We start from the raw sequence: 230686 nt of genomic DNA on the forward strand, positions 1-230686 counted from the left end.
TGGCCTATTCCATCTCCATTCCGCTCGGCATCCGCAAGGCGGTCAAGGACGGCCAGCCCTTCGACGTCTGGACCTCGACGGTGGTCGTCATCGGCTACGCCATTCCGGCCTATCTGTTCGCCGTGCTGCTGATCGTGCTTTTCGCCGGCGGTTCCTACTGGCAGATCTTCCCGCTTCGCGGCCTGGTGTCGGAGGACTACGACGAACTCTCGACCATGGGGCAGATCGCCGACTATTTCTGGCACATCTGCCTGCCGGTCGCCGCGCTGACCATCGGGGCCTTCGCCAACCTGACCATGCTGACGAAGAACTCCTTCCTCGATCAGATCAACATGCAGTACGTCCAGACCGCCCGCGCCAAGGGCCTGACCGAGCGTCGCGTGCTCTATGGCCATGTCTTCCGCAACGCCATGCTGATCATCATCGCGGGCTTTCCCTCCGCCTTCATCGCCATGCTGTTCACCGGCACTTTCCTGATCGAGGTGCTGTTCTCGCTGGACGGTCTCGGCCGGCTGGGCTTCGAGAGCGTCGTCAACCGCGACTATCCGGTGGTCTTCGGCACGCTCTATGCCTTCACCCTGCTGGGGCTGGTGATGACCATCCTCCGCGACATCACCTACGCCTTCGTCGACCCGCGCATCGATTTCGAGCGCCGCGATGTCTGATACCGCCGACACCCTGCCCGAGACCTATTCGGGGGCCGCGGTGCACCGCGTGCTGGGCCTGCGGGTCACCCCGATCAACCGTCGCCGGTGGGAGAATTTCCGCCGCAATCGGCGCGGCTACTGGTCGACGATCCTGTTCCTGGTGGTGTTCGTCCTCAGCCTGTTCGCGGAGGTCATCGCCAACGACCGGCCCCTTGTCGTCTCCTACGAAGGCGAGCTGAAGTTCCCGATCCTGTTCGTCTATACCGACGAGGAATTCGGCGGCTTCCTGCCGACCGAGGCGAACTACAAGGAACCGTTCTTCCGGGAAGCGCTGGAGGCCGGCGGCGGCTGGGCGCTCTGGCCCCTGATCGAATACGACTACCGCACGCCGAAGGCCGAGGGCCCGTTCCCGCAGGCGCCGTCGGCCGAGAACTGGCTGGGCACCGACGACCAGGGCCGCGACGTGATGGCCAGGGTGATCTACGGCTACCGTCTGTCGGTGCTGTTCGGGATCATGCTGACGATCCTTTCCACCATCATCGGGGTCGCCGCCGGCGCGGTGCAGGGCTATTACGGCGGCTGGCTGGACCTCGTCGCCCAGCGCTTCATCGAGATCTGGGAAGGCATGCCCTTCTTCTTCATCATCCTGATCTTCTCGGCGCTGTTCGTGCCCGGCTTCTGGACCCTGCTCGCGATCCTGCTGGTGTTCTCGTGGACGGCGCTGGTGGCGGTGGTGCGCGCGGAGTTCCTGCGCGCGCGGAACTTCGACTATGTCCGCGCGGCGCGGGCGCTTGGCGTCTCCAACGCGGTGATCATGTTCAAGCACCTGCTGCCCAACGCCATGGTCGCCACCATCACCTTCATGCCCTTCCTCCTGACCGGCGCCATCACCTCACTGACCGCCCTGGATCTGCTGGGCCTCGGTCTGCCGCCCGGCTCGCCGTCGCTGGGCGAACTGCTGGCCCAGGGCAAGGCCAACCTGCAGGCGCCCTGGCTCGGCATCACCGGCTTCCTGGTGATCTCCTTCATGCTGACGCTGGTGATGTTCATGGCCGAGGCCGTACGCGACGCCTTCGATCCGAGGAAGACCTTCACATGAGCCGGCTGCTGCAGGTCGACGATCTCTCGGTCACGTTCGGCGCCGGGCCGAAGGCGATCGAGGCGGTGCGCCACGTTTCCTTCTCCATCGACAAGGGCGAGACCCTGGCGCTGGTCGGCGAATCCGGTTCCGGCAAGTCGGTGACGGCGCTGTCTGTGATGCAGCTTCTGCCCTATCCCCAGGCCAGTCATCCGAACGGTTCCATCCGCCTGCAAGGGGAGGAACTGCTGAATGCGCCGGAGGCGCTGATGCGGACGATCCGCGGCCGGCGGGTCTCCATGATCTTCCAGGAACCGCTTTCGGCGCTGAACCCGCTGCACACCGTCGAGAAACAGATTGCCGAGGTGCTCACCATCCATCGCGGCGTCGCCCGGAAGCAGGCGCGCGGACGGGTGATCGAACTGCTCGATCTGGTCGGCATCCGCGATCCGGAAGGCCGCCTGGCCGACTATCCGCACCAGCTTTCGGGCGGACAGCGCCAGCGCGTCATGATCGCCATGGCGCTGGCCAACGAGCCGGACCTGCTGATCGCCGACGAGCCGACCACGGCGCTGGACGTCACCATCCAGGCGCAGATCCTGGAGCTGCTGATCGACCTGCAGAAGAATCTCGGCATGGCGATCCTGTTCATCACCCACGATCTGGGCATCGTGCGCCGCATCGCCGACAAGGTCTGCGTCATGACCGACGGGGAGATCGTCGAGCACGGACCCACCGCCCGGGTCTTCGACCACCCGGAACACGACTACACGAAGATGCTGCTGTCCGCAGAGCCGAAGGGCAAGCCGGTGCGCTCCGGCCCGACGCCCGAGACGGTGGTTGCCGCCGAGGCCCTGAAGGTCTGGTTCCCGATCCGGCGCGGCATTTTCCGGCGCACCGTCGGCCACGTGAAGGCGGTCGACGGCATCGACGTCTCGGTGCCCGCCGGCCGCACCGTCGGCGTCGTCGGCGAATCGGGCTCGGGCAAGACGACGCTCGGCCTGGCCCTGCTCCGCCTGATCCGCTCGGAGGGACCCATTGCCTTCGAGGACGAGCGCATCGACGGCTACGGCTTCTCCCAGATGCGGCCGCTCAGACGGCGGATGCAGATCGTCTTCCAGGATCCCTTCGGTTCGCTCAGTCCGCGCCTGTCCGTCGGACAGATCATCGAGGAAGGGCTGCTGATCCACGACATGGCCGGCCCGAAGGCGGAGCGGCGCGGCGCCGTCGCCGCGGCGCTGGAGGAGGTGGGGCTGGAAGGCCACATGCAGGACCGCTATCCGCACGAGTTCTCCGGCGGCCAACGTCAGCGCATCGCCATCGCCCGCGCCATCGCGCTGAAACCGAAGTTCATCGTCCTGGACGAACCGACCTCGGCGCTGGACATGTCTGTGCAGGCGCAGATTGTCGATCTGCTGCGCGATTTGCAGAACCGCCACGGCCTGGCCTACATGTTCATCTCGCACGACCTGAAGGTGGTCCGGGCCATGTCGGATCACGTGATGGTCATGAAAGACGGCAAGGTCGTGGAGGAAGGCGGCGTGGACCGGATATTCGACGATCCGCAGACCGACTACACGAAACAGCTCATCACCGCCGCGTTCGAGAACAGGTCGATGAAATGACGGTGCTGCTGTTCGCCTCCCACGCCGACCGGGACGACTGGTGGCGGGAAACCCTGCTGGCGGAGATGCCGGACCTGGACTTCCGCACCTGGCCAGAGACGGGGGATGTCGCCGAGGTCGAATACGCGCTGGTCTGGAAGCCGGAGACCGGCCTGCTGGCCGGGCTGCCCAACCTGCGCGCCATCTTCTCCCTTGGGGCGGGCGTGGATCACATCTTCGCCGATACGCAACTGCCCGAGGGCGTGCCGATCTGCCGGGTGGTGAACCCCAACATGGCGCTGCGCATGCGCGAATGGGTGGTCATGCACGTGCTGATGCACCATCGCCGTCACCGCGAATACGACCGGCTGCAGAAGGCGCATGAATGGCGCGAACTGCCACAGCCGCACGCCGGCGAGCGCAGGGTGGGCGTCATGGGCCTGGGCGAACTGGGCGGCGACGCCGCGAAACACCTGGGTCTGCTGGGCTTCGATGTCGCCGGGTGGTCCAGGACGCCGAAGGCCATCGATGGCGTCACCGGCTTCCACGGCGGCGTCGGGCTGAAGGATTTCCTGGCGCGGACCGAGATCCTGGTCTGCCTGCTGCCGTTGACCCCGGCGACCGAAGGCATCGTCGATGCGGCGCTGCTGTCCGGCCTGCCCCGGGGCGCGACCTTCATCAACGCCGGCCGCGGCGGCCACGTGGTCGAGGAAGACCTGCTGGCGGCTCTCGATTCGGGGCAGATCGGCGAGGCCACGCTGGACGTCTTCCGCACCGAGCCCCTGCCGGCCGGCAGCCCTTTCTGGGATCATCCCCGGGTCACGGTGACGCCGCATATCGCCGCCTTCTCCGATCCCCGCGCCCTGGTCGATCAGGTGATCGGGAACATCCGCCGCGACCGGGCCGGCGAACCGCTCCTCAACACCGTGGACCCCAAGCGGGGTTATTGAAGCAGGCAGACCGGCGCGCGAGGGATGGCATGGCTGCTCGTGCGCCTTCTGAATGGTGGAGACGGCGGGCTGCCCGACCCGGCGAATCCCCGGCCCGTCCGCGAACGGATCGGCGTCGATACTTCTGCGGGCCCACGCATCCACCTCATGCGCAATGACCGGTGTTCTCGCGGCCCGCGATCAATAGACTGGCGGCGACCACGGACAGGGGAGGCATTTCATGGCTTTGAGACTGGAAGGGCGCGCGGCGATCGTGACCGGGGCGGCGAGCGGCATCGGACAGGCGACGGCGGATCTCTTCGCCCGCGAGGGCGCGATGGTGCTGGCCGTCGACCGGCCGGGCACGGACCTCGCCGCGAAGCACGGGCATTCCTACGTCACGGCGATGGAGCAGGATATCACCGAGCCGGAGGCGGCGGAGAAGATCGTGGACGCCGCCGTCGGCAAGTTCGGCCGGCTCGATATCCTCTACAACAATGCGGGCGTCAGCCGGAACGCGCTGGGCGAGCACATGACCGACGGCGAGTGGGACATCACGATCTCGGTCAACCTCACCTCGGCCTTCAAGCTCGCCCGCGCGGCGATTCCGCACCTGAAGGACAGCCCCGCCGGCCGCATCATCTCGACGGCCTCGGTAATGGCGCGCATGACCGACTACGGACTCACCGCCTACTGCGCCTCCAAGGCCGGGGTCGCGGGCATGACGCGGACCCTGGCGCTGGAACTCGGCAAGTTCGGCATCACCGTGAACTGCATCGAGCCGGGCGCAATCCAGACCGGCATGACGGCTCAGAGTTTCGCCAACGAGGACATCGCGGCCATCTGGGCGAAGAAGGCGGCGCTCCGGCGGCTGGGCGATCCTCTCGACATCGCCCGCGCGGCGCTGTTCCTGGCGTCCGACGACGCCGGCTTCGTCTCCGGCCACAGCCTGACCGTCGACGGCGGCCTGACGCTCAGGACGTGAGGCGGAGCGGCGGACATCCGGCCGCGGCGGAATGAGCGTGGCCGACGGTCAGACGGCGCCGGCGCAGGTCATGACCCGCTTCGAGCGCGGGTGCCTGATCTTCACGCTGACCATGTCGACCATGCTCTACGCGATGACGGTGACCATCGCCAATGTCGCCCTGCCCAAGATGCAGGGGGCGTTCGGCGCGACCACCGACCAGATCGCGTGGGTCGTGACCTTCAACCTGGTGGCCACCGCCGTGGTCACGCCGATGACCGGCTGGCTGATCGCCAGGCTGGGCCAGCGCCGCGTGATGCTGATCTCGGCGCTGGGTTTCACCGGCGCCACGCTGGCCTGCGGCATGGCCAACTCGCTGCCCGAGATCGTCTTCTACCGCGTGCTGCAGGGCATGTTCGGCGCGCCCATGGTGCCGGGCAGCCAGTCCATCGTGCTGCAGGCCTTCCCGCGGGAGAAACACGCCTCGACGATGGCGGTCTTCGGCGTCGGCGTCGTTCTCGGCCCCATCATCGCGCCGACGCTCGGCGGCTACCTGTCGGAGACCTATGGCTGGCGCTGGGTCTTCTTCATGGTCGTACCCTGTGCCCTCGTCGCCATCGTCGGCATCCTGATGTTCGTGCGGGACCTCGACATTCCGGGCAAGGCGCGCCTCGACTGGACGGGTTTTCTCGCGCTCAGCGTGGCGGTGGCCGCGACCCAGCTGATGCTGGACAGGGGCGAGCGGGCCGACTGGTTCGAAAGCCCGGAGATCATCATCGAGGCCTGCATCGCTGCCCTCGCCTTCTGGATCTTCGTCAGCCACAGCCTGACGTCTTCGAAGAAGACCTTCCTTGACTTCCAGATGCTGAAGGACCGCAATTTCGCCTTCGGGATGTTCTTCATCCTGATCTTCGGCATGCTCAACTTCACGCCGATGGTGCTGTTCCCGCCCATGCTGCAGCAGCTGCGCGACTTTCCGGAGGGCGCCATCGGCTGGCTGCTGGCGACCCGCGGCCTCGGCACGCTGGTCGGATTCATCATCATGATCTGGGCCTCGCGGCTCGATCCGCGCTTCTGGATGACCGTCGGCTTCGGACTTCAGGGCATCGCCGGGCTCTACATCGCCAGCTTCGACATCAACCTGACCAGCTGGGACGTCGCCTGGACCAGCGCCATGCAGGGCCTGGGCGTCGGGCTCTGCTGGGTGCCGGTCACCCAGGTCGCGTTCGCCACGCTGGGCCCCGAGAAGGCCGGCGAGGGCAGCTCGGTGTTTCATCTGATCCGCAATTTCGGCTCCAGCTTCTTCATCTCGGTCAGTGTTGCCGTGGTCATACGGACGTCGAAGTACAACTATTCGAACATGGCCGAGGAGATCTCGCCGATGAACGACGTGCTGCGCTATCCATCCGTGATCGGCGGCTGGAACCTCGACAGCGAAAGCGGCCTCGCCGCGATGGCCGGTGAGATCACGCGGCAGTCGCTGATGGTCGGCTACATCAATGCCTTCTACCTGTTCGCCATCATCTCGCTGGCGACGATACCGTTCTTCTGGATGGTCAAGTGGCAGGGGCACGCGAAATGACCGAGCGCCAGAAAGGACTGCTGATCATGGTCGCCGGCGTCATGGCGCTCAGCCCCGACGCGCTGTTCATCAAGATGTCCGGACTGCCGGCCCTGCCCATGATCTTCTGGCGGGGCCTGTTCGTCGGCCTGATGCTGACCGTCGGCATGGCGCTCTGGTGGCGCGGCGCATTCCCCGCCCGGGTCCGGGCCATCGGCTGGCCTGGCATCCTGATCGCGGTGCTCTACGGCATCACCAACAACTGTTTCGTCGCCGCCAACACGCATACCGCGGCGGCGAACGTGCTGGTGATCATCGCCACCACGCCGCTGATCTCATCGATCGCCGGCTGGATCTTCCTGCGCGAGCGCGTCGCGCCGCGGACCTGGATCGCTTCCGTTTTCGCCCTGTCCGGCGTCGCCATGGTGGCGGGCGAGCAGATTTCGCTGAACGCCGGTCTGGGCGAACTCTTCGCGCTGATCTGCGTCATCGGCATTTCGCTGACCTTCGTGGTGATCCGCAGTTCGCGCGACGTCAACATGATGCCGGCCACGACGCTGGGGCTCTACATCACGGCCACGCCCGCAGCCTTCTTCGTGCAGATGCCGGCGACGGAGGTGGCCTGGTTCGCGGTGCTGGCTGGCGGCCTCGTGTTCATTCCGCTGGCCTATATCGGCATGACCATCGGGCCGCGCTATCTGCCGCCGGGCGAGGTCGGACTGATCCTGCTGCTGGAGACCGTCTTCGGCTCGCTCTGGGTCTGGCTGATCCTGGACGAGGCGCCCACACAGCTCGGATTCATCGGCGGTCTCGTCATCCTCGCGACGCTGCTCGGCCATACGCTGGTCGGGCTGAAACGCGAGCGCCGCGCCGCGGCCTGAGGCCGGCCGCTCAAGCGATCGTGCGCTCGCAGCGGCGCGGCCCCGAACCAATATGGTCCCGCAGGCAACCATGGAAGGGAATGCGCGGATCATGAGGATCAGCCGCAGACGGATGCTTCTCGGCGCGCTGGGCGCCGCCGTCCTGCCCGTTCCGGCCATCGGACAGACCGCGCCCGGGGAGACGCGCCGCGTCCCCTCGACCGGCGAGACGGTGCCGGCGGTGGGCCTGGGCACCTGGATCACCTTCAACGTCGGCCGCGATTCGCGCCTGCTGGAACAGTGCGCCGCCGTCATGGGCGCCTTCTTCGGCGAGGGCGGCGGCATGATCGATTCCTCGCCGATGTACGGCTCCTCACAGGATACCGTCGGTCATGGTCTGGAGAAGCTCGGCTTTCCCGAAACGCTCCTCTCCGCCGAGAAGGTCTGGACCTCATCGCCGGACGAGGGGCCGGAACAGATCGCCGAATCCCGCGCCGAGTGGCGGATCGACGGCTTCGATGTCATGCAGGTGCACAACCTGCTGGCCTGGCAGGGGCACCTGGAGCGCCTGTTCGCCATGAAGGCGGCGGGGCGCATCCGCTACGTGGGGATCACCACCTCCCACGGCCGGCGCCACGACCTGCTGGAGCGAATCATGCGGGAGCGTCCGATCGATTTCGTGCAGCTCAGCTACAATGTCGCCGACACGGAGCCGGAGGACCGCATCCTGCCGCTGGCGCGCGAGAAGGGGATCGGCGTCATCGTCAACCGGCCCTTCCGGCGCGGCGCGCTGATCCGCCGGCTGGAGGGCGAGCCGCTGCCGGCCGTTGCCCGGGATCTCGGTGCGGACGCCTGGCCGGAAGTCATCGTGAAGTACATCCTCTCCCATCCGGCGGTGACCGTGACGATCCCGGCGACCACCCGCGTCGACCATGTCCGCCAGAACAAGCGAGCGGCCCGGGGCGTCCTGCCCGACGAGCGCCAGCGGCGCGCGATCGTGCAGCATTTCCGGGATCTCTGATGGCGGACTGGTCCACCTACAGCCTGCGCGATTTCCTGATGTTCTCGGCCGAGGTCTACTGGCGGCTGTTCGAACTGGCGAACCGGGCGCTCTGGCCTCTGCCCGCGGTCACGCTGGCGCTCGGCCTCGCCGCGATCGTTCTGCTGCTGTGGTCGGGGCCCCGGCGGCGCGCGCTTGTCCTGGCGGCGGCCGCCGCCGCCTGGCTCTGGGTGGGGTGGCGGTTCGTCTGGCTGAGCTATGCCCCGATCAAATGGGCCATGGAATATGTCGCGCCGCTCTTCGCGCTGCAGGGCCTGTTGCTCGCCGCCGCAGCGCTCAGGCCCTGGCGCAGGGAATGCCGGGGCGGGGGCGCCGTGCTCGGCCACGGGCTGCTGGTCTACGCCGTGGCGCTGCATCCCCTGACGGCCGTCATCGCCGGGCGGCCGATCGCGGGCGCGGAGATTGTCGGCATTGCGCCCGATCCGACGGCCATGGCGACCCTCGGCGTCGTCGTCCTCGTCGCCCCGCTGCGCTGGGCGGTGCTGCTCGTACCGTTGCCCCTGCTGTGGTGCGCCGGCAGCGCGCTCACGCTCTACACGATGGGCAATGCCTGGCAGGCGGCGATCCCGGCGGCGGCCGCGATTCTGGGACTCCTGGCGCTGGCTCTCAGGCGGTAGGGCCTTCGAGCCGGCAGCCCGTATGATCTAACGCTTGAAAGCACCCGGATGCCCAGATTTCCGCGTTGTCGGGATGTCATACACCATATCTAGCTTTTTCCTGTTGACGGTGAGTCTGCGCTTCTCCCAATATGTAGTGGTCGAATTGACCCTCGGCACACCAGAGCTGGGGGCGGCGGCAGGGCAAATCAGGGAAATTCCGGGCCGAAGCGGGCACCAGAAGGGGGAGCATCATGCGTATCGAGCGTCGATTCACGACCGAGGGCGCGTCGCCTTACGACGCCATCGAATTCCGGACGACGACCAGCGAAATCCGCAATCCGGATGGCTCGATCGTCTTCAGGCTCGATGAGCTCCAGGTGCCGCGGCAGTTCTCCCAGGTGGCCGCCGACATCCTGGCCCAGAAATACTTCCGCAGGGCCGGTGTGCCCGCGAAGACCGTGCCGGTTGCCGAGGACGACGTGCCGCTGTGGCTGCAGCGCCGCGCCCCCGACGAGGACGGCATGGCGAAACTGTCGAAGAACCGCCGTTTCGGCGGGGAGACCGACGCGCGCCAGGTCTTCGACCGTCTCGCCGGCGCCTGGACCTATTGGGGCTGGAAGGGCGGCTATTTCGACGCCGAGGCCGACGCCCAGGCCTATTACGACGAGATGCGCTACATGCTGGCCCGGCAGATGGCGGCTCCCAATTCGCCCCAGTGGTTCAACACCGGCCTGCACTGGGCCTATGGCATCGACGGCCCCGCCCAGGGCCATTACTACGTCGACTTCCAGACCGGCGAGCTCACCCAGTCCCGCAGCGCCTACGAACACCCGCAGCCCCACGCCTGCTTCATCCAGTCGATCTCCGACGATCTGGTGAACGAGGGCGGCATCATGGACCTCTGGGTCCGTGAAGCGCGCCTGTTCAAGTACGGCTCCGGCACCGGCACCAATTTCTCGTCCGTCCGCGCCGCCAACGAGCCCCTGTCGGGCGGCGGCAAGTCCTCGGGCCTGATGAGCTTCCTCAAGATCGGCGACCGCGCCGCCGGCGCCATCAAGTCCGGCGGCACCACCCGCCGCGCCGCCAAGATGGTCACCGTCGACCTCGATCATCCCGACATCGAGGAATACGTGATGTGGAAGGCGGTCGAGGAGCAGAAGGTGGCCGCGCTGGTCTCCGGCTCGACGCTCGCCAACAAGCACCTCAACCTGATCATCGCCGCGTGCTGGAACGACGCATTCGGGCCCGACGACAAGCGCCGCCTCGATCCCAAGGAGAATGCGGCGCTGAAATCCGAGATCATCGCCGCCCGCAAGGCCGTGATCCCGGAGAACTACATTCAGCGCGTCATCCAGTTCGCCGGTCAGGGTTACCGCGAGATCGACTTCCCGGTCTACAACAAGGACTGGGACTCGGAGGCCTATCTGACGGTCTCCGGCCAGAATTCCAACAATTCCGTGCGCGTCCCCAACGCCTTCCTCAACGCGGTCCAGCAGAAGGGCGACTGGAAGCTGAAATACCGCACGGTGGACGAGGTCGCGCGCACGCTGCCGGCCGAGGAGCTGTGGGAGAAGGTCTGCTACGCGGCCTGGGCCTCGGCCGATCCGGGCGTCCAGTACGACACCACGATCAACGAGTGGCACACCTGCCCCAATGACGGGCGGATCAACGCCTCCAATCCGTGCTCGGAGTACATGTTCCTCGACGACACGGCCTGCAATCTGGCGTCGCTCAACCTGATGCAGTTCCGCGACGCCGAGGGCCGGTTCGATATCGCCGCCTTCGAGCACGCCGTCCGTCTCTGGACCGTGACCCTGGAAATCTCGGTGCTGATGGCGCAGTTCCCGTCGAAGGAAATCGCGGAGCTGAGCTACAAGTACCGGACCCTGGGCCTGGGCTACGCCAATATCGGCGGGCTGCTGATGTCGATGGGTCTGGCCTACGATTCCGACGAGGGCCGGGCGATCTGCGCCGCGATCACCGCGCTGATGACCGGCGAATCCTACGCCACCTCCGCCGAGATGTCGGGCGAACTGGGCGCGTTCCCGGGCTTCGCCAACAATGCGGATGCGATGATGCGGGTGATCCGCAATCACCGCCGCGCCGCCCATGGCGAAACCGACGGCTACGAGGATCTGGCCATCGCGCCGGTGCCGCTGGAAGCGGCGGACTGCCCCGAACAGGATCTGGTCGAGGCGGCGCGCCGGGCCTGGGACCGGGCGCTGGATCTGGGCAAGATCAACGGCTTCCGCAATGCCCAGGCGACCGTGATCGCGCCGACCGGCACCATCGGTCTGGTGATGGACTGCGACACCACCGGCATCGAGCCCGACTTCGCCACGGTGAAGTTCAAGAAGCTCGCCGGCGGCGGCTATTTCAAAATCATCAACCGCACCGTGCCGGCGGCGCTAGCGAAGCTGGGCTACAGCCAGTCCGAGTGCGAGGACATCATCAACTACGCCGTCGGCCACGGCACCCTGGACGGATCGCCGGGCGTGAACTTCGAAAGCCTGATGCAGAAGGGCTTCAACGAGGCGGTGCTCGAGCGCATCGAGGAGGGGCTGCAGAGCGCCTTCGACATCCGCTTCGCGTTCAACAAGTACACCATCGGCGAGGATTTCTGCCTGCGCGTGCTGGGCTTCGAGCCCGAACAGCTCGACGACTTCAGCTTCGACGTGCTCTCGGCGCTGGGCTTCTCCAAGGCCGACATCGAGGCCGCCAACACCTATGTCTGCGGGGCGATGACGATGGAGGGCGCGCCGCATCTGAAGGATGAGCATCTGCCCGTCTTCGACTGCGCCAATCCCTGTGGCCGCATCGGCAAGCGCTACCTTTCGGCGGAGAGCCACATCCGGATGATGGCGGCGGCCCAGCCGTTCATCTCCGGGGCCATCTCCAAGACCATCAACATGCCGAACTCGGCGACGGTGGAGAACTGCAAGCAAGCCTACATGCTGTCCTGGCGGCTGGGCCTGAAGGCGAACGCCCTCTACCGCGACGGCTCCAAGCTCTCCCAGCCGCTCAGCGCGATCGCGCTCGAGGAGGACGGCGAGAGCCTGGAAGAAACCCTGGCGGACGCGCCGCTGGCGGAGAAGGCCCACGTGGTGGCCGAGCGCATCGTCGAGAAGGTGCTGGTGCACGAACGCCGGCGTCTGCCCGGCCGGCGCAAGGGCTACACCCAGAAGGCGCTGGTCGGCGGCCACAAGGTCTACCTGCGCACCGGCGAGTACGACGACGGCGAACTGGGCGAGATCTTCATCGACATGCACAAGGAAGGCGCCGCCTTCCGCAGCCTGATGAACAACTTCGCCATCGCCATCTCCATCGGCCTGCAGTACGGCGTGCCGCTGGAGGAGTTCGTCGAGGCCTTCACCTTCACGCGCTTCGAGCCCAACGGCATCGTCCAGGGCAATGACGCGATCAAGAACGCCACCTCGATCCTGGACTACGTCTTCCGGGAGCTGGCGGTGAGCTACATGGGCCGCAACGACCTTGCCCATGTGGAGCCGAGCGATCTGCGCGCCGATGCGCTGGGCCAGGGCGCCCACGAGGGCGAACTGCCCGCGACCGCGGCTCAGGAGGTTCGGGCCACCGACGAGGCGCTGGAAGCAGTGATGAAGGTCGCCTCGACCGGCTATGTCCGTTCCAACCTCTACGTGCTCAACCCCGACAAGCGGAAACAGACGACCCAGGCGGTCGAGCAGACCGCCGAGGCGATGCGGGCCGCCGGCGGCGCCGCTGGCGGTGCGGCCGCGGTGGCGACGTCGACCTATACCGAAGTCTCCATCGGTTCCGGCGAATCGCCGGCAGTGGTGCGCGGTGGCGGCGACGGGCGGGCGCAGCAGGCCGCGGTTGCGCGCATGAAGGGCTATGAGGGCGACAGCTGCGACGAATGCGGCAACTTCACCCTGGTGCGCAACGGCACCTGCCTGAAATGCGATACCTGCGGCGGGACCACGGGCTGTTCCTGACCTTCGGGGACGGATGAACGGAATGCGGCGCCATCCTCACCGGTGACGCCGTTTCCTTTTGTGAGGGCCGGCGATGAACATCACCTTCCGCAGCGCTACCGAGGACGACCTCGCCGCCATAGCCGCGCTGCTGGCCGATGACGGGCTGGGCAGGACGCGCGAAACTCCGTCCGACCTTGAGCCCTATCGCGCGGCGCTGAGGGCCATGCAGGCGCAGACCGGCAACGAATACATCCTCGCCGTCGATGAGGGCGGCGCGGTCATGGGCTGCCTGCAGTACACGCTGATCCCGGGGCTCTCACGGGGCGGCATGCTGCGCGCCCAGATCGAGGGCGTGCGCGTGGCGGGCGCTGCGCGCGGGCGGGGACTGGGCGAGCAGATGCTCCGGCACGCGATCGAGCGGGCGCGTGCGGACGGCGCGGCGCTGGTGCAACTCACCTCGGATTTGAGGCGCACCGACGCCATCCGCTTCTACGAGCGGCTGGGTTTCATCCATTCCCATGCCGGCATGAAGCTCGATCTCTGACGGATCAGGGGATTGATCTAGAAGAAAGCCCAAGCGATGGCCAACGCGATCACCGCGCCGGCGACGCCGCCCAAAAGCATGGCGCGGACATGGCCCGACGTCTCGCCCTGACGAGCCTCTTCGACATTCAGTTTTTCGGAGGTCATGGTCCACTCCTTTCTTCTTCGTCCCCGACAGATGGGAGTGCAGACGCGGTCCTCCAACCCTGGCGACCGGTAACTCACAGAAAGTAATGGTGTTTTTGAATGCCAGACCGCCTCAGAGGGCGGAACGCAGCACTCGGTCGACGATCCGTTCAAGATGGCGCAGCGAGTTGCAGACCTCCACCTGGTGGCAGTTGGGCGCGTAGCGCAGCATCTCCGAATCGCCGGTGCCCCACTGGTTGCGGCCTTCCGGATTGAGCCAGATCAGCCGCTTCGAGCGGTCGTAGATCGTGCGCACCACCTCCGTCTTCGGATCGGAGTAGTTGGAGCGGGCATCGCCCAGGATGATCACCGTGGAGCGGTAGTCGACGTCGTCCAGCCCGATGTCGCGAAAGTCCATCAGCGACCGGCCATAGTCCGTCGGCATGTAGGCGAAATCCTCCAGCACGCTCGCCACCGCCTCCTCGATCGGCCGCGTCTCGAACAGCTTCGTGACCTCGCGCAGTTCGCCGGCGAAGGCGTAGGCGCGGACCTTGGGCAACACCTCCTGCAGCGAATAGAGGAACATCAGCAGGAAGCGCGCGACATTGGCGACCGAGCCGGAGACGTCGCAGAGCACATGCACGTCCGGACGGTCGATCTTGGTCCGCCGCCATTGCGGTTCCACGATCATGCCGTCATAGCCGTGGTTCTTACGCAGCGTGCGGCGGACGTCGAGCTGGCCGCGGTGCGACTTCTTCTTGCGCCGCGAATGCAGCACGACCAGTTTCCTGGCCATCTTGCGCACCAGGTTCTGCATGACCAGGTAGTCGCGCCGCTCCACGTTGGTCAGGCGCATCTGCTCCAGCAGTTCCTCGCGCACGCGGCGGCTCTTGTTGGCGGCCTGCAGGGCGAGTTGCTGTTCGACGTAGTCACGGATGCGTTCCATCATCCGTCCGCGCAGCGCGTTCAGCCGCTGGCCCAGCGCCTCGGCCCGGCCGTCGCCGGCCAGGCCTGCGTCGCGCAGTTCGGAAAGATCGTCGTCCAGTTCCTGCAGCCCCATGCCCTCGGCGATGCGGCGGGTGAACTGGCCGATCTGGGTGAACAACACGATATCGCGCACGCCCGAGACCTCGGCCGACTGGGCCATGCGGGTCTCCAGGCCGGGACGGTCGTTCTCCAGCAGCATGCGGGACAGTTCGGAGAGCTCGCCCGGCGCCGCGCTGGCCGGCGTCTCTGCCGGCTGACCGCCCGCGCCGCCACCGCCGCCTTCACCCTCGCCGCCTTCGCCGCCGCCCTCGCCCGGCAGGCCGGACCCCGCGGAGTCCTCTGACGGCTCGTTGTCGTCGTCGTTCGCCGGCTGGCGCTCGGTCTCGTCGGTGTCGAAGCTGTCGACCGCGAAGAACCGCTCGAAGCAGTGGTCGAAGCGCTCCTTCTCGAACTCGGACTTGGCCAGGGTGACAGCCAGCGTGTCCTTCAGCAGGTCGCGGTCGCCCCAGCCGACGATGTCGATGGCGCGGTGCGCCTCCAGCGTCTCGGCGGGCGAGATCGGCACATCGGCCTCGCGCAGCGCCTTCAGGAAATCGGCCAGCATCGGCGTGATCACGGAAGTCTCCCCTGGTCGGTCCGCATCGGACGACGCCGACTTTTTATCGGAACGGCGGGCGGGGCGAAAGCGGCGCCGGGCGGGAGCCGCCATGCGCCCCTCAGATGCCGAACGCCACCTTGCGGTCGTTCTTCCGTTTCAGATTGCGGTAGCGCGCGATGGCCCAGAGCGGGAAATAGGCGCTGTAGCCGTAATAGCGGAGATAGAACACCCGCGGGAAACCGACGCCGGTATAGAGATCCTCGTCCCATTTGGCGCCGTCGCGCGGCCCCTGCATCAGATAGCCGATGCCGCGGGCGACCGCCGGGTGATCCACTTCGCCGGCCGCCATCAGGCCGAGCACGGCCCAGGCGGTCTGGGACGGCGTGCTGCCGCGCGCGAAGCCGCGGCCGCCCGCCTCGTAACTCTCGCAGCCCTCGCCCCAGCCGCCGTCGTCGCGCTGCATGGACAGCAGGTAGTCGACGCCGCGGCGGACGAAATGGCGGCTCATGTCGTAGCCGCAGGCGTTGAACGCCGAAAGCGCCGACCAGGTGCCGTAGATGTAGTTGACGCCCCAGCGGCCGTACCAGCTGCCGTCCTTCTCCTGTTCCCGGCGCAGGAATTTCAGCCCGCGGGCGACGGGCGGGCTGCCGATGTCATGACCGATCTGCGCCAGCATGGAGACGCAGCGCGCGGTGACGTCGACGGTCGGCGGGTCGAGCAGCGCGCCGTGGTCGGCGAAGGGAATGGCGTTGAGGTACTGGCGGTCGTTCTCGGCGTCGAAGGCGCCCCAGCCGCCATTGGACGACTGCATGCCGATGACCCATTCCGCCGCGCGGCCGATGGCTCCCCGGTACCGCTCGGCGTCCATGCGGTGCAGCGCCATGACGACGACGGCCGTGTCGTCGACGTCCGGGTAGTGGTCGTTCCAGTATTCGAAGGCCCAGCCGCCGGGCTTCAGGTCCGGGCGTTTCCAGACCCAGTCGCCAACGACGTCGGTGATCTCCCGCTCCAGCAGCCAGTCGGCGGCCTGCAGCATCGGTCCGCTGTCCGGGGCCTCGCCGGCTTCCAGCAGCGCATGCATGCCCAGACACGTGTCCCAGATGGGCGACAGGCAGGGCTGGCAATAGGCCTCGAAACCGCGGTCGAGAATCAGCTTGTCCACCGCCGCGCGGGCGATCTTCCGGTCCGGGTCGTCCTTCGGGATGCCCAGCGCCTCGAACGCCATCACCGTGTTGGCCATGGCGGGGAAGATGCCGCCCAGCCCGTCCTCGCCGTTCAGCCGCGGCTTGATGAAGGCGAGCGCCTCCTGCAGCGCCTTTTCGCGCTTGTTCCTCGGGAACAGCGGCTCCGCGCGCCGGACCAGCTTGTCCAGGCTGAGGAAGAAGCTGCCGACGGGCGATCCGGTCGGGTTGACGTTGTAGTCGCGGACGTCCTCGGGCGGCGTGCGGAACAACTCGCGGATGTCGACGCCGCGCGGGTTCGCCGCCAGCTTGCGCTTCGCCATCATGATCAGCAGCGGCGCGATCACCGTACGCGACCAGTAGCTCACCTTCGACAGGTGGAACGGGAACCACTCGGGCAACAGCATGATCTCGATCGGCATGGCCGGCACGGCCCGCCACGGCACCTGGTCGAACAAGGCCAGCGCGATCCGCGTGAAGACGTTGGCGCGCTCCGCCCCGCCGGCCGCCAGGATCGCCTTGCGCGCCCGGCGCATGTGCGGCGCATCCGGATCGTCGCCGATCAGCTTCAGGGCGTAATAGGCCTTCACCGTGCAGGAGAGATCCATCGCGCCGTCCTGGTAGAGCGGCCAGCCGTCGTGCTCGTCGGACTGGATACGGCGCAGATAGACGCCGATCTTCGCTTCCAGCGGATCGTCGATCTCGTCGAGATAATGATTGAGCATGACGTACTCGGCCGGGATCGTCGCGTCCGCTTCGAACTCGAAGATCCAGTGACCGTCGTCACGCTGCAGCTTCAGGTATTCCGACCGCGTATCCGCGATCAGATCCTCCAGCGCATCCAGGTCGACGCGCGGCCCGTTCTCCGCCTGTTTCAGAGCCGTGTCCGCCATGGGATGCTGCGTAGCAGCAAAGCCGGATTCAGGCAAGATTGCCGGGCGCATGATCGGCCGTCAGAACGTCCGCCGCGGCGCGGCCGGACTGGATCGCCCCTTCGATCGTCGCCGGCAGGCCGGTGGCGGTCCAGTCGCCGGCGAGAACGAGGTTGTCGTACCGGGTCCGGGGGCCCGGTCTGAGGCGTTCGTTGGCGGGCGTCTCGGCGAAGGTCGCCCGCTTCTCCTTCACCACCCGGCAGGGCGGCTCGGCCGCGCCGGAACAGCCCAGCGCCACCGCGACTTCCGGCCAGATCCGCCGTGCGATTTCCTCGGCCGGAGTGTCGGCGAAGGCGTCGGCGGCGCTGACCGTCACCGAGGCGATGTCGCCCTTGATGAACAGCCACTGCGCCAGGCTGCCGGTCAGACCGGTGATCGGCGGAATTCCGGGGTCCGGCGGCGCATCGAGGCGGAAATGCAGGTTCAGGATCATCCGCGCGCCCGCCGGGACCGCCTGGCCGGGCAGCAGGTCCGAAGCGGCCCAGGACGGCACGGCGAGCACGACCGCATCCTTCGCGCCGATCTCCAGCCGTTCGTCGCCGGCGCTCAGGCCGACGACCCGGTTCCCGTCCGCCTCCATCCCGCGCACCCGGGTGCGGTAGCGGATCTCGACGCCCCGCCGCGTCAGTTCGGCGAGCGCCGGCTCCACCAGCGCCTCGGCCAGGTTGTTGCGGACGAAGACCGGCCGGGCGTGTTTTTCGCCCCTCGCGAAGGTACGGCGGTAGACTTCGGCCAGCAGCGCCGCCGCGCCTTCGTCGGGCGCGATGTTCAGCGCCGCGACCGTGAGCGGCTCCCAGAAGCGCCGCCAGAGCACGGTGTCGGTCTTCAGGCAATCGGCGACCGTCGCCTCCGGGCCGGCGGCGAGCAGATTCCGGCCGTCGAGCCAGTCGCCCAGGCGCGCGCCCTTCACGCTGCGCGAGCGTTTCAGGATCCACCACGGCAGGCGGCCGGCATTGGGCCTGAGCGTCCAGCGTTCGCCGGTGGCGACGTCGACGAAGGGGTAGCGGGCGGGCCTGGTCACCTCGACGCGGTCCCGCGCGCCGATCTCGTCGAGATAGGCAAAGACGTGGCGGTTCGCCGACATCATCAGGTGGTTACCGTTGTCGATCACCCGGTCGAGGAAGGGATCGTGATAGCTGCGGCAGCGCCCGCCGGCGCGGCTCGCGGTCTCGTGGATCGTGACCTGCCGTCCCGCCGCCGAGAGCGACAGCGCCGCCGCCAGACCGGCCAGGCCGGCGCCGACGACGTGGGCGCGGGCGGCGGTCATCCCAGCCAGGCGCGCAGCGCCCGGCCCGCCTTGGCGAATTTCGACAGGCGGACCGGCGCGGCCGGATTGTCGAAGCCGCGCGCCTCGAGCCGTTCCAGATAGCCGCGATAGACCGATCCCATGATCAGCGCCGGTTTCAGCTTGCGCCTGTCATGGCGGGTCAGCAGTTCGTCGGCGTCGCGGAAGCGCTGCCTAGCTTCCCCGGCGATCGCTTCGCAGACGGGTTTCAGGCGCGGGTCGCGGACGATTTCCGACGGTTCTTCGGCGGTGATGCCCTGTTCGCGGATCATTTCGATGGGCAGGTAGAGCCGGCCCTCGGCGGCGTCCTCGCCGATGTCGCGGAGAATGTTGGTGAGCTGCAGCGCATCGCCCATGGCCAGCGCGAACTGTGTCGCGTCGGGCTCACCGAAGATGCGCACCGACAGCAGGCCGACGGCGCCCGCGACGCGCCGGCAATAGAGATGCAGGCCGTCATGGTCCAGCCAGGTGCGGCGGCGGAAGTCCATGTCGACGTCCATCACCATGCCCTCGATCAGTTCCACGAACTCGCCGTGCGGCAGGTCGTAGGCGTCGATCGCCGGCAGCAGCGCCTGCGCCGTGGGTCGGGTGGGGCGGCCGTGATAGAGGGCGTCGATCTCGCGGCGCCATTCGTCCAGGGCGTCGCGCTTGGCCTGTTCCTCGCCCGGCTCGTCGGCGATGTCGTCGATCTCCCGGCAGAAGGCGTAGACGGCGTACATCGCGCGGCGCTCGGCTTCCGGGAGCACCCGCATCCCCAGCCCGAAGGAGGTGCCGGACGCCTTGACGATCCGCTCGGCGTGCGCCTGCGCCGCGCGCAATTCCTCCTCGTTCATCTGCGCCCGCCCAGGTGGAAGCGCGCCAGCGCGCCCAGCGCGATCAGCGCCATTCGCGGCTTGCCGAAGGCGACGCGTTCGGCCAGCGGGTCGCGGCGGCGCAGCTCCCCTGTCAGGCGGTCGGCGAGCGCGACGATCACCGCCGATTCCGCGCCCAGCCTGCGGGACTTCAACTGCCCCGGCATCAACCGCGCGCGGTCCATGAGTTCCTCGCAGCCGTCGAGGCACCGGTCCAGCACCTGCCGCAGCGCCGGGCTTGTGGCCGGCGCATCCAGCGCCGTGACGTCCGTCCCGGCCTCGGCCAGCCAGTCCTGCGGCAGGTAGACCCGATTCATCTCACGGTAGTCGTCCTGGCAGTCCTGCAGATGGTTGATCACCTGCAGCGCGTCGCAGAGCGGATCGGAGACGGCGTAATCCGCCGGGTCCTCGCCGTGCAGGTCGAGCAGATAGCGCCCGACCGGAGAGGCCGACAGCCGGCAATAGGCCATCAGGTCGTCCCAGCTTTCGTAGCGCGTCTTGACCGCGTCCTGCCTGAAGGCGCGCAGCAGATCGCGGGCATGGACATCCGTCACGCCCGAGGCGGCCAGGCTGTCGCGCAGCCGGTCAGCCCTGGCGAGGTCCGGATCGCCGGAACCCTGCACCAGCGCCCGGTCGAAGGCGTCCAGGCGCGCGATCTTCTGGTCCGGGGAAAGCGCCGGGTTGTCGGCGATGTCGTCTGCGGCGCGGGCGAAGGCGTAGAAGCAGGCGACATGCGGGCGGAGCGGCTTCGGCAGCAGGAAGGAACCGACGGGGAAGTTCTCGTCCCCCGCGCCCTTGCCCGACGGCGTCTCTACCGCAGCCATGCTCACGTCTTCTTCCTCGCCTGATAGCGGCCCTTCCAGCCGCCGCCCCTGCCGCGCCACTGCCTGACGGCGCTGTCGATGGTCATTAGCGTGTACATGAAGCCTGCAAGCGGGAGAAGGGGGGCGAACCAGACCGGCTGGCGGTAGAGCCGGAGCATGGGCACGAAGGCCAATGCCATCAGGCCCCAGGCGGCGAGGCCGGTGCCGGCGCCCGCGACCGCCAGCGCCACGGGTCCGGCGAGATACAGAAAAGCCATGCCGATCACCGTGCCGGCCAGCAGGAGCGGTGAATGCCGGAGCTGCGTGAACGCTGAACGCGCCACCATCTGCCAGACGCCCTTCAGACCCTCATAGGGCCGGGCGCTTTCGACGGTTTCGGTCAGGCCGAGCCAGATTCGCCCCGACCCGGCGTGATGCACCGCGCGCGCCAGGGCGCAGTCGTCGATCAGCCGGTCACGAATGCTCTCCATCAGCCCCGCCTTCTCGACAATTGTCCGCCGCGCCAGCATGCAGCCGCCGGCGGCGGCGGCCGTCCCGTCCGACGGATCGTTGACCCGGGCGAAGGGGTAGAGCTTGGCGAAGAAGAACACGAAGGCCGGAACCAGCAGCCGCTCCCAGAATGTCGCGACCTTCAGCTTCACCATCAGGGAAACGAGATCGCGGTCGTCGTCCAGGGCGAAGGCGACGAGACGGCGGAGCGCATCGGGCGGGTGATGGATATCGGCGTCGGTGAACAGGATCCAGTCGGGCTGTTCGGGCAGGCTGCGCAGATGCCTGAGGCCCTGTTCCATCGCCCAGACCTTGCCCACCCAGCCCGCCGGCCGTTCCCCGGCCCGCAGGACCGTGGTGCGTGTGTCGGCGGCGGCGCGGGCAGCCTCGCCGGTGCCGTCCTCCGAGCGGTCGTCGACGACGACGATCCACAAGGCGCCCGGATAGTCCTGCGCCGCCAGCCGCCGCACCGTCTCGCCGATCACTTCGGCCTCATTGCGCGCCGGCACGACGACCGCGACCGAGGGCCAGGCACCCGGCGTCTCGATATCGTCGGGCAACCGTTCGGCGGCGCGCCAGAACCGTCCGTGAAACGCCAGCAGGTAAAGCCAGGCGAGCGCGGAAAGGCCGGCAATGAAGGCGAGAGCGTCCATGCGCGGCTTGATAGCAGGGGCGCGCGGGACGGGCTATCGCGCCCTGCGCAAATCGCCGAAACTGCCGCCCGGCAGAAGAACAACAGGGGAGGGAGCCGCATGGCCGCCACGCCATTGCATCGCCGCGACGCGCTGGGAATTGCCGAGGACATCCGCGAGGGCCGGACGAGCGCCGTGGAGGCGCTGGAGCATTTCAGGGACCGCGTCGAGCGGCTCAACCCGGCGATCAACGCCGTCATCGCCGACGACTTCGGCGGCGCGCGGGACGCGGCGGAAGGGCTCGACCGGCTGCAACGCCGCGGCTATTCCCTGGGCCCCTTCCACGGCGTGCCGATGACGGTGAAAGAAAGCTACGACCTCACCGGTTTCCGGACGACCTGGGGCGACCCGGCCTATGCGGAGAACGTGGCCGAAACGGACTCGGTGGTCGTGGAGCGCATCAAACGCGCCGGCGCCAATGTCTTCGGCAAGACCAACGTGCCGCTCAATCTCACCGACTGGCAGTCCTACAACGCAGTCTACGGCAGTTGCGGCAATCCCTGGGACCCGTCGCGGACGCCCGGCGGATCCTCGGGCGGCTCGGCGGCGGCGCTCGCGGCGGGCCTGACCGGGCTGGAGTTCGGTTCCGACATCGGCGCGTCGGTGCGTAATCCGGCGCATTTCTGCGGCGTCTTCGGCCACAAGCCGACCTACGGCATCGTGCCCAAGCGCGGGCACTGGAAGGCGCCGTCCATGGCGCCCTCCGATATCGCGGTCTGCGGCCCGCTGGCGCGCTCGGCCCGGGACCTGGAGGCGGCGCTGCTCGCCGTCGCCGGCGACGACCCCGTCTACGGCGCGGGCTGGAAGCTCGAATTGCCGAAGCCGGAGAAGGACGATCTGGGAGACTTCCGCGTCTGCCTGATGACGACCTCGCCGGTCTCGGACGTGGAGCAGGAGTACCAGGACGCGCTGCGCGATCTGGCCGGGCGGCTGGAGGCCGCGGGCGCCACGGTCGAGGAGCGCGACCCGATCGACGTCGACTGGTTCGAATATCACCTCGACTATTTCCGGCTGTTCCGCCCTGTCACCCACAGCCGCCTGCCGGCCGACGCCTATCGCGAATTCCAGGAACTTGTCGCCAACCTTAAGGACGATGACGACAGCTACTTCGCCATGAACGCCCGGGCGGGCACGATCACCTATTACGACTGGGCTGCGGCCGACCGGCGCCGCTACGGTTACCGCGACAAGTGGGCGGCGTTCTTCCGCGATTTCGACCTGCTGCTCTGCCCGCAGGCGGCTTCCGCCGCGTTCCCGCGGAACGAGGACCAGCCCAGGGAGGTGCGGGAGCTCGAGATCAACGGCCGCAAGGTGGGCTACAATGATCAGCTCTTCTGGGCCGGCATATCGGGCGCGGTCTACCTGCCGGGCACGGTCGCGCCCATCGGCCTCGGCGCGAAGAGCGGTCTGCCGCTGGGCGTGCAGATCGTCGGTCCGTACATGGGCGACCTGACGACCATCCGCTTCGCCCACCTGCTGGAACAGGCGTTCGGCGGCGTCCACGTTCCGAAGGGCTACGAGTAGGGCAAGAGGCGGCGCCCTTGGACTTGATCCAAGGGCCCAGCAAATCGAAGGACTGGGTCCTGGGGTCAAGCCCCAGGACGTCCCCAATGCTACTTGCCCGTGAACTTCGCCTTGCGCTTCTCGACGAAGGCGGCGACGCCTTCACGGTAGTCCTCGCGCGATGCGCAGGAGGCGAACATCTCGCCCTCCATCTGCAGCTGGCTTTCGAATTCGTTCTGCTGGCTGCGGTACATCAGCTTCTTGGCCTGGCCGTAGACGAAGGTCGGCCCGTTGGCGAGGCGGGTGGCCAGCCGGTCCGTCTCGTCGTCCAGCTCCGCGTCGGGCACGACGAAGTTGACCAGCCCGTGATCGGCCATCTGCTGCGCCGTGAAGCGGTCGCCCAGCAGCGTCATCTCCATGGTCTTCTTGATGCCCAGCGCACGGGGCAGGTGGAAGCTGGCGGAGCCGTCCGGCGTGGTGCCGATATGGACATAGGCGAGGGTGAAGAAGCTGCTTTCCGCGGCGATGATAAGGTCGCAGGCCGCGGCGACCGAGACGCCAGCACCCGCGGCCGCGCCGCGCACCTTGGCGACGATCGGCTTCGGCATCCGCCGCATGGCGAACATGATCGGATGCAGGTTGTGGATGCGGTTGACGAAGTAGTTCTCGATCTCCGGACCGGAAGCGGTCTTGAGATATTCGTGCATGTTCTTGACGTCGCCGCCGGCCATGAAGTGGTCGCCCGCGCCCTCCAGCACGACACAGCGCACGCTGTCGTCCTGCTCCAGTTCGTGGAACGTCTCCGACATCATCGCCCGCATGTCCATCGACAACGCGTTGCGCGCGTCGGGCCGGTTCATCACCACCCGCGCGATGCCGTTCTCGATGGTGGTTTCCAGATCCGCCATGATTGCCTCCCCTGCGTTTTCGGAACCTTGTTCCTGATCTAGCGCACCGCGGAGGCGGTGGAAACGCAAACTAGCGCCGGATGGGCCTGCCATCGCGGCGTGGACGGTCGCGCGCCCGCTCGCGGGCAAGGACGTAGAGGCCCGCGCCCAGGATCAGCGCGATGCCCGCCAGCGCCCTCAGGTCCGGAATCTCGCCGAAGATCAGGAAGCCCCACAGGCCGGCGAGCGGCAGGGCGACATACTCGAACGGCGCCACGGTGGCGGCGCTGGCCGAGCGGTAGGCCTGGGAGAGCGCGTAGGCGATGACGCCCGAGGCGATGCCCAATGCCGCGAACAGCAGCCAGTCGTCCGCCGTGGGCCAGGTCCAGGCGCGGAACAGGAACACCAGGCTGCGGTTGTCGACGCCCTCGGCGAAGCGGCCGTCCCCGGCGACCGCGAAGAATGCCAGGCTGACCGCCATGAACACCCCCTGCAGGTAGACCGCCATGGCGGACGCCTTGGAGATGCCGCCCAAGCGCCGGGTCATGATCTGGAACAGCGCGTAGCAGAGCGCCGCCAGGACCGGCAGGAGGGACACCAGCAGGCCCGGCCCCTCGCCGGCGGCGGACGGGCGCAGCATGACCAGTACGCCGGCGAAGCCGACGACGCAGGCGATCAGGCGGCGCGGGCCCACAGGCTCGCCCAGCAGCGGGATCGACAACAGGGTGATGAACAGAGGCGCGACGAAGAATATCGCCGTCGCCTCGGCCAGCGGCATTACCGCCAGCGCCATGAAGAAGCAGAGATTGGCGACCACGATCAGCAGGCCGCGGAGGATGTGCAGGGCGGGCCGCCGGGTCTTCAGGATCGCCCAGCCGCCCTCGAACTGGACCAGGGCGAGGCTGATGGCGATGCCGATGCCGGAGCGGATGAAGACGATCTGGTGCAGCGGATAGCCGTCGGAGAGGTACTTCACCAGCATGTCGTTGGCGGAAATCGCCATCATGCCGAGCAGGATGAAGAAGATGCCGACCAGCGGCCGGTTGCTCTCGTCCGTCGTTGCCGTTGCGCTCATCGTCTTCGGGCTCCTCGCGGACACCCTTCGCCCGTCCGCGCGCGGCGATCAAGGGCGGCATGGCGGAAATGCTCCGGCATCCCCAGGTGTCATGCCCGCCTTGCGCGGGCATCGGGCGCAGGATGGACCCTCAAGCCAGACATCGCCCCGATCCCCGCGCGCCGCTGCGCGGCGGCGGGGATGACATGGAAAAGGTCGGGGGTATGGCCGCCCTACTGCCGGCCGAGCAAACGCAGGCGCAGCGCGTTCAGCTTGATGAAGCCCTCGGCGTCGCGCTGGTCGTAGGCGCCGGCGTCGTCCTCGAAAGTGACGATGGCCTCGTCATAGAGGCTGTTGGGCGAGCGCCGTCCGGTGATCATGACATTGCCCTTGTAGAGCTTCAGCCGCACCTCACCGTTGACGCGCAGTGACGCGTGGTCGATCGCCGCCTGCAGCATCTCGCGTTCCGGCGCGAACCAGAAGCCGTTGTAGAGCAGTTCCGCATAGCGCGGCATCAGCTCGTCCTTCTGGTGCATCGCGCCGCGCTCCAGCGTGATGGACTCCATCGCCCGGCGGGCGTGGAACAGCACCGTGCCGCCCGGCGTCTCGTAGACGCCGCGGGACTTCATGCCGATGAAGCGGTTCTCGACGATATCGAGGATGCCGATGCCGTTCTCCCCGCCCAGGCGGTTGAGCTCGGTCAGCAAGGCCGCCGGCGAGAGCTTCTTGCCGTCGATGGCGACCGGATCGCCCTTCTCGAACTGGATGGTGATCTCGGTCGGTTTGTCGGGCGCGTCCTCGGGCTTGACGATCCGGGTCAGGATCAGATCAAGGTCGGCCTCCTGCCACGGATCCTCCAGGATGTTCCCCTCGGACGAGATGTGCAGCAGGTTCGCGTCCTGACTGAACGGGGCCTCGCCGCGCTTGTCGCGGGGGATCGGGATCTGGTGCTGCTCGGCGAACTCGATCAGCTTCGTGCGGCTGGTCAGGTCCCATTCGCGCCAGGGGCTGATCACGTGGATGTCGGGCTTCAGCGCGTAGTAGCCGAGCTCGAAGCGCACCTGGTCGTTGCCCTTGCCGGTGGCGCCGTGGGCGACGGCGTCGGCGCCGACCTCCTTGGCGATCTCGATCTGGCGCTTGGCGATCAGCGGCCGGGCGATGGATGTGCCCAGCAGGTAGGTGCCCTCATAGATGGCGTTGGCGCGGAACATCGGGAAGACGTAGTCGCGCACGAACTCTTCCCTCAGATCGTCGATGTAGATCTGTTTCACGCCCAGCAGCTCGGCCTTGGCGCGGGCCGGCTCCAGTTCCTCCCCCTGGCCCAGGTCGGCGGTGAAGGTGACGACCTCGCATTCATAGGTCGTCTGGAGCCATTTCAGGATGACCGAGGTGTCGAGGCCACCGGAGAAGGCCAGCACGACCTTGTTGATCTTGTCTTTCGCCATTTGTGGCCCCCGCAATCATGTTGTCATCCCCGCCGCCCAGCGGCGCGGAACGCCGGCAAGCCGGACCTGAGGTTCGAGGCCGTTCGCTATCGCCCCGCCTTCGAGCCGTCAAGCGGCGCGCGTCGGCGCAGGAGGCGGGCGAAGCCGATTGCCGGTCTTGTCTGCCCCTCCTATCGTCGCGGAATGAGATCGCAGGACAATGGCGAAGGGGTGTCCCGGCTCGAGGTCCGCGGGCTGGGTTCGGCCGTCATCCGCGATGTCTCGCTCCGCCTCGGGGCCGGTGAGGGGCTGGCCGTCGTCGGGCCTTCGGGCAGCGGCAAGACCAGCCTGTTCCGCGCCATCGCCGACCTCGACCCGAACGAGGGTGAGGTGCTGCTTTCCGGCGAGGCGCGCAGCCGCATGCCGGCCCCGGAGTGGCGCCGGCGCGTCGCCTATGTGCCGGCCGAGCCGGCCTGGTGGCTGGAGACCGCAGGGGAGCACCTGCCCGAAGGTGGCGCGGCGATGGCGGAGCGGCTCGGGCTTGCGCCGGCGCTACTGGGAAAGCCGGTTGCGTCGCTTTCCACCGGCGAGCGCCAGCGTCTCGCCCTGGCCGCGGCCTTCGCCCGCGCGCCGCAGGTTCTGCTGCTCGACGAACCGACCTCGGCGCTGGACGAAGGCAATCGCGGCGATGTGGAGGACGCGGTCCTGGAGATGCTGGCGGACGGCGCGGCGCTGCTGATCGCCAGCCACGATCCCGCGCAGGTGGCAAGGCTGGGGCTGGCTGTCCTGCACATGCGGGACGGCCGCGTGGAGGAGGAGGAATGAGAAACTCGTTGTCATGCCCGCCTGGTGCGGGCATCCGGGAAGCGTCAATGGTGAGCTCTGCGTCTGGCTGTGATGCCCAAACCGGACCCCCGCACAGGGCGGGGGTGACGCAGTGGTTCCGGACCCCCATTGCTGGCCCGGGATGTCGGAAAGTCGAGTCGCCATGACCATCGATCCGGAGAACTGGGAGGTCTTGCTCGCCGCGGTGTTCCTGGTGATCAACGCGGGACTGTCGCTGGCGCTGAATCTCGGCTTCGTGCGGCAGATGACGGTCGCGGCGCTGCGCATGGTGGTGCAGATGGCGCTGATCGGTCTGGTGCTGAAGGTGATCCTGACCACGAAGTCGCCGGGCCTGACGGCGCTGGTCGCGACGGTGATGCTGGCGGTCGCAGGCTACGAGGTCATGGCGCGGCAGGAGCGGCGGCTGAAGGGAATCTGGGGCTATGGTCTGGGTGCCGCGACCATGCTGCTTGGCGCGTCCTTGGTGATGCTGTTCGCGCTCAATGTCACCATCCGCCCCGATCCCTGGTACGACCCGCGCTACGCCATTCCGCTGTTCGGCATGATGCTGGGCAATGCCATGACAGGCATTGCCATCGGCCTGAATGCGCTCGCCAACGACCTGGCCAGCCGCCGCGCGGCTGTGGAGGCCCACCTGCTGACCGGCGCCACGCGCTGGCAGGCGCTGGCGCCCTCCATGCGGCGTGCGGCGCGGGCGGGGCTGATCCCGATCATCAACGCCATGGCGGCAACGGGCGTGGTCTCGCTGCCAGGTATGATGACGGGCCAGATCCTCGCCGGCGCAGACCCGGAGCAGGCCGTGCGCTACCAGATCCTGGTCATGTTCCTGATCGCCGGCGCGACCGGCATCGGTCTTGTCGTGGCCCTGTGGGGTGCAGCCTGGCGGCTTTCCGACCGCCGCCACCGCATCCGTCTGGACCGGCTGACCGGGTGAGTCCTTGCCCGGTCTTGCCGGAATTGCCCGATCCCCCCACCTCAGAAGCCAGCAGGACATGATGGAGCGACCGAATGACGAACAAGAAGAATGTCGTCCTGATCGCATTGCACCCGGACGCCGTCGACTACGGTCGCTGGCCGGGTTTGGACGCCGATCAGCTGCGCCGGCAGCTGGAGGAGCAGAAGCACGCTCTCGAGGAGGAGGGCGTCGACGCCGCCCTCTGTCTCGTCGACAGCGCCCGCACGGCGTCCGAGGCCGTGACCGAGGCGCTGGACCGGCGGCCCTATGATTGCGTGGTGATCGATGCGGGTCTGCGCGCGGACGACGAGCGGTTCCCGCTGTTCGAGAAGGTCGTCAATCTGGTGCACGAGCACGCGCCCACGGCGAACATCTGCTTCAACACGGGTCCCGAAGACACGGTGAACGCGGCGCAGCGCTGGCTCTGAGGCCGCTTTCCCGCGTTGGCGGGCGCGCGGATTCGCTCTAAGAATCGCCGGTCCGGCGTCGCCAGCATCTGATTCGCCGATCCGCAGCAACGGGGCCCCGCCATCGCCGACCAAGGCCGCCATAACCGACGCCTCAGGGCGGGCGCGCTCTTCGGCCTGGTCAACCGGGCCGCGCTGGGCTTTCTCAACATCGCCGTGGCCATGGTGCTCACCCGGCTGCTGAGTCCGGCGGACTTCGGCTTCTACACGGTGTTCGCGCAGATCGTCGCCGTCGGCGCCATGATCCAGAGCTTCGGCATGCAGACCGGCGTCACCAAGCTGGCCGGCATCGCCGGCGGGGCGGGCGCGTGGGACCGGGCGGGGGCGATCCTGAAGGCGACGGCGCTGATTTTCGCGGCCGTCGGCGTCGCGCTGACTGCGGTGCTGCTCGGTCTCTGGCCGGCGATGGAGACGTCGCTGTTCAAGCGCGAACTGGGCTGGCTGATGGCCGGCCTCATCGCCGTGGTGATCCTGACCCGTGCGGCCGAGGAGATCGGCTCCGCCTTCCTGCGCGGTGTCGGACGGGTGCGCTCGGGCGCGCTGCTGCTGTCGGCGCCGCGCGAGGGGCTGGTGTTTCTCGCGGCCCTCGCCCTGCTGGCCGGTGGCCAGGCCGCCGGCGTCTGGGCGGTTGTCGAGATCTACGCCGCGGCGTCGGCCCTGATCGCGCTGCTGACCATGGGGTTGTGTCTGCGTTTCGTGGCGCGTCACAGCGGCGGCCCGCCGGCGGACGAGGCGTTCGGCGCGCGGCATCTCGCCGTGCTGTCGGCGCCCATGCTGCTGCATTCCTCCGGCGCGCTGGTGCTGAAGGCGACCGACGTCTGGATCCTCAGCCTCTACCGCGACGCCACGGAAGTCGCGCTCTATGGCGCGGCGATCCGGGTCACCAACCTGGTGATCTTCGGCCTGTCGGTGATCAACATGGCCCTGCCGCAGCTTCTCGCCGCGCTGCATGCGGAGGGGCGTATCCGCGACTTCGAGCGCATGGCGCGGATCGCGGCCACCTGGTCGACGGTCGTCTCGGTGCCGGTCTTCGTGCTGATCGTGCTGTTCGCCGAGCCCATTCTCGATCTGCTGTTCGGCGCTCCCTACGGCGATGCGGCGACGGTTCTCATCATCCTCGCGGCCGGTCATGTGGTCAGCGCCGTGGTCGGCAGTCCCGGCATGATGCTGCAGATGGCCGGGCATCAGAACCTGATGTCGGCGCTGACGCTGGGCGCGCTGGCCGTGAACGTGATCGCCAATATCCTGGTCGTGAAGCAACACGGCGCGACCGGCGTCGCCGTGGTCACTGCGCTGACCATCACCGCGCGCATGGCCCTGCATACCTATTTCGCCTGGCGGCTGACCGGCGCGCTATCGCTGCCCGACCCGAAGACGCTGACCTTCGGCGCGTTGCGGTCTATCCTGCGCCGGCGATGACCGTCCCCCTCGAACAGCGCCAGATCGTCTTCCTGATGTACGAGAACAGGTCGGGCTCGACCTTTCTCGCCAGCCGCCTCGACCAGCACGGGGAAGTCGCGGTCACCATCGAGACGGAGGCTTTCGCGGATCTGCTGGAAACCGGTTCGGCGATCCGCTCGGCGGCGGACGTCGACCGGGTGGTGGAGACGCTCTTCGGCGACGAGAAGTTCGGCCAGTGGGGCGTCGGGCGCGAGGAGCTGCGCGCGCGGCTGGCGGGACTCGCCATGCCGGCGCCCTTCGAGGCGATCGTCCGCGCCGTGCTGGACCTGCATTTCGCCGGCGCGGCGGCGCCCTACTACCTGGTGAAGGGGACGCGTCTGACCCACCACATCTCCCGTCTCAGACGGGAGATACCGTCGGCCAGGTATCTCCACATCATCCGCGATCCCCGCGGCGTCTTCGGCAGCCAGAAACAGTCTGTCGGCTCCTACACCGCGCGGTCGATGAACGAGGACCCGCTGGACGCCGCGCGGCGCTGGGCGGCCAATGCGCGGCGCGTGGACCGGGTGGCGGGCCCGGACCTGATGGAGGTCCGCTACGAAGACCTGATCACCGCCTATGACGCCACCATGGCGGCGGTTCGGCGCTTTGTCAGCCGTGAGGACCTGCCGCCGTTGGGCAACGCCGCCGGCCCGGAAGGCGACGCCTATCTGGCGCGCATTCCGGAGGACCAGCGTCATCTGCACGGGAACCTCGCCGAGAAGCCGAAGGCCGACCGCATCGAGGCCTGGCGGCAGGAACTCACCGACGTGGAGATCGCGCTGACCCAGCAGGGCGCCGGCGAGATGCTTGCGAAGAAGGGATATGAACCCGACATGACCGCTGGACGCCGTGCCGGCCGCGTGAATCTTCTGGCGCAGCGATTCCGCCTTGCCGGACGCACGGCCTGGCGGCGGATCGCCAACGCCTGGCGCTATGCGGCGACGGGCAGGTTGCTCTGGCGCATACGGGTGGTCCTGTATCGCTGGCGCGCGGGCTGGTGACCGGCGGGCGGGGCGCGGGTCAAACATGCTTTGACATCCCTGCCGGACAGTGGCTATTGACCGCCGTCCGAGAATCCATGGTTGACACCGAACAATTGCGGAGCTGCCGTCATGGCGAAACCCGAATGGGGCACCAAGCATAGCTGCAGCAATTGCGGCACGAAGTTCTACGACTTCAACAAGACGCCACTGGTCTGCCCGAGCTGCGGCACGGAGAATCAGCCCGTCGTCGTGTTCAAGCAGCGCCGTCCGACGCAGGAGGAGAAGGTCAAGAAGCCGGCTCCGAAGAAGGTCGAGAAGGAAGTCGACGACGACGACGATGACGACGGCACGCTTCTGGAAGATGACGACGAGGACGAGGCCCTCATCGAGGACGACGACGACGATGATGACGAGGACGACACCGCGTCCTCCGACGTCGACGCCGAGGACAACAACGAGCCGATGGATCTCGACGAGGAGAAGGAGGTCATCCTCGATCCGCTTGATTCCGATTCGGATTCCGACGACGACGAAGAAGACGATACCGCCGTCACCGACGACGAGGACGACGAGAAGCGGTAGGGTCCAATCCGGGCTTGCAATCCCTTCGGGGCTTGCATAAAACCCGCTTCCTCGAAGGCACGGGCCGCGGCTTGTGCCCCCGGTGGGGCCATAGCTCAGTTGGGAGAGCGCTTGAATGGCATTCAAGAGGTCGGCGGTTCGATTCCGCCTGGCTCCACCATTTCCCCCTCCGTTCGCATCTGAGGCGCGCGACCTTCGGGCCGCTTGCGTCCCCTTCCGACGAACCCATCTGACCTTCCAGCCGCGCCGCCCGGGCGCGCGCGATGGCGACAGCCGGAAGGGACAATGGAACGCATCGGCACGATCAGGGCGGGCATGGCGCTGCTGGCGGGGCTGACGGCGTCCGTCCTGGCGCAGGGTGCGGGCAACGGGAACGGCGCGCCGCCCCCGTTGCCGCCGTCCAGACCGGCGGAAACGCCACCCCCGCCGCCACCCGATGCCGCAGACAGGACGGAAGCCGCCGAAGCGCCGCGCGGGAACGCTGCAGATGACGCCGAGGCCACCGAAGCGGAAATCGCGCCTGCGCCGGGACCCGAGCCGCCGCCGATCCCCGCGCCGGAACGCCTCGCCGAACCGGACGTGGCGTTCGCGGCCTGTCGGGCGGCGCTGGATGTCTATGGCGCGGCCTACGAGATCGCCGACCGGATCGAAAGCGAGGACGCGAGCTGCGGCGTCGCCCGGCCGCTCAGGGTGACGGAGATCGTTCCCGGCGTCGTGCTGCGTCCTCCCGCCCGCATGCGTTGCGCGACGGCGCGCGCCCTGGCGGAGTGGGTGTCGGGCTTCGTCGTCCCGGCCGCCACGCATCTGCCGGACCGGGGTCGGCTGACCGGTCTGGATCACGGCTCGGTCTATGTCTGCCGCCGGCGGAACAATTCGGCCAGCGGGCGGCTTTCCGAACATGCGTTCGGCAACGCGGTCGACGTCATGGGGTTCCGCTTCGCCGGCGGCGACAGTCTGGCGGTCGAGCCGCGCGAGGGGGAGGGCGACGCGGAAGAGGCGTTCCAGCAGGCCGTTCGCGCCGCTGCCTGCCTGAGCTTCACGACCGTGATCGGGCCCGGCACCGATGCGGCGCACGCCGACCACCTGCACCTGGACGTGAAGGTGCGCAGGCGCGGCTACCGCCTCTGCCAGTAGGCCGCGCGGCGGCATTTGCCCGGGCTGTGCCGGCTTCGCGGCGGGCGCGGAGTCACAGGACGTCGATCAGGTCCAGGAAGTCGAGTTCGGTCTCGGCGACCCGCCGCCCGATGACCGCCTTCTCGACCGAGGCCTCGCGGCCGGAGGTGAACCGCTGGCCGATGGTCATGCACATGACGCCCCAGCGCAGCGTGCCGAGCACTTCCCAGTAGCGCACGATTTCCGGATCTATCGGGGCGCCGCCGGCGGCCTCGTAGGCCTCGAAGAACGTCTCGCGTGGTCCGACGCCGGCGAAGGGACGGTCGTCGCGCCCGAATCGCCAGGCGCGGACGGACGGCCAGGACAGGTCGACATGCCGGTCGCCCAGGTGGCCGACTTCCCAGTCGAGAATCCCAGCCAGGCCCTGCGTATCGACGATGATGTTGCCCATCCGGAAGTCGCCATGGGCGAAGACCGGCGCTTCGTCGGGCGGGCGATGCTTCTCCAGCCAGCGCAGACCGTATTCGAAGCCCGGTTGCGGCTGGCCGTATCCGTCCAGAATCGCCCGGAAGGCGGCCAGGTGATCATCCAGCCGGAAGGTGCGCAGCCGGGGCAGTTCCCGGGTCGGCACCGCGTGCAGGCGCGCCAGCGCCGCGCCCATTTCCGCGGGCAGGCGCGCCCGCGCCTTGGCCAGCGCCGGATCGCGCAGGATCTTCTGGGGCAGGGTCTCGCCCTCCAGCGCCTCCATGACGAAGGCTGCGCCGAGGCTGTCGGCGTCATCGGCGCAGAAGATCATCGCCGGCGCGTGGGCGCCTGCCGCGTGGGCAGCGGCGACGATCGCAGCCTCCGTCGGCCGGTCGGCGCCGAAACGGTTGTCGGGGTCGTCCTCGTCGTGGGCCGCGCCAGGGGGATCGCGTTTGAGAATCAGGGACCGCCGCCCGCCGTCGGGCGCGAGAACCTCGAAGATATAGGATTCACGGGACGCGCCGGCCGACAGGCGCTCCAGACGCTCGACCGAGTGGCCGCCGCCGAACCGTCTGTCGAAGGCCCTGGCGAGGCGGGGGCCGAGGTCGTTTTCCTGTTCCATGGGGTCAGAATAACAAAAGGCCCCGCCGTTCAGACAGGGCCTCCTGCGCGTGAGCCTCGAAGAGGGGTCAGGCGGCGCTGGACTCCAGAGCGGCCATCTCGTCCTTCAGCATGAGCTTCTGCTTCTTCAGTCGGGAAATCAGGGCCTCGTCCGGCAACGGACGCGCCTCTTCGCGTCGCAGGGCCTCGTCCAGGTCCGCGTGCTTCTTCTTCAACTGCTGGAATTCATGCTTCGCTGTCACGTGCTTCCCCTTTGTTCAGGTTGAGTGACGCGGCAGCCGCGAACACGGCTGTCATCCAAATGCAATGTTGAGATTCGGAAGCGCGGGGTTCAAGCGCCGATTGCAAAAAAGTGATGCCGGCCGGACAACTTCCTGCCGCGCGAAACCGTCTCAGCGGCCAAGCACGCCCTCGTCGCCCGCCGTGAGCCGGAAGGCCATGCCCTGACACATCGAGGCGATGCGCTGGCGGTTTTCCTCGGGGAAGGCCGCGGCCAGCACCTCGACCAGTTCCTCGAAGCCTGCGTCCTCCGGCTCCACTTCCATAACGGTCAGGTAGCGCAGCAGGTTGGCGATCGAATCCTCGATCTGCTGGTAGCGGTCGAAGGTTCCCGTGCCGGGGCGCGCCATCGACCTGTGCAGGATCAGAATCTCGACATGTTCGGAATGGAGCTCGCATTCGACGACCACGCGCCTCAGGTCGTCGGAAAGCGGCCGGGGCGCCTCGCCGATGCCGCCCTTCAGCTGCCGGCGCAGTTCGCGCAGCGTTTCGACGACATGCACGCGCCACTCGGCGACGGCGTCCAGCGCACCTTCCAGTTCGTCCTTCCGGAAGGCGCCGCGGCCGCTCGATGCGACCCAGCAGCAATACAGAACGACGTTGACGTCCAGCCCGACGCGCTCCTGCAGGGTCAGACAGGCGTCCTTGGCGCGCCCGCGCGCATAGACGCGGGTCGTGTAGTCCCACAATTCATTCGGCGGAAAGACGCCTGCGGAGAACACCGCCATAGAATTCGCTCCCGCTGCACGCCCTTCCAGGCTCAAAACCGTGATTGCGCGCCGGACCCGTGATAGAATTTCCCGGCCACGGCCGTTCGGCGCCGGCGGACTATGCCAGAAGCGCCGCCACGCGCAAAGCGGCTGTGATCGAGCCGTTCGATCGGCATCATTGACCAGCGGGAGCGAATGCCATGACGGAAGTCGTCGGCGCGGATCGGCAAAGGATCGAAGGGCGGCTGGCCGAACTCAGGGTCGCGCACAACGATCTGGATGCGGCTATCGACGCGCTCAGCCAGCGCGGCGCCTATGACGATCTGCAGATGCAGCGCATGAAACGGCGCAAGCTTCAGGTCCGCGACGAGATCCGCAAGCTGGAAGTGCTGCTGGAGCCCGACATCATCGCCTGACGTTTCGTCAGGCCGCGTCGGCCTTCATCTGCCGCTTCTTCTCGTACATGCGCCGGTCAGCCTCGGCCAGCGCTTCGGAGGCGTCTTCTTCGGCGCGGAAGGGGAAGACCCCGTAGGCGACATCCAGCGGGACCGTTGCGTTGTCTGTCACCACCGGCCGGGCGCGGATGCTCTCGGCCAGTTCCTCCGCCTTCGCGTTCGCCACCTCGTCATTGGCCTGGGCCAGGATGACGCCGAACTCGTCGCCGCCCAGCCGGCCCACGACGTCCGATTCGCGGGTATTCTCCAGCAGCGCCTGCGCCACGTTCAGCAGCGCGCGGTCGCCGGCGGCGTGGCCGTAGCGGTCGTTGATGTCCTTCAGTCCGTTGACGTCGAAAAAGACGAGGCTGGACGGTACGCCGTAGCGGTCCGTGTAGGACATCATCCGGCTCATGTCGCGGACGAAGGCGCGGCGGTTCGCAACCGGAGCCAGCGGGTCCTGGTCGGCCAGCTTCTCCAGTTCGCCGACGCGGCGCTGGGACGCATGCAGCTCCTGGCGCAGGGTCTCGACTTCCGCCATGAGGTTGAGGAAGGCCTGGCGCACCTTCGGCGTCAGTTCCGCATCCGGCACGCCGAACAGCTCGGTGGTGTCGCGGATCTCGCCGATTCCACTGGAATCGACGGACGTCGACGCCGAGGACCGCGAGGCCGGGTGCTTCCTTTCGGTCGGGCGGACGTTCTGGACTGACGGATATCCGCCGATCTTCATTGGTTGCTCCCGGTCGGGCCTCGGTGCTTGTCCGAGGTAGTCTGGTGCAGGAATGTTAACAAACGCTTTCCCGGCCTCTCCGGCTTTCCTCGCTTGCCTCGGGGGGTGCGCCGCCTATACTCCGCCGCTTTCTTTTCCCGTCGAACGCACTGGGGGCGAGAGACGACATGAGCGCCAACCCGGCCGACGTGAAAGTCGGCGTCATCATGGGCAGCCAGTCGGACTGGGATACCATGGCGCATGCCGTGGAGATCCTCGAGGCGCTGGCGGTGCCCCACGAGGTCCGCATCGTCTCGGCGCACCGCACGCCCGACAGGATGGCCGACTATGCGCGGACGGCCCGCGAGCGGGGGCTGCAGGCGATCATCGCCGGCGCCGGCGGCGCCGCGCATCTGCCCGGCATGGTCGCCGCGCAGACCAGCGTTCCGGTGCTCGGCGTGCCCGTCGAAAGCAAGGCGCTCAGCGGCATGGACAGCTTGCTTTCGATCGTCCAGATGCCGGGCGGCGTGCCCGTCGGCACACTGGCCATCGGCAAGGCCGGGGCGAAGAACGCCGCGCTGCTCGCCGCCGCCATCGTCGGGCTGCAGGACGCCGGACTGACCGCCCGGCTGGACGACTGGCGCCGCCGGCAGAGCGAGGCCGTCGCGGAAGAACCCGAACGCGGATGACGGCCCTGCCTCCAGGCTCGGCCATCGGCGTGCTGGGCGGCGGACAGCTCGGCCGCATGATGGCGCTCGCCGCCGCGCGGCTGGGTTACCGCGTGCATGTCTTCACGCCGGAAGCCGACAGCCCCGCCGCCCAGGTGTCGGCGGCGGCGACTGTGGCCCGGTGGGACGATCTGGGCGCGCTGGACGCCTTCGCGGAACAGGTCGACGCCGTGACCCTGGAGTTCGAGAACGTGCCGGTATCGGCCGTCGAGAGGCTGGCGGAAAAGGTCCCTGTCCGCCCCGGGGCGAAGGTGCTGGCGGTCGCCCAGGACCGGCTTCGGGAGAAGACCGTGGCGCGGGAACTCGGCGTGCCGGTGGCGCCCTTCGAGCCGGTGACCAGCGATACCGACCTTGCGGACGCGATCGCGGCCATCGGCGCGCCGGCGGTGCTGAAGACCCGGCGCGAGGGCTATGACGGCAAGGGCCAGCGGATGATCCGCAAGGCGGCGGATGCGGCGGCCGCGTTCGACGAACTGGGCCGGCCTGCAGCGATCCTGGAATCCTTCGTCGAGTTCACATCGGAGATCTCGGTGATCGCGGCGCGCGGCGTCGACGGCGAGGTGCGCTGCTATCCGGCGGTCGAGAACCGCCACCGCAATCATATTCTCTCGCTGACCATCGCGCCGTCACCCGGACCCTCCGCCGCCTCGAAGCTGGCCGAGGAGGCGACGCGCGCGCTGATCGAGGCGCTGGACGTGGTCGGCCTGCTGGCGGTCGAATTCTTTGTGACCCCCGAGGAAGGCGTGCTGTTCAACGAGATGGCGCCCCGGCCGCACAATTCCGGTCACTGGACCATCGAGGCATGCCGCGTCAGCCAGTTCGAGCAGCAGGTGCGCGCCACTGCTGGCCTGCCGCTGGGCGCGCCCGGGTTCCATCACCGCGCGGTAATGCGCAACCTGATCGGCGACGATGCGAAGGACTGGGCCCGGCTCGCCGCCGGCGACGTCAGCCTGCACCTCTACGGCAAGGCGGAGGTCCGGCCCGGCCGCAAGATGGGGCATGTCACGAAGCTCTATGCCCCGGACCGTCCGGCCTGGCCGCCGAAGGACACCGAACTCCCCTGATCGCTACGCCCCGGCGGCGATCTGCCGGGCGATGACCAGGCGCTGTACGTCCGAGGTGCCCTCGTAGATCTGGCAGACCCGGACGTCGCGGTAGATGCGTTCGACTTCGTAGTCGGCGACGTAACCATAGCCGCCGTGGATCTGGATGGCGTCGGAACAGACCTGCTCGGCCATCTCCGAGGCGAACAGCTTGCACATCGAAGCCTCCTGCAGACAGGGCGCGCCGCGCTGCTTCAGGTCAGCGGCGTGGAACATCATCTGGCTGGCGACCTCGATCCGCGTCTTCATGTCGGCCAGGCGGAAGCCCACGGCCTGGTGCTCGACGATCGCCTTGCCGAAGGCGGTGCGCTCGCGGGCGTAGGCGGCCGCCCGCTCGTAGGCCGCGCGCGCCATGCCGATGGCCTGGGCGGCGATGCCGATGCGGCCGGTCTCCAGGTTGGCGAGCGCGATGGCGTAGCCGCGGCCCTCCTCGCCGACCAGGTTCTCCGCCGGGATCTCGCAGTCCTCGAAGGCGATCTGGCAGGTATCGGAGCAGCGCTGGCCCAGCTTTTCCTCCTTCGAGGCGACGCGGTAGCCGGGCGTGTCCGTGGGCACCAGAAAGGCGGAGATGCCCTTCGCGCCCTTGTCCGGATCGGTCATGGCGAAGACCAGGGCCACGCCGCCGATCGAGCCGGAGGTGATGAACTGCTTGGTGCCGTTGATCACCCAACTGTCGCCCCTGCGCACGGCCCGGGTCTTCAGGTTGGAGGCCTCGGAGCCGGCCTGCGGCTCGGTCAGGCAGAAGGCGCCGATGATCTCGCCGGCGGCCATGGGTTTCAGCCAGCGCGCCTTCTGCGCATCGGTGCCATAGCGCAGCAGCGCCGCGCAGCAGGGCGAGTTGTTGACGCTCATGATGGTGGAGACCGCGCCGTCGGCGGCCGCGACCTCCATCAGTGCCAGCACGTAGGCGGTCATGTCCGCACCGGCCCCGCCCAGCTCCTCGGGCACGGTCATGCCCATGAGTCCCAGTTCGCCCATCTGGCGCAGCAGCGCCATCGGCGGTTCGCCGGAACGGTCGCGCTCCATGGCGCCCGGGGCCAGTTCGCCCAGACAGAAGGCGCGCGCCGCGTCGCGAATCAGTGTCTGATCTTCGGTCAGTTGCATGGCGTCGCTCCATGGGGGCTGGCGATGGGACGGGCGGTGTTTATATCACTGCTCACGTGATCGTGGGATGATCCGTCAGGCCCAATTCAGGCCATATTCCCCATCATCCATTGCAGCGGCTTTTAGAGATTGAGGAGAGCATCATGCCCACCTATACTGACACTATATCTGGTGTGCGCGAGGCGGTGATGACACTATCACGGCGACAGGTGATGATCGGCGGGGCGGCCCTGGGGCTGGCGCTTCCATTTGCGCCGGCGCTGGCCGAGGACAAGCCCTGGGCCACCGGCGACATGACGATGGGCGCCGAGGACGCGCCGATCGAGGTGATCGAATACGCCTCGATGACCTGTCCGCACTGCGCCAGTTTCCATCACGCCACCTGGCCGAAGCTGAAGGAAAACTGGATCGATACGGGTAAGGTCCGCTTCATCTTCCGGGAATTCCCCTTCGACAGGCCCGGTCTCGCCGCGGCCATGCTGGCGCGCTGCGGCGGCGAGCAGCGGTTCTTCGCCTTCATCGACGTCCTGTTCAAGCAGCAGGAGAAGTGGACGCGCGCGCAGGATCCGATGGCGGAGCTGCGCCGGATCGCCAGCCTGGGCGGCGTCTCGCCGGAGGAGTTCGACCGCTGCCTGGCCAGCGAGGAACTGCAGGACATGATTCTGCAGTCGCGCCTGACCGGCCACGAGAAGTTCGGTGTCCAAGGTACACCGACGCTGATCATCAACGGCGAGAAGCACGAGGGCGGCAACGACTACGAGAGCGTGGCCGCGGCGCTTCGGGGCCTCTCGTCCTAGGGTCTGAACGGAGGTCGGCGGAAGGCGTTGCAGTTCACCAAGCTCAGACTGGTCGGATTCAAGTCTTTCGTCGAATCGACGGAGCTCTCCATCGCGCCGGGCATGACCGGCGTGGTGGGGCCCAATGGTTGCGGCAAGTCCAACCTGGTCGAGGCCCTGCGCTGGGTGATGGGCGAGACCTCGCCCAAGAACATGCGCGGCGGCGAGATGGACGACGTCATCTTCGCCGGCTCGGCGACGCGGCCGGCGCGCAACCAGGCGGAAGTGCAGGTCACGCTGGACAATGCAGGCCGCGACGGCCCGCCCGACTACGCCGAGCATCCTGAACTCGCCATCACGCGGAAGATCACCCGGGAGCACGGCTCGGACTATCGCATCAACGGCGGGCCGGTGCGCGCCAAGGACGTCCAGCTCCTGTTCGCCGACATGGCGACCGGTGCGCGCTCGACCGCGATCGTCAGCCAGGGCCGGGTCGGGGCGCTGATCGGCGCCAAGCCGCAGGAACGCCGCCTGCTGCTGGAGGAGGCCGCCGGCATCACCGGGCTGCATTCGCGGCGGCATGAAGCGGAACTCCGTCTCCGGGGGGCCGAGACCAATCTCGAGCGGCTGGATGACGTCACCAGCCAGCTCGAGCAGCAACTCGGCAATCTGAAGAAGCAGGCCCGGCAGGCCTCGCGTTACCGCAACCTCTCGGCGCAGATCCGCCAGGTCGAGGCGATGATCCACCATCTGCGCTTCACGGCCGCCCTGGAAGAGATGAACGCGGCCCGCAGCGCGCTGGAAGAAGCGCAGCGGGCGGTCAACGAGGCGACGCGAGGCGCAGCCGCGGCCAGCGCCGTGCAGGCCGAACAGGCGGCGCGGATCGAGCCCTTGCGTCAGCGGGAGGCGGAGACGGCGGCCGCTTTGCAGCGGCTGCTGGCCGGGCGCGAAAAGCTCGATGACGAGGAAGCGCGGCTCAACGAGACGGTGGCCAATCTCAGGGACCGTCTCGCCCAGTCCGACGGCGATATCTCCCGCGAGGAAGGCCGCCGCCAGGATGCGCTCGACCGGCTGAAGGAACTGGACCGGGAAGCGGAAGATCTGAAGGACGCCTCGGAGGGCGAGGACCAGGCCGCCGATGCGGCGGCAGCGAAGGCCCGCGGGGCGGCAGACGCGGTGGAGGCCGCGGAGGCGGAACTCGCCGGCGCGACGGAACGGCTGGCCGAACTCAAGGCGCGGCGCGGGGCGCTGGCGCGGCAACTGGACGAGCAGGGTCGCCGCAAGGCCGACCTCGACCGGCGTATCGCCAACGCCGAACGCGAACTGGCGCAGGCCGCGACCGGCGGCTTCGACGAGCGGTTCCGGGCGCTGGAAGAGGTTCAGGGCGAGCAGCGGGAGATCGCCGAGAGCGCCGGCGCCGAGACCGAGAAGGCCGAAGCGGCGCGCGCCGAGGTGGAGAAGCGCCTCGATGCCGCGGCCGAGGCCGAGCGCGCGGCCAGGGGCCGGCTGTCGGCGCTGGAGACGGAGATGGCGACGCTGGAGCGGCTGCTGGCGAAGGAGAAGCCGGCGAGCCATGCGCGCATCATCGACATGGTGAAGGTCGCCGCCGGCTTCGAGAATGCCTTCGCCGCGGCGCTGGGCGATGGCGTGGACGGCGGACTGGAGCGTGAGGCTGTCTCGCGCTGGGACGAGATGGAACCGCTGGACGCGGGCCCGCTGCCCGGCGGTGTCCCGGCGCTGGCGGAGAAGGTCGAGGGACCGGCGGCGCTGGCGCGGCGGCTGGCCGCAACGGGCGTTGTGCAGGATATTGAAGCCGGCGAAGCACTGGCTGCGGAACTGAAACCCGGTCAGCGGCTGGTGAGCCGCGCGGGCGACCTCTGGCGCTGGGATGGCTACCGCCGCCGCGCCGGCAAACAGGCCGCCGGCGCCCTCCGGCTGGAGCAGCAGAACCGGCTGGCGGCCCTGAAGACTGACCGCCAGCCCGCCGCCGAAGCGGTGACCGGGGCCGAGGCCGCGATGAACGCCGCCCGCAACGCCGTCGCCCGCGCCATCGAGGCCGAGCGGTCTGCCCGGGCCCGCCGCAAGGAGGCCGAGAACCGCTTCACGGAGGCGGGGCGGGAACTGGACGTGCTGCGCCGGCAGGCGGAGGCCGAGCGCCAGAAGCGCGACCGGCTGGGCTCCATGCTCGAAGCGTTGAAGACCGAACTCGGACAGGCCGAGGAGGCTCGCGCGGCGCTGGAGAAGGAGATGGCCGGCCTGCCGGCTGTCGATACGGCCGAGCGCGAAGCGAACGAGCGCCGCGAGCGCGTTCGGCAGGCCCGCGAAGCGCTCGATCAGGCGCGCCAGACGCAGGACCGAATCGAGCGCGAACGCCGCTTCCGCCGCCGTCGGCTTGAGGAGATCGCTCGCGACCGGGAGGGCTGGCAGAAGCGCGCCGACGAGGCGGCCCGGGGTATGGCGCAACTCGCCGAGCGCCGCGATGCCTCCGCACAGGCGATCGAGGATCTGAAGCACCGTCCCGAGGAGATCGCTGCCCGGCGCGTGGAACTGGGGGGCAGGATCACCGAGGCCGAACAGGGGCGGGCCGGCGCCGTCGAGCGCCTCGCTGCCGCCCAGACCGAACTGGCCGAGGCCGACCGGGCGCTGAAACAGGTCCAGGCGACCGTGCAGGCGGCGCGCGAGGATCTGGTGCGCCGCGAAGCCGCCGCCGAACATGCCCGCGAGGCGATCGAGCGTCTGACCCGGGAAGTCCGCGAGGCGATGGAGTGCCCGCCGCAGAAGGTGCTCGAGGTCGCGGGGTTGGAGCCCGACGCCGAACTGCCGCCGCTGGACGATTGCGAGCGGAAGATCGAGCGGCTGCGCCGGGAGCGCGAGAACATGGGTCCGGTGAACCTGCGGGCCGAGATCGAATCCCAGGAGGTGCAGGAGAAGCTGGACACCCTGGCCGCCGAGCGGGCCGACCTGGAAGGCGCGATCCAGCGCCTGCGTCAGGGCATCGGCAGCCTGAATCGCGAAGCGCGGGCGCGGCTGCTGGAGGCCTTCGAGACCGTCAACGGCCATTTCGAGAAGCTGTTCCGCCGGGTCTTCGGCGGCGGCGAGGCGCGGCTGGCGCTGACCGAGGCCGACGATCCGCTCGAGGCCGGGCTGGAGATCATGGCGAGCCCGCCGGGCAAGCGCATGCAGATCCTGACGCTGCTCTCGGGCGGCGAGCAGGCGCTGACGGCGACGGCGCTGCTGTTCGCGGTGTTCCTGACCAATCCGGCGCCGATCTGCGTTCTCGACGAGATCGACGCGCCGCTGGACGATTCCAATGTGGAGCGCCTGGCCGACCTGCTGGATGAACTCGCCGGCCATGGCGGCACGCGCTTTCTGGTGATCACCCACAACCCGATCACCATGGCGCGGATGGACCGCCTGTTCGGCGTCACCATGGCCGAGCGCGGCGTGAGCCAGCTGGTTTCCGTCGACCTCGCCCAGGCGGCCGCGCTCAGGGAGTCCGCGTGACGCTGCTGGAGCACGAGGGCAAGGCGCCCCGGATCGATCCCTCGGCGCGGATCGCGCCGAATGCCGTCATCTGCGGCGACGTCACCGTGGGCGCCAATACCTCCGTCGGCTTCGGTGCGGTGCTGACCGCCGAATCGGGCTCGATCGCCATCGGCGCCAACTGCGTGATCATGGACACCGCGGTGCTGCGCGGGGTGCGCGGCGCAGCCCTCGATATCGGCGACAACGTCCTCGTCGGTCCGCGCGCCTACCTGACCGGCTGCCGGGTCGGCCACAACGTCTTCATCGCCACGGGAGCCTCGGTCTTCAACGGCGCGGTGATCGGCGCGGGCGCGGAGGTCCGCATCAACGGCGTGGTCCACATCCGCACGGTGCTGGCCGAGGGCGCGACCGTGCCCATCGGCTGGGTGGCTGTCGGCGATCCGGCCCGGATCCTGCCGCCGGTGGAGCATGACGCCATCTGGGCGGTGCAGAAGGATCTGGATTTCCCGAAGGTGGTGTTCGGCGTCGACCGGCCGCCGCCGGGCGGATCGATGATGCCCGACGTCATGCCGAAATACGCCGCCCGCCTCGCCGGCCATCGCGACGACGTCGAGGTAGGTTGAGCGCGCTTATCCGGCCGTCTTGCGGCGCCAGCGGAAGTCGCAATGCGGCGCGCCCTGCATCCGGGTCTGGGTGCGGGTGAATTCCCAGCCCGGCCGGATGCGTTCCTCCGCCGCGAAGTCGACGCCGCAGGTCATCAGCGCGCCGATCTCCGGCTCCCCGATCGCGCGGAACCAGTCGGCGAAGGCGCAGCCGGTGATATTGTGGCCATAGGCGTCGGGCGTGTTCTCGACGACTTCCTCCTCGACCGGAAAGGCCGGCGCATTGCCGCTTTCGCCCCTGTCGTCGGCGGGGTGGCTGTCCTCGACGAAGCCCAGCTTCTCGCGCCAGGCGACATAGTTCTGGGCGATGGCTTCGCCGACGATGCGGTGCGCCTCTTCCTTGCCGAGTTCCTGTTCCAGCCGCTTCACGACCGGAATGAGCATCTTGGCCTGGATCTTGGTGGCTTCGAGTATCGACGGTTTCATGGCATGGCTCCCCAATCGCTTTCCCCTAAGGAACGATGATAGCCAATTGCGGAAGCGGGGCCAAACGCCGTCAGCGGGGCGGGCGGCCCTGCATCTCGATCTTCCGCACTGCGCCCAGATCGTCGACCCAGGGCAGAGCCGAACGGCACCATATCTGCGTCTGCGGCGGCAGTTCGGCGCGCTGGCGCGCCGTGCCGATGCGCAGCGAGACCGGACCCGTACCGTCGACATTGCCGCCGTGGATCGAGGTGCCGCATTCGGGACAGAAGGACAGGGCCCGCCTGTTCCCGCTCTCGGCGATCTTGACGTAGACCTTCATCTCGCCGGAGAGAATGCGGAGGTTCTCCCGCGGCACCATCACCGCGACGCGGAAGGCCGTGCCGGAGTTGATCTGGCAGTCGGTGCAGTGGCAGACGCCGACCTTTTCCGAGTCGATCTCCGCCTCGTAGGCGATGTGGCCGCAAAGGCAGCCGCCGTCGATCTTCATGGCTTCCGTTCCCTCAATCCATTCTCAGCCCGCCGTCGACGTTCAGCGTCTGCCCGGTGACGTAGCTGGCGTCCGGTCCGACCAGGAACGACACGGCCGAGGCCTGCTCGGCGACATCCCCCTGGCGGCCGAGCGGGATCTGGCGGCGCACGCCCTTCTTGATCCGCTCGAACTCGGTGCCGGCACGGCCGGCGGTGCGGCGGAAGGTGCCGTCCATCATGTCGGTGTCCGTCGAGCCCGGACAGATGCAGTTCACCCTGATGCCGTGGGGCGCCAGCTCGACCGCCATCTGCTGGGTCAGGCCGATCACGGCGAACTTGGTGGCGCTGTAGGCGCCGTAGTTGGGCATCCCGACCCGGCCGGCGGTCGACGACAGGTTGACGATGGCGCCGCCGTTGCCGGCCTCGACCATCGCCTGCGCCGCGGCCTTGGAGACCCGGTAGACGCCGTTCAGATTGACGTCGACGGTCCGCAGCCATTCGGTGTCGTCGATTTCCAGAATCGGCGTGTCGCCTGCGCCGCTGGGGACGCCGGCATTGTTGATCACGGCGTCGAGCCGTCCGAACCCGGAAAGCGTCGCGGCGGTCATGGCGTCCACCTGCGCCTGGTCGGTGACGTCGCAGTCGACAGCCAGCGCGCTTCGGCCCATCGCCCGGATTTCCTCCGCCAGGCTTTCGACGCCCTGCCAGCCCATGGCCCGCTCGTGTTCGGGAAATCCTTCGGGATCGGCCTTCCGGGCCGAGACCACGACGTCGAAGCCGTCCCGCGCCAGCCGGAGCGCGATGGCCCGCCCGATGCCGCGATAGCGCGCCGCGCCGGTGACGATGGCGACCTTGTTTTCGGCAGTGTTCATGCGCGTGCCTCCCTTCTCCGACTATAGGCGACCAGGAACGGCCCTGCGACGGCGCAGGCAAGCCCGACGAGGAACAGCGGCGTGATGGTCTCGCCCAGCAGCACGGCGCCCGCAGCGGTGGCGGCGATGGGGCTCAGCGGTACGTAGATGGCCGCGCGGGTGGGCGAAAGCCGTCTCAGGCCGTAGTTGAACAGGCCCATGGAGCCCGCGCCGCCGAAGACGGCGAGCCAGGCGAACCACAGCCAGTCGTCGCCCGTGTAGGTCGCGAGCACGTCCGCGGTTCCCTCGGCCAGCGACCAGGGCAGCAGGAACAGGCAGCCGCCGGTCATGGTCAGGATCGAGATCGCGAACAGGGAATGGTTCTGGTAGAGCCGCGCGGAGAAGGCGTTGTAGGTCGCCCCGCAGCAGACGGCGAGGAAGAACAGCGCCTCACCCAGGAAGCTGTGGCCGCCGACGGCTGGCCGGAACGCGGCCTCGCCGACCGCAAGCGCCACCCCGGCGAAGGAGAGGACGGCGGCGGCCGTCATCACCCAGGACAGCCGGTCGCGCCCGCCGGCGGCGGCGATCAGCATGGTCAGGATCGGGATCAGCGCGAAGATCACCGCGCCGCGCGCCGCCGGGATCTGCTGCAGGGCCGTGTTCACGAACAGGTGGAACAGGCCGAACTGCAGCATGCCGAGGACGAGCGCCAGGGCCAGCGCCTTCGGCCCGATCCGCCATTTCGAAAGCACGAGCGCGAAGGGCAGCAGCGTCAGGGCGCCGACGACATAGCGGGCGAGGCCCAGCGTCGCCGGCCCCTCGTGGTCCGCCATGATCGCACGCGCGGCCACGAAGGACGTGCCGAGGAAGACCACGGCGAAGAACAGCGCGATATGGGGGAGGACCCGGTGCAGGACGTCGGGTGGATCGGCGGCGGCAGTCATGGGCGGGAAGTCTCGCCGCTCGCCCGCGGCCTGTCACCCTGCTTCCACCGCCGGGCTGTTCTGCGTTAGCGTTGTCGCATTCGGTCAGGGGAGGGTGCGATGGAAGAGGATGCCTGGGGCAACGCGGTCACCGCGGCGAACGCCGAGGCGGCGCGGGCGCTGGACGAGACGGCGCTGGCCTATATGGGATTCCGCCTCGACACCGGCGCGCATCTGAAGGCGGCGCTGACGGCCGATCCGGAGATGCCGCTGGCGCTGATCTACCGCGGCTATTTCTTCCTGCTGTTCTGTCATCCGGCGCTGGCGCGCAAGGCGGCCGAGACGCGCGACCGGTTGCTGCCGATGGCCGAAGTCGGCGCGCTAAACGCCCGCGAGAAGCTTCATTTCCGCGCCCTCGATCTCTGGGTCGACGGCGACATGCAGGGCGCCAACGACGCCTGGGAAGCGGTCATGCTCGACTGGCCCTTCGATCCCATGGCGATCCGGCTGGCCCATTACACCAGTTTCTACATGCGCGGCGGCGCGGCCATGCGCCGGCAGTCGGCGCGCGTCATCCGCGACTGGGCCGGGCGGGATCTGCCCGGCGCGGGCTTCATCCACGGGGTCCACGCCTTCGCCTGCGAAGAGTCGGGCGACTATGCGAACGCCGAGCGGCACGGCCGCATCGCCGTGGAGATGAATCCGGCCGATATCTGGGCGACCCACGCCGTCGCCCACGCCATGGAGATGCAGGGCCGCCACCGCGAGGGCATCGGCTGGGTCCGCGCCAACGAGGCCGACTGGAACCGGACCAACAATTTCCGATTCCACGTCTGGTGGCACCGCTGCCTCTACCATCTGGAGCTGGGCGAGCACGACGAGGTGCTGGCGCTCTACGACCGGGCTGTGAGGGCCGAGAGCACCGACGAATATCTCGACATCACCAACGGCGTCGCCATGCTCTGGCGGCTGGAGCAGGAGGGCGTGAACGTCGGCGACCGCTGGGACGAACTCGCCGACCGCTCCGCGGAGCGCGTCCACGACCACATCCTGTGTTTTGCCGACATGCACTACGTCATGGCGCTGGCCGCAGCCGGGCGCGAGCCCGAGGCGAAGGACATGATCGCGTCCATGCGCGACGCTTCGGACGGCGACTTCTCCAGTCAGGGCGAGGTCTACCGCCGGATCGGCCTGCCGCTGGCCGAGGCGGTCGTGGCCGCTCGTGCCGGTCGCCACCAGCAGGTGCTGGACACGCTGCTGCCGGTCCGCGAGGAGATCGCGCTGGTGGGCGGCAGCCACGCCCAGCGCGACGTCTTCGAACGCACGCTGCTGGAAAGCGCGCTGGCGGCCGGCAAGGGCGCGCTGGCGCGGGCGCTGGCGGCCGAGCGGGTCGACGCCAAGGCGACCAGCGCCTATGGCTGGCGGCGCTACGCCGACGCGCTGGACCTCTGCGGCGACGCCGAGGGCGCGTGGGCCGCGCGGGCGGAAATGGCGCGCCTGGCTGCCTAGATCTTTCCAATGTTTGTTTGAACCGCCACTCACTCAGCGTGTCACCCCCGCCTCTGTGCGGGGGACCGGAGCGGCTTTGCCGCAAGTCGATGATCTTGGCCGGATGCCCGCACAAGGCGGGCATGACACCTTTCGGGGGGCGGGCATGACGCCGATGCTTGACTGGCGATTCAATCTTACCGAGGGTTGTTCTAGCGCACCTCGACCGAGACCCGGCGTGCGTCGTAGACGCGGCCGTCGCGGAGCATCTGGACCCGGCCGCTGTAGACGCCGGGTTTCAGACCGCCGTCGGGCGCGCGGCGGCCGGAAAAGGCGAAGTACTGCGCCTGGTTCTTGGGGTGCGCGGGGCGGGTGTCATCGTGGAAGACGCCGCCATCCGGACTTTCGATCTGCAGGCGCATGACGTCGCCTTCGCGGATACCGAAGACGTGAAACCAGACCACCAGCGCCGGGCTGCCCGGCTCGATCCGCGCCACCGTGGCGCGGCCTTCCTTGACGTCGATGTACTGCGGCGCATTGCCATAGAGGCCGGCATTCAGAATGCCGCCCGGCCGGTAGTCGAGCTGGGCGGTGAGTTCCCGATCCCAGAGTCCGTTGTAGTCGCCGCCGCACTGGATTTCCGGCTCGATGCCGCGGAAGGGATCGACGTCGGCGCCGTCCTTGCGCACCGCCAGATGGATGTGGGGGAACTGCGCGGCGCCGGACATGCCGACGAGGCCGAGCGTCTGGCCCTTCTCGACGCGCTGTCCGGTGCGGACCCTGAGCGAGCCTTGGCGCATGTGGCAGTACTGGGTCTGCCAGCCGCCCGTGTGGTCGATGACGACGCCGTTGCCGCATTCGCGGCCCTTGACGGCCTCGCGGCCGCCGATCGTGGCGATGTCGACATCGGCCATGCCGTCGCGTGTGCCGCGGACGACGCCGCCCAGCGCCGCGATGACTTCGACGCCGTCGCGCATCGCCTGACGGTCGGGCAGCCGGAAGTCGGTCCCGGAATGGTCGTCATAGGTGAGTGGACCGCAGGCGTAGTCGCTGGCTCCCGGCCCGGGGTCGATGTCCATGAACTGCTGGATGAAGCAGGTGCGGTTGAGTTCGCAGCGCAGAGGCAGCCCGAGCGTCGGTTCATCCGCGCCCGCCGCCAATGCGGGCGCCGCCACCAGGCCGAGGAGAAGAAGAAGCCGACCGATCATGCACACCTCACGCGATCTGGCGGATCGCGCGGGATCCGCGGCTGCTTCAGGCCGCCTGGGAGGCCGATCCGCTGGCCAGGACCGCGTAGACCGCGTCTGCCGACTTCGCCCCGCGAAGCTTCTCGCACTTGTCCTTGTCGCGCAACAGACGCGATATCTTCGACAGCGCCTTCAGGTGGTCGGCGCCGGCCTGCTCCGGCGCCAGCAGCAGGAACAAGAGGTCGACAGGCTTGCCGTCGACGGCGTCGAAATCGACCGGCTCCTTCAGGCGGGCGAACAGGCCGGTGATGTGGTCGACCTCCCCGATCCGGCCGTGGGGAATGGCGACGCCGTCGCCGACGCCGGTCGTTCCCAGGCGTTCGCGCTCCAGCAGCACATCGAAGATGCGCCGCTCGTGCAGGCTGGTCTGGCCGGCCGCCAGCCGGGCGAGCTCCTGAAGCACGTGCTTCTTGCTGCCTGCCCTGAGGTCGATGACCACGGCGTCTGAAACCAGAATATCGGAGATATCCACTACGCTCACCTTGTGTTGTCGAGGCGAAGGCCGGAAACGGGCCCGTCAGCCGTCGCTGGGGTCGATCCAGCCGATATTGCCGTCCGGGCGGCGGTACACGACGTTCAGCCGGTCATTGCCGAGATTGCGGAACATCATCACGGGGCTGTCGGCCAGGTCCATGCGCATGACGGCGTCGCTGACGGTGCAGGAGGGAATGTAGGCGCGGGTCTCGGCGATGACAGCGGGATGTTCGCCGCGGTCGACCTCGGGCTCCTCGTCTTCCGTCTGCGCGGCGATGACGTAGTCCTGTGCGGCCCTTGCCGGCTGGCCGAGCTGATGCTGGCGGGCATGGTGGTCGCGCAGGCGGCGCTTGTAGCGCCGAAGCTGCTTCTCGATCCTGTTGGCGGCGTCATCGAAGGCGCTGTGGGCGTCGGCGGCGCTACCGCGGCTCTTCAGATAGATGTCCTGGCCCACGTGCACCTGGCAGTCGACGCGGATTTCGGTCGAGTCCTTGGCGAAGGTGGCGCTGCCCTCGATGGCGTCGCCGAAATACTTCCCCACGGCGGCTTCCAGCCGCTCGGTCACGCGCTGGCGGAGCGCGTCGCCAAGGTCGATGTGCTTGCCCTGAATGGTGATGTGCATGGTACCCCTTCTTGGCCGGTACAGGTCTGTCGAACTCGATGGTCGGAGCCGGCGCTCGAAGCGGCGCGGACCTTAGGTAGGGCCGCATGACAAGTCAAGCTGGGTATCAGCGCGCCATGTCGAGCTGCATCCGCTTCATCCGGCGCCGCTGGACCGACGACGGAATCCGCAGGGCTTCGCGGTATTTTGCCACCGTGCGCCGGGCGATGTCGACGCCGTCGGCGCGCAGAATCTCGACAATACGGTCGTCCGAAAGCACGGCGTCCGGCGTCTCTACCTCGATCAGGTCCTTGATGCGGTGACGCACGGCTTCGGCGGAATGGGATTCGCCGCCGTCGGTCGCCGGGATCGAGGCTGTGAAGAAGTATTTCATCTCGAAGATGCCGCGCGGCGTGCCGATGTACTTGTTCGAGGTCACGCGGCTGACCGTGCTCTCGTGCATGCCGATCGCGTCGGCGATGGTGCGCAGGTTGAGCGGCCGGAGGTGCTGGACGCCGTGGGCGAAGAATCCGTCCTGCTGGCGCACCAGTTCGGTCGCCACCTTCATGATCGTGTTGGCGCGTTGCTCCAGGGACTTCACCAGCCAGTTGGCGTTGTTGAAGCAGTCGGTCAGATAGGTCTTGTCCTGCGCCTTCCTGGTGACGGCGCTGATCTCGGCGTAGTAGCGGTTGTTGACCAGCACCCTGGGCAGGGTCTCGGGGTTGAGTTCGATCTGCCAGCCGCCGTCGGGCTTCTGGCGCAGCAGGACATCCGGGATCGCCGTCTGCGCCTCTTCGGTCTCGAACTGCCGCCCGGGGCGCGGGTCGAGGCGTTTCAGCTCCCGGATCATGTCCGTCAGGTCTTCCTCGTCGACCCCGCATTCGCGCAGCAGCGCCGGGTAGTCCTGCCTGGCCAGCAGGTCGAGACGGCCGACCAGCGCCTTCATCGCCGGATCGTAGCGGTCGAGTTCCCGCAACTGCAGCGCCAGACACTCCGCCAGGTCGCGGGCGGCGACGCCGGTGGGGTCGAAGGCCTGCACCAGCGCCAGCGCGTCTTCGACCGCCTCGGGCGAACAGCCGAGCCGTTCGGCCATTTCCTCGATGTTCTCGCGGAAATAGCCGTCCTCGTCGACGGAATCGATGATGGCCGCCGCGATCAGCCGCCCCTCGACCGAAGCGGGCGCCAGGTTGAGCTGCGCCGTGAGGTGGTCGCGGAGCGATTCGGAGTTGCTGAGCGTGTTCTCCAGGCTCAGATCCATGTCGTCGAACTTGTGCGAGCCGCCGCCGCCGATCTGGCCGAGGCTTCCGCCGCCGCTGTCGCCGATATCGCCGCCGCCGGAGGGCGTTTCGCTCAACCGGTCGGAGGGGCTGTCATTGCCGTGGACGTCGTCATAGCCGGCGTCGAGGGCTGACTCCGCCTCCGCGCCGCCGCCCTTTTCCGCGTCGATCAACATCTCGCTCAGAGGCTCGTCGCCGAAGCCGTCGCCGCCGGCGTCCGCCGAATCGGACTCGGGGCGGTTGTCCGGCTCCGGCGTATCGGGGCCGGTGTCGTCGAGCAGCGGATTGCGCTCCAGCTCCTGTTCGACGAAGGCGCTCAGCTCGATGTTGTTGAGCTGCAGCAGCTTGATGGCCTGCTGCAACTGCGGCGTCATCACCAGATTCTGGCTCTGCCGGAGCTCGAGTCGCGTGGAGAGGGCCATCGCGCGGGATCCTAGAGGCGGAACCGTTCGCCGAGATAGACCCGGCGCACGTCGTCATGATTGACGATGTCGTCGGGCGTTCCCTCCATCAGGACCCGGCCGTCATGCAGGATGTAGGCGCGGTCGATCAGATCGAGGGTCTCGCGGACATTGTGGTCGGTGATCAGCACGCCGAGGCCGCGATCCTTGAGGTGGAAGACGAGGTCGCGGATTTCGCCCACCGCGATGGGGTCGATTCCGGCCAGGGGCTCGTCGAGCAGCATGAAGGACGGCTGCGAGGCCAGGGCGCGGGCGATCTCCACGCGTCGCCGCTCGCCGCCCGACAGCGCCACCGACGGCGTCCGCCGCAGATGGGTCAGGGTGAACTCCGCCAGCAGGTCCTCGAGCATCTGCTCGCGCTGGTCGCGTTCCCGTTCCACCACCTCGAGCACGGCGCGGATGTTCTCCTCCACGGTCATGCCGCGGAAGATCGACGCCTCCTGGGGCAGGTAGCCGATCCCCAGCCGCGCCCGGCGGTACATGGGCAGGGTGGTGATGTCGTGGCCATCCAGGCTGATCTGGCCGTAGTCGGCCGAGATCAGGCCGGTGATGATGTAGAAGCAGGTGGTCTTGCCGGCGCCGTTGGGCCCCAGCAATCCGACCGCTTCACCGCGCTGTACACCGATGGAGACATCACGCAGCACCGGGCGCTTCTTGTAGCGCTTGCCCAGATTGCGGGCGCTGAGTCCCGGGTTCTGGTGCACCAGACGCGGCCGTTCCTGATCGATGTCGTTGCGGCTTGCCATGACGTGGAGCTAATTCCCTTCCGGCCGGAAGATACCCTTGACCCGGCCGCCGCGCTCGGCGTCGAGGGTGGATACGCCCGTGTTCAGGTCCATGACCAGGGTCTGGCCGGTCAGGACGTTGTCTTCGCGGAAAAGCTGCACGCCGCCTTCCAGCCGGATGCGGCCGGCGTCCACGTCGTAGACGCCGCGGCGGCCGGTCGCGCGCTCGCGCGCTGTCAGCACCACGACGCTGCCCACGGCCTCGAGCTTCGAGATGGCGCCGCCGACGTCCGCACCGCCCGAGTCTCCCTCGCGGTAGTTGACGCGCAGCTCGTCCGTCCTGAGTGTCATGCCGCCCTGCACGGCGTCCACATTGCCGGTAAAGATGGCGATCTGCTGATCACGCCGGACCTCCAGGTTGTCCGCCTCGATCTCGATCGGGGCGTCGGGATCGCGCTGCAGCGCCTGCTGGGCGGCCAGGGGCGACGACAGCAGCGTCAGCGCCAGAAGCAATGAGAGAGGACGCCAACTCAATTCTTCTCTCCACTGGGCTCTACGACCAATTGAACGTTACCGCGCAATAACAGAACGTTACCTTCCTCGCGGATCTCGAAGCTGTCGGCCCGGAAGTGGCCATAGGGACCGTGGCCGGCGACCCGATCGTCGCCCCGGACCTCACCGCGGCCCATGTCAATGGTCGCCTTCGGGCTGTGGATTTCGTTGCCCTGGTCGGTATAGAGCGAAACGTCGCCCGTGAGCTCGAGGCGGTCGGCCGCCCGGTCGAAGACGCCCGAACGGGCCGACATGTGCATCCAGACGCCGCCGTCCGTGGTGGTGTCGCCTTCCAGGGCGGAGAGATGGACCATCGTCGGCACCTCCGGATCCTGCACCACCTTGTCTGCGGTGACGTTGACCGACCGTTCCCCGCCACTGACGAAGCGGGCGTTGGTCATGGTGGAACTCTGGGAGCTGACGTCGACATCGGCGAAGTCGATGGGCAGGCCGTTGCGGCGTTCGGTGAACTGGGGCCAGATGATGATCGTCGCCACCAGGGCCAGGGACACGCCGATCAGGAGGTATTTCAGCAGCGCGACCCGGCGGCTGCGGCGTGCCGACGGCGCCCCCACCTGATCCTGGCGCGGCTGCGCGGTCCAGTGCCGCTTCGGTCTTTGCCGATCCAGGACGGAATCGGTCACTGTACGCCCGTCCGCAGGCAGTCGTGTATGTGGACCAGGCCGGCCGGCCGGCGGCCGTCGACGATGAACAGGCTGGTGATCTTGCGGCGGTTCATGTGGCCCACCGCCTCGGCGGCCATGGCCCCGAGCGGCAGGGTGAGGGGATTGCGCGTCATCACGTCATCCACCCGGCAGGCCAGCAGATCGCGCTTCTCCTCCATGCCGCGGCGCAGGTCGCCATCGGTGATCAGCCCGCTCAGGACGCCCTCGCCGTCGACGATGCCGACGCAGCCCAGGCTCTTCCGTGTCATGACGATCAGGGCGTCGGACATGCCTGTGCCTTCCTCCACCAGCGGCATGCGCTCGCCGGTATGCATCAGGTCGTCGACCTTCAGCAGCTTGCGGCCAAGCTTGCCGCCGGGATGGAAGCGGCGGAAGTCGTCGGCGGTGAAACGCCGCTGATCCAGCAGCGCCACCGCCAGCGCATCGCCCAGCGCCAGCATCATGGTGGTCGACGTGGTCGGCGCCAGCCGGTTGGGGCAGGCCTCCTCGACGGGCGGCGCCACCAGGGCCACGTCCGCCGCGTCGCCCAGCGAGCTCTTCTCCCGGCCGACCATGGCGATGACGCTGATGTCGTTGAGTGCGGCGAAATCCAGCATGTCGGCCAGCTCGCTGGTCTCGCCGGAATTGCTGAGGCAGATCATGATGTCGGCGGCCGTGACCATGCCCAGATCGCCGTGACTGGCCTCGCCGGGATGGACGAAGTAGGCCGGCGTCCCGGTCGACGCCATGGTCGCGGCGATCTTGCGTGCGACATGGCCGCTCTTGCCCATGCCGGTGACGATCACCCGGCCCTGGGTCTCGAGGATGAGGCCGACGGCCTTCCGGAACGGCTGGCCCAGCGAATCGGCCAGGGCCGAAAGCGCCGACGCCTCGGTCTCGATGACCCGGCGGCCGACGTCGACGATATCCTCGGATGCTGCCGGAATTCCGGGCCTTGTCTGATCGGCCATGCGATCAGCTACTCCATGTCCCCGCGTCCGTTGACGAACGCTAGTCAAGATTCATGCCAATAATGGCGACTATTGCTGGCCATGGCAATGGATTGCCGATGAAGCTGTCTGCTTCATGAATGGGCAAATATGTCGGTCTCCGGCCAGCCCGCAAGGTCCAGCGCCGCGCGCACGGGCAGGAAGTCGAAGCAGGCCTGGGCGATATCGGCCCGCCCTTCCCGCGCCAGCATCGGCCTCAGCGCCGCCACCAGCCGATGGAGATGCAGCACGTCGGAGGCCGCGTACTCCATCTGCGCCTCGGTCAGTTCTTCCGCGCCCCAGTCGGAGGACTGCTGCTGCTTGGAGATGTCGACGCCCAGCAACTCGCGGCAGAGGTCCTTCAGGCCGTGGCGGTCGGTGTAGGTGCGGCACAGCCGGCTGGCGATCTTCGTGCAGAAGACCGGCGCCGTCTCGGCGCCGAGGCCGTGGCGCAGCGCGGCGATGTCGAAACGGCCGAAATGGAAGATCTTCAGCACCGAGCGGTCGGACAGCAGCGCCTTGAGGTGAATGGCTTCCGGCCCGCCCGGCCGGATCTGGACCAGATGCGCGTCGCCGTCGCCCGCGGAGAGCTGCACCAGACAGAGCCTGTCGCGCATGGGGTTCAGGCCCATGGTCTCGGTGTCGATGGCGACGCTGTCGCCGAAGCTGATGTCGGAGGGCAGGTCGTCGCGGTGCAGGTGGATGGCCAAGGCTCGGGCTCCTGACGGCTCGGTGATCGGCGGCGGCATCGCCATAGCATGGCGGCGGCCGCCGGGCCAAGCGCCGCAGAGGGCGGCGGCCCGATTGCCAAGGCGCGCGCGTGGCTGTAGACCGGGCCGGAGAAACAAGGGCCTGACGGCGGGAGTGGGCAATGCGTGGCAAGCGGGTCGCGGTATTCGGCGGATCGGGTTTCGTGGGACGGCATCTGGTCAGGCGGCTGGCTCAGGCCGGCGCCCAGGTCACGGTGGCCGTGCGCGATCCGGAGGCGGCCCTGTTCCTGAAGCCGATGGGCGACGTCGGCCAGATCACCCCGCTCTACGCCAACATCCGCAAGCCGAAGACGGTGCAGCGCGCGGTCGAGACCGCCGACATGGTGGTCAATCTCGTCGGCGTCCTGCATCAGGGCGAGCAGTCCTTCGCCGCCGCGCACGCCATGGGCCCGAAGCACATCGCCGAGGCCGCGGCGGCCGCCGGGGTCGAAACCTTCGTGCAGATGTCGGCGCTGGGCGTCTCCGCCGACAGCCCCTCGCTCTATGGCCGCACCAAGGCCGCCGGCGAGGCCGCGGTGCTGGAAGCCGTGCCGACGGCGAATATCGTGCGACCGTCAGTCATCTTCGGTCCTGAGGACACCTTCCTGAACCGCTTCGCCGCGATGGCGCGTCTCTCGCCCGTGCTGCCGCTCATCGGCGGCGGCACGACGCGCTTCCAGCCGGTGTTCGTGGGCGATGTCGCGGACGCCTTCATGGCCCTGCTGCAGGGCCGTGGCGAGCCGGGCGCGGCCTATGACCTCGGCGGACCCAGGATCTACACCTTCAAGGAAATCCTCGAGTTCATCATGCAGGCGACGGGACGGCGGCGCCTGCTGGTTCCCATTCCCTTCGGCGTGGCCCGCATCCAGGGCGCGCTGCTGCAGTTGCTGCCCTCGCCGCCGCTGACGCTGGATCAGGTGAAGTCGCTGGAAGGCGACAATGTCGTGGAGGGCGGTAATCCCGGCTTCGGTGAACTCGGCATCGAAAATCTCAGCCTGATGGAGGCGGTAGCCCCGGCCTATCTGCAGCGTTACGCCCGCGGCGGCCGCATCCGCTCCCTCGATGTCGGCTGATCCGTCCGGCGCGTGAAATTCCACCCTCGCCGGGATGCGGCGGCAGGCAAGGGTGTTGCCCAAACGCGTCAACATTATTGACGTATATTGCTCCGGCGGTATATGGAAGAGAAACAACAGGGTGCTTGCCAATCGGCGCGGGCATCGCCATAGTCCGCCGTCCGCAGGCGTGCAAGACGCGCCTGCGCAGGGGGGCGGGATAGGTCGGATGAGTCGGTGGCCAGGACGCCGCCGCCTCGTGTCGAAGCACCCCTGTCATATCAAGCGCATAAGTTGCGACCGCCGTCGGGCCGACGACGGCCGTGCTCGAACAGGCACGCCAGGCCCGTCGAGCAAGGCAGTCGAAGGAAGATGACGGAGTTTGCATGACGCGACAGACTGAGACGCCCCGCGCCTTTGGCCTGCCGCCCCGCCAGGGCCTCTACGATCCGAGCCGGGAGAAGGACTCCTGCGGCATCGGCTTCGTGGTCGATATCAAGGGCCGCAAGTCGCACGACATCGTCAGCCAGGGCCTGCAGATCCTGGTCAACCTGACCCATCGCGGCGCCGTGGGCGCCGACCCGCTGGAAGGCGACGGCGCAGGAATCATCATCCAGATTCCGCACGCCTTCTTCGGCGAGGTCTGCGACTTCGAGCTGCCCGAGCCGGGCCAGTACGGCGTCCTCAACGTCTTCCTGCCGAAGGACCGCGACGTCCGCATCCTGTGCGAGAACATCATCGACCGCTACGTGGTCGGCGAAGGCCAGCACATCCTGGGCTGGCGCGACGTCCCGGTGAACCGCGAGGGCGTCGGCGAGAGCGTGCTGCGCGTCGAGCCGACCATCCGGCAGCTGTTCGTCGGCCGCGATCCCGCGCTGGCGGATCAGGACGCCTTCGAGCGCAAGCTGTTCGTGATCCGCAAGCAGATCGCGAACGAGGTCCGCAAGGTCGAGCACCCGTCGGCGGCGCAGTTCTACGTCACGTCATCCTCCAGCCGCACCGTCTGCTACAAGGGCATGCTGCTGGCCGGCCAGGTCGAGAGCTATTACGAGGATCTGCAGGACGCGCGCGTGATCTCCTCGCTGGCGCTGGTGCACCAGCGCTTCTCCACCAACACCTTCCCAGCCTGGGCGCTGGCGCATCCGTTCCGCCTGATCTGCCACAACGGCGAGATCAATACCGTGCGCGGCAACGTCAACTGGATGGCCGCGCGCGGTCAGGCGCTGGAATCGGAACTGCTGGGCAAGGATCTGAGGAAGGTCTGGCCGCTGATCGCCGAGGGGCAGTCGGACTCCGCCTGCTTCGACAACGCGCTGGAACTGCTGGTCGCCGGGGGCTACTCGCTCTGCCACGCCATGATGATGCTGATTCCGGAGGCGTGGGACGACAACCCGCTGATGGACGATGAGCGGCGCGCCTTCTACGAGCATCACGCCGCGCTGATGGAGCCGTGGGACGGCCCCGCGGCGGTGGCCTTCACCGACGGCCGCCAGATCGGCGCGACGCTGGACCGCAACGGCCTCCGGCCCGCGCGCTACATCGTCACCACCGACGACCGCGTGATCCTGGCCTCGGAGGCGGGCGTGCTGCCGGTGCCCGAGGACGAGATCGTCCACAAGTGGCGGCTGCAGCCGGGCAAGATGCTGCTCATCGACACCGAGGAAGGCCGCATCATCTCCGACGACGAGATCAAGGCCGAGCTGTCACGGAAGCACCCCTATCAGCGCTGGGTCGAGGAGAGCCAGCTCAAGATCGACGACCTGCCGCCGGCCAGCGCGCCGATGCGGCCCAACCACTCCACCCTGCTCGATCTGCAGCAGGTCTTCGGCTACACCCAGGAAGACCTCAAGTTCCTGATGCAGCCCATGGCGGAGACCGGAGCGGAGGCGATCGGCTCCATGGGCAACGACGTGCCCATCGCGGCCCTCTCGTCCAAGGGCCGGCCGCTCTACAACTATTTCAAGCAGCTCTTCGCGCAGGTCACCAACCCGCCGATCGACCCGATCCGCGAGGAACTGGTCATGTCGCTGCTCTCCTTCATCGGGCCGCGGCCGAACCTGCTCGGCCTGGGCGAAGGCGCCCACAAGCGCCTGGAGATGTCGCAGCCGATCCTCACCAACGAGGATCTGGAGAAGATCCGTCATATCGAGGATGTGCCGACCAACGCCTTCCATGCCCAGACCCTCGACGCGGTCTACCCGGCCGAGGACGGTGCGGACGGCATGCGCAAGCGCATCGCCGAACTCCAGCTCGAGGCGGAGGAGTGCGTCCGCCGGGGCGAGAACATCATCATCCTCTCCGACCGGCACGTGGACATGGACTCGATCCCGATCCCGGCGGTGCTGGCGACGTCGGCGGTACACCACCATCTGGTGCGCACCGGCCTGAGGACCTCGGTCGGCCTGGTGGTCGAGACCGGCGAGGCTCGGGAGGTGCACCATTTCTGTGTGCTCGCCGGCTACGGCGCCGAGGCGATCAACCCCTGGCTGGCCTTCCAGACGCTTTCCGACATGCATCCCGGCATCGCGCCGGAGGACGAGCGGCGCCTGCACAAGAACTACATCAAGGCCATCGGCAAGGGCATCCTGAAGGTGATGTCCAAGATGGGCATCTCGACCTATCAGTCCTATTGCGGCGCGCAGATCTTCGACGCGGTGGGCCTGTCGTCGGCCTTCGTCGCGGAGTACTTCCCCGGCACGCACACCCAGATCGAGGGCATCGGCCTGGACGTCATCGCCACGGAGACGGTCGATCGTCACCGGCTGGCCTATTCGGACGCCCCGATCTATCGCACGGCGCTGGACGTGGGCGGCGACTACGCCTTCCGCGTGCGGGGCGAATCCCACATCTGGACGCCTGAGACCATCGGCCTGCTGCAGCACGCCGTGCGCGGCGGCAGCCAGGACCAGTACCGGGCCTACGCCGCCTCGGTGAACGATCAGAACAAGCAGTATCTGACGCCGCGCGGCCTGTTCGAACTGCGTTATCAGGACGAGCCCGTGCCGCTGGACGAGGTCGAACCGGCCGCGGAGATCGTCAAGCGGTTCTCGACCGGCGCCATGTCCTTCGGCTCGATCAGCCGGGAGGCGCACGCCACGCTGGCCGTCGCCATGAACCGCATCGGCGGCAAGTCGAATACCGGCGAGGGCGGCGAGGAGCCGGAACGCTTCGTGCCGAAGCCGAACGGCGATTCCGAGCGTTCCGCCATCAAGCAGGTGGCGTCGGGCCGTTTCGGCGTCACCGCGGAGTATCTCGTCAACTCCGACATGATGCAGATCAAGATGGCCCAGGGCGCGAAGCCCGGGGAAGGCGGTCAGCTTCCCGGCCACAAGGTCGACCGGGTGATCGCGCGGGTGCGCCATTCGACGCCCGGCGTCGGGCTGATCTCGCCGCCGCCGCACCACGACATCTACTCGATCGAGGATCTGGCGCAGCTCATCTACGATCTGAAGAACGTCAATCCGGACGGCGACGTCTCGGTCAAGCTGGTCTCCGAAGTCGGCGTGGGCGTGGTCGCCGCGGGCGTTTCCAAGGCCAAGGCCGATCACGTGACGATCGCCGGCTACGAGGGCGGCACGGGCGCCAGTCCGCTGACCTCGATCAAGCACGCCGGCAGTCCCTGGGAAATCGGCCTGGCCGAAACCCAGCAGGCGCTTGTGCTGAACCGGCTGCGCAGCCGCATCGCCGTGCAGGTTGACGGCGGCCTGCGCACGGGCCGCGACGTCATCGTGGGCGCGTTGCTGGGCGCGGACGAATTCGGCTTCGCCACCGCGCCGCTGATCGCTGCGGGCTGCATCATGATGCGCAAGTGCCATCTGAACACCTGCCCGGTCGGCATCGCCACCCAGGACCCGGAACTGCGCAAGAAGTTCACCGGCGCGCCCGAGCACGTGATCAACTACTTCTTCTATGTTGCCGAGGAAGTCCGCGAGATCATGGCCCGGCTCGGTATCCGGAAGTTCGACGATCTGATCGGGCGCACCGACCTGCTGGACAAGAAGAAGGCGATCGATCACTGGAAGGCCCGCGGGCTGGATTTCGAGCGCCTGTTCTACCGGCCCAAGGTCGCCAAGGACGTCGCCATCTACAACTCCGAACGCCAGGCTCACGATATCTACGAAATCCTGGACCGGAAGCTGATCGAACTGGCCCGGCCGGCCATCGCCGACGGGCAGCCGGTGCAGGCGGAGATGCCGATCAAGAACACCGACCGCACCACCGGCGCGATGCTGTCGGGCGAGGTCGCCAAGCGCTATGGCCATGCCGGGATGCCGGAGGACACCATTTCCTTCCGCTTCACCGGCACCGCCGGGCAGAGCTTCGGCGCCTTCCTGGCCCGCGGCGTCAGCTTCGAGCTGATCGGTGACGGCAACGACTATGTCGGCAAGGGTCTGTCGGGCGGCCGCATCTCGATCTATCCGAATCCGAAAAGCCGGATCGAGCCGGAGACCAGCATCGTCGTCGGCAATACCGTTCTCTACGGTGCGATCGCGGGCGAGTGCTATTTCCGGGGCGTCGCCGGCGAGCGGTTCGGCGTGCGCAATTCCGGCGCCACAGCGGTGGTCGAAGGCGTGGGCGATCACGGCTGCGAGTACATGACCGGCGGCGTCGTCATGGTGATCGGGCCGACGGGGCGCAACTTCGCCGCGGGCATGTCGGGCGGCATCGCCTATGTCCTTGACGAAGCCGGCGATTTCTCCCGGCGCTGCAATCCGGAGATGGTCGACCTGTCGATGATCGATCCCGAGGACGTCGCGCCCGGGGACGATATCGGCGATCACCTGCAGCATGACGTCAGCCGCATCCGCGAACTGCTGGAGCGGCATGCGCATTACACCAACAGCCGGCGCGCCAGGGCGCTGCTCGACGATTTCGAGGACACCCTGACCAAGTTCGTGAAGATCACCCCGCGTGACTACGCGCGGGCGCTGACCGAACTGCGCGCCGCGGCCGAGGGCGCCGACGAGACCGTCCCGGCCCTGGCGGGAGACGACTGATGGGCAAGATTACCGGCTTCAAGGAGTACCAGCGCAAGGACCGGGTCTACCGTCCCGTCGAGGAGCGCATCCGCCATTTCAAGGAGTTCGTCGTCCCCCTGCCGGAAGACGAGCTGAAGATCCAGGGCGCGCGCTGCATGGATTGCGGCATTCCGTACTGTCACACCGGCTGTCCGATCAACAACATCATTCCCGACTGGAATGATCTGGTCTATCGCGGCGACTGGCGCGAGGCGACCGAGGTTCTGCACTCGACCAACAATTTCCCGGAGTTCACGGGGCGCATCTGCCCGGCGCCGTGCGAAGCGGCCTGCACGCTGAACATCGACGACAACCCCGTGACCATCAAGTCGATCGAGTGCGCCATCGCCGACCGCGCCTGGTCCGAGGGCTGGGTGGAACCGCAGATCCCGGCGCACCGCACCGGCAAGTCCGTCGCGGTGATCGGCTCCGGCCCGGCCGGACTGTCGGCCGCGCAGCAGCTCGCGCGCGTCGGCCACAAGGTCGACGTCTACGAAAAGAACGCCCGCATGGGCGGCCTGCTCCGCTATGGCATTCCCGACTTCAAGATGGAGAAGCACCTCATCGACCGGCGCATCTCCCAGATGCAGGCGGAAGGCGTGACCTTCTTCGGCGGCATGAACATCGGCGTCTCCAAGCCGGTCGAGGAGCTGATGGCGAAGTACGACGCTGTCGTCCTCGCCGGCGGCGCCGAGCATCCGCGCGACCTGCCGGTGCCGGGCCGCGAACTGGACGGCGTCCACTTCGCCATGGACTTCCTGCCGCAGCAGAATCGCCGCGTCGGCAAGGAGCGGCTGGACGTGGACAAGGAGATCCTGGCCACCGACAGGCACGTCATCGTCATTGGCGGCGGCGACACCGGCTCCGACTGCATCGGCACCAGCTTCCGTCAGGGCGCGAAGTCGGTGACCCAGCTCGAGATCATGCCGGCGCCGCCGGAGAAGGAAGACAAGGGTCTGACCTGGCCCAACTGGCCGCTGAAGATGCGCACCTCTTCCAGCCAGGCCGAAGGCGCCACGCGCGACTTCTCGGTCATGACCACCCAGATCAAGGGCGAGAACGGGCATGTCACGGCGATCGAATGCGCCCGCTGCGAGGGGCCGGACAAGGGGTTCGCCAGGATCGAGGGCACCGAATTCGAACTGAAGGCGGACCTCATTCTGCTGGCGATGGGCTTTGTCCACCCGGTGCTCGAGGGCATGATCGAGAACCTCGGCGTTGCGCTGGACGAGCGCAAGAACGTCCAGGCGGACACCGAGAGCTACAGCGCCTCGGTCGACAAGGTCTTCGCCTGTGGCGACATGCGCCGCGGCCAGTCGCTGGTGGTTTGGGCTATCCGCGAGGGCCGGCAGTGCGCCCGCGCCGTCGACGAGTATCTGATGGGCAGTTCCCTGCTGCCGCGCTGACCCGTCTCAGCCGCTGGCCACCTGGCTGGCGCCGTTCATCACGAACCAGCCGGCCAGGCCGAGGGCGCCGAGCCCGAGCGCGTTGGCGAGAATCACCATGACGCCGTCGCGCGCGGCCAGCCCGAGGCTGAAGACGATGATCGCGGCCGACGGCAGTGCGACGCCGAAAGGCACCAGCGCCAGCGGATACATCGTCGCCGCCATGGCGATGCAGAATATGGCGCCCAGGCGGCCGAGTATGCCGTCGGTCAGGATCGTCAGACGGTGGTGCAGGAAGCGGTCGATGAAGCGCGCCACGGGCCGCGACGTATTCACGAATGTCTGCAGTTTGCTCTTGGGAAAGCGAACGCGCTGCGCCCGGTCGGGCAGCCAGGGATGGTCCGCGCCGACCAGCATCTGCAGGGCCACCAGGACGATGATGGTGGCCGTCGCGATCGACATGCCCGGGATCGCGCCCGTGGGCCCCAGCGCCAGCAGGCCGGGCACCAGCAGCAGCGGGGCGAAGGCGCGCTTGTCGAAGGCGTCGAGCATCTCGCCCACGGAAACCTGTCTGCCGTCCGCATGATCGAGCAGTCGGTCCAGCACCTCGGTCAGGGATTCCGGTTCGCCGCCGCCCGCCGCACGGCGGCGGCCCCTGCCGGGAGAGGCCGCCTCCATCGTCATGGGATTCCACCCAGCCAGAAGGCGACGCCGACACTCACACCGCCGAGCAGATAGGCGGCGGTGACGAATGCGCCGTCCCGCGCCACCAGTCCGAGACTGTAGACGGCCACCGCCGCGGAAGGCGCGGTGACGCCGATCGGCATCAGCGCCAGGGGAAACATCAGCAGTCCCATCAGCACGCACAGCAGTCCGCCTGCGCGGCCGTTGACCCCGCGGGTCATGTATTCCATCCGCTGTGCCAGAAAGCGGTCGACGAACCGCGTCACCGGCAGCGACTTCTCAACGATCTTTCTCAGTTTCTGCGCCGGCAGCGTCAGGCGCAGCAGGTGTCCGGGCAGCCAGGGGTGATTGCGCCCGAACAGGATCTGGGCGCCGACCAGGATGTAGATTGCGCCGCCTGTCACCGAGATGCCCGGAATCGCCCCGAGCGGCGTGATGATGATGACCGCCGGGATCAGCAGGAGCGGCGCGAAGCCGCGATGGCTGAACGCTTCGAGCAGGCTTCCGACCGAGACCTTCTCATGGTGATCGGCCTGCTCCGTCAGGCTCTGGAAGACCGTGGTCAGGCCTTCGGCGTCGCCATTTCCGGAAGGGCGCCGCCGTGCCCGATCCTCCGACTGATACGTGTTGGAACTCACGACTTGCTGCCCCGTCCCTTGCGGATCTTGTTCTTGTACGGGCCTTGGACCGGCTGTTGAGGGAGATCGTGTCGGGGAGGGGCGGGATCAAGTACCGGGGGTCAGCCCTCGTCGTCCCAGCGCCGCGTCGCATTGTCGTCGCTGCCGCGGGCCTCGACCCAGCGGGCGCCTTCGGGCGTCTCCTCGCTTTTCCAGAACGGGGCCTTCGTCTTCAGCCAGTCGATCAGGAACTCGCAGGCCCGGAAGGCCTCGCCGCGATGGGACGAGGCGGCGATCACCAGCACGATCCGCTCGCCTGGCTCCATCCGTCCGTGGCGGTGGACGATCCGCGTGGCGTCGATGTCGAAGCGGTCATGGGCCTCGCGTTCGATCTTCTCCAGCGCCTTCTCCGTCATCCCCGGATAGTGCTCCAGAGTGAGCGCTCCGACGCCGGTCCCCTCCGAGAAGTCGCGGACAAGCCCGACGAAGCTGACGACGCCGCCGATGTCGCGCCGGCCTTCCAGCAGCGCCTTGAGCTCGCGCCCCGGGTCGAAGTCCCCGCGCTGCACGCTGACGCTCAACGCCGGCCCCCGGTCATGGGCGGAAAGAAGGCGACCTCGTCGCCCTGGGCGACGGGATCGCCGGGGCCGGCCGTCTCCTGGTTGACCGCGGCGCGGATCTGGCCCGCGTCGGCGAAGGCGCGGGCGAAGCCGTCGCCCCGGCCTCTGAGGTGCTCGACCAGGTCCGCGACCGTGGCGACGCCGTCGGGCAGGTCGTAGTCCTCCTCGTGGATGCCGGTGCGTTCGCGGACCCAGGCGAAATAGAGCAGCTTCAAGACAGCGCCTCCCTGAAGGAAATGAATCCCAGCCTGTCGCCGGGCCGGACGGCCGTCGTCGCCTCGGGTATTTCGATCAGGCCGTCGCTGGCGGTCAGGGAATGGATGATGCCCGATCCTTGGCGCGGATGACGGTCGGCGATCATTTCGTCGTTCTCGCCCTGGCGGAGCGTGCCGCGCAGCCATTCCAGGCGGTCGGCCTTGGAGCGCATCTCGAAGCCCGCCGTCACCGGCCAGCGCCGCAGCGGCGTGGTTTCGGCGCCTTCCAGACGGTCGAGCAGGGGCCGCACGAACATCAGGAAGCAGACCATCACCGCGACCGGATTGCCCGGCAGTCCGACGAAAGCCGTGCCGCGGACATGGCCGAAGGCCAGCGGCCGGCCGGGCTTGATGGCCAGCCGCCAGAGATGCACGGCACCCAGCGCGCCGACAGCGTCGCGCACATGATCCTCGTCGCCCGTGGATGCCCCGCCGGAAGTGATCACCAGATCGGCGCCCTCGGCCGCCCGCTCCAGCGCCTCGCGCACGGCCGAGGGACTGTCGGCGACGATGCCGTGATGATGGGCTTCGATGCCGATGCGCCGCAGCAGCGCCATCAGCATCGGCGCGTTGGCGTCGTGGACGTCGCCGTGGTCGAGCGGCGAGCCGGCGGGCCGGATCTCGTCGCCGGTCGAGAGCAGGGCCACGCGCGGCCGCGCCCGCACCGGCAGATGCGCGATCCCGCCGGCGGCGGCCAGGGCCAGCTCGGCCGGTCCCAGGCGGACGCCACCCTTCAGCAGCGCCTGGCCAGCCGCGACATCCTCGCCGGCCCGGCGGCGGTTGGCGCCGGATTTCAGGCCGGCGGGCACGACGACGCGGCCCTCGGCGAGCGTCACGTCTTCCTGCATGACGACGGTATCCGCGCCGCGCGGCATCGCCGCGCCGGTGAAGATGCGCGCGGCCTCGCCCGGTTCCAGCAGCCGGGCCTCTGGATGGCCGGCCGCCGCCCGGCCTCTGAGCGTCAGTGCGGTCTCGGCTTCAGGGTCGAGATCCGTGCCGCGAAAGGCGTAGCCGTCCACGGCGGCATTGTCCTGCGGCGGCGAGGCGGAGAGGGCGGTGATGTCCTCCGCCAGGACATGGCCGGCGGCGTCGGCCAGCGGGCGCGTGTCCGGTCCGGTCACCGCCGGAGTCCGGACCCGGATCAGTTCCAGAGCTTCCGCCGCCCGCATCAGCGGCCCGCCGAAGGCGAAGCAGTCGTCGGTGATCTGGCTCATGCCGCCCGTCCCGGCCGGCGCGCGAAGCGCGCGGCGAACTCGGCGATGGCCTCGGCGTCGTTGAGGTCCAGAAGGGGCAGTTCGCCCGCTTCGATCGGCGTGTCCGAAGCGACGGCGACGATGGCGGGGTCGTCGGGATGGAGCGGCGGCTTGCCGGTGGCGGCGCGATGGACCTCGATCTTGCTGTGCCCCTCGCGCTTGAAGCCTTCGACCAGAACCAGATCAACCGGGGTCATCCGCGCCAGGAGTTCGTCCAGCGTCGGCTCCGCCGCGCCGCGCAGTTCGTGCATCAGGGCGAAACGCTGGGACGAGGCCACCATGACCTCGCTGGCGCCCGCGTCCCGGTGGCGCCATGAATCCTTGCCCGGCGTGTCGACGTCGAAGCGGTGATGGGCATGCTTGATGGTGGAGACCGTCAGGCCGCGCCGCCGCAGCAGCGGGATCAGGGCCACCATCAGCGTGGTCTTGCCCGAACCGCTCCATCCCGCCAGCCCCAGCACCTTCATGGCGTGTCTTCCTTCTCCCGGAAGTGCGGACGCGCCACGGTCACATAGGCCCAGCCGGTCTGAACCGCCAGCGCGGCGGAAACCCAGAACAGCACCAGGCCCGGCGCCCCGGCCTCGGGCGCCGGCAGCAACAGGACGGTGAGCGCGGCCATCTGCGTTGCGGTCTTCCACTTGGCCAGGTTGGAGACCGGCATCTCCGCGCCGCGGAAGGCGAGGAACTCGCGGAGGCCGGAGACGAACATCTCGCGGCACAATATGGCGATGGCCGGGATGACGTGGACGCCGTCCAGCCGGCCGTCCGCGGCGAGCATCAGGATCACGGCGACGACCAGCAGCTTGTCGGCGATCGGGTCCATGAACTGGCCCAGCTTGGAGCCGGCCCGCCAGCGGCGCGCGAGCACGCCGTCGAACCAGTCGGTGACCGAGGCGAAGACGAACAGCGCGAGCGGAAGCCATGCCCGCCAGGGATCCGGCAGGTAGAAGGCGGCGACCAGCGGCGGGATCGCCGCGATCCGCGCCGCCGTCAGCAGGTTGGGAACGTGGCGGCGCAAGCCGCCATTTGCCGCTGTTTCAGCCATGCCCGATAGGTAGAGCAAGTTCGGCCGCTGCGAAACCGCTTCCGCGTCAATCGCGCGCGGCGGCCTTCTCCGATGCCTTGTCGCCGGACGCGGATTCCTTGTTCTGCTGCTCCAGCGCCTCGCCCCATTCGTCGAGCAGTTTGCGCCTTTCCGCCTCGGCGCGGCGCAGCAGGCGCTGCCCGGCGATATCGACCCAGGTACGGGCGATGAACGGCGCGATCACCAGCAACGACAGGCCGAGCCCGGCCGCGGCGAAGTTGATCACCAGGAATTCGCCGTGGAACAGCAGCGCCAGGGCGGCATCGAAGTCGTTGCCGCTGTGCCAGAGGTGATAGAGCGCCGGCAGCAGGCCGGCGATATTGAACCCGGCGACGGTGGAGATTGCGCCCGGCGCCTGAAGGCCGCGGAAACAGCCCATGATGAATGTCGGCGAGAGATAGACGGCTACGACGGTGAAGCTGGCCGGCGCGATCGGCATCAGCAGACCGGCCATGGCGAAGACCATGACCATGGTGGAACGCCCGCCGGCGGCGCGGGCGGGTCGCGCGCCGGTCTTGTCCCCGGACTCGGCGGCCGCGGCGCTCACAGCAGTTCAATCATGGTGAAGTAGAACCCTGTCAGGAAGGCGAGCGACATGCTGAGCAGACGCGCATAGCGGTAGCCGCGGCGCTTGGCGAGGATGGCCTGGGCCGGGCCGTTGGCGGAGACGATGGCGATCAGGTTGTCCAGCCGCTGCAGCCGGTCCTTCGCGCGCTCGAACTCGGCGCGGTCCTGTTCGAGCGTGCGGTTGAGGTCCAGTTCCTCCAGCATTGCGGCCATATCGCCGCGCTTGGCCAGGCTTTCGACCTTCTTCTCCACCACCATGCGGCGCAGCCTGCTGCGGATTTCCGAGGCGGCGGGCGCCAGGACCGCGACGAACGCCCGCGTCATGCCGGGCATCGGATGGCGGTAGTGGCTGCGCTGGACCGAGGCGTAGAACTCGACCAGCGAGACCAGTTCGGCTGTCTTGGTCGTGTGTCTGGCGTCGAGCGCACGCACCTCCTTCTCGATGTTCTTGTCCTGAGCAGCCATGAAGGCGGCCTCGTGGCGGCCGATCTCCAGTCCCGTCTGGGGGTTCTTCTCGGCGCGGCGGTTGAGCGCCAGCATCATCTCCGCCGGCGAACGCACTATGGCGTCCAGAACGCTTTCGCCGATGCAGGGCGTTCTGGGCAGCATTTCGTAAAGCACGCGTTCCAGGCCGTAGCCGCGCTTCTGCTCCTCCCGCATGATCGACTTGATCGTGCTGGTGACGAAGCCGGGCAGGGCCGCCCGCACCGCGCGGGAGCCCATGCCGCTCCACTCCTCCAGCAGCGGCGAGGACAGCAGCTGGTTCAGGGTCCGTATCCGGTCCTTGTTGCCAGTGCGGAAGGCGGTCCAGATCGCGCCCGGAATGCCCGACGGCGTGACCACCACATCACGGAAGCGCAGCGGGCCGTTGGGGTCGAGCGCGATGCACACGCGGGCGAGGATCTCGTGACGGTCGGCGCCGGGCCCTTCCCTGGTCGCTTCGCCCGAAAGGGCCGCCGTCTGGATCAGGTCGGCGGCGGTGTTGTCGTCCAGGACGTTGCGCGTCCATTTCAGCAGCCGCCCGGCCTCGATGCAGGACATGGCGTCATCGGGATAGGTATGGAGCGCCCAGGCCAGCAGTTCGGGGCTGTAGTAGTCACGGTCGCGGAACAGGAAGGGTCGGATGGCGCGCCGGCCGCCGATGGTCGGGCGCGGTGCGTCCCAGCTGCCGGCGGCCCAGCTCTTCAGTTCGTCGCTGGACCACCGCATGATTGCCTCGTCGGTCAGCGTGCCGGCGAACAGCGATTGCAGCGCCGCCGCGAACTTGCGGCGCTGGAGCAGGCATTCATAGGAGCCGCGCGTCACCTTGGTGGTCAGGATCTCCTGTGCGCTCATGCCCTTGCAGGGCATCTCCCCCGTCACCAGGTGCAGCGCCGCGACACCCAGCGCGTAGCAATCGTCGGCGGCGACGCCTTCGCCGCGCGCGCCCTCGGTCGCCAGCGAGGAGGAGATCGGCTCGTAGACCATGGGCTGCTGCTCGCCCGGAAGGTTCACCAGGCACTGGTCCAGGATGACCTCGCCCCCGCGGTCGACCAGGATGGTGTCGTGGCGGATCGCGCGATGCAGCACCGCACGGGCCTTCATGTCGACCATGGCGCCGATCACCGCCGGCAGGACGGTCTGGATCAGATCCTTTTCCGGCACGCCGCCCCGGGGATAGCGCGACAGGATGGGGACGGCGTTGCGCCGGTCGAAGACGATAGCGAAGAAGTGACGCCCGTCGTTCAGCATCACCGTGCCGGACGCCTGGGGCAGCCGCATGTTGCGCGGCTCCTTGGACATCAGCGTGTCGGCCGCGGACTGACGGACATGGACCCCGGGCTTGCAGAGCAGGGCGTAGTACTCGTCGGCGCCGCTGAGCTGGTCGGTGACCGCCACCGCGTCGGCGCCGGGCGGGGACAGATGCGGCAACGCGCTGCCCACGTCGAGGCGGAAACGCTCGCCCAGGATCAGGCCCCGTCCGTCGTCGATATAGGGTGCGTTCTGTGTGTGCTTCTTTCCCGACACGGCGCCGTCACTTGTCCAGGAATACCGCCTGTATTCGACAATATTGTCCTGAAGGAAGCGTTAAGCCCGCGATTGTTGACCGGCGGTCATTTGGGTAACAGACTGCCATTCGAACAAGAATGCGAATGCATGCCAGGGCCGGGAGGAAACGGATGGCGACCCAACACCTATACGCGATGCCGGTCGAGCAGACGGGCTGGGAGTTCGACGGCGCGACCGAGATCAGTTTCACTTGGGAGTACGACGACGAACGCGCCGCCCTGCTGGCGCTCTACGACAAGGGCAAGAAGCAGCAATGGGACGCCGCGGAGCGCATCGACTGGACCCAGGAGGTCGACTGGGCCAATCCGATGGCGCTGCCCGACGAGCAGATCCCGATCTACGGCACCGACGCCTGGAACAAGATGAACGAGAACGAGCGCGCCGAGCTGCGCCGCCATCTCCAGGGCGCGACCCTCAGCCAGTTCCTGCACGGCGAGCAGGGCGCGCTGATCGCCACGTCCAAGATCGTCGCTACGGTGCCGGACGCCGATTCCAAGTTCTACGCCGCCACCCAGGTGATGGACGAGGCCCGCCACGTGGAGGCGTTCTCGCGCCTGCTGCACGAAAAGGTGCAACTCGCCTATCCCATCACGCCCGGCCTGAAATCCCTGCTGGAGCAGGGCCTGAGCGACCGCCGCTGGGACATGACCTATCTGACCATGCAGATCCTGATCGAGGGTCTGGCGCTCGCCGCCTTCCAGCGCCAGCGCGACCATTCCGGCAACGATCTCGTCCAGGCCGTCAACGCCTATGTCATGCAGGACGAGGCGCGTCATGTCGCCTTCGGCCGGCTGGCGCTGCGCGATTTCTATCCGGAACTGACCGAAGCCGAGCGCGACGAGCGCGAGGAGTTCGTGGTCGAGGCCTGCTACCACATGCGCGACCGTTTCAATCAGATCGAGGTCTGGGAGAACCTGGGCTTCTCCCGGGAACAGATCGCCGACGCCGTCGGCACCAGCGAGGTGATGGCGCAGTTTCGCCAGCGGCTGTTTACCCGCATCGTGCCGACGGTGAAGGATATCGGCCTCTGGGGCGAGCGCGTGCGCAAGGCCTATCAGGACATGGGCGTGATCCAGTTCTCCGAGATCGACGCCGAGGCGCTGCTCGACGCCGACAACAAGGTGGCCGAGGACTTCGACGCGAAGCAGTTCGTCAGGGACGGCGTCAGCGGCCAGGTCGCGGCGGCGGAGTAGCGCGGGCCGGCTGCTGCCCTGCCGGGACGGCCCGGCGCCCGACGCGATCGGGCGCCGTGTGGCTGCCGTCACAACTGCGGCGGGGCTCCGCCGAGCGTTGAGAGTTCGTTAACCCTGCCCAAGCTACCGTAGGTAATAGATTGCCACGGTCGAATGCGAAGGCTTCACCCGACATGAACCAGATGAGCGCGCAGGGCGTCCTGCGCTTCAGCGAGCGGCGCGCCGCACCCCGCTTCCCCGTCCGGATGCCGGTGAAAGTCCGGGACCGGGAAGGCCGTGTCACGGAAGCGATGGCGATCAACATCTCGACGGGCGGCATGCTGATCGCGCCGGCGCAGGAGCACGTGGCGCCCGGCGGCGAACTGGCGCTCGACATCGGTGATGTCGCCCACGGCGTCATGGCCCGGGTTGCCGGTCACCGCAAGCAGGGCACGGGCCTGCAGTTCGTCGACGCCCATGAGGGCGAACGCCTGGCGCTGACGCTTTCCGAACTGGCCCAGCGCTCCGCCTGAGCGAAGCCGTTTGCCGCCCCGGGCGGCAGAGGCTAAAACCAGCCCATGAACAGGTTGCTGCAGCCGCCGGGATGGCCCCGGCCGAAGGGTTACGCCAATGGCGTGGCCGCGCGCGGGACGATGGTCTTCGTCGCCGGCCAGATCGGCTGGACGCCCGACGGCGTCTTCGAGACCGACGACTTCGCCGGCCAGGCCCGTCAGGCCTTCGAGAACACTCTGGCCGTGCTCAGCGAAGGCGGCGCGTCGCCCGAGCACATGGCGCGGCAGACCTGGTACGTCACCGACAAGCGCGAGTATCTCGACAATGCCCGGGAGGTCGGCCGGGCTTTCCGTGACGTCTTCGGCCGCAATTTCCCCGCCATGGCGGTGGTGGAAGTCACGGCGCTGGTCGAGGACCGCGCGAAGATCGAGATCGAGACAACGGCGGTCGTCCCCGACTGAGGACGGCCCGGACGGGAGTGAATGACATGAACGCGGACACCACGCCGACCCGGAAGCCCGATGCGAGCTTCAACTGGGAGGATCCCTTCGACCTGGACGGCCAGCTCACCGAAGACGAGGTGATGGTCCGCGACATGGCGCGGAAATACGCCCGCGAAAAGCTGCTGCCCCGGGTCATAGAGGCCTTCCGCGAGGAGAAGACCGACCGCGCCATCTTCAACGAGATGGGCGAACTGGGCCTGCTCGGCTCCACCATCGACGGCTATGGCTGCGCCGGCACCAACTACACCACCTACGGCCTGATCGCGCGTGAGATTGAGGCGGTCGATTCCGGCTACCGCTCCATGATGAGCGTGCAGTCCTCGCTGGTGATGCATCCGATCCACGCCTTCGGCACGGAGGCCCAGCGCGAGAAGTACCTGCCGAAGCTGGCCACCGGCGAGTGGGTCGGCTGTTTCGGCCTGACCGAGCCCGATCACGGCTCCGATCCCGGCGGCATGAAGACCCGGGCGAAGTCCGTGGACGGTGGTTACCGCGTCAGCGGCTCGAAGATGTGGATCTCCAACGCGCCGATCGCCGACGTCTTCGTGGTCTGGGCCAAGACCGACGACGACAAGATCCGCGGCTTCGTGCTCGAAAAGGGCATGGAGGGCCTCACGGCGCCGAAGATCCAGGGCAAGCTGTCGCTGCGCGCCTCGATTACCGGCGAGATCGCCATGGACAACGTCTTCGTGCCCGAGGAGAACCTGCTGCCCCATGTGCAGGGCCTGCGCGGGCCGTTCAGCTGCCTCAACAACGCCCGCTACGGCATCGCCTGGGGCGCGCTCGGCGCCGCCGAGTTCTGCTGGCACCAGGCGCGTGAATACGTGCTCGACCGCAAGCAGTTCGACCGCCCGCTGGCGGCCAACCAGCTGGTCCAGAAGAAGCTGGCGGACATGCAGACGGAGATTTCCATCGGCCTGCAGGCTTGTCTCGCCGCCGGCCGGATGAAGGACGAAGGCCGCTGCCCGCCGGAGACGATCTCCATCATCAAGCGCAATTCCTGCGGCAAGGCGCTCGATATCGCGCGCATGGCGCGCGACATGCACGGCGGCAACGGCATCCACGAGGAGTATCACGTGCTGCGCCACGCCATCAATCTGGAGACCGTGAACACCTATGAGGGCACGCACGACGTGCACGCGCTGATCCTGGGCCGCGCCCAGACCGGCATCCAGGCGTTCTTCTAGCAAGGGGGAACAGGCGGGCTGGGGATGGCTGGGCCGGCCAGCCCGCCGTCGCAGGCAAATCCGGAATGTCACAGCCGCGCTGCGCGGGTCAGCTCGCGCCCTTCGATTACAGCGCCGAGTCCTGAGCGAACCGCAGGTTCGGCTCGGGACCCATGCCTGAGTGCATCCGCCGAACGCCAATTCCACGGAAAAGCCCCGGCGTGGGTCCCGGGCCCCGGCTCCGCCGGTCCCAGGACGCGAGGTGCACTGGCCCAGCCGATCCATCCCGCGCAGCGCGGTTTCCGGGCCATGCGTCGCACGCTGTTCCGGACCCCCGCCTTTCCCGTCTATGCTCCCCCGCAATGCGCCGCAGCGCGCGTCGAACAGGGGAGGGCGATTGAATGAGAACCGGCAACTTCAAGGGCTACGAGACCTGGATCACCGAGCCGGGCGTGCTCTGGATCCGCTTCAACCGGCCGGAACAGAAGAACGGCACCACCTCGGTGATGAAGCGGGAGCTGATCGAGACCCTGACCGAGGCGCAGATGGACAATGCCGTCCGCGTCGTCGTCTTCACCGGCTCCGGCGACAGCTTTTCAGCAGGCGACAATCTGAAGGGCTATGCCGCTCTCGACCGGGAGACGGACGACGGCCAGGTGCGGCTGATCCCCGGCGGTCATGACACCGGCATCGGCACCTATTCGGCGCTGCGCACGATCTCCCAGCAGCTCAACACGGTCATCCGGGAGATGGACAAGATCACCATCGCCGCGATCAACGGCGTCGCCATCCAGACGGGCTTCTCGCTGGCGCTCTGCTGCGACTTCCGCATCGCCGCAGAGGAGGCGCGGCTGGGCTCCGGCACGCTGCGCTTCGCGCTGCTGCCCGACGAGGGCGGGCCCTATTTGCTGGTCCAGCACATGGGCCTGGCGAAGACCATGGATTTCCTGATGAGGAAGAAGATCGTGTCCGCCGCCGAGGCTCTGGAACTGGGTCTGATCAACGAGGTCGTGCCCGGCGACAGGCTGCTGGCCGCCGCCGAGGAACTGGCCGTCGAGATGGCGGAGGGCCCGCAGGTCGCCATGCGCCTGCTGAAGCGCTCGGTCTACAACGCCGCCGAAATGAGCTGGCTGCAGACGCTGGACGATATCGCCGGCAAGACGGCGGTCACCGATCACCATCCGGACGCGGCGGAGGGCAAGGCCGCGTTCATGGAACGGCGCAAGGCGCGCTTCAACGCCTGGCTGGACGAGGCCGGCTGACGCGCATGGGCATACTCGACGGGCTGAAGGTCATCGACGCGGCGAGCTTCATCGCCGGGCCGTCTGCCGCGACGCTGCTGGGCGATTTCGGGGCCGACGTCATCAAGGTGGAGCCGCCGGGCGGTGACGGCTACCGCCGTCTGCTGGGGCTGCCGGGCTTCCCGACGGCGGACGTCGACTATCACTGGCAGCTCGACAACCGCAACAAGCTGGGGCTGGCGCTCGATCTGCGCGACGAGACCGACCGGCAGGTCTTCCTCGACCTCGCCGCCCAGGCCGACGTTCTGGTGGTCAACCATCCCCTGCCGGTGCGGCGGAAGCTCGGCATCGCCTGGGGCGACCTGCGCGGGCTCAATCCGGGCCTGATCTACGCCTCGCTGACCGGTTTCGGGGAGACGGGGCCGGAGGCCGACAGCCCGGGCTTCGATCTCTCCACCTACTGGGCGCGTTCGGGGCTGATGGACCAGGTCCGCCCGGACATGGACGGACCGCCCGCGCCCTCGGTCGCGGGGCAGGGGGATCATCCGACCGGCGTCGCCCTGTTCGGCGCGATCATGCTGGCGCTGTACGAGAGACGAGAGACCGGCCGGGGCCGCGAGGTGCAGTCCTCGCTGATCGCCAACGGCCTGTGGTCGAACGCCTGCCTGGCGCAGGCAGCACTGGCGGGCGGCGACATTCCGCGGCGCCGGCCGCGCCATGCCCCCTTCTCGGCGCTGGTGAACACCTACCGCGCCCGCGACGGCAAGTGGTTCATCGTCAGCGCGCTGGAGCCGGAGCGGGACTGGCAGCGCCTGCTCCGTGTGATCGAGCATCCGGGACTTGCGGACGATCCGCGATTTTCCGCCATCGAGGGGCGGCGCGAGAACGCGGCGGCGCTGACGACGCTGCTGGACGACATCTTCCTGGAGCGCGACTGGCCCGACTGGCGCGTCCGCTTCGAGGCTGAGCGCCTGTCCGTCGGGCCGGTCTACTCGCCGCAGGACGCGGTGGCCGACGCACAGGCCCGGCCCTCGGCGGCGGTGCGCCGAACGGCTGACGGGGCGTTGATGGCGGAGGTCATCGACAGCCCGCTCTGGCTGGAGGGAGAAGCGAAACGTTCCGTCGGAAGGGCGCCGGCGACCGACGAGCATGGGAAACTGATCCGCTCGGCGCTGAAGGACGGCCGTTCGCCCTGGCGGCCCTGACCGGGGCGCCCCCGATGCCGGGGCCCACGTCACAATCCCCGCTTCTTGATGCGACCCTGCGGGTTGTTTTCTGTGGCGTGCGCCCCGGCTTGTTCCGGAGGCGGTCCCGGCCGCATGACGCTTCGCGCGGTCGGGTGCGCCCCCGGAATGGCGTATTCCCTGGTTCAATGCTTTGCGGTCGAGAACCTCCCCGGCCGGGCCTGAATGAAGGCGAACTCGTCGCTGCTGAGCTGCAAGGTGAACTCCATCGCCCGCCCATCGAGCATGGCGAACACGCAGCGGACGCGGTTCTGATCCCGTTCGATATTTGTCTGCACGAGGTCGCCGAGGGCGGAGCCGCCCCGGCCGTCCGGCAGTTCGAAGCGCCGCGCCCGAAGGCGTGACACCGATGAATCGGGCATGGTGAGTTCGACGGCTCTGAACAGAAGCGCCAACGCATGCTCTTCCGTATGGGTGAGCGGTGCGTTCTCGTTGAATTTGGCATGCGAGCCGCGCTCCGGCGTACGGCCGGGCGCAATGGCCAGGGGATCTTTCCTTCGACGCGACACGAACTCTGCGTCCTTTGTTCTTGTTCTTACGCTACTACTGCAAAGCACTATCGGCGCCGATGTTTCAGCGACCCTGCGTTGCCGAATGGCATGATACTACCCGTGATGGGGATCTGTCGACCGGTCCGGCCCGAGAAATTCTTCACTGGCCGGCGGTCAGTTGCGGCCCGCCATCCGTTGCAGCCTGTCGATCCGGTCCGGAACCGGCGGATGGGTGCGCATCCAGGACCGGCCCCTGACGCCGGCGAACTCCTCGATGGTGTCCTTCAGATGTATGCCGTTCGCGAACTGGATACGCGCCAGCGCCTGGCTGAGCGCGCCCGGATCGCCGGTCAGCCGGACCGAGCGGGCGTCGGCGGCGTACTCGCGGCGGCGAGAAAGCGCGGTCTGAAGCAGGGATGTCGCCGCCGGCGCCAAGGCCAGGAACCAGTACACCCAGTCGGGCGCCATCTGTTCGCCTGTGACCATGTAGGTGACCGCGCCCGTCAGCAGGCCGAGCACGGCGGCGGCGAAGGTCACCCGGCTCATGGCCTCGCCGAAGCGGATCAGACGCACGTCCCCGGCGGCGACATGGGCGACCTCGTGAGCGATCACCGCGATCAGATGCCGCTCCGACAACAGCTCCAGAAGACTGCGCGAAATCAGGATCACGCAGTGGCGTCTGTCGCCGATGGAAAACGCATTGGGGGCGCCGTCGATGACCCTGATCTCCGGCGATTGCGCGAGTCCCGCTGCCCCGGATATCTCGGCCAGGCGCGTCCGGAACCGCTCCGACATGCGCCGTTGCAGCGGCCGGGCGTGGGCGATGCGCAGTTCCATGGTCTCGGGCAGATGCGGCAGCGCCACGATGGCCAGCGCCACAGCCATGGCGACGGCGACGCCGCCCCAGACGCCGAAGGTGGCGCTGGCGGCGATCACCCAGACGCCGCCCATTCCCGCCAGGGGCAGGCGGGACAGGGACCATTCCCAGACCGCTCTCATGCATTCAATCTAGGGGGCGGGACGCCATTCGACCACTGTGCCGCCTTCGACGGGTGCGCGGACCACCAATGCGCCATCCGGGCCGGTGGCGGCGCTCAATGCCCCGGTCAGCGCCGCCGGCAGCGTCTCGCTGTCCAGCACCGCAGGCGGGCCGCCTGCGAAGCGGAGGGCCTGCAGAGACCGCCGGCCGTTCTTCGGCAGGATCAGGTCGGCCACGCCATCGCCGTCGACATCGGCGACGAAGCTGAGGCCCTGTTCGCGGGAGCCGATGGCGTGATTGGAATAGCCCGGCAGGCTGGCGACCGTCTCGAAGCCCTTCACGCCGGGCCGGAGCAGCTTCAGCGTGCCGCCGATATGGGGTGTCACCACGATCGCGATCTCCAGCCGGCCGTCCCCGTCGAAGTCGGCGATGCCGGCTGGATTGAGCCAGCGGTTGGCCTGCCCGATCCACGCGTCGCGGAGGACGAGCTGGATCCGGCCCTCCCGGATACCGTAGATGGCGAGCGCTGCTCCATGCTCCAGGTGACTCTCGACGACCACCATCTCGTCGACGCCGTCGCCATTGAAGTCGGCCAGGCGGACATGCCGGTCCTCGAAGACCGTCTCGTCGGAAAGGCGGATCCCCAATATGCGGCCGCCGGCCAGTTCGGCCATCAGCGCGCCGGCTTCGATCGCGTCGCCCAGCACGCCGTGAGGGTAGCGTTCCGTGGGTTCGGCCAGCCAGGCGCGCCGGACGGGGCCTTCGCCCGTGGCGACGACCGCATCCGGCAGCGCGCCCGGCGGCCGGTCCCCGGCCGACGCTGTGGTTGTGGAAATACAGAGCAGGGCGGCGGCCAGCAGCGCCGACCCGCTCCGTCTCATGCGTAGCGGTTCCGGATCAGGTGGAAAAGCGCCCTCAGCCCCATGGCCTCGCCGCCGCGCGGGCGGCCGGGGCGGTTGCGGCTGTTCCAGGCCATGATGTCGAAATGCAGCCAGCGGTCCGGATCGGCCACGAACTCCTTCAGGAACAGCGCCGCCGTGGTCGCGCCGGCGAAACGGCCCGAGCCGGCGTTGTTGATGTCGGCGAAGGGGGTGTCCAGCATGTGGCGGTAGTCATCGTGCAGCGGCAGCCGCCAGACCGGTTCGGCCACGGCGCGGCTGGCGGCCGTGACCGCATCGGCGAGGGCGTCGTCACGGGCGAAGAAGGCGGCGATCTCCGTGCCCACGGCAACCCGGGCCGCGCCGGTCAGCGTCGCCATGTCGATCAGCAGGTCGGGGCTTTCCTCGCAGGCCAGCGCCAGGGCGTCGGCCATCACCAGGCGGCCCTCGGCGTCGGTGTTGCCGATCTCCACCGTCAGGCCCTTCCGGCTCTGCAGGATATCGCCGGGACGGTAGGCGTTGCCGGCGACCGCATTCTCGACCGCCGAGATCAGCACCCGCAGGCGCACGGGCAGCTTGGCCGACAGGATGACGTGCGACAGGCCCAGAACGGTGGCCGCGCCGCCCATGTCCTTGCGCATCAGTTCCATGCCGCTGGCCGGTTTCAGGTCCAGCCCGCCGGTGTCGAAACAGACGCCCTTGCCGACCAGCGTGAGCCTTGGATGGCTCTCGTCGCCGAAGGTCAGATCGATCAGCCGGGGGGCGTCATCGGCCGCGCGTCCCACTGCGTGGATCATGGGGAAGTTCTGCGCCAGCAGATCGTCGCCGGCGACGACCGCCGTGGCCCCGCCGAAGCGGTCGGTCAGGTTCCGCGCCGCCGATTCCAGTTCGCTCGGTCCCATGTGCTCGGCCGGCGTGTTGATCAGATCGCGCGCCAGGCAGACGCCCTCCGCCATGGCGAGCACCGCCTCGCGGTTGGCGCCCTCCGGCCAGATCAGCCGGGCGCGGCCCTCGTCCTTCGGCTTCCTGTAGCGGTCGAACTCGTAAGTGCCCAACGCCCAACCGAGACAGAGACCGTCGGGTTCGGCGTTCGGAAGCGTGGAGAGGTCCAGCGTCCAGTCGCCGCCGCCGAGCCGCTTGCCCAGATCGCCGATCGCCCACATGCCGGGTTCGTCGGCGGTGACCGCCAGCGCCCCGGCCTGAGCGCCGTCCGGGCCCGGCAGGCGCTCCAGCACGCCCGCCTTCAGCCGGTCTTCCCGGCCCGACAGCCAGTTCCGCACCGGATTGGGTTGGCGTGCCATCCAGTCCCTGACCGCCGAGGCCGGGACCAGGTGCAATGGCCGCGCTTCCGCGGCCTGCTCGACGAAACCGAAATCACTCACCGATCAGACCCATTTCCACGTAGTAGCGCCGGGCGCCTGGATGGAGGGGGATGGTAAGGCCCTCGAGCGCGGTTTCCAGTCTGATCTGTTCACCCTTGAGATGCCCCGTGTCCAGCAGGCCGCGGTTTTCCTCGTTCCAGAGTGCGGCAGTGATGTTGTAGATCAGGTCGTCGGAAATATCGGCGTGGGTGATCCATTGCGCGCCGACCGAGAGCGTCGGCGTGACCGGATTGCCGCCATAGGCGCCGGCGGGAATGGAACTCGCCGTGTAGTAGCGGTTGGTGAAGAGAAGCTGTCCGGCGGCGGCGCCGTCGATCGCCACGAGTTCGAACCGGCCCGTGTCGAGGAGTTCCGAAACCGCCGCCGAGGGATAGCCGACCACGAAGAAGGCGGCGTCGATGCGTTCCTCCAGCAGGCTGGTGATGGACAGTTCCGGGCCGGCGCTCACCGCCTCGATATCGTCGTGTTCGACGCCGAAGGCCGCGAGGATCAGCAGCGCATTGATGCGGGTGCCGGAACCGTCGCGGTCGATCGCCACCTTGCGGCCCTTGAGATCGGAAATGGATTCGATGCCGAGGTCCTTCCGCGCCACCAGATGCACATGCTCGGGATAGAGATTGGCGATGGCCCTGAGATCGGGGAAGACGCCTTGGCCTGTGAAGATTTCCGCACCCTCGAAGGCCCAGGCGACCACATCGGCCTGCGCCAGGCCCGAATCCAGTTTCCGGGTGGCGATCCCCTCCAGGTTCTCGAACGAACCGAGCGTGGTGATCGCCGTCGCGATGAGATTGTCGACGCCACAGGCGCCGCCCTGGCCGCAGGGCGAGCTTCCCCCCGGACGCGAAATCGCTGAGGCGATCAGGGAACCGATCGGAAAGTAGGTGCCGGCCGAGGAACCGGTGCCGATGGTGAAGAAGCGGGGGTAATCGTGCTCGCCGGCCAGGCCGGCGGAACCGGGCAGGAGGACAGCCAGTCCGCAGAGGACCGCGATGAGCGCGTCTCTGGCCTTCGTCATGCCCATGGCGCCGTTATACCCTTCTTCCACGCTGCAGCAAGGTAATCCGACCGCATTAAACGCCGTGGAGGGCAAATTTTCCGTGAACGGATAGCCCGGATCCGGCGCCTCAGCGCTGGCGCGTTTCCCAGTCCGGGTGCAGCCACGGCTCCCGGTCGTCGGGCGACAGGAGATCGCGGCCCAGGATGTGATCGGCCATCTTCTCCCCCACCATGATCGACGGCCCGTTGAGATTGCCGTTGGTGATCCGCGGGAAGACGGAGCTGTCGGCGACGCGCAGGCCGTCCGCGCCGATGACACGGCCCTCCGGGTCGACCACCGCTTCCGCGTCGTCGGGGTCGCCCATGCGGCAGGTGCCGCAGGGGTGGTAGGCGCTCTCCACCGCGTCCCGGATGAAGTCGTCGAGGGCTTCGTCGGAGGTGACCTCGTCGCCCGGCGCGATCTCCGGACCGGCAAAGCGTTCGAAGGCGGGCTGGGCGAAGATCTCGCGGCTGAGGCGGATACAGGTGCGGAAGTCGGCCCAGTCCTTCTCGTTCGACATGTAGTTGAACAGGATCGACGGCGCCGCCGCCGGGTCGGACGCAGCGAGCCGCACGCGGCCACGCGATAGCGAGCGCATGGGGCCGACATGGACCTGGAAACCGTGAGCCTTCGCCGGCGCCTTCCCGTCATAGCGGATGGCCACGGGAAGGAAATGATACTGGATGTCGGGGTACTCGATCCCGGCGCGGGAGCGGATGAAGGCCGCCGCCTCGAAATGGTTGGTGGCGCCGAGACCGGTCTTCGTGAACAGCCAGCGTGCGCCGATCCAGGCCTTGGCGGCGAGGTTCAGGCTGGAATAGAGGGAGACCGGTTCCTTGCAGATCTTCTGGATGTAGATCTCCAGATGGTCCTGCAGGTTGCCGCCCACGCCCGGCCGGTCCGCCAGCACTTCGATGCCATGCTCCTGCAGGTGCGCCGCCGGGCCGATGCCGGAGAGCATCAGCAGCTTCGGCGAGTTGATCGAGGAGGCGGCGAGGATCACCTCGCGGCGCGCGCGTACGGTCCGCGGCCGTCCCCCCTCACGGATCCGGACGCCGACCGCCCTGCGTCCCTCGAACGCAATGCGCTCGGCAAGGCAGCGGATCAGACGCAGGTTCGGCCGTTTCAGCGCCGGCTTCAGATAGGCGTTCGCCGCCGACCAGCGCCGGCCGCGCCAGACGGTCATCTCCATCGGCCCGAAGCCTTCCTGCTTGCGGCCGTTGTAGTCGTCGGTGGTCTCGTAGCCCGCTTGCGCGCCTGCCTCGATGAAGGCGCGGTAGAGCGGGTTGGCCATCGGCCCGCGGCTGACATGCAGCGGCCCGTCCTCGCCGCGCCAGCCTGCCTCGCCGCCATGGCTCGATTCCATGCGGCGGAAATAGGGGGCGACGTCGCGCCAGGCCCAGCCGCGTGCGCCGGCCTGCGCCCAGCCTTCGTAGTCCCGGGCGTGGCCGCGGACATAGACCATGCCGTTGATCGAGGACGAGCCGCCGATCACCTTGCCGCGTGGACAGGCCAGCCGCCGTCCGCCCAGATGGGGCTCCGGCTCGGTCTGATAGCCCCAGTCGTAGCGGGCCATGTTCATGGGGTAGGAAAGGGCCGCCGGCATCTGGATGAAAGGACCGGCGTCCGTGCCGCCGTGTTCCAGCACGATGACCGAATGCTTGCCCGACTCGCTCAGGCGCGCGGCCAGCGCCGACCCGGCGCTGCCGGAGCCGACGATGACATAATCCGCTTCCGCCAGGACCGCCGCATCGTCCGTCATGCGGCGTGCTTAGCGGCCGGCGCCTTGCTTGCCAAGCAGTGCCGTGGTTTCAGGCCGCGGCCTCGGCCTGGTAGCCGATGATCGCGGCGGTTTCGTCAGCCGAATAGAACAGGTCCGCAATGTCCTTGTTCTTTTCGTAGATCGCCGTGCGCTCGACCTCGTCGTACTTCACGGCCGAACGGAAATAGCGGTCCCATTCCAGGGACTTGCCGACATACTGGCTGAACACCTTGGAGCTGTGCTCGCCCTCGATCTCGGTGGGCGTGAAGCCAAGATGGTCGCCCATGGACTGCAGGGTGACCTCGCGATGGTTGAGGATGTCCTCGAACTTCACGAACAGCGTCCGGCCGACGATTTCGGGATCATTGAAAGGGAAATGGACGAACGGCTTGCGGTACTGGTTGACCGCATCCGAGACCTGGCGGTAGCGGTCGCAGAGCGAGGCCACGCCGGTGACCGGATGGCGGACCATGAAGATGAACTTCACATCCGGGTACATGCGCTGGATGACCTTCAGGTGCAGCGCATTGTCGGGGGTCTGCTCGCCATAGATACTGCCGCTGGCGCCGGTGGATTCCACGAATTCCGAGAACATTGCCGCGACCGTGTTCGCCCAGCTCGGATTGGCCGGGTCGAAACGGGCCATGTAGCGGTCGAAACGGAAGCCCTTCAGATAGGCCTGATGGGCGAAGACATCCTTGGTCACGTCGGACAGGGACGAGTTCATCAGGTTCTCGTAGAAGGTGATGTTGTAGTAGCAGGTGTGCAGGAACGGCGTCACCGGCTGGTGCTTGACGAATTCCAGCAGCGAGTCGCAGTTGGCCGGATCGACGCCCTCGAATTCGCCGCCCTGGCGGATTACCCGGCAGACCAGGCCGTAGAGGTGCTCCAGCCGCGTCATGACGGTGGTGCCCTGGAGGCCGCAGACCTCGGGCTGCTTGTCCAGCAGTGCGCCGGTCACCGTGGTGCCGCTGCGCTCCGAGCCGGCGATGAAGAAGTCGATGCGATCGGTCATGACGGGGCCTTCCGAAGTTTCGTGGTTGCGCACCATGCTGACGCGTCTTCGTAAAATCGTGGTTAACGATGAAGGCCGGGCCTGGCCGCGGCTTTCGTGACCGCCGTCGCCTTCGCCTCAGGGTGGTGCAACTTCCGCTTTGCCAAGCGCCCTGCGATCGCCGAACATGCCCGCCGGGCGCGGGGGACAGAGGGGGTTCAGCGATGACCGAGTTCCGCAAGATCAACAAGATCCTGGTCGCCAACCGATCCGAGATCGCCATCCGCGTGATGCGCGCGGCCAATGAACTGGGCATCGCCACCGTCGCGGTGTTCGCCGACGAGGACAAGCTGGCGCTGCACCGCTTCAAGGCCGACGAGAGCTACCTGATCGGCCAGGGGCTGGGACCGGTCAAGGCCTATCTCTCGATCGAGGAGATGATCCGCGTGGCGAAGCTTTCGGGCGCTGACGCGGTGCATCCGGGCTATGGCCTGCTCTCGGAGAACCCGGACTTCGCTCAGGCCTGCGCGGACGCCGGCGTGACCTTCATCGGCCCGCCCCCGGCCATCATGCGCGCGCTCGGCAACAAGGTCGCCGCCCGCGAGGCCGCGATCGCGGCCGGCACGCCCGTGGTGCCGGCGACCGGCCCGCTGCCCGAGGATCTGGACGAGGTGGCCCGGATGGCCGGCGAGGTGGGCTATCCGCTGATGCTGAAGGCGTCATGGGGCGGCGGCGGCCGCGGCATGCGCGTCATTGAGAGCGCCGCCGAACTCAAGGACGAGGTCGCCGCGGGCCGGCGCGAGGCGGGCAACGCCTTCGGCAATGACGAGGTCTATCTGGAGAAGCTGGTCCGCCGCGCCCGTCATGTCGAGGTGCAGTTGCTGGGCGACCATCACGGCAACGTCGTGCACCTGTGGGAGCGCGATTGCTCCGTCCAGCGCCGCAACCAGAAGGTCGTGGAACGCGCGCCGGCGCCCTATCTCAGCGACGCCCAGCGCACGGAGCTGTGCGAGAGCGCGCTGCGGCTGGCCCGCTCGGCCGCCTATGTCAATGCTGGCACGGCCGAGTTCCTGATGGACTACGACACCGGCGAGTTCTTCTTCATCGAGGTCAATCCCCGCATTCAGGTCGAGCACACGGTGACCGAGGAAGTCACCGGCATCGACATCGTCAAGGCGCAGATCCGCATCGCCGAGGGTGGCCGTGTCGGCAAGGTCGAGGAGACCGGCGTGCCCCCGCAGGAAAAGATATTCCTCAACGGCCACGCCCTGCAGTGCCGCATCACCACCGAGGATCCGGAAGCCAACTTCATCCCCGATTATGGCCGGATCCTGGCCTATCGCGGGGCGACCGGTTTCGGCATCCGCCTGGACGGCGGCACCGCCTATTCCGGCGCGGTGATCACCCGCTACTACGATTCCCTGCTGGAGAAGGTCACCGCCTGGGCGCCGACGCCGCAGGAAGCGATCCGCCGGATGGACCGGGCTCTGCGCGAGTTCCGCATCCGCGGCGTGGCCACCAACCTGATCTTCGTCGAGAACCTGATCAACCACCCGAAGTTCGTCGCCAACGAGTACACGACGAAGTTCATCGACGAGACGCCGGAGCTGTTCGATTTCCCCGTGCGCCAGGACCGGGCGACGAAACTGCTGAACTTCATCGGCGACGTCATGGTCAACGGCAATCCGGAGGTCCAGGGCCGCGTGAAGCCCAGCATGGGCCACGGGCCCGTGGTGCCGGCGCCGCGCAATGACGCGCCGCCGAAGGGCACCCGCGACCTGCTGGATGAACTGGGGGCGGAGAAGTTCGCCGACTGGATGCTGGATCAGAAGCGGCTGCTGATGACCGACACCACCATGCGCGACGCCCACCAGTCCCTGCTGGCGACGCGCATGCGCAGCTTCGACATGGTGCAGGTGGCCGAGGCCTATTCGCGCAATCTCGCCGGCCTGTTCTCCATCGAGTGCTGGGGCGGAGCGACCTTCGACGTTTCCATGCGCTTCCTCAAGGAATGCCCCTGGGAACGGCTGTCGGACCTGCGCGAGCGGATCCCGAACATCCTGTTCCAGATGCTGCTGCGCGGCGCCAATGGTGTCGGCTACACGGTCTACCCGGACAATGTCGTGAAGGGCTTCGTGCATCAGGCCGCCGAAAGCGGGGTCGACGTCTTCCGCGTCTTCGACAGCCTGAACTGGGTGGAGAACATGCGCGTGGCCATCGACGCGGTGCGCGAGTCGGGCAAGCTGTGCGAGGCGGTGGTCTGCTACACGGGCGATATCTTCGATCCCGAACGGCCGCGCTACGACCTGAAATACTATGTCGACATGGCGCGCGAACTGAAGGCCGCGGGCACCAACATCCTCGGCATCAAGGACATGGCGGGACTGCTGAAACCGGCCCAGGCGCGGGTGCTGGTCAAGGCGCTGAAGGAGGAGACGGGCCTGCCCGTCCATTTCCACACCCACGACACCTCCGGCATTTCCGCCTCCAGCGTGATCGCGGCGGCCGAGGCCGGCGTCGACGCGGCGGACGCGGCGATGGACAGCTTTTCCGGCCTGACCAGCCAGCCCAATCTCGGCTCCATCGTCGAGGCGATGCGCTTCGGCGAGCGGGAGACCGGGCTGGAGCCGGCGGTCATCCGGCAGTTCTCCGACTACTGGGAGGCCGTGCGCCGCCGCTACGGCGCCTTCGAGAGCGACCTGCGCTTCGGCGCGTCCGAGGTCTATCTCCACGAGATGCCCGGCGGGCAGTTCACCAATCTGCGCGAACAGGCGCGCAGCCTGGGCCTGGCCGAGCGCTGGCACGACGTGGCCCGGACCTATGCCGACGTGAACCAGATGTTCGGCGATATCGTGAAGGTGACGCCGTCCTCCAAGGTCGTCGGCGACATGGCGCTGGCCATGGTCTCGGCCGGCCTGACCCGCGCCGACATCGAGGACCCGGACAAGCCCTTCAGCTTCCCCGATTCGGTGGTGTCCTTCTTCCACGGCGATCTGGGCCAGCCGCCGAACGGCTTCCCCTCGGCGTTGCAGAAGAAGGTGCTGGGCGAGACGAAACCGCTGACCGAGCGGCCGGGCGCCAGCGTGCCGCCCGCCGATTTCGGCGCGCTGCGCAAGGAGGCCGAGGCGGCCGCGGAGCGGGAGATCACCGACGAGGAGTTCCAGTCCTATCTGATGTATCCGAAGGTCTTCACGGACTTCGCGAAGTTCCAGGCCGATTTCGGGCCCGTCGACCGCCTGCCGACGCCGGTCTTCTTCTACGGGCTGGAGCCGGGCGACGAGGTCCTGGTGGAGATCGAGAAGGGCAAGGCGCTGGTGATCCGCTGTCAGGCCGTGGGCGAGCCGGACGAGGAGGGCGTGGTGCGCGTCTTCTTCGAGCTGAACGGCCAGCCGCGCCGGGTCAAGGTGCGCGACCGCAGCGCCGCCGCCTCGGTGGAGCAGCGGCCGAAGGCCGAGCCGGGCAACGCGAAGCACGTCGCCGCGCCCATGCCTGGCATGGTGGCGACGGTGGCGGTGGAGAAGGGCCAGAAAGTGCAGACGGGCGACCTGCTGCTGACCATCGAGGCGATGAAGATGGAGACCGCGATCCGCGCCGAACGCGACGGCGAGGTGGCCAGCATCCACGCCGGCGCCGGTACCCAGGTCGATGCCAAGGACCTGCTGGTGGAGTTCGCCTGAGCCGGCCAGCCGACGCCGCGTGGTATCCGGACGCCGCGCCGCGGGAAATCTGTGGAAAAGCATGAACCGGCGGTTGCGGTGAACGGATGTTCAGGAAACACTGTCGCGGTACCTCCCCACTGATTCCAGCGAGACCCCGACATGCTGATATCCCTCGCCAGGACGCTGGGCGTCCTGATGCGCAATCCCTTTGTGGCCGGCGTGCTGCGCCTCGGCGCCGTCTCGGCGCTGCTCCTCTCCGCCGCCTGCGCGACGGTCGTCGAGGGCACGACCCAGAACGTCACCGTGGCGACCGACCCCGCCGGCGCCGCCTGCGAGCTCAAGAACGACGGTAAGCTGGTCGGGGCGGTCAACCCGACGCCGGGCTCCCTGTTGCTGGATCGCAGCAATGACGATCTCGACGTCGAATGCCTCAAGGACGGCTATCTGCCGGGCAATCTGGTGATGAGTTCCAAGTTCACGGGCACCACCTTCGGCAACATCATTCTGGGCGGGGGCATCGGCATCCTGGTGGATGCGGCCAGCGGGGCGAATAACCGCTATCCGGAATCCGTCTCGCTGGTGCTGACGCCGGAGGTGTTCCGCTCCCAGGCCGAAGTCGACGCCCATTTCGCCAAGTTGTCGCAGCGCGTCGAGCAGGAGGCGGATCAGGCGCTGAAGAAGCTGGAGGAGGACTGCTTCCAGCAGATGGCCGATAGCGAGCACTGCAAGGAAGGACCGGAACGAATCGAGGAACGTCGGCGCCACGAACTGGCTCGTCTCGCTGCCGAGAAGGCGCGAGTGACGATCGACCCCGCCGCGGCGCGGGCCCCTGACCAGCAGGCGCGGGCGCCTGCGCCGGCCCCTGTTGCCGCCAAACCGGTTGCCGCGAACCGCGCTCAGGTTTCGGCCCCGCGGCCGTCGAACCCGGCCGAGGCCGGTTCGGATTGTCAGGCCGCAGCGTCTCGTCTCGGCCTGGATCCTTCCCGGTCGGGTTGTCTGAAAGTCAAGATTTCGGGGCGTTTCGACTTCGGTCGCGAATGCCTGTCGACCTACAACAATCCTCCCGCGAAGCGCCTTCATTTCCGGATCGGAGATCAGCTGCTGACCGATCCGGAGCCCACGCAGGCACGATCCCTTGTCGGGCTGGACGATGTCGTCTGCTACCGGGTTATCGCCGGTGAAGGGGTCGTGAAGGGCGATCCGCGGAACCGATACGTCATCGTCACGCGGGGCGACAGGTCCTACGAATGGTGCGAGAACGCTGCGGGCTGTTAGGCCGGCGGCGCCTCTTCGTAGCGCTTCGCCGCCTCGAAGGCCGCGATCATGGTGGCCACAAGCGGCATGGCGATCAGGGCGCCGATCAGGCCCACCAGGCTGCCCAGGACCAGCAGCGCCGCCAGCACCAGCGCCGGCGGCAGGGCGATGATGCGGCGGTGGACCATGGGCGTCAGCAGCAGGCCCTCCACGTTCTGCAGCACCACGATCAGGATCAGCGCCAGCAGGGTCTGCTCGATGCTCTGGGTCAGCGCCATGAGCAGCACCGGGATGGCGGCGATCACCGGGCCCAGATTCGGGATGAAGGTCATCAGCGCCGTGAACAGGCCGAACAGCAGCGCGAAGGGCACGCCGATGACCCACAGGCCCAGCGTCATGATGCTGCCCAGAACCAGCATCGAAAGCCCCTGACCGACGAACCACCAGGCCACGACCACGGCGACCCGGTCCATCATGTGGTTGACCATGCCGCGGCGACGGGCGGGGGTCACGAACAGCACGCCCTGGCGGTAGAGCTTCGGCTCGAAGGCGATGTAGGCGGCCATGGCGATCATGATGATCACGCTGAACAGCGTGCCGACGACGCTGGAGAAGATGCCGGTCAGCCGGCCGATCATCTGGGTGCTCTCGGTGATGATGGCCGACAGGTCGGGCAAGGCGTCGGGCTCGCCCATCGCCTCCCGCACCAGGTCCAGGATCGTCACGCCGATCTCGCTGCGCCGGATCGCGGCCTCGCTGGCGCGCCAGAGTTCGGGCACGCGGCGGGCCAGTTCGCCCGCCTGCTCGACGACATGCGGGCCGATGACGAAGATCATCGCCATGCCCGCCGCCAGCAGCACGATCAGGATGATCAGCAGGGCCGGCGCGCGCGGTAGGCGCAGCCGCCGCGACAGCACGTCCGCCGCCGCCGACAGGAAGATGCCGAAGATGATCCCGGCGAAGATCAGGCACAGCACCGGCAGCGCGTAGATCAGCAGTCCCGCCACGGCGAGGCTGACGCCGACGACGAGCAGCATCCTGTAATCGTTGCCGGTCCGGCCGCGGTCGTCGATCATGCGTCATGCTCCCGTCGTCGCGGACGGTTACACCCGAGCGGGCAGGAGGCGTCAAGGCGCGCCTGCGGCGGCCGGGCCGGCCGCCTCACGCGAGCGTGAACGGGACGGCCCGGCGAATTCGGTCATCATGGCTTATCGAGACTTGGAACAAGTCCAACAGAGGAGGCGCAGATGCTTGGCAGAGTAATCCGGTTCGCGGCGGCGCTGGCCGTGGGCGCGACCATGGCGACGGCGGCGGCGGCCGAGGGCATCGGCGTGCACTGGTATGGCCAGTCGGCGTTCAAGATCACCACGCCCGGCGGCAAGGTGATCCTGATCGATCCCTTCATCTCCAGGAACCCGGTAACGCCGGAGGACCAGAAGGATCTGACGAAGCTGGGGCAGGTGGACCTGATCCTGGTGACCCACGGTCATGGCGACCATGTCGGCGACACCTTCGAGATCGCCAAGATGACGGGCGCCAAGGTGGCCATGAACGCCGACATGGGGTCGACCTACAACTCGCTGAAGGTCATGGACCCGAAGAACCTGATCCGGTTCAACAAGTCCGGGCGCATCGCGCCGATCGGCAAGGACATCGTGATCACCATGACCCGGGCCGAGCACAGCTCCACGGTGGGCTTCGACGGCAAGGTCTTCCCCGGCGGCGAGCCGGCCGGCTACATCATCCGCCTGGAGAACGGCTACAAGATCTACCATGCCGGCGACACGGGCGTGTTCGGCGACATGCGCTTCATCAGTTCCTACTACAAGCCCGATCTGGCGCTGCTGCCGATCGGCGGTCACTTCACCATGGGCCCCGCCCACGCGGCCTATGCGTTGCGGAATCTCATGAAGGAAATCCCGCGGGTCATGCCCATGCACTACGGCACCTTCCCGCCGCTGAAAGGCACGCCGGAGCAACTCATCAAGGGCCTGGGCGACCACAAGGTCGAGGTCATCGTCATGCAGCCGGGCGAAAGCCGGGAGTTCTGATCATCGGGGATTGGCCGCAGCGCAAGGCTGCGGCCAACCAGGTCACACCACCGCGGCCGAGATCTGCTGCGGCACGGGGACGGTCTCCCGGAAGGAGGGGCGTTCCGACAGCCGCTCCAGGCGGCGGACCAGTTCGGGATGGCGGCTCTGCCAGTCGATGTCGGGGCAGCGGACTCTCAGATAGTCCAGCACGGTACCGACCGCGAGGTCGGCGAGGCCGAAGCGGCCGCCGACCAGGAATTCGTCCGCCGGGTTGGCGCGGCGGTCGATCTCGGTCAGGCCGCCCATGATCTTGCGCATCTGGCGGTCCATCCATGGCGCGCTCCGATTGTCCTCGGCGCGGAAGGTCTCGAAGAACCAGAGCACGAAGGCGTCGCAGACGCCGTCCGCCAGCACCTCGTAGCGGCGCGCCGCCAGCCGTTCCTCGGCATCGCGGGGGAACATGGGCGGCTCGGGATGGCGCACCTCCAGCCATTCCAGGATGTAGTCGGATTCGTAGACCGTCTCGCCATCGTCCAGGATCAGGACCGGCAGCTTCTCCAGTGGATTGTAGGCGGGTGTCGAGGTGCCCTCGTTCCAGGGCACCTCGGTCACCAGCTCGAACGCCAGCCCCTTTTCCGCCAGGGCGATGCGTACCTTGCGGGCATAGGGGCTGGGCGTCGCGCTGAGCAACTTCATCAGCGGCCCTTGTAGGCGGGCTTGCGCTTCTCGGTGAAGGCCGTCAGCCCTTCGATCACGTCCTCCGACTGGCCATAGGCTTCCCAGACCTGCATCTCGGTCTGCAGCGCGCGGTCCAGCGGCATGTCGAGCGCCTGGTCGACCAGGTGCTTCATCAGCCGCATGGCCAGCGGACTCTTTGAGGTCAGCTTGGCCACCAGTTCCTCGACGCGCGGGATGAGCTGGTCGTCGGGCACGATCTCGTTGATCAGGCCCCAGTCGGCCACCTTCTGCACCGGCAGCAGTTCGCCGGTGAAGAGCAGATACTTCGCCCGGGTCTCGCTGATCTTGCGCGGCAGGCGGATGGCGCTGCCGCCGCCCGGCAACATGCCGAAATTGATGTGGCCGTCGCCGATCTTCACCGACTCCGCGGCGATCACCAGGTCGCAGGCCAGGGTGAGTTCGAGGCCGCCCGCCGCCGTGATGCCGTTGACCGCGGCGATGGTCGGCTTCTCGCACTCGCCGACGCGGGCGAAGGCCTCGTAGGCCTGCTTCATGAAGGTGCGCACCTTCACCGGGTCGCCCGAGCCCATGAACTGCAGGACGTATTTCAGGTCGGCGCCGGCGGAGAAGGCGCGGCCCGAGCCGGTAAAGACTACGGCTTTCACCTCCGGGTCCTTCTCGGCCTTCTCGATGACTTCCGAATAGCCGTCGAGGATGTTCTGGTTCATCGCGTTGAGCGCGTCCGGACGGTTGAGCGTCACCCAGGCTGCGCCATTGCGGACTTCGTAGAGCATGTCTTGCGTCATCATCCCCTCCCCGGGATCGATCGATGCGGGGGCCGCCGGCCGGCGGCCCGTCGCCGGCGATGATGCCCGCTTCCGCGGCCGGGGGCCAGTCAGGCGATCGGCGGGTCGGCCTCCGCCAGCATCTCCGCGGCGAGGTAGAGCGAACCGGTCACCAGCGTGCGCGGCGCGCCACGCTCCCGCCGCGCAATCTCGACCGCTTCGGCCAGGGAGCCGGCGACGCGCGCCTGCAGGCCGAGCCGGCCGGCGGCAAAGGCGATCTCCTCCGGCGGATGGGGACGGCCGGCGGTGTAGACCGGCTGCCGGCCCGCGGCGACGCCGATGACCAGCGGCCGCAGGGTTTCGAAGGCCGCGAGGAAGGGTGCGACGGGGCGGCTGTCGAGCATGCCGACGATCAGACAGAGCGGTTTCGGCGGCAGGGCTTGCAGCGCCCCCGCCATCGCGGCGGCGGCATGGGCGTTGTGGCCGCCATCGACCCAGATCTCGCGCCCCTCGATGTCCAGGCGCTGCATCCTCGCCGGCCACCGGGCGTCGGCGAGCCCGGCGGCGGCCTCGGGCAACAGGCCGGGGCGGAAACTCTCCAGCGCTGCGACGGCCAACGCCGCATTGCGCCATTGATGCCCCCCGGCGAGGCCGGGCGCGGGAAGGGCGATTTCGCTCAGGCCGCTATAGAGACCGGACTCCGGATCGACCGTGAAGTCGCGGCCGGCGAGACGCAGGGGAACCTGGAGCGCGCGGGCCCGATGTTCGACGACCGCCACGGCGTCCGGATGCTCGGGGCCTGCGACGCAGGCCGCGCCGGGTTTGAGAATTCCGGCCTTCTCGGCGGCGATCTCGGCGATGGTGTCGCCCAGATAGGCCATGTGGTCCAGCGCGATGGGCGTGATCACGGTCAGCGCGGGCTGGCGGACGACGTTGGTGGCGTCCAGCCGGCCGCCCATCGCCGTCTCCAGCAGCAGCACGTCGGCGGTATCCTCGGCGAAGGCGAGGAAGGCGGCTGCCGTCAGCGCCTCGAAGCTGCTCAGCACGCCGCCGTCATTGGCGTCCTCGACGCGCAACAGGTGCCGGGCGAACTCGGCGTCGCGGATTTCGCCGCCGGACAGCGCGACTTCCTCGGTGACCCTGTGCAGATGGGGCGAGGTGAAGCACTGCACGTCGAGACCGGCGTGGCGCAGCATCGCCCTCAGGAAGGCGACGACCGACCCCTTGCCGTTGGTGCCGGCGACGTGGATGACCGGCGGCAGCCGGTCGAGCGGATCGCCCAGCCGCTCCAGCAGGGCCGGAAGGCGCTCCAGGTCCAGTTCCATCTTGCGGACCGACTGGCTGTCGATCCGGGCCAGAATGGCATCGCTCAGCGGCGCGTTCACTTCCGCTCGGACTTGCCCCCGGTCTCGGCCTCGACCCTTGCGGGCGGGGTCTCGTCGACGGCCTCGTTGGGCATGGGGATGGCGACCTCGGCGTCGGGCTTCGGCAGGGGCTTTGGCGGCTCGACGGTCTTGACCCGCAGCAGCGAGATGACGCGGGCGACGGTCTCGGCGAGCTGATGGCGGTGGGTGACCATGTCCACCATGCCGTGATCCAGAAGGTATTCGGCGCGCTGGAAGCCGTCGGGCAGTTGCTCGCGGATGGTCTGCTCGATCACCCGCGGGCCGGCGAAACCGATCAGGGCGCCGGGCTCGGCGATGGTCACGTCGCCGATCATGGCGAAGCTGGCGGTGGTGCCGCCGGTCGTGGGGTCGGTCAGCACGCAGACATACGGCAGACCGGCGTCCCTCAGCCGTTGCAGCGCCACCGTGGTGCGCGGCATCTGCATCAGCGACAGGATGCCCTCCTGCATGCGCATGCCGCCCGAGGCGGCGCAGACCACCAGCGCCGCATCCTTCTCGACGGCCTTCTCGGCCGCCGCGATGATCGCTTCGCCCTCGCCGGCCGAAACGGAGCCGCCCATGAAAAAGAAGTTCTGCGCCGCGATGACAGCCGCCAGTCCGCCGATACGGCCGAAGCCGACCTCGACGGCGAAGTCCGAGCCGGAGGCCGAGCGAGCTTCCTTGAGCTGGTCGGTATAGCGCCGCGCATCCCTGAATTTCAGGGGATCGAGCGGTGGTTCGGGCGTCCGCACGCGGGTGAACTTGCCGTCATCGAACAGCAGGCGCAGCCGCGCGCCGGCCTTGAGCCGCATGTGATGGTCGCAATGGGGGCAGACGCGGTGGCTCTGCTCCAGGTCGCGGTGAAAGACCATCTGGCCGCAGGAACGGCATTTCTCCCAGAGATTGTCGGGGCTGTCCTTCTTTCGGCCCAGCCCGATCTTGGGCAGTACGGTGTTGGTCAGCCAGCTCATGGATCTTCCTATTCTGCCGGTACGGTCTCTCGGCGGGCCGAGCGCACGCCGGCGCTCAGGTCGCGCACCAGTTGCAGCACGCCTGCGACGGCCCTGTCACGGTCGCCGCCCGCTTCCTTCACGCGGTTCACGATCGCCGAGCCGACGACGGCGGCGTCCGCGACCTCCGCGACAGCCGCGGCCTGCTCAGGCGTCTTGATGCCGAAGCCGACGGCGATGGGCAGGTCGCTGTGGCGCTTCAGGCGGCGGACGGCCTTCGCCGCGGCCTCCGTGTCCAGGCTCGCCGCGCCGGTGATGCCGGCGACGGAAACGTAGTAGATGAACCCGGACGTGTTCTCGAGAACGGTCGGCAGGCGGCGGTCGTCGGTGGTCGGCGTCGCAAGGCGGATCAGCGAGATATCCTTCGCGCCCGCCGCGGCCAGCAGATCCATGTCCTCCTCGGGCGGCAGGTCGACGACGATCAGGCCGTCCACGCCGGCCGTGGCCGCATCGGCGGCGAAGCGGTCGACGCCATAGGAGAAGATCGGGTTGAAATAGCCCATCAGGACGATCGGGGTCGCCGGGTCGCCGCGCCGGAACTCGGTCACCATCTCCAGGGTGCGGATGAGGGTCTGCCCGCCGGCCAGGGCCCTCAGGCCCGCCTCCTGAACCGAGGGGCCGTCGGCCATGGGGTCGGTGAACGGCATGCCCAGTTCGATCAGGTCGGCGCCGGCCTCGGGCAGGCCGCGCAGGATCCGCATCGCCGTCTCGCGGTCGGGGTCGCCCGACATGACGTAGGGCATCAGGGCGGCGCGCCCCTCCGCCTTCAGCGCGGCGAAGCGCGCCTCGATGCGCCGGCTCATATCTCCACCCCCAGGGCCTGGGCGACCGTGAAGACATCCTTGTCGCCCCGGCCGCACATGTTCATCAGAATGATGTGGTCCTCCGGCAGGTCCGGCGCAATCCTGGCGACGTGGGCCAGGGCGTGGGCCGGCTCCAGCGCCGGAATGATGCCCTCCTTGCGGGCGCAGAGCTGGAACATCTTCAGCGCCTCGTCGTCGGTGGCGGAGACGTACTTCACCCTGCCGACATCCTTCAGCCAGGCGTGTTCCGGACCAATGCCCGGATAATCCAGCCCGGCGGAGATCGAGTGCGCCTCCGTGATCTGACCGTCGTCGTCCTGCAGCAGATAGGTCTTGTTGCCATGCAGCACGCCCGGCCGCCCGCCGGTCAGCGAAGCAGCGTGCTCGCCGGTCTCGAGGCCCCGCCCGGCGGCCTCGACGCCGTAGATCTCGACTTCCGGATCGTCCAGGAAGGGGTGGAACAGGCCGATCGCGTTGGAGCCGCCGCCGATGCAGGCCACCAGCGTGTCGGGCAGGCGGCCCTCCCGCTCCATCATCTGCTCCTTCGCTTCGTTGCCGATCACCGACTGGAAGTCGCGCACCAGCTCAGGGTAGGGGTGCGGACCCGCTGCGGTGCCGATGATGTAGAAGGTGTTCTCGACATTGGTGACCCAGTCGCGCAGAGCCTCGTTCATCGCGTCCTTCAGCGTCGAGGAGCCGGACTTCACGGGGATCACCTCGGCGCCCAGCAGCTTCATGCGGAACACGTTCGGCTGCTGCCGTTCGACGTCGACGGCGCCCATGTAGACGGTGCAGGGCAGGCCGAAGCGCGCCGCGACGGTCGCCGCCGCGACGCCGTGCTGGCCCGCGCCGGTCTCGGCGATGATGCGCGGCTTGTTCATGCGCCGGGCCAGCAGGATCTGGCCCATGCAGTTGTTGATCTTGTGGCTGCCAGTGTGGTTGAGCTCGTCGCGCTTGAAGTAGATCTTCGCGCCGCCGAAGTGCTCCGTCAGGCGCTCCGCGAAATAGAGCGGGCTCGGCCGGCCGGCATAGTGCTTCAGGTACTCGTCGAGTTCGACCTGAAAGGCCGGATCGGCCTTCGCGTCGTTCCAGGCCTTCTCCACCTCCAGCAGCAGCGGCATCAGGGTCTCGGCGGCGTAGCGTCCGCCGTACGCCCCGAAATGGCCGCGCTGGTCGGGGCCGTTCCGGAAGGAGTTGGGGTTGTTCTGCACGTTCATGCTCGGTCCTCTTTCAGAGGGATTTGACGGCGTCGAGGAACTTCGCGATCCGCGCGGGATCCTTCGTCCCGGGGGCGCTCTCGACGCCGGAGGAGACATCGACCCAGGCCGCGCCGCTGATGCGGACCGCCTCGGCCACGTTCTCCGCGTCCAGTCCGCCCGAAAGCATCCACGGGCGGTTCCACTTGCGTCCGGCCAACAGGCGCCAGTCGAACGCGACGCCGTTGCCGCCCGGCAGGCCATGACCCTGGCCCTTCTGCGGCTTGGCGTCGAACAACAGCCAGTCGGCGGCGCCGTCATAGGCGTCGACGGCGCCGAAATCCTCCGGTCCACGGATCCTGATGGCCTTCATCACCGGCAGGCCGGTGCGGGAGCCGATGGCGGCCGCGCGCTCGGGCGATTCCGAGCCATGGAGCTGGATCATGTTCAGCGCCGCATCCGTCAGCACCGCGTCGAGCCAGCCATCGTCCGGGTCGACGAACAGGCCGACCCGGGTCGCCCGGCCGGCCTGGCGGCCGAGGCCACCGGCGGTTTCCGGTGAGATGCTCCGCGGCGACGGCGGATAGAAGACGAAGCCGATGGCGTCGGCGCCGCCGCGCACCGCCGCATCGACCACCTCGGGGGTGTTCAGCCCGCAGATCTTGGCCTGCAGCTTCATGCTGTGCCTGCCTCCGCCGCCACCCGCCGCGCGGCGGCGCGGCGGTCTTCGGCGGCGGTGATCGAACGGCCGACCACGATATAGGTCGCGCCGGCGGCCATGGCGTCGCGCGGCGTCATGATCCGCTTCTGGTCGCCGCGCGCGTCGCCGGCCATGCGGATGCCCGGCACGACAAGCATCGGGTCCGGTCCGAGCGCTTCGCGCAGGGGAGCGATTTCCTTCGGACTGCAGACCAGGCCGTCCGCCCCCGCCTCGATGGCCAGCCGGCCCAGACGGACGACCTGATCGGTCGCGCCGCCGGCGACGCCCATCGCTTCCAGGTCCGCATCATCGAGGCTGGTCAGGACAGTTACTGCGACGATGGCCGGACGCGCTGCGCCGAAGGCTTCGGCGGCCTCCCGCGCGGCGCGGATCATCGCCGCCCCGCCCTGGGCGTGGACGGTCAGCAGGTCGGGCCGGCAGGCGCTTGCGGCAGAGGTCACCGCCCCGGCGACCGTGTTCGGGATGTCGTGCAGCTTCAGGTCCAGGAACAGCCGCCGCCCGGCGGGCGCGGTCTCGCGCACGCGCTGCGGGCCGTGTGCCGCGAAGAACTCCAGCCCGAGCTTGAAGCCGCCGACCTCGTCCTGAAGTTCGGCGACGATGCCGCGCGCCTGCCCGACGTCGTCGGTGTCGACGGCCAGCAGGACCGGATTCTCGGATGGGCTTCCATCAGACATGCGCGCGGTATAGCAGTTGGGATCGCCGCGTTGTAGATGCCTTGATGCGTCGCATTCGTTGCCAGAGAGGTTGGCGATCCACCCATGTCCATCGTGCAGGCCCATATATCCATCGACGATGTCGCGGAGGCAGGATTCCGGGAGCACCTGCGGCGCTGGTTCGATCAGCGCGACGCCGCCGGGGGACTGCCGGACCGCAGCCTGATCGATCCGTTCATGGTGCCCGCGCTGGCCGAGTCGGTCATCCTGTTCGAGGTCGGCGAGGATCTGTCGCCGACCTATCGGCTGACGGGCGAGGCCATGCGCCGCGCGGTCGGCCGGCCCACCGTCGGTCTCACGCCCTATGACCTGATGGGACGCACGCCCTATGCCGAGCTGATCGTCGAGCAATTGCGGGACTGCGCGCGGGCCGTGGAGCCGATCTACTCCAGTCACGATTTCGTGGTTGCCCAGGACGAGATCGCGCGTGAATCGCGCCGGATTGCGATGCCCTATGGCCAGGACGGAAAAGTGAACCGGCTGCTGTGCTTCCAGGTCGTCTCCGAGAAGCTGGAACTGAAGGAAGGCGCCGCCTACCGCATCGACGACTGGTCGCTCAACCAGCTTGCCTTCGTCGATCCGGTCTGATCGCCGCCTCCGGCCTTCAATCAGGCGCCCGCCGGCCCTACATCCATCCGATCGGCGGACCACGCCCCGCGCCGTCCGCCACCACGCGGCAGGAGGATTTCATGCGAGCGAGCCTGTTTACCGTGGCCCTGGCGCTGATCGCGCTGCCGGCCTTCGCGGCGGATGTTCATGACACCTCGGCCGGCAAGGTCAGCGTCGAACGGGTCGTCGGCGATCTCAGCCGGCCCTGGGCCGTGGACTTCCTTCCCGGGGACGGCATGCTGATCACCGAACGGGACACCGGGGTGCTCTGGCGCGTCGCCCGCAATGGGAACGGCCGCAACGAAGTCGCGGGGGTGCCGGAGGTTTCGCCCGAAGGGCAGGGCGGTCTGCTCGATCTCGTGGTTGCGCGTGATTTTGCGGACAGCCGGGAGATATTCCTTTCCTACGCCGAACCGCGTCCCGAAGGCCAGGCGACGGCGCTGGCGGTGGCGCGGCTGTCGGAAGATGGCGAACGGCTGGAGAATGTCCGGGTGATCTTCCGTCTCGACCGCGCCAGCGGGCGGGGGCAGCATTTCGGCGGCCGCATCGTCGAGGCCCCGGACGGCGAGCTGTTCCTCACGATCGGCGATCGCGGCCGCAGCGACGCGGCGCAGGATCTCCAGGCCCACAACGGCAAGGTCATCCGGATCGGGCGCGACGGCTCCATACCGGCTGACAATCCCTTCGCCGACGGCGGCGGCCTGCCCGAAATCTGGTCCCTGGGCCACCGCAATCCGCAGGGCGCGGCCCTGGACGCCGAGGGCCGCCTCTGGACCAACGAACACGGCGCCAGGGGCGGCGACGAGATCAACCGGCCACAGAAGGGCCTCAACTACGGCTGGCCCCGCATCTCTTATGGCACCCACTATTCGGGCGCCAAGATCGGCGTCGGCACCCACGCGCAGGGCCTGGAACAGCCCGTCTACTACTGGGATCCGTCGATCGCGCCGTCGGGCATGACCATTTATTCCGGCCGGCTGTGGCCCGAATGGGAGGGCGACATCTTCGTCGGCTCCCTGAAGTTCGATTTCATCAGCCGCCTGGAGCGCGACGGCGACGAGATCACGGGAGAGGAGCGGCTGTTCGAGGGCGACTACGAACGCATCCGCGACATCGCCGAGGGGCCCGACGGCGCGCTCTGGTTCCTAACGGAAGGCGAGGGCGCTCTTTACCGTATGTCACCCGCCGAGTAGGGGCGCTCAGCCGGCGTCGAACACCGGACGCCAGTCGCCCGCGACATTGCCGGCCAGAACGCGCTGGACCGACCCGTCGTCGCCGGCGAGCGGCAGTAGCAGCCGGTCCCAGGTCCGCACCGATACGTGGGCCGCAGGATTGTGGCGCGTGTAGACCGCCTCCCGGCGGATCATCGCCGCGCGGTACATGCACAGGAAAAAGACCGAGACATAGTTGCTCGAGCCGATCTCGGACGTCTTCTTGCCGGTCATGTCGAATCCGGAATGCTGGGCGATCCTGCTGCCATAGACGCGGTAGCGGAAATCCGCGCCGCCATCCAGCACGTCGAGCAGCATGATGTAGCCGAGCGCCGGCTTCATCGCCAGCGGATCGACCGCGCGCGCCTGCGGCAGGCCGCCGGTCTTCGGCAGGTCCCGCCAGTAGTCGTTGAGAAACCTGAGTGGCGCGGCCGGCAGTTCGTTGGTCGCCGGCGACCATGTGATCAACGGCGGCTCCAGTCCTTCGTCTGCGAACAGCCGGTTCAGGCCAAGCTGGTCGCCTCCGGCGACCGCTGTCGCGAGAGCATCCTCGAACATCGCGGGCTTCCACGGCGAACACGGTTCCGCGCCGATGATAGCAAGCCCGCCTGCATCCGGCCCAATGAAATCCACGGCGAGGGCTTCTGGGCGCCAGGTGGACTTGCCGGCCAGCGACAAACACAGCCGCGACCCTGGGCGCGGCGTCCGGAAATGTCTCGACCGCGATCACATCGGCACGGAGCCCCGGCCGGAGTTCGCCTCGGTCGACCAGGCCCGCCGCCTCGGCGGCGCTGCATCGCCGGCACGTCCTACGCACTAGCAAAGCTAGGCCGGCGGGCGAGAACTCCTCGCTGGAAAAGCCGGACCCGCCGGACAATCTTGTCCGTCAGCGAACAAACGCCCCGGAGGAACGAGCAACATGCCGGATACCGCGCTGAAGCAGGACGCCGCCAGCCGCGACATCGTCGAGGCGGACATCGTCTACACCCCGATCGACGGCAGGCGCCACAAGGTCTTCATCCCGCCCATGGGCGGCGGCGTATCGAAGCGGACCCATCCGGACCAGCCGGTGCGCGTCGCCATCCGCAACGGCCGGCATGCGGCCGGCGGCTTCGATCTGGATCGGGACGGCTTCGCGCTGCGCGAGGCGCCGAGCGCGGTGCGGAACTTCTATGACGAGGCCGAGGTGGAGGACGTCTACTACCGGGAACTCGAGGCATTGCTGAAGCGGGAGACGGGCGCCCGCCGGGTGCTGATCTTCGATCACACCATCCGCATCGACGACGGTGCGCGCAGCCGGGAGCTGGGCAAGCGCGAGCCCGTGCGCCGCGCCCATGTGGACTACACGGAGAAATCCGGACCCGAGCGCGTGCGTCAGCTTGCCGGCGCCGAGGCGGACGATCTGCTGTCGCGCCGCTTTGCCGAAGTGAACGTCTGGCGTCCGATCACGGGCCCGGTCAACCGCGCGCCGCTGGCCGTGGCCGAAGCCGGCAGCCTCGCGCCCGATGATCTTATCCCGACTGACCTCGTCTATGACGACCGGGTGGGCGAGATCTACGAGACCGCGCACAATCCCACCCATCGCTGGGTCTGGTTCCCGGACATGAGCGTCGACGAGGTGCTGTTCCTGAAGAGCTACGACTCGGCCACCGACGGGCGCTCGCGGTTCACGCCGCACACCGCTTTCGACGATCCGGCAACGCCAGCCGGCGCCCCGGCGCGGGAAAGCATCGAGGTCCGGGCCTTCCTGTTCTTCGCCGACTGACACGCCAGAGCTCCGGCCCACAGGGCCGTCGTTAACCGGGCGTTATGAAAGTCGTGGTCTGCTGCCGGTTCGACCCCGTGCGGGAGACCACTTCATGACCGACCAAGTTCCGGCGCTCTGGCGACATGTGCTCAACGCGACGATCGGCGTGACCGCGCTGTTCGCGGCCGGTCTGGTTCTGCTGCCCTCGACGATGCAGCTTCTGTTCCTGCCCATGTTCTACGGGGTCATGGTCCCGCCGCCCGAACTCGGTCCCGAGGCGATGCGCTATGCCCACTTCGCCTTCGCGATGACCGGCTGCATCATGCTGGCCTGGCTGATGGCGCTGGCCATGGTCGTCAACGGCCCGTTCCGGCGCGGCGAGCCCTGGGCCTTTGTCCTGGTCGCCGGCACCATCGCGCTCTGGTACGTCATCGACAACATCTGCTCGTGGTTCATGGGCTACGAGGCCAATGTCGCCTTCAATACGGCAGCGGTATTTCCCGCGGCCCTGGCGTTGGCCCGCACCTGGCGCTGCTTCTTCCCGCGCCGCGCCGCCGCACCGGCAGCCGCCGCCCTCCGCGAGAGCGCCTGACCCCCTCGCCATCTCCCCCGCCGACCCGCCGCGCCGTTCCCGCCGGCGTGTTGCGCCGCCTTTGCGTGTTGCGACGTTCTGGCGCACACTGTATGGAGTGCGCAATTCACTCGAGCGCCCGCCGTCCAGGGCGCAGGCGGCGGCGACATGATTGGGAGGACCGTTTTGGCCGAGCATCCGTGGCTCAAATCATACCCGGCGGGCGTTCAGTGGGACGCGCCGATCGAGACCTTTCCGGTCTACCGGATCCTCGACGACGCGGTTAAGGCCTGGCCCGACAGCAACGCCCTCGACTTCATGGGCAGGAAGACGACCTATGCCGAGCTGTCCGACATGGTCGACCGCGCCGCGAAGGGGTTCCAGGCGCTGGGTGTCGGTCCCGGCGTGCATGTCGGACTGTTCCTGCCGAATACCCCGCACTACGTGGTGAGCTTCTACGGCATCCTGAAGGCCGGCGGCACGGTGGTGAACTATTCGCCGCTCGATGCCGCGAAGGAGCTGGAGCACAAGATCGAGGACAGCCAGACCGACATCATGGTCACCCTCGATCTGGTCGCGCTCTACCCGCAGATGGCCAGGATGCTGGGCAATACCCGCCTGAAGAAGATCATCACCGGCAGCCTGACCGACGTGCTGCCCTGGCCGAAGAACTGGCTGTTTCCGCTCGCCAAGGGCAAGGAGATCGCCAAGGTGCCGTCCGACGAGCGGCATCTGACGTTCAGGAAGCTGATCGCCAATGACGGCCGCTTCGCCCCTCATCAGGTGGCGAACCTGGACGAGACAGTGGCGGTGCTGCAGTACACCGGCGGCACCACCGGCCTGCCCAAGGGGGCAATGCTGACCCACGCCAACCTGACCGCGGCCACCAGCATGTACGTGACCAACAATTCGGCGGGCGAGCGCGCGCTGGAGGAGGGCCGGGAGCGCATCCTGGCCGTGCTGCCGCTGTTCCACATCTACGCCCTGCAGATCAACATGCTGCTGGCCATGCGCTTCGGCGCGGAGATCATCCTGCATCCGCGCTTCGAGCTGGAGGCGGTAATGAAGGATCTGGAGGCCAAGAACCCGACCATGTTCGCGGGCGTGCCGACCATGTTCAACGCCATCGTGAACTATCCCGGCATCGAGAAGATGGACCTCTCCTCGCTGAAATTCTGCGCATCCGGCGGCGCGCCGCTGCCCGTCGAGGTGGCGCAGAAGTTCGAGAAGCTCACCGGCTGCAAGCTGGCCGAGGGCTGGGGCATGACCGAGACCAGCCCCGCCGGCGTCTCCACGCCGATGGAGGGCAAGGCCAAGCCCGGCTCCTGCGGCATTCCCATGCCCGGCATCGAGCTCAAGTTCGTCGACGTTGACGACCCGGCGAAGACCCTGCCCATGGGCGAGCGCGGCGAGATCTGCATCAAGGGCGCCAATGTCATGAAGGGCTACTGGAACAAGCCCGAGGAGAACGCCAAGGCCTTCACCGAGGACGGTTTCTTCCGCACCGGCGACGTGGGCTACATGGACGAGGACGGCTATCTGTTCATCGTCGACCGCACCAAGGACATGATCCTCTGCGGCGGCTTCAACGTCTATCCGCGCAACATCGAGGAAGCCATCTACCAGCACCCCTCGGTCGACGAGGTGTCGGTGATCGGCATTCATGACGACTATCGCGGCCAGTCGCCCAAGGCCTTCATCAAGCTGAAGGAAGGCGCCTCCGGTTTCACGCTGGAGGAGCTCAAGGACTTCCTGAAGGACAAGCTCGGCAAGCACGAGATGATCTCCGACATGGATATCCGCGCCGAACTGCCCAAGACCCTCGTCGGCAAGCTCTCCAAGAAGGAGCTTTACGAGGAGGAGGAGAAGAAGCGCCAGGCCGCCGCGGCCTGACGGTTTCCCGCCGCCCTGCCATGCTGCCGTCCTCGGTTGAGGGTCGCGGCCATTCGCCTAGAATGGCGTGGTGACCATCACCGAGGGGAGGCGGAGAATGGCGGAACGACAGGACATCTCATTCCGGGCCAACGGCGTCGATCTGGCCGCCTGGTTCTATCCGGCGGCGGCCGGCGCGCCGGTCGTCGTCATGAGCCACGGGCTCTCGGCGATCCGGCGCATGAACCTGGACGACGTGGCGCGGGTGTTCCAGCAGGCCGGTCTGGCCGTGCTCTGCTACGACCATCGTTGCTTCGGGGACTCGGGCGGCGAGCCGGCCTGCGAGGCCGATCCCTGGGCGCAGGTCCGCGACATGCGCGACGCTATCAGTTTCGCCCGGACGCTGGACGGCATCGATCCCGAGCGCCTGGGCATCTGGGGCACCAGCTATTCGGGCGGGCACGTGCTGACCGTCGGCGCCCTTGACCGGCGGGTGAAGTGCGTCGTCTCCCAGGTCCCCTTCACCCACGGCGCGCGCACCTTCGAGGCCTGGGTGCCGGAGAAGGCGCGGGCCCGCACGCTGGAGCGGATGACGAAGGACCGCGAGGCACGCTACGCCGGGAGCGCCCCTGAAACCGTTCCCGCCGCCATGGAGGGCTCGGAAACCGAGGAATGGGCGAAGGCCTCGGACAAGGAGGGCAGGTATCCCAACAAGCTGACCTTGCGCAGCCTGGAGATGATCCGGGAATACGAGCCGCACCAGTTCGCCGCCCGTGTCGCACCGACGCCGCTGATGATGATCGTCGCCGACCGCGACACCCAGACGCCGGTCGAGGGGCAGATCGAGACCTACGAACTGGCCGGCGAGCCGAAGAAGCTCGTCCGGCTCGACTGCCGCCATTACGATCCCTATCTCAGTCATATCGATCAGGCCGCCGGCGCCGCCCGCGACTGGTTCGTCGAGCATCTCCGGCCTTGAGCCGACGGCGCGCGGGGGATCGATAGGCTGTCAAACGGACCCCCTCCCGACCCGCTGGCGCGGGCAACCCTACCCCTTCGGGAAGGGGGAGGGACGGGGGTGGGGGATGCATCCACCGATGGCGTCGCAGCCCCTTTCATTGGTGACATAGTCCGCCGCTGGCGGTGCGCGGGCATCGGGCCGCGGCAGTACGCCGGAGTCCGGCTTCACCCGATCCCCGAGCGAGCGCCCCTGCTGGCCGTCGGGGATGACGTTACTGTCGGTGACGCTCGGACGAACGCCTCATGATCCGGTTCCGTCACTTCGCTGATGGGTTCAGGGCGACGACTGGACCTCGTAGTCGGATCCCGGATAGCTTTCCTCCCGGCTTCCCGCCTTGCCGCTGCCGCGGTCCTTGCTGCCGGCGCGGCCATCGAGGAAGTCCCGTATGCGGCCCCAGAGACCACCGGCCTCGTCGTCCGCGCGCGCCGGCGGGTCGACCGTGTCCCGCAGCGTCGCCAGTACGCCCGGCGCATCGGGCAGGGGCCGGGCCGGCATGCCCCGGTGTGCGGCCAGCATGACGTCGCGCCAGATCCTGGCCGGCAGGCCGCTGCCGGTGACGCTCTGCATGGGCGCATTGTTGTCGTTGCCGACCCAGACGGCGGCGGTCATGTCGGCGGTGACGCCGACGAACCAGGCGTCGCGGTTGTCCTGGGTCGTGCCCGTCTTGCCTCCTGCCGGCCGGTCGATCCTGGCGCCCTGGCCGCTGCCATAGGTCATCACCGCCTGCAGCATCGCCGCCATCCGGGCTGCCTCCCGTTCCGCCAGCACGCGGCCCGGGCCGCCGCCCCGGCGGCGCATCAGCACCTTGCCGTCCTCATCCTCGATACGCAGCACGATGTGCGCCAGCACGCCCTGGCCGCCATTGCCGATCGGCGCATAGGCGGCGGCGAGTTCCAGCACGTTGACCTCAGCCGTGCCCAAGACGACCGAAGGATGGTCCGGGATGTCGGAGTTGATGCCGAGCCGATGGGCCATCTCGATGCCCTTGTCGCGTCCGATGGACTCCGACAGTCGCACCGAGGCGGTATTCGCCGAACGCGCCAGCGCCTCGGTCAGAGTCACGCGGCCGAGATACTTGTCGCCGTAGTTCTGCGGCCGCCAGTCGCCGACGGCGACGGGTGAATCCTCGATGACGTCGTTCGGCGACCAGCCGTTCTCCAGCGCCGCCAGATAGACGAAGGGCTTGAAGGCCGAGCCGGGCTGCCGCCGCGCCCGGACAGCGCGGTTGTACTGGCTGCGGCCATAGTCCTTGCCGCCCACCATGGCGCGGACGGCGCCGTCCTGGTCGAGCACGACCACCGCGCCCTGGCCGGCGTTGCGTTTCTGCCCCTCGCCGCCGAGGTGCCGCGCCAGCGCGTCCGCCGCCGCCGACTGGATGCGCCGGTCGATGGTGGTCCAGACCTTGATGTCGCCCGACCAGTCGCCGGCCAGAAGGGCGACCTGTTCGCGCGCCCAGTCGGTCGCGTATTGCAGGTTGTCCTGGCGCGGCCGGGCCACCGGGACGGGCGGGGACTGGAGCACGGCCTTCGCCTCTTCCGCAGACAGCCGTCCGGCATCGACCATGGATTCCACGACCAGGCGCATGCGCTCGGCGGACCCGCCGGGGTTGCGGGTCGGGTCATAGCGGCTTGGCGCCTTCAGCAGACCGGCGATCAGCGCCGACTCGCGCAGCGTCAGCCGGGCCGCCGGCTTGGCGAAATAGCGCTGCGCCGCCGCCTCGACGCCATAGGTGCCGGCGCCCAGATAGACCCGGTTGAGATAGAGTTCCAGGATGCGGTCCTTGCTGAAGCGCGCCTCCAGCAGCAGCGCCAGCACTGCTTCCTGCGCCTTGCGCTTCAGGGTCCGGTCGGACTCGAGATAGAGGTTCTTGGCGAGCTGCTGGGTGATCGTGCTGCCGCCCTGGACGACGCGCCCCGAGGTGACGTTGGTCCATGCCGCCCGGGCAATGCCCAGCGGGTCGAGACCGAAATGGCTGTGGAAGCGTCTGTCCTCGATGGCGATGACGGCGTCGATCAGGTGTTGCGGCAGGCGTTCCAGCGGCACCGCGCGGCTGCCGGGGGCGCCGTACACGGCCAGCTCCTCGCCCTCGCGGTCCAGCACGGCGACCGTGCCGCCGGTGATGGGCTCCTTCGGCGCGGGGAGGTCGTGCAGCAACAGGACGAGCAGCACCGCCAGGGCGCCAACGCCTGCCAGGCCGCCCCACTTCAGGATCCAGCGAAACATGCGCGCTTCATTTCACATCCGCCGTGGCGAGGGTGTGGCAAATGCCCGGCCTGGCCGGAACCGGGCGCTGCGCTGCCGCCTCAATTTCGCTCGGACACCGCTCAGACGTCCAGATTGACCACCGAGAGCGCGTTCTCGCGGATGAAGTCGCGGCGCGGCTCGACCACATCGCCCATCAGGGTGGAGAAGACCTGATCCGCGTCCTCCAGATGGTCGACCCTGACCTGAAGCAGCGTGCGCGCATTGGGGTCCAGGGTGGTTTCCCACAGCTGGTCGGGGTTCATCTCGCCCAGGCCCTTGTAGCGCTGCACTGTCAGGCCGCGTCGGCCGGCATCCAGCACCGCGGCCAGCAGGGTGACCGGGCCATAGATGGCGTGTTCCCTGTCCTTGATCATCAGCGTGCCCGGCCGTTCGTAGAGCGCCTGCATCTCGCCCGCCATCTCGTCGAGGCGCTTCGCCTCGCCGCTTTCGATCAGCCGCTGGTCCAGGACATAGGCTTCGCGGACGCCGCGTACCTCGCGTTCGAAGATCAGGCTGCCGTCCCCGGCCCGGCGGGCTTCCCAGCCGCGTTCATAGTCGGGGAACAGCACATCCAGCCGCTTCGCGACGGAGGCTGCGATCCCGGTCATCCTGTCCGGGTCGCCGAAGACCGCAGGTGAAAGACCGCCGGCGATGGCGAGCTGCTCGACCACCCAGTCGGGATACTTCTTGCCGATGGAATCCAGCAGCCGCCGCACGCGCCGCGCCCGGCCCACCAGTTCGTGCAGTTCGCCGCCGCCGTGCTGGACGCCGTTGAAGTCGACGAAGGTCGCTTCGCTCAGACCGTTCTCGATCAGGTAGTCCTCGTACTGGCGCTGATCCTTGCGGTAGACTGACGACTTGCCCTTGGTGATCTTGTAGAGTGGCGGCTGGGCGATGAAGAGGTGCCCGCGCTCCAGCAGCTCCGGCATCTGACGGTAAAAGAAGGTCAGCAGCAGCGTACGGATGTGGGCGCCGTCGACGTCGGCGTCGGTCATGATGATGATCTTGTTGTAGCGCAGCTTCGCGATGTCGAAGTCCTCGCGGCCGATACCGGTGCCCATGGCCGTGATCAGGGCGGTGATCTCCGTCGAACCCAGCATCTTGTCGAAGCGGGCGCGCTCCACGTTCAGGATCTTGCCGCGCAGCGGCAGCACCGCCTGGGTGCGGCGGTCGCGGGCCTGCTTGGCGGAACCGCCCGCCGAGTCGCCCTCCACCAGGTAGAGCTCGCTTTCCTGCGGATCCCGCGACTGGCAGTCCGCCAGCTTGCCGGGCAGGCCGCCCAGGTCGAGGGTGGACTTGCGCCGGGTCAGTTCGCGGGCCTTGCGCGCGGCTTCGCGCGCCGCCGCGGCCTCGACGATCTTCTGCACCACGGCGCGGGCCTCGGTCGGGTTCTCCTCGAACCACAGGTTCAGGCCGTCGCCGACCAGGTTCTCCACCGGCTGGCGAACCTCCGATGAAACCAGCTTCTCCTTGGTCTGGCTGGAGAACTTCGGATCCGGGGCCTTGACCGACAGGACGCAGGTCAGTCCCTCGCGGGCGTCGTCGCCGGTGATCGAAACCTTCTCCTTGCGGGCGATGCCGCTGTTGGCGGCGAAGGTGTTGACGCAGCGGGTGAGCGCCGCGCGGAAGCCGGCCAGGTGGGTGCCGCCGTCCTTCTGCGGGATGTTGTTGGTGAAGCAGAGGACGTTCTCGTGATAGCCGTCGTTCCACTGCAGCGCGGCCTCGACGGTCACGCCCTCGCGGTCGCCCTTCATCATGATCGGCTTCTTGATCAGCGCCGAGCGGTTGCGGTCGAGATAGTTGACGAAGGCCTCGGTGCCGCCCTCGTAGTAGAGCTCCTCCCGCCGCGTCTCGACGTGGCGGCGGTCTTCCAGAAGGATGCGCACGCCCGAATTGAGAAAGGCCAGCTCGCGCAGGCGATGCTCCAGGATGCCGAAGTCGAACTCGATCTCCTTGAAGGTGTCGAGGCTGGGCAGGAAGCGGACCATGGTGCCGGAACGGCCTTCGTATTCGCCGGTCACCTCCAGGTCGCCCTGGGGCTCGCCGTGCACGAAGCGCATGTAGTGGATGCGCCCGTTGCGGCGGATGGTCAGTTCCAGCCATTCCGACAGCGCATTAACCACCGACACGCCGACCCCGTGCAGGCCGCCGGAGACCTTGTAGGAATTCTGGTCGAACTTACCGCCGGCGTGCAGCTGGGTCATGATCACCTGCGCGGCCGACATGCCTTCGCCTTCGTGAAGGTCGACGGGAATGCCGCGGCCGTTGTCGGTGACGATGCAGGCGCCGTCGGCGTCCAGAATCACCTCGACGGTATCCGCGTGGCCCGCCAGCGCCTCGTCGATCGCGTTGTCGACGACCTCGAAGACCATATGGTGCAGGCCCGAGCCGTCCTCGGTGTCGCCGATGTACATGCCCGGACGCTTGCGTACGGCGTCCAGGCCCTTCAGCACCTTGATGGAACTCGCGCCGTATTCCTCGCTGTCGCCGTTGGTCTTGTCGCTCATGTCGGTCCTCTCAGCTCCGCGACGCCGGCGTCAGCGCCGAGTCGCGTACTTCGTAGTGCTGCGCCCGTTCGCCCAGCATGTCAAAAAGATGGCCTTCCGTACCCGTCATCCAAGCCTGGCTGCCCAGAGCGGCGATCTCGTCGTAGAGCGCGGCGCGCCGGTCGGCGTCCAGATGGGCGGCGACCTCGTCCAGCAGCAGGATCGGCGTCACGCCCCGTTCGGCCGCCTGCATGCGCGCGTCCGCCAGGATCAGCGCGATCAGCAGCGCCTTCTGCTCGCCGGTCGAGCATTGTTCGGCCGCGGCGTCCCTGGACAGGTGCCGCACCGCCAGATCGCTGCGATGGGGCCCCAGACGGGTCATGCCGGCCCGGGCGTCCTCTTCGCGGCCGTCGCGGAGGCCGGCCATGAGACCCTCCTCCACTTCGACGGCCGGGCGGCCGTCCAGCGCCATCTCCAGCCCCTCCAGCGCGATCTCGGCGGCGGGGAAGGGGCCGATGCCGGCGCGCACCGCGCGGGCGGTGCGTTTCGCCCAGGCCAGCCGGGCGGCGGCGATGGCGACGCCGTGCTCGGCCATCTGGGCCTCCAGCGCCCCCAGCCAGCGGTCGTCCCTGTTGCCGTCCTTCAGCAAGCGCAGCCTTTCCCGCATCGCGCGTTCATAGCGGTTCGCCCGGGCCCCGTGGTCCGGGTCGAAGCCCAGGATCAGGCGGTCCATGAACCGCCGCCGGACCGCCGCCCCGTCCAGGAATAGCCGGTCCATCTGCGGCGTCAGCCATGTCACCGGGGTGACGCCGCTCAACTGCATCGGCCCGACGCTCTCTCCGTCCAGCCGCGCTACCCGTTTCTCCTGCCCCGGATCGCCGGCGATCCCGGTGCCGACGGCGACCGTCTCCCCGTGGCGCTCCACCATGGCGGCCACGGCCCAGCGTTCGGCCCCCCGCCGGGTCATCTCCGTCAGCCGTGCGCGGCGCAGGCCGAGGCCCGGTGAAAGCATTGAGACGGCCTCCAGCAGGTTCGTCTTGCCCGCTCCGTTCGGACCGGTGAGCACTACCGGCCGGCTGTCCGGCTCCAGCGTCGCACGGCCATAGGATCGGAAGTCCGTCACGGTAAGACGCCGCACCGCCGCCGGTTCGGCCCGGTCGGCGGCTTCGGGGGCTGTGGCCGGCATCGCCGCCGGCTCAGACCCGCATCGGCATCAGGACGTAGAGCGCCGAAGCATCCTGCGGATCGCGGATGATGGTGGGCGCCGCGGCGTCGGAAAGCTCGAAAAGTGCGCTCTCGCCGTCGATCTGCGACGCGATCTCCATCAGATAGCGCGAGTTGAAACCGATCTCCATGGCCGGCGCGTCGTAACTGACCGCGATCTCCTCGGAGGCGCTCCCGGCGTCGGGACTGTTGGCCGACAGCACCAGCCGCTCGCTCTCCATGGAGAGCTTCACCGCCCGCGATTTCTCGGTCGAGATGGTGGAGACCCGGTCCACCGCGCTGGTGAAGATCTTCGCGTCGACCTCCAGGCGGCGTTCGTTGTTCGACGGGATCACCCGCTCGTAGTCGGGGAAGGAGCCATCGATCAGTTTCGACGTCAGCACCGACCGGCCCAGCGCGAAGCGGATCTTGGTCTCGCTGACGGAAATGGCGACGTCCTTGTCGGCGTCGCCCAGCAGCCGGTGGATCTCGGCGATCGCCTTGCGGGGCACGATGACGCCTGGCAGGGCCTCCGCCCCCGACGGGGCGTCGATCTCGAAGCGCGCCAGCCTGTGACCGTCCGTGGCGACGGCGCGCAGCTTCTTGCCGTCATCGCTGGCGTGCATGTAGACGCCGTTCAGATAGTAGCGGGTTTCCTCGGTCGAAATCGCAAACCGCGTGCGCTCGACCAGGGTGCGCAGTTCCTCGGCCGCCATGTGAAAGCTGTGCGGCAGCTCGTCATCCTCGAAGGTCGGGAAGTCCTCGTTCGGCAGGCAGGCCAGCGCGAAGCGGGAACGGCCCGACTGCAGCACCAGGCGGCGGCGTTCCTGATCCAGGCTCAGTTCCACGTCCGCGCCGTCAGGCAGCTTACGCACGATATCGTAGAGCGTGTGCGCCGGCGCCGTCGCGGTGCCCGGCGTGTCGACCCTGGCGTCGTTCTCCTCGACAATGGCCAGCTCCAGGTCGGTGGCGCGAAACCTGACCGCGTCCGAGCCCGCCTCGATCTGCACGTGGCTCAGGATCGGGATGGTATTGCGCCGTTCCACCACGCTCTGCACATGGCCCAGCGTGGACAGGAGAGCGGCGCGTTCAATGGTCAGTTTCATCGGTAATGTCTTGCCAGAACTGGTTCGAACGGGAACCTGACGGCAAGCAGCCGCCAGAGCAGTTCTCTATAGCACGCAGGCGTCACGATTCGCCAACGATTCCATGGATTTTACGGGCCTGCGGCGGGGCCGGTCCGCAGCCTGCCCGCTCAGTTGGAAAGTGCGGCCTCCAGCAGGCGCACGTCCTCGGCCAGGCTGGAGTCGCTCTGGATGAGTTCCTCGATCTTCCGCACCCCGTGCAACACCGTCGTATGATCGCGGTTGCCGAAGCGCCGGCCGATGTCCGGCAGGCTGCGCGTGGTCAGCTTCTTGGAGAGATACATGGCGACCTGACGCGGCCGGGCGACGGCGCGAGCGCGGCGGCTGGACGACATCTCGGTGACCTTGATGGAGAAGTGCTCGGCCACCTTCTTCTGGATTTCGTCGATGGTGATCTTGCGCGAATTGGCGCGCAGCAGATCGGCCAGCACGTCCCGGGCGAGGTCCAGCGTGATCTCCCGGCCCATCAACTCGTGATGGGCGATGACCCGCTTCAGTGCGCCTTCCAGTTCCCGCACGTTGGAGGTGATCCTGTGCGCCAGGAACTGCAGCACATCCTCGGGAACATGGACGCCGGGGTTCATCGCCATCTTCTGCTCCAGGATGCCGACGCGGAGCTCGAAATCGGTGGGATGGATGTCGGCCACCAGCCCCCAGCCCAGCCGGGAACGCACGCGCTCCTCCATGCCGTCCAGGTCGGAGGGCGAACGGTCGGCGGAGATCACGACCTGGTGCTTGCGGTCCACCAGCTCGTTGAAGGTGTGGAAGAACTCTTCCTGGGTGGAGTTCTTGTCGGTGAAGAACTGCAGGTCGTCGATCATCAGCACGTCGACGGAGCGGAACTGCTCCTTGAACGCCATGGTGTCCTTGAAGCGGACCGCGCGGATGAACTGGTACATGAACTTCTCGGCCGACAGGTACATCACCCGGCGCCCGGGTTTGGCGCGCACGATGTGCCAGGCGATGGCCTGCATCAGATGGGTCTTGCCCAGGCCGACGCCGGAATAGAGGAACAGCGGGTTGAAGGCCACGTCGTCGGAATCCGCGACTCGCCGCGCCGCGGCGTAGGCCAGTTCATTGGCCTTGCCGACGACGAAGTTGTCGAAGGTCAGGGCGGCGTCCAGAAGGCCGGTCAGGCCCTCGACGGCCGTGTCTTCGCGTGCCGGTTCGGCCGGCCGCGCGGTGGTGGCCACAGCCTCGGCTTCGTCGCCACCGGCCTCTCCGGCGGCCAGGCCCTCCTTCGCCGTCCCGCGGCCAGCAGCTTCCAGGCCGACATGGATGGCGATCTCGCGGATGTGCGGCACATCGCGCTGGAATTCGCGCAGCAACAACTGTTGGTAGTTGTTCCTCACCCAATCTTTCAAGAACGCGGTCGAAGCGAGCAGTACGGCGCGGTCATCGTGAAGCGCCACGGGGCGCAGCGGCGCCAGCCAGCTCTTGAAGGCTGCGTCCCCGACAGCCTTGCGAACGCGCCCGCCGACCCGCTGCCAAAGCAGATGCAGCGCTTCGCTGTCGTCCACGGCCGGCGCGTCGTCGATGTCCTCGGAAATCCTGTCCACCTCGAAAGTCAACTTCGCGCTCCCGTGTTGTCGAATACTGCGGCTGGCGAGGCCGAAAACGCAAAAAGGCCTGTTCAGACCGATGTACAGTCTGTTGACGCAACGCTGATTTTGACATCAGGACTCGAGAAGGCAGACGGTCTGTGAGGCTCGTCCGAATTTATCCGGATCTGTTCTTGTCTCGGCCCACTCCGTCATCTCCCGGTCTGTCCCGCGAAGCGAACTTTAGATCGGATGGCGGGCGGCTTTCAAGAGGCCTTGGTTGAGAGAAAACTCCGCAATTAGGAAGAAATCCCGCTTCTCGGCGCTCTGCGGTTGGAATCATTGGCGATTCGATTTTCGCCGCTCGGCAAAAAAAATGTCACTGAAATGAAATGTGCCGCGGACGGGGTCCGCGGCACACCAGAAACGGGAATTTCTTCCGGAAGATCGATCAGGCGGAAGCCAGGGCCCTGGTCCGCGCGTTGAGGCGGGAGACCTTCCGGGCGGCGGCGTTGCGCTTGATGACGCCCTTCTGCGCGGCCTTGTCCAGTTCGCTCTGCGCGATCTGGAGGGCCTTGTTCGCGGCCTCGGCGTCGCCGGCGGCCAGTGCGACCTCGACCCGCTTGACATAGGTCCGCATCCGGCTGCGCCGGGCCACGTTGCGCGCGGTGCGCGTCGCCGTGCGGCGGATGTCTTTCTCGGATGATTTGATGTTTGCCATGTCCAGTCCCAAAGGCGGATTCAGTCAATTCGAAGGCCGGGCTTATAGACGCGCCGTCCCGGTGCGTCAAGCGCCGCGCCGCGCCTACTCCGCCGCCTGCGGATGCGCGCGCCGCCGCGCCGTGGCCGCCATGTCCACGTCCCGGCCGGAGGGATCGAGCACGACGCCGAAGAGCTCCCGTGCCTGGTCCGATGTGTAGTAGCCAAGGCGGATGTCGGCCAGCACTTTCGCGGCGGGACGCCGGAAGGGGTCGCCATAGCCGCCGCCGCCGGGCGTGCCGACCTCGATCCTGTCGCCCGCGGCAACCCGGATGTCCTGGTCCTTCGAGAGATGCTCGGGCACGTAGGAGCGGCCGCCGCGATGGACGGTGACGCTGTTGGGCATTCCGTCGCAGCCGCCCAGAACCCCCTGCGGACCGAAGCGGCCGTGGTCCATGACGAAGGAGGCGGTGGCCTCCCCGCGACGCACTTCGACGGTGTATTTCAGGCCGAAGCCGCCGCGCTTCTCCCCGGCGCCGCCCGAACCTTCCCGCAGGCCGTATTCGTGGTACAGCACGGGATAGTACTGCTCCATGACCTCGATCGGCGCCGTCTTGGAGATGCCGATGGTCGAGCAGCCGTTGGTCAGTCCGTCATGGTCGGCATTACCGCCATAGCCGCCGCCGGAAATCTGGTACATGACGTAGGAGCGTCCCCGGGCCGGATCATGCCCGCCCAGGGCGAAGTTGCCGCTCGATCCCGCGGGGGCAGCCGTGACCCTGTCGGGCAGGGCCTGCACCAGCGCGGCGAAGACCGCTTCGGCGATGCGCTGGCTGACCTCCGCCGCGCAGCCCGATACCGGCCGCGGATAGCGCGCGTAGAGAAAGGTGCCCTCCGGATCCTCGATCTCCAGGGGCTCGAAGGCGCCGGCGTTGATCGGCACGTCGGGAAAGATGTGGCGCATGGCCAGATAGACCGAGGACCGGGTGGTGGCGATCACCGAGTTCATCGGCCCCTGGCAGGGCGGGCTGGAGCCGGCGAAGCTGAAGCGCAGGGCGCCGTCCCGCTTCTCGACCGTCAGCTTGATGACCAGCGGTTCGTCGACCACGCCATCGGAATCGACGAAGGCCTCGGCCCGGTAGACCCCTTCGGGTATCTCGGCGATCTTGGCGCGCATCTGCTGGGCGCCGCGGCGCTTCAGTTCGGCGATCGCCCGCTTCACCGTCTCGTCTCCGAATCGGTCGAGCAGTTCGTTCAGCCGCGCCCGTCCCACCAGCAGGGCGGCCTCCTGGGCGCGGATGTCGCCGATCCGCTGGTCGGCGATGCGGATGTTGGAGCAGATGATGGCGTAGATCTCCGGATCCATCTCGCCGTGCTTGAACAGCTTCACCGGCGGCAGACGCAGTCCTTCCTGCTCCACCGCGGTGGCGTTGGCCGAAAAGCCGCCCGGCACCGCGCCGCCGATGTCGGGCCAGTGGCCGGTGTTCGACAGCCAGCAGAAGATCTCGCCATTGCGGTAGAAGGGCATGGCGAAGCGCACGTCCATCAGGTGCGTGCCGCCCAGATAGGGATCGTTGACGATGTAGATGTCGCCGTCTTCGGGCGGCCGGGCGCGGCCGTCGCGGATGAACTCGATCAGGTTCCGCGTCGATTCCTGCATGGTGCCGACGAAGACCGGCAGGCCCATCAGCCCCTGGGCGATCAGTTCGCCGTTGTCGGCGGCGTAGATACCGTCCGAGCGGTCGTTGGCCTCCGCGATCACCGGTGAGAAGGCGGAGCGGGAGAAGCTCATGTCCATCTCGTCGCAGACCTGCTGCAGGCCGTTCTGGATGACGCTGAGCGTGATGGGGTCGAGTGGCTCGGTCATGTGTGGACCTCGATGATCAGGTTGCCGTCCGCGTCGCCCGTGGCCCGGGCGCCGGGATCGATGACGACGGTTGTGTCGATCTGCTCGATGATCGCCGGGCCGTCGATCGTCACGTCCGCCGGCAGGTGGTCGCGCCAGTAGACCGGAGTCTCGGCCCATGCGCCGTCGAAGAAGATGCGCCGGCTGCCGCTCTGTGCCGCCGCCAGACTCCCGCGCCGGCCGGCCGGGTCGATCAGACTGGCGAGATCGATCTCGCCGCGGCGGCCGATGACGGACGTGTTGAGGTTCACCAGGTTCGCCCGAATCTCGGGCAGCGCGACGTGGAAGCGCTCGTAATAGGCGCGCTCGAAGCGCGCCTGCAGGTCTTCCCGGGTCACTTCGGGGCCGTCCAGCGGTACCGACAGGATGTGGGTCTGGCCGATGAACTGCATGTCCGCGGAATGGCTGATGCGGACATCGTCGACCTCGACCGGCTCCTCGGCGACCAGACGGCGGCCGGTCTCGATCTGGCGGGCCAGGATAGCGCGGCAGTCGGCGATGTCGACGCCGTCCAGCGGGTGGTTCACCGTGTTGACGAAATCGTGGCGGACGTCGGCGACGACGCAGCCCAGCGCGTTGGTGATGCCGGGCCGCGGCGGCACCAGCACGCGCGGGATTCCGAGCTCGCGCGCGATCGAGACTGCGTGCAGTGGCCCGCCGCCGCCGAAGGCCAGCAGGGCGAAATCGCGCGGGTCGTGGCCTCTGGCGATGGAGACCATGCGCACGGCGCCTGCCATCTTCATGTTGGCGATGCGCAGCACCGCCGCCGCCGCTTCGGCCGCGTCCAGCCCCAGCGGTGCGCCGATGACCGCGGCGAAGACCTTCGCGATGTCCTCCGCGGTGGCGCCCCCGCCGCCGGAGAGCAGATGTGCGGGATTGATGCGGCCGAGCACGAAATGGGCGTCGGAGATCGTCGGCTGCCGTCCGCCGCGGCCATAGCAGATCGGCCCCGGATCGGCGCCGGCGCTCTCGGGCCCGACCTGCAGCAGCCCGGCCTCGTCGATCCGGGCGATGGAGCCGCCGCCCGAGCCGATGGTCTGCACGTCGACCATGGGCACGTGGATCGGCAGGGCGTACTCGATCTCCAGTTCGTGGCTCACCGGCGGGGCGGTGTCGCGGACCAGCGCCACGTCCGTCGAGGTGCCGCCCATGTCGTAGGTGATCAGGTTGCGGAAGCCGGCGCGCCGTCCCGTGTAGGCCGCGGCCATGACGCCCGACGCCGGCCCCGACATCACCGTCTTGGCCGCTTCCCGGGCCACGGTGCGGGCGGAGACCATGCCGCCATTGCCGTTCATGACCAGCAGATCGCGGCGGAAGCCTCTGGATTTCAGCTCGCTCTGCAGCCGGTCGACATAGCGGTGCAGGATCGGCTGCACGGCTGCGTTCACGGCCGCCGTGACGCCGCGCTCGTATTCGCGGAATTCCGACAGCAGCGAATGGCCCGTGGTGATGTGGTCAGTGGGCCAGATCCCGGCGGCGATCTCCGCGGCGCGGCGCTCGTGAGCCGGGTTGGCGTAGGCGTGCAGGAAGTGGATCACCAGCGAGGTGCAGCCCTTCGCCTTCAGCGCCTCGACCGCTTCGCGCACCTCGTTCTCGTCCAGCGGGGTGACGACATTGCCGTCGGCGTCGGAGCGCTCGGTCACTTCCAGGCGCAGGTCGCGCGGGATGACGGGCCGGAAGACGCCGGTCATGCCATAGGGCTGCGGCCGGGTGCGCCGCCCGACCTCGAGCACGTCCCGGAAGCCGCGCGTGGTGATCATGCCCGTGGGCGCCAGCTTGCGCTCCAGGATGGCGTTGGTCGTCGTCGTGGTGCCGTGAACGATCAGGTCGACCGAAGGCAGATCCGCCTCGACGGCCTCCAGCGCGGCGATGACGCCACCCGCCTGGTTCTCCGGCGTGGTCGGCACCTTGGCGACGCGGACGCGGCCCCGCCCCCGGTCGAACAGCAGGATGTCGGTGAAGGTGCCGCCGACATCGACGCCGACAATGATCTCGCCCTTGTTCTCGCCGGCATCGCCCATCGTGTCAGCCCAGCTTCGCCAGCAGGTCGAGCAGGCGCCGCTGTTCGGCTGCGTTGAGCGGCCCCAGCGTCTCCTCGGTGATGATGCGCCCGGCCGCGATGGCCTCTGCAGCAACGCGCTGGCCTTCCGGCGTCAGCGCCACCAGCAGCCGCCGGCCGTCCGCGGGGTCGCGCCGTGTCTCCGCGAAGCCCCGCTCGCGCAGCCGGTCGATCACGCCCTTGATGGTCGCCGCGTCCATCGCCGTGCGTCGGCCCAGCAGGTTCTGGGAGGCGGGACCCAGTTCGCGCAGCTTCGCCATGGCCGCGAACTGCGTCGGCGTCAGTCCCGCGACCATGCGTTCGGCGAAGATGGCCGTGTGGCGCTGGGTCGCCTGACGCAGCCGGAATCCGACCTGGTCGTCCAGGCGGTAGTCGTCGGCCAGGGCCATGGTCTCGCTCATTCCGCGGCCTCCGCGCTGTTCTGTTCCGCCGCCAGCATCTCGCCGACGATGCGGCGGTAGTGGTTGGAGCCGGCGTCGAGTGCCACGCGGACCGGCGCCCGGTCATATGGCTTCAACTCGTTGCGCTGGATCGCCTCCAGGATCGCCTTGTCCTCGGCGAAGGCGACGCGCAGCAGGTCGGATATCTTCTCGCCGGCCGCCGGCTCGTCCGTCGCGGTATTCCTGAGGTGCATCCAGCGGTCGATGGTCGTGGTCGCGTCGACCGGTGTCATGAAATGCAGAGCGAAGATCTGCACGCCCTCGCCGCGTCGGTCCTCGGTCAGTTCCAGGGTCGCGTCGGCGCTGCCGAAGTCGATCACGGCGATGCAGGGCGCGTGCAGGTAGTAATAATGCCACCGGTCGACATTGCCTTCGAAGCCGCCCCAGGCCTGGAAGAAGCCGATGGGCGGGCCGTTCCGGATCCAGCGCGAGATCTCGACCACCTCGCCCCGGCGGCGCGCCTTGAGCGGTACGTCCTCGCTCGCCGCGTTGCCGAGCGTCGTCGGGTGAACGAAGCTGACATGGGCCGGGTCGCAGAGATTGTCGGCGACGTTGAGATAGTTCGAGGCAATGCGGAGCGCGTCGCCCTGGACTGCCGCCCAGCCGGGATCGGAGAGCTGCGGCAGATCGAAGATGTCGGCGGGGTCGGCCAGCGCGGCGTCGCCCATCCAGATCCAGACGATGCCGTGACGCTCATGCGTCGGGAAGCGCCGGACCCAGGCCTGGGGCGGGATCGAGCGTTGACCGGGCACGCGGACGCAAGCTCCGTCCCGTCCGAACGTGAGGCCGTGATAGCCGCACTGGATGGTGTCGCCGATCCGCTTGCCCATGGAGAGCGGCAGGGCGCGATGGGGGCAGCGGTCCTCGAAGGCGACGACCTCGCCATCCGCGGCGCGATAGAGCACGAGATCCTGTTCCAGGATCGTCGCTGTGGTGAAGTTCTCGCCGAATTCCGACGACCACCCGGCGACGTACCAGTGATTGTGGACATAGGTCATCGGGCTTTCCTCTTGTTTGCACCCGCAACAGCCCATTTCGCGTCATGCCCGCCTTGTGCGGGCATCCGGAATCTGAACCCGGGCTTGTCGCGAAAGTTCCGGGCAGTCGTCAGGCGCTTGACCGGACCCCCGCACAGGGCGGAGGTGGCGGCTTCGGTGTGCACCGAATGCCCGCGCAGCCATAGAGCCGCGGAACGGATCACCCCCCGCCGGACCATGACCTCGGCGACGTCTCGGCCCGCCGCCAGCGCGGCTTCGATCTCGCGGCCTGACAGCCGGCCCACCTCCACGACCACGGGCCGTTCGCCGAGATCGCTGTCCGGGTCGATCCCGCGGGCGGGTGCGCGTTCGACCGCCGGGTGATCGGGCAGGTCGACTTCGTTGGCGATCAGGGTCGCCGCCGCATCCGCCGCCGCCGCACTCGGTGCCAGCACCGTCACGGAATCGGCGATGCCGAGGCTCAGGCTGCGCCCGTGGCGGCCGGAGGTGGCGATGCCGCCCACGCCGTCCGCGGCCGTCAGCCGCGCCGTGCCCACCTGCCGGCCGTCGCGCGGGTCGGCGACGAGGCCGACGTCATAGATCTCGCCCGCCGCCAGCCAGAGCGCGATGTCGCCGCCATTGTTCACGTGAATGCGCCTGAGCGCCGGCGCAGCGTCCCGCATGACGGCCAGCACCTCGTCGGCAACCGAACCGGCGACCGCCGCCATGGGCGTGACGAAGACGTTTCCGTGCGGCGCGACCGCTTCGGCCATGCGCCGCGCAACCGGCCCCGCCGGCCAGGCGCCGTCTTCGAGCGGACGGCGCAGGACGGTCAGTTCCTCGACCAGTCCGGGAAGGATCGTCTCGAAACGGTCGCGTGCGGCGCGGTAGGCGTTGCGGACATCCGCCGTCTCCCCGTCCGCCCCGATGACGAGGTCGATGGGGCCGTGCTGCAGGTGCAGGCGGCGGCCGTCGGGCAGCATGGCGGCCTGGGGTCCGTTCATCGGCGGCGCCATTCGACGCGGTAGCCGCCGCGCCCGACCACCTCGTCCAGGCGTTTGACCTCTCCGCCATGGCCGCCGAGCTCCAGGTAGTCGTCCAGGCGCAGCGTGAACTCGATCGGTGCGACGATGGCCGGCGTCGGGACGTAGCCGAAGGAGTTCGCCGGCATTGCCGTCACGTCGACCATCACCGTGATGCCGCCGCCGGGCCAGCGATAGGCCGGCGCGCCGCCGCAGGTGACCCGCGTCAGCGCCTGCTGCACCGAGCGGGTGAGCCGCACGGGGTTCTCGGTGACGCCCGCGCGCAGCGAGCCGCCGGCGCCGCCCATGAACAGCACCGAGCAGAGCGCCGGCTCGCAGTTCTCCTCGATCAGTTCGACCGAGTGGCGGAGGCTTTCGGGCAGGTCGTGTTCGACGGGCTTCAGGTCCTCGTCGAGGGTGAAATAGGCCCATTGCTCGCCAGTGGTTGAAACCATGAGCATGGATTGACCCGGCTTCGCGAACTTCGGATTGAAGCCCTCGATGATGGTCAACGGGTCGGTGACGTCCGTGCCGCCCCAGCCGGTGCCGGGCTCGGCCACCTGAAAATAGCGGCCGGGCGTCGACTTGCGGCCGCGGATGCGGATCCCCGTGTCTTCCCAGCCCAGCACCTTGCCGGCCTGGTGCTCGGAGATGACGCCGGTGATGTGGTCGTCGACCACGACCACTTCGTCCACCAGGCCGTGCCACTGCTTCGCGAACATGCCGATGGTGGCGGAGCCGCAGCCGACGCGCATGCGCTCCTCGGCGTGGCCGTTGACCACGGGCGGCCGGCCCGCCTGCACCGTGACCTCGGCGCCGCCGTCGACGGTCATGTCGACCGCTTCGCCATTGCAGAGATCCATCAGCGTCCGGCAGGTGACGCGGCCTTCCATCTTGCCGCCGCCGGTCAGATGATGGACGCCGCCCAGCGAGAACATCTGGGAGCCGTACTCGCCGGTCGTGACATGGCCGACGGGCTCGCCGTCGACGCGGACAAGGTTCCGCTCCGGTCCCAGCCAGCGGTCGGTATCGATCTTCACCTTGGCGCCGCAATAGCTGAAGATTCCTTCGGTCACGACGGTGACCATGTCGACGCCCTCGGTCTCCTTCGCGACGATGAAGGGCGCGGGCTTGTAGTCCGGATAGGTCGTGCCCGCGCCGATGGCCGTGATCGTGGCGTCTTCCGTGCGGATGATCTCGCCGTCCCAGTCCTCGGCCCCGTCCAGGAAGGGCACGAACCGTCCGCCCTGGGCCTCGACATTGGAAACGATGGTCAGCGGATCGAGGCGGATCAGTTCCCCGTCCCTCACCGCATAGCGGTCGCAGGCGCCGGACTTGCCCTCGGCGATGAAACACATGACCGGACAGGCGTCGCAGCGGATCTTGCCGTCCTTCTTCACGACCTGATCGTTCATCGTTGCGCTCCCGCCCGTTCCGTCATTTCCGTGCCTCACGGATGGCGGCGAGGACGCGCGGCGGCGTCGCGGGCGTGCGGCGGATGACGGCCCCCGTGGCGTCGCGGATGGCGTTCAGGATCGCCGGCGCGGTCGGGATCAGCACGTGCTCGCCCAGCCCCTTGGCGCCGTAGGGACCTTCCGGGTCGGGCTCCTCGATGATGATGGATTTCACCGGGGGCATGTCGCCGATGGTGGGGATCAGATAGTCGTGCAGGTTCTCCGTGACGCCCGGCACGTATTCCTCCATCAGCGCCATGCCGAGACCCTGGGCGATGCCGCCCTCGATCTGCCCCTCCACCAGCACCGGATTGATCGCCCGGCCGACATCGTGTGCGGCGGTGATCCGGTCGGCCTTCACCGTGCCGAGAGTTGTGTCGACCGTCAGTTCCACGAGTTGCGCGCCATATCCGTAGACCGCGTAGGGGCTGCCCTGGCCGTTCTCGTCCAGCGGCGTGGTCGGCGGGTCGTAGCTTTCCTCGACCAGCATGACGAAGCCGGCCGCGTCGGCGGGCAGGGCCGCGAGGTCGAGATCGTGATCGACCTTCTTTTCGCGCAGGACGATGTGCCCGTCCTCGACGCGCAGCGCCGCTGCCTCGGAGACATTGGCGTGGCGCAGGATCGCCTGGCGCAGCGCCGCGCCCGCTGCCATGGCGGCCCGGCCGGAAACGAAGGTCTGGCGCGATGCCGAGGTCTTCCCGGCGTCCGGCGTCACCGAAGTGTCGCCGACGACGATCTGCACATTCCCGACCGGCAGGCCCAGGGCGTCAGCAAAGATTTGCGCGATGACCGTCGTGGCGCCCTGGCCGATGTCCACCGCGCCCTGATGCAGCACCACGGCGCCGTCGCGGGTGACGCCGGCCTTGATGGTCGAGGGGTTGGGCAGGGCGGTGTTGCCGCAGCCGTACCAGCAGGTGCCGAGCCCGACCCCGCGGCGGAAGGGCGCAGCCGCATGTTCGGTGTTGAAAGCCGCCGCCTCCCGCTTCGCCCGCGCCCAGTCGTCGCGCAGGGCCTCCAGGCAGGGGCCTATGCCGACCCCGCTTTCGAAGCGCTGACCGGTCACCGTCGGGTCGCCGTTCGCGAGCGCATTCCGGATGCGGAATTCCAGCCGGTCGATTCCGCAGGCGTCGGCCAGACGGTCGTAGAGGCATTCCTGTGCGATTGCGGCCTGCGGCACGCCGAAGCCGCGGAAGGCGCCGCCCACGGGGTTGTTGGTATGCACTGCCACTGTCCGCGCGCGGTAGTTGGGTGTGAGATAGGGCCCGGAGGCGTGGACGGGCACGCGGTTCGCCACCGTCGGCCCCCACGAGGCATAGGCGCCGGTATCGAAGACGCCGTCGAAGCCGAGCCCGGTGATCCGGCCGTCCGCGTCGGCGCCGATCGCCACCTCCATCTCGGCGGGGTGCCGCTTGGTCGTGGAGGCCATGGACTCGGGTCGGGTGTAGGCGATGCGCGCCGGCCGGCCCAGCCGCAGGGCGGCAAGGGCCAGGATCGGCTGCACGGAAATGTCCAGCTTCGAACCGAAGCCGCCGCCGACGCCGGTCGGCACGATGATCACCTGTTCCTCGGGCAGTCCGAGGATCGCCGCAACCGCCTCGCGGTCCATGTGCGGCGCCTGGGTGCAGGCGTGGATGACGACCTTCTCGCCATCCATCCGGGCGAACCCGGCCTCCGGCTCGATATAGGCATGCTCGACGAAGCCGGTGCGGAAGCTGTCCCGGACGACATGGGCGGCGCCGGCGAGGGCGCTCTCCACGTCGCCGCGCTCCACGAAGCCCTTGACGAGGATGTTGCCGGCGCGGTCTCGATGGACCTTCGCGGCGTTTGTGGCCCGGGCGGAGGCCGGATCGAGCAGGGGTTCGAGTTCTTCCCACTCGACGGGGAAATCGGCCGGATCCAGCGCCTGCACGGCGTCGCGCTCGCCGACGACGGCGGCGACGGCTTCGCCCCGGAAGCGCGCCTGCCCGTTCGTCGCGAAAACCGGCTGGTCGGCGAAGGGCGGGATCACGCCGAAGCGGTTCTCGCCCGGAATGTCGTCCGCCGTGAAAACCCGCCTCAGTCCCGGGTTGGCCAGCAGGAAGCCGTCCAGATCGCCGAATCGGAAGCGCGCGCGGTGGTGTGGCGAGCGGATGATGCGGATCAGCAGGGCGTCGCCGGGGGCCGCGTCATCGCCGAACTGTTCGCGGCCCAGCACCTTGGGGGCGCCGTCGAGACGCGGGATGGCGCGGCCGACGGAGGAGCCGTCGTGCCGGACGGCCGGCGGCGCGGCGTCGAGGACGGCGTCGATGATCTTGCGGTAGCCGGTGCAACGGCAGAGCACGCCGCCCAGCGCGTCCATCGCTTCGGCCTCGGTGGGCGACGGGTTGGCTCGGAGCAGCGCCGCCGCGCTCATCAGCATGCCCGGCGTGCAGATGCCGCACTGGGCCGCCCCATGGTCGAGAAAGGCGCGCTGCAACCGGTTCATGCCGCCGTCGCCGGCGAGGCCCTCGACCGTCTCCACCCGGCGGCCGTCGACCTGTCCCAGCGCGGTCATGCAGGCGCAGACGGGCTCGCCGTCGAGCAGCACGGTGCAAGCGCCGCAGTCGCCGGCGTCGCAGCCGACCTTGGTGCCCGTCAGGCCCAGCCGTTCGCGCAGGGCCTCGGTCAGGCGGGTGGCGGGATGGTCCGGCAGTTCCACTGCGCGGCCGTTGACCCGGAACCGCGTGACCTCGCTGGTATCGACGGTGCTGGCGACGCTCATGCCGAGCCTCCCAGGCAGGCGACAGCACGGCGCACCGCTTCTGCTGCGGCAATCCGGCGATAGGGGGCGTCGGCGCGGACGTCGTCGATCGGGCTCAACGCTTCGAGATGCACCGGCGTCGGCCAGTCGCCCGGCAGCGTTCTGACCAGCATGTCGCGCTCCAGCGCCGGCAGGCGCTGCGCGACCTCGGAGCAGGCGCCGACCGAGATCGCGGCATCGGTCAGATCATCGCCGTTGCGCGCCAGCCGCGCCGCGACCATGACGATGGAGATGACCAGATACCTGCGCGCGCCGAGCTTGAGAAACGTCGAGCGGCCTGTCGCCGCCTGCCGGGGCACGTGGACGGCGACCAGCAGTTCATCGGCGCGGCGCGCGGTACGGCGGTTGCCGTGAATGAATTCGGCCAGCGGCATGCGGCGGCGCCCGGCCGCCGAAGCCAGTTCCACCTCGGCGTCGAGGATCAGCAGCGGCGGCACGCCGTCGGCGGCGGGGGAGGCGTTGCAGAGATTGCCGGCGACGGTGCCGGCGTTCTGGACCTGCACCGAGCCCACCTCGCGCGCGGCGAGCTTCAGGGCGTCGAAGGCCGGCGGCAGGTCTGCGCGCAGAATGTCGGTCCAGGTGGTCAGCGCGCCGATGCGGAAGCCTTCCGCCGTCGTCTCGATGCCGCGCAGGCCGCGGATCGCCGTGACGTCCATGACCGATTCCGAGACCGCTCGGCCGACGCGCGCGGGGTAGAAGTCGGTGCCGCCCGCCAGGACCGTCCAGACGCCGCCTGACAGGCGCTCCAGCGCTTCCTCCAGTCCGGCGGGTCTGACGAATTCCGGCATCCGGCGGGTCCCAAATTCGTTTGTGTACAAACAATGCTAATCGGGCCCCGCCAGCGGACGCAACCGGATTTCGCAACGTCAATCCGGTTCAGACGGACTGTTCGCCGTAATAGAGGGTCATGGCGTGCTTCGCTTCGGCGAAGAACAGCCAGCGTTCGACCATCAGACCGGCGATCGTCAGCAACGCCGCCAGCCAGACCGCGGCATGCGGCAGACCGGCCAGCACGCCGCCGATGATCGCCCCGGGCAGGACGCCGCCCACCGCGACGGCAAGGATACGCAGCTTCATGGCGTGGCGGCGCGCGACGCGGAAGCCCATTTCCGACGTCAGCCAGTTTTCGGTGACGTGGGGCCGTTCGAACAGGCGAACGTCGTCATGGTCCCCGAGGCCCGTGGCCGAGCCCACCGTCGCCGTGGGTTCCAGACGGTCGACGCGGGACCAGATCACGGCCTTGAAGTACCAGGCCACGAACAGGAAGAAGAGAGCCACGCCATAGGCCATGTTCGACGACGGTCCGGCGGCGGCGAGTGCGATCAGACCGCCGGAAGTTGCGGCGAAGATCAGGAACATCAGGCTGGTCGGCTGTGTCGACCAGGCCGGCACCGCCTTCAGCGACTGGTAGATCATGCCGGTGGCGCGGACCGTGGCGAAGCAGAGCAGGGCAACGGCGATGCCCGAAATGCGCCACGCGCCGAAGCCTTCATGAGCCTGGATCGGCTGCAGCAGGTGGCCGACGATCACGATGAAGGCCAGCACCATGGTGGCGAGGGCGAAGACGCCTTCCCGGCTCAGCCAGCTCGTCCGCCACTGGCTGAGCGAATAGCGCGCGCGCCAGGGCGACTGCAGGTGCAGCACCGAGCCGCCCAGCCCGATGCCGGCCAGCACGAAACCCAGGATCATCGTGATGTCGAAGCCCAGTACGCCCAGGTAACTCACCAGCAGCGTCGCGGCCGCCATGGCTCCGAAGCCGGCGCCCGACAGCACGGTGAAAACGATGATGGAGAAGGCAGGGTACATGTCACGCAGTCCGATACAGTCTCAGGCGGCAAGCTTTGCCCCGGAAACACATGGATGTCATCCCAGCTTCTCCAGCGCGCCGTCGAGCCATTTCCAGAACCCGGTCAGCCCTTCGCCGGTCTCCGCAGGGGCCGGAACCGGCGGTGGCGTCTCGCGCCGGCGCGGCGGCAGGTACTTGTTGACCGGCCTGGTGCCCATTTCGGCCATGAGGTCGATGCCGCCACGCTCGGCGACCAGCCGGCTGACATCCGAATCCGGGTCGGCGAGATCGCCGAAATGGCGCGCATTCGCCGGGCAGGTGCGGACGCAGGCGGGGATGCGGTCTTCCTCCGGCAGGTCTTCCGAATAGATGCGGTCGACACAGAGCGTGCACTTCTTCATCACCCCGGCCGCCGGGTCCATTTCGCGCGCGCCATAGGGGCAGGCCCAGGCGCAGAGGCCGCAGCCCATGCAGCGGTCCTCGTCGACCAGCACGATGCCGTCCTCGGCGCGCTTCAGCGACGCGCCGGTCGGACAGACGGTGACGCAGGGCGCGTCGTCGCAGTGCAAGCAGGACTTCGGGAAGTGCACCAGCCGCGTGTCCTCGCCCTGGCGGCATTCGAAACTGTGGATGCGGTTGAGCCAGGCGCCCGAGACAGCCGCGCCATAGGGGTCGGCGTCGGCAAGCGGGACCAGGTCGCCGCCGGTGTTCCATTCCTTGCAGTTCACGGCGCAGGCGTGACAGCCGACGCAGGTGTCCAGGTCGATCACCAGACCGAGCTTCTTGTCTGTGCTTTCGGGCAGCCCCGTCATCGTTTCACCGGGCGGGTCGGGTGCCAGGCCTGCATCGCCGGCGCGGGTTCCGCGCCGGGTGCGGGTTGCTGCGCCGGGAAGCGGGGCAGGGTGCGGGCGAGATCGTGCTCGGCGACCTTCTCCAGACGGACCCGCAGATCGAACCACGCCGCCTGGCCGGTGATCGGGTCGGAGTTGCCGATCCGGTGGCCGCCCTCGCCATCGGGCAGGAGTTCGTGGATCAGGTGGTTGAGCAGGAAGCCCCGCTCGGCCTCTGGCGCGTCCGGATCGAGCCGCCAGGCGCCGGGCCGCTTGCCGATGGCATTCCAGGTCCAGACGGTCGATCCATTGACCGCCGCCATGCGCTGCACGGCGACGCGGATGCGGTTGTGGTGGGAGACGACGTCGACCAGATCGCCGTCGGCCAGATCCATTTCGCGGCAGATATCGTCGGGCACGAAGAGCGCGTTGGCGGTGTGAATCTGCCTGAGCCAGGCGTTCTGGGAGCCCCAGCTGTGGTACATGGCCATTGGCCGCTGGGTCAGCGCGTGCAGGGGAAACGCCTCGCCGTCGATCATCTCGCCCTCGTGCGGCGGATACCAGATCGGCAAGGGGGCGAAAGCGTCGGCGATCCGTTGTCTCAGATGTTCCGGCGGCTGCCGTTCGCCATGACCCTCGGCGGCGAGGCGGAATTTCTGCAGCGGCTCCAGCCAGAGCTGGAAGGTCACCGGCTGTGGCGTGTCGTAGAAGCCCATCTCCACGGCGAAGTCCTGATACGCCCGGTTGGCGAACTTGAAGAAACGGGCCTCCTCGGGGATCTCCGCGCTCCAGTAGCCGCCGTTGGCGATATAGCGGTCGATCTGATCGGGATTGGGTTCGCCGCGCCCGCTCTGCTGGCCGTCTTCGCCGCGCCAGCCGGCCAGCGGGCCGACTCCGGGCCGGCGCTGGTGGTTCACCATGTAGTCGGCGTAGTCGGCATAGGCCGGCGCGCCGGTCTCGGCGATGAAGCCCGGCAGGCCGAGGCGCGAAGCCAGATCGATCAGCACCGACTGAAAGCCGCGCACCTCACGGTCGGGTTCGAGCACCGGCCAGCGGATCGCGTCCGCCACCAGCTCCGGCTCCCCGATCGGCCGGTCGAGCAGGGAAATGCAGTCGTGGCGCTCCAGATAGGTCGTATCGGGCAGGATCAGGTCGGCATAGGCCGTCATTTCCGACTGGTAGGCGTCGGAGAGGATGATCTTCGGAATGCGGTATTCGCCGGTCTCCTCGTCGACGGCGGTCAGCATCTCGATGGTCCCGGCCGTGTTCATCGACGAGTTCCAGGCCATGTTGGCCATGTAGAGGAACAGGACGTCGATGGGGTAGGGATCGCCCTCGAACGCATTGGCGATGACCATGTGCATCATGCCGTGGGCGGCCAGCGGCGCGTCCCAGGAGAAGGCCTTGTCGATACGCAGCGCGCCGCCCGCTTCGTCCAGCAACAGGTCTTCCGGTCCCCGCGGGAAACCCAGATGCGGCCCGGCCAGGGGCTGGTGCGGCGTGATCGCGCCGACCACGCTGGCGCCCGTCGGTTTCGGGTGCGCCTCCATCGGCTTGGGGTAGGGCGGCTTGAAGCGGAACCCGCCCGGGCATTCGATGGCGCCGAGCAGGATCTGCAGCAGGTGCAGCGCCCGGCAGGTCTGGAAGCCGTTGGAATGGGCCGAGATGCCGCGCATGGCGTGAAAGCTCACGGGCCGGCCGACAAAGCGTTCGTGGCGCTCGCCGTTCATGTCGGTCCAGGGCTGCTCGATCGAGATTTCCTCGTCGAAGGCGACGCGGCCGATCTCGTCGGCCAGCGCACGGATCGTGCCGGCGTCTATGCCGGTGCGTCCGGCCACCGCATCGGGCGTATAGGCGTCGTCCAGATAGGTTTCGGCGATGCGCTCGAAGACCGGCCGGGCGCTGCGGCCGTGGCCCAGGTCCACGCGTCCGCGGAGCGCGGGCGCTCTGGCCTGTTCCTTCGGGGCCGCCTCGCCCGATCGCCGGTCCAGCACCATCTCCGCGCCTTCGGCGTCGCGCAGGAACAGGCCGTCGTCCGCTTCGCCCGGCGCGTCGATCACCAGCCAGGGGGCGTTGGTGTACCGGATCAGATAGTCCAGATCGATCCGGCCGGCCTTGAGTATTTCGTGGATCAGCGACAGCACCAGCAGTCCGTCCGAGCCGGGACGGATGCCGAGCCACTGGTCGGCGATCGCCGAGTATCCGGTGCGGATCGGGTTGACCGAGACGATGCGCGCGCCGCGTTCCTTCAGCTTCGCCAGCCCCATCTTGATCGGGTTGCTGTCGTGATCCTCGGCGACGCCGAAGAGGAGGAACAGTTTCGTGCGCTCCCAGTCCGGCTGCCCGAATTCCCAGAACGACCCGCCCATGGTGTAGATGCCGGCCGCCGCCATGTTGACCGAGCAGAAACCGCCATGGGCGGCGTAGTTGGGTGTGCCGAACATCTGCGCCCAGTAGCTGGTCAGCGACTGGCTCTGATCGCGGCCGGTGAAGAAGGCGAATCGTCTTGGGTCGGTGGCGCGGGCGCGGGCCAGCCAGGCGGTCGCCGTGTCCAGCGCTTCCTCCCACTCGATCTCCTCGAAGCGGCCCTCGCCGCGCGGCCCGACACGCTTCAGCGGCTTCCTCAGCCGCGCCGGCGAATAGTGCTGCATGATGCCCGCGGAGCCCTTGGCGCAGAGCACGCCCTTGTTCACCGGATGATCACGGTTGCCGCCGATATAGCGGATGCGTCCGCCCTCCAGATGCACGTCGATGCCGCAGCGGCAGGCGCACATGTAGCAGGTGGTCTTGGCGATACGCCTGTCGGGCGCGTTGTCGGGCACCGTGGCCTCCCCGAATTTCCCCGGTCCGGATTTACCAGATTTCAGGTGGAGTTTCGCCGATCCGGATGCGGCGGCGCAATGGCCGTGACCTCAGCCGATCTCGCCCAGCACCGGAAAGGCCTCCAGCATCCAGATGGCGATGACCTGCAGACGGTTCGTGAAGATCAGCACGCCCGTCGCGATCAACAGCAGGCCGGTGACGATCTCGACGGTGCGCAGGTGTCGCCGGAAGCGGACGAGGAATCCCAGAAAGGCCTGCACGCCCACCGCGGCCAGAATGAAGGGAATGCCAAGGCCGAGCGCATAGACCGCCAGCAGCGAAGCGCCGGCGGCAATGTTCTGTTCGCTTGCCGCCAGCGCCAGGATGGTCGCCAGGATCGGGCCGATGCAGGGTGTCCAGCCGAAGCCGAAGGCCATGCCGAGCACTACGGCGCCCGGCGCCCGCAGCCCCCTGGTCGCCGTTTCCAGCCGCGCCTCCCGGTTCAGGAAGGCGATCCGGAAGACGCCAACCATGTGCAGGCCGAAGACGATGATGATGGCGCCGGCGATCTTGCCCAGCAGATCGAGATTCGGCCGGAGGAACTGCGTCACCGCGCTGGCGCCGGCGCCGAGGGCGACGAAGACGATCGAGAAGCCCAGGACGAAGAAGACCGACATCCACACGACCCGGCGGGTCACGGCGCGGTCGCGGCCGGCCTTCTCCGACAGTTCCTCATAGCTGGTGCCGGCAAGATAGCAGAGATAGGCGGGCACAAGGGGCAGGACGCAGGGACTGAGGAACGAGATGAATCCGCCCCCCGCCGCCGTGAGATATTCGCCGAAGCCCGCCGCCATGTACCGCCCGCCCTGTGTGCCGAGGAACGCACCGTTACCGGGCGCGGGAGCTATCGCGCCAATCACATGGCCGTCAAGCGCCGCCTGCGCTTCCACCATCCGCGCCAGCGCCTATAGTGCGGTCCCATGAAGGCGATGATTGTGAACGAACTCGGCCCGCCCGAGATCATGAAGCTGCAGGATCTGCCGGCGACCTCGGCGGGGCCGGGCGAGATTCGCGTGCGTGTGCGCGCCGCGGGACTGAATTTCCCGGACATCCTGATGATTGCGGGCAAGTACCAGTTCCGGCCCGATCCGCCTTTCGTCCCCGGCATGGAGGCCGCGGGCGAGATTCTGGAGACGGGCGAGGGTGTTGAAGCGTTCGCGCCAGGCGACCGGGTGATCATCCACGCGCGCAATGGCCTGTATGCGGAGGAAGCGGTGGTGCCGGCCGAATGGGCGGTGCCGCTTCCCGAAAGCTGGGACTTCGCCGAAGGCGCCGCCTTCTGGTCAGCTTACAACTCGGCCTATGTCGGGCTGGTCAGCCGCGGTGGCCTGAAGGCCGGCGAATGGGTTCTGGTCCATGGCGCGGCCGGCGGAGTCGGGCTGGCTGCGGTGGAACTCGCCCATGCGCTGGGCGCCCGCGTCGTCGCGGTCGTGGGCAGCGATGCGAAGGCCGAGGCTGTACGGGCCAAGGGTGCGGAGGTGGTCGTCGATCACCGCAGCGAGAATTTCCGGGACCGCGTGCAGGAGGTCACCGGCGGCGCCGGCGCGGACGTGGTCTACGACCCGGTGGGCGGAGACGTCCTGTTCCAGTCCCTGCGCTGCATCGCCTGGGGCGGGCGGTTTCTGGTCATCGGCTTCGCGGGCGGCACCATCCCGGAGGTGCCGGCGAACTACGCGCTGCTGAAGAGCTGTTCGGTGATCGGGGTCAGGGCCGGGGAATATGGCCGCCGTGATCCTGCGGCGGGCCGGGCGATCATCGCCCACATGCTGGACCTCGCGGGCGCGGGGCGGATCAATCCTCACGTTCATGCCCGTCTTCCGCTGGTGGACGCGGCCCGGGCGCTGGCGCTGCTGTCACGGCGGGAGGTCATCGGCAAGGTGGTGCTCACGGTCTGATTCGTGGACGCGGTAGGGCAATGATAATATGATAGGCCTCGGTGGCATGGCGGAGGGACGGTTTGTTGCGGAGCGGGTCGCAACAGCTTGTTAACCGACGGGCCGTATCTTTGCCTCTCCATGCCCGCGAAAGCGCCGCGGGCGGAATGCGTTTGACGAGGGGACTGCAGGGCGACTGGAACGGCGGATCGGCAGCGGATGCAAGAAATGGCGATGCTGCAAATTCGCAACAAGACGCAAGTTTAGGGAATCCTTGGCCCTTCGGGCTTGTTGTTAACCCCTTTTGCGGCTATCCAGTCGAGCTAACTGCGGGTCGCAGTAACAGGTTGGGTGAATTTGAAGGTGTCGACGGATGATCGAGCTTCGTAAGCACAAGAAAACGATGTCGGCCGGAGGGGCGATCTTCGCGGCGGCCTTGGGGCTGTCGGCGGTGACCAGCGGCGCCGGCGCCGCGGACTGGTCGACCACTTTCCTGTCCATCAATCAGGCCGAATATCTCGACAACTTCGTGGCGGACGAGCTCAACGCCGCGATCCGGGAGAGTGACGTTCGGCTTTCGACCAATAATCGCGTGACCATACGGGGGCGGCTGGACAACAACGTTTCCGTGCGCGTCGGCGGCAATCTGCTCTATTTCCAGCACATTGACCGCACCGATCAGGATTCGCTGGGCGTCGGCGGTTTCGCCGACGTGGCCAAGCGCTTCGGTGCGCTGACGGCACGTGCCGGCTATTTCGGCAACTACCGCCGCAAGGATGGTGTGAACCAGTTCGTCGAGAATGGCGCGCTGCTGAGCCTGACCTACAACCCGAGCCGGGTTTACACGCTGTCGGCCCAGAGCCGCATCGCCTATCGTGATTTCGATGACCAGAACTTCGGTGGTCTGGACCAGGTGCGCGGCGACGTCTTCCTGCGCGCCTACTGGTATCCGTTCGAGGACGCGACCTATCTCGGCGCCGAGCTCGGCGCCATCCGGGAAAATGCCGAGACCGATTTCAACGCGACGACATCCTTCCTGGCCGGCGTCCGTGCGAGCCATCATGTGACGGAGCGTACATCTGCTCCCTTGGCGTAGCTGATCGTCTCAGGCTGTCTCAAACTCCACGATTTCTGCCACTTTCCTGTCTCATCCTGTCTTGCATTGTCGCTGGCGATCGCAGAGGATATGTACGTGAAATCGTGGGTAACGGCATATGGCGGACACAATCAATCGCCTCAACGCGAGGCAGGTTCAGACACAACCCGTGGGGCGTCATCACGACGGCGGCGGGCTCTATCTGCAAGTCATCGAGAGCGGCGCGCGCACATGGCTGTTCCGTTACATGCTCGACGGTAAACAGCGATGGATGGGATTAGGCAGCGCGCGCGATGTGCCATTGAAGGAAGCGCGGGAGAAGGCGATGGAGTACCGCCGCCTCCGTGCCGAAGGCATCGATCCCATAAAGTACCGTGACCGCGAGCGGCAACGACGACGCGAAGACCTGCTTAGCTCCGTAACGTTCCAGAAGGCCGCTGAAGAGTACATTCGCTCTCACGAAGCAGGCTGGTCCAATCCAGCACACGCTTCGCAATGGGCAAATTCGCTGCGGGACCACGCCTATCCGATCATTGGCGATAAGGATGTTGCAGAAATTTCAATGTCGGACGTGTTGCGGGTTCTTGATCCAATCTGGCTAACGAAGACGGTAACCGCGACACGTGTCAGAGGCCGGATCGAGAAGATACTTGATTGGGCGAGAGTGCGGGGCCATCGAGTTGGTGAGAACCCGGCACGATGGCGAGGCAATCTCGAAACGCAGCTGGCCCCACCGAACCGGGTGCGCCGTGTCGAACATCATAAGGCGCTCCCATGGTCTGAGATCGGCGACTTCATGGCGGAGCTGCGCGAGCGCAAAAGCATCGCAGCATATGCGCTTGAATTCATGATCCTGACAGCGTTACGCACCAGCGAGGTTGTCGACGCGCGCTGGGAGGAGTTCGACCTGGGTAATGCCGTTTGGACGGTCCCAGCCGAGCGCATGAAGATGAAGAATGAGCATCGCGTTCCGCTCACCGCGCGCGCCATTGATATTTTGCGCGAGCTGGAGAGGTCGTCGACCGGAGATCATGTGTTCACCAGTGGTGATGGCAGGTCGCTGCACAAGAACACCATGCTGGCGCTCGTGAGGCGGATGGGCCGTAAGGACATCACGGCGCATGGCTTCCGTTCCACATTCCGTGATTGGGCCGCTGAGATGACAGCGTATCCGTCGGACGTCGTGGAGATGGCCTTGGCACATGCCATCCGCAACAAGGTCGAGAGTGCCTATCGGCGCGGTGATCTGTTTGAGAAGCGGAAGCGCCTAATGGATGAATGGGCCCAGTTCTGCAATACACCGTCACGGAATGAGGTTAGGTCGGCGAATGTGGTCTGGATAAATCAGTAGAGCGCCCGTTCAGAGGACGGTGGTGTGGTGCCGGCAATCGCGGGCTCGCAGAGATCGTCGTTGCGCTCCAGCAAGCTTCGTAGGGGGTTCCCATCCGCCTGTCACGTGCTGATACAGCGGCGCGGCGACTGGACGTGACCTAGCCGCGAATTCTCTCTCGGAAACGGTCGATCATCCTCGTTAATGCGCCTCTGGCGGGAAGCGAAGTTCGAATATAACGTGGTTGACTGGGGTTAGATGAACGAGGTCGCACGATATGTACATCCTCCCATTCTTGAATAGTCCGCTCCATCTGAAATACGTATTTCTGAACGACCTTACTTCCGTAGGTTCCATTTGCAATGGTCAGCATTTCTGCCGCGGCGTATAGGTAGGCTGTGGCAGCAGTTGAGGTACTGTAATCTAAAAAAACGGTTCTCTTTGTTTCGGCCGCGATATCGAACGCATCGCTGTATGGAATTTCGGATATGAGTGTCCGCGCATTATACTGGGCTCGGAACTCGTTGACCCGGTCTTTGCTCTTTGTTGACCATGGCGGCACTCGCGTAATTAACACGAATGGGTCATCAGCATGGGCCCTTCCTGAATTGCGCAAACGTTTGACCGTTGTGTCGAGGCGTTGGAAACCGTCCAGCGCGAAACGCTCCGGCGGCAACGGAGCCAGTATATAGTCCGCCAGAGAGAGCGCATTGACGCTCAAGATACCGAGGGAGGGCGGACAGTCGAAAACGACCCAATCAAATGTTGTGGCAATGTCTCTGATATTGGGTCCCAGTCGCAAAAAATCATCTTCGTCTGCATTAACTTCCAGCTCGACACCCGCCAGTTCCAGCGAAGAAGGCAGCACGTAGAGATCGGGAAAAATTGTCGGCAGGCACGATTGTTCCGTGATCGGCGTGTTCCCTGCGACGGCTTCATAGGCTCCGGGAAACTCGCTATCGTCCGTTCCATCGAGACCGACGGCGCTCGTGGCGTTGCCCTGAGCATCGAGGTCGACGAGCAGGACGCGTTGGGAAGCCGCGGCGAAGGCGGCTGATAGATGAACAGCGGTTGTCGTCTTGCCGACACCGCCCTTCTGGTTGGCGACTGCTAAGAAGTTGGCCATTAGCGATGCATTATAGTGCCGATACTCTGCAGAAATAGCATAATTTTCTGCTAGATGATCGCCGGGGGAGTTTTGCGAGAAACTCGCAACTCATGTGACATGTCCATGCTGTTGCAGGCATGGTAAATGCGGATGAGGCGAACGGTTGTTGCGGCGATTGCCGTCCTACTGTTCCCAGCGATTGCGAATGCTGAACGGCTCAATGATGCCGAGATCAAAAGGCAGATGATTGAGCAATCAATCGCCAGCTACTCGGGGAACTGTCCTTGTCCCTACAATCGAGCGCGGGATGGCAGCCGGTGTGGCCGCCGTAGCGCCTACAATCGGCCAGGTGGCGCAGAGCCGCTTTGCTACCCACAGGATGTGACGCAGGGAATGGTTCAGCGTTACCGGCAACAGCATGGGCTTCGATAGGATGCCACGGACGGGCGATTGCTGGATGACACGGCGAACGGAACCCAGTGACCGAGGGATGTTATCGGAAAATTCGTCGTTTCTTTGGTTGGCGAGGAAGGGCTGGCTATCCCCTATACGTCAGCCGCTCATCCTCTTAGCCGCATCAGTTTGTCGTAGACAAGCAAGGCTGCATGGGCATCGCTGAGCGCTCTATGGTCAGCAGTGACGTCAACGCCTAGGTGTTTGGCGACGTTGGCGAGCTTGTACGATCTAAGCGAGACCGTCGTTCGCGCCATCTCCAGAATATCGTGATATTCGTTTGTGGCTCTGATCCCGATCCGCGACCACTCCGCCGATAGGAATTTTGCATCGAAGGCGGCGTTGTAGGCGATCAAGGGCAAATCACCGATAAATTGACGAAGGTCTCGGAAGACCTGTTCGGATGGCGATCCTTCCGCTCTGATCTGCTCGGTTGTGATGCCGGTAATCTGAGTGATTTTCCGAGGAAGATCGACGCCCGGATCGACGAGCGTCTGAAACGTCTTATGCACTTTGTTCGATGGGTTCACCCGGATCGCGCCGACCTCAATGACACGCGATTTCAGCGGATCAAGTCCCGTTGTCTCGAAATCGATGCAGACGAAGAGGTCGCCCAGTTCCGGAGATGGAATTCGCGGGGCGGGTTTCTCTGGTCCAGCGAATAACCGTTTCAGCCAACTTGCCATGTCGCAGTCCGCCTGTTTCAGAAGTCCCGGGGGCGGTGGGCGTCACTATGCGGTATACCTCATTGAGCGCATCTGATGTCCCAGACATATCTCGGCGCACCAAACGACCCCCGACCTTCTGCCGCTTCACGTGTTTTGAGATATCCAGCTGGGCACAGCTCCATCGCCTTCTCCGCCAAGGCCGCTTGAAGGATGGCATAGCTGTCTATCGCGCCGTACTCATAGTGAAGCCGATACTCGGCGGGCGCACCCGTTGCGGAGGAAGATAGGCGGGAGCTTTCGACACCGCCACAAGCCGTCAGCATCACCGCCATCCCGGATACAATCAAAGCTCGGCCCATCGGCTCCCCCTTAGTCCAGGCTATCCGGGCATGGACCTGCCGCACAAGTACGCGGCGATTTCCTTCGCTCATTGATGAAATGTCGTCCAGTAGCGCGTCGAACCGAGACAGTTGAACTCGATTTGACATAAGCAAAAACTCTTATAAACTATTGGTATAATTGCATAATGCCCCGAAGTGCAGCAGCAAATGCTGCCGTCTGCAAGTGGACTTGCAGCCAAAGTCGGCCTCCTACGCGCGCCCGCGATCACGAATTTCGCCAAGGGCGAATGGCATCCGCCCCGCGTTCCCCCGCATGTTTGAGCGACGAGGCTCCAACAATTGTTGATGCCCCCCTGACCAGCCCCCAGCGATTGATCCGGGTGGAATGTTAGTGCATGGGCGGCTTTGCCGCCAGGCCGGCCGGCTGGTGAAGCGGAGCGGAGCCTGACGGCCAGCCTGGCGGAATGATGACCTCCGGGGCCGGTGGTCGGTAGCCGAGACGGCTGTGCGGTCGGATCGTGTTGTAGTTACGGCGCCATTGTTCGATGACCACCTGCGCCTCCTTCATCGTGTAGAAGATTTCCCCGTCGAGCAGCTCGTCCCGGAACCGGGCATTGAAGCTCTCGATAAAACCGTTCTCCCAGGGCGAGCCCGGCTCGATGAACGCCGTTCTGGCGCCCACCGCTGATATCCAGCGCCGCACGGCCTCGGCGACGAACTCGGGGCCATTGTCGGAGCGAACGAAGGCCGGTGGACCGCGGAGAATGAACAGGTCCGTCAGGACGTCGATCACATCGACCGACGAGAGCTTCCGGCGAACCCGGATCGCCAGGCTCTCGCGCGTGAACTCGTCCAGCACGTTCAAGGTCCGGAAGGTCCGGCCATCATGTGTCCGGTGGTGGACGAAGTCATAGGACCAGACATGGTTGGGCCGTTCTGCCCGCAGCCGCATGCAGGATCCGTCGCCCAGCCACAGCCGCCGCCTCTTCGGCTGCCGGGCCGGTACCTTCAACCCCTCGCGCCGCCAGAGGCGCTCGACCCGCTTGTCGTTGATCTGCCAGCCGGCCTCCCGAAGCAAGGCCGCGATCCGGCGATAGCCGTATCGGCCATACTGACGGGCCAGCTCGATCATGTCCGCCACCAGCCGGGCCTCGTCATCACGTCCACGCGGGAGATGGCGCTGCGTGGAGCGGTGCTGGCCGAGAACCCGGCAGGCCCGGCGCTCCGATATCCGGAGACGCCGGCGGACATGATCGATGCAACGTCGGCGGCGCGAGGGGCTCAGAAGTTTCCCTTCGCAGCTTCACTCAGAATCTGCTTGTCCAGGGTCAGGTCGGAGACCGCCCGGCGCAGCCGCTCGTTCTCCTTCTCGAGCTCCTTCAGACGCCGCAGCTGATCGCCGCTCATGCCGCCATATTCCCTGCGCCATCGGTAGAAGGTGACTTCGCTGATACCCAGCTGCCGGATCGCATCCGCCATCGACATGCCCTGGCTGTGCAGGACGTCCGCCTGGCGGAGCTTGCCCACGATCTCCTCAGGCTTGTGACGCTTCCTTGCCATCTCTGATCCTCCTTGTTCCAAAACATCAGGATGGACCAATTCAATGGGGGAGGCTCAGGATGCCGGCGTCTCGACGGAGCGGGCGGCGGAAGCGTGGGTGGCGGATGTTGTCCGCCTTGCCGGGGCCGCCGCGTGAGTCGCACCGTCGCCTTTGTCTGCATCAACGGCACGGGTATGGGCCACGCCACGCGGATCCTCGCTATCGCGCGTCGGCTGCCGGCCGACGTCACCCCGGCCGTGATCTCGAATTCGCCCGCGCTTGACGCCTTCGACATGCTGCCGGGTGCGGTGGTCGAACACATCCCCGGTCATGAAGTCCTCGAGATCTCCCGCAACGCATGGATTGCGCAACTCCGCCAGGAGTTCGACGGCCTGATGCGCTTCTATGATTGCCGGGTGATCGTGCAGGACGGCACCGCCATTTTCCCATGGGTGCAGGATGCCGTGACCGGATCGGACGAGGGGCGCAGGCTGGCCTGGATCCGGCGGCCGATGTGGCGCGACCGCCGCCAGGTCTACAAGAACCTCCAGGCCCAGGCCTTCTGCGATCTCGTCGTCGAGCCCGGCGAGCTGGCGGCGGAGAAGGACCACGGCCCCACGACCCGCGCCAACGAACTGGCGCCGCCGCCTTTCGCCTTTGTCGCGACCGCGCCGATCCGGCTGCTGGATACAGGGGAACTTCTCGACCGCGCGACAGCGCGCGCCCGCCTCGGGATCGCCGACGGTGAACGCGCGGTGCTGATCCAGCTCGGCGCGGGCGTGGAGCGGAACTGGAACGCCGCCGCCGCCGCCATTGCCGCGGCCCGCCATGTGCGTAATACCCGCATCTTCCTCGCGCGCTGGAAGATCGCCGGCGCCCAGCCGCACTACGGCGAGGATGTGACCGTGCTCGACACCTATCCTCTGGCCAGGTTCTTCAACGCCTTCGACCTGGTCACCAGCGCCACCGGATACAATTCCTTCCATGAGATCATGGCCTCCGACCTGCCGGCGGTGTTCGTGCCCAATCAGATGGAAGTGGACGATCAGGCGCTCCGGGCCTCCTATGCCGCGGAACGGGGGGAAGCCGAGCTTGTTCCGGCAAACCCCGGACAGGACCTGGCCGAGCGTCTCGGCGCAGCCTTCTCGCGCGTGATGACGCGACGTTCGCCGCCCCGGCCGGCGCACTACCGCGACAACGGCGCGCAAGCCGCCGCCGATGCGATCGCCGCGCTGGTGCCCGATTGAGGTTTTCGCCGGCGCGGCCGAAACTGGACCGATGAACCGCACCACAACCCACGGACAGCCCGGCGCCGACGGCGCCGCCATCCGGCGCACCCTCGACATCGCCGAGCATCTGCGCCTGAGGGGGCGGTTTGCGGAGGCGTTGCCTCTCTACCGCCATGCGCTGGAGAAGGGCGTCAGCGACGAGACGGTGTTGGAAGCGCTCCGGACCTGCTGTACGCGGCTTTCGGTGCCCGCCGCGGCGGAGTTCGAGCGCGTGCTCGCCGCCCGGCCGGACTTCGACGGTCTCCGGCTGCATCTGCTCGAGGAGCACCGCCGCAGCCGCAATCATCCCCGCGTGCTGGAGATCGCGCTCGCCGCGCCGGAGCCCCGTCTCCCGCTCATCACCGAACGCGCGGCCGAATCGGCGCTGCAGCTCGGACGCGACGATCAGGCCCGCCAACTGTTTGAGGAACTGCTGGTCCAGGACCCGGACAACCCGGTCGCGCGGCGCGGCCTGGCCCGTCTGGAGGCGCGCGTGCGCCGTTTCGACAAGGTGCTCGACGCCCTCGACGAGGCTGAGGGCGAGGCGGGGCCCGACATCCAGACCCTCGACCTTTCCGTTTCGGCGCATCGACGTCTGGGGCAGACGGCAGAGGCCGCCAGGACCGCAGCGAATGGCGTCGCCGCTCTGTTGCGAGCGGATGAGGGGCTTGCCGTGGCGCGGCTGTTGGACCGCTTCCGCTTTCCGCGTGCGGCGGCGGAACTGCGTGAGCGGACGATCGGAACGGAGGGACAGGAGTCGCTGCGCCGCCGCCGCCGCGCCGCCGGCCATTTGTTGGCCGACGGCCGGGTTTCCGATGCGCTTTTGCTGTATCGCGGCAGCGGCGACCCGCGCTGGCGCAGGCAGGTGCCCCAGACCCAGCGCCGCCGGTTCGAGGACATCGCGCGCGCCCTCGGAACGGTCGAGCCGGAAGCCTGGCCGTATCTCGCGGACCACGTTGTGGTCCTGCCCGATATCGTGCTGAGGTGGCTGGTCGGCATGTGCGACCGCATCCGTCCCTATGGGCCGCCCGGGCGCGGTGTCGTGCTCGTCTCCGGCACCCTTGGGGCAGGCGGGGCAGAACGACAGCTGGCCAAGACAGCGTTGGGCCTGGCGCGGCGGCGCGCCGGCGACGCGCCGGAACTTGCGGTTGCAACGCTCCAGGACCCGGGCCGGTCGGGAAATGCGGCCTTCGGCGAAGAACTCGCCGCGGCGGGCGTCGAGGTTCTGGATCTCTTCGCCGGCCGGAATGGCGGGGCGATCGAGCTGCCCGTGCCGATGGCGCCGGCGGAGCCTCTTCTGGCGCTGCTGCCGGCCAATCTCGCCGAACCGATCGCCGGGCTCTGCCGTCTGTTCGAGCGCCGCCGCCCCGCAGTGGCCCATGGCTGGCAGGACATGACCGGCGCGATGACGGCCCTCGCGGCACTGCTGGCAGGCGTCCCGCGCATCATCATCGGCACGCGCAGTCTTGCCCCCGACCGCAAGGAAGGACGGAACCGGCCCTATCTCAGGGACTGGATGCGTCTGCTGGCCGCAAACCCGCGGGTCACCCTGCTCAACAACAGCCTGGCGGGCAGGCGCGACTATGCCCGCTGGCTGGGGGCGCCGGTGACCGCGATCCGGCATCTGCCGAACGGCTACGACTTCGACGCCATGCGCCACGATATCGGTCCGGCACTGCCCTCGGGCGGGCGCGTGGTTATCGGCGGGGTCATGCGGATGACCGAGGAGAAGCGGCCGGAACTCTGGCTGGAAGCGGTGATCGAACTCTGCCGGCGGCACCGGCATGTGGACGGCAGGCTGGTCGGCGACGGACCGATGCGGGCGCGGCTGGAGGGACGCCTGGCCGAATCGGGATTCGGCGACCGCATCGTCCTGGCCGGCCGGCGCAGCGACATGTGGGCTCAGTATGCCGCCATGGATCTTCTGCTGCTCACCTCGCGGACCGAAGGGCTGCCCAACGTCCTGATCGAGGCACAGTCCTTTGGCCGGCCGGTGGCGGCAACGCCTTCGGGCGGCGCGGCCGAGACCTTCGTCGACGGCGAGACCGGCATTCTGCTGCCGCGCGACGGGCCCGGCGGGATCGCCGATGCGCTCGAAGCTCTGGTGAGCGACGCCGACATGCGTTACCGCTTCGGCGAGAGAGCGGCTGCTTTCGTACGCCGCGAGTTCGGCCTTGAAGCCATGATCGACCGGACACTGGCGCTTTACGGCTGGCCGGCAAGGGACGGGGACAGACGTGACGGCTGACGATCGGAAGCGCGGCGACGAGGATGAACAGGCGGTCGTGGCGGGATTGCGCGACGCCTTTCGCCGGGGCTACGCCGCGCTCGCCAGCGAGAACGAGAGGCTGCGCCAGCAGGTGGAACGACAGGCGCAGCTTCTGGCCGGCTATTCCGTGCGCGAGCGCAATCATCGACGGCTGGTGGAGGATCAGCACCATCTGCTGACCGCGGCGCGGGACGGCGGCGGGGAAGGCGCGCTGCTGCGGATTCCGGTCCGGGAGGCCATGGATCTCCCGCCGGCCACGTCCGCTCCGGCGCCGGAGCCGGCGCCCGCTGTGGCCGAGCCGCGGCGCGGGTTGTGGAACTGGATGCGGCGCGGCGCGCCGACCGACACCGTTCCGGCCGTGGAGACGGACGGGACGGCAGGCGACGAGGACGCACGTCGGGCGGCGGCGATCTTCGACCGGATCCGCCGACCCTCTGCCCTGAGCTACCGGCCCTCGCCCGGGCTTGCAGCCTTCAGCCTGCCGCGCGGCGAACTGCGGACCATCGCCTTCAATCTGATCGAGACGCCGGAGGATCAGATCGACGGGCTGGCCGAAGAGATCGGCGAAGCTGTCGCGATCAACCGTCGCTTCGCGCCACTGATCGTGACTACTTCGCGCAGCGAACTGGGCGCCCTGCGCCGCCGCCGTCTGACCTACGAATCCCTGCCGCCGTTCGGTCCCGCGATCAGCCGGCTGACGGGGCTCGAGGACCCGCGCTTCTACTACGACCTCCGCTTCCGCTACCTGCTCCGCAAATGGCGTGCGATCTCGGTGGTGAACATGTCGCCCGTCTATGCCTATGGCGGCGAGGATCAGTCCGCCGGAAGCCCCGATTCGTAGTCCGAGGGATCCAGTTCGCCGCTCCGGCCCTCGAGCAGATCGGCGATCAGGACCGCCGATCCGCAGGCCATGGTCCAGCCGAGCGAGCCGTGCCCGGTGTTGAGATACACGCGGTCCACCGGGCTCCGGCCGATGATCGGCACCCCGGTCGGCGTCATGGGGCGCAGGCCGGCCCAGAACTCCGGCGGCCCGTCATGGTCCAGGTCGGGATAGATCCGCCGCAGGTCCCGGACGAGTTGCCCGGCCCGCCCCTGGTCCAGCCGCGGATCATGACCCACGAGGTCGGCCTTGCCCGCGACGCGGATGCGGTCGCCCAGGCGGCTGACCACCATCCGCCGGGTCTCGTCGGTCACGCTGACCCGCGGCGCGCTGTTCGTCGCGGCCAGACGCAGGGTCGCCGAGTAGCCCTTCAACGGATAGATCGGCAGGTCGAAGCCGAGGCTGCGGGTGAGCGGCGGCGTGTCCAGCCCCAGGCAGATCACCAGATGGTCGGCCATGTGCCGGACGCCGCCCGCCACGACCGAATGGAAGCGGTCGCCATGCGTGTCGATGCGCTCCACCTGCTGACCCAGGACGGTGCGAACGCCAAGCCCTGCGGCGGCGTGCGCCAGGGCGCGGGTGAAGGCCTGGGCGTCGCCGCTTTCGTCGCCTTCGGCGTAAAGTCCGCCGGCCACTGCCCTGTTGGCGACCGCTGCACCGAGCGCCGGCTCGATGTCCAGGATCTCGTCGGGTCCGACGGCGCGCAGTCCGACGCCGAGCGGCGCCATGAAGTCGACGATCCCCTCCGCCTCGCGCAGCGCCGCGTCACTGTCGTAGACGCGCAGTATGCCCCGGCGTTCGCGGTCGAACTCGGGGCGGACCTCCTCCACGATCTCGTGGAGCCGATGCTGGCTGGCCAGCGCAAGCCGCACCATGCGCCGTGCGTTGCGCCGCCAGACATCGTCGCGGCAGCTCGCCAGGAAGCGCAACAGCCACCACCATTGCCGCGAATCGGCGGTCAGACGCAGTTTGAAGGGACCATCGGCCTGACGCATCCACGCCAGCGCCAGGCGCAGGTTCGACGGACTGGCCCACGGCACCGCCTCGGAGGGGCTGATCTGCGCGCCGTTCGCGTGGCTGGCGCCGGTCGCGGGCTCGGTCTGGCGGTCGATCACCGTGACGCCGTGGCCCCGGCGCGCCAGTTCCCAGGCGGTGGTGATTCCGACGACGCCGGCGCCGAGGACAATGATGTCGGATCCTTCGGTCAAATCGCCTTCAAGCTGTCTGCTTGCCTCGTGATCGTTCCTCGCCCATCGTTCGCGCATGAAGGTCATATACAGTTCCGATCAGCAAGAACATGCGCCGCGCGCATTTATCTCGAGCGGCCGCCTGCTCGACAGTCCCGAACGTCCCGAACGGGCCGAGCGCTTCCTGGAGGCGGTCCGCGCCGCCGGCCACGACATCGAGGCGCCGGGAAATTTCGGCCGGCGGGAAATCGCGGCGGTGCACGGCGTCGATTATCTCGAGTTCCTCGAAACCGCTCATGAACGCTGGTCGGCGCTGCCCGACGCCAGCCCGGAGGTCGTGGCCAACGTTCACCCGGGCCGCCACATGGCGCACCGGCCGGATCACGTGGTCGGTCAGGCCGGTTGGCACATGGCCGACACCGCCTGCCCCATCGGCGCGGGCACCTGGAAGGCGGCTCGATCGGCGGCGCACTGCGCGCTGACCGGGATGCGCTTCCTGCTGGAGAACGAGACCCCGGTCTACGCGCTCTGCCGCCCGCCCGGGCATCACGCCTTTGCCGACATGGCCGGCGGATTCTGCTTTCTCAACAACGCCGCCATCGCCGCGCAGCAGGCCGTGGCCGCCGGGCGGACGGTCGCGATCCTGGATATCGACGTCCACCACGGCAACGGCACGCAGGGCATCTTCTACGGCCGGCGGGACGTGATGTTCATCTCGGTCCATGCGCATCCGGGCGACTTCTATCCGTTTTTCAGCGGTTATGCCGACGAGCGGGGACGGGGCGAAGGCGAAGGCTACAACCTCAACCTGCCGCTGGCCCGCGGGGCGGGCGACGAGGACTATCTCGCGGCGGTGGAGAAGGGTCTGGCGGCCATCCGCCGTTACGGTGCGGACTGCGTTGTGGTTTCGCTCGGCCTGGACGCGCAGGAGAACGATCCCCTCGGCATATTATCGGTCACGACGGAGGGCTTTCGCCGCGCCGGCCGGCTGATCGGCCGCGCGGCCACGCCGGCGCTGATCGTGCAGGAAGGCGGATATCTCTGTCCCGAGCTCGGCGCTAACCTGGCCGCGTTTCTTTCCGGCTATCTGGACCGATAGCGGCCGGCGGCCTGCGGATCTACCAGTCGCTGGCCGGGCACCTGGCGTGCTCCTCGCGATAGCTGGACGGGGTGTCGAGGCGCGCGTTGTCCCGCGCCATCTCCTCGCTGTTCTTGCGCCGGGCATCGGAGACGACCGTGTCGACCGCGACGCGGAAGCGCTCCATCGCCTGCTCGATACTGGCGGCGGGGATGGCGCGCAGCAGGGTCGAACCGCCCAGCGCCGTCTCCAGTTCCTCCTTCAGCCGCCGCACCCCGGAGCGGTAGATCTCAACATGGCGTTGTTCGTGCGCCATGGTGACCCGATAGGGGCAGGTGCCCGGGACGAGTTCGGAAGCGATGAAGACGTCGAGCTGCAGCACGTCGAGGCGGATGTCGAGCCGTTTCAGCCGGAAACAGTCGCGGCGCTGCTCGGCCGCGGCGACCGACATGCGCACCTCCGTGTTCAGCGTGAAGGCCGTGGCGCCGACCTGGCGCACCGCGCCGGCGCGCGCCCCGCGGCCATGCGCCCGCATCGCCTGCGGGATCTCGTCGGAGGCGAGTTCATGGCTGATGCCGGGGGCGGGAAAGGCGAGCGCGATCCCGATCTGCGGCGCCGATGCGCCGCAGGCCGCCTGGACCGTCCCCAGAAACGCGGAGAGGAGAACGGTCACGATACTCAGGCCAGGAAAACGCATGGGCGATTCATGCGCCGAAGTGCGCGGCCACGCAACCCGCCTTGCATCCGGGTCGGTGGCGCGGCCACCGTCCGGCGGCCGGGACAGGCCGTTCAGGCAACAAAAAAGGGCGACCGCGAGGCCGCCCTTCTTCGTGACACCGGCCGGAGCCGGCGATCAGTAATCGCGCTTCTTCTTGCCCCCGAGAATGACGAACTTGCCGTCCGCGCCGGTGAAGACGCCCGGACCGGGCTTCAGTTCCCCATGCATGGGCGGTGGATCGTCAAGCGGCTGGTGGGGGCCGCAGCCGGCCAGAAGGCCGACCGCGACACCAACCAACAGAAGAGGGCGAAGAAGCCGAGACATCAGAACCGGATGATCATGCCGGCCATGACGGTCTGGGCGCTGTCGACGGCATCGCCGCCGAAGTTGTGCCCGACACCCACATAGGCGTCAGCACCCGCGGCCACGCCCTGGACCAGGCCGACACCGAGGCGCGCGTTGTTGTTGCCGTTGGCAACGCCGCCGTTGTTCATCTGGAAGTCGACGCCCAGCGAAGTCGGGCCCATGTCGGAGTAGTTGCCCTTGTGGGCCAGGCCGACATAGTACATGAAGTCTTCTTCGGCGTTGTTGTTGTCCGCGTAGCCAAGTGCGGCATTCACGGCGATGCCGCCGAAGTTCAGGCCGAACGAACCCGCATAGGTTTCATTGTCGAAGTTCGAGTCGTACCCGACACCCGCCAGCACGCCAACGCCGCCGACCTGACCCGAGTACCGCAGTGCACCGGTGATCTGGCCGTTGACGGCATGTGACACCGACGCCGCGGCGCCGCCGAAGGACGGGGTCGTGTAGCGGACCGCGTCGACACGGTCGCCATCGCCGATCGACAGGAAATTGACGCCGGCATTGGCGATGCCCGTGGTGTTCTCCGGGTTGATACCCGCGACACCCGCGAAATTGAACGAGTTGTGGACGATGCCGTCCGTCGCCTCGCTCTGATGGCCCATCGCCAGGGTGCCGAAGCCGCCCTTCACGAACACATAGGCCTGGCGCGTGGCGAAGGTGTCTTCGACCACCTCGTTGTCCAGAACCGCCTGGGCCGAGGAGTTCGATTCCATTTCCATCTCGAGGCGCGTGCCGACCGTGGTGCTGTCGGAAACAGGCGCATCGGCGTCGAAGCGGATGCGGGATGACGCGGCGTCGTTGTCGACGTGCGTCAGGGTGGCGTTGTCGTTCGCGTCGGAGATGAACATCATGGCGCGGTTGATGTGACCGGAAATGGTCAGCTCGACGCCCTTGACGCCCTGGCCGATGCCCTGCTCGACGGTCGAGTTCTTCAGAGCCTCGACTTCCTTCGACAGCGCGTCGATCGCAGCGGACTGCGCCTTCAGCTGGTCTTCCACGCTGCCATGAGCAGCAGCATAGGCGTTACCGGCGGTCAACAGAGCCGCAGCGGCCACACCGGCGAGTAGATATTTGTGGTTCACCTTGTTTGCCCTCCTTAAGGAAAAACGCACTTCCTTCGCCGCCGTTCCGATGAGGCTTGTGCCCTCCGAATTGCGACTTGTTGTCTGTTACGCCAGCAAAGCCGCGGGTGCAAGCGGTTGCGGCCCGGTCCACCGCCGCGTGCGACGGGCCCCCGAGCGAGCATGGCGGGATTCTAACAAATTGATACTAAAGGAAAAAACCAATTGTGAAGCTGGTTCTGCGGGCGCCGGCAAGTCCGGTGTCCCGCCAGTTTCCGCCACTCTGTTGCGCGTTGGCCACATGGTCGCCGATCAGCGCGCGGCGCCGGCGAGGTCGCGCAGGGCCGCGATCACCTCCCGGTCGCGGGGCGCGAGACGCGCGGCGCGGATATAGGCGGTCACCGCCGCCTGGGGGCGGCCGGCGGCGCGATGGGCCCGGCCCAGCGCCTTCCAGGCCTCCGCATTGTCCGGCGCGCGTTCGACAGCGGCTTCGAGAGCGGTAACGCCACTGGCGCCGACCGGCGATCCGGTTTCTCCGGAGAAGCGGTTGAAGCCGTAGACCGCCATGGCGGTGGAGGCTGCGGCGGCGCAGACGGCGATGATGGCGAAGGAGCGCTGCATGGTCGTGGTCCATGGCTTTGAAGGGGCAAGCGATTCGAAAGGCTTATCCTCACTGAACCGTCATGAATCAACTCTTTCATCGCGACGGGGTGCTGCTACACTGCCGTCGGGGTCGCATCGATAAGCGTACCGTAAAAGAACGCGCGCAGGGACGGCCCGTGAGACCGTGCAAGGCATTACAACTCAAGAGGTGACAGACATGCTGATGTCTGGGCTGAGACAACTGGGGTTGGCCGTGGCTGCCGCCATGGCCCTCATGATCGCCGGCAGCGCCGCCCAGGCCGCGCCGGAGAACGTCGGACCGGAAGAGTGCAAGGATTGCCACTCGCCCGAATATGCCGTGTGGGAAAAGACCCCGCACGCCGAATCCTACAAGGACATCCACAAACGCGACCTGGCGGACAAGGTCACCGATGCGCTTGGCGAGCGTTCGATGAAGCGCTCCGACACCTGCGGGCAGTGCCACTACACCGAGGCGCCGAATCGCCCGGGCGGCCGCGTGGGCAACAATTTCGGCGTTTCCTGTGAGAGCTGCCACGGCCCGGGGTCGGAATACATCAACATCCACAATGTCTACGGGCCGAAGGGCACGAAGAAGGAAGACGAGACCCCGCTGCACAAGGCCGAGCGCTTCTCCAAGTCGCGCGAGGCGGGCATGCGGCTGCCGCGCTGGCGCGAGGACGTGCCGGACATGCCGACCGACGTGAACTATGACGTGGCGGCGAACTGCTTCAACTGCCACGGCATGGCGCGCGAGACCCTGGAAGGCGATACGGCGGGCAAGATGCTGGACGCCGGCCATCCGCTGAACCCGGACTTCGAACTGGTCAAGTACAGCCAGGGCACGATTCGCCACCGCTTCTACCAGAGCCAGAGCGAGAACATGGAAATGACGCCGGCCGAGCTGTCGCGCTGGTTCGTCACCGGTCAGGCGGCCTCGCTGGTGCAGGCGGCGAACGCCATGCAGAAGACCCAGCACGCCAAGTACATCGCCGCGCAGGAGGCCCGGGCCGAGAAGGCGCGGGCGGCCCTGGGGGCGCTGGATCTGGCGGAAGCCAAGGCCCTGCTGGCCCAGCCCACCGAGGCGAACGCCAAGGCGCTGGTCGGCAAGATCTATGGCGACAAGATGGACCTTTCCGGCCAGGTCGGGTCCATGATTCCGCCGAAGAGCGAGTACAAGTGAGGGGTATGCTCTTGCGATAGAAGGCTGATCGCCACATCGACCGCCGCCGGGGGGCTTGCCTTCCGGCGGCGGTTCGGCGATTCTTACCGGGGGATCGGTTCGGTGGCGTCCGGGAGGCGTCGCGACTGAGAGGGGCAAGGCAAACATGGTAACAGCCGTCGAAACGATGGCCCGGCCGCAACGGTGGGCCACGCCATTCGGACCGGACATGACGGAAGCCGTCGTCGACGAGCTGATGACGTTTCCGATCTTCCGCGACATCGACGAAGATCGGTTTCCGGGCAATACGCCGCTCCGCGGCATCCTGCTCAACGACACCCGCGTGACGACCTATCAGCCCGGCGAGATCGTGGTCCGCGAAGGCGACTACGGCAATTCCGCCTTCCTGATCCTGGACGGCCATCTCCGGGTGGTGCTCAACCCCAACCTGCCGCAGAACATGCTGGGCCGCCTGAGCGTCAAGAAGAAGGGCTTCTTCGAGGCGCTGGGACAGCTCTGGACGAACAACTGGCGGCCCGAGGTCCGGGATCCCGAACGCTATCAGAACACGCAGGCCGCCAGCGCCTCCGGCGCCATGGCCGGCGTCTACCTGCAGGACATCCCGGCCATCCTGGACGAACACCAGACCGCGCAGCTCGGCCCGGAGATGATCTTCGGCGAGCTGGCCGCGCTGGGCCGCGTGCCGCGCACCGCCTCGATCTTCGCCGAGACGGAAGCGCGCGTGCTGGAAATCCGCTGGCAGGGCCTGCGGGAACTCCGCCGCTTCGACACCACGTGGAAGGAAAAGATCGACCTCGCCTACCGCCGAAACGCGCTGCACAACGCGTTGAAGGAAGCGCCGATGTTCCGCCACCTCACCGGCGAGCAGCTCAAGGCGGTCGAGGATGCGACGCTGTTCGAGACCCATGGCGCTTTCGACTGGCACACCAGCTACAAGCGGATGCTGGCCCAGGGACGCGAGATGGAGCACGGCACGCCGATCGCGCGCGAAGGCGACTATCCCGACGGCATCCTCATGGTCCGCGCCGGCTTCGCGCGGGTTTCCGCCCGCATCGGCAATGGCGAGCGGACGCTGACCTATCTCGGCGCCGGCGATGTCTACGGTCTGGAGGAGCTCTACCGGGCCTGGAAGGACAAGGACGACAGCATCGTCCTGGAGACTTCGCTCACGGCGCTCGGCTATCTCGACATCCTGCGCATTCCGCGGCAGGTGCTCGAGGAATTCGTCTTCAAGGAAATGGACCCGCCGCAGACCAAGCTGCGGCATCTGGCCGGCAACGAGATCAGCGCCGACGCGCTCAAGGAATGGGCCGTTGGCCGGCGCTTCATCAACGGCACGCGGGCAATGCTGATCGACCTCAACCGCTGCACCCGCTGCGACGATTGCGTGCGCGCCTGCGCCGCCACCCACGGCGGCAATCCGCGCTTCATCCGCCACGGGGCCACCTTCGACCACTGGATGGTGGCCAACGCCTGCATGCACTGCGCCGACCCGGTGTGCATGATCGGCTGTCCGACGGGCGCCATCCACCGCTCGATCTCCGACGGTTCGGTGGTGGTCAACGACGACACCTGCATTGGCTGCGGCACCTGCGCGGCGTCCTGTCCCTATGACAACATCCGCCTGGTCCAGGTCGCCAATCAGCGCGGCGAGCCGCTGGTCGACGGCGAGCACAAGCCGATCATGAAGGCGACCAAGTGCGATTTCTGCTCCAGCAACCCCGGCGGACCGGCGTGCCAGCGGGCCTGTCCGCACGACGCGCTGCGCCGGGTTGATTTCCGGGGACCGGATCCGTTCAGGGGGGGCTACCAATGAGGTCGGTGCATCGCGCAACGGTCCTGTTCTGGCTGGTCGCCGTCGCGGCCTTCGTCTTCCTGATCTGGAATTCGTGGAAGACCTGGCTGGCAAATGGCGAGCCGGCGATCGTCACCGGCTACACCCTGGCCGGCCTGATGGTCTTCCTGTTCATCTTCAACTGGCGCAAGAAGCTGTCGATGGTGCCGCTCGGGCGGTCCGCCTACTGGACGATGGCTCACGCCGTGTTCGGGACGCTGACCATCGCCGTGTTCTTCGTTCACACCGGCTCGTTCTGGCCGAACGGCGTCTACGAACAGGTCCTCGCGGTCTTCTTCTATCTGGCCAGCCTGTCGGGGATCCTGGGCTACTGGATGCAGCGGGTCATCCCGCGTCGCCTGACGGAGAACGGCCTGGAGGTGATCTGGGAGCGCATCCCCTACGAGGTCGCCGAGATCCGCAACCGGGCCGAAGCGATCGTCGTCGAATCAGCGGAGAAGACGGCCTCCGATACCCTGCCGCGGTTCTACGCCGAAACCCTGTCGTGGTACTTCCGGCGGCCGCGCTACCTGGTCAGCCATTTTTTCGGTTTCCAGTCCGGCCGCGCCTTCATCCGCCGCGAAACCGCCGCCATCTCGCGCTATCTCGATGAGACCGAGCGCGGCTATCTGGGCGAGCTCGAAGAGCTGGCTCACATCAAGAACCGGCTTGATTTCGCCTGGGCCGTCAACGGCGCGGCAAAGATCTGGCTTCTCTTCCACGTGCCCATGGCCGCCGGCGTGCTCGTATTGATGGTCTGGCACATCATTCTGGTTCACGTGTACCTGCTATGATCACGGACTCCGATCGCTACAGCTACCAGAAGAGCACGTATGAGCGGCCGACATTTCCCTATGTCTGCGGCCGTGCGTGCAGCTTCGGACAGCCCTGTCCGAACGGGCCGAACTTCGACGGTTCATGCGGGGGCACGACGGAATGCACGCCGTTCCGCAACGGCGACCGCTGGGAGTGCCGGCGGTCGCCGTCCGCGGGCGGTCCCTGCGCCGACGGACCGCTGCCCGACGGCACATGCTGCATGCAGCATCCGCCCTGCACGCCCCAGCCGTCCCTGCGCCGGCGGCGTTTCCGGATCTCGACCCTGGTGGCGATCCTGGTGGTCGCCGCGATCTTCGCGGTGCTGCGGTTCGAGCCTTCCGCGTTCCAGGGCGACCAGGCCAATCTGTCCTCGCTGATGCCGGGCCCCTTGTCGCGGGCGCATTCGAACTTCGCGCTGGAGGAAACGGGCTGCACCTCCTGCCATGAAGCGCACGGCAAGGGCGTGATGGCCTGGGCTGAGGCCTTCGTGACCCATCAGACCGTCGGCGAGAGCTGCACCGACTGCCACGCGTTCGGCGGGCCGGCCACCACCGCCCACAACGCGGTCTTCGACGGCGGGGGCGGTTTCGCGACCGATTCGCCGAGCGCGGAGACGCGCACCGACTGCGTGATGTGCCACACCGAGCACAAGGGCAAGGACGCGAACATCGCGCCGATGAAGGACGCCCAGTGCAACAGCTGTCACCAGAGCACCGTCAGTTCCTTCTCCCGGGATCATCCGGCTTTCGCCGCCGGTTTTCCGCATGACCGCCGCGGCGCCATCCAGTTCAATCACGTCAATCACTTCAGCCAGCATTTTCCGAAGGAACTGGCCGAGGACAAGCAGCCGACCTGCGTGACCTGCCACGATGTTCAGCGTGCCGGGCTCGACGTGCCGCCGGGCAGCTTCGAGCAGAACTGCGCCAGCTGCCATCTGGAGGGCATCACCGACCGTTCGCTGCGTCTGATCACCCTGCCGTATCTCGAGGAAGACCCGTTCGACATGGATCAGGTGGCGGAGGTCTGCGGGCCGACGCCGGATCAGGTCGCGTTCCTGAGGGCGCGCGCCGAGGGCGGCGACCCGGACGAAGTCGAATTCGACGAGTTCTTCTACGAGGACTGGGGCGACTATCTCTCGCCGCCCATGGCGCTGATGCTGGGCGCGCCGCCGGACGACAACTACGAGTACCACGAGCCCGTCGGCGAGTTCTTCATGGCGCTGGCCGAATCGGGCCTCGAACCGATGGTCGAGCGGCTGGAGGCGGTGCCGGGCGACGCCCGTCCGGAACGTCTGCTGGCCGGCCTCGATGGCGAGCTCCTGCGCCGCGCGGCCTGCGCCTGGATGCAGAAGAGGGAGTACGAGGCGCCGAGTGAACTGACCGGCGGTGGTTGGCAGTCCGAAGGGGTGTCGGTCAGCTACCGCCCGACGGGCCACGCCGATCCGATCGCCCGGGCCTGGTTCGATTTCGCCGTGAACGCGCCGCGGGCAGCCGAAGCGGCGGGCGCTGACGAGATTGTGATCGAGCAGGCGGAACTGCTCCAGACCACACTTCTGGGCGATACTGGCCTGGGCAACTGCGCCAAGTGCCACGCTGTGACTGAGGTCACCGACAAATCAGGCGAAGGTGGAGAAGATGCGACTAAGCTGATGGTCGAATGGGGTTATCAACCAGTGGAAGATCGTCCCTACGTGCAATACGACCACGGCCCCCATGTCAATCTGCTCGGTCCGGGAACGCTATGCGCCACATGTCACAAGTTGAATCCCGAAGCGAACTACGCCGCGTCGTTCAAGCATTTCGATGCGACGGACTTCGCACCCGGATTCAAGCCGATCGGCAAGGAGACTTGCACCCAGTGTCATACCGAGGCAAAAGTCAGACAGGACTGTCAGCTTTGCCACGAATACCATCTGGAGCCGGGTTTCATTCGGACGATGGGCTTTCAGCAGACAGCACAAGAACCCGAACGGCCCGGCCAGGACGGAGGTTGAGGATGATGAACGCATCAGGACGACGGACGGAATTCCGCGCCCTGGTCGCACGCTTCGGCGGGCTGGCCATGGCAGCGCTTCTGGCCTTCGGGGTCTCCAGCGCGCAGGCGCAGAGCGACACCGAGGCGCAGAAGATTGGCGACGAGGCGCATACGGAACTGTTCAGCGAGGACATGTTCCCCAGCGCGTCCAAATGCGCCGCTTGTCATGAGGAGATCTACAGGGAGTGGTCGTCTTCGAACCACGCCTACGCGTCGATCTCGCCCATGTTCCACAAGTTCGAGCAGGCGATCACGAACCTGACTCAGGGCACGATCGGCACCTTCTGCGTGCGCTGCCATCAGAGCGTCGGCACGACGCTGGGCGAATCGCGCGCCGCGCCGCTGTGGGAGCGGAGCCAGGTGGCGCGCGAGGGCATCACCTGCATCACCTGCCACCGCGTCAACAACACCTATTACAAGGTGAACGGCGAGCGGCGGATTGAGCCCGGCCGCATCTATGCGCCGGTCTACACCAACTCCGACGGCGAGACGCTCAAGAAGGTCATCAAGGACAAGAGCTTCTACCGCGTCGCCACCTCCGACGAGGAGCGCGGCAACCAGATCCACACCGAGGTGGTCAAGTTCGAGCAGATCTCGAAGTCCGAGTTCTGCGCCAGCTGCCACCAGGTGGCCGTGAACCTGGGCATCAAGCTGGAGGTGGTCTGGGACCAGTACCGCGACAGCCCGGCGCTGCGTGAGGGCATCACCTGTCAGGAATGCCACATGGGCAAGGTTCCGGGCAAAGCCGAAGGCTATGCCACGGGCCCCGCCGCCGTGGTGAACGGCGAGGAGATCAATCCGGACCGCCGCCGCAGCAATCACGCCTTCTACGGTCCGGGCTACCCGATCGCCCATCCGGGCATCTTCCCGCACAATCCGGTCGCCGAGAACTGGACCATCGAGGAATGGCTGCAGTTCGACTGGCGCGCCGGCTGGGGCACCGAGGAGTTCGAGGACAAGATCTACAACGGCGAGATCGAGGTCGATTTCCCCGAGGTCTGGTCGTCCGAGGACGATCGTTTCGAAGCCCGCTACATCATCGAGGAAAACCTCGAAGGGCTGGAATACAAGAAGGAGCTGCGCCGGGCGGTGATGGAGAACGGCAGCCATCTCGACGGCCCGTTCTTCGACGGCACCCCGCGTGCCGGTCAGGACTTCGAGTTCGCCTACAAGGTCACCAACACGAACTCGGGTCACAACCTGCCTTCGGGCAGCCTGGGCGCCCAGCCGGAGATCTGGCTGAACGTCGCGCTGACCGATCCGGACGGCAACCGCATCTGGGAATCGGGTTATGTGGACAGTGCCGGCGACATGGCCGACCTTCATTCGGAGGACGTCCAGCAGGGCAAGATCGAGCATGACCGCCAGCTGTTCAATCTTCAGACCAAGTTCCTGACGACCAATCTGAAGGGAACGGATCGGGAGATGTTCCTGCCGGTCAACTTCGACGTCGATCAGCGGCCGTTCCTGCGGCAGCCGAACATCCCGACGACGGTGTTGAACCATCCCGCCTTCGTGCGGATGGAAGCCCGCTCGATCCCGCCGCTGTCGTCCCGCGACGCCGAGTATTCGGTGCCGGGCGAACTGCTCACCAAGCCGGGCACCTACAAGCTCTCGGCCAGGATGCGCAGCCGCGCGGAACCCATCTACTTCATGCGCTTCGTCGGCGCGACGAAGGAGATGGAGCAGTCGATGAACCAGTGGATGCTGGACATGCATCCCTACACTGTGGAGATCGAGGTCCAGTAGCCGATAAAACCGGCCGGCCGCCGCCGACAACGCGGCGGCCGGTCAGGACCTTGTTTCGATTTAGGGCCGGAGGGTGGGCCCGAGGGGGTTGGGAAGATGAATCGAGTGCGTCTTGGCAGGAAACTCGTCGCCGGCGCGACCGCCGCCGCGGCGATACTGGTTTACGCCGCCGGCGGATCGTGGGCGGCGGAAGACTACAATCCGGAAATGTCCGCGGGCGCCAAGCGCGTGCCGCTGGAGGAGGGGGCCTTCAAGGCCGATCCGAACTACGAGGACACCGAATACGACATCGAAGCGCAGCTGGCGATCTACGGCGGCAAGTCTGAGGTCGAGGCGCCGAGGCCGCTCTTCGAACTCGGTCAGCCCCAGTACGTCTCCGGCCAGCTCGACGAGCCGAGCTACGTCTTCGGCAAGCTCAATCCGACGCAGTTCGCCGTCCAGGCCTTCGGTGATATCCGGACCGCCATCGCCTTCAATGACAACGGCAATGCGGAAGTCGGCCAGATTGCCACGCGTCTGAACCTCGACATCGATTTCAAGATCACCTCGACGGAGCGGATTCACACGTTCCTGCGCCCGCTCGACAACGGCGGTCAGTTCACCCGCTGCGAGTTCTTTGGCGGCAACAGCGCCGACAAGTGCGACCTGCAGACGGACCTGAATCTGGAGACCCTGTTCTTCGAGGGCGACGCGGGCGCCATCGCGGCGGGCTTCACGGGCCGCTACTATGACGGCGACTATCCGTTCTCCTTCGGCCTGGTGCCGCTGTTCTACCAGAACGGCATCTGGATGGACGACCAGATCCTGGGCATCGCCTATGCGATCCCGGCGCTGAACTCGCCGGAGCTCGACATCTCCAACATGGACATCTCGTTCTTCGCGGGCTTCGACGACGTCGAGAACAACGGCATCGTCAACGGCGCGGGCGTGCGCAACGAGCACAATTCCAACGTCTACGGCACCAACATCTTCATCGAGGCGCTGGAAGGTTATTTCGAAGGCGGTCTGGGCTTCATCGACGTCGACGACGACAAGCTGGGCGATCAGGACCTGCTCAGCATCGGCCTGTCATGGTCGACCCGCTATGAGAACATCCTGTCCTACTCGGTCCGGGGCTATTACAGCCACCAGAACCGCGATGACGGTCAGCCGACGCTCGGTCAGGGCGCGGCCCTGCTGTTCGAAACCAGCTGGATGACGAGCAAGCCCTATACCCTGATCCCCTACGCCAACTTCTTCGTCGGCTTCAAACGGCCGCAGGCGCTGGCCAATGCAGAAGGCCTGCTGATCAACACCGGCATCAACTTCGAGACCGACGGCCTGACCGGTTTCCCGTTCCTCGACGACACCGCGGCCGGCACCTACGGCGGCGCCATCGGCGTGCAGTATCTGTTCAATCTGGACCAGCAACTCGTGCTCGAGGCGGCGACCGTCCAGGAGCACGCCGACAACACGAACATCAACGGCGACCAGTACGCGCTCGGCGTGCGCTGGCAGCTCCCGGTCACGAAGGCATGGATTCTGCGGGCCGACGCGATGTACGGTATCCGCCAGAATGACGATGACGTCAGCGGCATCCGCTTCGAGGTGCGCCGCAAGTTCTGACGGTCCGACAAGGCGGGGCCCATGGGCCCCGCCGGTCCGGGCGGGGGGATCCGCCGCCGTCTTACAGGGAGGGATAGGGCAGGATGGAACTGGGAGCCGTGAACTACGTCGCGATAGCCGTGCTGGCCCTGCTAGGCCTGTACGTCATGTCCCTGATCTACAACAACTTCCGTGCCGCCGGCGTCACCGACCGGGGCATCCAGGCCGAGATCGCCTATCTGCGCGAGCGGGTGGACCGCATCAAGGCGGCGCGTGAATTCGACAAGCAGAAGAACGAGCTGTCCTGGAACGGCGTGCGCAAGTTCCGCGTCGAGCGCAAGAACCCGGAGAACAAGGACATCTGTTCCTTCTACCTCCGCCCGCACGACGAACGGCCGCTGCCGCCCTTCGAACCCGGACAGTATCTGACCTTCAAGCTCAACCTGCCGTCGGGCAAGAAGGTGACGACCCGCTGCTACTCGCTCTCCGACAGCCCGAGGAGCGAGTACTACCGGGTGTCGATCAAGCGTAACCCGCCGCCCAAGGATCCGGCCAAGGCCGATGTGGGCAAGTCGTCGTCCAACTACTTCCACGACCTCGTCAACGAGGGTGACATCCTCGACGTCCAGGCGCCCAACGGCGACTTCTTCCTCGACATGCACCGCCAGACCCCGGTCGTGCTGATCGGCGGCGGCATCGGGATCACGCCGGTGCTTTCGATGCTGAACGCGATCGTGGAATCGGGTTCGAAGCGGGAGACCTGGTTCTTCCTCGGCGTCCGCAACAGTGTGGAGCATGTCTTCCGCGAGCATCTGGAGCGGCTGGACCGGGAGAACGAGAACGTCCATGTGCGTATCGTCTACTCCAAGCCCGATGACAACGACGAGCAGGGCAAGGACTACCACCTGGAGGGCCGGGTCGGCGCTGACCTGTTCCGTGAGGTTCTGCCGTCCAACAACTACGACTACTACTTCTGCGGCCCGCCGCCGATGATGGAGAGCCTGTTCCACGGGCTGCGCGAATGGGACGTGCCGGAATCGCGCATCCACTTCGAGGCCTTCGGTCCCGCAACGGTGAAGTCGAAGAAGACCGCGGACACCGAGGACGGGGCCGCCGCGCCGGTGTCCGGCTCCGGCTTCAAGCTCAAGTTCACCCGTTCCGAGAAGGAACTGGTGTGGGACGGGTCGGCCGACACCATCCTGGAGTTCGCCGAGGCCAATGACATCGACATGGATTCGGGCTGCCGCGCCGGCGCCTGCGGCACCTGCATCACTGCGGTGCTGGCCGGCGAGGTGAACTACGCCACCGAACCGAGCGCCGATGTCGACAAGGGCTCCTGCCTGACCTGCATCTCGGTGCCGAAGACGGACATGGAACTGGACGCCTGATTGGCGCCACATTTCCGCGTCATTGAGCGCGCCGGTCCTCGGGGCCGGCGCGTTTTTCATTGAGACATGGCGGATCGTTGAGCGACGAACTGGAGATCTTGCTGGCGGAAATCCGGGCCTGCCGGAAATGCGCCGACCTGCCGGCCGGGCCGCGGCCGGTGCTGCGCGCGGCGCCGTGCGCGCGCATCCTGCTCGCCGGTCAGGCGCCGGGCATACGGGTGCACGAAACCGGCATCCCCTGGAACGATCCTTCGGGGGACCGGCTGCGGCAATGGCTCGGCGTCGAACGTGACGTCTTCTACGATCCGGCGCGCATTGCCATCGTGCCCATGGGCTTCTGCTATCCCGGCACCGGGCGGTCCGGGGATCTGCCGCCCCGGCCCGAATGTCGGACCACCTGGCATTCGCGGCTGGTGCCGATGCTGGGCGAGGTGGAGCTGACCATCTGCATCGGCCAGTACGCGCAGGCCTGGTACCTGGGTGACCGACGCTGCGCGACGCTGACCGAAACCGTCGGTGCGTGGCGGGATTACGCGCCCGGGCTCCTGCCTCTGCCGCACCCGTCCGGGCGCAACAATGGCTGGCTGAAACGCAATCCATGGTTCGAGGACGATGTACTGCCCCATCTTCGGGCGCGTGTCGCCGCATTGCTTCAGTGAACGGCGCCCGACGGCCCCCGCCCGGGTTCGCGCCGGTCCTCGGCCAGCACCGGACCGGCCTGGTGGAGCACCATGCGCCAGGCCTCGCCATCCCATTCGAAGGCGTTGGTCGCGGCCAGGCGGTTGTTGCCGATGGCTTCGGTGCAGGTGACCAGTCCGGCCTGTCCCAGCGGCACGGCGCGCGCGTCCGCGGTTCTGACCGGCGGGGGGTTCTCCAGGATCGCGAACCAGCTCGCCAGTACCGGGCTGCGCCCCGTGAGCCGTTCATGGCCCGGGTGGATGCAGACCAGGTCGTCGTGGTCGGCCCACAATTCGGTCATGGCCTGCAGGTCGCCATCGGCGAAGGCGCGGTAGAACGCGGCGTTCGCCTCGATCAGGCCTTTGCCCCTAATATCGTCCCATGACATCGACAACAGACCTCGAGAACTCAAGCCGGCGGCGCGGGCTTCACCGCGTCCTGCGGTTCCTTGCGATAGTCCCGGTCCTCGGCCTGCTTGTCCAGATCGGCGCTTGCGGTCCGACCTATCAGACGGCCGGGCCGCCGCGGACGGAGGCGGCGCTGACCGGAGACGCCCTGATCATGGCCGACGGCTATAGTCTGCCGGTCCGCGTTCACCGCGCCTTGGGCCCGGAGCCTCTTGCGGTGGTGGTCGCGTTGCACGGCTTCAATGACTACAGCCACGCCTGGGCGGAATCGGCCGGACGCTGGTCCACCAACGGCCTGACGGTCTACGCCTATGATCAGCGGGGCTTCGGGCAGGCCGACCGGCCGGGTATCTGGCCGGGCGTCGACACGTTGACGGGGGATCTGCGCCAGGTCATCGGCGTGGTCAGGGAGCGTCATCCCGGCAAGCCGCTCTACCTCGTCGGCGAGAGCATGGGCGGCGCGGTGATCATGGCGCTGCTCGGCCGGCCCGATCCGCCCGCGGTGGACGGCGCCGTCCTGGCGGCGCCTGCCGTCTGGAGCCGCAAGACCATGGCGAACTGGATGGCGAGCGGTCTCGAGATTCTGCGTACGGTCATACCGGGCGTGGTGCTGACCGGGGAGGGCATCCGCAAGCAGGCGTCCGACAACATCGAGATGCTGATCGGGCTGGGCCGGGATCCGCTGGTGATCAAGGGCGCACGGGTCGACGCCATTTCCGGCCTCGTCGACCTGATGGACGCGGCCTACGAGGCCGCGCCGAAGATCGAGACGCCCCTTCTGGTGCTGTACGGCGAACGCGACGAGATCGTGCCCCAGGCCTCGGTGGAGAAAACGCTGGACCGCATGACCGTGGAACCCGATCTCGCCTTCTACCCCAATGGCTGGCACCTGCTGTTCCGCGACCTGAACGGACCCATCGTGCAGCACGACGTCTGGCACTGGATCGTGCGCGGCGGGCCGCGTCTGCCCAGCGGCGCCGATCGGCGCGCCGAGACCCGGCTGGCCCGCAGCGAACAGTGATTCACGCCCGGGCGTCCAGCACCCCCTGGAGGATATAGGCCGCGGCGTGTGCGTCGATCACCTCGGCGCGCCGGCGGCGCGATACGTCCTGGCCGATCAGGCTGCGTTCGACGGCCTGAGTCGACATGCGCTCGTCGTGCAGGATCATGGGCAGGTCCAGCGCCGTCTCCAGGTTCCGCTGGAAGGCGCGGACGGACTGCGCCCTGGGGCCGGCCGTCCCGTCCATGTTGAGCGGCAGCCCGATCACAAGCCCGGCGATGTCGTACTCGGCGATCAACGCCTGCAGCGCCGCCAGGTCGGCCGTGAACTTCGTCCGCCGGATCACGGTCAGCGGCGTCGCCACCTGATGTCCGGGATCGGCGACGGCGACGCCGATCGTCTTCGTCCCCGGGTCGAGCCCCAGCAGCCGCCGGCCGGCGCAGGCCGCCTTCAGCCGGGCGGCGCTCTCCAGCAACAAGCCTATGCCGGGCTCCGTTCGGCCAGCTCGTTGCGCCCGCAGACGTCGCGGCCGCGCATCAGGTAGAGGGGGCGGGTGGCGAAATCGACTGCGCCTCCGGTGCGTTCCGCGATCTCGGCCCCCAGTTCCCGGTCGAAATGCGAGGTCGTCGGCATGAAGCGCAGCACGTAGCCGGCCCGCCGCTGCGGTGAGCGGTTCGGGCGGGAGCCGTGCACCATGTAGATGTCGTGAAGCGAGATCTGCCCCGGCGCCAGCACGATGTCGACCGCGTCGGCCTCGCTGTACTCGTCGGCCTCCAGCTGCTGGTTGAGCGTCAGGTGGCCGCCGTCATTGGTCCTGTGGCGGCGCAGCCTGCGGTCCCGGTGGCTGCCGGGAAGGACCCGGAGACAGCCGTTCTCGGGCGTCGCGGCGTCCAGCGCGATCCAGACGGAGCAGGTTGCGAGCGGCCGGATCGGCCAGTACTCCCCGTCCTGGTGCCAGGGCGTTTCCTTGCCCGAATGGGCCGGCTTGCCGAAGACCGTGGTGCCCCAGAGCAGGAAGTCGCCGCCGATCACCTGTTCCACCATGTCCAGGATGCCGGGCGTGGCGGCGTGCTCCAGCCACACGCGGTCCCCCTTCAGCCCCTGCGTGCCGTGGTCCGGCTCGTGGGGGCAGAACATCGCGTCGGGGCTGACATGGGGGTTGGCCTCGATCAGACGGTCCAGGTCCCGGCGCATGCCCGCCAGGGCCGCCTCGGGCACCCGGTAGTTCGCCGGCACGACATAGCCCCGGTCCCGGTAGTGCCCGACCTCCGCCTCGGTCAGCACGCCCGGCCTCAGAACCAGGCGCGCTTGTTGGCGACGTAGCGCTCGTGAAACTCCTCGTCCGACTTCACGAGATAGATGATCCCCTCGATGAAGGCGATGATGCTGATGATGATGCTGGGAATGCCGAGCGCGATCCAGCCCAGCAGGAACACCGCCAGCATGATGATCCCCGCGGTCGAATAACCGAGATAGAATTTATGAATGCCCAGCGCGCCGATGAAGATCGCCAGCAGGCCCGCGGCCACCTTGCTCTTGCCGTCGGCCGGCAGCGTCGCCTTCTGGACGTAGATGTCGCGGGCGTCGCTCCCCTCGGTCTGGAAATCCACGCGGTCGCCGGGCCGCGGCGGCCGGTCGGCGCGGACGTCCATGCCGCGGAACTGGTAGCGATTGCCGTCCTCGGCCGAGATCAGGCCGTGATCGGCGTCGATGTCGTACTCCAGAATTTCACCCTTCATGGCACCCTCCGTGCTGACCCGCCTGCGGAAAGGTACCCCCGGGCGGGCGGAATTGGAAACTCGAACGGCGCCGCACCATCATAGGGGAGACATGTTTTCAGGGGAGGAGTTGCGGAAATGAAAGCCGCCTTGTTGCAGCAGCCCGGGATCGCCAACCTTTCGGTCGCCGAGATGGATGAGCCGGAACCCGGTCCCGGCGAGGTGAAGGTGCGGCTGAGGGCCAGCAGCCTGAACTACCGAGACCTCGTCACTGTCGAGGGCGGTTATGGCTCGAAGCAGAAGCAGTCGGGCCTGATTCCGTTGTCCGACGGCGCCGGCGAGGTGGCGGCCGTGGGCGAGGGCGTCCGGCGCTATCAGGTCGGGGACCGGGTCACGCCGATCTTCTTTCCGAACTGGCAGGGCGGCGAGCCCTCGGCCCACGCCCAGGCGCTGGCGCTGGGCGGTTCGGCCCAGGGCTGCGCTGCGGAGTTCGGCTGTTTTCCCGAACACGGACTGGTGCCGACGCCCGACGGGCTGTCCGACGCCGAGGCCGCGAGCACGGTGTGCGCCGGTCTGACGGCCTGGCACGCCGTCGTCGAGAAGGGCGGTATCCGTCCCGGCGACTGGGTCCTGACGCAGGGCACGGGCGGCGTTTCCATCTTCGCGCTGCAGTTCGCCAGGGCAATGGGCGCGCGGGTGATCGCCACCACATCCTCGGACGTCAAGGCAGCCCGCCTGAAGGAACTCGGCGCCGACCACGTGCTCAATTATCTCGACATCACCGACTGGGGGAAGGCGGCGAAGAGCCTGACCGGCGGCGCGGGCATCGACCTGGTGGTCGAGGTCGGCGGCGCAGGCACGCTGACCCAGTCGCTCAAGTCCATCCGCATCGGCGGCGCCATCGCCATGATCGGCATCCTGGCCGGCCAGAGCGACCAGGTGAACATGGGCTATGTGCTGATGACCAACAGCCGCATCCAGGGCATCACCGTCGGCAGCCGGGAGATGCATCTGCGCATGTACCGCGCCATGGAGGCGCACGCCATCCGGCCGGTGATCTCCGACAATTTCGCGCTCGCCGACATCCGCGAGGCCCTGGCGCACCAGAAGGACGGCCGCCACTTCGGCAAGATCGCCATCGATATCTGAAGCGTACCATCGTCGACAGTGCCGCATGACTTCGGCGGTGCGCCGCGTTATGTTCCGCTCATCAAGTCACTGCCGGGACCGCGGGCCCGACCATTGCGGGGAGAAACGCCATGAATGAAGCAGTCATCGTCTCGACGGCGCGCACGCCGATCGGCAAGGCCTATCGTGGGGCCTTCAACAACACCGGGGGCGCCGAAATGGGCGGCCATGTGGTCAAGCACGCGGTCGAGCGCGCCGGAATCGACGGCGCCGAGGTCGAGGATGTGCTGATGGGCTGCGCCAATCCCGAAGGCGCCACGGGCGGCAACATCGCCCGCCAGATCGCGCTGCGCGCCGGCCTGCCGGTCAGCGTTCCGGGGGCGACGGTGAACCGCTTCTGCTCCTCGGGCCTGCAGACCATCGCCATGGCCTCCCAGCGGATCATCGCCGACGAGGCCGACGTGCTGGTCGCCGGCGGCCTGGAATCGGTCAGCCTGGTGCAGAACGAGCATGCCAACCGCTACCGCTCCAAGGACGAGTGGCTGGAGAAGACCCATCCGGGCATCTACTATTCGATGATCCAGACCGCGGAAGTTGTCGCCAAGCGCTACAACCTCTCCCGCGAGTACCAGGACGAGTACGGCCTGCAGTCGCAGATGCGCACCGCCGCCGCCCAGCAGGCCGGCAAGTTCGACGACGAGATCGTGCCGATGAAGACCACCAAGGTCGTGGTCGACAAGCAGACCGGCGAGACGTCCGAGCAGGAGGTCACGCTGGAGAAGGACGAGGGCAACCGCCCCGACACCAACCTGGAAGGCCTGTCCAGCCTGGCGCCGGTGATGGGCGAGGACGCCTTCATCACCGCGGGCAACGCCTCGCAGCTTTCCGACGGCGCTTCCGCCGCCGTGGTGATGAACGCCAAGGTCGCCGAGAAGCGCGGCCTGCAGCCGCTGGGCTATTTCCGGGGTTTCGCGGTCGCCGGCCTGGAGCCCGACGAGATGGGCATCGGCCCGATCTACGCCGTGCCGAAGCTGCTGGAGCGCACCGGTCTGAAGATGGACGACATCGACCTCTGGGAGCTGAACGAAGCCTTTGCGGTGCAGGTGCTCTACAGCCGCGACAAGCTGGGCATTCCGAACGAGATCCTGAACGTCAATGGCGGCGCCATCTCGATCGGCCATCCCTTCGGCATGTCCGGCGCCCGCATGGTCGGGCACGCCCTGATCGAGGGCAAGCGCCGGGGTTCGAAGTACGTGGTCTGCACCATGTGCATCGGCGGCGGCCAGGGCGCGGCGGGCCTGTTCGAGGTCGCCTGACCCTTCGTCGAATGCACGAAGCCAAGGGGGCTGCCGGGTGACCGGCGGCCCCCGCTTCGTTTCCGCGACTTCCCCAGCGTCAATTGCCCGGCCGCCGGCCGGCTGCTACGGTTCCGGAAAATCCGGGCGGAACGCCATGCGTATAGTTGATCTGCGGAGCGGCCGGCCGCCCGAATTTCTTCGGGAGGGCGGCGAGATGGGGGCGCTGATGCGCGCCCATGACTGGGCTTCGACTCCTGTGGGGCCGCCGGATTCGTGGCCACAGAGTCTCCGGGTCGCCGTGCGGCTTCTGCTCACCTCTTCCCATCCGATGTTCATCTGGTGGGGGCCGGATCTGATCCAGTTCTACAACGACGCCTATCGGCGGTATCTGGGCCCCGAGAAGCATCCGGCCGCTCTCGGCGCGCCGGGGCGCGAAACCTGGGCGGAGATCTGGGACGTTATCGGGCTGCAGATCGAGCATGTCCTGTCCGGCGGCGGCGCGACCTGGCACGAGAACCACCATGTGCCGATCACCCGCCATGGCCGGCGCGAGGACGTGTGGTGGACCTATGGCTACAGTCCGATCGACGACGAGACCGCGTCCGCTGGCGTCGGCGGCGTGCTCGTCGTCTGCCATGAGACCACGGAGCAGGTCCTGGCTGCACGGCGTCACGCCTATCTGCTGGAACTGAGCGACTGCCTGCGCACCCTTCATGCGCCCCGGGATATCATGTCGGCGGCCAACCGCCTGCTCGGCGAGCATCTGGGCGTCGGACGTGTCGCCTTCGCCGAGGTCGACCTGGCCGAGCGGTCAGCGGTGGTCGCCTGCGACTGGTGCGCCGGCGGGTTGGACAGCTATGCCGGCCGGCATCCGCTGAAGGCGCTGGCGCCCGCGCATCGGGCCATCCTCGAAGCCGGCGAACCGCTGGTGGTCACCGATGTCGAGAATGATCCGCTCGCGGTCGATCCGGCCGGCCGCGCCCGCCTTCTCCGGCGGTCCGTCCGCGCGCTCATCAACGTGCCGGTCCGGCGGCGTGGGGAACTGGTTGCCATTCTGGCAGTGCACGCCCCCGACGTTCGCCAATGGTCCGACTGGGACGTTCGCATGGCCGAGGAAACCGCCGGCCGGGTCTGGACCATGGTCGAACGGGCGCGGGTCAGCGAGGAACTGGCCCGCAGCAACAAGATGCTGAGGATGGCGCTGGATGCAGGTGAGATGGGCGTCTGGCGCATCGACTTCGGACGCCGGCGCACCGAGGTAGACGACCGCCTGCGCGCGCTGCTCGGTCTTGATCCCGGCAAGGACGATTATCCGTTCGAAGAGGTCGAGGCGCGCATTCACCCGGCGGATCTGCCGCGCCTGCGCGACGAGCTGGCGGCGATCGGGCCGACGGGCATCCAGCACACGGAGTTCCGGGTGCGCGATGCCGAAGGCGTCGAGCGCTGGCTGTTCGGCGCAGGCAAGCCGCTGGACGCCGCCAACCCCGACCATCATGAAGTCATCGGCGTGAACTTCGACATGACCGACCGCGTGAACGCGGCCGCGGCGCTGCGGGAAAGCCGCACCCGGCTTCGCCTGGCGCAGGAGGTGTCCGGTGTTGGCACCTTCCAGTGGAACGTTCGAACCGATGTCAATGAGTGGAGCCCGGAAATCGAACGCCTGCACGGCCTGGAGCCGGGCACATTTGGTGGCACCTACGAGGATTGGGCCCGGCTGGTGCATCCCGACGATCTGCCGGGTGCAGAGGCGGAGATCGGGAAGGCCTTCGAAACCGGCCGGCTGGAGGCGGAATGGCGTGTCCGCCGCCCCGACGGGGAGACCGTCTGGCTATTGGCGCGGGCGGTGGTGGAGAGGGATGAAGCGGGCGAGCCGCTCCGGCTCATCGGCGCGAATTTCGACATCACCGCCCGGGTCCAGGCGGAATCGCATCAGCGGATGCTGATGGCCGAACTCGACCATCGGGTAAAGTACGTCCTCTCCGTCGTGCAGTCCATCGCGCGTCAGAGCCTGTGGGAGGTCGAACCCGACGCGGTGGAGCGGCTGGGCGGCCGGCTGTCGGCGCTGGCGCGGTCGCATTCGCTGCTCGCGGATTCGCGCTGGGAAGGGGCCGGCCTGCATTCGACGGTCGAGCAGACCATGGCGCCCTACCGGCGCGAGCAAGGCGCGCATATCGATGTCCGGGGCGAGGACCTGCGTATCAGCCCGAAGGCGGCGCAGAGTCTGTCGCTGGCGTTGCACGAACTGGTGACCAACGCCGCCAAGTACGGCGCCCTGTCCGTCGAGACCGGCAATCTGGAAATCGCCTGGGGCGTGCGGGACGTGGACGGAGCGGGCGTGCTGGAACTTGACTGGCGCGAGACCGGGGGACCGGCCGTCACGGCCACTCCGGAAAGGACCGGGTTCGGCTCCAGCCTGATCCACATGATGCTCGCGGATGAACTCGGGGGTGCGCTCTATCTCGACTACCGGCGAACCGGCCTGGTGATGTCGGCGCGGTTGCCGCTGCAGAAACTGATGGATGGCGCCCCGCGTCTCGCCCGGCCGCCGCAGAATGAACGCTCGCTGGATGGGGCCGGGGTCCGGCCGCCGCCCAGCGGCGCGCTGCGCGGAAAGCGTATCCTGGTCTGCGACGACGAACGGCTGGTCGCCGAGGATGTTGCCGACACGCTTCGTTCGGCCGGGGTCACGGTCATCGGGCCGCTCACCAGTCTGCAGGAAGCGCAGCGCTGGGTCGAAGCCGACCGCTTCGACGCCGCCGTCCTCGACATCAATCTGGACGGCGAGCTGGTATGGCCGGTGGCGAAGACGCTCCGTGACCGAGGCATCCCCTTCCTTCTGGCCAGCGGCTATTCGGACACCCTGGCGACGCCGGAGGAACTGGCCGATGCGCCGCGGATCGACAAGCCGCTTTCCGGTCCCCGGCTGCTCGCCCGGCTCGCCCTGATTCTGGACGGCGGCTGAAGCCCTAGGTCACTTCGGTCCCCCGTCCGGTTCTGTGCGTCGTCAGCGGTCGACGATCATCTGGAAGCCGCCGAAGATCATGCGCTTGCCGTCGAAGGGCATTTCCATCTGGCCGGCAATACGCGCATCTTCCATGACCTTCTTCATGCCCGCGTCCCGCACTTCCCGGGAGGGCCAGAGGATCCAGGAGAAGACGACGGTTTCGTCCAGCCCCCGTGGCCCGCCATTTCTTCGTGTGCATGCCGGTCCGGCATTGCTATTCGCCGATCAGATGCAGCGCGACCCTGCGGCTGTGCGGCCGGGTGCGGTGTTCGAACAGATGGATGCCCTGCCACGTGCCGAGCTGCAGCCGCCCGGCCGCCAGCGGCACGGAGAGGCTGGTCGCGGTCAGCGCGCCGCGGATGTGGGCGGGCATGTCGTCCGGCCCCTCCGCCGTATGGCGATAGAGTGCGGGATCGTCGGCGATCAGCCGGCTGAAGAAATCCTCCAGATCCCGCAGGACGTCCGGGTCGGCGTTCTCCTGGATCAGCAGCGATGCCGAGGTGTGGCGCACATGCAGGGTCAGCAGCCCGTCCGTCAGTCCGGTTCCTCGCCGCCAGCCGTCGACCTCGCGGGTGATGTCGAGCAGTCCCCGGCCGCGCGTCCCGAATTCCAGTTCGCCCAGATGCTGTCTCACCGCGCCGCCTCTTCTGCCGCCGCCCGCTGTCCTTTCTAGGCTCCGCCGCGCTGCGCGCAACCGCCTGTCGACGCGCGCGCCATGCACCGGCATCGGAGGGGGTGTCGGATTGCGCGCAATTGGCATAGGATCGCCCTTTGCCGTCCCGGGGAGTTTGGGGCGGCGTTCATACAGGCTCATTCCTGGGGAGGATCACAATGAGTAACCTGAAAGGCCGCGTCATCGCGGCTCTGGCGGCGGGCGCCTTCGTCGTCTCCACGGCGGCTACTGCCGAAACCCTGAAACTGGCGACCGGCTTCCCGCCGGGCAGCGTCGCCGCCGAGTCGGCCGAACTGCTGGCCAAGAAGACCGAGGAATTCACCAACGGCGATCTCAAGGTGAAGGTCTTTCCGCTGTCGCTGCTGAACCTGAAGGAAACCCCGCCGGGCCTGCGCGACGGCATCGCCGATCTGGGCTATGTCCTGCCGCCGTATTATCCGGCCGAATACGCCAACACCAATCTGGCCGCCGATCTCAACATGGTGTCCACCCTGGCCGACGACCAGTCCGGCGCACCGGCGGCCGTCGCCGGCGCCATGAGCGAGTACGTCTTCTTCGAATGCCCGGACTGCCAGAAGGAATGGCGTCAGCAGAACCAGGTCTATCTGGGCACCGGCGCCAGCGGCATCTACGTCCTGCACTGCAATACCCCGGTCGTGACGCTGGAGCAGGCGCAGGGCAAGAAGTACCGCTCGGGCGGCGCGAACTTCGGCCGCTGGGCCGAGGCCGTGGGCGGCATCAAGGTCTCCATGCCGGGCAACGACATCTATTCGGCGATGGAGCAGGGCGTGCTCGATTGCGGCATGTTCTCGACCGCCGAGCTGTCGAACCTGCAGCTCTTCGACGTGACCAGCCACATTACCATGCGGGTGCCCGGTGGCCTGTTCGCTGGCGTGGCGCTGAACAACGCCAACCGCGATGCGTGGCAGGATCTGTCCGAGTCGGGCCGCCGCGCCCTGCTCGACGCTTCCGCCTATTCGACGGCCTACTTCACCTATGAGTACGTGCAGCGCGGCTATCGGAACGTGGAGAAGGGCAAGGGCATGGGCATCGAGGTCCACGAGCCCTCGCCGGAACTGCTGGAGACGAGCCGCGAGTTCGCGCGCAACGATGTCGCCACGATCGTCGAGACCTTCAAGAACGACTACGGCGTGGACAACGCCGAAGCGAAGGTCGCGAAGTTCCGCGAACTGCTGGCGAAGTGGGAAAAGCTCACTGCCGGCAAGGGCGATGATCTCGAGGCGCTGACCAGGCTCTATGCCGACGAGATCTACAGCAAGGTCGATGCCTCGACCTACGGCATGGACTGACCGTCCGCACCGATCGAAGACCCGTATGGGGGCGGCGGAGCAATCCGCCGCCCCCTTCGATTCCGGGGTTTACTCGGCCCTCCACCAGGTCGTCAGCACCGGTCCGTAGACCGGCGTCTCGCCGGGGCGGCGCAGGCCGCTGTCGACGATCATCCGCACCGTGGGCTCCCAGTAGAGGGGGATGACGTAGCGCCCGGCGCGCAGGAGCCGGTCGAGGCTGCGCGAGGCGGCCCGCAGTTCGTCGCGCGTCGCCGCCGCGGTCATCCGCGCGACCATTTCGTCCACCGCCGCCGAGCGCACGCCCGCATAGTTGCGGCTGGCGGGTTCGTCCGCCTGGGCCGAACCCCAGTAGTACCATTGTTCGGAGCCGGGACTGAGCGACTGGTACCAGTGGTTGACGATCATGTCGAATTCGAAGCCGCGCCGGCGGCGCTCGAACTGCGCGGGATCGACGGTGCGCACGTCGGCGCTGATGCCCAGCCGCTCAAGCGAGCGCGCGAAGTGCAGCGCCAGCCGTTCCTGATCTGGCTGGTAGAGCAGGATCTCGAAGGCGAAGGGCCGGCCATCGGCATTCCGAAGCGCCCGGTCGGTCCCGATCCGCCAGCCGGCCTCGTCCAGCAGATCCAGCGCCCGTTTGAGGTTCTCCCGGCGGGCCGTCGCGTCCGGGGTGCCCGGCGGGACGACCGCCGGCCCGAAGGTTTCGGGCGGCGTCTCGCTCCGCCAGGGTTCCAGCAGCCGGCGCTGCGCGGCGTCGGGCAGTCCGCTGGCAGCGAGATCGCTGTTTTCGAAATAGCTCTCGTTACGCCGATAGGCGCCATAATAGAGGTTCTCGTTGGCCCATTCGAAGTCGAAGGCCAGCGTCAGCGCTTCCCGCACCTCGGGATTGTCAAAGGGCGGCTGGCGCGTGTTGAAGACGAAGCCGCGCATGCCGGCGGGCCGTTTCATGGGCAGTTCCAGACGGTGGAAGCGTCCGTCGCGCATGGCGGGGAAGTCGTAGCTTTCCACCCAGCGCGCCGGATCGTCCTCGTAGTGGACGTCATAGACGCCGGCCTTCAGCGATTCGAAGCGGGCCGTGCCGTCGCGGAAGAACTCGTAGACGATGCGGTCGAAATTGTAGTCGCCCCGGTTCACGTTCAGCTCGCGGCCCCAGTAGTCCTCGCGCCGGAGGTATTCGATGCGGCGGCCGGGCTCGATCCGGCCGACCTCGTAGGGGCCGCTGCCGGGAATGGGCGTCAGCGTCGTGCGGTCGAAGCCGTTGGCCTCGAACCAGTGGCTGGGCAGCACCGGCATCAGCGCCATCAGCATCGGCAGTTCCCGGTTGTCGCCGCCGCGGAAATGGAAGGTGACGTCGCGGCCGTCGACCTCCACGCGGGCGACTTCCTTGTAGTAGAGGCGATGGTTCGGGCGGCCGCTGTCGCGGAGCGTCTTCCACGACCACAGGATGTCGTGGACCGTGACCGGCTCGCCATCGGCGAAGCGCGCGCCCTGGCGCAGGCGGAAACGGATCCACTTGCGCGCGGGATCCATCTCCACCTCCTCGGCGATCAGGCCATAGAGGGAAAAGGGTTCGTCCTGGGAACGCTTGGTCAGCGCCTCGAAGACCAGCCGCCAGCCTTCCGCCGCCTGGCCCCTGAAGATGAAGGGGTTGAGACTGTCGAAGCTGCCCTGCTGCGCCGCCAGGGTGAGCGTGCCGCCCTTCGGCGCGGCCGGATCGACATAGCCGAAATGGGGGAATCCGGGCGGATAGGCAGGCTCGCCGTGCATGGCGATGCCGTGATTTGACTGGGCGGTGGCGGCGGCGCCGGCCAGAGCGGCCGCGAGGCCTAGGAATCCACCTCCAGCCAGTCGTCGAAGTCGTTGCTGGAGACGCCGAGAGCCGCGTCGATCCGCACCCGGAGCTGTTCCAGGTCGGCCCGCGACATCCGGCGCGAGATCACGGAATCGTCGTTGATGGCCACCGCGATGCGATAGCCCTCCTTGCTCTCCGTGATCAGGACCGGCAGGTCGAACATGAACCGTCTCCATCCCGCCGGCGCGGCCGATCCGCTGGACCCGCGCGCCGAGGCCGTTCCATATTGCGCGCCACTTCGTTAAGAAACCGTCGATGAGGGCCAACGCCTGCTCCCGCCTTTTCGTGCCTGTCGCCAGATCACACGAGCCAATCTAGCTGAACCGAGGCTGCATGACCGACCCAATCGAAGCCGGCTTCGAGCCCCTGACCGATGCCGGTCCGTTCTCTTCCATCATCGGCCCCACATATCAGAGACGGGAAGCGGATGGCTCCCTCACTTTCGCCCTTTACGTGGCGCCGAAGCACCTGAACGCGCGCGGCGTGGTGCATGGCGGCATGCTGATGAGTTTCATGGACCAGTTGCTGGGGCGGACCGTGCACAACGAGATCGGCCGCAGGCCGACGGCGACCGTGCAACTCGACAACCAGTTCCTGGCCGGCGTGCACGAAGGCGAACTGGTGATCGGCAAGGGCAATGTCGAACGGGTGACACGCAGTCTGGTCTTCGTTACCGGCCGGCTCACCGTCGGCGAGCAGACGGCGCTGGTATCGTCGGGCGTGTGGAAGATACTCGGAGTCTGATGCGGGTGTTTCCGCCGCCGCCGCCCGGTTAGACTGGATTCACCACCTTGCACGCGGGATGGCCCATGGAAATGTCCGAGACCAGGAGGCGAAACGCGCGGCTCGTGCTGCTGACCGCGGTGTCGGACGAACGGCAGGTCGACCGCACGCTGATGGCCGCCTGGTCGGTGCGCCAGCGCCACCCCGATGCGCCGATCGCCGTGGTCACCGACCGGCCCGGGCACAGGCTCTGGCGCAGCGGGCTGTTCAATATCGTCGTCTCGGCCGCCGACCTGCCTGAGGCAAACACCGCCGACTGCTGCCTGCTGGCGTTGGAGCGCGGCATCTTCGATCGGGCCCTCCATCTCGATTCGCATTGCCGGCTGCGGGCCGACGATGTCGATCCGGCGTTCGCCGCCCTGGACAAGGCGGAGATCGCGGTGGCGATGGACGCCGAAGGTCCGTCCTCCGGCATCGTGATGATGCGGCGCACGAAGCAGGCTGCGGCCCTGCTCAAGGGCTGGTCGGAACGGATCCGCGCCGGGATGGCGACCGGCCCTGGCCTGGACCGGGTGATCCGGCGTGCGGCCGCCAACGACATGGTCGCCGGGCTGCCCGAAGGGTGGCTGCCCCGGCCGTCCGGCGGGGAGGCCGATGTGCCGCTGGTCGAGGTGCGCCGCGGCGACGTCGCCCGGCTTTACGCCGAGCTGCTCAACTTCGCGCTGCACCGGCTGCTTTCCAACGACATGAAACGGGCGGCGGCGGTCTACGCGCGGGTGGCGCTGGCGGCGCATCCGGACCTGCCCCAGCTCGGCTCCGAGCGGCTGGTGGCCCACATCTCCGCGATGTTCGGAACGAAACTGCCCCGTCTCGGCCAGCCGGAACTGGCGCAGCTCGACGCCTTGCTCCACCACGCCGCGCGGGAGGATCCGGCCGGCAATCTGCTCGGCATCGCGGCGCTGCATCTGGAGATGGGGCAGGTCAAGACCGCCATCGCGGTGCTGCGCATGGTCTACCATATGCGCTTCCGCAAGCCTGCGCCGCTGCCGGGCTGAAGCTGTATGAAATCCAGCTAATCCGGTCCGTTAGCGAAGCTCGTTTGACTTGCACCCGCAATCGGGTCAATAGCACGGCAACCGCAACCCATCGGACATCCGTGAATGCCGCAACGACCCGGACGCCAGTTCCTCCAGGTGCCAGGACCGACCAATGTGCCGGACCGCATCCTGCGCGCCATGCACCGGCCGGCGCTGGACTTCTCCAGTCCCGACTTCATGGACATCGCCACCCGGTGTCTGGCGGAGATCAAGCCGCTGTTCGGCACCTCGGGGGAGGTCTTCTTCTACACCGCCTCGGGCCACGGCGCCTGGGAAGCGGCCTTCGTCAACCTGTTCCGGCCCGGCGACACCATCCTGATGCCGGAGACCGGTCGCTTTTCGCGCACCTGGGGGGAGATGGCGAAGACGCTCGGCCTGCACGTCGAGACCTTCGAGAGCGACTGGCGCACCGGCATCGACGCCGATCGGGTGGAAGAGGCGCTGCGCGCCGATGCCGGCCACGAGATCAAGGCCGTGCTGGCGGTCCACGTGGAGACCGCCACGGGCGTGGCCTCCGACATGCCGGCGCTGCGCCGCGCCATCGACGCCGCCGGCCATCCGGCGCTGCTGGTGGTGGACGCCATCGCCTCCTTCATGACCACGCCGCTGCCCATGGACGAATGGGGCATCGACGTCATCATCGCCGCCTGCCAGAAGGGCCTGATGATGCCGCCCGGTCTGTCCTTCAACGCCGTCAGCGACCGCGCCTACGCCGCCTCCCGGGAGGGCGGGACGCTGCGCGACTACTGGTCGTGGAAGGCGCGCCTGGACATGGAGCAGTACCGGCGCTTCGCCGGCACCGCGCCGGAGCACCTGTTCTTCGGCCTGCTGGAAGCCATCGCGATGATCAACGAGTGGGGGACCGACGCCGTCTTCGCCCGCCATCGCCGTTTGGCGGAGGCCGTCCGGCGTTGCGCCGCCTGCTGGACCCGGGGCGGTGCGCTGGAGTTCAACGCGCTGAGGCCGGCGGAGCGGGCGGATTCACTTACCGTGATGCGCTGCGCCGATGGTGCGGATGCGGACATGATCCGCTTCACTGCGCGCGAGTGTTTCGACGTCGCCATCGGCGGCGGCCTCGGATTGCTGGCCGGGAAGGTCATCCGCATCGGCCACATGGGCGATCTCAACGACCCGATGATCCTGGGCGCGCTGGCGGGCGTGGAAGCCACGCTGCGGCGGCTGGATATACCTCACGAGAGCGGCCTGACCGAGGCCGTGCAGTTCCTGTCGGAGACCGCGGCCGATCCCGACCGCCGCCCTGACGGCCGCCGGTGGCTCGATCCCGCCTCAGATTAGCGCCAGCTTGCGCTCCCGGTGGAAGACGTAGAGCCCGGAGCCGACGATCACCGCGATCCCGGCCCAGGTCACCGCGTCCGGGAAGTCGCCGAAGATCGCCAGTCCCAGCGCCGTCGCGCTGATGATTTCCAGATACTGGAATGGCGCCAGGATGCCGGCGTCGGCGCGGCGGAAGGCGTGCACGACCAGAATATGGCCGCCCGTGGCGACGCAGCCCAGCAGCGCCAGCCAGGCGAATTCGGTCCAGTCCGGCAACACGGGAATGAAGACGGCCGGCATGAAGCCGCTGAACGCGCCGTACAGAAGCGCCGCGCCCGCCGTCGCCGCGCCGGAGATGCCGGCCGTCAGCTGCATGGTCACGGCGTCGCCGCTGCGGGCCAGCTTGCGGGTCAGCACCAGATAGAATGCGAAACAGCCTGCTGCGCCGACGGGCAGCAGGGCGGGCCAGCCGACCGCCTCGAAACTGGGGCGGATGATCAGCAGCGCGCCGCCGAAGCCGACCGCCACGGCAGTCAGCCGCCGCCAGCCGACCTTCTCGCCCAGCAGCACCGCCGACAGCAAGGTCAGCAGCAGGGGCTCGACGAAGAAGATGGCGATGGCGTCGGCAATGGGCAGCGACTGCAGCGCGGTGAAGAACAGGATCGTCGCGCCGGCGATCAGCACGCCGCGGGCGGCATGCGCCGGCCATACCGGCAGGGCGCGCAGCAGATCGGCGCGGCTGGCCAGCGGCAGCAGGATCAGCGACTGCATCACGAAGCGCGCCAGCGCGATCTCCGCCGCTGGCAGCCGTTCGCCGGTGTGTTTCGCGATGGCGTCGATGCAGGGCAGCGTCAGCATCGCCAGCGCCATCAGCAGCATGCCGGTCTCGGTGTCGGAACGGCGCGGCCGCGGCGCCTTCATGGCCGGCGCGCGGCGATCGCCTCGGCGCACTCCCCGATCAGCGCCGGCCCGCGATAGATCAGGCCGGTATAGACCTGCACCGCCGAGGCGCCGGCCTCCAGCTTGGCCACCGCGTCGTCGCCGGAAAGAATGCCGCCGACGCCGATCATGGGCACGCGGCCCTCCAGGCGTTCGTGGAAGGCGCGCAGCACCGCCGTCGAGAGCGGCATCAGCGGCGCGCCGCTCAGCCCGCCGGCCTCTGCGGCGTTGGCGCCGCGCAGGCCCTCCGGCCGCGCCACGGTGGTGTTGGAGATCACCAGGGCGGCAACGCCCAGATCCTCGATCACCTCGGCCACATCGTCGATGTCCTCGGCCGTCAGATCGGGCGCCAGCTTGAGGAAGAGAGGCGTTGCACGGCCGCCCGACTGCGCCCGGTGCAGCCGGTCGAAGATACCGGTCAGAGCCGCCTTGCCCTGCAGCGCGCGCAGCCCCGGCGTATTGGGCGAGGACACGTTGACCGTCGCGAAATCCGCCAGCCCGCCCAGCACCGTCAGGCACTCCGCATAGTCGCCGATGCGGTCCTCGCTCTCCTTGTTGGCGCCCAGGTTGACGCCGACCACGCCGGCCGCGCGGCGTTTCTCCAGATTGCGCGCGACCGCCTCCGCGCCGGCGGAGTTGAGGCCGTAGCGGTTGATGACGGCGCGGTCTTCGGCAAGGCGGAAAACGCGCGGACGCTCGTTTCCGGGCTGGGGCCGGGGGGTCACGCCGCCGACCTCGATGAAGCCGAAGCCCATCCGGAGCAGTCCGTCCACGGCCTCGGCGTCCTTGTCGAACCCGGCCGCAAGCCCGACCGGGTTGGCCAGTGTCAGGCCGCCGATCCGCACCGGCGCGCCGGGCACGCGGACCCGACCGGCGAGGCCGAGGCGCACGGCGCGGAGGGTCAGGCGGTGGGCCCGCTCCGCGTTCAGCGCGAAAAGCAGCGGTCTGACGATCGGGTAGGGAAGCATCGCCGGAGACTAGTCCAATCACGCCCGGTCGGAAATCCGTATCGCGGTCCGGTGACCCGGGCCCGCTCATGCTGAAATGCAACAATCGCGATCGAATCCGCTCACGTGCGGGCCGTGCCCCCTTGTTTGACGTTTGTTCAGGTCGACAGAGGCGGGCAGCGTTCGGACCATTTCCCCTATGCTGACCCATGAAGGCATCTGGACGGCCATCGACCGGCTGGCCGCGAAACACGGTCTGTCGCCGTCGGCGCTGGCGCGGCGGTCCGGTCTCGACCCGACCGCCTTCAACAAGTCCAAGCGCTGCGCCCGCAGCGGCAAGGCGCGCTGGCCCTCGACCGAGAGCATCGCCAAGATCCTGACGGCCACCGAGACCCGTATGTGCGACTTCGTGGCGATGATGCACTCCGAAGCCATCATGCCCTCCAGGCTGCACAGCGTGCCCACCGGCATGGTCAACGCCCGCCATTTCGACGAACTCGGCCGGCCGGATGGCGACGACTGGGAGCAGGTGGACTTCCCATGCGGCAGCGATCCGTCGGCCTTCGCCCTGGAAGTCACCGACGACAGCCTGGCGCCCGCCTTCCGCAATGGCGAGTTCATCATCGTCTGCCCGTCCGCCGAATGCCGCCGCGGCGACAGGGTGGCGATCTGCACCGATGACGGCGAGGTTCTGGTGATGGAACTGGTGCGTCGGACGGCCCGGCGGGTCTCGCTCCGCAGTCTGAACGACGCCGGAACGGAACGGATCGTCGACCGCAAGAATCTCAGATGGCTTTACCGCGTCGCCTGGAGCCAATATTAGCAGGGCCGGATCGGCGAGCGGCGGGAGGCGGCCCATGAAGCAGATTTTCTATTACGACGGCGCGTGGCTGGATGAGTCCCCGAAGCTCACCGGGCCGATGGATCACGCATTCTGGATGTCCAGCATGGTCTTCGACGGCGCGCGCGCCTTCCACGGCCTGGCGCCGGATCTGAGGCCCCATTGCGAGCGGCTGATCAGGTCCGCGCGCTCGATGCTGCTGGCGCCGCCGATCGGGCTGGACGAAGTCGACGGCCTGTGCCGGGAGGCGATCCGCAAGCTGCCGAAGGACGGCGAATACTACGTCCGGCCCATGTTCTTCGCCCGGGAGGGTTTCGTCTCGCCGATCCCGGAATCGACCGAGTTCGCCCTGGCGGTCTACGAATCGCCGCTGCCGGGCGGGGACGGCTTCGCCGCCTGTCTGTCCAGCCGCCGCCGGCCGGCGCGGGACATGGCGCCGACCGACGCCAAGGCTGGCTGCCTCTACCCCAATTCGCAACGGGCGCTCAAGGAAGCGGCCGACCGGGGTTTCGATAACGCGGTGATCCGCGATCCGTCCGGCAATATCGCCGAGCTGGCGACCGCGAACCTGTGGATCGTCCGCGATGGCGTCGCCATGACGCCGGTCTGGAACGGCACCTTCCTGAACGGGATCACGCGCCAGCGCATCATCCGTCTGCTCAGGGAGGCCGGCTTCGAGGTGCTGGAAACCACCCTCACCCATGAGGACCTGATGGCCGCCGACGAAATATTCTCGACGGGCAACTACGGCAAGGTGACGCCCATGGTGCGCTACGAGGACCGGGAGCTGCAGCCCGGCCCGGTGGCGCGCCGCGCCCGGGAGGCCTATTTCGACTGGGCCGCGACCGAACGCGTGATCTGAGTTTCCGCGCCGGCGCCGTCGGCTCCCGGATCGGACGCGCTCGCTGCGGCGCCGGGGCGGCGCCAGCGCCAGGCGGGCAGGTGGACGACCGCTGTCGTGCCGCGGCCCTCGACGCTTTCCACGCGCAGCTGGCCCCCGTGCAGTTCGACGAAGACGCGCGACAGCGACAGGCCGAGCCCCGTGCCCCGTCTGTCGTTGTTGCCGGCGCCCTGGTGGAACGGTTCGAAGACGCGTTTCAGGTCGTCGCGCGCGATGCCGACACCCGTGTCGCGGACCGCGACAAACAGCACGTCGGCCGCATCGACACCCGCCTGGATGGTGACGGAGCCGCCCGGCGGGGTGAACTTGATGGCGTTCGACAGCAGATTGATGATCACCTGTTTCACGATCTGACCGTCCGCGAGATAGGGCGGCAGGGTGATGTCGCGGACATGGCCCAGCTTGATCTTCTTGTTCTCCGCCATCTGCCGCAGCAGGCTGACGCACTCCTCGATCACGCCGGCGACGTCGATTTCGCTTTCCTGCAATTCGAACTTGCCCGCCTCCGCCTTGGCGAGGTCCAGCAGGTGGTTGATCGTCTCCAGCAGGTGTTCGCCGCCGACACGGATGTCCCGGGCGTATTCGCTGTACTTGTCCAGGCGGTCCGGGCCGAAGATCTGCTTCTCGATCGCTTCCGAGAAACCCATGATGGCCGTCAGCGGGGTCCGCAGTTCGTGGGTCATGCCCGCGAAGAAGCGGCTGCGGCCCAGGGCCTCGTTCTCGGCGGCGTCGCGGGCCGCGACCAGGTCGGCCTTCTGCGCCTCGATGTCGTGGAACAACCGGTCGCGCTCCTGCTGGCGGCCCTCGGCATCGTTCTGCGCATCGATGATCAGACGGTTATAGGCGTCGGAGAGACTGGCCAGCAGTTCGCGCTCACGCTCGGCCGCCCGCAGCCGCGCCGCCAGTTCCGGAAACTCGGCCTCGTCCGCCTCAGCGTTCCGCAGCCGCGCCAGGGCCGGCCGGACGGTCAGCAGCCAGGCAATGGCAGCCGCCCCCACACCCCACAGAACCGCCGCCGCCACCAGCGCCGCCATCCTGGCGGTTCCGCCGCCGCCGGCGTTCCATGCCAGCAGCGCCAGGACGCCCAGCCCGGCCGTCAGCAGGACCGCCGCCAGCGCAAGGAAGCGCACGACGATCGGCGCGCGTGCAGCAGGGCCGGTCATCTGGGAAGGGTCTTCTGCATGGGGTGGCTGCTGGTTCCGGAAATAGCGCCGCTTGCCGGCTTCTCGACTGGTTGAACGTGGGTTCAGCGGGTCCGCGGCGCCTCGCCCGGCCACGCAGCCGGACCGCCGCGTCCCGCTCGACAGGGTGGGGCAAAGCCGGGCCGGTTGCGCACGCGTGCGCGGCGGAGAAGGGGCGCGATGGATGGATCCGACAGCCCGGCGGAACCGTCGCGGCGGGAAACGCTCCCGCGCCGCGGCTCGTGGTCGAGACGTAGCTGTCGCCAGACATCCGCCAGCGCCCTGGGCGGATGCGAAAGAACGTTCTCGGCCAGCATGCCTGGAACGCCTCCCTGCCCGATGCCTTGTCTGCAGTCAGGGAGTGCCTTCTGCACCTGCTGCAGCTTCCCCTTGTGCCTGCACGCATTTCTTGCACGGTGCAGTTGATTTTTATGGATCGAGTATAGTCAAGGCCGGCAGTTTACGGAAACGGAATCCGGAAATTGTTGCGAATCTTTTTCAGGCCGCCAGCTCGCCGATGAGCGGCGCGAAGCGGTCCAGAACCGCCTCCACCTTCTCCGGGCGGGAGGTCGGCACGCCGATCACCGACCGGCCGATGCCGAGATCGCGGTAGCGCTTCAGCAGGTCCTCGTCGACGCCGACCTGGGCGAAGATCGACAGCTCGATATCGTCGGGGTTGCGGCCCGCCGCCTCGGCCCGCTGGCGCAGGTCGTCGACGGCCGCCGGCATGTCCTCCAGCAGCACGTTGATCGGCATCCAGCCGTCGCAGTAGTTGACCACGCGCTGACGGCCCTGGCCGGTGGCGGAGCCGAGAATGATCGGCGGATGCGGCTGCTGCACCGGCTTCGGATAGGACCAGGTTTCCTCAAATTTCACGAACTCGCCGTCATAGGAGGCCTTTTCCTGGGTCCAGAGCGCCTTGATCGCCTCGATCTTCTCCCTCAGCACCTTCCAGCGCCGGTCGAAGGGCACGCCGTGCTGTTCCATTTCCTCGGCGTTCCAGCCGCCGCCGATGCCGAACAGCACCCGGCCGCCGGAGATGACGTCCAGCGTCGCGATCTCCTTGGCCAGCACGATCGGGTCGTGCTGGATCACCAGCGAGATCCCGGTGCCGAGCTTCAGGTTCTTCGTCACCGCGGCCGCCGCGCCCAGCGACACCCAGGGATTCATCATGTGGTAGTACGGCTTGGGCAGGTCGCCGCCGCCCGGAAAGGGCGAGCGCCGCGATGTCGGGATGTTGGTGTGCTCGGGCAGCCAGATCGATTCGTAGCCGCGCTCCTCCAGCATCACCGCCAGCTTTTCGGGCCGGATGGAATATTCCGTGTTGTAGCAGAACACACCGAGTTTCATGGTCCGCGCCTCCCCACGCATCAGATGAGCGTCTATCGGATCACGCGAAGCCGCCCCGCGCAAGTCCGCCCCGGGTCATGGCGGGGCCCGCTCGCCCTCACTCCGTCGGGCGCTGCTCGAAGCCCTGCGGCTCGGGATCGGGGACGTCCAGCGGACGGGCGGTGATGTCCTCGACCTTCGCCGCCGGGGGGCCTGTGCGGCAGCGGCGCAGGAGCTCGTTGACCGCTGGGCCGTCGCCGACGAACAGGGCCTCGACGGTGCCGTCGCTGCGGTTGCGGACCCAGCCGCGGACGCCGAGGCTCCCCGCGTTCTCCGCGACGAAGCCGCGGAACCAGACGCCCTGCACCCTGCCGGAGATGCGCGCCAGCACCGCCGCTGTCCTCCCTTCGGCCATGGTCTCTGCCTCCACTGCCGGCGAAACCTCTGCCCGAGCCTAACACGGCGATGACCCCGGAGGTAATTGCGCCGCCCGGGGGATGGCCCGAAGCTGGCCGCCGATCCGGAGGGGGAAGCGCCGCATCATGAGCCAGGCCGAAACGACCATCGCCGCCGCGCCCGGCGCGCCCGTCAGCCCGCGCACGCGCCTGCTGCTGGAGGGGCCGGTGACGCCGACGCTGCTCAGGCTCGCCTTCCCGAATTTCGGCGAGGCCGCGGCGCGGGTCGCCTTCATTTCCTTCGACGCGGTCTTCATCGGCTGGATCGGCACCGACGCGCTGGCCGGCGTCTCGCTGGTCTTCCCGATCTTTCTGCTGATGCAGACCATGTCGGCGAGCGGCCTGGGGGCCGGGACCGCCGCCTCGATCGGCGCGGCGCTGGGGGCTGGACGGACGCGGGAAGCCGCCGGCATCGCGGCGCATGCGGTGATGCTGGCGCTTATCGTCTCGGCCGCGGCGGGCGCCATCATGATCGGCCTGGGGCCGGAGATCTTCTGCGCGCTGGGGGCCGAGGGCGCGGCCCTGGAGGCGGCGGTGACCTACTCGGCCATCGTCTTCGGCGGCATCGCCCTGGTCTGGCTGATGAATCTCACCGCCAACGCCGTGCGCGGCATGGGCATCATGACCGTCCCCGCCGGCGCCATCGTGGCGGGCGAGGCGGTCCACCTGATCCTCTCGCCGGTACTGATCCTGGGCCTCGGCCCGGTCGAGCCCATGGGCGTCACGGGCGCGGCCATCGCGCTGCTCGCCACCTATGGCGTCGGCGCCCTGATCCTGCTGGTCTACCTGTTCTCGGGCCGGGGGCTGTTCCGCCTGACCGCCGCCGACTTCCGGCCCGTCCGGCGACATTTCGGCGCGATCCTGAAGATCGGCGTGCTGGCCTCGCTGAACACCATCCAGCTGCAGGCGACGTTCCTGGGACTGACCTCGCTGTTCGCCGTCTTCGGACCGGCGGCGCTGGCCGGCTTCGGCGCGGCGAACCGGCTGGAGCTGCTGCAGATTCCGATCACCTTCGGCGTCGGCAGCGCGGTGATCGCCATGATCGCCACCAATGCCGGGGCGGGGCTGCAGACCCGCGTGCGCGCCATCGCCTGGGCGGGCTGCGGGATATCGGCGCTGATCGGGCTGGTGTTCGCAGGCGTCGCCATTCTGCTGCCCGAGGGCTGGATGCGGCTGTTCAGCGACGAACCGGCGGTCGTCGCGGCCGGCGCGGCCTATCTGCGCGCCATGGGCCCGACGCTGCCGGTGATGGGCTTCGCCTTCGGGCTGTTCTTCGCCCTGCTGGGGGTGGGAAGCGCCATGTGGCCGTTCCTGGCGGGCGCCCTGCGGCTGGCCCTGGCGCTTGGGCTGGGCGCGCTGGTGGCGCAGCGCGCGGGCGGCGGGATCGACGAGCTGTCGCTCGCGGCCGCCGGCGCGGGCCTCGCCTTCGCCGCCGCGATGGTGCTGTCCGGCCGCCGCCTGCTCTGGTCCCGGGCGGCGTCCGCGCCCGCCTGAGCTATTCCAGTTCCAGGATGATGTCGTCGACCGCCAGGCTGTCGCCGGGCCTGGCGTTGACGGCCTTGACCACGCCGTCGGTCTCGGCGCGGAGGACGTTCTCCATCTTCATCGCCTCGATGACGGCCAGGGGCTGGCCGGTCTTGACCTCGTCGCCGACCTCGACGTGCAGCTGCATCAGCGCGCCGGGCATCGGGCAGACGAGGAACTTCGACATGTCCACGGCTTCCTTGACCGGCATCAGCGCCGCCATCTCCGCGCCCGTCGGCGTGCGGATGATGAACTCGCGCGTCGCGCCGTCGAAGGTCAGCAGATAGCCTTCCAGCGTCCGGGTGACCATCGCCTGCATGCGCCGGGAACCGACATTGCCGACGAACTGCGCCTGGCCGGGGCGGTAGCGGCTTTCGACGATCATGTGGTCGTTGTCGACGGTGACGTCGGTGGCGTAGTCGCCGACCGTCGTGCGCACGGTGAAGTTCTGCTCGCCGCACTGCACCCGCCAGTCCTGACCGATCCTGGGGACGAAATGGGGCACCTGACCGGAGATCGAGGTGCCGCGCGCCAGATCGCGCAGGTGCGCGACGACGGCCACGGCGACGAGCTGCCGCTCGGTCTCCTGCTTCAGCGGCGCACCGACGAAACCTTCCGGATATTCCTCGGCGATGAAGTTGGTCGACAGCCGTCCCTCGCGGAAGCGCTCGTGATTGCAGACGGCGTTGACGAAGTTGATGTTGTGGCTGATGCCCTCGATCCGGAAACCGTTCAGGGCGTCGATCATGTTGTCGATCGCCTCGGCCCTGGTCGCGCCGTAGGTGCACAGCTTGGCGATCATCGGGTCGTAGAACATGGTGATCTCGGAGCCTTCGACCACGCCGGTGTCGACGCGGACGATGCGGTTCTCCTTCGGCGGCTGGTAGCGGGTCAGCCGCCCGATGGAGGGCAGGAATCCGCGATAGGGATCCTCGGCGTAGATGCGGCTCTCGATGGCCCAGCCATTCAGGCGGATGTCGTCCTGGGTGAGCTGCAGCTTCTCGCCGGCGGCGACCCGGATCATCTGCTCGACCAGGTCGATGCCGGTGACCAGCTCGGTGACCGGATGCTCCACCTGCAGGCGGGTGTTCATCTCCAGGAAGTAGAAATTGCGTTCCTTGTCGACGATGAACTCGACGGTGCCCGCGCTGCGGTAGTCGACGGCCTCCGACAGGGCCACGGCCTGCTCGCCCATGGCCTTGCGCGTGGCCTCGTCCAGGAAGGGGCTCGGCGCCTCCTCGATGACCTTCTGGTGGCGGCGCTGGATCGAGCATTCGCGCTCGCCGACATAGAGCGTCGTGCCCTGGCCGTCGGCCAGTACCTGGATCTCGATGTGGCGCGGCTCCTCGATGAACTTCTCGATGAAGACGCGGTCGTCGCCGAAGCTGGAGGCGGCTTCGGACTTCGCCGACTTGAAACCGTCGCGCACTTCCTCTTCGCTCCAGGCCACGCGCATACCCTTGCCGCCGCCGCCGGCGGAGGCCTTGATCATCACCGGCAGGCCGATGTCGGCGGCGATCTTCACCGCTTCCTCCGGGTCTTCGATGATGTCGGCATGGCCGGGCACCGTGCTGACGCCCGCCTTCATCGCCAGCTTCTTCGATTCGATCTTGTCGCCCATCGCCGCGATGGCCTTCTGGCCGGGGCCGATGAAGGCGATGCCGGCCTTTTCCAGGGCGGTGTAGAATTTCTGGTTCTCCGACAGGAAGCCGTAGCCGGGATGGACCGCCTCGGCGCCGGTCTCCTTGCACGCCTGGATGATCCGGTCGATGACCAGGTAGCTCTCCGAGGCCGCGGCGCCGCCGATGTGGACGGCCTCGTCGGCCATGCGCATGTGCAGCGCGCCGTCATCGGCGTCGGAGTAGACGGCGACCGTCTGGATGCCCATGGCGCGGGCGGTCTTCATGACGCGGCAGGCGATCTCGCCGCGATTGGCAATCAGAATCTTCTTGAACATCTTGTCCGCTGGTTCCCCCAAACTCTGCCGCTCCTTCTAGCGCCTTGAACCGAGGCGGACAACGCCGGAAAGGCCCCGGGGGTGGGTGACAAGCGGGCGCGCCTCGGTTCTAATCGCCGGCACTTGGGGAGAGAGACATGAACAACGCAATACCGAACGAGGCCGCGGCCCCGGCCTTCGACCTGTCGGAGGAGCAGCGCACGCTGCTCGACACCGCGGATCGCTACGCGCGCGAGCAGATCTTTCCGCTCGCCGCACGCATGGACAACGAGGAATGGTGGCCGGATGCCGAGTTCCGGGCGCTGGGCGAGGTCGGATTCCTGGGCGTCACGGCGCCCCCCGAACTGGGCGGGGCGGGCCTCGACGTCTTCGGCTCCGGCCTGCTGCTCCAGGCGATCAGCCGCTGGAATCCCGCCTTCGGCCTGGCCTGGGTGGCGCATGACAATCTGTGCATGAACAACATCCTGCGCAACGGCAACGAGGACATCCGCAAACGCTACGTGCCCGGTCTGGCCGACGGTTCGCTGATCGGCGCGCTGGGCCTTACCGAACCGGGCGCGGGGTCCGACGCGCTGGGCTCGATGCGGACGACGGCGCGCCGCGACGGCGACGACTACGTCCTCAACGGCTCCAAGCTCTACATCACCAACGGCCCCATCGCCGATATCCTGCTGGTCTATGCCAAGACCAACCCGGAGGCCGGCGCGAAGGGCATCTCCGCCTTCGTCATCGAGAAGGACATGCCGGGCTTCAAGGTCGCCCAGAAGCTGATCAAGATGGGCTTCCGCGGCAGCCAGACCGGCGAACTGGTGTTCGAGGACTGCCGCGTGCCGGCGGCCAACATGGTGGGCGAGGAGAACAAGGGCCACGTCGTCGTCATGTCCGGACTGGACCTGGAGCGGGCGATGATCTCGCCCATCTGCCTCGGCATCTGCGAGCGGGCCTACGAGCTCACCGTCGACTACGCCAGGGAACGCAAGCAGTTCGGCCAGCCCATCTCCAGCTTCCAGATGGTGCAGAGCCACATCGCCGACATGTACGTGATGCTCGAGGCGGTGCGGCTGTTCACCTACAAGGGGCTGGCTGCCGTCAACGATCTGGCCGAGGGCGAAGGCGGGCGCGGCGACGTGCACAAGATCACCGCCGCATCGGTCATGTACACCGCCAACACCATGAACCGCCTGCTGGACCTCGCGGTCCAGGTCCACGGCGGGACGGGCTACATCTGGGAATCGGAGATCAACCGCCTCTTCCGCCACACCAAGCTGCTGGAGATCGGCGCGGGGACGACCGAGGTGCGCAAGATGATCATCGCCGGCGAAATCTTCCGCTAGTCGGTTCCGGCGCCTTGACCGGTCCTCTTCGTGCCGTCGCGCGCAGGCACGGGCGCGGCGCGCTTGACCGGCGGTCCGTTAAATCGTTAGTGGCAACGCTCACGAGGTCAGGGCCGGGGGACGGGCGTGTCGGAGACTTACAGGATCTTCATCCGCGATCTGGTGCTGGCCATGGAGATCGGCGTCCACACGCATGAGCGCGGCCACGCCCAGCGCGTCCGCGTCAACCTGGAGGCCGAGACCGTCCGCGACGAGGACGACGACGGGATCGAGGGCGTCGTCTCCTACGAGGATCTGCTGAACGGAATCAAGGATATCGCCCATTCCGGCCATATCGAACTGGTCGAGATCCTGGGCGACCGCGTGCTGGACATGACCCTGGCTCACCCCCGCGTCGTCAGCGCCCGGGTCACCATCGAGAAGCTGGACGTCTTCGGCGACGTCGAGAGCGTCGGTGCGGAGATGAGCCGCACGCGCGCGCGCTGAGGCCGGGTCCCATGCTCGAAGGGATCGGACTGGCGGCGATGCGGGGCGATCGCCTGATCTTCGCCGATATCGGCTTCGCGGTCGCCGCTGGCGGCATGCTGACCCTGACCGGCCGCAACGGGGCCGGCAAGTCGACCCTGATGCGGATGATCGCCGGTCTGGCGCGGCCGTTCGCCGGGGAAGTGCGCTGGCGCGGCGAGCCGATCGCCGACGATCCGGACGCGTTCCGCGCGGAACTTCTCTATGCCGGCCACAAGGACGGCATGAAGCCCGCCCTGACCGCGGTGGAAAACCTGGCCCTGGCGGCGCGTCTGAAGGGCGGCGGCGCGGCTGAACCGCAGGCGGCGCTGGCGCGTTTCGGCATCGAGGGACTGGCCGATCTCCCCGTCGGCTACATGTCGGCGGGCCAGCGCCGGCGCGTGGCGCTGAGCCGGCTGCTGATCGAGCCGGCGGCGCTCTGGCTGCTGGACGAACCCGTGACCGCGCTGGACCGGGATGCGGTCGCGGCTCTGGGCGGGGTGATGGCGGACCACCTTTCCGCCGGCGGACTGATCGTCGCCGCGACCCACACCCCGCTGCCCGGCGTCGAGGGCGCGCAATTCGAGATCATGCCGCCGGAGAACATCGACGACTGGTACGCGGAGGCGGAGTACTGAGCATGCTTGCCGCCTTTCTCGCCGTCGTGCGCCGGGACCTGCTGCTGGCGCGCCGCCAGGGCGGGGCGAGCCTGCTGGTCATCGCCTTCTTCGTCATGGTGATCATGTTGTTCCCGCTCGGGATCGGGCCGGAGCCGGAAATGCTCTCGCGCATCGCCTCGGGCGTGATCTGGGTCGCGGCGCTGCTGTCGGTACTGCTTTCCCTCGACCGGCTGTTCCAGGCGGACCTGGAGGACGGCAGCCTCGACCACCTCGCGCTGCTGCCGGTGCCGCTGACGGTGATCGTCGCCGCCAAGATCGCCGCGCACTGGCTGACCACGGGATTGCCGCTGATCCTGGCAACCCCGGTGCTGGCGCTGCTGATGCAGTTGCCCGTCGAGGGTTTCGCCACGCTGGTCGCGGCCATGGCGCTGGGCACGCCGACGCTCAGCCTGATCGGCGCCATCGGCGCGGCGCTGACGGTCGGCGTTCGCCGCGGCGGCGTGCTGCTCACCCTTATCGTCACGCCGCTCTACATCCCCGTGCTGATCTTCGGCGTCGGTGCGGTGGAGGCCGCGCTGCAGGACTTCGATCCGGCGGCGAACCTGTTCTTCCTCGCGGCAATCCTGCTTGGCGCAATTGTGATGGCGCCGATGGCCGCAGCATGGGCGCTAAGGCTTGCGCTCGATTGATTTTTCAGGTGAATCCTGTGCGGCGGGGCTGAGACGGCGGTCACTTCTCGGCGGTTCGGTCCGTCCTATCTAGGGAGCCAGATGCACAAGCTCGCAAATCCCACGCGTTTTCTCAGGCTGACCTCGGCGATCCTGCCTTTCGCGGTGGCGGTGGCCGTTGCCTGCATCGGCGCGGGACTGGTCTGGGGCCTGTTCTTCGCGCCGCCCGACTACCAGCAGGGCGATACGGTGCGGATCATGTTCATTCACGTGCCGGCGGCGATGATGGCGATGGGCGTCTATGTCGGCATGGCGGTTTCCAGCGCCGTGGCGCTGATCTGGCGTCACGCGGTCGCCGACATGATCGCCAAGGCTTCGGCGCCGGTGGGCGCCGCCTTCTGCTTCCTGTGCCTGCTTACCGGTTCGCTGTGGGGCAAGCCGATGTGGGGCACCTGGTGGGTCTGGGACGCGCGCCTGACCTCGGTCCTGATCCTGTTCTTCATCTACATCGGCTACATGGCTCTCTGGCAGGCCTTCGAGGAGGAGGCCAAGGCGGCGATCGCGGCGGCGATCCTCGCCATCGTCGGCGTGGTCATGATTCCGATCATCAAGTTCTCGGTGGAATGGTGGAACACGCTGCACCAGGGCGCCACGCTGATCACCGTGGATGGTCCGCGGGTCGACAATTCCATGCTTTGGCCACTATTGCTGATGATAGTGGGTTTCCTGGCGTATTATGTGGTGGTCCTGATCTACCGGGTGCGGGGTGAAATCCACGGTCGCCGCAGCCGGATGATGCGCATGGCCCAGGCCGCGCGCCATCAGGCGATGCAGCCGGCGGAATGAGGGAAAAGATGTTCACGGCGAGCGGAGACAGGGCCCGATGAGCGAGTTCCTTGCCATGGGCGGCTACGCGGCCTATGTCTGGCCGACCTACGGCGCCACGGCGCTGGTGATGGTCGTGCTGCTGGTCGCCAGCGTGCGCGGCGCGAAGCGCGCCGAGCGCGAGGCGCGGGCGCTGGAGGCGTTGAGCCCCCGGCGGCGGAGAAAGGCGGAGAAGCGTTGAGCAGGAAAATCAGCAGGAAACGGCAGCGGCTGGCGCTGGTTCTGATCGGCTTGCTGTTCGTGGGTGGCGCGGTCGGGTTCTCCCTGATGGCGCTGAACGAGGAGCTGGATGTCTTCCGCAGCCCGACCCAGCTGGTCGAGAACGGCTTTCCTGAGGGCAAGCGGTTCCGCGTCGGCGGTCTGGTCGAGGACGGCTCGATCGAGAAGGAAGGCATCATCACCCGCTTCAGGGTGACGGACGGAGTCAACGCCATCGAGGTCTCCTACAACAAGATCCTGCCCGACCTGTTCCGGCATTGTCAGGGCGTCATCGCCCTTGGCGAACTTGACGGCAGCGGCCGCTTCGTCGCCCATGAGGTGCTGGCCAAGCACGACGAGAACTACATGCCGCCCGAGATCGCCGACACGATGCAGGGCCCGGGCAACTGCGAGGGCAAGATGCAGATGAGCAGCGCGAAGGCCGTGAACTGATGGCCCCCGAACTCGGACAATACGCGCTGGTGCTGGCGATCATCGTCGCCACCGTGCAGGCCATCGTGCCGCAGATCGGCGCGGCGCGGCGCGATGCCGGCTGGATGGCCATTGCGACGCCGGCGGCGCAGGCGCAGTTCCTGCTGGTGCTGTTCGCTTTCGGCTGTCTGACGGTCAGCTTCGTGACCTCGGATTTCTCGGTCGCGAACGTCGTCGCCAACAGCCATTCACTGAAGCCGATGATCTACAAGATCAGCGGCGTCTGGGGGAATCACGAAGGCTCGCTGCTGCTCTGGATTCTGATCCTGACGCTTTTCGGCGCTGCCGTGGCTCGGTTCGGCGACAACCTGCCGCCAACGCTGAAGGCGCGCGTGCTGTCGGTGCAGGCGATGATCGGCGTCGGCTTCCTGGCCTTCATCCTTTTCACGTCCAATCCCTTCGCCCGGCTGGACCCGGCGCCCTTCGAGGGGCAGGGGCTGAACCCGCTGCTGCAGGATCCGGCGCTGGCGATCCATCCGCCCTTCCTCTACCTCGGCTATGTCGGCCTGTCGGTTTCCTTCTCCTTCGCCGTGGCGGCATTGATCGAGGGCCGCGTCGACCCGGCCTGGGCGCGCTGGGTCAGACCCTGGACGCTGGCGGCCTGGATGTTCCTGACCTGCGGCATCTCGCTGGGCAGCTACTGGGCCTATTACGAACTCGGCTGGGGTGGCTGGTGGTTCTGGGACCCGGTGGAGAACGCCTCCTTCATGCCCTGGCTGGCCGCGACTGCGCTGCTGCACTCCTCGATCGTCGTGGAGAAGCGCGACGCGCTGAAAAGCTGGACGGTATTGCTGGCGATCCTCGCCTTCTCGCTTTCGCTGCTGGGCACGTTCCTGGTCCGCTCGGGCGTGCTGAATTCGGTCCATGCCTTCGCCACCGATCCGGCGCGCGGCGTCTTCATCCTTGCCTTCCTTGGCGCCGTCGTCGGCGGTTCGCTGGTGCTCTATGCGCTGCGCGCGCCGATGCTGAAGGGCGGCGGGGTGTTTCAGCCGGTCAGCCGCGAAGGCACGCTGGTGCTGAACAACCTGCTGCTCACCACCGCCTGTCTCACGGTCCTGCTGGGCACGCTCTATCCGTTGTTCCTCGATGCGGTCACGGGCGAGAAGGTCTCGGTCGGCCCGCCCTATTTCAACGCGACCTTCGTGCCGCTGATGACGCCGCTGGTGGCGGCGCTGGCCATCGGGCCGATGATGGCCTGGAAGCGGGGCGATCTGACCGGCATCCTCAAACGCCTGCGGTTCGTCGCCATGGCGGCCTTCGTCGCCGCGGTGGCGACCCTGTGGGCCGCTTTCGACATATCGCTGCTGGCGGTGCTGGGCATGGTCCTGGTCGTCTGGCTCGGCTTCGGCGTGCTCTGGGAAATGGGCGAGCGGGTGAAGCTATTCCGGGTCTCCCCCGGCGAGAGCTGGCGGCGCGCGCGCGGCCTGCCCCGGGCCAGCTTCGGCATGAGTCTGGCGCATCTGGGCGTTGCGCTGATGGTGCTCGGCATCACCGCCTCGGAGACCTGGCAGGAGGAAATCCAGACCATCATGCGGCCGGGCGACACGCAGACCGTGGGCGATTACGATCTGACCTTCGTCGGCGCCCAGACGGTGCCGGGCCCGAACTACGAATCGCTTACCGGCGCCTTCGTCGTCACCAGGGACGGTCAGCCCGTCACCGTGCTGCAGCCCGAGATGCGAACCTTCACCAGCCCGCCCATGGAAACCACCGAGGCCGCCATCCGCTCCAACTTCGCCGGCGACCTCTATACAGTTCTGGGTGAGCCCGATGGCCAGGGCGGCTATGCCGTCCGGCTCTATTACAAGCCGCTGGTGATCTGGATCTGGCTGGGAACGCTGTTCATGGTCGCCGGCGGCCTGGTTTCGCTCAGCGATCGCCGACACCGCATTGGCGCCCCGGCACGCCGCGCGGCACAGGCGCCGGGCGACGCCGCCATCGCAGGCGCTGGAGACTGAACATGTCCGAACAGGCCGAAGAACAGCCGACGGGCGGCTCGTCCCTGCGCTGGCTCTGGGCGTTGCTTCCCGTCGCCGTTTTCGTCGTGATCGGCGGCTTCCTCTTCCAGGGGCTTTCGCTGGATCCGAAGTCCATCCCGTCCGTGCTGATCGACAAGCCGGCGCCGGAGTTCGACCTGCCGCCGCTGCCGGGCAAGGACAACGGCCTCTCGCGCGCCGATCTGGGCGGCGAACCGGCCTTGGTCAACGTCTTCGCGAGCTGGTGCGTGGCCTGCCGGGTGGAGCATCCGATCCTCATGGAGATGCAGAAGTCCGGCGAGGTGCCGATCTACGGCCTCAACTACAAGGACAGGCCCAACGACGCGATTTCCTGGCTGGACCGTTTCGGCGATCCCTATGACCGCATCGGCTCCGACGTGAACGGCCGTGTCGGCATCGACTTCGGCGTCTACGGCGTGCCGGAGACCTTCGTGATCGACCGCAACGGCGTCATCGTCGACAAGGTGATCGGTCCGATCACGCCGCAGATCCTGCGCGACAAGCTGCGGCCTCTGCTGGCGGAGCTGCGGAAATGACTTTGCTTCGGCCGTTTCAGTTCCTCCTGCTTGCCGCGGTGCTGGCGTTCGCCGTGCCCGCACAGGCGATCTTCACCGAGAAGCCGCTGGAGGATCCGCAGAAGGAGGCCCGCGCGCAGGAGCTGATGAAGGAACTGCGCTGCCTCGTCTGCCAGAACCAGGCGATCAGCGAGAGTCACGCGCCGCTGGCCCGCGACCTGCGCGTGCTGCTGCGCGAGCGCATCGCCGCGGGCGACACCAACGAGGAAGCCCGGGATTACATGGTGGCCCGGTACGGCGACTGGGTGCTGCTGGATACGCCGATGAAGGCGACGACCTACCTCCTGTGGTTCGGTCCGCTGCTGATCCTTGTTCCCGGCCTCATCATCTCGGCGGTCTATCTGCGGCGCCGGCGGGCGGCGGGCAGGGCCGGCGGCGGCAATGAAGCGCCGCTGACCGAGGCCGAGCGCGCCGAGCTGGACCGCGCCCTTTCCGATCAAAGGTAGCTGCACTTGCTTTTCTGGATCCTGATCGCCGCGATCACGCTCGCCGTGCTTCTCTTCGTGCTGCGCCCGCTGGTCGGCGCCGGGCGGGGCGCTGCGCGCCGCGGCGACTACGACATGACCGTCTACCGCAGCCAGATCGACGAACTGCGCGCCGAGGAAGCGCGCGGGGTGATCTCGCCGGCCGAGGCGCGCGCCGCCCGCAACGAGATCGAACGGCGCATGCTGCAGGCCTCGCGCGACGCCGAACCGGACGTGCGTGAAGGCGGCGGCGCGCCCCTGATCGTGGGCCTTGTCATCGCCGTCTCGGTGCCGGTCGGCGCGGGGTTGCTCTATCTCGCCATCGGCAATCCGGACCTGCCTGCCCAGCCGCTGGCCCAGCGCATCGAAGTCCCGGCCGGCGCCGCCCGCATGGCCGCGGCGCAGCCGGGGGCGCCGTCGGCCGAACAGGGCCTTGAATCGGTTTCCAACATGGTGGGCAACCTGGAACGCCGCCTGGAGGAGGATCCGGAGAACTTCGAGGGATGGATGCTGCTCGGCCGCAGCTATGGCGTCATGGACCGTTATGGCGACGCCGCGGGGGCCTATGCGAAGGCGGCGGCCCTGCCGGAGGCCGCGAGCGATCCGGCCCCGCACATGCAACTCGGCGAGGCACTGGTCTTTTCCTCGAACGGGGTCGTCATCGAGCGCGCGCAGGATGCCTTCCGCCGCGCCGTCGAGATCGACGCCAATCATCCCGGCGCGCGCTATTACCTGGCGCTGGCGCGGGGGCAGGGCGGCGATCTGAAGGGGGCCTATGACGGCTGGGTGTCGCTGGCGCAGGATTCTCCTGCCGACGCGCCCTGGCTGCCCGCGCTCAGGGAACGCATCGCCGAGGTGGCCCGCGACCTGGACGTCGAGCCGCCGGCAGAGCTGATGGACCGGATGGCCGCGGCCGGCGCCGCGCCCGGACCTTCCGCCCCGCCCGCACCGGCCCAGAGCAGCGACGCCGCCGCGCCCGGCCCGTCCGCCGAGGACATCCAGGCGGCGCAGGAGATGTCGGCCGACGACCGCCAGGCGATGATCCGAGGCATGGTCGAAGGACTGGCCGCGAGGCTGGAAGAGAACCCGGACGATTATGACGGCTGGATGCGGCTCGCCCGCGCGCGCGGCGTGCTGGGCGAGACCGATGCCATGATCGAAGCCTATGAGAACGCGGCACGGCTCCGCCCGGAGGATACGGAAACCCGGCTGGCGCTGGCCGGCGCGCTCGTGGACGCCGGCGGTGATGGCCCGTTGTCGCCCAGGGCGGTCGAAGCGTTCCGCGCGGTGCTGGAGGTCGATCCCGACAACCCGGATGCCCTGTGGTTCGTTGGCCGGGGCGAGGCCGAGGCCGGCCGGCCGGAGGCCGCTGTACAGTCATGGCGGAAACTGCTGGGCACCCTGACGCCGGGCAGCGACGCCCATACAGCCGTCCAGGCCCAGATCGAACGGCTTCAGCAGGGACAATAAAAAACGGAGACGCCGAGGGGTTGGCGTCTCCGTTGGAAGTGCGGTCATGACTTTCGTCATGCCGATCAAGGGAATGCTGCGGCGACTGAAAAACTCTACGACGCCAGGCGCCACGCATTGCCATCAGCAATCGGCGTGCCATGGCCAGTCTGCGGCCTGAAACAGGCGGTTCCCCTGAAATTGCGGCCCAGACGGTCAGCGCGTGATGTCCCAATGCGGGGCGAATGGACTTGCCGCCGCCTTCCAACTAGCATCCCGCTACGGCGAAATGTGCCGAAAGGATACAATCGGTTCCGGCGGGGCAAAGGGGATGGCGCCGTCCGCCGCCGAGGCAGATGGAGCAGCCATGAGACACCTACCGGGCGGGGAGAACTTCAGTCAGCAGGTGCCCGCCGGCGACGACCGGGAGCGCATGGTCTGCGACGAGTGCGGCTGGGTGCATTACGTCAATCCGAAGATCGTCGTCGGCGCAGTCTGCCGCCACGGCGACAAGGTGCTGCTCTGCCGCCGGGCCATCGAGCCGCGCCGGGGCTTCTGGACCATCCCGGCCGGCTTCATGGAGGAGCGCGAGACCTCGGCCGAGGGCGCCGCGCGGGAGGCCTGGGAGGAGGCCGGCGTGGAACTGCGCATGGGGCCGCTGCTGGCGGTCTACAACATTCCACGGATTTCCCAGGTGCAGCTCATCTACAAGGCCGAGCTGGCCGCGCCCGGTTTCGAAGCGGGCCCGGAATCCCTCGAGGTCGCCCTGTTCGATTTCGACGAGATTCCCTGGGACGAACTCGCCTTCCCCAGCGTGCGCTGGGCGCTGGATCAGGTCCGCGAGGTCTGGGACCGCGACGACTTCGCGACATTCGGCAACCCGCCGGGCGAAACCGGCCGCATGACGCCGCCCTGAGCGGTCAGCCCTGCCGCTCGAAATAGACGAGATCCATCGAAGGCGGCTCGAAACCCAGATGCCCGATGATGGCGTGCGCCTGGCCCCGGTGGTGGGTCTGGTGGTTGAAGACGTGGCCGAGAATCAGATCGAGCGGATTGGCGAACGTATCGCCGGCCATGTTGCGGTAGCTGAAATCGCGTTCGAAGTCCTCCGGCGAGAGCCGTCCGGTCCAGGCCAGAAGCCGTTCGTCCTCGGTCTCGCGGGCGTCCCGCAGCGCGCCGAAGTCGTCGAACAGCACCGCGTCCAGCCGCGCCGGGGCTTCGCCTTCGCCCGTCAGCCGCTTCAGCCAGATGCGGTCGGCCACCAGCAAATGGTTCAGCGTGCCGTGAACGGAGCCGAAGAAGGCGCCCACGTCGCGGCGGTAGGCCTCGTCGGGGATCTTCGCCGCCGCGTCGTAGACCAGACCGTTGGCCCAACGGTTGTAGCGGGCCATGCGCTGGAAATAGGCCGGAAACATCAAACCCTCCCCTGCCCGCCGATCGGCGGTTTCATCGCCGTTCGAAACCCGGTACACATCGAAATCGCGCCCGCGTACCGGGTGCGAGGCAACCCGAAGGAGTCTGCGAATGCGTCGACTGATGCTGGCGCTTGTAACCGTACTATCTATCGCGACGACGACCAATGGCGAGGCGGCGGATTTGGAAAACACACTCTATATCGACCTTGAACATGGCCGCGTGGTCATCGAGATGCTGCCCGGCGTGGCGCCGAAGCACGTGGAGCGGATCAAGGAACTGGCCCGAGAGGGGTTCTATGACGGCGTGGTCTTCCATCGCGTCATTCCCGGATTCATGGCGCAGACCGGCGATCCCACCGGCACCGGCCGCGGCGGTTCAAAGAAACCCGACCTGCCGGCCGAGTTCTCGAATACGCCCTTCGAACGCGGCACTGTCGGCATGGCCCGGTCCCAGAACCCGAATTCGGCCAACAGTCAGTTCTTCATCATGTTCGACCAGGGTTCGTTCCTGAACGGCCAGTACACCGTGTGGGGCCAGGTGACCGAAGGCATGGAGCATGTCGACGCGATCGCCACGGGCGAGCCGCCGCGCAATCCCGACAAGATGGTGACCGTGCAGGTGGCGGCCGACGCAAAGGACTGACCATCGTTGAACTACTACCTGGCGGCCACGGTGCTTCGCGCCTTTTCGCTCAACGGCGCCACCAAGGCGCTGTACCGCTGGCTCGGCAACCGGAAGACCGAGCGCAAGCTGTCGATGGAGCGGGCCGGCTGGGTACTCGACCGGATCGCCGAGGCGGAACTGCCGGAGCGTCCGGTCTTTCTGGAGCTCGGCACGGGCTGGATGCACGCCTACAGCGTCTTTCCCGCGCTGATCCATGAGGCCGAGGTTCACTGCTTCGACGTCTGGGACAACCGGGCCTTCGCAGCGTTCCGGGCGGCGTTGCCCCAGGTCCGCCAGGGGCTCGCGGGCCTCGATCTGACGCCGGCGCAGCGGGAGCGGGCCGAAGCGCGGCTGGCCGGGCTCGAGCGCGCGGAGAGCTTCGACGACGTCTACGCCGTCCTCGACATGCACTACGCCATCGATCATGACGGCGTTCTGCCTTATCCGGACGGCCGCTTCGACATGGTCTATTCGGTCGACGTGCTCGAACATGTCGTCGCCGAGGGCTTCCGGCGCGCCGCCGAGGACTGGTTCCGGGTGCTGAAGCCGGGCGGGCGCATGGCGGCCCAGGTCGGGCTGGACGATCACCTCGCGCACTACGATCCCTCACGCTCGAAGAAGCATTATCTGCGACATTCGAAGGCCGCGTTCAGCCGCTGGCTGGAGAACGACGTGCAGTACATCAACCGCATTCCGGCCGGCGAGATGATCGCGATGCTGGAAGGCGTCGGCTTCCGCACGCTGGCGGCCGAGCGCTGGAGCGTCGAGGATCCGGACCGGCTGCCGGTGCACGGGGACTATGCGGGTCAGCCGCCCGAGGATATCGCGGCCTGGCGGCTGCTGCTGACCATGGAGAAGCCGGCAGCCTGACCGGCACGGAGCGGGAGGGGTTCATGAACGCGATCGATCTGAAGGGCAGACGAGCCATCGTGACCGGCGGGGCGCAAGGCATCGGCCGCGCGATCGCCGAGCGTTTCATCGCCTCAGGCGCGGCGGTGTCGATCTGGGACCGCGACGAAGCCCTGGCCGCGGAGACCGCCACGGCGATCGGGGCGACACCCGCGGTGGTCGACGTCACCGACCACGCGGCCATCGATGGCGCTCTGGCCGACACGATGGCGGCGCTGGGCGGCCTCGACATTCTGGTCTGCAATGCCGGAATAGCCGGCGCCAACCGGAAGGTCTGGGATTACACCCCCGAGGAATGGCGCCAGATCATCGAGATCAACCTGATCGGCGTCTATCTGTGCTGCCGCGCCGTGGCGCCGAAGCTGATCGAGAACGGCTATGGCCGGATCGTCAACATCGCCTCGGTCGCGGGCAAGGAGGGCAATCCCAACGCCTCGGCCTATTCGGCGTCGAAGGCCGGGGTCATCGCGCTGACCAAGTCGCTGGGCAAGGAACTGGCCGACCGCAACGTGATGGTCAACTGCGTCACCCCGGCCGCGGCGCGGACGGCGATCTTCGAGCAGATGAGCCAGGAGCACATCGACTTCATGCTCTCCAAGATCCCCATGGCCCGTTTCGTCGAGCCTTCCGAGATCGCGGCGCTGGTGACCTGGCTCGCGTCCGAGGACTGCAGCTTCACCACCGGTCAGGCGATCGACATCTCCGGGGGTCGCGCGACCTACTAGACTGAACCCGCCCCGGGACTCGATCCCGGGGCCCATCACTTTACCGCTGCCTCACTGGACCCGCGATCAAGTCACGGGACCTGCAGGTGGTGGCGATTCAACCTCCCCCGGAATTGCGCCGCAGCTCGTCCTCGACGAAGTCCATGCGGTCCTTGCCCCAGAACAGTTCGTCGCCGATCAGGAAGGAGGGCGCGCCGAAAACGCCGCGCTCCAGGCCTTCCTCCGTTTCCGCGATCAACAACTCGCGGACGGCGGGGCTTTCCACCTCGGCTTCGAACGCTTCGGGATCGACGCCCAGCCTCTCGGCAAGGCGGCCGAGGCCGGCGATCTCCGCAATCGAATGGTCGTTGCGCTCCCAGTAGGCCTCCAGCACGGCGGTAATGAATTCGTGCTCCAGCCCGCGGCCACGCATGGCGAGGGCGCCGCGCAGCGCGCGGCTGGTCTTGATCGGAAACACGTCGGGGAAACGGAAGGCGAGGCCGTATTTTGCCGTCCAGCGCTCGAGGTCGCGCTTGCGGTTGGCGATCTTCGCCGGCGGCTCGTCCATCAGGACATAGTCATGGTGGCGGAAGACGTGACCGAGATTGAAGGCGCGCGGGACGACCGCCGCGCCATGGCGCGCCGCGATCGGCGGCAGCAGCTTCCACGCGAAATAGGTGTTGGTGCTGCCGGGATCCCAGAAGAACTCGATCGCGGTCATGGCCGCCACCGGCGAGCGGGGCCGCGGCGGTTCACTGCAGCACGTACATTTTCAACGGCATCCATATCCCCATGACAGTCATCATCAGGTTCTCGGTCAAGGAGATCGCGCCGAGCGGTACGTTGGAACTGCCGCCGACGCAGGCGCATTTCAGTTCGCGCTTGTCGACATAGACGGCCTTGAAGACCGACACCGATCCGACCAGGCCGATGAACAGCGCCACCGGCGCGGCGAGCCAGATCAGCGCGCCCGCCAGCATCAGGATGCCGGCGAAGGCTTCGGCATAGGGATAGATGTAGCCATAGCGCACCCAGCGCCGGGCCAGCAGGTCGTAGTTCAGGAACATGGTCGAGAAGCCCTCGACATCGTCGAGCTTCTGCAGGGCGAGCAGACTCATCGCGGTCGCGATGAACCATTCCAGTGTCCGGATGGCGAGAAGGTCCGCGCCGGTGGCGATTCGCACGGCCATGGCGATCAGGAAGGCCATGATGAACAAGGCGATCACCGGCCGGTAGGTCGTGTCGTCCTGCTCCTCCGGGGGATCGTCCTTGCCCAGCCAGACCCTCAGCTCGTCATAGCCGCCGACGCGCTCGCCGCCGATGAATATCTGCGGCGTGGTGTCGACGCCGTGCTTCTCCTGGAAACGGTCGGTTTCGTCGCGGGTTTCCAGCCAGTGGTCGTCGACCTGGTAGCCCTCGCGCTCCAGCAGATCCCTGGCCTTCAGGCCGAAGGGGCAGAGGTGGTCGGGCATGACCATGCGATGAAGCTCGGCGACCTGGCCGTCCTCCGCGTCCGCCTTCGCGGTTCGCTGATCGTCTGCCATTTCTGTGCTCCCGCAACGTTACCGTTGTTCGTGCTCCCCCTCTTGAAGAAGGGGTTGAGGGGCACATGGCGGTTTCGCGCGCCGCTTCAAGCGCGGCGCACGGGTTTGCCTCAGCCGGATTCGGGGCGTTTGGCCTTGAAGCGCCGCATGCCGGACAGCCAGCGGTCGACATCGAGGGCCTTGCGCTTCATGTACTCGCGCACCTGCTCGTGGGGCAGGATGAGGAACTCTTCCTTGTCCATCGTCTCGATCACGCAGTCGGCGAGCTGCTCGGGCTCGATCATGCCGTCGACCGAAGCCACCGAGACGTTGCGGCCCGAGGTCATGGCGGTCCGCACCGCCTGCGGCGCCAGCACCGAGACATGGACGCCCCGGTCGCCATAGTTGATCGAGAGCCATTCGGCGAAGGACACCGCGGCATGCTTGGTCACCGAATAGGTGGCGGAGTTGACGTGGGTCAGCAGGCCGGCGGCGGAGGCGGTGTTGATCAGATAGCCCTCGCCGCGGGCAGCCATCTTCTCGGCCACCGCGCGCGCGGCATAGACATGGGCCATGACGTGGATGTCCCAGTTCTGCTGCCAGTCGGCGTCGGAGCTCTCCTCGCCGCCCATGCGGGCGATGCCGGCATTGGAGACGAAGACGTCGATATGGCCGTATTCATCCTCGGCCGCCTTCACCAGCCGCTTGATGTCCTCTTCCTTCGATACGTCGGTGACGACCGCGAGTCCGTTCACGCTGGCGGCGACCTGCTCTAGCTTGTCGGCCTGCATGTCCGCGACGACCACGCCCTTGGCGCCTTCTTCGTGAAAGCGCTCCGCCAGCGCCTTGCCGATACCGGATGCGCCGCCCGTGATGACGCAGACCTTGCCCTTGACCCGCATGGATGATCCTCTCGATGGTTGTTTCGTGCCGTTGGGTTCTGAATAACAGCCGCGCAATCCGGCGAGAAGTCTTGACCTCTGCAACCTAGCCCCCCTTTATTCGGGGCACAGGCGCACCACTTGAAAAAGCGCAAGGGGATCGTCGCGCCGGGGGGCGGCGCCGTCCAATTCCAACGAGAACGGGAGATCCGACATGGCATTTCAACTTCCTGACCTGCCCTATGCCAAGGACGCGCTGGAGCCGCACTACTCGGCCAACACGCTCGACTTTCATCACGGCAAGCACCACAACGCCTATGTGACCAAGGCCAACGAACTGGTCCAGGGCACGCCGCTGGACAACGCCTCGGTCGAGGAAGCCATCATGGAAGCCCACAAGCAGGGCAATCAGGGGCTGTTCAACCAGGTCGCCCAGATCTGGAACCACACCTTCTTCTGGAACGGCATGGCGCCCGGCGGCGGCGGCGAGGCCAAGGGGGATATCGCCGACGCGATCAAGGCCGAGTTCGGTTCGACCGAAGAGATGGCTGCCAAGTTCAAGGCCTCGGCGGCCGGCAATTTCGGCTCCGGCTGGACCTGGCTGGTGCTCGACGGCGGCAAGCTGAAGATCCACAACACGTCCAACGCCGGCACCCCGATGACCGACGGCCTGACGCCGGTGCTGACCGTCGACGTCTGGGAGCACGCCTATTATCTGGACTACCAGAACCGCCGGCCCGACTACGTGCAGGCGTTCTTCGACCATCTGGTCAACTGGGACTTCGTCAACGCCAACATGAAGGGCTGAAGCTGCGGGCGGGACGACCCGCCCCCGTGCAGCCGATGACCGACAGGGCCCGGACCGCCGTCCGGGCCCTTTTTCGTCTCACCGCCTCATGTCACAGCCCGGACACACCACATGCGTTCGGAATCATGCTATCCATTCACCCGTTGCGGTCATTGCCGGGGGTCGGGGAAACGGTTTCCGGACGACATGGTTCTCCCGCCGCCGGAGGGGCCTAACACCCTCCATGGCCGGGAGGCAGCAACAGCGAAAGGCCGTTCCCGTCGGCGCGGGGGCGGCCTTTCCTTTTTCTGGTGCCGTTGCTGGCGGTAGGGTTCCCGCGGCCGGTCTCAGGCCGCCTTTTCCAGTTCCGCGTGCCATTCACCGCGGGCGGCGGCCCAGTTCATCCGGGCGCGGTGCAGATAGGCGCGCTGTCCGGCGGCGACGTTCTCCGGCTTGCCGCTCCAGGCCTTCAGCGCCGACTGCTGCAGCGCGCGGCCATAGGAGAAGCTGAGCTTCCACGGAAGGTCGCCCAGGCGGTTCATGGCGTCGAGGTGCGCGGTCGCCTCTTCCTCGGTCTGGCCGCCCGACAGGAAGACGATGCCGGGCACCGCGGCCGGCACGCAGCGCTTCAGGGTCTGGATGGTCGCGTAGGCGACTTCCTGCACGCCGGCGCGGTTCGCCGCGTCCTGGCCCGAAATCACCATGTTGGGTTTCAGCAACATCCCCTCCAGGGCCACGCGCTGGGCATGGAGCTCCGCGAACACCGCCTCCAGCGTATCCTCGGTCACCTTCTGGCAGCGGGCCAGGTCGTGGCCGCCGTCCATCAGCACCTCGGGCTCGACGATCGGCACGATGCCCGCTTCCTGGGAGAGCGCGGCGTAGCGCGCCAGGGCATGGGCATTGGCGGCGATGCAGTAGTCGCTCGGCAGATCGTCGGTGATCTTGATGACCGCGCGCCACTTGGCGAACTCGGCGCCCAGCTTGCGGTACTCCTCGAAGCGTTCGCGCAGCCCGTCCAGGCCTTCGGTCACGGTCTCTCCGGGCGCGAAAGGCAGGGGCTTGGCGCCCTTGTCCACCTTGATGCCCGGCGCGACGTCGGCGTTGCGGATTAGGTCGACCAGCGGCGTGCCGTCGGCCGCTTTCTGGCGCAGGGTCTCATCGTACAGGATGATGCCGCCGGTGTACTTGCCGTGGTCTTCGGCGCGGAACAGCATCTCGCGGTAGTCGCGGCGGTTTTCCTCGGTGTTCTCGACGCCGATCTGGTCGAAGCGCTTCTTGATGGTGCCGGTGGATTCGTCGGCCGCCAGGACTCCCCGACCGTCGGCGACGATCTTCATGGCAACGGCATTCAGGTCGCGATCGGACATCTTCTCTCTTGCTCCCGCTCGGTCATCGTTGAAGGACGGCGACGCCCGGAAGGACCTTCCCCTCGATCCATTCCAGGAATGCGCCGCCGGCAGTGGATACATACGAGAAATCGGCCGCCGCGTCAGCGTGGTTCAGCGCCGCAACCGTGTCGCCGCCACCGGCGACGGAATTGAGTTTGCCGGATTTCGTCAGGCGCGCCGCGGCCCGTGCGATCTCGACCGTGGCCCGGTCGAAGGGCGGCGTCTCGAAGGCGCCCATCGGGCCGTTCCACATCAGCGTACGGCAGTCCTCCAGCCGTGCGACGGTCTGGGCGATGCTCTTCGGCCCGACGTCCAGGATCATGCGGTCGGCGGGTACCGCCGCGATGTCGACGACATCCGAATCGACATCCGCCGCCAGGCTGTCGGCCACCACGGCGTCCAGCGGCAGCAGAATCTCGCAGCCCCGGTTCTCGGCCGCGAACATGATCCGCTGGGCGGTGGCGACCAGATCCGGCTCGGCGAGCGAGCGGCCCACCTCGAATCCGCGGGCCAGCAGGAAGGTGTTGGCCATGGCTCCGCCGATGATCAGCAGGTCGACGCTGCCCGAGAGGTTCTCCAGGACGTCCAGCTTGGTGGATACCTTGGCCCCGCCGACCAGCGCCGCCGCCGGGCGCTCGGGGTCGCCCAGCGCGCTCTCCAGCGCGGTCAGTTCCGCCTCCATGCAACGGCCCGCGACCGTCTCCAGCCGCCGCGCCAGGCCTTCGGTCGAGACATGGGCGCGGTGGGCGCAGGAGAAGGCGTCCGCGACGAAGGCGTCGCCGAGCGCCGCCATGCGGTCGGCGAGAGCGTCGTCGTTCCTTTCCTCGCCGGCGTGGAAGCGGGTGTTCTCCAGCAGCAGCACGTCGCCGTCGGCCATCGCGGCGATGCCCTTCTCCGCCGGCTCGCCGACGCAGTCCGGCGCAAAGCCGACGGGCCGGCCAAGACGCTCGGACACTGCCGCGGCGACCGGTTCCAGCGACAGTTCCGGTTGCCGCTCGCCCTTCGGCCGCCCGAAATGGGCGAGCAGAATCACCTTCGCGCCCTTGTCGGAGAGTTCCCGGATCGTCGGCAGAACGCGGTCGATCCGCGTGTGGTCGCTGACCCGGCCGTCACGGAAGGGTACGTTCAGGTCGACGCGTACGAGCACGCGCCGGCCCGCCGCGTTGAGGTCGTCGAGCGTGCGGAACCGGCTCATGCGATGGCCCTCCGCTCAGATCAGACGGCCCATGGCGACCGCGGTGTCGCCCATGCGGTTGGAGAAGCCCCACTCGTTGTCGTACCAGCTCAGCACGCGCACGAAGGTGCCGTCGATGACCTGCGTCTGGGTCAGGTCGAAGGTCGAACTGGCCGGCGAGTGGTTGAAGTCGACCGAGACCAGCGGCTCGTCATTGACCTCAAGCACGCCTTTCAGCCGGCCTTCGGCGGCCTGCTTCATGGCTTCGTTGATCTCTTCGGCCGAGGTCTTGCGCGACGCCTGGAAGGTGAGGTCGATCAGCGAGACGTTGTTGGTCGGCACGCGGATCGCCGTGCCGTCCAGCTTGCCCGCGAGTTCCGGCAGCACCAGTCCGACGGCCTTGGCCGCGCCGGTCGAGGTCGGGATCATCGAGGACGCGGCGGCGCGGGCGCGGCGCAGGTCGCTGTGCAGGGTGTCGACCGTGCGCTGGTCGCCGGTATAGGCGTGGATGGTGGTCATGAAGCCGCTCTCGATGCCGATCGAATCGTTCAGCACCTGGGCGACCGGGGCCAGGCAGTTGGTGGTGCATGAGGCGTTGGAAACCACCTGGTGGCCGCTCTCCAGTTTGTCGTGATTGACGCCGTAGACCACCGTGAGGTCGGCGCCGGAGGCCGGCGCCGAGACGAGCACGCGCCTGGCGCCGGCCTGCAGATGGGCCGAGGCCTTCTCCTTCGACGCGAACAGGCCGGTGCACTCCAGCGCGATGTCGACGCCCATGTCGCCCCAGGGCAGCTTCGCCGGATCGCGCTCGGCCAGCACCCGGATCTCGCCCTTGCCGTAGTCCATGCCGCTGTCGGTGGTGGTCACCTTCATCGGAAAGCGGCCATGCACGGTGTCGTAGCGCAACAGATGGGCGTTCGCCTCGATCGAGCCGAGATCGTTGATGGCGACGACCTGGATGTCGTTGCGGCCCGATTCGGCAAGGGCGCGCAGAACCAGGCGGCCGATGCGGCCGAATCCGTTGATGGCGACACGTAGCGTCATTCTTCTTTTCCTTCCTGACTAGCCGAGCCGCCCCTTGGCGGCCTCCGCGATCGCGGCGGGCGTGATGCCGAAATGTTCGTAGAGCTGGTCGGCGGGCGCCGATGCGCCGAAGCCGGTCATGCCGACGAAGCCGCCATTCTCCCCGACATAGCGTTCCCAGCCGAAGGGGGAAGCGGCTTCCACCGCGATGCGCACCGTCCCGGGCCTGAGCGTCTGGTTGCGGTAGTCCTCATCCTGCGCATCGAAAATCTCGCGGCAGGGCATGGAAACGACCGAGGTCGGGATGCTGTCGGCCTGGAGCTGCTTGCGCGCCGCCAGCGCCAGCGCGACTTCGGTTCCGGTCGCGATCAGCGTGACTTTCGCCTCGCCTGCGGCCTCCTTGAGGATATAGCCGCCGCGGGCGGAGAGATCCTTAGCTTCTGCGCGCACCTGCGGCGTGCCCTGGCGGGAGAGCGCGAGCACCGACGGGCCCGAATCGTGCGCCAGCGCCAGTCTCCAGCACTCGGCCGTCTCCACCGCGTCGGCCGGACGGAAAACGCGCACGTTCGGGATCGCCCGCAGCGCGGCGAGATGTTCGACCGGCTGGTGGGTCGGACCGTCCTCGCCCAGACCGATCGAATCATGGGTCATCACGTAGATCACCCGCTGACCCATCAGCGCCGAAAGGCGGATGGACGGGCGGCAGTAATCGGTGAAGACCAGGAAAGTGCCGCCGTAGGGGATGACGCCGCCATGGAGCGCCATGCCGTTCATCGCCGCAGCCATGCCGTGTTCGCGCACGCCGTAGTAGATGTAGGAACCCGCGAAGTCGCCCGGCGTCACCGGCGTCATGGCGCCGGTCTTGGTCAGGTTCGAACCGGTCAGATCGGCGGAACCGCCGACCATTTCGGGCAGCGCCGGCTGCAGCACCTCGATGGCCATCTGTGAAGCCTTGCGCGTCGCCACGTTCGGCTTGTCCTGCAGCAGCTTGGCGATATGCGCCTCGATCCCGGCCTCCCAGCCGTCGGGCAGGCGGCCCGACATGATGCGCTTGAAGGTCTCGTGGCGGTCCTGGTCGATCTCCGCCAGGCGCACGTCCCAGGCCGCCGAGCGGGAGGCGCCGCGGGCACCGACCAGCCGCCAGGCGTCGAGCACGTCGTCGGGCACCTCGAAGGGCGCGGAAGTCCAGCCGAGCTTCTCGCGCGCCGCCTGGATCTCCTCATCGCCCAGCGGGGCGCCATGGGTGGCTGCTGTGCCCTGCTTGTTGGGCGCGCCGTAGCCGATGACGGTCTTGCAGGCGATCAGCGAGGGCCGCGGCTCGTTGCGGGCGGCCTCGATCGCGTCGGCGACCGCCTTGTGATCGTGGCCGTCGCAGTCGAGCACGTGCCAGCCAAGGGCGGCGAATCGCGCCATCTGGTTGTCGGAACAGGCGAGGTCGACCGAGCCGTCGATGGAAATGCTGTTGTCGTCGAAGAGGACGACCAGCTTGCCCAGCTTCAGATGGCCGGCGAGGCTGGCCGCCTCGTGGCTGATGCCTTCCATCAGGCAGCCGTCGCCGGCGATCACGTAGGTGAAGTGATCGACCACCGTGTCGCCGAAGCGCGCGTTCAGGATGCGCTCCGCCAGCGCCATGCCGACGGCGTTGCCCAGGCCCTGGCCCAGCGGACCGGTGGTGGTCTCGATGCCGGCGGCGTGGCCGTATTCGGGATGGCCGGCGGTGCGGGAGCCGAACTGGCGGAAGTTCTTCAGCTCTTCGATGGTCATGTCCGCATAGCCCGTCAGGTAGAGCAGCGAATAGAGCAGCATCGAGCCATGACCGGCGCTCAGCACGAAGCGGTCGCGGTCCGGCCAGTCGGGCCGGCGCGGATCGAACGCCAGGTACTTGCTGAAAAGCACCGTCGCTACGTCGGCCATGCCCATGGGCATGCCGGGATGGCCGGAGTTCGCCTTCTGGACAGCGTCCATCGACAAGGCTCGGATGGCGTTCGCCATCTCGCGCGGATCAACATTCATACGTTCTGGGCCTCGGCGCTTCTGGACGGCATGTCCGACGAACCTTCACGCCCGGCCGGAACGCCTCGCTGGTGAAATGACGTTCGCTGTCCGGGCACAAGATGCCCGGGCCGCCCCGCTGATCGGCGCAGCCCGAAAGCGGCGGCAAAATGCCGGGCGGTCGTTCGGGCGTCAACCACGGCGAACCCGAATTCGCCAAAACCGGAACGGTCGGTGCGGGAGCTTGTTGACGGCAAATCAGGCTTGTTTCTATGGTAACGTGTTAGCAGCGGCGGCTAACGCCATGCAGGACCGATGATAATTGTCCATGAATGACCTCAGGCCCCGGAATTCGGACCCGTGGGAGCGCATTGCCTCAGCCATCGAGCGTCTGGAACAGGCCGGCGCGGCGGACGTTGTGCGTCGAACAGCCGCAGAATCATCCGACGGCGACGCGCGTGCGCAACTGGCCGCGGAGGTCGAAGCGCTGAAGGGCGACAATGCCGAATTGCGGGACCGTCTGGCGGAGCGCGAGGCCGTGGTTGAGCGGCTCCGACGGGAGGCCGCGCGCATGGCCGGACAGGTGGATCGCGCGCTGGAACAGCTTTCCCTGATCGTGAAGGGATGAGCCGATGCCGCACGTGACCGTTTCCATCAATGGCCGGGACCATGTCATCGGCTGCGGCGAGGGCGAGGAGGATCGTGTCCGGCAACTCGCGGCCTTCGTCGACAAGCGCGCCACCGAACTGGTCGACGGCGGCATGAAGGTGCCGGACGCGCGGCTGATGATGATGACCGCGCTGATGATCGCGGACGAACTGGCGACCGCCTATGAGGAGCTGGACACCGCGCGCGCCGGCGGCGGATCGGACGGCGGCGCCAATGACGGCCGGGCCCGGGAGATCGCGGATCGGCTGGAGGCGCTGGCCGAGCGCATGGAATCTTTTTCCTCCACCGGCTGAGATCACTCGCACTTTCCGCGATTCGTACTACATTGACGGCTCGGGCGGACCACTGCGGGGTTCGTCAGACCAGCGAAGCCCCTGGGCCAATGAAGTCCTCTAGGGAGCTGTCACTGTCCGGGGCCGTGGTCCCGGATACAACGGCGCCCACCTGGTTAGCCAGGCCACAGAGGTGCTTGCATATGTCGACGGCTTTCGCGGGGCCGCCCGAGCCACGCCTGAGCGGGCTTCTTGTCCCGCGGCGACGGCGTTTCGTCGCCCTATATGGTTTTCCTGGACGTGAAGAGGCCACGGGGGACGCCATTCCATGATCAGACTGCTCGCTCTCATCTTCATCCTGCTGATTTCCGTCTCGGCGCGGGCGGAGACGCGTCCGCCCATGGTGGCTGCGGCGCACCCGCTGGCGGCCGAAGCCGGCATGGCGGTGCTGCGTGACGGCGGCTCGGCGGTGGATGCGGCGATCGCCGTGCAGGCGGTGCTGACCCTGGTCGAGCCGCAGTCATCGGGCATCGGGGGCGGCGCCTTCATGCTGCACTGGCATGCTGGGGAGGGCCGGCTGGACGCCTATGACGGCCGCGAAACCGCGCCGGCGGCGGCCACGGAGGCCCTTTTCCTGAACGACGACGGCACGCCCCTGGGCTTCTTCGAAGCGGTGGTCGGCGGCCGCGCGGTCGGCGCGCCCGGCGTGCTGCGCATGCTCGAGCTGGCGCACGCGGATCACGGCAGGCTCGAATGGGCGCGGCTGTTCGAAGACGCCATCCGCCTGTCGCGCGACGGTTTCGACGTGACGCCCAGGCTGCATTACCTGCTGGATCGCGACCGCTATCTCAAGGCCTCGCCCAGCGCTGCGCCGTACTTCTACGATGCAGACGGCGCGGCCTGGCCTGTCGGCCACATACTGCGGAACCCGGCGCTGGCCGAGACGCTGTCGCTTGTCGCCGAGGGCGGAGCCGACGCCCTGCACGAGGGCCCGGTCGCGGCGGACATCGTCGCCGCGGTTCGTGGCCATGCGGAGAATCCGGGGCTGTTGAGCGAAGCGGATCTGGCCGGTTACGCGGCGAAGCGGCGGCCGCCCGTCTGCATCGGCTATCGCTCGCACCGGGTCTGCGGCATGCCGCCGCCGACCTCGGGCGGCGTCGCGGTCGCGCAGATCCTCGGCATGCTCAGCCGATTCGACCTTGGCAGCGCCGGTCCCGCGCCTGTGCTGGTCCATCTGGTCGCCGAGGCGGAGAAGCGCGCCTATGCTGACCGGGCGCGGTTCCTGGCCGACAGCGATGTGGTCGATGTTCCCGTGGCCGAACTGCTCGATCCCGACTACCTCGCCCGCCGCGCCGCGGAGATCGATGCGACGGTGGCCTCGGGCGAGGCGGAGCCCGGCCTGCCCCGGCAGCGGGGACTGCGCGACGGCGATGATCTGACGCAGCCTGCGACGACTCACTTCGTCATCGCGGATGCAGCGGGCAACGTGGTTTCCATGACGTCGTCGGTGGAGAACGCCTTCGGCTCGCGCATCTTCGTGCGCGGCTTCCTGCTCAACAACCAGCTCACGGATTTCTCCTTCGCGCCCGACGACGCGGAGGGGCTGGCTGTCGCCAACCGCGTGGAGCCCGGCAAGCGCCCGCGCAGCTCCATGTCGCCGACCATCGTGCTGGATCGGGAAGGAGGCTTCCGCCTGGCCATCGGCTCGCCGGGCGGCAGCCGCATCATCGGCTATGTGGCCCGGACCCTGATCGGCGTGCTCGATCTTGGCCTGACGGTGCAGCAGGCGATCGACCTGCCCAACTTCGTCAACCGCAACGGGGCAACCGACCTGGAAGATGTGGCGGAAGTCGAAGACATGCGGCGCGCGCTGGAGGCCATGGGCCACGTGGTGAACGTGCGTGGCCTCAACAGCGGCCTGCACGGGATCGAGCATGTCGACGGGGTCTGGCGCGGCGGCGCCGATCCCCGCCGCGAGGGTGTCGTGCTGGGCACGGAGTAGGGGCGCAGCGCGGGTCCGTCTGAAAGCGAAAATCCCCCACCCGGATCAGCTGCGCGGATCCACCCTCCCCCTTGGCAAGGGGGAGGGAAAGGGAGGGGGATCGTCTCGAGTTCGGGCGGCCGTCAGCCGCCGGAGATCAGCTCCGCCTGCTTGACCATGGCCTCGGCCTGCTTGATCGAGGCGATGTCGATCAGCTTGCCGTCGAGGGCCACGGCGCCGCGGCCTTCCTTCTGCGCCTGCTCCATGGCGGCGAGGATGCGGCGGGCCTTCTCGACTTCCTTCTCGGCGGGGGTGAAGACCTCGTTGGCGATGCCGATCTGCTTGGGATGGATCGCCCACTTGCCCTCGCAGCCCAGGATCGCGGCGCGCTGCGCCTGGGCGCGGTAGCCGTCCGGGTCGGAGAAGTCGCCGAAGGGGCCGTCGATCGGCCGGAGACCGTTGGCGCGGGCGGCGACCACCATGCGGGCGATGGCGTAGTGCCACATGTCGCCCCAGTGATAGTCGCGCTTGCCGGCGTCGTCGGCGTCGGTCAGCACGCCATAGTTCGGGTTCGGACCGCCGATGGAGGTGGTGCGCGCCTTGGTGGAGGCGGCGTAGTCGGCGACGCCGAAATGCAGCGATTCGTTGCGCGGGCTGGCGGCGGCGATCTCGTCGACATTGGCCATGCCAAGCGCGGTCTCGATGATCATCTCGAAGCCGATGCGCTTCTTGCGGCCCTTGGCGGCCTCGATCTGGGTGACCAGCATGTCGACGGCGTAGATGTCGGAGGCGGTGCCGGCCTTCGGGATCATGATCAGGTCGAGCCGCTCGCCGGTCTGCTCCAGCACGTCGACGACATCGCGGTACATGTAATGGGTGTCGAGGCCGTTGATGCGCAACGACATCGTCTTGTTGCCCCAGTCGATGTCGTTGAGCCCCTCGATGATGTTCTTGCGCGCCTGCGGCTTGTCGTCGGGCGCGACCGCGTCTTCCAGATCGAGAAAGATGACGTCCGCATCGGACTTTGCGGCCTTTTCGAACATCTGCGGCGAGGAGCCGGGCACGGAAAGCTCGCAGCGATTCAGGCGCGGCGTGGTCTGTTCGACGATCTTGAAGCTCATCGCAATTCCCCCTGGAAGAAAGTTCTCCCGGCTATAGACCGTGGCTCAGCGCCGGGCAAGCGGATGCGCGCCCCTGACGAGGTCCGTCAGACGCTCATCCTGCACGTGTGTATAAATCTGCGTGGTCGAGATGTCCGCGTGGCCGAGCAGTTTCTGGAGGCTTCGCAGGTCTGCGCCGCCGGCCAGCAGGTGGCTGGCGAAGGCATGGCGCAGCACGTGCGGAGAGACGCGCGCGGGACGGATGCCGGCCGTCCCGGCCAGCTTCTTCAGTTCCAGCGCGAAGTGCTGGCGGGTCAGGTGGCCCGCCGCGCCGCGCGACGGAAACAGCCAGTCCGACGGCCGGCCGGCCGTCAGGAAGCGGGCGCGGACCGCGTGATAATCCGCCAGCGCCGCCAGCGCCTCCGGGCTCATGGGCGCCAGCCGCTCCTTGCCGCCCTTGCCGCGCACCATCAGGAAGCGGCCGTCGCCGCTGAGCGTCGGATGGGGCAGGGTGAGCAGTTCGCTGACCCGCAGCCCGGCGGCGTAGAGAATCTCGATCAGGCAGATCAGGCGCACGCCGCGATGGTCGCGCCGGGCGCGGGCCGCAGCGATCAGCGCGCCGATCTCGTCCACCGAGAGCGTCTTCGGCAGAGGGCGGCCGCGCTTCGGCGCATCGAGGGCGAGGGCCGGATTGTCGGCTCGCAGCCCCTCGGCCAGCAGGAAGGCGTAGAGCCGGCGCGCCGAGGAGGTGCGGCGGGCCTGGGTCGCCGCCGCCAGACCCTGACGCGAGAGATGACCGAGCCAGGCCCGGAGCGCCTCCGTGTCCGCGTCCGCGATGGCGCGCCCGCGCCCGGCGAGCCAGCCGGCGAGCCCGTCCAGATCGCGGCGGTAGGCGGCGATGGTATTGGCTGCGGCGTTGCGTTCGGCCGTCATCATGTCGAGAAACAGCTCGATCAGCCGGGCATCGTCCGGCCGCGGTGCGGGGACCTCAGTCTCCCTGGGCAATGACCGCCTCGATTGCGAGTTGCCTCGCTTCCGCCTGCAGACCGGCGCGGCGCAGGACGCCGGCAATGGTCGACAGGGTGACGGGATCCAGATTGCCGGCGCTGTCGGCCCCGGTCAGCGCAAGCGCCGCCAACAGGGCTTCACCGGTCGAACCGGTGCCGGAGGCCATGACGAGTTGCCGCCAGAGCGCTGGTTCGTCGACACCTGCGACAGTTTCCATGTCCTCGGCGAGGAGGTCGGCCCACAGGTCCGCATCGGCTGGCTGGCCCAGCGCGTCCAGCGTCATCAGCACCCTGAGCGCGCGCGTCCTCCCTTGCGGCTGGTCGCCGGTCACCGACCACCACACGCGAAGCTTGCGCGTGTCGGTGCCGGTCAGCCCGGCCACCTGCGCCAGCGGGAGGAAGGCCGTGTTGGCCTGGACCAGGTCGCTGCCGCCGCCGCTGGCGCCGCGGCCGAGGATGTGCGTCCAGGCCTCCGCGCGCTCGTAGCCGCCGTTCAGCAGCGACATGCGGATCGCCGCCGGCGCCAGGAAGGCGATGGCGGAACCGGGCTCGAGGCGCTCGAGAATGCCCCGGGCGTAGCCGGCGGCCAGGTCGTGCTCGCCGGATTCGGCGGCGCGGCTCCAGAGTTCGTTCAGCGCCTCGGCGCGGCCTGCCACCTCCTGCGTGACCATCGCCGAGACCACGGGCTCGCGATAGGGGCTGGGCGAATCGGCGGCGCCCTCCATGTCGTAGACCAGCATCACGACCGACGGCGCCAGCCCCGCATGGGCGACCGCCCGTTCGCCGGCCGCAATCCGCGTTGCCGGATCGTGTCCCGAGCCCGACGCGACGATGGCGGCCAGATAGGGCGGCAGGTTCCCCGCCCGGGTCAGGGTCGCCGAGGGCGCGGCCTGAAGCATCGCCAGGTGCAGCGCACGCATCGACGGGTCCGCCTCGACGGTGACGGGGGTCTCGTCAGCGACGGCGTCGGCCAGGTCGCGGAAGATCGGGTCCGGGTTGCCGGATTCGGCGATCAGCGAACGCATCAGTTCTGCGTCGGCGCGGCGGCCGGCCCGCAGGTCGCAGAAGACGGAAGCCCGTTGCCAGTAACCGCTGCCGCCGGCGCGGACGGTCGCCTGAACGGTGTCGCAGGCGCTGTCGGCCTCGCCCAGTGCGAACTGCGCTTCCGCCAGAATTTCCGCCACCTCCGGTTCGGAGATGCCGCCGCCGGCCGCCTCGGCCAGGGCCACGACGCTCTGCGCCTGGCCCATGGTCAGCAGATGCTCCATCCTGAGGGCCAGCAGTTCCGCGTCGGATATCCCGCCAGCCGGCATGCGGCCTGTCGACAGCAGGAGCCGCCGCGCCAGATCCCGTGCTGTGGCCGAGCGGTAATAGGGCGGCAGACGGCGCAGCAGCGCCGCAACGGTTGCGCGGTCGGCGCCGTTCCAGAGATCCTCCGGCAGGCCGCTTTCGCCGGGGCCGAGCAGCCCGACGGACGCGCGTCCGGGCGCCTCCAGACGGTCGACGCGGACGTCCGACTCCCTGACGGGACCGGGACGCTCCGACGGGGCGGCGTCCGGCACCAGGCTGCGCGGGGGGTTCTGCGCGGCTGCGCCGGCGACGGCCAGCAGGATGGCCGCGGCGGCGGCCAGGCCGAGGCCGGCCCTAGCGCGAGAAACGGTCATTGGGCACCACCTTGCGGACTTCCTTGGTGGGCGGCGGGATGTCCCAGGTCGCGACGAAAATCGCGCCGCCGGCGACAAGCGCCACGACAAGGACGACAATGATGAGTAGAAAGCGGCGCATGGTTCGGCGGAATTTCCCTGAGCTACGACAACGGGTTTACCAGTCCGGCCTCGCCGTCCGAGATTGCCGGCGTACGGCAACCTGTAGAATATGAAGCGGACGCGAAAAGTCTATCGGCCATGTGTGGCGCATTCAAATCCGCGCACTGGCCGGCGGGAGAAAGGAAGCTTGTCGATGCCCAATGCGGGCGCGGCGCCGATGCCGGAACAGACGCGGGAGCCTTCGCTGGTGCTCGTCGGACTGATGGGCGCGGGCAAGAGCACCGTGGGCCGCCGCCTCGCGCAGCGGCTGTCGCGTCGGTTCGTGGACGCCGACGACGAGATCGAGCGCGCCGCCGGCATGTCCATTCCGGAGATCTTCGAGCGCTTCGGCGAGGCGCATTTCCGCGATGGCGAACGCCGCGTGCTGGCGCGGCTGCTGGATCAGGACGGCATCATCATCGCCACCGGCGGCGGCGCCTTCATGCATCCCGAGACCCGGCGGATGATTCGCGACCGCGCCCGCTCGATCTGGCTCAAGGCCGATCTGGATACGCTGGTCCGGCGTTGCGCGCGGCGCGCCGACCGGCCGCTGCTGAAGGGAAGCAGCGCGCGCGAGACGCTGGGCCGCCTGATGGAAGAGCGCTACCCGGTCTATGCCGAGGCGGATTTCACCGTGGAAAGCGGCGGCGACGCCCACGACCTGGTGGTCGAGCGAATCATGCAGGTCATCGGAGCCGATCAGCCATGACCCGGACCGTGCGGGTGGATCTCGGGGCCCGGAGCTACGACATCGCCATCGGCGCCGGGCTGCTCGCCGGGGCCGGCGACGCTATGAAGGCGGTCCTGTCCCGGCCGCGCGTCGTCATCGTCACCGACCGGAACGTCGCGGACGCCCATCTGGGTACGGTCGAAGCATCCTGCGTCCGGTCCGGGATTGAGACCGCCGCCATTGTGCTGCCACCGGGCGAGGCGACCAAGTCCTTCGCCGAACTGGAACATCTCTGCGGCGCCCTGATCGACCGGCGCGTCGGCCGCGACGACATGATCCTGGCCCTGGGCGGCGGCGTCATCGGCGATCTGGCCGGTTTCGCCGCTTCGATCCTGCGTCGCGGAGTCGACTTCATCCAGGCGCCGACGACGCTGCTGGCCCAGGTCGACAGTTCGGTCGGCGGCAAGACCGCCGTCAACGTCCCCCAGGGCAAGAACCTGATCGGCGCCTTCCACCAGCCCCGGCTGGTGCTGGCGGACGTCGCGGCGCTGGATACGCTGCCGCCCCGCGAAGTGCTGGCCGGCTACGCCGAGGTGGTCAAGTACGGGCTGCTGGGCGACCGTGACTTCTTCGACTGGCTGGAGGTCAACGGACCCGCCATCGTCGACGGCGACCGGGCGGCGCGGATCGAGGCCGTGGCCCGGAGCTGCCAGGCCAAGGCCCGGATCGTCGCCGCCGACGAGCGCGAAAGCGGCGAGCGGGCCCTGCTCAATCTCGGCCACACCTTCGGCCACGCGCTGGAGGCCGAGGGCGGCTTTGACGGCACCATCCTGCACGGCGAGGCCGTGGCCATCGGCATGGTCCAGGCCTTCGAACTGTCGGCGCGGCTCGGGTTCTGCCACGGGCAGGACGTCGAGCGCGTGCGCCGCCATTTCACCGCCGTCGGCCTGCCCACCCGTCCGGCCGACCGGGGGCTGGACGGCGCGCCGGCGGAACGGCTGCTGCATCACATGGCGCAGGACAAGAAGGTCCGCGACGGCCGTCTGACATTCGTGCTGGTGCGGGGCATCGGCGAGGCCTTCGTCACCCGTGACGTGGAAGCCCCCGCGGTCAGCGCCTATCTCTCCAGCGAGGTTGCCTGACCATGGACTGGCAAATCATCATCTCCATCGCGGCGATCGTGCTGCTGCTCGTGCTGTCGGGGTTCTTTTCGGGTTCCGAGACGGCCCTGACCGCGGCATCGCGGGCGCGCATGCATCATCTCGGACGGCTGGGGAACAAGCGCGCGGTCCGGGTCAGCAGGCTGGTCGAGCAGAAGGAGAACCTGATCGGCTCCATCCTGCTCGGCAACAACCTGGTCAACATCCTGGCGTCCTCGCTGGCGACCAGCGTGCTGATCGTGCTGGTGGGCGACGCCGCGGTGGCGGTGGCGACCATCGTCATGACCCTGCTGGTGCTGATCTTCTCCGAGGTGCTGCCCAAGACCTACGCCATCCGCAACCCGGACGGCTTCGCGCTGGCCGTCGCACCCGCCATCGATTTCCTGGTCCGGATGCTTTCGCCGGCGGTCTATGCGGTCCAGTTCGTGGTGCGCCTGACGCTGCGCGCCTTGGGCGCGCATCGGCTGGCCGACAACGACATCTCGGTCGAGGACGAACTGAAGGGCACGATCGAACTGCACGCCCGCGAGGGCACGGTTCGCAAGACCGCCAAGGACATGCTGGGTTCCATCCTGGAACTCGACGACGTCGACGTCTCCGAGGTGATGATGCACCGCCGCCGGGTCGTGACGCTGAACGCCGACAACCCGCCCGAGCAGATCGTCGCCGATGCGCTGGCCAGCAACCACACCCGCATTCCGCTGTGGCGCGGCGAGCGGGAGGAGATTGTCGGCGTCCTCCACGCCAGGGATCTGGCCCGGGAACTGGTGAAGAACGACGGCGATCCATCGAAGCTCGACATCGACGAGATAGCCCGGGAGCCCTGGTTCGTGCCCGAAACGACGACCCTGCGCGAGCAACTCAACGCCTTCCGGCGCCGTCACGCGCATTTTGCCCTCGTCATCGACGAATACGGTTCGCTGCAGGGCATCGTGACCCTGGAGGACATTCTGGAAGAAATCGTCGGCGACATCTCCGACGAGCACGATCCGGTCACGGCCGGCATCAAGCCGCTGCCCGACGGCACCTACGAGATCGAGGGTTCGGTCACCATCCGCGATCTCAACCGGCGCTTCGACTGGAATCTGCCCGACGAGGAGGCGACGACCATCGCCGGACTGGTCGTCTACGAAGCGCAGGCGCTTCCCGACAAGGGCCAGATATTCCGCTTCCACGGCTTCACCTTCGAGGTGCTGGAACGCCGCCGCAACCGCATCAACCGTCTCAGGATCACCCCGCCCGAGAGCGAAGAATAGCGGCCGCCGCGCTTGACCGCCGAACTCGCTGCCATCATCGCGCCTGTCTTCCTGATCGCCGGGATCGGCTTCGCCTGGGGCCGGCTGCGCCTGCCCTTCGATACGCGCACTGTGACGGCCATCGCCACCAATGTCAGCACGCCGGCGCTCATCCTGGCGACTCTCGCCGGTCTGGAGGTGACGCCGGAAGCGGTCTCCCGGATGGCGCTCGCCACGGCGTTGACGCTGGCCGGCTTCGCCCTCGCAGGCGCTGCGTTTCTGCTTCTCTTCCGCATGTCGCTCAAGGCGTTCCTGACGCCGGTGATGATGTCCAACGCCGGCAATATGGGCCTGCCGCTCTGCCTGTTCGCCTTCGGCCAGGAGGGGCTGGCGCTGGCCATCGCCTGTTTCGCCGTGGTCGCGGCCTGGCATTTCACCTTCGGCATCGCCATCGTCTCGGGCCGGCTGTCCTTCCGGACGATCCTGCGCACGCCGGTGGTGCACGCCAGCATTGCGGGCTTCGTCATCCTGCTGACGGGCTGGACGCCGCCAGACTGGCTGGACAATACGCTGCAGGTTCTGGGCGGCATCGCCATCCCGCTGATGCTGATCGCGCTGGGCGTCTCGCTCGCCTCGCTGGAGGTGCGGAGCCTGCGCGACGGCGCGATCGTGGCCGTGCTGCGCCTGTCGGTCGGGCTGTGCATCGGGTTTGGGGTGGCCGAACTGCTGTCGCTGGAAGGCGCGGCGCGCGGGGTCATCCTGATCCAGTCGGCGATGCCGGTCGCGGTCTTCAACTACCTGTTCGCGGCGGCCTACGATCAGCGTCCCGGCGCGGTGGCGGGCTCGGTGCTGATCTCCACCGCCGTCTCCTTCCTGACCATGCCGTTCCTGCTGCTGTTCGCCATGGGACGCCTGTAGGAGCCTACAGTCCGGCGATACGGGCGATCGCACCGATGTCGAGATGCGCCTCCAGATGCGCGGCGAGTTCGTCGAGCGTCTGTTCCACCAGGCTGGCGTGGACCAGCGTGTTGTCCGCTTCGGCGCCGAGGCCCGCGAGGAAGGCCCGTCGGAAACCGTCGTCGCCGAACAGTCCGTGGACGTAGCTGCCGAGCACGCGGCCGTCCGCGCTGGCCGCGCCTTCCGGGTGGCCTTCGACCTCCAGCCAGGGCCGCGACCGGTCGGGACCTTCGGTGCGTCCGATATGGATCTCGTAGCCCGAGACCGCCGCGCCGCTCGCCGGGTGGCTGCCCGCCACCGGGACGGTGCGTTTCTCCGCCGTCATAACCGTCGCCACGTCCAGCAGGCCGAGCCCCTTCACCGTCTCGGCCGGACCCTCGACGCCCTCGGGGTCGGCGACGGTGCGGCCCAGCATCTGATAGCCGCCGCAGAGGCCCAGCACGCGCCCGCCCCGCCGCGCATGGGCCAGGATATCGATATCCCAGCCCTGGGCGCGCAGATGGCGCAGTTCGCCGGTGGTCGACTTGCAGCCGGGCAGCAGGATCAGGTCCGCATCGCCGGGCAGGGCGCGGCCGGCGGCGACGATCTCCAGGTCGACCCCCGGCTCCGCGGCCAGCGGATCGAGGTCGTCGAAATTGGCGATACGGCTGAAGGCGGGCACGGCGATCCGGAAGGCGCCCTCGCGCCGGCGCGGACGCCCGGCCAGCTCCATCGCGTCCTCTGCAGGCAGCCGGTCGGCATGGGCGAACCACGGCACCACGCCCAGCGCGGGCCAGCCGGTGCGCCGGGCGATCAGGTCGCGGCCGTCGTCGAACAGGCTGGGATCGCCACGGAACTTGTTGACCAGGAAGCCGCGGATGCGCGCCCGTTCGGCCTCCGGAATCAGCGCGTGCGTGCCGACGATCTGCGCGATCACCCCGCCGCGGTCGATGTCACCGGCCAGGACGACCGGGATGTCGGCGGTCTCGGCGAAGCCCATGTTGGCGATGTCGCCGGCGCGGAGATTGACCTCAGCGGTGCTGCCGGCGCCCTCGACGATCACCAGGTCAGCCTCGGCCGACAGCAGGCGGAAGCTCTCCAGCACCTTCTCCAGCAATTGCGGCTTCAGCTTCGCGTAGCCGCGCGCGCGCGCGGTCGTCAGCCGCCGGCCCTGGACGACGACCTGCGCGCCGGTCTCGCTCTCGGGCTTCAGCAGCACGGGATTCATGTGCACGGTCGGTTGGACGCGGCAGGCCAGCGCCTGGGTCGCCTGGGCGCGCCCGATTTCGCCGCCGTCGGCGGTCGCGGCGGCGTTGTTGGACATGTTCTGCGGCTTGAAGGGCCGGACCGTGAGGCCACGGTCGGCGAACAGCCGGCACAGGCCGGCCACCAGCATCGACTTGCCGACGCTGGAGCCGGTACCCTGCAGCATGATGGCGGCACTGGCCATGTTTGCGCCCTCCCGAACCAATCCGGCTCAGGCGATAGCCGTTGCGGCGCGTCGGGGAAAGCGTTTCGTCAGGGCACCAGCTTGTAGCCGCCGGGTTCGGTCACCAGGATCTGCGCCTCGGACGGCAACGGCTCGATCTTCTGGCGCAGGCGGTAGATGTGGGTTTCCAGCGTGTGGGTCGTCACTCCGGCGTTGTAGCCCCAGACCTCGTGCAGCAGGATATCCCGCCCGACCGCCTTCTCGCCCGCGCGGAACAGGTATTTCAGGATCGAGGTTTCCTTCTCGGTCAGCCGGACCTTCTTCTCCGACTGCTTGTGGACCATCATCTTCTGGGCGGGCCGGAAGCTGTAGGGACCGATGGTGAAGACGGCGTCTTCGCTCTGCTCGTGCTGGCGGAGCTGTCCGCGGATCCGGGCCAGAAGCACGCCGACCTTGAACGGCTTGGTGATGTAGTCGTTGGCGCCCGATTCCAGCCCCAGGATTTCCTCGGCGTCCGAATCCGCGCCCGTGAGCATGATGATGGGCATCTTGAAACCGTTCTTGCGCAATGCCCGGCAGACCTCGCGCCCGTCCGTGTCCGGCAGGCCCACATCCAGCAGGATCAGGTCGAAATGCTCCTGCCGCGTCATTTCGATCCCGGCCTGGCCGGAACTGGCCTCGCGCGTCTCGAATTCCTCGTGCAGGCCCAGCTGTTCGGCCAGCGTCGTGCGCAGAGCCTCGTCGTCGTCGATCAGCAGGATCCTCTTGCCACCCATCATGGTCCAACCCCTCAGTGTCAAATCAATTCTCGAGACATGAGACAAATCTGATCGGCAAACACGCCGTTCAACCTGTTTCATCGCCACAACGCCGGGCCATCACCAATACGTCACATTTTCGATTTCAGGTCACATCAACGTGTGAAGGCAAGTGATCGAAATGTGGCGCGCCTTGCGGCGCCGGGCCGGATTGCGCGCGCCGAGCCTTCAAGAAGCCGCGACGACGGAGTATAGCTTCCCGCACCGAACCGGAGGAGAACGCGATTACCCCCGTCCCGCCAACCGAAGAGCGCCTTCGCGCCGTGCGCGAGGTCGACCGCGCCGCCGCCGATCTGCGCCGGGGTCTCCCGGTCTGCATCGGCGACAAGGCTTCGGCCGGCGTCGCCGTTTCCGTGGAGACGGCAAGCGCAGCCGATTTCCGGGAGATGACGATGTTCGCCGGCGGTCCGGCGCAGCTGGCGCTGACGGCGCGCCGGGCCAACGTGCTGCACATCCTGCCGTCGGGCCATCCGGTGCAACTCGTTCCCCTGGACGAGCGGCTGAACCGCGACCTCGCCGCCGAGATCGCCGATCCGGAACACGATCTGAGCGGCGGACTGCGCGGCCCGTTTCGGCAAGTGAAGGACGCGCCGCCCGCATACGCTGTCGCCGCGGTGCAGCTCTGCAAGATCGCGCGCCTGCTGCCTGCGGCCATCGTCGCCCCGCTCGCCGCCGGTGCGGATCCGGACAGCCATGGACTGATGACGGTTGCGGCCGGGGCGATCATGGCGCGGGAGGCTGATTCGGCGGCGGAGCTGAAGCGGGTGGCAGCGGCCCGGGTGCCGCTGTGGGACGCGGAGAACACCCGGCTGACCGCGTTCCGGCCCGCGGACGGCGGCCTGGAGCATCTCGCCATCGTCGTTGGCGACCCGCCGCGCGACCGGCCGGTGCTGACCCGGGTGCATTCCGAATGTTTCACGGGCGATCTGCTGGGCTCCATGAAGTGCGATTGCGGCGAGCAGCTTCGCGGCGCGCTGGCGGCGATCGCGGCGGAAGGCGGCGGCGTCCTGCTGTACATGGCGCAGGAAGGGCGCGGCATCGGCCTGATCAACAAGCTGCGCGCCTACGCGCTTCAGGACCAGGGTTTCGACACCGTCGACGCCAATCTCAGGGTCGGTTTCGAGACCGACGAACGCCTCTTTGCGCCCGCGGCCGAGATGCTGAAGCGGCTCGGCTTCTCCGCCGTGCGGCTGATGACCAACAATCCGGAAAAGGTCGCGGGTCTGGCCGCCGAGGGCATCGAGGTGGTCGAGCGCGTGCCACACAGCTTTCCCGCCAATCCCCACAACGCCGACTACCTGGCGACGAAGAAGAGCCGCACCGGGCACTTTCTTTAGGTGCCGGCCCGCCGGGGGGTGAAATTTCTGCCGGGCGACCGAATGCCGCGATACCCACGGCGGCGGAATTCCGCGGTCCTTCCGCTGGCCTGCGCCTTGCTTACGGACGGTCATGGTCATCTATCCCATGAACATGTTCCCGATGCGGGGCGAGCCGCCGCCGGTATCGCCTGAGCCGGCGGCGCAGGCCGGAGGCGCGGCCGGCGAAAGCGAGCTCGGGTTCTGGGATATTCTGGACGTCGTCAATCCGTTGCAGCATCTGCCGGTGATCGGCGCGATTTACCGCCACTTCACCGGCGACGAGATCAGCGCTCCCGCGCGTATTGCCGGGGGGCTGCTCTTCGGCGGCCCGATCGGCATGGCCGCCTCGGCAGCCGATGTCGGGTTGGAAGCGGTCAGCGGCGACGATCTCGGTGGCCATGTCTTCGCCTTGCTGGACGGGCAGGCCGCACCGGCCGACGGCCGCGCCCTGGCCGAGCACCGCAGCGCGGCCAGCGCCTATGGCGCGCAGGGCGGCGGGGGCGGCGTCAGCGCCTACGAGATCGACATCCCCGCCTGACCGCTCAGAGCGCCTTCTGGACGCGTGAATGCACGTCCGGCCCGATCACGTTGGCGAGAAGCGATTGGCGGTGCGGGTCAACACGCCATATCATTGTCCAATTGGGTCAAGCTGACGCCACAATTGGAAAGCAAACGGGGGCAAGCGCAGGCTTGAAGCGCGTGTGGGCCACTCATAAATGCGTTGAAGCCTGTTTCCCCAGATACCCGGCTAGGAGCAATACACAGTGACAACCAATCGCATCGATCGACCCGTCGGGCGCGGGACCGCTGTTGCGGCTCGTCCGGAGCCCGGCCGGTTGATGAGCTACGGCGTGGCCCTGCTGGTCCTGCTGTCCATGATGATGGCGGCAACCGCGAGCTTCGCCAAGTCGACGCCGGAGAGCTTCGCGCCGCTGGTCAAGCGGCTGAAGCCGGCCGTGGTCAATATCCAGGTGACCCAGCAGGCCGGCAAGACGGGCCCGCACGAGGGTTTCGAGATGCCGCAGGTGCCGGAGGGCTCGCCCTTCGAGGAGTTCTTCAAGGACTTTTTCGACCGCCGCCAGCAGCAGGGACCCAACCGTCGGCCGCTGACCTCTGTCGGTTCGGGTTTCGTGATCGACAAGGAAGGTCTGATCGTCACCAACAATCACGTGATCGACGGCGCCGACGAGATCCGCGTCTTCTTCCATGACGGTGAGAGCCTGGACGCGGAGCTGGTGGGCACCGACCCGAAGACCGATGTGGCGCTGCTGCGCGTGCAGCCGCGCGATGGCATGAACCTGACGACAGTGACCTGGGGCGATTCGGATACGGCCGAGGAAGGCGACTGGGTCGTGGCCATCGGCAATCCCCTGGGCCTGGGCGGCACGGTCACCGCCGGCATCGTTTCCGCGCGCGGCCGTGACATACGCTCCGGACCCTATGACGACTTCATCCAGACCGACGCCTCGATCAACAAGGGCAATTCCGGCGGACCGCTGTTCGACACCGACGGCAGGGTCATCGGCATCAACACCGCGATCTTCTCGCAGACCGGCGGCTCCATCGGCATCGGCTTCGCCGTGCCGGCGAACCTCGCCAAGCCGGTGGTCGAGCAACTGCTGAAGTTCGGCCGCACCAAGCGCGGCTGGCTGGGCGTCCGCATCCAGACCGTCACCGAGGAACTGGCTGAAGGCCTGGGCATGAAGCAGCCGCGCGGCGCCCTGGTCGCCGGCGTCACCGACGACAGCCCGGCCGGCGCGGCCGGCATCAAGTCGGGCGACGTCATCGTCCAGTTCAACGGCCAGGAGATCGATGAGATGCGTGCGCTGCCGCGCATCGTCGCCGAAACCGCCGTCGGCAAGACCGTGCCGGTGGAGGTCTGGCGCAAGGGTGAACTGCAGACCTTCCAGGTCGAGCTCGGTGAGCTCGAGCAGGCCGAAAAGCAGCTATCCATGACCGAGCCGTCGGAGCCGCAGGAGGAGACCAGCAGCACCGTCGGTTCGCTCGGCCTGACGCTCAGCCCGATCACCGAGGCCCTGGCCCAGGAGTTCGGCATCGAGCGCGAGACCGGCGCGGTGGTCACCGAGGTGAATCCCGATTCGTCGGCGGCCGAGAAGGGCCTGCGCCCGGGCGACGTCATCATCGAGGTGAATCAGGAAGAGGTGACCAACCCCAAGGAGGTTGCCGCCGAGGTCGACGCGGCGGCGAAGAACGAGAACCGCTCCGTCCTGCTGCTGGTGCAGCGGGGCGAGGACCGGCTGTTCATCGCGGTGCGCCTGAACCAGTCCTGAGCCGGCTTTCCGGCCGGTGATCTTCCGGAACCCCCGGCGGTCGATGCCGCCGGGGGTTTTGCGTTTCCGGGCGGATGCGGCAATCGGCGCATCGAAGCGGGCGCGTCCCGGGGCTTAATTCCCTCCCATGAGCACAATCATCGATTCCGGAGCCGGGGTGCGCGCGGGCCGTGACCAGCGCGCGGTCGTCCTCTGGCTCTATGCCGTGGCGGCCCTCGTCTTCGTCATGATCGTCGTCGGCGGAATCACCCGGCTGACCGAGTCGGGCCTTTCCATGGTCGAGTGGCGGCCCGTCACCGGGTGGCTGCCGCCCTTGAGCGAGGCGGCCTGGCAGGCGGAGTTCGAGAAGTACAAGGCCTTCCCAGAATACCAGAAGGTCAATGCGGGGATGAGCCTGGCGGATTTCAAGACAATCTACGCTTGGGAGTTCGCCCACAGGCTGCTTGGCCGTATCATCGGCCTCGCCTTCTTCGCGCCTCTGGTGTTCTTCCTGGCGACGGGACGGATCCGCCGCTCACAGGCGCCATGGTTCGTCTTCCTGCTTCTGGCGGGCGGCTCCCAAGGTGCGCTCGGCTGGTACATGGTCCAGAGCGGCCTGATCGACAATCCGGACGTCAGCCAGTACCGGCTGGCGGCGCACCTGTTCCTGGCCTTCGCGATCTACGCCCTGCTGATCTGGACCGCGTGGACGCTGCGCAGTCGGGGTGCCGCGCCGCCGGCCGTCACGGCGGGCTTCAGGACGGCGGCGACGGTTCTCGGCGTTCTGGTGGCTGTGCAGATCGTCATCGGCGCTTTCGTCGCCGGCACCAATGCGGGATTCGCCTACAGCACCTGGCCGACCATGGATGGCGACCTGATCCCGCCGTACATGTTCGACACCTCGCCCTGGTGGCTGGCGGCGTTCGAGGACGTCACGACGATCCAGTTCCTGCACCGGACCGTCGGCTATCTGATCGCCGCCGCTGCGGTCTGGCTGTTTTTCGCCGGCCGCCGCATCGGGCGGCCTGCGCGTTCCGCGGCGACGGCGGCGCTGCACCTCGTTCTGATCCAGATTGTCCTGGGCATCGCCACCCTGCTGATGGTGGTGCCGGTCTGGCTGGGGGCGCTGCACCAGGCCATGGCTGTGCTGGTCTGGACGGCTGCTGTCTACGCCCTGCGCATGGGCTGGACAGGACGCCGCTCCGCGTGATCTGGACTTTCCCTCCGTCCGCGCCAGTTTCCGTTCCCGTAAAGCAGTGAGGGAACGAAACGCCATGAACGAGCGGCCGAATTTCGCCGGGTTGAGCGGACTGGAGGCGATCCGCGCCATGATGGACGGCGGACGTGACATCGCCACCATCGGGCAGACCCTGGATTTCACCCTGGTGGAAGCGGATTTCGGCAAGGCTGTCTTCGAGGCCCGTCCAAGCGAACGGCATCTGAACCCCAACGGTATCGTCCACGGCGGCTATGCTGCGACGTTGCTGGATTCGTGCACCGGCATGGCCATCCAGTCGGCCCTGCCGGCGGGCCGTACCTTCACGACGCTGGAGCTGAAGGTGAACTATATCCGCGTGATGGCCCATGACGGCAGTCCCGTGCGCGCCACGGGGCAGACCATCCATGTCGGCCGCACGACGGCGACGGCGGAGGGCCGCATCACCGACGGCGAAGGCCGGCTGTTGGCGCATGCCACCACGACCTGCCTGATGCTGGACATTCCGTCGCCGCGCGACAGATAACCGGCCAGTTCGCGAGCGAGGGGGAATGCATATGACGGGGGCAACGGCGCGGCCACTCTGGCTGATGATCCTGGCGGCGGCGCTGATCGTGTTCCTGGGCATGGGCATGCGGTCAACCTTCGGCCTTTTCATGGAGCCGATCTCCAGCCAGATGGACTGGGGCAGGGAGATCTTCGGGCTCACCTTCGCCATCCAGAACATTGTCTGGGGAATGACCCAGCCCTTCGCCGGCGGCCTCGCCGACCGCTACGGCTCCGGCCGGGTTCTGTCGCTGGGCGGCCTGCTCTACGTCGTCGGCCTGCTGTTGATGGCGGAAGCGACGACGCCGCTGCTGATGCACCTGACCGGCGGCGTCCTGATCGGCCTGGCCCAGGGTCTGGCCTCGATGAGCATCGGCATGGCGACCGTTGCGCGGCATACGCCGGTCCATCGCCGGACGCTGGCGATGTCGATCGTCACCATGGGCGGCTCCGCCGGGCAGTTGGCCATCTCGCCGCTCGCGCCGCTGTTCATCGGCAGCTACGGCTACGTCTTCACCCTCGTCATGATGGCGGCGGCGGTTGCGCTGATCATTCCGCTGGCCCTGCCGCTGGCCGGCCGGCCCCCCGCCTACACCGCCGGGCCCAGCCAGAGCTTCGGCGAGGCCATCCGCGAAGCCGGCGGGCATCGCGGCTACTGGCTGCTGATCGGCGGTTTCTTCGTCTGCGGTTTCCACGTCGCCTTCATCGGCCTGCATCTGCCGGCCTATGTCGCGGATTCGGGGCTGGAGCCCTGGGTGGGCGGCGTCGCCCTGGCGACGGTCGGGGCCTTCAACATCGGCGGCACCCTGGCCGCCGGCGCACTGGGCGACCGCTATTCCAAGAAGTACCTGCTCAGTTTCCTCTACTTCGCGCGGGCGGTGGCGATCCTGTTCCTGGTCCTGATGCCGACCACCGTCGAGGTTGTGCTGGTCTTCTCGGCCATGATCGGCGTGCTGTGGCTGTCCACGGTGCCGCTCACCACGGGACTGGTGGGCCAGATCTTCGGTCCCCAGTACATGGGCATGCTGGCCGGCGTCGTCTTCTTCAGCCACCAGATCGGCTCCTTCGGCGGGGCCTATCTGGGCGGCATGCTGTTCGACGCCACCGGGTCCTACGACATCGTCTGGTGGATGAGCATCGCGCTGGGCATTCTCGCTGGCCTGGTGCACTGGCCGATCGACGAGCGGCCGGTCGTCCGGCCGGCCGCCGCCGCCTGAGGTTCAACCGCCGCGGCCGGCCTTCCTCGCGGCGTCGATCCTGTCGCGCCGGGTGACCCGCGCGGTGGCCGAGGCGCGTATCAGCAGCTTGCCGTCGCCGTCGAACAGCGAACCCTCCAGGAAGGCGACCGACTTGCCCAGGCGCAGCACCTGGCCCTCGGCCTCCATCGGCCCGGGATAGCCGGCGTTGAGGAAGCTCACCTTCAGTTCCAGCGTCGGTACGAAGACGGCGAAATCCGCCATCGCCACACAGGCGATGGCCATGGCCTCATCAACCATGGCGGTCAGGAAGCCGCCCTGGATGACGCCCAGCGGATTGCAGAAATCCGGCTTCGCCGTATAGGCGATGCGGGCATAGCCGCGATCGGGGTCGACATCGATCGGTCTGAAACCCAGCAGTTCCGTCGCCGGCGCGAGCGGACGGCGTTCGAGAATCTCCAATACGCGCCGGGCGCGGTCCTGGACGTCGGTCATGGTCACTCCGTTGCGATGGACAGGTGATAGCGGCCGGCAGCCACCCCGTCGGGCAGGGGCACGGAACGAAGGCGGGAATCCCCGAAGGGCTGGTCGGAGAGCAGCACGGCGCCCGGACGCATCAGATCGACGACCGCGCCAGCGATGGAACGGGCCAGCGCCAGGCTGGCCGCCTTGTCGCCGGTGCCGATATCGGCATGGACCAGGGCCGCGGGCTCGCCGATGCGCGCCATGGCGCCGGGCAGTTGCTCGGTGAAGTCGCCCAGAAACAGATCCGCCGCCGGCGGCACGCAGTCCGGCTGGGCCCTGACCTCGCGTTCGAAGACGAAGATGCGGCGCCCGGGCAGCAGGGCCCGGAGGTGATCGTAGGTCCGGCCATTGCCCAGGCCGAGTTCCAGTGCCGGCCCCGGCAGGTCCGCGATCATGGCGGCGGCGGCGTCGAGACAGGCGCGCTGCGCCTGCAGCCGCTGGATGAAGGAATCGAGGCGGGACATCGGGCGGGAATCAGCCGCCCTGCTGTTCGCGGACTTCGGCGAGTTCCTTCTGCGTCAACTGGAGGTCCCGCGTGGTGCGGTCCAGACGCGCCGCGATCTCACGCATGATCTCGATCGTCATCTGCGGGAACTCGGCGACCAGGCGGTAGAACAGGTCCGTGGTGATGCGCAGCGTCGTCAGCGTGGTGGTCGCCTTGACGGTCGCCGTGCGGGGGATATCGCACAGGATCGCGATCTCGCCGAAGAAGCTGTTCTTGTGCAGCTGCGCCACGGTGAGCGGTCCGGCGGGCAGGTTGACGATCACGTCGGCGTCGCCGTCGACGATCACGTACATGCTGTCGCCGGGTTCGCCCTGCTCGCAGACCACCTGACCCGGCTGGAACACCAGGCGCTCCGAGGTGAAGGCGAGCAGCTTCAGCTTCGACTGCTCCACTTTCTGGAACATCGGAATCTGCCTGAGCAGTTCGACTTCTTCATTCAGGCTCATAGGGTCGGTCCTCCCCGAACGCCGGTACTCAGGCGGCCTCGTTGTCGATCATCTCGCGCAGCGCGGTGCCGTCCTTGCTCAGTTCCTCGAACGATCCGCTCTCCACGACCTTGCCGCCCTTGACGACGATCACGTGGTCGAACCGTTCGGCCATCGCGGCGCGGTGCACGCCCCAGATCAGGCCACCGCTCTCGAAGCGCCGCAGCAGTCCGTCCAGGATGCGCGCCTGGCTGCTGCTGTCGAGCGACGCCGTCGCCTCCGACAGGATCATCACGTCCGGACGCTTCACGACCGCGCGGGCCAGGGCCAGCCTCTGCCGCTGGGACGCCGAAAGCCGCGAGCCGCCGATACCGGCGTCGTACTCAAGCCCGACCTCGGCGACCGTGTCGACGATTTCAAGTTCCGCCATCAGCTGACGGATCAGCGCGCCGACCCGTTCCTGCGCCTGGGCCTGGCCGTAGGCGATCTTCCCGAACAGGATGTTGTCCAGGATGTTCGCGGCGGCATTGTATTCCTCCGGATGGAAGAAATCGACCGAACCCGCCAGATCGTCGGGCAGGTTCTCGGCGAAGGCCTTGCGCGCCTGCAGGATACGCTCGCGCACCGGTTCGGAGATGATGCCGAGACGATGCCGCGCCGGGATCAGCTTGAAGGGCAGGGACATCAGGCGGAGCTTCTCCTCCTCCCGCATGTCGTCGATCTGCTCCTTGCTGTACTGGGCCAGCAGGGCCTGGTACTCGGGCAGGTCATCGGCCGAGATGAAGCTGAACTGCTGGAACAGTTCGTGGTCCGGCGGCAGGTCGGAGAACAGTTCCACCATGGTCGCCGCAGCCTGATAGCCCATGGCGATCATCTCGCGTTCCATGTCGACCTTGCGCAGCACCTCGCGGATGTATTCGTGCTCGGCCAGGTTCTCGACGTCGAAGGTGTCGCCGACCGGGGTGCCGAACAGCAGGTTCTCAGCCACCGTGGCGTTGGTGTTGTAGGTTTCGGGATCGTAGCGTTCGATCAGCGCCGCGACCTCCGGGTCCGACATCCGGTCCTTCAGCGCCGCCCGGGCCTTCAGGATACCCCCGGCGACATCGGGCTGCTTGTCGGGATCGATGCGCCCGCGCAGGCCGAACTGGTAGATGTCCTCGTCGAGTCCGACGACCTTCAGCGATTCGATGCCCTCGGCCCGCAGGCTCGCGAGGTCGCTGGCGCCGGCGGCGTCGTAGTCGGTCCAGTCGGCGGCAGGGTCGAAGTCGAGGTTGCCCGACGCCCGCGCCTCGCGGAGATAGCGCTCGTGCTCGGTCCTTTCCTCGCCCTCATAGGCGTCTTCCGACCGCGGCCGGTGGCGCAGGCCGTAGAACAGGTTGTCGCCGAGCTTCATGTTGAAGATCACCGGCGCGCCGTCGACGAAGGATATGCGCCGGCCGGTGACGGCTTCGGGCAGGGTCGACAGGTCGTGCTCGCCATAGGCGATGGTCCCGCGGTCGGGATCCTCCAGGCGGGCGAGCAGCTGCAACAGTTCCTCGCGCCCGGAACCGCCGCCGCCGACCAGCGCGACCCGCTTCGTCAGCGCCGTCGTCGCCGAAAGACCGTCGATCAGGTTGTTGTTCTGCTCGTCGGTCAGGGTAACGCCGGACAGCTTCATGTCGCCCCGCAGGTGCGGCACCGTCTCCGGCTCGTCCATCAGCCGCTCGTCGGCCATCAGGCCGGCCGGCTGGAACTGTTCGACCACCTGATCGTACTTGATGCGGGCGTCCGCCTGGCGCTGGTAGTAGCCCAGCAGCTCCTTCCACGGTGCGCCGATCTCCTTGTGCGCGCTGATCGCGGCGAACAGCGTGCCCAGGTCCAGGTCGCCGATGATCACCAGATAGCCGCCGATGGAATAGAACATCACCGGGCCGAGCTGCTGGATGAAGTTGTTCACGAACTTGATGACGAACTTCCAGATGTAGATCTGGAGGCGCACCGTGTAGATGCCGTGCAGGTGGTGGGAGAAGTTGGCCAGTTCCAGGTTGGAGGTGTCGTTGGCGTGGATCTCGGTGACGCCGGTGACGCTCTCGCCGATCTTCTCGGACAGCTTGCGGACGCGGCGCACCCGTTCCTTGCCCATCATGTTCACGCGCTTCTGCAGTTTCGGGATGATGTAGAACTGCAGCGGGTAGAGCGCCACGGCCGCCAGCGCCAGCTTCCAGTCCGCGATCAGCATGTAGCCCAGCGACATCAGCATGATGCCGCCCTGCATCACCGGCAGGGAGAAGCACTCGCCGACAAAGCCGCCGAGCGGCTCGACCTCGGCGGTGATCATGGAGATCAGTTCGCCCTGGCTCACCTTCCGGAAGGTGCGGCGGGGAAAGCGGAGAATGCGGTTGAACAGGCTGTAGCGCAGGCGGCGCAGCATGCGCTCGGCGGTGACGCCGCGATAGACGTTCAACGCGTACTTGATGCCCTGCAGCAGCAGGATGTTGGCCAGGAAGACGCCGACAAGGATGAACAGGAAGGTGACCTGATCGAACTCGGGGCCAATGCCGAAGACGGCCTCGGGGAAATCGATCGGCACCTTTTCGGTCTTGGTGGCGACCTCGCCGGCGGC

At 67.7% G+C, this 230686-nt stretch carries 206 protein-coding genes, 1 tRNA gene and 1 pseudogene (2 of these 208 running past the window's edge); 101 read left to right on the forward strand and 107 right to left on the reverse strand.

Features of this window, described 5'->3' with window-relative positions:
- From TEF_04750 to TEF_04800, 11 genes are all read left to right on the forward strand, one after another.
- Nucleotides 1-665 carry the 3' portion of a microcin ABC transporter permease gene (locus TEF_04750; protein ANK80172.1) on the forward strand. It extends 439 nt beyond the left edge of the window, so the window shows 665 of its 1104 coding nt (coding positions 440-1104); its start codon lies beyond the left edge, outside the window; its stop codon occupies nt 663-665.
- Between the two features lie 49 nt (nt 666-714).
- A complete protein-coding gene (locus tag TEF_04755; protein ID ANK83283.1) occupies nt 715-1746 on the forward strand; it encodes an ABC transporter permease in 1032 nt (343 codons plus the stop codon).
- Nucleotides 1743-3350 (forward strand): microcin ABC transporter ATP-binding protein, encoded by a 1608-nt coding sequence (locus TEF_04760; protein ANK80173.1) that lies wholly within the window; start codon nt 1743-1745, stop codon nt 3348-3350. Before TEF_04755 ends, TEF_04760 begins: the two co-directional genes overlap by 4 nt.
- The gene (locus tag TEF_04765; GenBank protein ID ANK80174.1) at nt 3347-4279 is read left to right on the forward strand and encodes a glyoxylate/hydroxypyruvate reductase A; all 933 of its coding nucleotides are present in this window, start codon (nt 3347-3349) and stop codon (nt 4277-4279) included. The genes TEF_04760 and TEF_04765 overlap by 4 nt, the downstream gene beginning before the upstream one ends.
- 220 nt (nt 4280-4499) lie before the next feature.
- Nucleotides 4500-5243 carry a hypothetical protein gene (locus TEF_04770; GenBank protein ANK80175.1) on the forward strand — a complete coding sequence of 248 codons (744 nt, stop codon included), beginning with the start codon at nt 4500-4502 and terminating at the stop codon, nt 5241-5243.
- Nucleotides 5244-5274: 31 nt separating this feature from the next.
- Nucleotides 5275-6804: a multidrug transporter gene (locus TEF_04775; protein ID ANK80176.1), complete on the forward strand. Its 1530-nt coding sequence runs from the start codon at nt 5275-5277 to the stop codon at nt 6802-6804.
- Entirely contained in the window at nt 6801-7664 is an 864-nt protein-coding gene (locus TEF_04780; GenBank protein ANK80177.1) for a hypothetical protein, read from the forward strand. The genes TEF_04775 and TEF_04780 overlap by 4 nt, the downstream gene beginning before the upstream one ends.
- A gap of 112 nt (nt 7665-7776) precedes the next feature.
- Nucleotides 7777-8664 (forward strand): aldo/keto reductase, encoded by an 888-nt coding sequence (locus TEF_04785; protein ID ANK83284.1) that lies wholly within the window; start codon nt 7777-7779, stop codon nt 8662-8664.
- The gene (locus tag TEF_04790; protein ANK80178.1) at nt 8664-9320 is read left to right on the forward strand and encodes a hypothetical protein; all 657 of its coding nucleotides are present in this window, start codon (nt 8664-8666) and stop codon (nt 9318-9320) included. The genes TEF_04785 and TEF_04790 overlap by 1 nt, the downstream gene beginning before the upstream one ends.
- Nucleotides 9321-9553: 233 nt before the next feature.
- Nucleotides 9554-13273 carry a ribonucleoside-diphosphate reductase, adenosylcobalamin-dependent gene (locus tag TEF_04795; protein ID ANK80179.1) on the forward strand — a complete coding sequence of 1240 codons (3720 nt, stop codon included), beginning with the start codon at nt 9554-9556 and terminating at the stop codon, nt 13271-13273.
- 73 nt (nt 13274-13346) lie between these two features.
- Nucleotides 13347-13799: a GNAT family acetyltransferase gene (locus TEF_04800; GenBank protein ANK80180.1), complete on the forward strand. Its 453-nt coding sequence runs from the start codon at nt 13347-13349 to the stop codon at nt 13797-13799.
- A 258-nt stretch (nt 13800-14057) separates the two neighbouring features.
- On the opposite strand, the gene TEF_04805 is transcribed toward TEF_04800, so the two are convergent.
- The 6 genes from TEF_04805 to TEF_04830 form a co-directional block, all read right to left on the reverse strand.
- Complete coding sequence (locus TEF_04805; GenBank protein ID ANK80181.1) at nt 14058-15515, reverse strand: hypothetical protein; 1458 nt, start codon at nt 15513-15515, stop codon at nt 14058-14060.
- A 112-nt stretch (nt 15516-15627) separates the two neighbouring features.
- Nucleotides 15628-17583, reverse strand: a complete 1956-nt coding sequence (locus tag TEF_04810; GenBank protein ANK80182.1) for a squalene-hopene cyclase — start codon at nt 17581-17583, stop codon at nt 15628-15630.
- A 28-nt stretch (nt 17584-17611) separates the two neighbouring features.
- Nucleotides 17612-18889 carry a hypothetical protein gene (locus tag TEF_04815; protein ANK80183.1) on the reverse strand — a complete coding sequence of 426 codons (1278 nt, stop codon included), beginning with the start codon at nt 18887-18889 and terminating at the stop codon, nt 17612-17614.
- On the reverse strand, nt 18886-19740 hold the full coding sequence (locus tag TEF_04820) for a squalene synthase HpnD (protein ID ANK80184.1): 855 nt from the start codon (nt 19738-19740) through the stop codon (nt 18886-18888). The genes TEF_04815 and TEF_04820 overlap by 4 nt, the downstream gene beginning before the upstream one ends.
- Complete coding sequence (locus TEF_04825; protein ID ANK80185.1) at nt 19737-20582, reverse strand: squalene synthase HpnC; 846 nt, start codon at nt 20580-20582, stop codon at nt 19737-19739. The genes TEF_04820 and TEF_04825 overlap by 4 nt, the downstream gene beginning before the upstream one ends.
- 2 nt (nt 20583-20584) lie before the next feature.
- On the reverse strand, nt 20585-21724 hold the full coding sequence (locus TEF_04830; GenBank protein ANK80186.1) for a hypothetical protein: 1140 nt from the start codon (nt 21722-21724) through the stop codon (nt 20585-20587).
- Between the two features lie 99 nt (nt 21725-21823).
- On the opposite strand from TEF_04830, the gene TEF_04835 reads away from it, so the two are divergent.
- The gene (locus TEF_04835; protein ID ANK80187.1) at nt 21824-23287 is read left to right on the forward strand and encodes a hypothetical protein; all 1464 of its coding nucleotides are present in this window, start codon (nt 21824-21826) and stop codon (nt 23285-23287) included.
- Nucleotides 23288-23376: 89 nt separating this feature from the next.
- Here the strand turns inward: TEF_04835 and TEF_04840 are convergent, their stop codons facing one another.
- The 3 genes from TEF_04840 to TEF_04850 all read right to left on the reverse strand — a co-directional run bounded on the left by TEF_04840 (nt 23377) and on the right by TEF_04850 (nt 26652).
- Nucleotides 23377-24174, reverse strand: a complete 798-nt coding sequence (locus tag TEF_04840) for a hypothetical protein (GenBank protein ID ANK80188.1) — start codon at nt 24172-24174, stop codon at nt 23377-23379.
- 70 nt (nt 24175-24244) lie between these two features.
- Nucleotides 24245-25228 (reverse strand): hypothetical protein, encoded by a 984-nt coding sequence (locus TEF_04845; protein ID ANK80189.1) that lies wholly within the window; start codon nt 25226-25228, stop codon nt 24245-24247.
- Nucleotides 25229-25440: 212 nt separating this feature from the next.
- Entirely contained in the window at nt 25441-26652 is a 1212-nt protein-coding gene (locus TEF_04850) for an argininosuccinate synthase (protein ANK80190.1), read from the reverse strand.
- A 210-nt stretch (nt 26653-26862) separates the two neighbouring features.
- Between TEF_04850 and TEF_04855 the strand changes: the two genes are divergently transcribed.
- From TEF_04855 to TEF_04890, 8 genes are all read left to right on the forward strand, one after another.
- Complete coding sequence (locus TEF_04855; GenBank protein ID ANK83285.1) at nt 26863-27456, forward strand: hypothetical protein; 594 nt, start codon at nt 26863-26865, stop codon at nt 27454-27456.
- A gap of 142 nt (nt 27457-27598) precedes the next feature.
- On the forward strand, nt 27599-28411 hold the full coding sequence (locus TEF_04860) for an ABC transporter permease (GenBank protein ANK80191.1): 813 nt from the start codon (nt 27599-27601) through the stop codon (nt 28409-28411).
- 74 nt (nt 28412-28485) lie between these two features.
- Nucleotides 28486-28860: a hypothetical protein gene (locus TEF_04865; protein ANK80192.1), complete on the forward strand. Its 375-nt coding sequence runs from the start codon at nt 28486-28488 to the stop codon at nt 28858-28860.
- Nucleotides 28861-29061: 201 nt separating this feature from the next.
- Nucleotides 29062-30318 (forward strand): hypothetical protein, encoded by a 1257-nt coding sequence (locus TEF_04870; GenBank protein ID ANK80193.1) that lies wholly within the window; start codon nt 29062-29064, stop codon nt 30316-30318.
- The gene (locus TEF_04875) at nt 30315-31343 is read left to right on the forward strand and encodes a hypothetical protein (GenBank protein ANK80194.1); all 1029 of its coding nucleotides are present in this window, start codon (nt 30315-30317) and stop codon (nt 31341-31343) included. The genes TEF_04870 and TEF_04875 overlap by 4 nt, the downstream gene beginning before the upstream one ends.
- A gap of 111 nt (nt 31344-31454) precedes the next feature.
- Nucleotides 31455-31907 (forward strand): hypothetical protein, encoded by a 453-nt coding sequence (locus TEF_04880; protein ANK80195.1) that lies wholly within the window; start codon nt 31455-31457, stop codon nt 31905-31907.
- A gap of 84 nt (nt 31908-31991) precedes the next feature.
- Nucleotides 31992-32067 (forward strand) — tRNA-Ala (locus TEF_04885).
- Nucleotides 32068-32192: 125 nt separating this feature from the next.
- Nucleotides 32193-33041 carry a hypothetical protein gene (locus TEF_04890; protein ID ANK80196.1) on the forward strand — a complete coding sequence of 283 codons (849 nt, stop codon included), beginning with the start codon at nt 32193-32195 and terminating at the stop codon, nt 33039-33041.
- 52 nt (nt 33042-33093) lie between these two features.
- Here TEF_04890 and TEF_04895 read toward each other — a convergent pair whose 3' ends face one another.
- Both TEF_04895 and TEF_04900 read right to left on the reverse strand, forming a co-directional pair.
- Nucleotides 33094-34107, reverse strand: coding sequence for a hypothetical protein (locus TEF_04895; protein ID ANK80197.1), 1014 nt, complete (start codon nt 34105-34107; stop codon nt 33094-33096).
- Nucleotides 34108-34498: 391 nt separating this feature from the next.
- On the reverse strand, nt 34499-35113 hold the full coding sequence (locus tag TEF_04900; GenBank protein ANK80198.1) for a TIGR02444 family protein: 615 nt from the start codon (nt 35111-35113) through the stop codon (nt 34499-34501).
- Between the two features lie 182 nt (nt 35114-35295).
- On the opposite strand from TEF_04900, the gene TEF_04905 reads away from it, so the two are divergent.
- Nucleotides 35296-35511: a hypothetical protein gene (locus TEF_04905; GenBank protein ID ANK80199.1), complete on the forward strand. Its 216-nt coding sequence runs from the start codon at nt 35296-35298 to the stop codon at nt 35509-35511.
- A gap of 7 nt (nt 35512-35518) precedes the next feature.
- Here the strand turns inward: TEF_04905 and TEF_04910 are convergent, their stop codons facing one another.
- The gene (locus tag TEF_04910) at nt 35519-36070 is read right to left on the reverse strand and encodes a hypothetical protein (GenBank protein ID ANK83286.1); all 552 of its coding nucleotides are present in this window, start codon (nt 36068-36070) and stop codon (nt 35519-35521) included.
- 356 nt (nt 36071-36426) lie between these two features.
- Here TEF_04910 and TEF_04915 point away from each other — a divergent pair, with 356 nt between their 5' ends.
- Nucleotides 36427-36927 (forward strand): 5-(carboxyamino)imidazole ribonucleotide mutase, encoded by a 501-nt coding sequence (locus TEF_04915; protein ID ANK80200.1) that lies wholly within the window; start codon nt 36427-36429, stop codon nt 36925-36927.
- Nucleotides 36924-38030, forward strand: a complete 1107-nt coding sequence (locus tag TEF_04920) for a 5-(carboxyamino)imidazole ribonucleotide synthase (protein ID ANK80201.1) — start codon at nt 36924-36926, stop codon at nt 38028-38030. The genes TEF_04915 and TEF_04920 overlap by 4 nt, the downstream gene beginning before the upstream one ends.
- Before the next feature lie 3 nt (nt 38031-38033).
- Here the strand turns inward: TEF_04920 and TEF_04925 are convergent, their stop codons facing one another.
- Nucleotides 38034-39173, reverse strand: coding sequence for an acyl-CoA dehydrogenase (locus TEF_04925; GenBank protein ID ANK80202.1), 1140 nt, complete (start codon nt 39171-39173; stop codon nt 38034-38036).
- Between the two features lie 188 nt (nt 39174-39361).
- On the opposite strand from TEF_04925, the gene TEF_04930 reads away from it, so the two are divergent.
- Genes TEF_04930 through TEF_04940 form a run of 3 tightly spaced genes read left to right on the forward strand, consistent with a single transcriptional unit; the run spans nt 39362 to nt 44058 of the window.
- Entirely contained in the window at nt 39362-39970 is a 609-nt protein-coding gene (locus TEF_04930; GenBank protein ANK83287.1) for a hypothetical protein, read from the forward strand.
- Nucleotides 39971-39997: 27 nt separating this feature from the next.
- Complete coding sequence (locus TEF_04935; protein ANK80203.1) at nt 39998-43453, forward strand: hypothetical protein; 3456 nt, start codon at nt 39998-40000, stop codon at nt 43451-43453.
- Between the two features lie 2 nt (nt 43454-43455).
- On the forward strand, nt 43456-44058 hold the full coding sequence (locus TEF_04940) for a transferase (GenBank protein ID ANK83288.1): 603 nt from the start codon (nt 43456-43458) through the stop codon (nt 44056-44058).
- 6 nt (nt 44059-44064) lie between these two features.
- Here TEF_04940 and TEF_04945 read toward each other — a convergent pair whose 3' ends face one another.
- The 4 genes from TEF_04945 to TEF_04960 form a co-directional block, all read right to left on the reverse strand.
- Nucleotides 44065-44523, reverse strand: coding sequence for a hypothetical protein (locus tag TEF_04945; GenBank protein ANK80204.1), 459 nt, complete (start codon nt 44521-44523; stop codon nt 44065-44067).
- Nucleotides 44524-44593: 70 nt separating this feature from the next.
- Complete coding sequence (locus TEF_04950) at nt 44594-45010, reverse strand: hypothetical protein (GenBank protein ID ANK80205.1); 417 nt, start codon at nt 45008-45010, stop codon at nt 44594-44596.
- Between the two features lie 13 nt (nt 45011-45023).
- Nucleotides 45024-45863 (reverse strand): hypothetical protein, encoded by an 840-nt coding sequence (locus tag TEF_04955; protein ID ANK80206.1) that lies wholly within the window; start codon nt 45861-45863, stop codon nt 45024-45026.
- Nucleotides 45860-46786, reverse strand: coding sequence for a hypothetical protein (locus tag TEF_04960; GenBank protein ID ANK80207.1), 927 nt, complete (start codon nt 46784-46786; stop codon nt 45860-45862). Before TEF_04960 ends, TEF_04955 begins: the two co-directional genes overlap by 4 nt.
- A gap of 99 nt (nt 46787-46885) precedes the next feature.
- Here TEF_04960 and TEF_04965 point away from each other — a divergent pair, with 99 nt between their 5' ends.
- A complete protein-coding gene (locus TEF_04965; protein ID ANK80208.1) occupies nt 46886-48274 on the forward strand; it encodes a hypothetical protein in 1389 nt (462 codons plus the stop codon).
- 191 nt (nt 48275-48465) lie between these two features.
- On the opposite strand, the gene TEF_04970 is transcribed toward TEF_04965, so the two are convergent.
- The 9 genes from TEF_04970 to TEF_05010 all read right to left on the reverse strand — a co-directional run bounded on the left by TEF_04970 (nt 48466) and on the right by TEF_05010 (nt 55954).
- Entirely contained in the window at nt 48466-49461 is a 996-nt protein-coding gene (locus TEF_04970) for a hypothetical protein (GenBank protein ID ANK80209.1), read from the reverse strand.
- A gap of 46 nt (nt 49462-49507) precedes the next feature.
- The gene (locus tag TEF_04975; protein ANK80210.1) at nt 49508-49972 is read right to left on the reverse strand and encodes a PTS IIA-like nitrogen-regulatory protein PtsN; all 465 of its coding nucleotides are present in this window, start codon (nt 49970-49972) and stop codon (nt 49508-49510) included.
- Nucleotides 49973-50017: 45 nt separating this feature from the next.
- Complete coding sequence (locus TEF_04980; protein ID ANK80211.1) at nt 50018-50596, reverse strand: ribosomal subunit interface protein; 579 nt, start codon at nt 50594-50596, stop codon at nt 50018-50020.
- Between the two features lie 106 nt (nt 50597-50702).
- Nucleotides 50703-52274, reverse strand: a complete 1572-nt coding sequence (locus TEF_04985) for an RNA polymerase sigma-54 factor (protein ID ANK80212.1) — start codon at nt 52272-52274, stop codon at nt 50703-50705.
- 11 nt (nt 52275-52285) lie between these two features.
- Nucleotides 52286-53059 carry an LPS export ABC transporter ATP-binding protein gene (locus tag TEF_04990; GenBank protein ANK80213.1) on the reverse strand — a complete coding sequence of 258 codons (774 nt, stop codon included), beginning with the start codon at nt 53057-53059 and terminating at the stop codon, nt 52286-52288.
- Between the two features lie 9 nt (nt 53060-53068).
- A complete protein-coding gene (locus TEF_04995; protein ANK80214.1) occupies nt 53069-53572 on the reverse strand; it encodes a hypothetical protein in 504 nt (167 codons plus the stop codon).
- Nucleotides 53569-54234: an LPS export ABC transporter periplasmic protein LptC gene (locus TEF_05000; protein ID ANK80215.1), complete on the reverse strand. Its 666-nt coding sequence runs from the start codon at nt 54232-54234 to the stop codon at nt 53569-53571. Before TEF_05000 ends, TEF_04995 begins: the two co-directional genes overlap by 4 nt.
- Nucleotides 54231-55226 (reverse strand): D-arabinose 5-phosphate, encoded by a 996-nt coding sequence (locus TEF_05005; protein ID ANK80216.1) that lies wholly within the window; start codon nt 55224-55226, stop codon nt 54231-54233. Before TEF_05005 ends, TEF_05000 begins: the two co-directional genes overlap by 4 nt.
- Nucleotides 55227-55339: 113 nt before the next feature.
- Nucleotides 55340-55954: a 3'-5' exonuclease gene (locus tag TEF_05010; protein ID ANK80217.1), complete on the reverse strand. Its 615-nt coding sequence runs from the start codon at nt 55952-55954 to the stop codon at nt 55340-55342.
- A 161-nt stretch (nt 55955-56115) separates the two neighbouring features.
- Here TEF_05010 and TEF_05015 point away from each other — a divergent pair, with 161 nt between their 5' ends.
- The 3 genes from TEF_05015 to gltD all read left to right on the forward strand — a co-directional run bounded on the left by TEF_05015 (nt 56116) and on the right by gltD (nt 63469).
- Entirely contained in the window at nt 56116-57066 is a 951-nt protein-coding gene (locus TEF_05015; GenBank protein ID ANK80218.1) for a 3-beta hydroxysteroid dehydrogenase, read from the forward strand.
- A gap of 365 nt (nt 57067-57431) precedes the next feature.
- Complete coding sequence (locus TEF_05020; GenBank protein ID ANK80219.1) at nt 57432-62042, forward strand: glutamate synthase subunit alpha; 4611 nt, start codon at nt 57432-57434, stop codon at nt 62040-62042.
- Nucleotides 62042-63469, forward strand: a complete 1428-nt coding sequence (gene gltD, locus TEF_05025; protein ANK80220.1) for a glutamate synthase — start codon at nt 62042-62044, stop codon at nt 63467-63469. Before TEF_05020 ends, gltD begins: the two co-directional genes overlap by 1 nt.
- 6 nt (nt 63470-63475) lie before the next feature.
- On the opposite strand, the gene TEF_05030 is transcribed toward gltD, so the two are convergent.
- From TEF_05030 to TEF_05070, 9 genes are all read right to left on the reverse strand, one after another.
- Entirely contained in the window at nt 63476-64126 is a 651-nt protein-coding gene (locus TEF_05030) for a hypothetical protein (GenBank protein ID ANK80221.1), read from the reverse strand.
- Nucleotides 64127-64128: 2 nt separating this feature from the next.
- Nucleotides 64129-64770, reverse strand: a complete 642-nt coding sequence (locus tag TEF_05035) for a hypothetical protein (protein ANK80222.1) — start codon at nt 64768-64770, stop codon at nt 64129-64131.
- A 101-nt stretch (nt 64771-64871) separates the two neighbouring features.
- A complete protein-coding gene (locus tag TEF_05040) occupies nt 64872-65330 on the reverse strand; it encodes a molybdenum cofactor biosynthesis protein MoaE (GenBank protein ID ANK80223.1) in 459 nt (152 codons plus the stop codon).
- Nucleotides 65327-65584: a molybdopterin converting factor subunit 1 gene (locus tag TEF_05045; protein ANK80224.1), complete on the reverse strand. Its 258-nt coding sequence runs from the start codon at nt 65582-65584 to the stop codon at nt 65327-65329. Before TEF_05045 ends, TEF_05040 begins: the two co-directional genes overlap by 4 nt.
- Complete coding sequence (locus TEF_05050; GenBank protein ID ANK80225.1) at nt 65581-66837, reverse strand: hypothetical protein; 1257 nt, start codon at nt 66835-66837, stop codon at nt 65581-65583. The genes TEF_05045 and TEF_05050 overlap by 4 nt, the downstream gene beginning before the upstream one ends.
- Nucleotides 66834-67343 (reverse strand): molybdopterin-guanine dinucleotide biosynthesis protein B, encoded by a 510-nt coding sequence (locus TEF_05055; GenBank protein ANK80226.1) that lies wholly within the window; start codon nt 67341-67343, stop codon nt 66834-66836. The genes TEF_05050 and TEF_05055 overlap by 4 nt, the downstream gene beginning before the upstream one ends.
- Nucleotides 67340-67921 (reverse strand): CDP-diacylglycerol--glycerol-3-phosphate 3-phosphatidyltransferase, encoded by a 582-nt coding sequence (locus tag TEF_05060; GenBank protein ANK80227.1) that lies wholly within the window; start codon nt 67919-67921, stop codon nt 67340-67342. Before TEF_05060 ends, TEF_05055 begins: the two co-directional genes overlap by 4 nt.
- Nucleotides 67922-67967: 46 nt before the next feature.
- On the reverse strand, nt 67968-68507 hold the full coding sequence (locus TEF_05065) for a hypothetical protein (GenBank protein ANK80228.1): 540 nt from the start codon (nt 68505-68507) through the stop codon (nt 67968-67970).
- Complete coding sequence (locus tag TEF_05070) at nt 68504-70534, reverse strand: hypothetical protein (GenBank protein ID ANK80229.1); 2031 nt, start codon at nt 70532-70534, stop codon at nt 68504-68506. Before TEF_05070 ends, TEF_05065 begins: the two co-directional genes overlap by 4 nt.
- Before the next feature lie 152 nt (nt 70535-70686).
- Here TEF_05070 and TEF_05075 point away from each other — a divergent pair, with 152 nt between their 5' ends.
- From TEF_05075 to TEF_05100, 6 genes are all read left to right on the forward strand, one after another.
- Nucleotides 70687-71769: an aminobenzoate oxygenase gene (locus TEF_05075; protein ANK80230.1), complete on the forward strand. Its 1083-nt coding sequence runs from the start codon at nt 70687-70689 to the stop codon at nt 71767-71769.
- A 173-nt stretch (nt 71770-71942) separates the two neighbouring features.
- Complete coding sequence (locus TEF_05080) at nt 71943-72281, forward strand: hypothetical protein (GenBank protein ID ANK80231.1); 339 nt, start codon at nt 71943-71945, stop codon at nt 72279-72281.
- Nucleotides 72282-72326: 45 nt separating this feature from the next.
- A complete protein-coding gene (locus TEF_05085; GenBank protein ANK80232.1) occupies nt 72327-72722 on the forward strand; it encodes an enamine deaminase RidA in 396 nt (131 codons plus the stop codon).
- A 26-nt stretch (nt 72723-72748) separates the two neighbouring features.
- Nucleotides 72749-73951, forward strand: a complete 1203-nt coding sequence (locus TEF_05090) for an acyl-CoA dehydrogenase (GenBank protein ANK80233.1) — start codon at nt 72749-72751, stop codon at nt 73949-73951.
- A 380-nt stretch (nt 73952-74331) separates the two neighbouring features.
- Nucleotides 74332-75192 (forward strand): hypothetical protein, encoded by an 861-nt coding sequence (locus tag TEF_05095; protein ID ANK80234.1) that lies wholly within the window; start codon nt 74332-74334, stop codon nt 75190-75192.
- A gap of 5 nt (nt 75193-75197) precedes the next feature.
- Nucleotides 75198-76376: a hypothetical protein gene (locus TEF_05100; protein ID ANK80235.1), complete on the forward strand. Its 1179-nt coding sequence runs from the start codon at nt 75198-75200 to the stop codon at nt 76374-76376.
- A 164-nt stretch (nt 76377-76540) separates the two neighbouring features.
- Here TEF_05100 and TEF_05105 read toward each other — a convergent pair whose 3' ends face one another.
- The 7 genes from TEF_05105 to TEF_05135 all read right to left on the reverse strand — a co-directional run bounded on the left by TEF_05105 (nt 76541) and on the right by TEF_05135 (nt 83994).
- Nucleotides 76541-76810, reverse strand: coding sequence for a hypothetical protein (locus tag TEF_05105; protein ID ANK80236.1), 270 nt, complete (start codon nt 76808-76810; stop codon nt 76541-76543).
- A gap of 270 nt (nt 76811-77080) precedes the next feature.
- Nucleotides 77081-77857, reverse strand: coding sequence for a hypothetical protein (locus TEF_05110; GenBank protein ANK80237.1), 777 nt, complete (start codon nt 77855-77857; stop codon nt 77081-77083).
- Nucleotides 77858-77914: 57 nt separating this feature from the next.
- Nucleotides 77915-78766 (reverse strand): hypothetical protein, encoded by an 852-nt coding sequence (locus tag TEF_05115; protein ANK80238.1) that lies wholly within the window; start codon nt 78764-78766, stop codon nt 77915-77917.
- Nucleotides 78763-80145 carry a leucyl aminopeptidase gene (locus tag TEF_05120; GenBank protein ID ANK80239.1) on the reverse strand — a complete coding sequence of 461 codons (1383 nt, stop codon included), beginning with the start codon at nt 80143-80145 and terminating at the stop codon, nt 78763-78765. The genes TEF_05115 and TEF_05120 overlap by 4 nt, the downstream gene beginning before the upstream one ends.
- Nucleotides 80138-81160, reverse strand: a complete 1023-nt coding sequence (locus TEF_05125; protein ID ANK83289.1) for a hypothetical protein — start codon at nt 81158-81160, stop codon at nt 80138-80140. The genes TEF_05120 and TEF_05125 overlap by 8 nt, the downstream gene beginning before the upstream one ends.
- 109 nt (nt 81161-81269) lie before the next feature.
- Complete coding sequence (locus tag TEF_05130; GenBank protein ANK80240.1) at nt 81270-82943, reverse strand: choline dehydrogenase; 1674 nt, start codon at nt 82941-82943, stop codon at nt 81270-81272.
- Between the two features lie 49 nt (nt 82944-82992).
- Nucleotides 82993-83994, reverse strand: a complete 1002-nt coding sequence (locus TEF_05135; GenBank protein ID ANK80241.1) for a hypothetical protein — start codon at nt 83992-83994, stop codon at nt 82993-82995.
- A gap of 167 nt (nt 83995-84161) precedes the next feature.
- On the opposite strand from TEF_05135, the gene TEF_05140 reads away from it, so the two are divergent.
- Nucleotides 84162-87614, forward strand: a complete 3453-nt coding sequence (locus tag TEF_05140; GenBank protein ANK80242.1) for a pyruvate carboxylase — start codon at nt 84162-84164, stop codon at nt 87612-87614.
- A 141-nt stretch (nt 87615-87755) separates the two neighbouring features.
- Complete coding sequence (locus TEF_05145; protein ID ANK80243.1) at nt 87756-88871, forward strand: hypothetical protein; 1116 nt, start codon at nt 87756-87758, stop codon at nt 88869-88871.
- Here the strand turns inward: TEF_05145 and TEF_05150 are convergent.
- Nucleotides 88868-89926 (reverse strand): hypothetical protein, encoded by a 1059-nt coding sequence (locus TEF_05150; GenBank protein ID ANK80244.1) that lies wholly within the window; start codon nt 89924-89926, stop codon nt 88868-88870. The genes TEF_05145 and TEF_05150 overlap by 4 nt on opposite strands.
- Nucleotides 89927-90148: 222 nt before the next feature.
- Here TEF_05150 and TEF_05155 point away from each other — a divergent pair, with 222 nt between their 5' ends.
- Nucleotides 90149-90901, forward strand: coding sequence for a hypothetical protein (locus tag TEF_05155; protein ANK83290.1), 753 nt, complete (start codon nt 90149-90151; stop codon nt 90899-90901).
- A gap of 42 nt (nt 90902-90943) precedes the next feature.
- Here TEF_05155 and TEF_05160 read toward each other — a convergent pair whose 3' ends face one another.
- The 8 genes from TEF_05160 to TEF_05195 form a co-directional block, all read right to left on the reverse strand.
- Nucleotides 90944-91579, reverse strand: coding sequence for a glutathione S-transferase (locus tag TEF_05160; GenBank protein ANK80245.1), 636 nt, complete (start codon nt 91577-91579; stop codon nt 90944-90946).
- Entirely contained in the window at nt 91579-92370 is a 792-nt protein-coding gene (locus TEF_05165) for an enoyl-CoA hydratase (protein ANK80246.1), read from the reverse strand. Before TEF_05165 ends, TEF_05160 begins: the two co-directional genes overlap by 1 nt.
- An 86-nt stretch (nt 92371-92456) precedes the next feature.
- Nucleotides 92457-93731 carry a hypothetical protein gene (locus tag TEF_05170; protein ANK80247.1) on the reverse strand — a complete coding sequence of 425 codons (1275 nt, stop codon included), beginning with the start codon at nt 93729-93731 and terminating at the stop codon, nt 92457-92459.
- Nucleotides 93728-94702, reverse strand: a complete 975-nt coding sequence (locus tag TEF_05175; GenBank protein ANK80248.1) for an acetyl-CoA carboxylase subunit beta — start codon at nt 94700-94702, stop codon at nt 93728-93730. The genes TEF_05170 and TEF_05175 overlap by 4 nt, the downstream gene beginning before the upstream one ends.
- Nucleotides 94703-94710: 8 nt before the next feature.
- Nucleotides 94711-95544, reverse strand: a complete 834-nt coding sequence (locus TEF_05180) for a tryptophan synthase subunit alpha (protein ANK80249.1) — start codon at nt 95542-95544, stop codon at nt 94711-94713.
- On the reverse strand, nt 95541-96761 hold the full coding sequence (locus tag TEF_05185) for a tryptophan synthase subunit beta (protein ID ANK80250.1): 1221 nt from the start codon (nt 96759-96761) through the stop codon (nt 95541-95543). Before TEF_05185 ends, TEF_05180 begins: the two co-directional genes overlap by 4 nt.
- 13 nt (nt 96762-96774) lie before the next feature.
- The gene (locus TEF_05190) at nt 96775-97419 is read right to left on the reverse strand and encodes an N-(5'-phosphoribosyl)anthranilate isomerase (GenBank protein ANK80251.1); all 645 of its coding nucleotides are present in this window, start codon (nt 97417-97419) and stop codon (nt 96775-96777) included.
- The gene (locus TEF_05195) at nt 97416-98135 is read right to left on the reverse strand and encodes an orotidine 5'-phosphate decarboxylase (GenBank protein ANK80252.1); all 720 of its coding nucleotides are present in this window, start codon (nt 98133-98135) and stop codon (nt 97416-97418) included. The genes TEF_05190 and TEF_05195 overlap by 4 nt, the downstream gene beginning before the upstream one ends.
- An 84-nt stretch (nt 98136-98219) precedes the next feature.
- Between TEF_05195 and TEF_05200 the strand changes: the two genes are divergently transcribed.
- Both TEF_05200 and TEF_05205 read left to right on the forward strand, forming a co-directional pair.
- A complete protein-coding gene (locus TEF_05200; GenBank protein ANK80253.1) occupies nt 98220-98762 on the forward strand; it encodes a hypothetical protein in 543 nt (180 codons plus the stop codon).
- A 101-nt stretch (nt 98763-98863) separates the two neighbouring features.
- Nucleotides 98864-99976 carry a hypothetical protein gene (locus tag TEF_05205; protein ID ANK80254.1) on the forward strand — a complete coding sequence of 371 codons (1113 nt, stop codon included), beginning with the start codon at nt 98864-98866 and terminating at the stop codon, nt 99974-99976.
- 6 nt (nt 99977-99982) lie between these two features.
- Here the strand turns inward: TEF_05205 and TEF_05210 are convergent, their stop codons facing one another.
- Nucleotides 99983-100552: a hypothetical protein gene (locus tag TEF_05210; GenBank protein ANK80255.1), complete on the reverse strand. Its 570-nt coding sequence runs from the start codon at nt 100550-100552 to the stop codon at nt 99983-99985.
- A 361-nt stretch (nt 100553-100913) separates the two neighbouring features.
- Here TEF_05210 and TEF_05215 point away from each other — a divergent pair, with 361 nt between their 5' ends.
- From TEF_05215 to TEF_05230, 4 genes are all read left to right on the forward strand, one after another.
- Entirely contained in the window at nt 100914-101759 is an 846-nt protein-coding gene (locus TEF_05215) for a hypothetical protein (GenBank protein ID ANK80256.1), read from the forward strand.
- A 94-nt stretch (nt 101760-101853) separates the two neighbouring features.
- Complete coding sequence (locus tag TEF_05220; protein ANK80257.1) at nt 101854-102333, forward strand: hypothetical protein; 480 nt, start codon at nt 101854-101856, stop codon at nt 102331-102333.
- A 147-nt stretch (nt 102334-102480) separates the two neighbouring features.
- Nucleotides 102481-104205, forward strand: coding sequence for a dicarboxylate--CoA ligase PimA (locus TEF_05225; GenBank protein ANK80258.1), 1725 nt, complete (start codon nt 102481-102483; stop codon nt 104203-104205).
- 97 nt (nt 104206-104302) lie between these two features.
- Entirely contained in the window at nt 104303-105163 is an 861-nt protein-coding gene (locus TEF_05230; protein ID ANK80259.1) for a hypothetical protein, read from the forward strand.
- A gap of 315 nt (nt 105164-105478) precedes the next feature.
- Here TEF_05230 and TEF_05235 read toward each other — a convergent pair whose 3' ends face one another.
- From TEF_05235 to TEF_05320, 18 genes are all read right to left on the reverse strand, one after another.
- Entirely contained in the window at nt 105479-107428 is a 1950-nt protein-coding gene (locus TEF_05235; protein ID ANK80260.1) for a hypothetical protein, read from the reverse strand.
- Between the two features lie 101 nt (nt 107429-107529).
- Complete coding sequence (locus tag TEF_05240; protein ANK80261.1) at nt 107530-109956, reverse strand: DNA gyrase subunit B; 2427 nt, start codon at nt 109954-109956, stop codon at nt 107530-107532.
- Nucleotides 109957-109966: 10 nt separating this feature from the next.
- The gene (locus tag TEF_05245; GenBank protein ANK80262.1) at nt 109967-111121 is read right to left on the reverse strand and encodes a DNA replication/repair protein RecF; all 1155 of its coding nucleotides are present in this window, start codon (nt 111119-111121) and stop codon (nt 109967-109969) included.
- Between the two features lie 10 nt (nt 111122-111131).
- The gene (locus TEF_05250; GenBank protein ID ANK80263.1) at nt 111132-112244 is read right to left on the reverse strand and encodes a DNA polymerase III subunit beta; all 1113 of its coding nucleotides are present in this window, start codon (nt 112242-112244) and stop codon (nt 111132-111134) included.
- A gap of 149 nt (nt 112245-112393) precedes the next feature.
- Complete coding sequence (locus tag TEF_05255) at nt 112394-113803, reverse strand: chromosomal replication initiation protein DnaA (GenBank protein ID ANK83291.1); 1410 nt, start codon at nt 113801-113803, stop codon at nt 112394-112396.
- A 472-nt stretch (nt 113804-114275) separates the two neighbouring features.
- A complete protein-coding gene (locus TEF_05260) occupies nt 114276-114545 on the reverse strand; it encodes a 30S ribosomal protein S20 (protein ID ANK80264.1) in 270 nt (89 codons plus the stop codon).
- Nucleotides 114546-114629: 84 nt separating this feature from the next.
- Nucleotides 114630-116390: a methylhydantoinase gene (locus TEF_05265; GenBank protein ANK80265.1), complete on the reverse strand. Its 1761-nt coding sequence runs from the start codon at nt 116388-116390 to the stop codon at nt 114630-114632.
- Entirely contained in the window at nt 116387-118450 is a 2064-nt protein-coding gene (locus TEF_05270) for a hydantoinase (protein ANK80266.1), read from the reverse strand. Before TEF_05270 ends, TEF_05265 begins: the two co-directional genes overlap by 4 nt.
- A gap of 4 nt (nt 118451-118454) precedes the next feature.
- The gene (locus TEF_05275; GenBank protein ANK80267.1) at nt 118455-118889 is read right to left on the reverse strand and encodes a MarR family transcriptional regulator; all 435 of its coding nucleotides are present in this window, start codon (nt 118887-118889) and stop codon (nt 118455-118457) included.
- Complete coding sequence (locus TEF_05280) at nt 118886-119926, reverse strand: vanillate O-demethylase oxygenase (protein ID ANK80268.1); 1041 nt, start codon at nt 119924-119926, stop codon at nt 118886-118888. The genes TEF_05275 and TEF_05280 overlap by 4 nt, the downstream gene beginning before the upstream one ends.
- Nucleotides 119923-120921, reverse strand: a complete 999-nt coding sequence (locus tag TEF_05285; protein ID ANK80269.1) for a hypothetical protein — start codon at nt 120919-120921, stop codon at nt 119923-119925. The genes TEF_05280 and TEF_05285 overlap by 4 nt, the downstream gene beginning before the upstream one ends.
- Nucleotides 120906-122342, reverse strand: coding sequence for a 6-hydroxynicotinate reductase (locus TEF_05290; protein ID ANK80270.1), 1437 nt, complete (start codon nt 122340-122342; stop codon nt 120906-120908). Before TEF_05290 ends, TEF_05285 begins: the two co-directional genes overlap by 16 nt.
- A gap of 22 nt (nt 122343-122364) precedes the next feature.
- Nucleotides 122365-125121 carry an aldehyde oxidase gene (locus TEF_05295; protein ID ANK80271.1) on the reverse strand — a complete coding sequence of 919 codons (2757 nt, stop codon included), beginning with the start codon at nt 125119-125121 and terminating at the stop codon, nt 122365-122367.
- On the reverse strand, nt 125118-125948 hold the full coding sequence (locus tag TEF_05300) for a xanthine dehydrogenase (protein ANK80272.1): 831 nt from the start codon (nt 125946-125948) through the stop codon (nt 125118-125120). The genes TEF_05295 and TEF_05300 overlap by 4 nt, the downstream gene beginning before the upstream one ends.
- 88 nt (nt 125949-126036) lie before the next feature.
- Nucleotides 126037-126966, reverse strand: a complete 930-nt coding sequence (locus TEF_05305; GenBank protein ID ANK80273.1) for a hypothetical protein — start codon at nt 126964-126966, stop codon at nt 126037-126039.
- Between the two features lie 57 nt (nt 126967-127023).
- Nucleotides 127024-127758, reverse strand: a complete 735-nt coding sequence (locus TEF_05310) for a (Fe-S)-binding protein (GenBank protein ID ANK80274.1) — start codon at nt 127756-127758, stop codon at nt 127024-127026.
- Nucleotides 127755-130598, reverse strand: a complete 2844-nt coding sequence (locus TEF_05315) for a formate dehydrogenase (GenBank protein ANK80275.1) — start codon at nt 130596-130598, stop codon at nt 127755-127757. Before TEF_05315 ends, TEF_05310 begins: the two co-directional genes overlap by 4 nt.
- Nucleotides 130599-130688: 90 nt before the next feature.
- Nucleotides 130689-131432 carry a cytochrome C biogenesis protein gene (locus tag TEF_05320; GenBank protein ANK80276.1) on the reverse strand — a complete coding sequence of 248 codons (744 nt, stop codon included), beginning with the start codon at nt 131430-131432 and terminating at the stop codon, nt 130689-130691.
- A gap of 126 nt (nt 131433-131558) precedes the next feature.
- Between TEF_05320 and TEF_05325 the strand changes: the two genes are divergently transcribed.
- The 4 genes from TEF_05325 to TEF_05340 all read left to right on the forward strand — a co-directional run bounded on the left by TEF_05325 (nt 131559) and on the right by TEF_05340 (nt 135995).
- Nucleotides 131559-132533: an NADPH:quinone oxidoreductase gene (locus TEF_05325; protein ANK80277.1), complete on the forward strand. Its 975-nt coding sequence runs from the start codon at nt 131559-131561 to the stop codon at nt 132531-132533.
- A gap of 352 nt (nt 132534-132885) precedes the next feature.
- The gene (locus tag TEF_05330) at nt 132886-133608 is read left to right on the forward strand and encodes a hypothetical protein (GenBank protein ANK80278.1); all 723 of its coding nucleotides are present in this window, start codon (nt 132886-132888) and stop codon (nt 133606-133608) included.
- Between the two features lie 118 nt (nt 133609-133726).
- Nucleotides 133727-134959, forward strand: coding sequence for an integrase (locus TEF_05335; GenBank protein ANK80279.1), 1233 nt, complete (start codon nt 133727-133729; stop codon nt 134957-134959).
- 619 nt (nt 134960-135578) lie between these two features.
- On the forward strand, nt 135579-135995 hold the full coding sequence (locus TEF_05340; GenBank protein ID ANK80280.1) for a hypothetical protein: 417 nt from the start codon (nt 135579-135581) through the stop codon (nt 135993-135995).
- Between the two features lie 611 nt (nt 135996-136606).
- Here the strand turns inward: TEF_05340 and TEF_05345 are convergent.
- The 3 genes from TEF_05345 to TEF_05355 all read right to left on the reverse strand — a co-directional run bounded on the left by TEF_05345 (nt 136607) and on the right by TEF_05355 (nt 139068).
- Entirely contained in the window at nt 136607-137011 is a 405-nt protein-coding gene (locus TEF_05345; protein ANK80281.1) for a hypothetical protein, read from the reverse strand.
- 885 nt (nt 137012-137896) lie between these two features.
- Complete coding sequence (locus TEF_05350) at nt 137897-138739, reverse strand: integrase (protein ID ANK80282.1); 843 nt, start codon at nt 138737-138739, stop codon at nt 137897-137899.
- Between the two features lie 50 nt (nt 138740-138789).
- Entirely contained in the window at nt 138790-139068 is a 279-nt protein-coding gene (locus TEF_05355) for a transposase (GenBank protein ANK80283.1), read from the reverse strand.
- Nucleotides 139069-139242: 174 nt separating this feature from the next.
- On the opposite strand from TEF_05355, the gene TEF_05360 reads away from it, so the two are divergent.
- From TEF_05360 to TEF_05370, 3 genes are read left to right on the forward strand one after another with little or no spacing between them, the layout of a single operon-like run.
- On the forward strand, nt 139243-140295 hold the full coding sequence (locus tag TEF_05360) for a hypothetical protein (protein ANK80284.1): 1053 nt from the start codon (nt 139243-139245) through the stop codon (nt 140293-140295).
- A 31-nt stretch (nt 140296-140326) separates the two neighbouring features.
- Nucleotides 140327-142564, forward strand: a complete 2238-nt coding sequence (locus tag TEF_05365) for a hypothetical protein (protein ID ANK80285.1) — start codon at nt 140327-140329, stop codon at nt 142562-142564.
- A complete protein-coding gene (locus tag TEF_05370) occupies nt 142554-143426 on the forward strand; it encodes a hypothetical protein (GenBank protein ANK80286.1) in 873 nt (290 codons plus the stop codon). The genes TEF_05365 and TEF_05370 overlap by 11 nt, the downstream gene beginning before the upstream one ends.
- Here TEF_05370 and TEF_05375 read toward each other — a convergent pair.
- Nucleotides 143399-144655, reverse strand: a complete 1257-nt coding sequence (locus TEF_05375; protein ID ANK83292.1) for a hypothetical protein — start codon at nt 144653-144655, stop codon at nt 143399-143401. The genes TEF_05370 and TEF_05375 overlap by 28 nt on opposite strands.
- 73 nt (nt 144656-144728) lie before the next feature.
- Here TEF_05375 and TEF_05380 point away from each other — a divergent pair, with 73 nt between their 5' ends.
- Nucleotides 144729-145751 (forward strand): acetylpolyamine aminohydrolase, encoded by a 1023-nt coding sequence (locus TEF_05380; GenBank protein ANK80287.1) that lies wholly within the window; start codon nt 144729-144731, stop codon nt 145749-145751.
- A 19-nt stretch (nt 145752-145770) separates the two neighbouring features.
- Here the strand turns inward: TEF_05380 and TEF_05385 are convergent, their stop codons facing one another.
- The 3 genes from TEF_05385 to TEF_05395 form a co-directional block, all read right to left on the reverse strand.
- The gene (locus TEF_05385; protein ANK80288.1) at nt 145771-146427 is read right to left on the reverse strand and encodes a hypothetical protein; all 657 of its coding nucleotides are present in this window, start codon (nt 146425-146427) and stop codon (nt 145771-145773) included.
- Between the two features lie 344 nt (nt 146428-146771).
- Entirely contained in the window at nt 146772-147809 is a 1038-nt protein-coding gene (locus TEF_05390) for a hypothetical protein (GenBank protein ANK80289.1), read from the reverse strand.
- A 375-nt stretch (nt 147810-148184) separates the two neighbouring features.
- The gene (locus TEF_05395) at nt 148185-148493 is read right to left on the reverse strand and encodes a hypothetical protein (GenBank protein ANK80290.1); all 309 of its coding nucleotides are present in this window, start codon (nt 148491-148493) and stop codon (nt 148185-148187) included.
- A gap of 247 nt (nt 148494-148740) precedes the next feature.
- Here TEF_05395 and TEF_05400 point away from each other — a divergent pair, with 247 nt between their 5' ends.
- The 8 genes from TEF_05400 (at nt 148741) to TEF_05435 (ending at nt 159740) form a co-directional block, all read left to right on the forward strand.
- Nucleotides 148741-149676 (forward strand): hypothetical protein, encoded by a 936-nt coding sequence (locus tag TEF_05400; protein ID ANK80291.1) that lies wholly within the window; start codon nt 148741-148743, stop codon nt 149674-149676.
- A gap of 145 nt (nt 149677-149821) precedes the next feature.
- The gene (locus TEF_05405; GenBank protein ID ANK80292.1) at nt 149822-151492 is read left to right on the forward strand and encodes a hypothetical protein; all 1671 of its coding nucleotides are present in this window, start codon (nt 149822-149824) and stop codon (nt 151490-151492) included.
- Complete coding sequence (locus TEF_05410; GenBank protein ID ANK80293.1) at nt 151489-152304, forward strand: hypothetical protein; 816 nt, start codon at nt 151489-151491, stop codon at nt 152302-152304. The genes TEF_05405 and TEF_05410 overlap by 4 nt, the downstream gene beginning before the upstream one ends.
- The gene (locus tag TEF_05415) at nt 152301-154319 is read left to right on the forward strand and encodes a hypothetical protein (GenBank protein ID ANK80294.1); all 2019 of its coding nucleotides are present in this window, start codon (nt 152301-152303) and stop codon (nt 154317-154319) included. The genes TEF_05410 and TEF_05415 overlap by 4 nt, the downstream gene beginning before the upstream one ends.
- A gap of 2 nt (nt 154320-154321) precedes the next feature.
- Nucleotides 154322-156109: a cytochrome C gene (locus tag TEF_05420; protein ANK80295.1), complete on the forward strand. Its 1788-nt coding sequence runs from the start codon at nt 154322-154324 to the stop codon at nt 156107-156109.
- A 105-nt stretch (nt 156110-156214) separates the two neighbouring features.
- Nucleotides 156215-157714, forward strand: a complete 1500-nt coding sequence (locus TEF_05425; GenBank protein ANK80296.1) for a hypothetical protein — start codon at nt 156215-156217, stop codon at nt 157712-157714.
- An 83-nt stretch (nt 157715-157797) separates the two neighbouring features.
- On the forward strand, nt 157798-159081 hold the full coding sequence (locus tag TEF_05430; protein ID ANK80297.1) for a hypothetical protein: 1284 nt from the start codon (nt 157798-157800) through the stop codon (nt 159079-159081).
- A gap of 77 nt (nt 159082-159158) precedes the next feature.
- Entirely contained in the window at nt 159159-159740 is a 582-nt protein-coding gene (locus TEF_05435; protein ID ANK80298.1) for a hypothetical protein, read from the forward strand.
- Here TEF_05435 and TEF_05440 read toward each other — a convergent pair.
- Nucleotides 159734-160147 carry a hypothetical protein gene (locus TEF_05440; protein ANK80299.1) on the reverse strand — a complete coding sequence of 138 codons (414 nt, stop codon included), beginning with the start codon at nt 160145-160147 and terminating at the stop codon, nt 159734-159736. The genes TEF_05435 and TEF_05440 overlap by 7 nt on opposite strands.
- Nucleotides 160148-160197: 50 nt before the next feature.
- Here TEF_05440 and TEF_05445 point away from each other — a divergent pair, with 50 nt between their 5' ends.
- On the forward strand, nt 160198-161187 hold the full coding sequence (locus TEF_05445; protein ANK83293.1) for a hypothetical protein: 990 nt from the start codon (nt 160198-160200) through the stop codon (nt 161185-161187).
- 1 nt (nt 161188) lies between these two features.
- Here the strand turns inward: TEF_05445 and TEF_05450 are convergent, their stop codons facing one another.
- Genes TEF_05450 through TEF_05460 form a run of 3 tightly spaced genes read right to left on the reverse strand, consistent with a single transcriptional unit; the run spans nt 161189 to nt 162905 of the window.
- Nucleotides 161189-161644: a Holliday junction DNA helicase RuvA gene (locus TEF_05450; protein ANK80300.1), complete on the reverse strand. Its 456-nt coding sequence runs from the start codon at nt 161642-161644 to the stop codon at nt 161189-161191.
- A 2-nt stretch (nt 161645-161646) separates the two neighbouring features.
- Complete coding sequence (locus TEF_05455) at nt 161647-162450, reverse strand: hypothetical protein (protein ANK80301.1); 804 nt, start codon at nt 162448-162450, stop codon at nt 161647-161649.
- Nucleotides 162451-162458: 8 nt separating this feature from the next.
- Nucleotides 162459-162905, reverse strand: a complete 447-nt coding sequence (locus tag TEF_05460; protein ID ANK80302.1) for a hypothetical protein — start codon at nt 162903-162905, stop codon at nt 162459-162461.
- Between the two features lie 117 nt (nt 162906-163022).
- Between TEF_05460 and TEF_05465 the strand changes: the two genes are divergently transcribed.
- The 3 genes from TEF_05465 to TEF_05475 all read left to right on the forward strand — a co-directional run bounded on the left by TEF_05465 (nt 163023) and on the right by TEF_05475 (nt 168272).
- Nucleotides 163023-164033, forward strand: a complete 1011-nt coding sequence (locus tag TEF_05465) for an NADPH:quinone oxidoreductase (GenBank protein ID ANK80303.1) — start codon at nt 163023-163025, stop codon at nt 164031-164033.
- Between the two features lie 110 nt (nt 164034-164143).
- A complete protein-coding gene (locus TEF_05470) occupies nt 164144-165328 on the forward strand; it encodes an acetyl-CoA acetyltransferase (protein ID ANK80304.1) in 1185 nt (394 codons plus the stop codon).
- 310 nt (nt 165329-165638) lie between these two features.
- Complete coding sequence (locus TEF_05475; GenBank protein ANK80305.1) at nt 165639-168272, forward strand: hypothetical protein; 2634 nt, start codon at nt 165639-165641, stop codon at nt 168270-168272.
- Nucleotides 168273-168314: 42 nt separating this feature from the next.
- Here the strand turns inward: TEF_05475 and TEF_05480 are convergent.
- Nucleotides 168315-168479, reverse strand: a pseudogene (locus TEF_05480) (RNA signal recognition particle).
- A 49-nt stretch (nt 168480-168528) separates the two neighbouring features.
- Complete coding sequence (locus TEF_05485) at nt 168529-168948, reverse strand: hypothetical protein (protein ANK80306.1); 420 nt, start codon at nt 168946-168948, stop codon at nt 168529-168531.
- A gap of 197 nt (nt 168949-169145) precedes the next feature.
- Here TEF_05485 and TEF_05490 point away from each other — a divergent pair, with 197 nt between their 5' ends.
- A complete protein-coding gene (locus TEF_05490; protein ID ANK80307.1) occupies nt 169146-170297 on the forward strand; it encodes a hypothetical protein in 1152 nt (383 codons plus the stop codon).
- A 69-nt stretch (nt 170298-170366) separates the two neighbouring features.
- Here TEF_05490 and TEF_05495 read toward each other — a convergent pair whose 3' ends face one another.
- Entirely contained in the window at nt 170367-172142 is a 1776-nt protein-coding gene (locus TEF_05495) for a hypothetical protein (GenBank protein ANK83294.1), read from the reverse strand.
- A 337-nt stretch (nt 172143-172479) separates the two neighbouring features.
- Between TEF_05495 and TEF_05500 the strand changes: the two genes are divergently transcribed.
- The 3 genes from TEF_05500 (at nt 172480) to TEF_05510 (ending at nt 175262) form a co-directional block, all read left to right on the forward strand.
- The gene (locus TEF_05500; GenBank protein ID ANK80308.1) at nt 172480-172890 is read left to right on the forward strand and encodes a hypothetical protein; all 411 of its coding nucleotides are present in this window, start codon (nt 172480-172482) and stop codon (nt 172888-172890) included.
- A 65-nt stretch (nt 172891-172955) separates the two neighbouring features.
- On the forward strand, nt 172956-173924 hold the full coding sequence (locus tag TEF_05505; GenBank protein ID ANK80309.1) for a hypothetical protein: 969 nt from the start codon (nt 172956-172958) through the stop codon (nt 173922-173924).
- Nucleotides 173925-174029: 105 nt separating this feature from the next.
- Complete coding sequence (locus tag TEF_05510; protein ANK80310.1) at nt 174030-175262, forward strand: hypothetical protein; 1233 nt, start codon at nt 174030-174032, stop codon at nt 175260-175262.
- Here the strand turns inward: TEF_05510 and TEF_05515 are convergent.
- Together TEF_05515 and TEF_05520 are read right to left on the reverse strand one after the other, a co-directional pair.
- Nucleotides 175254-176162, reverse strand: a complete 909-nt coding sequence (locus tag TEF_05515; GenBank protein ANK83295.1) for a hypothetical protein — start codon at nt 176160-176162, stop codon at nt 175254-175256. The two genes, TEF_05510 and TEF_05515, sit on opposite strands and share 9 nt — an antisense overlap.
- Nucleotides 176159-177148 carry a dihydroorotate dehydrogenase (quinone) gene (locus tag TEF_05520; GenBank protein ID ANK80311.1) on the reverse strand — a complete coding sequence of 330 codons (990 nt, stop codon included), beginning with the start codon at nt 177146-177148 and terminating at the stop codon, nt 176159-176161. Before TEF_05520 ends, TEF_05515 begins: the two co-directional genes overlap by 4 nt.
- 178 nt (nt 177149-177326) lie before the next feature.
- Here TEF_05520 and TEF_05525 point away from each other — a divergent pair, with 178 nt between their 5' ends.
- Both TEF_05525 and TEF_05530 read left to right on the forward strand, forming a co-directional pair.
- Complete coding sequence (locus TEF_05525) at nt 177327-177950, forward strand: hypothetical protein (GenBank protein ID ANK80312.1); 624 nt, start codon at nt 177327-177329, stop codon at nt 177948-177950.
- A gap of 34 nt (nt 177951-177984) precedes the next feature.
- Nucleotides 177985-178830 carry a branched chain amino acid aminotransferase gene (locus tag TEF_05530; protein ID ANK80313.1) on the forward strand — a complete coding sequence of 282 codons (846 nt, stop codon included), beginning with the start codon at nt 177985-177987 and terminating at the stop codon, nt 178828-178830.
- On the opposite strand, the gene TEF_05535 is transcribed toward TEF_05530, so the two are convergent.
- From TEF_05535 to TEF_05545, 3 genes are all read right to left on the reverse strand, one after another.
- On the reverse strand, nt 178794-180032 hold the full coding sequence (locus tag TEF_05535; GenBank protein ID ANK80314.1) for a hypothetical protein: 1239 nt from the start codon (nt 180030-180032) through the stop codon (nt 178794-178796). The two genes, TEF_05530 and TEF_05535, sit on opposite strands and share 37 nt — an antisense overlap.
- A 516-nt stretch (nt 180033-180548) precedes the next feature.
- Nucleotides 180549-181400 (reverse strand): hypothetical protein, encoded by an 852-nt coding sequence (locus TEF_05540; GenBank protein ANK83296.1) that lies wholly within the window; start codon nt 181398-181400, stop codon nt 180549-180551.
- 97 nt (nt 181401-181497) lie between these two features.
- Nucleotides 181498-181794 (reverse strand): acylphosphatase, encoded by a 297-nt coding sequence (locus tag TEF_05545; protein ANK83297.1) that lies wholly within the window; start codon nt 181792-181794, stop codon nt 181498-181500.
- Between the two features lie 127 nt (nt 181795-181921).
- Here TEF_05545 and TEF_05550 point away from each other — a divergent pair, with 127 nt between their 5' ends.
- The gene (locus tag TEF_05550) at nt 181922-183328 is read left to right on the forward strand and encodes a hypothetical protein (GenBank protein ID ANK83298.1); all 1407 of its coding nucleotides are present in this window, start codon (nt 181922-181924) and stop codon (nt 183326-183328) included.
- A 1-nt stretch (nt 183329) separates the two neighbouring features.
- On the opposite strand, the gene TEF_05555 is transcribed toward TEF_05550, so the two are convergent.
- Nucleotides 183330-185315, reverse strand: coding sequence for an acetyl/propionyl-CoA carboxylase subuit alpha (locus TEF_05555; GenBank protein ID ANK80315.1), 1986 nt, complete (start codon nt 185313-185315; stop codon nt 183330-183332).
- A gap of 137 nt (nt 185316-185452) precedes the next feature.
- Between TEF_05555 and TEF_05560 the strand changes: the two genes are divergently transcribed.
- The 12 genes from TEF_05560 (at nt 185453) to TEF_05615 (ending at nt 195417) form a co-directional block, all read left to right on the forward strand.
- Nucleotides 185453-186649, forward strand: coding sequence for an isovaleryl-CoA dehydrogenase (locus TEF_05560; protein ID ANK80316.1), 1197 nt, complete (start codon nt 185453-185455; stop codon nt 186647-186649).
- A gap of 126 nt (nt 186650-186775) precedes the next feature.
- Nucleotides 186776-187135, forward strand: coding sequence for a hypothetical protein (locus TEF_05565; GenBank protein ID ANK80317.1), 360 nt, complete (start codon nt 186776-186778; stop codon nt 187133-187135).
- Nucleotides 187136-187146: 11 nt separating this feature from the next.
- Complete coding sequence (locus TEF_05570) at nt 187147-187791, forward strand: heme ABC exporter, ATP-binding protein CcmA (protein ANK80318.1); 645 nt, start codon at nt 187147-187149, stop codon at nt 187789-187791.
- A gap of 2 nt (nt 187792-187793) precedes the next feature.
- Complete coding sequence (locus TEF_05575) at nt 187794-188462, forward strand: heme exporter protein CcmB (protein ID ANK80319.1); 669 nt, start codon at nt 187794-187796, stop codon at nt 188460-188462.
- Between the two features lie 81 nt (nt 188463-188543).
- Nucleotides 188544-189287 (forward strand): heme transporter HemC, encoded by a 744-nt coding sequence (locus tag TEF_05580; protein ID ANK80320.1) that lies wholly within the window; start codon nt 188544-188546, stop codon nt 189285-189287.
- A gap of 37 nt (nt 189288-189324) precedes the next feature.
- Nucleotides 189325-189507 carry a heme exporter protein CcmD gene (locus TEF_05585; GenBank protein ID ANK80321.1) on the forward strand — a complete coding sequence of 61 codons (183 nt, stop codon included), beginning with the start codon at nt 189325-189327 and terminating at the stop codon, nt 189505-189507.
- A gap of 8 nt (nt 189508-189515) precedes the next feature.
- Entirely contained in the window at nt 189516-189977 is a 462-nt protein-coding gene (locus TEF_05590; protein ANK83299.1) for a cytochrome c biogenesis protein CcmE, read from the forward strand.
- Nucleotides 189977-191974: a c-type cytochrome biogenesis protein CcmF gene (locus TEF_05595; protein ANK80322.1), complete on the forward strand. Its 1998-nt coding sequence runs from the start codon at nt 189977-189979 to the stop codon at nt 191972-191974. The genes TEF_05590 and TEF_05595 overlap by 1 nt, the downstream gene beginning before the upstream one ends.
- A 44-nt stretch (nt 191975-192018) precedes the next feature.
- Nucleotides 192019-192549 (forward strand): thiol:disulfide interchange protein, encoded by a 531-nt coding sequence (locus TEF_05600; protein ID ANK83300.1) that lies wholly within the window; start codon nt 192019-192021, stop codon nt 192547-192549.
- Nucleotides 192546-193034 (forward strand): hypothetical protein, encoded by a 489-nt coding sequence (locus TEF_05605; protein ID ANK80323.1) that lies wholly within the window; start codon nt 192546-192548, stop codon nt 193032-193034. The genes TEF_05600 and TEF_05605 overlap by 4 nt, the downstream gene beginning before the upstream one ends.
- A gap of 6 nt (nt 193035-193040) precedes the next feature.
- On the forward strand, nt 193041-194522 hold the full coding sequence (locus TEF_05610; protein ID ANK80324.1) for a c-type cytochrome biogenesis protein CcmI: 1482 nt from the start codon (nt 193041-193043) through the stop codon (nt 194520-194522).
- A gap of 346 nt (nt 194523-194868) precedes the next feature.
- Nucleotides 194869-195417 (forward strand): NUDIX hydrolase, encoded by a 549-nt coding sequence (locus tag TEF_05615; GenBank protein ID ANK83301.1) that lies wholly within the window; start codon nt 194869-194871, stop codon nt 195415-195417.
- 4 nt (nt 195418-195421) lie between these two features.
- Here TEF_05615 and TEF_05620 read toward each other — a convergent pair whose 3' ends face one another.
- Nucleotides 195422-195916 (reverse strand): diguanylate cyclase, encoded by a 495-nt coding sequence (locus tag TEF_05620; GenBank protein ANK80325.1) that lies wholly within the window; start codon nt 195914-195916, stop codon nt 195422-195424.
- Nucleotides 195917-196037: 121 nt separating this feature from the next.
- Here TEF_05620 and TEF_05625 point away from each other — a divergent pair, with 121 nt between their 5' ends.
- The 3 genes from TEF_05625 to TEF_05635 are packed head-to-tail and all read left to right on the forward strand — an operon-like array spanning nt 196038 to nt 198214.
- Nucleotides 196038-196559, forward strand: coding sequence for a peptidylprolyl isomerase (locus TEF_05625; GenBank protein ANK80326.1), 522 nt, complete (start codon nt 196038-196040; stop codon nt 196557-196559).
- 6 nt (nt 196560-196565) lie between these two features.
- Nucleotides 196566-197450: a hypothetical protein gene (locus TEF_05630; protein ID ANK80327.1), complete on the forward strand. Its 885-nt coding sequence runs from the start codon at nt 196566-196568 to the stop codon at nt 197448-197450.
- Nucleotides 197451-197473: 23 nt separating this feature from the next.
- Nucleotides 197474-198214 (forward strand): 3-oxoacyl-ACP reductase, encoded by a 741-nt coding sequence (locus TEF_05635; protein ANK80328.1) that lies wholly within the window; start codon nt 197474-197476, stop codon nt 198212-198214.
- A gap of 97 nt (nt 198215-198311) precedes the next feature.
- Here the strand turns inward: TEF_05635 and TEF_05640 are convergent, their stop codons facing one another.
- From TEF_05640 to TEF_05650, 3 genes are all read right to left on the reverse strand, one after another.
- Nucleotides 198312-198914 (reverse strand): hypothetical protein, encoded by a 603-nt coding sequence (locus tag TEF_05640; protein ID ANK80329.1) that lies wholly within the window; start codon nt 198912-198914, stop codon nt 198312-198314.
- A gap of 31 nt (nt 198915-198945) precedes the next feature.
- On the reverse strand, nt 198946-199671 hold the full coding sequence (locus TEF_05645) for a glutaredoxin (protein ANK83302.1): 726 nt from the start codon (nt 199669-199671) through the stop codon (nt 198946-198948).
- 176 nt (nt 199672-199847) lie between these two features.
- Nucleotides 199848-200618, reverse strand: coding sequence for a short-chain dehydrogenase (locus TEF_05650; GenBank protein ID ANK80330.1), 771 nt, complete (start codon nt 200616-200618; stop codon nt 199848-199850).
- A gap of 193 nt (nt 200619-200811) precedes the next feature.
- On the opposite strand from TEF_05650, the gene TEF_05655 reads away from it, so the two are divergent.
- Nucleotides 200812-201405 carry a superoxide dismutase gene (locus TEF_05655; protein ANK80331.1) on the forward strand — a complete coding sequence of 198 codons (594 nt, stop codon included), beginning with the start codon at nt 200812-200814 and terminating at the stop codon, nt 201403-201405.
- Between the two features lie 326 nt (nt 201406-201731).
- On the opposite strand, the gene TEF_05660 is transcribed toward TEF_05655, so the two are convergent.
- The 4 genes from TEF_05660 to TEF_05675 are packed head-to-tail and all read right to left on the reverse strand — an operon-like array spanning nt 201732 to nt 206982.
- On the reverse strand, nt 201732-202751 hold the full coding sequence (locus TEF_05660) for a fructose-bisphosphate aldolase (protein ANK80332.1): 1020 nt from the start codon (nt 202749-202751) through the stop codon (nt 201732-201734).
- Between the two features lie 22 nt (nt 202752-202773).
- The gene (pgk, locus tag TEF_05665) at nt 202774-203967 is read right to left on the reverse strand and encodes a phosphoglycerate kinase (GenBank protein ANK80333.1); all 1194 of its coding nucleotides are present in this window, start codon (nt 203965-203967) and stop codon (nt 202774-202776) included.
- A gap of 15 nt (nt 203968-203982) precedes the next feature.
- A complete protein-coding gene (locus TEF_05670) occupies nt 203983-204990 on the reverse strand; it encodes a type I glyceraldehyde-3-phosphate dehydrogenase (GenBank protein ID ANK80334.1) in 1008 nt (335 codons plus the stop codon).
- 18 nt (nt 204991-205008) lie between these two features.
- Nucleotides 205009-206982, reverse strand: coding sequence for a transketolase (locus TEF_05675; protein ID ANK80335.1), 1974 nt, complete (start codon nt 206980-206982; stop codon nt 205009-205011).
- Between the two features lie 307 nt (nt 206983-207289).
- On the opposite strand from TEF_05675, the gene TEF_05680 reads away from it, so the two are divergent.
- From TEF_05680 to TEF_05690, 3 genes are all read left to right on the forward strand, one after another.
- The gene (locus TEF_05680) at nt 207290-207589 is read left to right on the forward strand and encodes a hypothetical protein (GenBank protein ANK80336.1); all 300 of its coding nucleotides are present in this window, start codon (nt 207290-207292) and stop codon (nt 207587-207589) included.
- A 4-nt stretch (nt 207590-207593) separates the two neighbouring features.
- Nucleotides 207594-207923: a hypothetical protein gene (locus TEF_05685; GenBank protein ANK80337.1), complete on the forward strand. Its 330-nt coding sequence runs from the start codon at nt 207594-207596 to the stop codon at nt 207921-207923.
- 307 nt (nt 207924-208230) lie between these two features.
- Complete coding sequence (locus TEF_05690) at nt 208231-209904, forward strand: gamma-glutamyltransferase (GenBank protein ID ANK80338.1); 1674 nt, start codon at nt 208231-208233, stop codon at nt 209902-209904.
- Between the two features lie 122 nt (nt 209905-210026).
- Here the strand turns inward: TEF_05690 and TEF_05695 are convergent, their stop codons facing one another.
- From TEF_05695 to TEF_05705, 3 genes are read right to left on the reverse strand one after another with little or no spacing between them, the layout of a single operon-like run.
- Nucleotides 210027-211004, reverse strand: a complete 978-nt coding sequence (locus TEF_05695; protein ID ANK80339.1) for a malyl-CoA lyase — start codon at nt 211002-211004, stop codon at nt 210027-210029.
- Nucleotides 211005-211049: 45 nt separating this feature from the next.
- Nucleotides 211050-211919 carry a recombinase XerD gene (locus tag TEF_05700; GenBank protein ANK83303.1) on the reverse strand — a complete coding sequence of 290 codons (870 nt, stop codon included), beginning with the start codon at nt 211917-211919 and terminating at the stop codon, nt 211050-211052.
- A gap of 52 nt (nt 211920-211971) precedes the next feature.
- Nucleotides 211972-213654: a hypothetical protein gene (locus tag TEF_05705; GenBank protein ANK80340.1), complete on the reverse strand. Its 1683-nt coding sequence runs from the start codon at nt 213652-213654 to the stop codon at nt 211972-211974.
- A gap of 295 nt (nt 213655-213949) precedes the next feature.
- On the opposite strand from TEF_05705, the gene TEF_05710 reads away from it, so the two are divergent.
- From TEF_05710 to TEF_05725, 4 genes are read left to right on the forward strand one after another with little or no spacing between them, the layout of a single operon-like run.
- A complete protein-coding gene (locus TEF_05710) occupies nt 213950-214504 on the forward strand; it encodes a shikimate kinase (protein ANK80341.1) in 555 nt (184 codons plus the stop codon).
- Nucleotides 214501-215607 (forward strand): 3-dehydroquinate synthase, encoded by a 1107-nt coding sequence (locus tag TEF_05715; GenBank protein ANK80342.1) that lies wholly within the window; start codon nt 214501-214503, stop codon nt 215605-215607. The genes TEF_05710 and TEF_05715 overlap by 4 nt, the downstream gene beginning before the upstream one ends.
- A gap of 2 nt (nt 215608-215609) precedes the next feature.
- Complete coding sequence (locus tag TEF_05720) at nt 215610-216881, forward strand: hypothetical protein (GenBank protein ID ANK80343.1); 1272 nt, start codon at nt 215610-215612, stop codon at nt 216879-216881.
- A 12-nt stretch (nt 216882-216893) separates the two neighbouring features.
- Complete coding sequence (locus TEF_05725; protein ANK80344.1) at nt 216894-217778, forward strand: hypothetical protein; 885 nt, start codon at nt 216894-216896, stop codon at nt 217776-217778.
- A gap of 4 nt (nt 217779-217782) precedes the next feature.
- On the opposite strand, the gene TEF_05730 is transcribed toward TEF_05725, so the two are convergent.
- The gene (locus tag TEF_05730; protein ANK80345.1) at nt 217783-219246 is read right to left on the reverse strand and encodes a cobyric acid synthase CobQ; all 1464 of its coding nucleotides are present in this window, start codon (nt 219244-219246) and stop codon (nt 217783-217785) included.
- 68 nt (nt 219247-219314) lie between these two features.
- A complete protein-coding gene (locus TEF_05735; GenBank protein ID ANK83304.1) occupies nt 219315-220001 on the reverse strand; it encodes a DNA-binding response regulator in 687 nt (228 codons plus the stop codon).
- A gap of 266 nt (nt 220002-220267) precedes the next feature.
- On the opposite strand from TEF_05735, the gene TEF_05740 reads away from it, so the two are divergent.
- The 6 genes from TEF_05740 to TEF_05765 all read left to right on the forward strand — a co-directional run bounded on the left by TEF_05740 (nt 220268) and on the right by TEF_05765 (nt 226650).
- The gene (locus TEF_05740) at nt 220268-221380 is read left to right on the forward strand and encodes a GTP cyclohydrolase II (protein ID ANK80346.1); all 1113 of its coding nucleotides are present in this window, start codon (nt 220268-220270) and stop codon (nt 221378-221380) included.
- 112 nt (nt 221381-221492) lie between these two features.
- Nucleotides 221493-221939, forward strand: a complete 447-nt coding sequence (locus TEF_05745) for a hypothetical protein (GenBank protein ANK80347.1) — start codon at nt 221493-221495, stop codon at nt 221937-221939.
- Between the two features lie 301 nt (nt 221940-222240).
- Nucleotides 222241-223692 carry a serine protease gene (locus TEF_05750; protein ID ANK80348.1) on the forward strand — a complete coding sequence of 484 codons (1452 nt, stop codon included), beginning with the start codon at nt 222241-222243 and terminating at the stop codon, nt 223690-223692.
- A gap of 127 nt (nt 223693-223819) precedes the next feature.
- Complete coding sequence (locus TEF_05755; protein ID ANK80349.1) at nt 223820-224881, forward strand: hypothetical protein; 1062 nt, start codon at nt 223820-223822, stop codon at nt 224879-224881.
- Nucleotide 224882: 1 nt separating this feature from the next.
- Entirely contained in the window at nt 224883-225413 is a 531-nt protein-coding gene (locus TEF_05760; GenBank protein ID ANK80350.1) for a hypothetical protein, read from the forward strand.
- A gap of 31 nt (nt 225414-225444) precedes the next feature.
- Entirely contained in the window at nt 225445-226650 is a 1206-nt protein-coding gene (locus tag TEF_05765; protein ANK83305.1) for an MFS transporter, read from the forward strand.
- Between the two features lie 3 nt (nt 226651-226653).
- Here the strand turns inward: TEF_05765 and TEF_05770 are convergent, their stop codons facing one another.
- The 4 genes in view from TEF_05770 to TEF_05785 are tightly spaced (at most 28 nt apart) and all read right to left on the reverse strand, a layout consistent with a single transcriptional unit that may run on beyond the window.
- The gene (locus TEF_05770) at nt 226654-227124 is read right to left on the reverse strand and encodes a hypothetical protein (GenBank protein ID ANK80351.1); all 471 of its coding nucleotides are present in this window, start codon (nt 227122-227124) and stop codon (nt 226654-226656) included.
- 2 nt (nt 227125-227126) lie between these two features.
- Entirely contained in the window at nt 227127-227618 is a 492-nt protein-coding gene (locus TEF_05775; protein ID ANK80352.1) for a hypothetical protein, read from the reverse strand.
- A gap of 10 nt (nt 227619-227628) precedes the next feature.
- Entirely contained in the window at nt 227629-228105 is a 477-nt protein-coding gene (locus TEF_05780; protein ANK80353.1) for a cyclic nucleotide-binding protein, read from the reverse strand.
- A 28-nt stretch (nt 228106-228133) separates the two neighbouring features.
- On the reverse strand, nt 228134-230686 hold the 3' portion of the coding sequence (locus TEF_05785) for a hypothetical protein (GenBank protein ANK80354.1). Its footprint extends 210 nt past the window's final position; only the last 2553 of its 2763 coding nucleotides appear in the window; the start codon falls outside the window, past its right edge — the gene reads right to left on this strand; the stop codon is at nt 228134-228136.

The organism is Rhizobiales bacterium NRL2, assembly GCA_001664005.1.
GTDB lineage: Bacteria > Pseudomonadota > Alphaproteobacteria > Minwuiales > Minwuiaceae > Minwuia.

Bases quoted from the DNA above. Each gene is read 5' to 3' on its own strand.
- TEF_05250 (ANK80263.1), bottom strand. From the start codon at position 112,244: ATGAAACTGACCATTGAACGCGCCGCTCTCCTGTCCACGCTGGGCCAT.
- TEF_04900 (ANK80198.1), bottom strand. From the start codon at position 35,113: ATGGCGGTGTTCTCCGCAGGCGTCTTTCCGCCGAATGAATTGTGGGAC.
- TEF_05295 (ANK80271.1), bottom strand. From the start codon at position 125,121: ATGAGCGTCGCCAGCACCGTCGATACCAGCGAGGTCACGCGGTTCCGG.
- TEF_05085 (ANK80232.1), top strand. From the start codon at position 72,327: ATGAACAGGTTGCTGCAGCCGCCGGGATGGCCCCGGCCGAAGGGTTAC.
- TEF_05510 (ANK80310.1), top strand. From the start codon at position 174,030: ATGCCGCAACGACCCGGACGCCAGTTCCTCCAGGTGCCAGGACCGACC.
- TEF_05180 (ANK80249.1), bottom strand. From the start codon at position 95,544: ATGAGCCGGCGCATCGAGGCGCGCTTCGCCGCGCTGAAGGCGGAGGGG.
- TEF_05220 (ANK80257.1), top strand. From the start codon at position 101,854: ATGACCGACCAAGTTCCGGCGCTCTGGCGACATGTGCTCAACGCGACG.
- TEF_05680 (ANK80336.1), top strand. From the start codon at position 207,290: ATGAATGACCTCAGGCCCCGGAATTCGGACCCGTGGGAGCGCATTGCC.
- TEF_04875 (ANK80194.1), top strand. From the start codon at position 30,315: ATGACCGTCCCCCTCGAACAGCGCCAGATCGTCTTCCTGATGTACGAG.
- TEF_05020 (ANK80219.1), top strand. From the start codon at position 57,432: ATGACGCGACAGACTGAGACGCCCCGCGCCTTTGGCCTGCCGCCCCGC.
- TEF_04850 (ANK80190.1), bottom strand. From the start codon at position 26,652: ATGGCGAAAGACAAGATCAACAAGGTCGTGCTGGCCTTCTCCGGTGGC.
- TEF_05090 (ANK80233.1), top strand. From the start codon at position 72,749: ATGAACGCGGACACCACGCCGACCCGGAAGCCCGATGCGAGCTTCAAC.
- TEF_04780 (ANK80177.1), top strand. From the start codon at position 6,801: ATGACCGAGCGCCAGAAAGGACTGCTGATCATGGTCGCCGGCGTCATG.
- TEF_05400 (ANK80291.1), top strand. From the start codon at position 148,741: ATGGCCCTCATGATCGCCGGCAGCGCCGCCCAGGCCGCGCCGGAGAAC.
- TEF_04835 (ANK80187.1), top strand. From the start codon at position 21,824: ATGGCCGCCACGCCATTGCATCGCCGCGACGCGCTGGGAATTGCCGAG.
- TEF_05765 (ANK83305.1), top strand. From the start codon at position 225,445: ATGACGGGGGCAACGGCGCGGCCACTCTGGCTGATGATCCTGGCGGCG.
- TEF_05140 (ANK80242.1), top strand. From the start codon at position 84,162: ATGACCGAGTTCCGCAAGATCAACAAGATCCTGGTCGCCAACCGATCC.
- TEF_05005 (ANK80216.1), bottom strand. From the start codon at position 55,226: ATGGCCGATCAGACAAGGCCCGGAATTCCGGCAGCATCCGAGGATATC.
- TEF_05505 (ANK80309.1), top strand. From the start codon at position 172,956: ATGGAAATGTCCGAGACCAGGAGGCGAAACGCGCGGCTCGTGCTGCTG.
- TEF_05555 (ANK80315.1), bottom strand. From the start codon at position 185,315: ATGTTCAAGAAGATTCTGATTGCCAATCGCGGCGAGATCGCCTGCCGC.
- TEF_05440 (ANK80299.1), bottom strand. From the start codon at position 160,147: ATGTCATGGGACGATATTAGGGGCAAAGGCCTGATCGAGGCGAACGCC.
- TEF_05540 (ANK83296.1), bottom strand. From the start codon at position 181,400: ATGAAACTCGGTGTGTTCTGCTACAACACGGAATATTCCATCCGGCCC.
- TEF_04895 (ANK80197.1), bottom strand. From the start codon at position 34,107: ATGGAACAGGAAAACGACCTCGGCCCCCGCCTCGCCAGGGCCTTCGAC.
- TEF_04800 (ANK80180.1), top strand. From the start codon at position 13,347: ATGAACATCACCTTCCGCAGCGCTACCGAGGACGACCTCGCCGCCATA.
- TEF_04950 (ANK80205.1), bottom strand. From the start codon at position 45,010: ATGAAGATCGACGGCGGCTGCCTTTGCGGCCACATCGCCTACGAGGCG.
- TEF_04830 (ANK80186.1), bottom strand. From the start codon at position 21,724: ATGGACGCTCTCGCCTTCATTGCCGGCCTTTCCGCGCTCGCCTGGCTT.
- TEF_04945 (ANK80204.1), bottom strand. From the start codon at position 44,523: ATGAAACCGTCGATACTCGAAGCCACCAAGATCCAGGCCAAGATGCTC.
- TEF_05185 (ANK80250.1), bottom strand. From the start codon at position 96,761: ATGAACGTGCAGAACAACCCCAACTCCTTCCGGAACGGCCCCGACCAG.
- TEF_05775 (ANK80352.1), bottom strand. From the start codon at position 227,618: ATGTCCCGCCTCGATTCCTTCATCCAGCGGCTGCAGGCGCAGCGCGCC.
- TEF_05685 (ANK80337.1), top strand. From the start codon at position 207,594: ATGCCGCACGTGACCGTTTCCATCAATGGCCGGGACCATGTCATCGGC.
- TEF_05530 (ANK80313.1), top strand. From the start codon at position 177,985: ATGAAGCAGATTTTCTATTACGACGGCGCGTGGCTGGATGAGTCCCCG.
- TEF_05150 (ANK80244.1), bottom strand. From the start codon at position 89,926: ATGATCGACGACCGCGGCCGGACCGGCAACGATTACAGGATGCTGCTC.
- TEF_05355 (ANK80283.1), bottom strand. From the start codon at position 139,068: ATGGCAAGGAAGCGTCACAAGCCTGAGGAGATCGTGGGCAAGCTCCGC.
- TEF_05225 (ANK80258.1), top strand. From the start codon at position 102,481: ATGATTGGGAGGACCGTTTTGGCCGAGCATCCGTGGCTCAAATCATAC.
- TEF_04810 (ANK80182.1), bottom strand. From the start codon at position 17,583: ATGGCGGACACGGCTCTGAAACAGGCGGAGAACGGGCCGCGCGTCGAC.
- TEF_05735 (ANK83304.1), bottom strand. From the start codon at position 220,001: ATGGGTGGCAAGAGGATCCTGCTGATCGACGACGACGAGGCTCTGCGC.
- TEF_05460 (ANK80302.1), bottom strand. From the start codon at position 162,905: ATGAAGGGTGAAATTCTGGAGTACGACATCGACGCCGATCACGGCCTG.
- TEF_05095 (ANK80234.1), top strand. From the start codon at position 74,332: ATGAGAACCGGCAACTTCAAGGGCTACGAGACCTGGATCACCGAGCCG.
- TEF_04990 (ANK80213.1), bottom strand. From the start codon at position 53,059: ATGGCAAGCCGCAACGACATCGATCAGGAACGGCCGCGTCTGGTGCAC.
- TEF_04815 (ANK80183.1), bottom strand. From the start codon at position 18,889: ATGACCGCCGCCCGCGCCCACGTCGTCGGCGCCGGCCTGGCCGGTCTG.
- TEF_04960 (ANK80207.1), bottom strand. From the start codon at position 46,786: ATGACTGCCGCCGCCGATCCACCCGACGTCCTGCACCGGGTCCTCCCC.
- TEF_05720 (ANK80343.1), top strand. From the start codon at position 215,610: ATGGACTGGCAAATCATCATCTCCATCGCGGCGATCGTGCTGCTGCTC.
- TEF_05670 (ANK80334.1), bottom strand. From the start codon at position 204,990: ATGACGCTACGTGTCGCCATCAACGGATTCGGCCGCATCGGCCGCCTG.
- TEF_04980 (ANK80211.1), bottom strand. From the start codon at position 50,596: ATGCACATCACCATTCAGGGCAAGCACATCGACCTTGGCGACGCGCTC.
- TEF_05055 (ANK80226.1), bottom strand. From the start codon at position 67,343: ATGAAGGTGCTGGGGCTGGCGGGATGGAGCGGTTCGGGCAAGACCACG.
- TEF_05380 (ANK80287.1), top strand. From the start codon at position 144,729: ATGAAGGTCATATACAGTTCCGATCAGCAAGAACATGCGCCGCGCGCA.
- TEF_04880 (ANK80195.1), top strand. From the start codon at position 31,455: ATGGCGAAACCCGAATGGGGCACCAAGCATAGCTGCAGCAATTGCGGC.
- TEF_04860 (ANK80191.1), top strand. From the start codon at position 27,599: ATGTCGGAAAGTCGAGTCGCCATGACCATCGATCCGGAGAACTGGGAG.
- TEF_04925 (ANK80202.1), bottom strand. From the start codon at position 39,173: ATGCAACTGACCGAAGATCAGACACTGATTCGCGACGCGGCGCGCGCC.
- TEF_05515 (ANK83295.1), bottom strand. From the start codon at position 176,162: ATGAAGGCGCCGCGGCCGCGCCGTTCCGACACCGAGACCGGCATGCTG.
- TEF_05475 (ANK80305.1), top strand. From the start codon at position 165,639: ATGTTCATCTGGTGGGGGCCGGATCTGATCCAGTTCTACAACGACGCC.
- TEF_05115 (ANK80238.1), bottom strand. From the start codon at position 78,766: ATGAGACGGAGCGGGTCGGCGCTGCTGGCCGCCGCCCTGCTCTGTATT.
- TEF_05465 (ANK80303.1), top strand. From the start codon at position 163,023: ATGAAAGCCGCCTTGTTGCAGCAGCCCGGGATCGCCAACCTTTCGGTC.
- TEF_05320 (ANK80276.1), bottom strand. From the start codon at position 131,432: ATGGCGGCGGGCTTCGGCGAATATCTCACGGCGGCGGGGGGCGGATTC.
- TEF_04955 (ANK80206.1), bottom strand. From the start codon at position 45,863: ATGAACACTGCCGAAAACAAGGTCGCCATCGTCACCGGCGCGGCGCGC.
- TEF_05585 (ANK80321.1), top strand. From the start codon at position 189,325: ATGAGCGAGTTCCTTGCCATGGGCGGCTACGCGGCCTATGTCTGGCCG.
- TEF_04770 (ANK80175.1), top strand. From the start codon at position 4,500: ATGGCTTTGAGACTGGAAGGGCGCGCGGCGATCGTGACCGGGGCGGCG.
- TEF_05080 (ANK80231.1), top strand. From the start codon at position 71,943: ATGAACCAGATGAGCGCGCAGGGCGTCCTGCGCTTCAGCGAGCGGCGC.
- TEF_05545 (ANK83297.1), bottom strand. From the start codon at position 181,794: ATGGCCGAAGGGAGGACAGCGGCGGTGCTGGCGCGCATCTCCGGCAGG.
- TEF_04890 (ANK80196.1), top strand. From the start codon at position 32,193: ATGGAACGCATCGGCACGATCAGGGCGGGCATGGCGCTGCTGGCGGGG.
- TEF_05755 (ANK80349.1), top strand. From the start codon at position 223,820: ATGAGCACAATCATCGATTCCGGAGCCGGGGTGCGCGCGGGCCGTGAC.
- TEF_05420 (ANK80295.1), top strand. From the start codon at position 154,322: ATGATGAACGCATCAGGACGACGGACGGAATTCCGCGCCCTGGTCGCA.
- TEF_04970 (ANK80209.1), bottom strand. From the start codon at position 49,461: ATGATCGGTCGGCTTCTTCTTCTCCTCGGCCTGGTGGCGGCGCCCGCA.
- TEF_05245 (ANK80262.1), bottom strand. From the start codon at position 111,121: ATGCCGGCCACAGCCCCCGAAGCCGCCGACCGGGCCGAACCGGCGGCG.
- TEF_04790 (ANK80178.1), top strand. From the start codon at position 8,664: ATGGCGGACTGGTCCACCTACAGCCTGCGCGATTTCCTGATGTTCTCG.
- TEF_05195 (ANK80252.1), bottom strand. From the start codon at position 98,135: ATGTCTGATGGAAGCCCATCCGAGAATCCGGTCCTGCTGGCCGTCGAC.
- TEF_05525 (ANK80312.1), top strand. From the start codon at position 177,327: ATGCTGACCCATGAAGGCATCTGGACGGCCATCGACCGGCTGGCCGCG.
- TEF_05605 (ANK80323.1), top strand. From the start codon at position 192,546: ATGACTTTGCTTCGGCCGTTTCAGTTCCTCCTGCTTGCCGCGGTGCTG.
- TEF_05235 (ANK80260.1), bottom strand. From the start codon at position 107,428: ATGTTTCGCTGGATCCTGAAGTGGGGCGGCCTGGCAGGCGTTGGCGCC.
- TEF_05330 (ANK80278.1), top strand. From the start codon at position 132,886: ATGATCGAGCTTCGTAAGCACAAGAAAACGATGTCGGCCGGAGGGGCG.
- pgk (ANK80333.1), bottom strand. From the start codon at position 203,967: ATGAGCCGGTTCCGCACGCTCGACGACCTCAACGCGGCGGGCCGGCGC.
- TEF_05110 (ANK80237.1), bottom strand. From the start codon at position 77,857: ATGGGCGGCGTCTGGGTGATCGCCGCCAGCGCCACCTTCGGCGTCTGG.
- TEF_05520 (ANK80311.1), bottom strand. From the start codon at position 177,148: ATGCTTCCCTACCCGATCGTCAGACCGCTGCTTTTCGCGCTGAACGCG.
- TEF_05230 (ANK80259.1), top strand. From the start codon at position 104,303: ATGGCGGAACGACAGGACATCTCATTCCGGGCCAACGGCGTCGATCTG.
- TEF_05100 (ANK80235.1), top strand. From the start codon at position 75,198: ATGGGCATACTCGACGGGCTGAAGGTCATCGACGCGGCGAGCTTCATC.
- TEF_05580 (ANK80320.1), top strand. From the start codon at position 188,544: ATGCACAAGCTCGCAAATCCCACGCGTTTTCTCAGGCTGACCTCGGCG.
- TEF_04865 (ANK80192.1), top strand. From the start codon at position 28,486: ATGACGAACAAGAAGAATGTCGTCCTGATCGCATTGCACCCGGACGCC.
- TEF_05715 (ANK80342.1), top strand. From the start codon at position 214,501: ATGACCCGGACCGTGCGGGTGGATCTCGGGGCCCGGAGCTACGACATC.
- TEF_05405 (ANK80292.1), top strand. From the start codon at position 149,822: ATGGTAACAGCCGTCGAAACGATGGCCCGGCCGCAACGGTGGGCCACG.
- TEF_04870 (ANK80193.1), top strand. From the start codon at position 29,062: ATGGTGCTCACCCGGCTGCTGAGTCCGGCGGACTTCGGCTTCTACACG.
- TEF_05560 (ANK80316.1), top strand. From the start codon at position 185,453: ATGAACAACGCAATACCGAACGAGGCCGCGGCCCCGGCCTTCGACCTG.
- TEF_05165 (ANK80246.1), bottom strand. From the start codon at position 92,370: ATGATGACGCAAGACATGCTCTACGAAGTCCGCAATGGCGCAGCCTGG.
- TEF_05360 (ANK80284.1), top strand. From the start codon at position 139,243: ATGGGCCACGCCACGCGGATCCTCGCTATCGCGCGTCGGCTGCCGGCC.
- TEF_04765 (ANK80174.1), top strand. From the start codon at position 3,347: ATGACGGTGCTGCTGTTCGCCTCCCACGCCGACCGGGACGACTGGTGG.
- TEF_05620 (ANK80325.1), bottom strand. From the start codon at position 195,916: ATGTTTCCGGCCTATTTCCAGCGCATGGCCCGCTACAACCGTTGGGCC.
- TEF_05745 (ANK80347.1), top strand. From the start codon at position 221,493: ATGGTCATCTATCCCATGAACATGTTCCCGATGCGGGGCGAGCCGCCG.
- TEF_04760 (ANK80173.1), top strand. From the start codon at position 1,743: ATGAGCCGGCTGCTGCAGGTCGACGATCTCTCGGTCACGTTCGGCGCC.
- TEF_05050 (ANK80225.1), bottom strand. From the start codon at position 66,837: ATGAGCCAGATCACCGACGACTGCTTCGCCTTCGGCGGGCCGCTGATG.
- TEF_05145 (ANK80243.1), top strand. From the start codon at position 87,756: ATGCTGATATCCCTCGCCAGGACGCTGGGCGTCCTGATGCGCAATCCC.
- TEF_05335 (ANK80279.1), top strand. From the start codon at position 133,727: ATGGCGGACACAATCAATCGCCTCAACGCGAGGCAGGTTCAGACACAA.
- TEF_05645 (ANK83302.1), bottom strand. From the start codon at position 199,671: ATGGTCATGCCCGACCACCTCTGCCCCTTCGGCCTGAAGGCCAGGGAT.
- TEF_05500 (ANK80308.1), top strand. From the start codon at position 172,480: ATGACCGACCCAATCGAAGCCGGCTTCGAGCCCCTGACCGATGCCGGT.
- TEF_05490 (ANK80307.1), top strand. From the start codon at position 169,146: ATGAGTAACCTGAAAGGCCGCGTCATCGCGGCTCTGGCGGCGGGCGCC.
- TEF_04785 (ANK83284.1), top strand. From the start codon at position 7,777: ATGCTTCTCGGCGCGCTGGGCGCCGCCGTCCTGCCCGTTCCGGCCATC.
- TEF_05280 (ANK80268.1), bottom strand. From the start codon at position 119,926: ATGACCTATGTCCACAATCACTGGTACGTCGCCGGGTGGTCGTCGGAA.
- TEF_05305 (ANK80273.1), bottom strand. From the start codon at position 126,966: ATGTACCCTGCCTTCTCCATCATCGTTTTCACCGTGCTGTCGGGCGCC.
- TEF_05285 (ANK80269.1), bottom strand. From the start codon at position 120,921: ATGGCGCCGCCGATGAACGGACCCCAGGCCGCCATGCTGCCCGACGGC.
- TEF_05550 (ANK83298.1), top strand. From the start codon at position 181,922: ATGAGCCAGGCCGAAACGACCATCGCCGCCGCGCCCGGCGCGCCCGTC.
- TEF_05695 (ANK80339.1), bottom strand. From the start codon at position 211,004: ATGAGCTTCAAGATCGTCGAACAGACCACGCCGCGCCTGAATCGCTGC.
- TEF_05660 (ANK80332.1), bottom strand. From the start codon at position 202,751: ATGTCCGATCGCGACCTGAATGCCGTTGCCATGAAGATCGTCGCCGAC.
- TEF_04820 (ANK80184.1), bottom strand. From the start codon at position 19,740: ATGAACGAGGAGGAATTGCGCGCGGCGCAGGCGCACGCCGAGCGGATC.
- TEF_04920 (ANK80201.1), top strand. From the start codon at position 36,924: ATGACGGCCCTGCCTCCAGGCTCGGCCATCGGCGTGCTGGGCGGCGGA.
- TEF_04795 (ANK80179.1), top strand. From the start codon at position 9,554: ATGCGTATCGAGCGTCGATTCACGACCGAGGGCGCGTCGCCTTACGAC.
- TEF_05015 (ANK80218.1), top strand. From the start codon at position 56,116: ATGCGTGGCAAGCGGGTCGCGGTATTCGGCGGATCGGGTTTCGTGGGA.
- TEF_05535 (ANK80314.1), bottom strand. From the start codon at position 180,032: ATGACCGGCCCTGCTGCACGCGCGCCGATCGTCGTGCGCTTCCTTGCG.
- TEF_05200 (ANK80253.1), top strand. From the start codon at position 98,220: ATGTCCATCGTGCAGGCCCATATATCCATCGACGATGTCGCGGAGGCA.
- TEF_05700 (ANK83303.1), bottom strand. From the start codon at position 211,919: ATGATGACGGCCGAACGCAACGCCGCAGCCAATACCATCGCCGCCTAC.
- TEF_05205 (ANK80254.1), top strand. From the start codon at position 98,864: ATGCGAGCGAGCCTGTTTACCGTGGCCCTGGCGCTGATCGCGCTGCCG.
- TEF_05030 (ANK80221.1), bottom strand. From the start codon at position 64,126: ATGGAGGCGGCCTCTCCCGGCAGGGGCCGCCGCCGTGCGGCGGGCGGC.
- TEF_05575 (ANK80319.1), top strand. From the start codon at position 187,794: ATGCTTGCCGCCTTTCTCGCCGTCGTGCGCCGGGACCTGCTGCTGGCG.
- TEF_05655 (ANK80331.1), top strand. From the start codon at position 200,812: ATGGCATTTCAACTTCCTGACCTGCCCTATGCCAAGGACGCGCTGGAG.
- TEF_05730 (ANK80345.1), bottom strand. From the start codon at position 219,246: ATGGCCAGTGCCGCCATCATGCTGCAGGGTACCGGCTCCAGCGTCGGC.
- TEF_05130 (ANK80240.1), bottom strand. From the start codon at position 82,943: ATGACGGACGATGCGGCGGTCCTGGCGGAAGCGGATTATGTCATCGTC.
- TEF_05635 (ANK80328.1), top strand. From the start codon at position 197,474: ATGAACGCGATCGATCTGAAGGGCAGACGAGCCATCGTGACCGGCGGG.
- TEF_05190 (ANK80251.1), bottom strand. From the start codon at position 97,419: ATGAAGCTGCAGGCCAAGATCTGCGGGCTGAACACCCCCGAGGTGGTC.
- TEF_05060 (ANK80227.1), bottom strand. From the start codon at position 67,921: ATGGCTGAAACAGCGGCAAATGGCGGCTTGCGCCGCCACGTTCCCAAC.
- TEF_04825 (ANK80185.1), bottom strand. From the start codon at position 20,582: ATGGCTGCGGTAGAGACGCCGTCGGGCAAGGGCGCGGGGGACGAGAAC.
- TEF_05365 (ANK80285.1), top strand. From the start codon at position 140,327: ATGAACCGCACCACAACCCACGGACAGCCCGGCGCCGACGGCGCCGCC.
- TEF_05210 (ANK80255.1), bottom strand. From the start codon at position 100,552: ATGTTCGAGGATGCTCTCGCGACAGCGGTCGCCGGAGGCGACCAGCTT.
- TEF_05705 (ANK80340.1), bottom strand. From the start codon at position 213,654: ATGACCGTTTCTCGCGCTAGGGCCGGCCTCGGCCTGGCCGCCGCCGCG.
- TEF_05710 (ANK80341.1), top strand. From the start codon at position 213,950: ATGCCCAATGCGGGCGCGGCGCCGATGCCGGAACAGACGCGGGAGCCT.
- TEF_04910 (ANK83286.1), bottom strand. From the start codon at position 36,070: ATGGCGGAAGTCGAGACCCTGCGCCAGGAGCTGCATGCGTCCCAGCGC.
- TEF_05240 (ANK80261.1), bottom strand. From the start codon at position 109,956: ATGAGCGACAAGACCAACGGCGACAGCGAGGAATACGGCGCGAGTTCC.
- TEF_05275 (ANK80267.1), bottom strand. From the start codon at position 118,889: ATGAGCGAGACCATGGCCCTGGCCGACGACTACCGCCTGGACGACCAG.
- TEF_05310 (ANK80274.1), bottom strand. From the start codon at position 127,758: ATGACGGGGCTGCCCGAAAGCACAGACAAGAAGCTCGGTCTGGTGATC.
- TEF_05430 (ANK80297.1), top strand. From the start codon at position 157,798: ATGGAACTGGGAGCCGTGAACTACGTCGCGATAGCCGTGCTGGCCCTG.
- TEF_05265 (ANK80265.1), bottom strand. From the start codon at position 116,390: ATGACCGAGCCACTCGACCCCATCACGCTCAGCGTCATCCAGAACGGC.
- TEF_04905 (ANK80199.1), top strand. From the start codon at position 35,296: ATGACGGAAGTCGTCGGCGCGGATCGGCAAAGGATCGAAGGGCGGCTG.
- TEF_04840 (ANK80188.1), bottom strand. From the start codon at position 24,174: ATGGCGGATCTGGAAACCACCATCGAGAACGGCATCGCGCGGGTGGTG.
- TEF_05750 (ANK80348.1), top strand. From the start codon at position 222,241: ATGAGCTACGGCGTGGCCCTGCTGGTCCTGCTGTCCATGATGATGGCG.
- TEF_05270 (ANK80266.1), bottom strand. From the start codon at position 118,450: ATGGGCGATGCCGGCGAGAACAAGGGCGAGATCATTGTCGGCGTCGAT.
- TEF_05770 (ANK80351.1), bottom strand. From the start codon at position 227,124: ATGACCGACGTCCAGGACCGCGCCCGGCGCGTATTGGAGATTCTCGAA.
- TEF_04805 (ANK80181.1), bottom strand. From the start codon at position 15,515: ATGCTGGCCGATTTCCTGAAGGCGCTGCGCGAGGCCGATGTGCCGATC.
- TEF_05075 (ANK80230.1), top strand. From the start codon at position 70,687: ATGGCGACCCAACACCTATACGCGATGCCGGTCGAGCAGACGGGCTGG.
- TEF_04965 (ANK80208.1), top strand. From the start codon at position 46,886: ATGGAAGAGGATGCCTGGGGCAACGCGGTCACCGCGGCGAACGCCGAG.
- TEF_05650 (ANK80330.1), bottom strand. From the start codon at position 200,618: ATGCGGGTCAAGGGCAAGGTCTGCGTCATCACGGGCGGCGCATCCGGT.
- TEF_05155 (ANK83290.1), top strand. From the start codon at position 90,149: ATGGCGACGGCGGCGGCGGCCGAGGGCATCGGCGTGCACTGGTATGGC.
- TEF_05125 (ANK83289.1), bottom strand. From the start codon at position 81,160: ATGACGAAGGCCAGAGACGCGCTCATCGCGGTCCTCTGCGGACTGGCT.
- TEF_05260 (ANK80264.1), bottom strand. From the start codon at position 114,545: ATGGCAAACATCAAATCATCCGAGAAAGACATCCGCCGCACGGCGACG.
- gltD (ANK80220.1), top strand. From the start codon at position 62,042: ATGGGCAAGATTACCGGCTTCAAGGAGTACCAGCGCAAGGACCGGGTC.
- TEF_05415 (ANK80294.1), top strand. From the start codon at position 152,301: ATGATCACGGACTCCGATCGCTACAGCTACCAGAAGAGCACGTATGAG.
- TEF_05675 (ANK80335.1), bottom strand. From the start codon at position 206,982: ATGAATGTTGATCCGCGCGAGATGGCGAACGCCATCCGAGCCTTGTCG.
- TEF_05385 (ANK80288.1), bottom strand. From the start codon at position 146,427: ATGCGTTTTCCTGGCCTGAGTATCGTGACCGTTCTCCTCTCCGCGTTT.
- TEF_05780 (ANK80353.1), bottom strand. From the start codon at position 228,105: ATGAGCCTGAATGAAGAAGTCGAACTGCTCAGGCAGATTCCGATGTTC.
- TEF_05470 (ANK80304.1), top strand. From the start codon at position 164,144: ATGAATGAAGCAGTCATCGTCTCGACGGCGCGCACGCCGATCGGCAAG.
- TEF_05135 (ANK80241.1), bottom strand. From the start codon at position 83,994: ATGGTGCGCAACCACGAAACTTCGGAAGGCCCCGTCATGACCGATCGC.
- TEF_04985 (ANK80212.1), bottom strand. From the start codon at position 52,274: ATGGCCCTCTCCACGCGACTCGAGCTCCGGCAGAGCCAGAATCTGGTG.
- TEF_05325 (ANK80277.1), top strand. From the start codon at position 131,559: ATGAAGGCGATGATTGTGAACGAACTCGGCCCGCCCGAGATCATGAAG.
- TEF_04915 (ANK80200.1), top strand. From the start codon at position 36,427: ATGAGCGCCAACCCGGCCGACGTGAAAGTCGGCGTCATCATGGGCAGC.
- TEF_05395 (ANK80290.1), bottom strand. From the start codon at position 148,493: ATGCAGCGCTCCTTCGCCATCATCGCCGTCTGCGCCGCCGCAGCCTCC.
- TEF_05300 (ANK80272.1), bottom strand. From the start codon at position 125,948: ATGCCGGAATTCGTCAGACCCGCCGGACTGGAGGAAGCGCTGGAGCGC.
- TEF_05570 (ANK80318.1), top strand. From the start codon at position 187,147: ATGCTCGAAGGGATCGGACTGGCGGCGATGCGGGGCGATCGCCTGATC.
- TEF_05595 (ANK80322.1), top strand. From the start codon at position 189,977: ATGGCCCCCGAACTCGGACAATACGCGCTGGTGCTGGCGATCATCGTC.
- TEF_05410 (ANK80293.1), top strand. From the start codon at position 151,489: ATGAGGTCGGTGCATCGCGCAACGGTCCTGTTCTGGCTGGTCGCCGTC.
- TEF_05215 (ANK80256.1), top strand. From the start codon at position 100,914: ATGCCGGATACCGCGCTGAAGCAGGACGCCGCCAGCCGCGACATCGTC.
- TEF_05640 (ANK80329.1), bottom strand. From the start codon at position 198,914: ATGACCGCGATCGAGTTCTTCTGGGATCCCGGCAGCACCAACACCTAT.
- TEF_04845 (ANK80189.1), bottom strand. From the start codon at position 25,228: ATGAGCGCAACGGCAACGACGGACGAGAGCAACCGGCCGCTGGTCGGC.
- TEF_05625 (ANK80326.1), top strand. From the start codon at position 196,038: ATGCTGGCGCTTGTAACCGTACTATCTATCGCGACGACGACCAATGGC.
- TEF_05290 (ANK80270.1), bottom strand. From the start codon at position 122,342: ATGAACGATCAGGTCGTGAAGAAGGACGGCAAGATCCGCTGCGACGCC.
- TEF_04930 (ANK83287.1), top strand. From the start codon at position 39,362: ATGACACTATCACGGCGACAGGTGATGATCGGCGGGGCGGCCCTGGGG.
- TEF_05175 (ANK80248.1), bottom strand. From the start codon at position 94,702: ATGAGCTGGCTGACCAACACCGTACTGCCCAAGATCGGGCTGGGCCGA.
- TEF_05160 (ANK80245.1), bottom strand. From the start codon at position 91,579: ATGAAGTTGCTCAGCGCGACGCCCAGCCCCTATGCCCGCAAGGTACGC.
- TEF_05690 (ANK80338.1), top strand. From the start codon at position 208,231: ATGATCAGACTGCTCGCTCTCATCTTCATCCTGCTGATTTCCGTCTCG.
- TEF_05615 (ANK83301.1), top strand. From the start codon at position 194,869: ATGAGACACCTACCGGGCGGGGAGAACTTCAGTCAGCAGGTGCCCGCC.
- TEF_04775 (ANK80176.1), top strand. From the start codon at position 5,275: ATGAGCGTGGCCGACGGTCAGACGGCGCCGGCGCAGGTCATGACCCGC.